The 230686-nt window shown below is 56.2% G+C and carries 199 protein-coding genes, 2 tRNA genes, 1 other RNA gene and 1 pseudogene (2 of these 203 cut by a window edge); 127 read left to right on the top strand and 76 right to left on the bottom strand.

The genetic code is table 11. The features are described from left to right. On the bottom strand, positions 1 to 12 hold the start of the coding sequence (locus SADFL11_RS16305) for a 4'-phosphopantetheinyl transferase family protein (protein WP_008194234.1). 660 nt of this gene lie to the left of the window's left edge; the window shows 12 of its 672 coding nt (coding positions 1-12); the start codon lies at positions 10 to 12; the stop codon falls past the left edge of the window. Positions 13 to 22: 10 nt separating this feature from the next. After that, positions 23 to 4666, bottom strand: a complete 4644-nt coding sequence (locus tag SADFL11_RS16300) for a MupA/Atu3671 family FMN-dependent luciferase-like monooxygenase (RefSeq protein WP_008194142.1) — start codon at positions 4664 to 4666, stop codon at positions 23 to 25. Positions 4667 to 5004: 338 nt separating this feature from the next. On the opposite strand from SADFL11_RS16300, the gene SADFL11_RS16295 reads away from it, so the two are divergent. After that, complete coding sequence (locus tag SADFL11_RS16295; protein WP_008191204.1) at positions 5005 to 11433, top strand: type I polyketide synthase; 6429 nt, start codon at positions 5005 to 5007, stop codon at positions 11431 to 11433. A gap of 43 nt (positions 11434 to 11476) precedes the next feature. Here the strand turns inward: SADFL11_RS16295 and SADFL11_RS16290 are convergent, their stop codons facing one another. Both SADFL11_RS16290 and SADFL11_RS16285 read right to left on the bottom strand, forming a co-directional pair. Further along, the gene (locus SADFL11_RS16290; protein ID WP_008193945.1) at positions 11477 to 12769 is read right to left on the bottom strand and encodes a glycosyltransferase family 4 protein; all 1293 of its coding nucleotides are present in this window, start codon (positions 12767 to 12769) and stop codon (positions 11477 to 11479) included. 84 nt (positions 12770 to 12853) lie between these two features. After that, on the bottom strand, positions 12854 to 13654 hold the full coding sequence (locus SADFL11_RS16285; RefSeq protein WP_008192218.1) for a WecB/TagA/CpsF family glycosyltransferase: 801 nt from the start codon (positions 13652 to 13654) through the stop codon (positions 12854 to 12856). 355 nt (positions 13655 to 14009) lie between these two features. On the opposite strand from SADFL11_RS16285, the gene SADFL11_RS16280 reads away from it, so the two are divergent. From SADFL11_RS16280 to SADFL11_RS16270, 3 genes are all read left to right on the top strand, one after another. Further along, on the top strand, positions 14010 to 15341 hold the full coding sequence (locus tag SADFL11_RS16280) for an oligosaccharide flippase family protein (protein ID WP_134853061.1): 1332 nt from the start codon (positions 14010 to 14012) through the stop codon (positions 15339 to 15341). Continuing rightward, positions 15289 to 16326 carry a glycosyltransferase family 2 protein gene (locus tag SADFL11_RS16275; RefSeq protein ID WP_228198210.1) on the top strand — a complete coding sequence of 346 codons (1038 nt, stop codon included), beginning with the start codon at positions 15289 to 15291 and terminating at the stop codon, positions 16324 to 16326. The genes SADFL11_RS16280 and SADFL11_RS16275 overlap by 53 nt, the downstream gene beginning before the upstream one ends. Positions 16327 to 16458: 132 nt before the next feature. Further along, positions 16459 to 17106, top strand: coding sequence for a class I SAM-dependent methyltransferase (locus tag SADFL11_RS16270; protein WP_008196646.1), 648 nt, complete (start codon positions 16459 to 16461; stop codon positions 17104 to 17106). An 88-nt stretch (positions 17107 to 17194) separates the two neighbouring features. Here the strand turns inward: SADFL11_RS16270 and SADFL11_RS16265 are convergent, their stop codons facing one another. The 5 genes from SADFL11_RS16265 to SADFL11_RS16245 form a co-directional block, all read right to left on the bottom strand. Further along, entirely contained in the window at positions 17195 to 18124 is a 930-nt protein-coding gene (locus SADFL11_RS16265; RefSeq protein WP_008195946.1) for a glycosyltransferase family 8 protein, read from the bottom strand. A gap of 44 nt (positions 18125 to 18168) precedes the next feature. Further along, complete coding sequence (locus SADFL11_RS16260; protein ID WP_209002632.1) at positions 18169 to 19500, bottom strand: glycosyltransferase family 4 protein; 1332 nt, start codon at positions 19498 to 19500, stop codon at positions 18169 to 18171. Then, positions 19497 to 21068: a Wzz/FepE/Etk N-terminal domain-containing protein gene (locus tag SADFL11_RS16255; RefSeq protein WP_040451286.1), complete on the bottom strand. Its 1572-nt coding sequence runs from the start codon at positions 21066 to 21068 to the stop codon at positions 19497 to 19499. The genes SADFL11_RS16260 and SADFL11_RS16255 overlap by 4 nt, the downstream gene beginning before the upstream one ends. A gap of 6 nt (positions 21069 to 21074) precedes the next feature. Further along, positions 21075 to 22304 carry a polysaccharide biosynthesis/export family protein gene (locus SADFL11_RS16250; RefSeq protein WP_081450540.1) on the bottom strand — a complete coding sequence of 410 codons (1230 nt, stop codon included), beginning with the start codon at positions 22302 to 22304 and terminating at the stop codon, positions 21075 to 21077. A 255-nt stretch (positions 22305 to 22559) separates the two neighbouring features. Beyond that, positions 22560 to 23927: an O-antigen ligase family protein gene (locus tag SADFL11_RS16245; RefSeq protein ID WP_008196766.1), complete on the bottom strand. Its 1368-nt coding sequence runs from the start codon at positions 23925 to 23927 to the stop codon at positions 22560 to 22562. A gap of 978 nt (positions 23928 to 24905) precedes the next feature. Here SADFL11_RS16245 and SADFL11_RS16240 point away from each other — a divergent pair. Together SADFL11_RS16240 and SADFL11_RS16235 are read left to right on the top strand one after the other, a co-directional pair. Then, positions 24906 to 26759 (top strand): glycoside hydrolase family 9 protein, encoded by a 1854-nt coding sequence (locus SADFL11_RS16240; protein WP_040451290.1) that lies wholly within the window; start codon positions 24906 to 24908, stop codon positions 26757 to 26759. A 129-nt stretch (positions 26760 to 26888) separates the two neighbouring features. After that, positions 26889 to 28115, top strand: coding sequence for a glycosyltransferase family 2 protein (locus SADFL11_RS16235; protein WP_008193187.1), 1227 nt, complete (start codon positions 26889 to 26891; stop codon positions 28113 to 28115). A gap of 121 nt (positions 28116 to 28236) precedes the next feature. On the opposite strand, the gene SADFL11_RS16230 is transcribed toward SADFL11_RS16235, so the two are convergent. Beyond that, a tRNA-Arg gene (locus SADFL11_RS16230) sits at positions 28237 to 28313 on the bottom strand. A gap of 216 nt (positions 28314 to 28529) precedes the next feature. On the opposite strand from SADFL11_RS16230, the gene SADFL11_RS16225 reads away from it, so the two are divergent. Then, positions 28530 to 30083 (top strand): cryptochrome/photolyase family protein, encoded by a 1554-nt coding sequence (locus SADFL11_RS16225; RefSeq protein ID WP_008197183.1) that lies wholly within the window; start codon positions 28530 to 28532, stop codon positions 30081 to 30083. A gap of 360 nt (positions 30084 to 30443) precedes the next feature. On the opposite strand, the gene SADFL11_RS16220 is transcribed toward SADFL11_RS16225, so the two are convergent. Further along, positions 30444 to 30860 (bottom strand): septal ring lytic transglycosylase RlpA family protein, encoded by a 417-nt coding sequence (locus SADFL11_RS16220; RefSeq protein ID WP_050776024.1) that lies wholly within the window; start codon positions 30858 to 30860, stop codon positions 30444 to 30446. A 304-nt stretch (positions 30861 to 31164) separates the two neighbouring features. Between SADFL11_RS16220 and SADFL11_RS16215 the strand changes: the two genes are divergently transcribed. Continuing rightward, positions 31165 to 33258, top strand: coding sequence for an EAL domain-containing protein (locus SADFL11_RS16215; protein WP_209002630.1), 2094 nt, complete (start codon positions 31165 to 31167; stop codon positions 33256 to 33258). Positions 33259 to 33327: 69 nt separating this feature from the next. Here SADFL11_RS16215 and gyrB read toward each other — a convergent pair whose 3' ends face one another. The 8 genes from gyrB to mutM form a co-directional block, all read right to left on the bottom strand. Next, a complete protein-coding gene (gyrB, locus tag SADFL11_RS16210; protein WP_407690692.1) occupies positions 33328 to 35772 on the bottom strand; it encodes a DNA topoisomerase (ATP-hydrolyzing) subunit B in 2445 nt (814 codons plus the stop codon). Positions 35773 to 35903: 131 nt separating this feature from the next. Further along, on the bottom strand, positions 35904 to 37061 hold the full coding sequence (recF, locus tag SADFL11_RS16205) for a DNA replication/repair protein RecF (RefSeq protein ID WP_008195059.1): 1158 nt from the start codon (positions 37059 to 37061) through the stop codon (positions 35904 to 35906). A gap of 21 nt (positions 37062 to 37082) precedes the next feature. Continuing rightward, positions 37083 to 38201 (bottom strand): DNA polymerase III subunit beta, encoded by a 1119-nt coding sequence (dnaN, locus tag SADFL11_RS16200; RefSeq protein ID WP_040451295.1) that lies wholly within the window; start codon positions 38199 to 38201, stop codon positions 37083 to 37085. Positions 38202 to 38371: 170 nt separating this feature from the next. Further along, positions 38372 to 39850, bottom strand: coding sequence for a chromosomal replication initiator protein DnaA (gene dnaA, locus SADFL11_RS16195; RefSeq protein ID WP_008194659.1), 1479 nt, complete (start codon positions 39848 to 39850; stop codon positions 38372 to 38374). A gap of 156 nt (positions 39851 to 40006) precedes the next feature. Beyond that, positions 40007 to 40435: a rhodanese-like domain-containing protein gene (locus SADFL11_RS16190; protein WP_008194640.1), complete on the bottom strand. Its 429-nt coding sequence runs from the start codon at positions 40433 to 40435 to the stop codon at positions 40007 to 40009. Positions 40436 to 41093: 658 nt separating this feature from the next. Further along, positions 41094 to 41360, bottom strand: coding sequence for a 30S ribosomal protein S20 (rpsT, locus tag SADFL11_RS16185; protein WP_040451298.1), 267 nt, complete (start codon positions 41358 to 41360; stop codon positions 41094 to 41096). A 176-nt stretch (positions 41361 to 41536) separates the two neighbouring features. After that, entirely contained in the window at positions 41537 to 42310 is a 774-nt protein-coding gene (locus SADFL11_RS16180) for an enoyl-CoA hydratase (protein ID WP_008193734.1), read from the bottom strand. Between the two features lie 100 nt (positions 42311 to 42410). Beyond that, positions 42411 to 43304: a bifunctional DNA-formamidopyrimidine glycosylase/DNA-(apurinic or apyrimidinic site) lyase gene (gene mutM, locus SADFL11_RS16175; protein WP_008195125.1), complete on the bottom strand. Its 894-nt coding sequence runs from the start codon at positions 43302 to 43304 to the stop codon at positions 42411 to 42413. A gap of 143 nt (positions 43305 to 43447) precedes the next feature. On the opposite strand from mutM, the gene ubiE reads away from it, so the two are divergent. The 3 genes from ubiE (at position 43448) to SADFL11_RS16160 (ending at position 47000) form a co-directional block, all read left to right on the top strand. Then, positions 43448 to 44239, top strand: a complete 792-nt coding sequence (gene ubiE, locus SADFL11_RS16170) for a bifunctional demethylmenaquinone methyltransferase/2-methoxy-6-polyprenyl-1,4-benzoquinol methylase UbiE (RefSeq protein ID WP_050776179.1) — start codon at positions 43448 to 43450, stop codon at positions 44237 to 44239. A 3-nt stretch (positions 44240 to 44242) separates the two neighbouring features. Then, positions 44243 to 45826, top strand: a complete 1584-nt coding sequence (ubiB, locus tag SADFL11_RS16165; protein ID WP_008193109.1) for a 2-polyprenylphenol 6-hydroxylase — start codon at positions 44243 to 44245, stop codon at positions 45824 to 45826. A 97-nt stretch (positions 45827 to 45923) separates the two neighbouring features. After that, the gene (locus tag SADFL11_RS16160) at positions 45924 to 47000 is read left to right on the top strand and encodes an alcohol dehydrogenase family protein (RefSeq protein ID WP_134853060.1); all 1077 of its coding nucleotides are present in this window, start codon (positions 45924 to 45926) and stop codon (positions 46998 to 47000) included. Between the two features lie 19 nt (positions 47001 to 47019). Here SADFL11_RS16160 and SADFL11_RS16155 read toward each other — a convergent pair whose 3' ends face one another. Further along, on the bottom strand, positions 47020 to 47664 hold the full coding sequence (locus SADFL11_RS16155) for a GntR family transcriptional regulator (RefSeq protein WP_008197214.1): 645 nt from the start codon (positions 47662 to 47664) through the stop codon (positions 47020 to 47022). Between the two features lie 88 nt (positions 47665 to 47752). Between SADFL11_RS16155 and SADFL11_RS16150 the strand changes: the two genes are divergently transcribed. Further along, positions 47753 to 48223: an OsmC family protein gene (locus SADFL11_RS16150; protein WP_040451302.1), complete on the top strand. Its 471-nt coding sequence runs from the start codon at positions 47753 to 47755 to the stop codon at positions 48221 to 48223. 3 nt (positions 48224 to 48226) lie between these two features. On the opposite strand, the gene SADFL11_RS16145 is transcribed toward SADFL11_RS16150, so the two are convergent. Both SADFL11_RS16145 and SADFL11_RS16140 read right to left on the bottom strand, forming a co-directional pair. Further along, the gene (locus SADFL11_RS16145) at positions 48227 to 48850 is read right to left on the bottom strand and encodes an alpha-ketoglutarate-dependent dioxygenase AlkB family protein (protein WP_008193552.1); all 624 of its coding nucleotides are present in this window, start codon (positions 48848 to 48850) and stop codon (positions 48227 to 48229) included. Between the two features lie 23 nt (positions 48851 to 48873). Beyond that, positions 48874 to 49686, bottom strand: a complete 813-nt coding sequence (locus tag SADFL11_RS16140) for a glycine-rich domain-containing protein (protein ID WP_134853059.1) — start codon at positions 49684 to 49686, stop codon at positions 48874 to 48876. 340 nt (positions 49687 to 50026) lie between these two features. On the opposite strand from SADFL11_RS16140, the gene dnaK reads away from it, so the two are divergent. The 32 genes from dnaK (at position 50027) to SADFL11_RS15980 (ending at position 84713) form a co-directional block, all read left to right on the top strand. Continuing rightward, entirely contained in the window at positions 50027 to 51949 is a 1923-nt protein-coding gene (gene dnaK, locus SADFL11_RS16135; RefSeq protein WP_040451304.1) for a molecular chaperone DnaK, read from the top strand. A gap of 158 nt (positions 51950 to 52107) precedes the next feature. Next, positions 52108 to 53238, top strand: coding sequence for a molecular chaperone DnaJ (gene dnaJ, locus SADFL11_RS16130; RefSeq protein ID WP_008189789.1), 1131 nt, complete (start codon positions 52108 to 52110; stop codon positions 53236 to 53238). Positions 53239 to 53314: 76 nt separating this feature from the next. Beyond that, on the top strand, positions 53315 to 53974 hold the full coding sequence (locus SADFL11_RS16125) for a class I SAM-dependent methyltransferase (protein ID WP_008190973.1): 660 nt from the start codon (positions 53315 to 53317) through the stop codon (positions 53972 to 53974). A 50-nt stretch (positions 53975 to 54024) separates the two neighbouring features. Then, the gene (locus SADFL11_RS16120; protein WP_008193277.1) at positions 54025 to 54600 is read left to right on the top strand and encodes an NADPH-dependent FMN reductase; all 576 of its coding nucleotides are present in this window, start codon (positions 54025 to 54027) and stop codon (positions 54598 to 54600) included. Between the two features lie 98 nt (positions 54601 to 54698). Next, complete coding sequence (hslV, locus tag SADFL11_RS16115; RefSeq protein ID WP_008192557.1) at positions 54699 to 55259, top strand: ATP-dependent protease subunit HslV; 561 nt, start codon at positions 54699 to 54701, stop codon at positions 55257 to 55259. Positions 55260 to 55427: 168 nt separating this feature from the next. Continuing rightward, complete coding sequence (locus tag SADFL11_RS16110) at positions 55428 to 56537, top strand: hypothetical protein (RefSeq protein ID WP_134853057.1); 1110 nt, start codon at positions 55428 to 55430, stop codon at positions 56535 to 56537. 41 nt (positions 56538 to 56578) lie between these two features. Further along, positions 56579 to 57883 carry an ATP-dependent protease ATPase subunit HslU gene (hslU, locus tag SADFL11_RS16105; RefSeq protein WP_008196606.1) on the top strand — a complete coding sequence of 435 codons (1305 nt, stop codon included), beginning with the start codon at positions 56579 to 56581 and terminating at the stop codon, positions 57881 to 57883. Between the two features lie 69 nt (positions 57884 to 57952). Beyond that, positions 57953 to 58447, top strand: a complete 495-nt coding sequence (locus SADFL11_RS16100; protein ID WP_040451306.1) for a universal stress protein — start codon at positions 57953 to 57955, stop codon at positions 58445 to 58447. A gap of 194 nt (positions 58448 to 58641) precedes the next feature. Further along, positions 58642 to 59199 (top strand): NifU family protein, encoded by a 558-nt coding sequence (locus tag SADFL11_RS16095; protein WP_008194306.1) that lies wholly within the window; start codon positions 58642 to 58644, stop codon positions 59197 to 59199. Positions 59200 to 59351: 152 nt separating this feature from the next. Continuing rightward, positions 59352 to 60029, top strand: a complete 678-nt coding sequence (gene tsaB, locus SADFL11_RS16090; protein ID WP_008191976.1) for a tRNA (adenosine(37)-N6)-threonylcarbamoyltransferase complex dimerization subunit type 1 TsaB — start codon at positions 59352 to 59354, stop codon at positions 60027 to 60029. After that, the gene (gene rimI, locus SADFL11_RS16085) at positions 60026 to 60514 is read left to right on the top strand and encodes a ribosomal protein S18-alanine N-acetyltransferase (protein ID WP_008197255.1); all 489 of its coding nucleotides are present in this window, start codon (positions 60026 to 60028) and stop codon (positions 60512 to 60514) included. The genes tsaB and rimI overlap by 4 nt, the downstream gene beginning before the upstream one ends. A gap of 43 nt (positions 60515 to 60557) precedes the next feature. Next, entirely contained in the window at positions 60558 to 61007 is a 450-nt protein-coding gene (locus tag SADFL11_RS16080; protein WP_008197213.1) for a Fur family transcriptional regulator, read from the top strand. Next, a complete protein-coding gene (locus tag SADFL11_RS16075; RefSeq protein WP_008196718.1) occupies positions 61000 to 61866 on the top strand; it encodes a lyso-ornithine lipid O-acyltransferase in 867 nt (288 codons plus the stop codon). The genes SADFL11_RS16080 and SADFL11_RS16075 overlap by 8 nt, the downstream gene beginning before the upstream one ends. 125 nt (positions 61867 to 61991) lie before the next feature. Continuing rightward, positions 61992 to 63452, top strand: a complete 1461-nt coding sequence (miaB, locus tag SADFL11_RS16070; RefSeq protein ID WP_008190917.1) for a tRNA (N6-isopentenyl adenosine(37)-C2)-methylthiotransferase MiaB — start codon at positions 61992 to 61994, stop codon at positions 63450 to 63452. 74 nt (positions 63453 to 63526) lie between these two features. Next, entirely contained in the window at positions 63527 to 64585 is a 1059-nt protein-coding gene (locus tag SADFL11_RS16065; RefSeq protein ID WP_040451309.1) for a PhoH family protein, read from the top strand. Positions 64586 to 64595: 10 nt separating this feature from the next. Next, positions 64596 to 65117, top strand: coding sequence for an rRNA maturation RNase YbeY (gene ybeY / locus SADFL11_RS16060; protein WP_008194635.1), 522 nt, complete (start codon positions 64596 to 64598; stop codon positions 65115 to 65117). Between the two features lie 49 nt (positions 65118 to 65166). Continuing rightward, on the top strand, positions 65167 to 66348 hold the full coding sequence (locus tag SADFL11_RS16055) for a hemolysin family protein (protein ID WP_081450542.1): 1182 nt from the start codon (positions 65167 to 65169) through the stop codon (positions 66346 to 66348). A gap of 131 nt (positions 66349 to 66479) precedes the next feature. Beyond that, positions 66480 to 68096 (top strand): apolipoprotein N-acyltransferase, encoded by a 1617-nt coding sequence (gene lnt / locus SADFL11_RS16050; RefSeq protein ID WP_040452726.1) that lies wholly within the window; start codon positions 66480 to 66482, stop codon positions 68094 to 68096. Positions 68097 to 68288: 192 nt separating this feature from the next. After that, positions 68289 to 68693 (top strand): helix-turn-helix domain-containing protein, encoded by a 405-nt coding sequence (locus SADFL11_RS16045; protein ID WP_040452727.1) that lies wholly within the window; start codon positions 68289 to 68291, stop codon positions 68691 to 68693. A gap of 111 nt (positions 68694 to 68804) precedes the next feature. Then, complete coding sequence (gene metK, locus SADFL11_RS16040) at positions 68805 to 69977, top strand: methionine adenosyltransferase (protein ID WP_040451311.1); 1173 nt, start codon at positions 68805 to 68807, stop codon at positions 69975 to 69977. A 73-nt stretch (positions 69978 to 70050) separates the two neighbouring features. Further along, on the top strand, positions 70051 to 70737 hold the full coding sequence (gene trmB / locus SADFL11_RS16035; RefSeq protein WP_008194978.1) for a tRNA (guanine(46)-N(7))-methyltransferase TrmB: 687 nt from the start codon (positions 70051 to 70053) through the stop codon (positions 70735 to 70737). Positions 70738 to 71034: 297 nt separating this feature from the next. Further along, entirely contained in the window at positions 71035 to 71631 is a 597-nt protein-coding gene (rimP, locus tag SADFL11_RS16030; protein ID WP_008193613.1) for a ribosome maturation factor RimP, read from the top strand. A gap of 65 nt (positions 71632 to 71696) precedes the next feature. Beyond that, the gene (nusA, locus tag SADFL11_RS16025; RefSeq protein WP_008193250.1) at positions 71697 to 73349 is read left to right on the top strand and encodes a transcription termination factor NusA; all 1653 of its coding nucleotides are present in this window, start codon (positions 71697 to 71699) and stop codon (positions 73347 to 73349) included. A 147-nt stretch (positions 73350 to 73496) separates the two neighbouring features. Further along, on the top strand, positions 73497 to 74132 hold the full coding sequence (locus tag SADFL11_RS16020) for an RNA-binding protein (RefSeq protein ID WP_008192180.1): 636 nt from the start codon (positions 73497 to 73499) through the stop codon (positions 74130 to 74132). Between the two features lie 29 nt (positions 74133 to 74161). Next, on the top strand, positions 74162 to 76900 hold the full coding sequence (gene infB / locus SADFL11_RS16015; RefSeq protein ID WP_008189585.1) for a translation initiation factor IF-2: 2739 nt from the start codon (positions 74162 to 74164) through the stop codon (positions 76898 to 76900). Between the two features lie 98 nt (positions 76901 to 76998). Next, positions 76999 to 77412, top strand: coding sequence for a 30S ribosome-binding factor RbfA (gene rbfA / locus SADFL11_RS16010; RefSeq protein ID WP_008189806.1), 414 nt, complete (start codon positions 76999 to 77001; stop codon positions 77410 to 77412). Between the two features lie 230 nt (positions 77413 to 77642). Beyond that, positions 77643 to 78587 carry a tRNA pseudouridine(55) synthase TruB gene (gene truB / locus SADFL11_RS16005; protein ID WP_008194898.1) on the top strand — a complete coding sequence of 315 codons (945 nt, stop codon included), beginning with the start codon at positions 77643 to 77645 and terminating at the stop codon, positions 78585 to 78587. Positions 78588 to 78676: 89 nt separating this feature from the next. Next, complete coding sequence (locus SADFL11_RS16000; RefSeq protein ID WP_008190815.1) at positions 78677 to 80071, top strand: flavin monoamine oxidase family protein; 1395 nt, start codon at positions 78677 to 78679, stop codon at positions 80069 to 80071. 258 nt (positions 80072 to 80329) lie between these two features. Then, positions 80330 to 80599 (top strand): 30S ribosomal protein S15, encoded by a 270-nt coding sequence (gene rpsO / locus SADFL11_RS15995; protein ID WP_040451314.1) that lies wholly within the window; start codon positions 80330 to 80332, stop codon positions 80597 to 80599. 315 nt (positions 80600 to 80914) lie between these two features. Beyond that, entirely contained in the window at positions 80915 to 83047 is a 2133-nt protein-coding gene (gene pnp / locus SADFL11_RS15990; RefSeq protein ID WP_040452728.1) for a polyribonucleotide nucleotidyltransferase, read from the top strand. Positions 83048 to 83246: 199 nt separating this feature from the next. Next, positions 83247 to 84059 (top strand): 4-hydroxy-tetrahydrodipicolinate reductase, encoded by an 813-nt coding sequence (gene dapB, locus SADFL11_RS15985; protein ID WP_040451316.1) that lies wholly within the window; start codon positions 83247 to 83249, stop codon positions 84057 to 84059. Between the two features lie 33 nt (positions 84060 to 84092). Further along, positions 84093 to 84713: a 2,3-bisphosphoglycerate-dependent phosphoglycerate mutase gene (locus SADFL11_RS15980; protein ID WP_008192481.1), complete on the top strand. Its 621-nt coding sequence runs from the start codon at positions 84093 to 84095 to the stop codon at positions 84711 to 84713. 51 nt (positions 84714 to 84764) lie between these two features. Here the strand turns inward: SADFL11_RS15980 and SADFL11_RS15975 are convergent, their stop codons facing one another. The 3 genes from SADFL11_RS15975 to SADFL11_RS15965 are packed head-to-tail and all read right to left on the bottom strand — an operon-like array spanning position 84765 to position 87458. Beyond that, positions 84765 to 85766, bottom strand: coding sequence for an adenosine kinase (locus SADFL11_RS15975; protein ID WP_008197404.1), 1002 nt, complete (start codon positions 85764 to 85766; stop codon positions 84765 to 84767). 39 nt (positions 85767 to 85805) lie between these two features. Continuing rightward, entirely contained in the window at positions 85806 to 86696 is an 891-nt protein-coding gene (locus tag SADFL11_RS15970) for a prephenate dehydratase (protein WP_008188838.1), read from the bottom strand. A 27-nt stretch (positions 86697 to 86723) separates the two neighbouring features. Continuing rightward, positions 86724 to 87458 (bottom strand): 3-deoxy-manno-octulosonate cytidylyltransferase, encoded by a 735-nt coding sequence (locus SADFL11_RS15965; protein ID WP_040452729.1) that lies wholly within the window; start codon positions 87456 to 87458, stop codon positions 86724 to 86726. Between the two features lie 200 nt (positions 87459 to 87658). Between SADFL11_RS15965 and SADFL11_RS15960 the strand changes: the two genes are divergently transcribed. The 8 genes from SADFL11_RS15960 (at position 87659) to SADFL11_RS15925 (ending at position 98354) form a co-directional block, all read left to right on the top strand. Next, the gene (locus SADFL11_RS15960; RefSeq protein ID WP_008189097.1) at positions 87659 to 88210 is read left to right on the top strand and encodes a c-type cytochrome; all 552 of its coding nucleotides are present in this window, start codon (positions 87659 to 87661) and stop codon (positions 88208 to 88210) included. Between the two features lie 156 nt (positions 88211 to 88366). Further along, positions 88367 to 89797, top strand: coding sequence for a diguanylate cyclase domain-containing protein (locus SADFL11_RS15955; protein WP_134853056.1), 1431 nt, complete (start codon positions 88367 to 88369; stop codon positions 89795 to 89797). Positions 89798 to 89900: 103 nt separating this feature from the next. Continuing rightward, positions 89901 to 91781: an extracellular solute-binding protein gene (locus SADFL11_RS15950; protein WP_008189551.1), complete on the top strand. Its 1881-nt coding sequence runs from the start codon at positions 89901 to 89903 to the stop codon at positions 91779 to 91781. Beyond that, positions 91778 to 93670 carry an extracellular solute-binding protein gene (locus SADFL11_RS15945; RefSeq protein ID WP_008197321.1) on the top strand — a complete coding sequence of 631 codons (1893 nt, stop codon included), beginning with the start codon at positions 91778 to 91780 and terminating at the stop codon, positions 93668 to 93670. The genes SADFL11_RS15950 and SADFL11_RS15945 overlap by 4 nt, the downstream gene beginning before the upstream one ends. Positions 93671 to 93734: 64 nt before the next feature. Then, positions 93735 to 94856: a microcin C ABC transporter permease YejB gene (locus SADFL11_RS15940; protein WP_040451318.1), complete on the top strand. Its 1122-nt coding sequence runs from the start codon at positions 93735 to 93737 to the stop codon at positions 94854 to 94856. 94 nt (positions 94857 to 94950) lie between these two features. Next, positions 94951 to 96045 (top strand): ABC transporter permease, encoded by a 1095-nt coding sequence (locus SADFL11_RS15935; RefSeq protein WP_186009084.1) that lies wholly within the window; start codon positions 94951 to 94953, stop codon positions 96043 to 96045. A 10-nt stretch (positions 96046 to 96055) separates the two neighbouring features. Continuing rightward, positions 96056 to 97687, top strand: a complete 1632-nt coding sequence (locus SADFL11_RS15930) for an ABC transporter ATP-binding protein (RefSeq protein WP_008189969.1) — start codon at positions 96056 to 96058, stop codon at positions 97685 to 97687. A 73-nt stretch (positions 97688 to 97760) separates the two neighbouring features. Next, the gene (locus SADFL11_RS15925) at positions 97761 to 98354 is read left to right on the top strand and encodes a hypothetical protein (RefSeq protein WP_008193745.1); all 594 of its coding nucleotides are present in this window, start codon (positions 97761 to 97763) and stop codon (positions 98352 to 98354) included. Between the two features lie 34 nt (positions 98355 to 98388). Here SADFL11_RS15925 and SADFL11_RS15920 read toward each other — a convergent pair whose 3' ends face one another. The 5 genes from SADFL11_RS15920 to SADFL11_RS15900 form a co-directional block, all read right to left on the bottom strand. Then, positions 98389 to 99015, bottom strand: a complete 627-nt coding sequence (locus SADFL11_RS15920; protein WP_008196126.1) for a hypothetical protein — start codon at positions 99013 to 99015, stop codon at positions 98389 to 98391. 79 nt (positions 99016 to 99094) lie between these two features. Beyond that, positions 99095 to 100309 (bottom strand): lytic murein transglycosylase, encoded by a 1215-nt coding sequence (locus SADFL11_RS15915; RefSeq protein WP_008194090.1) that lies wholly within the window; start codon positions 100307 to 100309, stop codon positions 99095 to 99097. A gap of 64 nt (positions 100310 to 100373) precedes the next feature. Then, a complete protein-coding gene (locus SADFL11_RS15910; protein ID WP_008197024.1) occupies positions 100374 to 100952 on the bottom strand; it encodes a histidine phosphatase family protein in 579 nt (192 codons plus the stop codon). Continuing rightward, complete coding sequence (nudC, locus tag SADFL11_RS15905; protein WP_050776025.1) at positions 100949 to 101896, bottom strand: NAD(+) diphosphatase; 948 nt, start codon at positions 101894 to 101896, stop codon at positions 100949 to 100951. Before nudC ends, SADFL11_RS15910 begins: the two co-directional genes overlap by 4 nt. Positions 101897 to 101938: 42 nt before the next feature. Next, positions 101939 to 102364 (bottom strand): HIT domain-containing protein, encoded by a 426-nt coding sequence (locus tag SADFL11_RS15900; protein WP_008193136.1) that lies wholly within the window; start codon positions 102362 to 102364, stop codon positions 101939 to 101941. Between the two features lie 289 nt (positions 102365 to 102653). Here SADFL11_RS15900 and ffs point away from each other — a divergent pair. The 4 genes from ffs (at position 102654) to recR (ending at position 106262) form a co-directional block, all read left to right on the top strand. Then, an RNA gene (gene ffs, locus SADFL11_RS15895) (signal recognition particle sRNA small type) lies at positions 102654 to 102751 on the top strand. A 152-nt stretch (positions 102752 to 102903) separates the two neighbouring features. Then, entirely contained in the window at positions 102904 to 104841 is a 1938-nt protein-coding gene (locus SADFL11_RS15890; RefSeq protein ID WP_209002624.1) for a DNA polymerase III subunit gamma/tau, read from the top strand. A 117-nt stretch (positions 104842 to 104958) separates the two neighbouring features. Further along, the gene (locus tag SADFL11_RS15885) at positions 104959 to 105279 is read left to right on the top strand and encodes a YbaB/EbfC family nucleoid-associated protein (RefSeq protein WP_008194365.1); all 321 of its coding nucleotides are present in this window, start codon (positions 104959 to 104961) and stop codon (positions 105277 to 105279) included. Between the two features lie 374 nt (positions 105280 to 105653). Next, positions 105654 to 106262 carry a recombination mediator RecR gene (gene recR / locus SADFL11_RS15880; RefSeq protein ID WP_008192287.1) on the top strand — a complete coding sequence of 203 codons (609 nt, stop codon included), beginning with the start codon at positions 105654 to 105656 and terminating at the stop codon, positions 106260 to 106262. 18 nt (positions 106263 to 106280) lie between these two features. Here recR and SADFL11_RS15875 read toward each other — a convergent pair whose 3' ends face one another. Next, positions 106281 to 107027: a class I SAM-dependent methyltransferase gene (locus tag SADFL11_RS15875; RefSeq protein WP_008190179.1), complete on the bottom strand. Its 747-nt coding sequence runs from the start codon at positions 107025 to 107027 to the stop codon at positions 106281 to 106283. Between the two features lie 156 nt (positions 107028 to 107183). Between SADFL11_RS15875 and SADFL11_RS15870 the strand changes: the two genes are divergently transcribed. The 11 genes from SADFL11_RS15870 to SADFL11_RS15820 all read left to right on the top strand — a co-directional run bounded on the left by SADFL11_RS15870 (position 107184) and on the right by SADFL11_RS15820 (position 116740). Next, a complete protein-coding gene (locus SADFL11_RS15870) occupies positions 107184 to 107747 on the top strand; it encodes a GNAT family N-acetyltransferase (RefSeq protein WP_008193707.1) in 564 nt (187 codons plus the stop codon). Positions 107748 to 107826: 79 nt separating this feature from the next. Continuing rightward, positions 107827 to 108510 carry a sulfate transporter family protein gene (locus SADFL11_RS15865; protein WP_008195840.1) on the top strand — a complete coding sequence of 228 codons (684 nt, stop codon included), beginning with the start codon at positions 107827 to 107829 and terminating at the stop codon, positions 108508 to 108510. 59 nt (positions 108511 to 108569) lie between these two features. Beyond that, on the top strand, positions 108570 to 109256 hold the full coding sequence (locus SADFL11_RS15860) for an EI24 domain-containing protein (protein WP_008195921.1): 687 nt from the start codon (positions 108570 to 108572) through the stop codon (positions 109254 to 109256). A 28-nt stretch (positions 109257 to 109284) separates the two neighbouring features. Further along, complete coding sequence (locus SADFL11_RS15855; protein WP_008194454.1) at positions 109285 to 110217, top strand: glutaminase; 933 nt, start codon at positions 109285 to 109287, stop codon at positions 110215 to 110217. 289 nt (positions 110218 to 110506) lie between these two features. Beyond that, positions 110507 to 110905 carry a succinate dehydrogenase, cytochrome b556 subunit gene (gene sdhC / locus SADFL11_RS15850; protein ID WP_040451324.1) on the top strand — a complete coding sequence of 133 codons (399 nt, stop codon included), beginning with the start codon at positions 110507 to 110509 and terminating at the stop codon, positions 110903 to 110905. Between the two features lie 10 nt (positions 110906 to 110915). Next, positions 110916 to 111299 (top strand): succinate dehydrogenase, hydrophobic membrane anchor protein, encoded by a 384-nt coding sequence (gene sdhD / locus SADFL11_RS15845; RefSeq protein WP_008195546.1) that lies wholly within the window; start codon positions 110916 to 110918, stop codon positions 111297 to 111299. 5 nt (positions 111300 to 111304) lie between these two features. Further along, positions 111305 to 113131, top strand: coding sequence for a succinate dehydrogenase flavoprotein subunit (sdhA, locus tag SADFL11_RS15840; RefSeq protein WP_008194435.1), 1827 nt, complete (start codon positions 111305 to 111307; stop codon positions 113129 to 113131). 20 nt (positions 113132 to 113151) lie between these two features. Beyond that, positions 113152 to 114042: an FkbM family methyltransferase gene (locus SADFL11_RS15835; RefSeq protein WP_008189179.1), complete on the top strand. Its 891-nt coding sequence runs from the start codon at positions 113152 to 113154 to the stop codon at positions 114040 to 114042. Then, on the top strand, positions 114039 to 114884 hold the full coding sequence (locus SADFL11_RS15830) for an FkbM family methyltransferase (RefSeq protein ID WP_008196458.1): 846 nt from the start codon (positions 114039 to 114041) through the stop codon (positions 114882 to 114884). The genes SADFL11_RS15835 and SADFL11_RS15830 overlap by 4 nt, the downstream gene beginning before the upstream one ends. A gap of 68 nt (positions 114885 to 114952) precedes the next feature. Beyond that, positions 114953 to 115735, top strand: coding sequence for a succinate dehydrogenase iron-sulfur subunit (locus tag SADFL11_RS15825; RefSeq protein WP_008189735.1), 783 nt, complete (start codon positions 114953 to 114955; stop codon positions 115733 to 115735). A 492-nt stretch (positions 115736 to 116227) separates the two neighbouring features. Next, positions 116228 to 116740 carry an Hcp family type VI secretion system effector gene (locus tag SADFL11_RS15820; protein ID WP_008193018.1) on the top strand — a complete coding sequence of 171 codons (513 nt, stop codon included), beginning with the start codon at positions 116228 to 116230 and terminating at the stop codon, positions 116738 to 116740. Positions 116741 to 116887: 147 nt separating this feature from the next. On the opposite strand, the gene SADFL11_RS15815 is transcribed toward SADFL11_RS15820, so the two are convergent. The 5 genes from SADFL11_RS15815 to SADFL11_RS15795 all read right to left on the bottom strand — a co-directional run bounded on the left by SADFL11_RS15815 (position 116888) and on the right by SADFL11_RS15795 (position 120728). Continuing rightward, a complete protein-coding gene (locus tag SADFL11_RS15815) occupies positions 116888 to 117124 on the bottom strand; it encodes a hypothetical protein (RefSeq protein WP_008195944.1) in 237 nt (78 codons plus the stop codon). Between the two features lie 79 nt (positions 117125 to 117203). Continuing rightward, positions 117204 to 118511, bottom strand: a complete 1308-nt coding sequence (locus tag SADFL11_RS15810; RefSeq protein ID WP_228198208.1) for a sensor histidine kinase — start codon at positions 118509 to 118511, stop codon at positions 117204 to 117206. Continuing rightward, positions 118495 to 119178, bottom strand: coding sequence for a winged helix-turn-helix domain-containing protein (locus SADFL11_RS15805; protein WP_008191050.1), 684 nt, complete (start codon positions 119176 to 119178; stop codon positions 118495 to 118497). Before SADFL11_RS15805 ends, SADFL11_RS15810 begins: the two co-directional genes overlap by 17 nt. A gap of 88 nt (positions 119179 to 119266) precedes the next feature. Then, positions 119267 to 119608: a PepSY domain-containing protein gene (locus SADFL11_RS15800; RefSeq protein WP_008193174.1), complete on the bottom strand. Its 342-nt coding sequence runs from the start codon at positions 119606 to 119608 to the stop codon at positions 119267 to 119269. A 142-nt stretch (positions 119609 to 119750) separates the two neighbouring features. Continuing rightward, complete coding sequence (locus tag SADFL11_RS15795; protein WP_008190907.1) at positions 119751 to 120728, bottom strand: DUF808 domain-containing protein; 978 nt, start codon at positions 120726 to 120728, stop codon at positions 119751 to 119753. Between the two features lie 242 nt (positions 120729 to 120970). On the opposite strand from SADFL11_RS15795, the gene SADFL11_RS15790 reads away from it, so the two are divergent. Next, positions 120971 to 122668 (top strand): methyl-accepting chemotaxis protein, encoded by a 1698-nt coding sequence (locus SADFL11_RS15790; protein WP_008196467.1) that lies wholly within the window; start codon positions 120971 to 120973, stop codon positions 122666 to 122668. 84 nt (positions 122669 to 122752) lie between these two features. Here the strand turns inward: SADFL11_RS15790 and SADFL11_RS15785 are convergent, their stop codons facing one another. Next, on the bottom strand, positions 122753 to 123877 hold the full coding sequence (locus SADFL11_RS15785; protein ID WP_040452734.1) for a flavin monoamine oxidase family protein: 1125 nt from the start codon (positions 123875 to 123877) through the stop codon (positions 122753 to 122755). A gap of 264 nt (positions 123878 to 124141) precedes the next feature. Here SADFL11_RS15785 and SADFL11_RS15780 point away from each other — a divergent pair, with 264 nt between their 5' ends. Beyond that, positions 124142 to 124342, top strand: a complete 201-nt coding sequence (locus tag SADFL11_RS15780; RefSeq protein WP_008192660.1) for a hypothetical protein — start codon at positions 124142 to 124144, stop codon at positions 124340 to 124342. Positions 124343 to 124438: 96 nt separating this feature from the next. On the opposite strand, the gene SADFL11_RS15775 is transcribed toward SADFL11_RS15780, so the two are convergent. From SADFL11_RS15775 to SADFL11_RS15755, 5 genes are all read right to left on the bottom strand, one after another. Next, the gene (locus SADFL11_RS15775; RefSeq protein ID WP_040452735.1) at positions 124439 to 124951 is read right to left on the bottom strand and encodes a hypothetical protein; all 513 of its coding nucleotides are present in this window, start codon (positions 124949 to 124951) and stop codon (positions 124439 to 124441) included. A 239-nt stretch (positions 124952 to 125190) separates the two neighbouring features. Next, positions 125191 to 126681 (bottom strand): amino acid permease, encoded by a 1491-nt coding sequence (locus tag SADFL11_RS15770; RefSeq protein WP_008194681.1) that lies wholly within the window; start codon positions 126679 to 126681, stop codon positions 125191 to 125193. 4 nt (positions 126682 to 126685) lie between these two features. Then, entirely contained in the window at positions 126686 to 128068 is a 1383-nt protein-coding gene (locus SADFL11_RS15765; RefSeq protein WP_008190852.1) for a glutamate decarboxylase, read from the bottom strand. 242 nt (positions 128069 to 128310) lie between these two features. Continuing rightward, on the bottom strand, positions 128311 to 129096 hold the full coding sequence (locus tag SADFL11_RS15760) for a methyltransferase domain-containing protein (RefSeq protein ID WP_008192417.1): 786 nt from the start codon (positions 129094 to 129096) through the stop codon (positions 128311 to 128313). Continuing rightward, on the bottom strand, positions 129093 to 130286 hold the full coding sequence (locus tag SADFL11_RS15755) for a Rossmann-fold NAD(P)-binding domain-containing protein (RefSeq protein ID WP_209002622.1): 1194 nt from the start codon (positions 130284 to 130286) through the stop codon (positions 129093 to 129095). Before SADFL11_RS15755 ends, SADFL11_RS15760 begins: the two co-directional genes overlap by 4 nt. 528 nt (positions 130287 to 130814) lie before the next feature. Between SADFL11_RS15755 and creD the strand changes: the two genes are divergently transcribed. Both creD and msrA read left to right on the top strand, forming a co-directional pair. Continuing rightward, positions 130815 to 132233: a cell envelope integrity protein CreD gene (creD, locus tag SADFL11_RS15750; RefSeq protein ID WP_134853055.1), complete on the top strand. Its 1419-nt coding sequence runs from the start codon at positions 130815 to 130817 to the stop codon at positions 132231 to 132233. Between the two features lie 178 nt (positions 132234 to 132411). After that, on the top strand, positions 132412 to 133056 hold the full coding sequence (gene msrA, locus SADFL11_RS15745) for a peptide-methionine (S)-S-oxide reductase MsrA (RefSeq protein WP_008194147.1): 645 nt from the start codon (positions 132412 to 132414) through the stop codon (positions 133054 to 133056). Between the two features lie 34 nt (positions 133057 to 133090). Here msrA and recQ read toward each other — a convergent pair whose 3' ends face one another. Together recQ and SADFL11_RS15735 are read right to left on the bottom strand one after the other, a co-directional pair. Further along, positions 133091 to 134980 carry a DNA helicase RecQ gene (recQ, locus tag SADFL11_RS15740; RefSeq protein WP_008195910.1) on the bottom strand — a complete coding sequence of 630 codons (1890 nt, stop codon included), beginning with the start codon at positions 134978 to 134980 and terminating at the stop codon, positions 133091 to 133093. Positions 134981 to 135104: 124 nt separating this feature from the next. Next, positions 135105 to 135962: an SDR family oxidoreductase gene (locus SADFL11_RS15735; RefSeq protein WP_008189409.1), complete on the bottom strand. Its 858-nt coding sequence runs from the start codon at positions 135960 to 135962 to the stop codon at positions 135105 to 135107. Between the two features lie 150 nt (positions 135963 to 136112). On the opposite strand from SADFL11_RS15735, the gene SADFL11_RS15730 reads away from it, so the two are divergent. Continuing rightward, positions 136113 to 136574, top strand: coding sequence for a winged helix-turn-helix transcriptional regulator (locus SADFL11_RS15730; protein ID WP_008197079.1), 462 nt, complete (start codon positions 136113 to 136115; stop codon positions 136572 to 136574). Between the two features lie 25 nt (positions 136575 to 136599). On the opposite strand, the gene SADFL11_RS15725 is transcribed toward SADFL11_RS15730, so the two are convergent. Together SADFL11_RS15725 and SADFL11_RS15720 are read right to left on the bottom strand one after the other, a co-directional pair. After that, entirely contained in the window at positions 136600 to 137499 is a 900-nt protein-coding gene (locus SADFL11_RS15725; protein ID WP_008193966.1) for a GNAT family N-acetyltransferase, read from the bottom strand. A gap of 116 nt (positions 137500 to 137615) precedes the next feature. Beyond that, on the bottom strand, positions 137616 to 138032 hold the full coding sequence (locus SADFL11_RS15720) for an MAPEG family protein (protein WP_008196462.1): 417 nt from the start codon (positions 138030 to 138032) through the stop codon (positions 137616 to 137618). An 87-nt stretch (positions 138033 to 138119) separates the two neighbouring features. Here SADFL11_RS15720 and SADFL11_RS15715 point away from each other — a divergent pair, with 87 nt between their 5' ends. The 12 genes from SADFL11_RS15715 to lpdA all read left to right on the top strand — a co-directional run bounded on the left by SADFL11_RS15715 (position 138120) and on the right by lpdA (position 152310). Beyond that, positions 138120 to 138494 (top strand): carboxymuconolactone decarboxylase family protein, encoded by a 375-nt coding sequence (locus SADFL11_RS15715; RefSeq protein WP_008192225.1) that lies wholly within the window; start codon positions 138120 to 138122, stop codon positions 138492 to 138494. A 133-nt stretch (positions 138495 to 138627) separates the two neighbouring features. Continuing rightward, positions 138628 to 139083: an arsenate-mycothiol transferase ArsC gene (locus SADFL11_RS15710; protein WP_040451329.1), complete on the top strand. Its 456-nt coding sequence runs from the start codon at positions 138628 to 138630 to the stop codon at positions 139081 to 139083. 99 nt (positions 139084 to 139182) lie between these two features. Beyond that, positions 139183 to 139716, top strand: coding sequence for a protease inhibitor Inh/omp19 family protein (locus tag SADFL11_RS15705; protein ID WP_008196881.1), 534 nt, complete (start codon positions 139183 to 139185; stop codon positions 139714 to 139716). A 73-nt stretch (positions 139717 to 139789) separates the two neighbouring features. Beyond that, entirely contained in the window at positions 139790 to 140575 is a 786-nt protein-coding gene (locus SADFL11_RS15700) for a DUF7662 domain-containing protein (RefSeq protein WP_008195622.1), read from the top strand. A gap of 309 nt (positions 140576 to 140884) precedes the next feature. After that, a complete protein-coding gene (gene zapE / locus SADFL11_RS15695; RefSeq protein WP_040452741.1) occupies positions 140885 to 142042 on the top strand; it encodes a cell division protein ZapE in 1158 nt (385 codons plus the stop codon). Positions 142043 to 142215: 173 nt separating this feature from the next. Further along, positions 142216 to 143178 (top strand): malate dehydrogenase, encoded by a 963-nt coding sequence (gene mdh / locus SADFL11_RS15690; RefSeq protein ID WP_008189596.1) that lies wholly within the window; start codon positions 142216 to 142218, stop codon positions 143176 to 143178. Between the two features lie 70 nt (positions 143179 to 143248). Beyond that, complete coding sequence (gene sucC, locus SADFL11_RS15685; RefSeq protein WP_008193162.1) at positions 143249 to 144448, top strand: ADP-forming succinate--CoA ligase subunit beta; 1200 nt, start codon at positions 143249 to 143251, stop codon at positions 144446 to 144448. Beyond that, entirely contained in the window at positions 144449 to 145357 is a 909-nt protein-coding gene (gene sucD, locus SADFL11_RS15680; RefSeq protein WP_040451332.1) for a succinate--CoA ligase subunit alpha, read from the top strand. A 219-nt stretch (positions 145358 to 145576) separates the two neighbouring features. Next, the gene (locus tag SADFL11_RS15675; RefSeq protein WP_134853054.1) at positions 145577 to 148564 is read left to right on the top strand and encodes a 2-oxoglutarate dehydrogenase E1 component; all 2988 of its coding nucleotides are present in this window, start codon (positions 145577 to 145579) and stop codon (positions 148562 to 148564) included. A gap of 63 nt (positions 148565 to 148627) precedes the next feature. After that, positions 148628 to 150145 carry a 2-oxoglutarate dehydrogenase complex dihydrolipoyllysine-residue succinyltransferase gene (odhB, locus tag SADFL11_RS15670; RefSeq protein ID WP_008190526.1) on the top strand — a complete coding sequence of 506 codons (1518 nt, stop codon included), beginning with the start codon at positions 148628 to 148630 and terminating at the stop codon, positions 150143 to 150145. Between the two features lie 40 nt (positions 150146 to 150185). Next, positions 150186 to 150800: a LysE family translocator gene (locus SADFL11_RS15665; protein ID WP_008188814.1), complete on the top strand. Its 615-nt coding sequence runs from the start codon at positions 150186 to 150188 to the stop codon at positions 150798 to 150800. A gap of 106 nt (positions 150801 to 150906) precedes the next feature. Then, the gene (lpdA, locus tag SADFL11_RS15660) at positions 150907 to 152310 is read left to right on the top strand and encodes a dihydrolipoyl dehydrogenase (RefSeq protein WP_008193316.1); all 1404 of its coding nucleotides are present in this window, start codon (positions 150907 to 150909) and stop codon (positions 152308 to 152310) included. 65 nt (positions 152311 to 152375) lie between these two features. Here the strand turns inward: lpdA and SADFL11_RS15655 are convergent, their stop codons facing one another. Together SADFL11_RS15655 and SADFL11_RS15650 are read right to left on the bottom strand one after the other, a co-directional pair. Beyond that, a complete protein-coding gene (locus tag SADFL11_RS15655; protein ID WP_008193532.1) occupies positions 152376 to 152732 on the bottom strand; it encodes a DoxX family protein in 357 nt (118 codons plus the stop codon). 72 nt (positions 152733 to 152804) lie between these two features. Beyond that, positions 152805 to 153374 carry an NADPH-dependent FMN reductase gene (locus tag SADFL11_RS15650; RefSeq protein WP_008189005.1) on the bottom strand — a complete coding sequence of 190 codons (570 nt, stop codon included), beginning with the start codon at positions 153372 to 153374 and terminating at the stop codon, positions 152805 to 152807. 119 nt (positions 153375 to 153493) lie between these two features. On the opposite strand from SADFL11_RS15650, the gene SADFL11_RS15645 reads away from it, so the two are divergent. The 4 genes from SADFL11_RS15645 to SADFL11_RS15630 all read left to right on the top strand — a co-directional run bounded on the left by SADFL11_RS15645 (position 153494) and on the right by SADFL11_RS15630 (position 156468). Beyond that, positions 153494 to 154375, top strand: coding sequence for a LysR family transcriptional regulator (locus SADFL11_RS15645; RefSeq protein ID WP_008192567.1), 882 nt, complete (start codon positions 153494 to 153496; stop codon positions 154373 to 154375). Positions 154376 to 154453: 78 nt separating this feature from the next. Next, positions 154454 to 155407, top strand: a complete 954-nt coding sequence (locus SADFL11_RS15640) for a tyrosine recombinase XerC (protein WP_008195896.1) — start codon at positions 154454 to 154456, stop codon at positions 155405 to 155407. A 281-nt stretch (positions 155408 to 155688) separates the two neighbouring features. Further along, entirely contained in the window at positions 155689 to 156120 is a 432-nt protein-coding gene (locus tag SADFL11_RS15635; RefSeq protein WP_081450632.1) for a serine/threonine protein kinase, read from the top strand. A gap of 114 nt (positions 156121 to 156234) precedes the next feature. Then, positions 156235 to 156468, top strand: coding sequence for a hypothetical protein (locus SADFL11_RS15630; RefSeq protein ID WP_040451335.1), 234 nt, complete (start codon positions 156235 to 156237; stop codon positions 156466 to 156468). 57 nt (positions 156469 to 156525) lie between these two features. Here SADFL11_RS15630 and SADFL11_RS15625 read toward each other — a convergent pair whose 3' ends face one another. Then, positions 156526 to 157194 (bottom strand): cation efflux transmembrane domain-containing protein, encoded by a 669-nt coding sequence (locus SADFL11_RS15625; RefSeq protein ID WP_040451337.1) that lies wholly within the window; start codon positions 157192 to 157194, stop codon positions 156526 to 156528. A gap of 74 nt (positions 157195 to 157268) precedes the next feature. On the opposite strand from SADFL11_RS15625, the gene SADFL11_RS15620 reads away from it, so the two are divergent. Beyond that, entirely contained in the window at positions 157269 to 157691 is a 423-nt protein-coding gene (locus SADFL11_RS15620) for a MerR family transcriptional regulator (protein WP_008190117.1), read from the top strand. A 36-nt stretch (positions 157692 to 157727) separates the two neighbouring features. On the opposite strand, the gene SADFL11_RS15615 is transcribed toward SADFL11_RS15620, so the two are convergent. The 5 genes from SADFL11_RS15615 to SADFL11_RS15595 all read right to left on the bottom strand — a co-directional run bounded on the left by SADFL11_RS15615 (position 157728) and on the right by SADFL11_RS15595 (position 161731). After that, complete coding sequence (locus tag SADFL11_RS15615) at positions 157728 to 158618, bottom strand: DUF5996 family protein (protein ID WP_008190912.1); 891 nt, start codon at positions 158616 to 158618, stop codon at positions 157728 to 157730. 101 nt (positions 158619 to 158719) lie between these two features. Further along, entirely contained in the window at positions 158720 to 159364 is a 645-nt protein-coding gene (locus tag SADFL11_RS15610) for an NADPH-dependent FMN reductase (protein ID WP_040451340.1), read from the bottom strand. A 70-nt stretch (positions 159365 to 159434) separates the two neighbouring features. Next, entirely contained in the window at positions 159435 to 159938 is a 504-nt protein-coding gene (locus tag SADFL11_RS15605; protein ID WP_008191467.1) for a winged helix-turn-helix transcriptional regulator, read from the bottom strand. Further along, positions 159935 to 160717: an enoyl-CoA hydratase/isomerase family protein gene (locus SADFL11_RS15600; RefSeq protein ID WP_008195495.1), complete on the bottom strand. Its 783-nt coding sequence runs from the start codon at positions 160715 to 160717 to the stop codon at positions 159935 to 159937. Before SADFL11_RS15600 ends, SADFL11_RS15605 begins: the two co-directional genes overlap by 4 nt. An 18-nt stretch (positions 160718 to 160735) precedes the next feature. Next, positions 160736 to 161731 carry an NAD(P)H-dependent flavin oxidoreductase gene (locus tag SADFL11_RS15595; RefSeq protein ID WP_040452744.1) on the bottom strand — a complete coding sequence of 332 codons (996 nt, stop codon included), beginning with the start codon at positions 161729 to 161731 and terminating at the stop codon, positions 160736 to 160738. A gap of 236 nt (positions 161732 to 161967) precedes the next feature. Between SADFL11_RS15595 and SADFL11_RS15590 the strand changes: the two genes are divergently transcribed. Continuing rightward, entirely contained in the window at positions 161968 to 163116 is a 1149-nt protein-coding gene (locus tag SADFL11_RS15590; protein WP_008195790.1) for a pyridoxal phosphate-dependent decarboxylase family protein, read from the top strand. 76 nt (positions 163117 to 163192) lie between these two features. Here SADFL11_RS15590 and SADFL11_RS15585 read toward each other — a convergent pair whose 3' ends face one another. Together SADFL11_RS15585 and fsa are read right to left on the bottom strand one after the other, a co-directional pair. Further along, the gene (locus SADFL11_RS15585) at positions 163193 to 165046 is read right to left on the bottom strand and encodes a dihydroxy-acid dehydratase domain-containing protein (RefSeq protein WP_040451342.1); all 1854 of its coding nucleotides are present in this window, start codon (positions 165044 to 165046) and stop codon (positions 163193 to 163195) included. A 314-nt stretch (positions 165047 to 165360) separates the two neighbouring features. Then, entirely contained in the window at positions 165361 to 166014 is a 654-nt protein-coding gene (fsa, locus tag SADFL11_RS15580; protein ID WP_008197099.1) for a fructose-6-phosphate aldolase, read from the bottom strand. A 271-nt stretch (positions 166015 to 166285) separates the two neighbouring features. On the opposite strand from fsa, the gene SADFL11_RS15575 reads away from it, so the two are divergent. From SADFL11_RS15575 to SADFL11_RS15545, 7 genes are all read left to right on the top strand, one after another. Continuing rightward, positions 166286 to 168481, top strand: coding sequence for a primosomal protein N' (locus SADFL11_RS15575; protein ID WP_008193415.1), 2196 nt, complete (start codon positions 166286 to 166288; stop codon positions 168479 to 168481). 95 nt (positions 168482 to 168576) lie between these two features. Next, positions 168577 to 168927, top strand: a complete 351-nt coding sequence (locus tag SADFL11_RS15570) for a DUF1428 domain-containing protein (protein WP_008194440.1) — start codon at positions 168577 to 168579, stop codon at positions 168925 to 168927. A gap of 335 nt (positions 168928 to 169262) precedes the next feature. Continuing rightward, positions 169263 to 169823 carry a F0F1 ATP synthase subunit delta gene (locus SADFL11_RS15565; protein WP_040451344.1) on the top strand — a complete coding sequence of 187 codons (561 nt, stop codon included), beginning with the start codon at positions 169263 to 169265 and terminating at the stop codon, positions 169821 to 169823. Further along, entirely contained in the window at positions 169823 to 171352 is a 1530-nt protein-coding gene (gene atpA / locus SADFL11_RS15560) for a F0F1 ATP synthase subunit alpha (RefSeq protein WP_008191672.1), read from the top strand. The genes SADFL11_RS15565 and atpA overlap by 1 nt, the downstream gene beginning before the upstream one ends. A gap of 33 nt (positions 171353 to 171385) precedes the next feature. Continuing rightward, entirely contained in the window at positions 171386 to 172270 is an 885-nt protein-coding gene (locus SADFL11_RS15555; RefSeq protein ID WP_008192076.1) for a F0F1 ATP synthase subunit gamma, read from the top strand. Positions 172271 to 172389: 119 nt separating this feature from the next. Further along, complete coding sequence (gene atpD, locus SADFL11_RS15550) at positions 172390 to 173814, top strand: F0F1 ATP synthase subunit beta (RefSeq protein ID WP_008190561.1); 1425 nt, start codon at positions 172390 to 172392, stop codon at positions 173812 to 173814. Between the two features lie 103 nt (positions 173815 to 173917). Further along, positions 173918 to 174325, top strand: a complete 408-nt coding sequence (locus SADFL11_RS15545) for a F0F1 ATP synthase subunit epsilon (RefSeq protein ID WP_040451346.1) — start codon at positions 173918 to 173920, stop codon at positions 174323 to 174325. 96 nt (positions 174326 to 174421) lie between these two features. Here the strand turns inward: SADFL11_RS15545 and SADFL11_RS15540 are convergent, their stop codons facing one another. The 6 genes from SADFL11_RS15540 to SADFL11_RS15515 form a co-directional block, all read right to left on the bottom strand. After that, positions 174422 to 177043 carry a PAS-domain containing protein gene (locus tag SADFL11_RS15540; RefSeq protein WP_167578997.1) on the bottom strand — a complete coding sequence of 874 codons (2622 nt, stop codon included), beginning with the start codon at positions 177041 to 177043 and terminating at the stop codon, positions 174422 to 174424. Between the two features lie 327 nt (positions 177044 to 177370). Further along, positions 177371 to 177577 carry a hypothetical protein gene (locus SADFL11_RS15535; RefSeq protein ID WP_008194497.1) on the bottom strand — a complete coding sequence of 69 codons (207 nt, stop codon included), beginning with the start codon at positions 177575 to 177577 and terminating at the stop codon, positions 177371 to 177373. A 289-nt stretch (positions 177578 to 177866) separates the two neighbouring features. After that, the gene (locus SADFL11_RS15530; protein ID WP_008192757.1) at positions 177867 to 179486 is read right to left on the bottom strand and encodes an NTP transferase domain-containing protein; all 1620 of its coding nucleotides are present in this window, start codon (positions 179484 to 179486) and stop codon (positions 177867 to 177869) included. Then, positions 179483 to 180178 carry an XdhC family protein gene (locus tag SADFL11_RS15525; RefSeq protein WP_008192088.1) on the bottom strand — a complete coding sequence of 232 codons (696 nt, stop codon included), beginning with the start codon at positions 180176 to 180178 and terminating at the stop codon, positions 179483 to 179485. Before SADFL11_RS15525 ends, SADFL11_RS15530 begins: the two co-directional genes overlap by 4 nt. Before the next feature lies 1 nt (position 180179). Beyond that, positions 180180 to 180809 carry a LysE family translocator gene (locus SADFL11_RS15520; RefSeq protein WP_040451349.1) on the bottom strand — a complete coding sequence of 210 codons (630 nt, stop codon included), beginning with the start codon at positions 180807 to 180809 and terminating at the stop codon, positions 180180 to 180182. 13 nt (positions 180810 to 180822) lie between these two features. Then, the gene (locus tag SADFL11_RS15515; protein ID WP_040452748.1) at positions 180823 to 181149 is read right to left on the bottom strand and encodes an XdhC family protein; all 327 of its coding nucleotides are present in this window, start codon (positions 181147 to 181149) and stop codon (positions 180823 to 180825) included. A 177-nt stretch (positions 181150 to 181326) separates the two neighbouring features. Between SADFL11_RS15515 and SADFL11_RS15510 the strand changes: the two genes are divergently transcribed. The 3 genes from SADFL11_RS15510 (at position 181327) to SADFL11_RS15500 (ending at position 184053) form a co-directional block, all read left to right on the top strand. Next, the gene (locus SADFL11_RS15510) at positions 181327 to 181545 is read left to right on the top strand and encodes a hypothetical protein (protein WP_040451351.1); all 219 of its coding nucleotides are present in this window, start codon (positions 181327 to 181329) and stop codon (positions 181543 to 181545) included. A gap of 167 nt (positions 181546 to 181712) precedes the next feature. Beyond that, a complete protein-coding gene (locus SADFL11_RS15505; protein ID WP_134853053.1) occupies positions 181713 to 183143 on the top strand; it encodes a radical SAM/SPASM domain-containing protein in 1431 nt (476 codons plus the stop codon). Then, positions 183109 to 184053, top strand: a complete 945-nt coding sequence (locus SADFL11_RS15500; RefSeq protein ID WP_040451354.1) for an LpxL/LpxP family acyltransferase — start codon at positions 183109 to 183111, stop codon at positions 184051 to 184053. Before SADFL11_RS15505 ends, SADFL11_RS15500 begins: the two co-directional genes overlap by 35 nt. 513 nt (positions 184054 to 184566) lie before the next feature. Here the strand turns inward: SADFL11_RS15500 and SADFL11_RS15495 are convergent. Continuing rightward, the gene (locus SADFL11_RS15495) at positions 184567 to 186177 is read right to left on the bottom strand and encodes a phosphoenolpyruvate carboxykinase (protein ID WP_008190696.1); all 1611 of its coding nucleotides are present in this window, start codon (positions 186175 to 186177) and stop codon (positions 184567 to 184569) included. A gap of 740 nt (positions 186178 to 186917) precedes the next feature. On the opposite strand from SADFL11_RS15495, the gene SADFL11_RS15490 reads away from it, so the two are divergent. The 16 genes from SADFL11_RS15490 to SADFL11_RS15415 all read left to right on the top strand — a co-directional run bounded on the left by SADFL11_RS15490 (position 186918) and on the right by SADFL11_RS15415 (position 207834). After that, a complete protein-coding gene (locus SADFL11_RS15490) occupies positions 186918 to 187616 on the top strand; it encodes a response regulator transcription factor (RefSeq protein WP_008194128.1) in 699 nt (232 codons plus the stop codon). Positions 187617 to 187648: 32 nt separating this feature from the next. After that, complete coding sequence (locus SADFL11_RS15485; RefSeq protein ID WP_008194196.1) at positions 187649 to 189472, top strand: sensor histidine kinase; 1824 nt, start codon at positions 187649 to 187651, stop codon at positions 189470 to 189472. Then, positions 189469 to 189936, top strand: a complete 468-nt coding sequence (locus tag SADFL11_RS15480) for an HPr kinase/phosphorylase (protein ID WP_008190610.1) — start codon at positions 189469 to 189471, stop codon at positions 189934 to 189936. Before SADFL11_RS15485 ends, SADFL11_RS15480 begins: the two co-directional genes overlap by 4 nt. A gap of 120 nt (positions 189937 to 190056) precedes the next feature. After that, positions 190057 to 190461: a PTS sugar transporter subunit IIA gene (locus SADFL11_RS15475; protein ID WP_008193884.1), complete on the top strand. Its 405-nt coding sequence runs from the start codon at positions 190057 to 190059 to the stop codon at positions 190459 to 190461. A gap of 21 nt (positions 190462 to 190482) precedes the next feature. Then, positions 190483 to 190752, top strand: a complete 270-nt coding sequence (locus SADFL11_RS15470) for an HPr family phosphocarrier protein (RefSeq protein ID WP_008193177.1) — start codon at positions 190483 to 190485, stop codon at positions 190750 to 190752. A 70-nt stretch (positions 190753 to 190822) separates the two neighbouring features. Continuing rightward, positions 190823 to 192097, top strand: coding sequence for an SAM-dependent methyltransferase (locus tag SADFL11_RS15465; RefSeq protein ID WP_040452750.1), 1275 nt, complete (start codon positions 190823 to 190825; stop codon positions 192095 to 192097). Positions 192098 to 192363: 266 nt separating this feature from the next. Beyond that, complete coding sequence (ahcY, locus tag SADFL11_RS15460; RefSeq protein WP_040452752.1) at positions 192364 to 193752, top strand: adenosylhomocysteinase; 1389 nt, start codon at positions 192364 to 192366, stop codon at positions 193750 to 193752. 250 nt (positions 193753 to 194002) lie between these two features. Then, a complete protein-coding gene (locus SADFL11_RS15455) occupies positions 194003 to 196516 on the top strand; it encodes a PAS domain-containing sensor histidine kinase (RefSeq protein ID WP_008190428.1) in 2514 nt (837 codons plus the stop codon). Positions 196517 to 196529: 13 nt separating this feature from the next. Next, the gene (locus SADFL11_RS15450; protein ID WP_008196288.1) at positions 196530 to 198062 is read left to right on the top strand and encodes a bifunctional tRNA (adenosine(37)-N6)-threonylcarbamoyltransferase complex ATPase subunit type 1 TsaE/phosphotransferase; all 1533 of its coding nucleotides are present in this window, start codon (positions 196530 to 196532) and stop codon (positions 198060 to 198062) included. A gap of 33 nt (positions 198063 to 198095) precedes the next feature. Continuing rightward, a complete protein-coding gene (locus SADFL11_RS15445; RefSeq protein WP_008189150.1) occupies positions 198096 to 198836 on the top strand; it encodes a nucleotidyltransferase family protein in 741 nt (246 codons plus the stop codon). Between the two features lie 3 nt (positions 198837 to 198839). Continuing rightward, on the top strand, positions 198840 to 201980 hold the full coding sequence (addB, locus tag SADFL11_RS15440) for a double-strand break repair protein AddB (RefSeq protein ID WP_008189525.1): 3141 nt from the start codon (positions 198840 to 198842) through the stop codon (positions 201978 to 201980). Next, positions 201977 to 205492: a double-strand break repair helicase AddA gene (gene addA / locus SADFL11_RS15435; RefSeq protein WP_050776028.1), complete on the top strand. Its 3516-nt coding sequence runs from the start codon at positions 201977 to 201979 to the stop codon at positions 205490 to 205492. Before addB ends, addA begins: the two co-directional genes overlap by 4 nt. A gap of 85 nt (positions 205493 to 205577) precedes the next feature. After that, positions 205578 to 205898: a thioredoxin gene (gene trxA / locus SADFL11_RS15430; protein ID WP_008194002.1), complete on the top strand. Its 321-nt coding sequence runs from the start codon at positions 205578 to 205580 to the stop codon at positions 205896 to 205898. Positions 205899 to 206049: 151 nt separating this feature from the next. Then, a complete protein-coding gene (gene grpE / locus SADFL11_RS15425) occupies positions 206050 to 206685 on the top strand; it encodes a nucleotide exchange factor GrpE (RefSeq protein WP_008194207.1) in 636 nt (211 codons plus the stop codon). A gap of 75 nt (positions 206686 to 206760) precedes the next feature. Then, positions 206761 to 207372, top strand: a complete 612-nt coding sequence (locus SADFL11_RS15420) for a trimeric intracellular cation channel family protein (protein ID WP_008196808.1) — start codon at positions 206761 to 206763, stop codon at positions 207370 to 207372. 87 nt (positions 207373 to 207459) lie between these two features. Beyond that, positions 207460 to 207834, top strand: a complete 375-nt coding sequence (locus SADFL11_RS15415; RefSeq protein WP_008197298.1) for a VOC family protein — start codon at positions 207460 to 207462, stop codon at positions 207832 to 207834. Positions 207835 to 208125: 291 nt separating this feature from the next. Here SADFL11_RS15415 and SADFL11_RS15410 read toward each other — a convergent pair whose 3' ends face one another. From SADFL11_RS15410 to SADFL11_RS15390, 5 genes are all read right to left on the bottom strand, one after another. Beyond that, positions 208126 to 209034, bottom strand: coding sequence for an ornithine cyclodeaminase (locus SADFL11_RS15410; protein WP_008194521.1), 909 nt, complete (start codon positions 209032 to 209034; stop codon positions 208126 to 208128). A gap of 10 nt (positions 209035 to 209044) precedes the next feature. Further along, positions 209045 to 209410: a lipopolysaccharide assembly protein LapA domain-containing protein gene (locus tag SADFL11_RS15405; protein WP_040451357.1), complete on the bottom strand. Its 366-nt coding sequence runs from the start codon at positions 209408 to 209410 to the stop codon at positions 209045 to 209047. Positions 209411 to 209472: 62 nt separating this feature from the next. Beyond that, positions 209473 to 209772: an integration host factor subunit beta gene (locus tag SADFL11_RS15400; protein WP_008191762.1), complete on the bottom strand. Its 300-nt coding sequence runs from the start codon at positions 209770 to 209772 to the stop codon at positions 209473 to 209475. A gap of 15 nt (positions 209773 to 209787) precedes the next feature. Continuing rightward, a complete protein-coding gene (gene sppA, locus SADFL11_RS15395) occupies positions 209788 to 210774 on the bottom strand; it encodes a signal peptide peptidase SppA (RefSeq protein WP_008191492.1) in 987 nt (328 codons plus the stop codon). 124 nt (positions 210775 to 210898) lie between these two features. Next, positions 210899 to 211327 carry an FKBP-type peptidyl-prolyl cis-trans isomerase gene (locus SADFL11_RS15390; protein WP_008193857.1) on the bottom strand — a complete coding sequence of 143 codons (429 nt, stop codon included), beginning with the start codon at positions 211325 to 211327 and terminating at the stop codon, positions 210899 to 210901. Between the two features lie 245 nt (positions 211328 to 211572). Between SADFL11_RS15390 and SADFL11_RS15385 the strand changes: the two genes are divergently transcribed. After that, positions 211573 to 213588 (top strand): bifunctional metallophosphatase/5'-nucleotidase, encoded by a 2016-nt coding sequence (locus SADFL11_RS15385; RefSeq protein ID WP_050776180.1) that lies wholly within the window; start codon positions 211573 to 211575, stop codon positions 213586 to 213588. A gap of 108 nt (positions 213589 to 213696) precedes the next feature. Here SADFL11_RS15385 and rpsA read toward each other — a convergent pair. From rpsA to aroA, 3 genes and pseudogenes are all read right to left on the bottom strand, one after another. Beyond that, a pseudogene (rpsA, locus tag SADFL11_RS15380) lies at positions 213697 to 215409 on the bottom strand (30S ribosomal protein S1); the annotation flags it as partial. A gap of 257 nt (positions 215410 to 215666) precedes the next feature. Continuing rightward, positions 215667 to 216287 carry a (d)CMP kinase gene (gene cmk / locus SADFL11_RS15375; RefSeq protein WP_008188863.1) on the bottom strand — a complete coding sequence of 207 codons (621 nt, stop codon included), beginning with the start codon at positions 216285 to 216287 and terminating at the stop codon, positions 215667 to 215669. Then, positions 216284 to 217639, bottom strand: a complete 1356-nt coding sequence (aroA, locus tag SADFL11_RS15370; protein ID WP_134853052.1) for a 3-phosphoshikimate 1-carboxyvinyltransferase — start codon at positions 217637 to 217639, stop codon at positions 216284 to 216286. Before aroA ends, cmk begins: the two co-directional genes overlap by 4 nt. Before the next feature lie 266 nt (positions 217640 to 217905). Between aroA and SADFL11_RS15365 the strand changes: the two genes are divergently transcribed. The 7 genes from SADFL11_RS15365 to SADFL11_RS15335 all read left to right on the top strand — a co-directional run bounded on the left by SADFL11_RS15365 (position 217906) and on the right by SADFL11_RS15335 (position 223759). Continuing rightward, complete coding sequence (locus SADFL11_RS15365) at positions 217906 to 218298, top strand: TIGR02300 family protein (RefSeq protein WP_040452763.1); 393 nt, start codon at positions 217906 to 217908, stop codon at positions 218296 to 218298. 149 nt (positions 218299 to 218447) lie between these two features. Next, a tRNA-Ala gene (locus SADFL11_RS15360) sits at positions 218448 to 218523 on the top strand. Between the two features lie 78 nt (positions 218524 to 218601). Next, the gene (locus SADFL11_RS15355; RefSeq protein WP_008195248.1) at positions 218602 to 219024 is read left to right on the top strand and encodes a YqaA family protein; all 423 of its coding nucleotides are present in this window, start codon (positions 218602 to 218604) and stop codon (positions 219022 to 219024) included. Positions 219025 to 219522: 498 nt separating this feature from the next. Beyond that, positions 219523 to 220833, top strand: coding sequence for an extracellular solute-binding protein (locus tag SADFL11_RS15350; protein WP_040452765.1), 1311 nt, complete (start codon positions 219523 to 219525; stop codon positions 220831 to 220833). A gap of 106 nt (positions 220834 to 220939) precedes the next feature. Continuing rightward, positions 220940 to 221821 carry an ABC transporter permease subunit gene (locus SADFL11_RS15345; protein WP_008196833.1) on the top strand — a complete coding sequence of 294 codons (882 nt, stop codon included), beginning with the start codon at positions 220940 to 220942 and terminating at the stop codon, positions 221819 to 221821. Positions 221822 to 221831: 10 nt separating this feature from the next. Continuing rightward, a complete protein-coding gene (gene ugpE / locus SADFL11_RS15340) occupies positions 221832 to 222674 on the top strand; it encodes a sn-glycerol-3-phosphate ABC transporter permease UgpE (RefSeq protein ID WP_008188752.1) in 843 nt (280 codons plus the stop codon). 8 nt (positions 222675 to 222682) lie between these two features. After that, positions 222683 to 223759 carry a sn-glycerol-3-phosphate import ATP-binding protein UgpC gene (locus SADFL11_RS15335; protein WP_008190058.1) on the top strand — a complete coding sequence of 359 codons (1077 nt, stop codon included), beginning with the start codon at positions 222683 to 222685 and terminating at the stop codon, positions 223757 to 223759. 147 nt (positions 223760 to 223906) lie between these two features. Here SADFL11_RS15335 and SADFL11_RS15330 read toward each other — a convergent pair whose 3' ends face one another. Then, on the bottom strand, positions 223907 to 224617 hold the full coding sequence (locus tag SADFL11_RS15330; protein ID WP_134853051.1) for a type 2 periplasmic-binding domain-containing protein: 711 nt from the start codon (positions 224615 to 224617) through the stop codon (positions 223907 to 223909). A gap of 345 nt (positions 224618 to 224962) precedes the next feature. Here SADFL11_RS15330 and SADFL11_RS15325 point away from each other — a divergent pair, with 345 nt between their 5' ends. Then, on the top strand, positions 224963 to 226093 hold the full coding sequence (locus SADFL11_RS15325) for a DNA alkylation repair protein (RefSeq protein WP_008195465.1): 1131 nt from the start codon (positions 224963 to 224965) through the stop codon (positions 226091 to 226093). Between the two features lie 17 nt (positions 226094 to 226110). Here the strand turns inward: SADFL11_RS15325 and SADFL11_RS15320 are convergent, their stop codons facing one another. The 3 genes from SADFL11_RS15320 to SADFL11_RS15310 form a co-directional block, all read right to left on the bottom strand. Beyond that, positions 226111 to 226743 (bottom strand): glycoside hydrolase family 25 protein, encoded by a 633-nt coding sequence (locus SADFL11_RS15320; RefSeq protein ID WP_008192951.1) that lies wholly within the window; start codon positions 226741 to 226743, stop codon positions 226111 to 226113. 68 nt (positions 226744 to 226811) lie between these two features. Beyond that, the gene (locus SADFL11_RS15315; protein ID WP_040451362.1) at positions 226812 to 228008 is read right to left on the bottom strand and encodes an MFS transporter; all 1197 of its coding nucleotides are present in this window, start codon (positions 228006 to 228008) and stop codon (positions 226812 to 226814) included. Continuing rightward, positions 227998 to 228357, bottom strand: coding sequence for an MmcQ/YjbR family DNA-binding protein (locus SADFL11_RS15310; protein WP_008191515.1), 360 nt, complete (start codon positions 228355 to 228357; stop codon positions 227998 to 228000). Before SADFL11_RS15310 ends, SADFL11_RS15315 begins: the two co-directional genes overlap by 11 nt. Positions 228358 to 228761: 404 nt before the next feature. On the opposite strand from SADFL11_RS15310, the gene SADFL11_RS15305 reads away from it, so the two are divergent. Further along, on the top strand, positions 228762 to 229190 hold the full coding sequence (locus SADFL11_RS15305) for an Hsp20 family protein (protein ID WP_040451365.1): 429 nt from the start codon (positions 228762 to 228764) through the stop codon (positions 229188 to 229190). A 33-nt stretch (positions 229191 to 229223) separates the two neighbouring features. Further along, positions 229224 to 229508 (top strand): BQ00720 family protein, encoded by a 285-nt coding sequence (locus SADFL11_RS15300; RefSeq protein WP_008193044.1) that lies wholly within the window; start codon positions 229224 to 229226, stop codon positions 229506 to 229508. 63 nt (positions 229509 to 229571) lie between these two features. Here the strand turns inward: SADFL11_RS15300 and SADFL11_RS15295 are convergent, their stop codons facing one another. Then, positions 229572 to 230686, bottom strand: partial view of an OpgC family protein gene (locus SADFL11_RS15295; protein WP_008193973.1) — the 3' portion only. Its footprint extends 97 nt past the window's final position; only the last 1115 of its 1212 coding nucleotides appear in the window; the start codon falls outside the window, past its right edge; its stop codon occupies positions 229572 to 229574.

Genomic DNA, 230686 nt, shown 5'->3' with positions numbered 1-230686 from the left:
ATCCCAAAGCATGGCTGTGCAGTCACCCCCGGTTCCCAGAGAGCGCCTGCCGCCGTGCGCTCAGCGCCGCCCGACGCTTGGCCGCGCGGCTTGCAACTTCGCCAAGTCGATCGTCTGCGCGTCCACCGTCCGTCAGGTGTCCGGCAAGGCCACCAACGGTCGGAAATCGGAAGATGTCGGTGATTGTCAGATTTGGAGCCACGCTCGCTTTCAGGTCCCGGTGGAGCTGGACCGCAAGCAGGGAATGTCCGCCAAGGTTGAAGAAGTTGTCGTTCTGCCCCACTTGGCTCAGCCCGAGGATCCGCTGATACGCATCCGCGACGGATTTCTGCATGTCGCTCTCTGGCGCAACAAAAGCGCTTTGGGCCGTCTCGCGAACCGCTGCATCAGGTGCCGGCAGAGCCTTCCGGTCAATCTTTGCATTTGGTGTGAGCGGGAAAGCCTCCAACACGACGAAATGAGCGGGAACCATGTATTCCGGCAGTGCGTCCTGCAGCTCCGAGCGCAACACGTATTCGTCCAGCGATCCGGATCGGGTCCGGACATAGGCGACCAACCGGACATCATCAGCCCTGTCTTCGCGTGCAGTGACCACAGTTTCGATCACGCCGGGATGAGTGGCAATCCGGGATTCGATTTCACCAAGTTCGATCCGGTATCCCCGCACCTTGACCTGGTGGTCCGTTCGCCCCAGGAATTGCAGTCTGCCATCTTCGAGCCTGCATACGAGATCTCCGGTGCGGTACATGCGGCCGGGCGCAAACGGGTTTTCTAAGAAACGGTCTTCAGTAAGTTCCCGACGTTTGAAGTACCCGCGTGTGACACCTTCGCCGCCGATGAACAGTTCACCGGGCTGGCCCGGAGCGGCAGGCCGGTTTCTGGCGTCAAGTACATAAAGCTGGGTATTGACGATGGGTGTGCCGAGCGGAATGGGCTGGTCAGCAGCGCCAACATCCGCAGTCGACGACCAGATGGTTGTTTCGGTCGGACCATACATGTTGGTGATCGTGGCCGAAGTGCACGTCCGAATGTCTTTCAACAGCGACCCCGGGAACGGTTCCCCGCCGATATAAAGATGACGAATGCTGGAAAAGGCTGCCCGATCTTCCTCCCGGGTGAGGAACATCCGCGCCATGGACGGAGTGCACTGCATGTGCGTTACGTTGTGGCGGGCAAGGTCTGCGGCGAGGCCCGCGCCGGCGGGCGGTGTCTGCTCGGCGGGCATTTGAACTTCGCCCGCGTTGACACGTCGGATGACTTCGGCCAAGGGCTTCAACCGGTCAAGGGCGATGTCCTGAGGCACGCCAAAATCGATCAGGCAGGCGACCTCGTTGACACCAATGGCACTGATTTGCTCCACACGTTTGAGCGCATCGGAGACCGTACCGAACAGCCCACTGTCTTCAAAGTAGCGCAGGAAAGCAAACTCCAGGATCGCGTCCAGCTCGTCTTCTAAAAGCGTTTGCAGGTCGATATCCATTGGATTGCTCGCACCTTCCGGCTTCTTGAAAGCTGGAAACGCCCAAGCGTATTGCTTGATCAACGCTGCCGCGCTGCGCAGATACTCCTTCATCGGGCCACGTGCCCGGTCCATCACCTCATCCCGGTCCTCTCCGAGGAGCGTATGCAGCATCAGGGTAACCTTGTAGTCATCCGGATTGCGGCCGCATTCAATCAGGGTGTCCCGATAGATTTTGATTTTGCCAGCCAGCTCGTCGATGGATTGCCCGAGAAGGTGGGTCAGAACATTGGCGCCGTTGCGGGCTGCATCCCGATAAGTCTCCGGGTTTCCGGCTGTTGTCAGCCAGACCGGCAGCTCGTTTTGAACGGGTCTTGGTTGCGTGACGACGCTGACGGTCTTGTCGCCGGCTTCAAAGTCCACCGCGTCTCCGCGCCAGAGTTTCCGGACGGTCTCAATGTCCCGGTACATGGCTGCCTTGTTGTTCGGCGGCCTGTTTTCCGGGCGCAGAACAAAGTCCTCCGGCATCCAGCCGGATGCAAAGGCAAGGGCAACCCGGCCATTGCTAAGGTTGTCAATCACCGACCACTCCTCGGCAACCCGTGCCGGGTGGTGAAGGGGAAGCACGCAGCTGCCGGCGCGGATCGACAGGTTCTTCGTGACGGCGGCAACCGCTGCACCTGAAACCGACGGGTTTGGATAAAGTCCACCGAAGGAATGAAAATGACGTTCCGGCGTCCAGACCGAAGTGAAGCCGTTTTCGTCGGCAAATTTGGCGCCTTCTAGAAGCAGCTTGTAAAGGTCGCGGCCGGCGCCTTCATTGTAGCCCCAGAAAAACAGCCCGAAATCGACGCTCGCTGCCGTACTGGAGTCATCCGCTGCACGTGATGTACTGACCTGTGAGGTTGTCGTTTCAGAGGAATGAATGACGACCTTGAAGCCACGTGTCAGGGTCCAGAAAAGTTCAAGAACAGAGATGTCGAAGGAAAGACTTGTGACAGCAAGCCAGACCGGTTGGTCTTGCTGATCGATTTTAATGCGATCGTCCATTCCGGCAAAGAAATTGACAACATTCCGGTGCTCGACCATCACGCCCTTCGGCCGGCCGGTCGACCCTGATGTGTAGATAACATAAGCGAGATTGTCTGCTCGAACGCCGGTCGGCGGCTGTTCTGCTGAGGCAGCGCGCGCCAGAACATCCTCGATGAACACGGTCTGTACTCCGGGCGCAGCAAGCGGCTCTGGAAGTGCGCGACTGGATAGAATGACCGATGCACCGCTGTCTTCGACCATGTAGGTCAGGCGATCATTCGGGAAGTCGGGATCGAGCGGAACGTAAGCTGCACCTGATTTCAATATGCCAAGGGCGCCGCAGACCATCTCGATGGACCGGGGAATGTTTAACCCGACAAGCTTGTCCGGTCCTGCGCCGAGTGTTTGCAGTTCCGTGGCAATGCGATCTGCGCGCCCGTTAAGCTCCCGGTAGCTGATGGACTGATCGTGCAGGGCAACTGCCGGAGCATCCGGCGTTGCCTCCGCCTGACGTTCGATCATCTGATGAACGCAGATCTCCAGATCCACATCTGTAGCAGACGCGTTCCAGCGATTGAGTACAAGGTCGCGCTCGTCGGCGGACATCATAGCGACATCGGCGGCCACTTGTTCCTTGTCAGACAGGACAGCGGCAACGAGTTCAACGCGCTTGGCATATTGTTTTGCTGTATCAGCGGAGACCCGCGATGGATCGAAGATCAGCGTAGCCTTGCCCTGGGCAGAAACGTTAAATGTCAGCGCGCAGTCGGCCAGAAGCTCCGGCCGCGTGTTCGCTGCTTCGGTTTCAACAATTCCGATTGTATATGCCGGCCGCGCCATCCCAGGCACCCGGGAGATGAGATCCGACAGGGGGGCGGGCCGGTCCCGCAATTGCACCAACTTGGCATTGGTGTCGTCACAAAGGGCGCTTAAGGGCCGCTGCCAATCGATATTGATCGGAAATGGAAGGCTTTCCGAAAAATGGCCAGGAAACTTGTCCGCGAGCGACGCGCTCTTTGGTCCGAGATAAGCGAGACCAAAATGGTCTTGGCCCGAGAACCTTCCGATAAACAGGGCGATTGCCGCAATGGTGTCCTGCGGCGCGATTGAGGAGGGAAGTGATAACGGCAGAAGTTCTGGCGCGGCCACACGTTCAGCATCGTCCTTGATCCCGAAAAGGCTCGGTATCTCGAGCGATTTGATCGTGGCAATATCTGCTTCTTCATGACGGGCAGCAATTAGGACTTCAGCATCGAGCGCTGCCGCTTCGTCCGCTGAATAGAGAGGCAGTTGCTCATTGAGCGTAACGGACGGTCCCAAAGGGGCGTCCGAGCCAATCGCAATGCCGTCCAGCAAAACCGGTTGATTGCCGGTGGCAATCAGAACGCCGTCTGGACCGGCCTTCAAAACAGTCCCGGCAGGCCCATTTGGAGTGCCGGGCGGCGCTAAATCGAGCTTGGTAATCTTGAAAAGACCGCGATCGGTTCGCACTTTTGGCGCGACCAGAGGGTTCGCGTACCCCTCCCCGAAGCTCAGGGCCCGGAAGAGGTGCGAAAGCTCTTGTGATGTCCGGGACAGGTCGAGTGTTCCGGAAAGCGTCGGGCGCTTGTTTTTTCCGAAGTAGCTGCGCTTTGAAAAATCCTGCGAAATTCCGTTAAGTGTATTGCTGTCCACTTTGGCGATGAGATCGACAAAACTCGCATAACCGGCCTCAAAGCATTTGGCATTCAAGGTGAGGCTGGTCTCGTCGGGGCTGATGTCAAATTCAGCTTGGGTGTAGATCTTGCCCTTGTCCGCACCAGACACAATTTCATGCCAAGTGACACCAAAACGCTGTTCGCCTTCAAGGATCGCCCATGCTGGCGCATTGAGACCGGCGTACCGTGGCAGAGGTCCGTCGTGGAAATTGACCGCACCGACACGCGCCCGTTGCCAAACGGTGTCGGGAAGCATTCTCAGATTGGCAATGCTGAACAGCCAGTCGAACTGGAACTCTGCCGTGGTTTCCTCAAGAGAGTTGCCCCACTCGGCCGCTTGAATACCATGTGATGTCGCCCAATTCCGAATTGCCGGGTTGGAGGATATGACCGCAACGATGCGGTGACCGCGATCTTTCAGGTGTTCGCCACACTGAACTAGAAGGGATTCATCGCCTATCAGGAGACAATCGAGCATTTAGGTTCCCTTGGATGACGCATAACTGGGCAGTAGCAAATTCTTTGCAAAAAGAGCACGTAGACTAGTATGCATATACCCTCGAAGAACCCGTTAATTTATCCGAGAATTTACGGATGATTGTCTGATGTTCCATAATACACGCGTGAGAAGGTCCATTTATTAAAATATATTAAGATTTGAGCCCGGAGTTTACGTTTATTTTGGTGATCAAGCTTGAGTCACGTGAAAACCAGCTTTCCGTTTGCCTCTCTCAATCGGCCTAACACTATGCTAAATATTTACAGGTATGGTTCGCTTAAAAATTTGAGGCGAAGTCCCATTTCCGGATACTTGAAATGACAATAGGATCAACCGATGCCGGCCTGAACGATGTTGCAATCGTCGGGATGGCACTTCGTGTTCCAGGCGCACGGAACACCGGCGAATTCTGGGAAAATCTCAGAAGCGGTGTTGAATCAGTGCGCACGCTCAGCGATGCGGAACTCGAAGCATCGGGCGAAGATCCGGTGAAGGCGGCGCAGCCGAATTACATCCCCAGGACAGCGGATATTCCGGATATGGAATTGTTCGATCCGGAATTCTTCGGGCTTAGCCCCAAAGAAGCCGCGATCATGGATCCGCAGCATCGGCACTTTCTCGAGTGTACCTGGGAAGCCATCGAAGATGCCGGGCGTCCGCCGGAAACCATCGAAGGTCCTGTTGGTGTTTATGCCGGCTGCGGCATGGGCAGCTATTTCTATTTCAACGTCTGCAGTGACCGGCAGCTGATGGATCAGGTGGGCATGTTCCTGCTTCGTCATACCGGTAACGACAAGGACTTTCTGGCGACCCGGGCCTCCTACGCTTTCGATCTCAAAGGCCCGAGTGTCAACGTCCAGACGGCCTGCTCAACCTCGCTTGTTGCGGTCCACTACGCTTGTCAAAGCCTGTTGAACGGCGAAACCGATATGGCTCTGGCCGGCGGTGTGACCATCGATCTGCCGCATCGCCGCGGGTATGTTTTTCAGGATGGTGAAATCCTCTCGCCGGACGGGCATTGTCGACCGTTCGACCATAGAGCAGGTGGCACTATATTTGGCAGTGGCGTTGGGGTTGTCGTCCTGCGACGTCTCGAGGATGCGGTTGCCGATGGCGACAACATTCATGCGGTGATCAAGGCGTCGGCCATCAACAACGACGGTCACAGCAAGGCAGGCTATCTTGCCCCGAGCGTGACCGGACAAGCAGAAGCGATCATCGAGGCGCAGGCGCTCGGCGAGATCGAAGCCGACACCATTCAATATGTCGAATGCCATGGAACAGGCACCTACCTCGGCGATCCGATTGAAATCGAAGCCCTGACCCAGGCGTTTCGTCAAAGCACCAGCCGAACCGGCTTTTGCCGTGTCGGATCAGTGAAATCCAACATTGGCCATCTGGACACGGCTGCCGGTGTTGTCAGCCTGATAAAGACCTCTTTGGCGCTGAAAAACGGCGAAATACCGCCAAGCCTTGGATACGAGAAGCCCAATCCATCAATCGATTTTGCGAACAGCCCGTTTGTCGTCAATGATAGGCTGACCCCCTGGCCGGTGAGCGCCGGTCCTCAGCGGGCTGCGGTCAACTCCCTTGGTGTTGGCGGAACAAACGCTCACGTCATTCTGGAAAAGGCGCCGATGATCGCCGATGACAGCGTGCAGTTTGACGATGAGCCCCAGCTCATTCTCTTGTCTGCAAAGGCCCGGAAGGGGGTGTCAGACACCTCCGCCCGGCTTGCGGATGCCCTCGAAAATGATCCGGCATTACCTTTGGCCAGCATGGCCGAAACGCTCTTCTATGGCCGAAAGCCCTTCGAGTATCGCCAGATCGCAGCTGTGCGTGGCCGCGCTGATGCGATTGCCGTCTTGCGCGGTGAACAGCCCAAGAGGCTCGCCCATCATAAGGCAGGGGATCATCCCGGCACCGCAACGTTCCTCTTTCCGGGGGGCGGGGCGCAACATCCCGGCATGGCCCGGCGGCTCTATCAGGAAGACAATTCATTCCGCCAGACTGTCGATGAAGGATTGGCTTTCCTTCCCCCCGAAACGGCCGCCCGGATCCGGGAGCTTTGGTTCCCGCAAGAGGGCTCTGATCTTGGGTATGCAGCCGAGGGGTTCCTGACGCCGTCCCTGCAATTGCCGGCCATCTTGATCCTGGAAGTTTCGCTGGCTCGCTTGTGGATGAGCTGGGGCGTTCAGCCGACCGCATTGATCGGCCATTCGATGGGCGAGAATACAGCTGCCTGTATCTCGGGTGTCCTCAGTTATCGCGACGCTGTTGGCCTTGTTCATCTCCGGGGCAAGCTCTTTGATACAGTCGACCCTGGCGGAATGCTCAGTATTCCATTGAGTGACACCGAAGTCCGGGCGCTGATGCCGGAATCTCTCGATATGGCTTCCGTCAACGCGCCTGAGCTTTGCGTTGTTTCCGGGCGTGACGAGGACCTGGAAGACTTCCAGAAGGCGCTCCTTGAAAAAGACATCGATGCAACCCGGATCGCCATTGATATAGCGGCTCATTCGCGGATGCTTGGGGGGATCCTGTCCGAGTTTGAACAGTACCTGCGAAGCATTGCGCTCAATCGGCCGCAAATCCCGATCATGTCCAATCTCACCGGGGACTGGCTCAGCGATGCGGAGGCCGGTGATCCGTCGTATTGGGTCCGGCATCTGCGTTCGACCGTTCAATTCGGCTCTGGCATTGCTCGTCTAAGCGCAGATCCGCACCGGGTCTATATCGAGGTTGGTCCAGGAAAGACCCTGTCTTCGCTGGCCAAGCTACAAGCGGACGTAACCGCCAATCAGGTGTTCAACTCGCTGCCGCATGCCGACGATGATGCGGATGACCGTTTGTCTTTCCTGACCGCAATCGGCCGGTGCTGGGCCACAGGCTTGAAGGCGGATGTTACGCGTTGCTGGCGGGATTTCAGCCCCAGGCGCGTTTCGCTGCCACCTTATGCGTTTCAGAGGCAGTATTATTTTGTCGAGCGCAGTGTTTCGCGGGAGGGTCAGGCAGGGCCCGATATTCCTCTCTTGCGCCAAAAGGACATGCGGGACTGGGGATACCGTCCAGCCTGGAAACGGTCGGTTCCAGATCTTGTCACGGGCGCTGACAAGGAACCTCGGTCCTGGCTGGTTTTTCTCGACGATACAGGCACCGGAGAACAGCTTGCCGGCAAGTTGAAGAACGCCGGTCATCAGGTGACCACCGTTCAGCGCGGCGATGTGTTCGCCAAGGTTGACCCGCACACGTACATCCTGTGCAGCGAGGAAGGCAGACCGGGCTACGACGCCTTGGTGACGGGGATCCTCGAGGATGGTCCTTTTCCTCGAAACATCGTTCACGGCTGGCTGCTGACACAGGATGAGAGCCACCGGCCCGGTTCCAACTTCTTTGAAAGAATGCAGGAAGACGGCTTCTACAGTCTGCTCTATCTTGCCCAGGCGCTCGATGAGCAATCTGCCGTCGAAGAGGCGCACCTTACCGTTTTGACAAACGGAATGATGCGCGTTGGGGACGAGCCTGTTGTGTATCCGGCAAAGGCGACGCTGCTCGGTCCGGTTCAGGTCTTGCCAAAAGAGCTCTCTGGCCATTCGGCTCGCTTGATCGACTTGGATATCGCAAGGACTGCGAACATACAAACAGCAGGAAGCACGATCGACGATTTGTGGGACGAGCTTTTCGCAAACCCATCCAATGAGATTGTGGCCCATCGGCGCGGCCGCAGGTGGCAGCGGACCTACAAGCGTTTGCCTCTGAAGGACGGCCAACTCGAAGGTCAGTTCCAAAAAGGCGGCACATATTTCATCACTGGCGGTCTTGGCGATCTGGCGATGATTTTCGCAAAAGGGCTTGTTGAGGATTACGAAGCCAACATCGTTTTGGTCGGACGCCGCAGCCTGCCGGAGAAGCAGGATTGGGAAACCTATCTGCGGACGCATTCCGGTGAGGATCCGGGTGTCCAGGCACTGTCCCGCCTTGCAGAACTGGAGGCGCTGGATGCGAAGATGCTTTACGTGCCGGCGGATGTGACAAACCCGGAAGAGGTTCGTGCAGCTGTTGCCGCAGCAAAGGCCCGGTTTGGGTCAATCAACGGTGTGCTTCATACAGCCGGCATTGTTGATGATGATCTCGTGCAACTGAAGACCCTTGAAAATACCCAGCATGTTCTGGCGCCCAAGGTTCAGGGCACGCGCGTTCTGGACATGGCGTTTGCCGACGAGCCATTGGATCTGATGGTGCTATTCTCGTCAACCAGCACGGACACTGCGCCCATTGGCCAGATTGATTACGTCGCTGCCAATGCGTTTCTGAACGCCTATGCCGAGAGCAAGAGCGCTGAGAACAGCCCCAGGACGGTCGCGGTTCACTGGGGTATCTGGAGCGATATTGGTCTGGCCGCGCGCGCGGTTTCGGGTGAGGCGGCAGTCTCAAAGACGGCAACAACGGTTGGCGCGGCCAAGGGACCCTTGTTCGAGCGCTGGATTACCGATGCTTCCAACACGCGCTGGCTGGAATTCACGGCCAGCACGCAAAAGCACTGGATGTGGAATGAACACAGGCTCGTTTCAGGCGATGCGATCCTGCCGGGCACCGGGTACATCGAGTTGATCGCGCAAGCCTATTCGGAACTGGATTTGGACCAGCGCCCGGATATCCGCGATCTTGTGTTCTTTAAGCCGCTTGGCTTGGACGACGGTCAGCCTCGCAATATACGGGTCCGTTTAGAGGCTCAGGCGCATGGCACCTTGAAAGCCATTGTCGCGGCAACTGAAACAGAGGACCCGTCCGCATCGGTAGAAGTCTACGCCGAAGCTCTGGTTTGTCCGCTCAAATCCGTTCCACTGCCTGTGCAACTTGAAGACCTTCAAGCTCAGCTGCGCGGGACCGATATCCGACAAGCACCAGACGGCGGCACGATGCCGTCAGCTCAGGCTCATCATATCAAGTTCGGACCGCGGTGGGATGTGTTGCGCAGTCTGTCGCTTGGGCGCGGTGAAGCGCTGGCACGCCTGACGTCCCCGGCTGGCTTCAAGACAGATTACACGGAAACAACTCTTGCCCACCCCGGTCTTCTTGATATTGCGACCGGCTGTGCCATGGAACTTATCGAAGGCTTCAAGAGTTCAGGCGTTCTTTGGGCGCCCGTTTCCTACTCAGCGATACGCCTACATGAACCGCTGCCATCCGATGTGATCGCCCATGTCCGATTTGTCGATGAGAATGCTTACGGCGACGGTTTCGGCAGTTTTGACATTACCGTCATGCGGCCGGATGGAACGGTTGTACTTGAAGCTGATCGTTTGACGGTAAAACGCCTGTCAAATGACACCGGGTTTGCAAAGGATGTGAAAACCGGGGCAAGCCAGGATGCTGCCGCGCTCTATAAACTGGCGGCGCAAGTCAAGCAGGGCATTCCACCCGAGCAAGGATTTGAGACCCTGCAAAGGGCTTTGGCGACCGGCGAAACACAACCGATCATCTCGACGATTCCTTTGGATCTGCTCATAAAAAATGCCGAGGCTGAAGCGCAATCGCGAGATGCTCAGGACGGGCAGCTCTTTAAGCGTCCGGACCTTGACAGCGCCTACGAGGCACCTCGAAACCCGCTTGAGATCAAACTGGCCGAATTCTGGTCTGACCTGCTCGGAATTGAGAAGGTCGGTATTCACGATGATTTCTTTGATATCGGTGGGCATTCTCTCATCGCGGTCCGCCTGTTCCGGATGATCCGCCAGACTTACGGCGTCGACCTGCCCATGTCCGTCCTGTTCGACGCTCCGACAATTGCCGAATGCGCAGAATTGCTAGCCTCGCATGGTGTTGCCAGTGACGGGGATGCCTCTGCGGAAGAACAACCCGAACAAACTGCGAAACCCGATGAAGCGGTGCATCTGGTCACAATGAGCAAAGGTCCGGGAACTGAAGCTACGCCCTTGTTCATCTGTGCTGGCATGTTCGGCAACATCCTGAACCTGCGTCAGCTGGCCGTGCTCGTTGGGCGCGACCGGCCGGTGTACGGGTTACAAGCCCGCGGCCTTTTCGGAAATCAAGAGCCCCACGAAACCTTCGAAGAGATGGCGCGGGATTATCTCGCCGAAATCCGCCAGGTCCAGCCACACGGGCCGTACATGCTTGGCGGGTTCTCAGGTGGTGGGATCGTTGCTTATGAAATGGCCCAACAGCTTGCTGCACAAGGTGAAGAGGTTGCCGAAGTCATTTTGCTGGACACGCCTGTACCCGAACAGGTTCACCTGTCGCTCGTCGATCGCGTGATGATCAAGTGGCAGGATCTTCAAAAGAATAAAACCAAGTTTTTCAGTGTTTGGTTGCGCAACCGGAGAGAGTGGCGCGCTCGAACAGAAGCTCAACAGAATGCGGCTGGGGATCAAGCAACCGCAGACAGCTTTAACAACGAACGAATCCGTCTTGCCTTCATGCGGGCGCATGATGCTTATGAGGTTCGGCCATATAGCGGGCCGGTTGTCCTGTACCGGCCAAAGGCTAATGTGCTCTATAGGATATCCGGTGGCCGCCGTCTTCAGGATGGTCTGAACATTCTTCGTGAAGACAACGGCTGGTCCCCGTTTGTTTCAGAATTGTCGATTGTCGAGGTGCCTGGAGACCATGACTCCATGGTGCTCAATCCGAATATTCAGGTGCTGGCAAGCAGAATGAGAAATTCTTTGGAAGCAAGGGCAGCGGCGGCAATTGGCTCTGACAAGACCGGGATTGCGGCTGAGTGATGCCAGATCAGGTGGTGCTAATGAAAACCGGTCCTGTCGCAGATCAGGAGTAATCTCGGCGGTCTGTGATTGGTCGGCCGGCCATCAGGTCTTCGTAATATGGAACAGTCAGCGCTGCCTTGCGATCCCAGGTAAAGCAGTCAGTGGCGTACTCTACAGCTGAATTGGCCTTTGAAATCTGGTCGGCTGGTTTGGTTACAGCCTCTTCCATCGCGTGCTGATAGCCTGCGACCATCGCATCTAGAGTGTTTAGTTCAATACGAAAGCCGCGACCCTCCGATACCAGATCGCCGGGCGCGCCATAATTGGTAACGAAATTCACGCAGCCCGATGCCATCGCTTCGACCACCACGCCCGCGCCAAGTTCTCGGATTGAAGGAAAAACGAACCCGTCTACGGACTGTAGGAACTGACCGACATCCCTCTGCTCAATCCAACCATGAAAAATGACGCTATCGCTCCGCCCTGTTTGCTCGACGATCGCTTCAAGCCGTTCCCTTTCAGGACCGTCACCGACGATGTGAAGTTTGTGCTCTGCCAGTATTTCGCTTTCACAAAAGGCCCGAACAGCCACCTCCGGAACTTTGTAGGGTACCAGCCGCCCGATGAATGCGAAGTTGTACGGTCCATCTCCGGAAAAGGCAGGCTTCCGGTCCGTTCCGTCAAACCACTCAGGGTCGAAACCAACTTCAGGAAAGCTCACAACCTTTGAGGCCGCGCCTTCCGGCAAATCCTTTGCTGTATGATCAAAGGCAGCCAGGATCAGTTCGGCATTTCTGTACGTTGCAGAAGAATAGGGCAGGTATTTGTAGAAGTCCCGGAGTGCCCGGGCCCGTTCTTTTTCCCGTGTCTGTTCGGAGCGGAACTCTTTTGGCCAGTCCAAGTTGCCATTCAAGGGACCGATCACAAACGGAACCGGCGATTTGCCCGCGATATAGCTGGGCATTGTGGGCGACATGGGTGTGATCCGGTGCACCAGATCAAATTCGCCGGATTGCAGCGCGCTCTTGAAGGTTTTCCAAACCTCCCACTCAAATGCGAGGTATGTCGGATAGTGAAAAATCGTTCCGAGCGACCACGCCACCTTCCCGCCGCCTCTGATCCAGGTTGAGAAGCGATGGATTGGTTTTGCCACGTATTCATTATCGACATAGCGGAAGTCGGCGCCTTTTGAGCGCGGATCCTTTTCGATGTTTTCCCGGTTTCTGACATGAGTGGCGATGGTCACATCACAGAATTTTGCTAAGGAAAGTGCATACTTGTATCCAACAACCGGAAGCGATGGCCAATCCGGATTGCAATCATCAGCAAGGATCAGAACACGGGGTTTCTTCAATTATAACTCCTGGGACGGACACTTAGTCACTTAGCTGTAATCCTGCTAACACGCTGTTTCTGATCGGTTTCGAACCAAAACCAATTACTTCATCGTACCGGCGGATTTGTGCCGCCATTTCAAAAACATCCAAATGATTTTGGGGCCATCCCAAAGATAGCGCCGCCACATCCGTTTCGGGTTTGCCAACAAACGGAAAGCCCATTCCATTCCGCAGGCGCGAACCCATTCCGGTGCTCGCTTTTGCCGGTCGGTCAAAAAATCAATACTAGCACCGACACACAGGCCGATACCTGCAGCGCTGCCCCGGCGTTTCAGATCCTGGGCAAAAAACTCTTGCTTCGGAAAAGAGAGGCAAATCAGGAAGATGTCCGCATCGCTGGCCTCAGTAGCTGTCAGAGTTTTCTCCCAATCCAGTGCGCCTCGGTCCATGAAGCCAGACGGGATGTACTGCAAGTCCACACCCGGATACCTGTTTCGCAGCATCTCAATTTGGGAGAGATCGGGACCTATGACGGCGAAACGCAAATCTTGAGCTTTGGGATCCGCCAGAAGATCCTGCACGATGTCGGCCCCGGGATAGACCCTGAGATTCAGTTTTTGGGAATACGCCAGTCGGCTTAAGATCTTGCTGTCGCAGACCTTCCAGCACGCATCGTCATAAGCCGATGCCACCTCATCATCGCGTTCCAGAAGGATTACATGATAGACGTTTGGAGTGACAAAATATTCGAACGTTTGAGGCTTCGAGTTCAAGATGAGTGACAACCAGTCGGCCTGATTGCCAATATCGAAGTCAAGTCCAATGAACTGGAGTTTGGAGAACGGCGAGGCAGATGCTGCGGTCAGCGAATCCTCAGGTTTTTGCTCAGAACGGTTCGGCATGTGGCTCGTCGGATGTCGGTTGAAGCCTGCGATCATGAAATCTCAGAAATCTCAATATGTTGCGTATATGTGATCGAGATTAACAAACTGCAGGCGGGTCTGCTTTTTGATCAAAAAAGATCAATTTTTTAACCTGCTGAAAGATATACAGTCTTCGAGCCATCTTCAATCAGATCGCGATTGAATTCTTAATAACTTGCTACCCCGGTTCTAGAACCGAAAAGCACAGTTCCATGAAGTAACGAGTGGGAAAATGCATGCGTATGTGTGACGTAGCTTCTCGTTCGATCTATGAGGCGATCTCAACCGTTTTTCGAGGGGCCTAGCCCAAGTGGCGATTACGCAGAAAAAAGCGATGACCGGTGCAATTTGGACAATCGCTTCCTTTGGTGGAACGACAGGAATACGTTTCGTCTCCAACGTGGTGTTGTCGCGCCTTATCACGCCGGAAATCTTCGGCATTGCTATGGTGCTTTCAACGTTCAGATCAGGCATCGAACTGCTGACCGATGTGGGCATTGCACAGAATGTCGTCCGCAGCCGGAATGCCGATGATCAGTCTTTCCAAAACTCTGCCTGGACATTGCAATTTGTCAGGTCTCTCATTCTGTGTTCGATACTGTCGATCGCGGCCTACCCGTTGGCAAATCTGTATGAGATACCGGCAACCGCTATTCAGCTGAGTGCGGTAACGATCATTTTTCTTGGTGTGTCTTCGACGTCTATATTTTATCTGCAGCGGAATCTGCAGTTTGGACGTGCGAATATGTTCGAGCTGTCATGTGATTTTGTGACGGCGGTTTTGATCATCTTTTTCGCCTATATGAGCCCGACAATATGGTCGATCCTGATTTCGGGCCTTTTTGCGGCTGTGTTTCGGGTCGGGCTTAGCTATCTCTTACCGAGAGCGCGAAACTGGTTTGAATGGAACCGGGTGCATGTCCGCGAAATCTTTTCCTTCGGGAAATGGATGTTTTTATCGTCCCTGTTGTCATTTCTTTGCATGAACTTCGACAAACTGTATTTGGCAAAGACCATTCCGTTGGCGACTGTCGGCATCTATGCCATCGCACGAACAATCGCGGACCTGCCGGCATTTCTGGCTGGAAGGCTGGGGTATTCGCTTATCTTCCCCATGGTCTCCTCCCAGCATGCAGCAACACGTTTCGAGATAAGATCGGGCCTTTTGGCACTTAGAACAAAACTATTGACGCTCGCGGCTCTCGGGGTTGCTTGTGGCATAGCGTTTTCAGATGTCGCCGTGTGGATTATTTATGATCCACGCTATTTCGATGCAGGCTGGATCCTGGCCATGCTGCTCATCGGAACCTGGGGCGCCATTCTGTCCGCTTTTTCAGAGTTTACGCTCTTAGGCCTCAGCAAGCCGGGCTACGGTGTTGTGGCGAACGCTTTGAAACTGGCTGGAATACTTCTTTTGCTTCCGATTGGGTATCAATGGATGGGACTTCCTGGGGCATTGATCGGCTTGGCGGTTGGTGAGATCGTTCGGTATTTGCCGCTTGCGATCGGGTCTGTTCGGGAAAAGACATCCTTTCTTTTGCATGACCTGGCGATGACCGCGATTGTTGTCGCAGCGACTGCAGGTTTGATGTGGGGCAGGAGTGCGGCAGGTTATGGCACCTCGCTCGACGCCGTACTACCGCTCCTTTCCGCTGGCGGCGTGTAATGGAAATGGGCCAGCGCAGATGACCATTGGGATCGTGATCATTGGCCGCAACGAAGGGGCGCGGTTCCAGAACTGCATAAGGTCCCTTCAGGGGATGTCTGATCGTGTCGTGTACGTCGATTCCGGATCAACAGACGATAGTGTCAGCTGGGCTAAGGACGCAGGTTTTCAAGTTGAAACTCTGCCAGCAGACCGCCCGTTCACGGCAGCCCGTGCCCGAAATGCTGGCTACCGTAGGCTTGTTCAAAAGTTCCCAGATACCACTTTCATCCAGTTCATGGATGGGGACTGCCAATTGGATGCTGGTTGGCTCAAAGCCGGTTTGGACTATTTGGAAAATCACCCCGGTGTCGCAGTTACTTTTGGTCGTCGGCGGGAACAATTTCCCGACGCCACCATCTACAACGCTATGTGCGACTTAGAGTGGAATACTCCGATTGGGGAGCGGCAGGAGTGCGGTGGGGACTGCCTGGTCCGCAGGGCGGCTTTCGACGAAGCTGGCGGATACCGTGATGACTTGATCGCGGGTGAAGAGCCGGAGATGTGCCTGCGGTTGCGGGAGAACGGCTGGAGGATCTGGCGGCTTGATGCCGAAATGACCCTCCACGATGCCGACTTGCAGCGTTTTTCCCAATGGTGGAAACGCTCGGTTCGGGCAGGGCACGCATTCGCTGAAGTTTCTTGGCGGCACCGGAACTCGCCGAAGAGGATCTGGCAACGCAACGTTTTCCGGGCGGTTCTTTGGGGAGGCGCGTTGCCAAGTGTTACCGTTGTTGCCGGGATGATCCATCCAGCGTTCTTACTGTTGTTTTTGCTCTATCCGTTGCAGCTTGTTCGGCTGATGCTCCGGTCATTTCGGGCGGGCCGTCCTGCGGCTATTGGGTTTTATGAACTGATCGGAAAGTTTGCCGAGTTTCAAGGTGTCCTAAAACATTATTGGAACAGATTTCTGATGCGCAACAGCAAGATAATTGAATATAAGTAGTACTTGTGTGCAGATCGTAGTTGTTTGCCATTTTCAGCGACAAAAATTGAAAGAGCGCGGCTGGGGTTAATCTAACGGCGAAATTTGTCTTTTGGTTTTCATGCAAATGTTGGTCTGTAGAGGTATTGGGATATGCATTTTGTGACGTCGCGCATTACCGAACCATTGAAAAAAAAGTTCACAAAACAGACGCGCAATTACCGGATGCAGGCTTTTATCGGTCACTTGGGAATACGAAATGGAGAACGCGTACTGGATTTAGGCGGTGTGCCTGAGTTTTGGGAGAATTGCCCTATACCGTTGGACATAACGATCTTAAACCTCCCAGGATATAATCCGCGCACCGTGCCACAGTCCCATCATCGCATCACTCTGGTTGAGGGGGATGCATGCAACGTCGAATTTGCTGCAGACAACAGCTTCGATATCGTTTTTTCCAATAGCGTTATTGAACATGTCGGAGACAAGACAAGACGTTCCGAGATGGCCAGAGAAATCCGGCGCCTGGCGCCCAGGTATTGGGTGCAGACACCTTCAATCTGGTTTCCTATGGAAGCGCATTGTCACATGTTCTTTTGGTGGTTTTACCCTGAAGCCGTACGCCGTTTTTTCATGAATCGTTGGCGCAAAAGCTTGCCGGCCTGGACGAATATGATGTTGGGCACCACGGTTGTTTTGCGGGGGGAGATGCTAGCACTCTTCCCAGATTCTGCGATATGGACTGAGCGGAAATTTGGGTTCATCAAAAGCTACAGTGCGTTTCGTAGTTTAGCGCCATGACGGTCCATAACAAACGAAATGGTTCATTGATGCTGGTCGTGCTGAGACCTCTTTGACAATTGCCGAGGCGCTTAACCCTTTAATCTGATCAGTTCAGAAACTTCTGGAGTGTCCGTCTGATCTTGCCAGTAACCATATCCATTTTCGGAATTTTGCTTTCAATAGTTTCCTTTACAACACCCAATCCGGCTGGATCCCAGGGCCGATTGCCAGCGTAGGCTGTGCGATCCAACACACCATAAAAGCGGTCCCAGATCTCGGTTCGATGATAAGAGTCGCTCAATTTTTCTTTGTATCTCGCGTGCCAAGGCTTCACCGTTCCAATCAAGTGTATGATGCGGTTCTCCGCGGTATCCGGCCGTTCGTATTGTGACGTGTTCCAGACAGGATCCAGAAATTCTGTATCGCCGTCGAAAAAAACGTTTAAAGCGTCCTGATCTTGCGAATGAAAAGTGTCAGCACGTTCCAGCGTCAGATCGATCAAATGGTTTCTAGCATCGAGTTTCCGCCAGCGATCAAGATCGATTATTAAAACACCGCTGTTAAAGTAGTCGTATGGGTTAGTGAGCTGAAGCCGTTCACCAATAAAGAGGTGAGGATCAGCAGTCCTTACGGAAATATCACGAACAGAACCTATTGTTTTTCCGTGCATTTTGGCTGTGTTTAATTCAGCTAAATCGCGGAGCACCAATAGATCACAATCAAGATAGATGCATTTTGATTCTTCTCCCAAAAAGTCAGAAATAAAATAACGCGAATAGGCGGATTTTGACTTTAGATACATAGTTGAGCGGAACTTAGAGATATTCTGATAATCTATGTCATAAAATACTACGTCCTGGCACATCGGATGAGGTTTCCAGGAATTAGATAACTTATGTTTATCTTGTTCTGAGAGCCGATCAGCTAAAACATGGATACGGCAAGGTATACTTGAGTGCTCCAACGACGAGCGAATAGTAACGGCCAAGCCTGGAAGGACCTTTGTATCGGCGCATGCTGCAATGTTTGCGTACAATTGTGTCTCCTTCAAAACTTGCTGCGTGTTGATTGCGGTATGGCCTATTCAACGCGCCGGGTATCGAACGCGGGATCTGCGCCTCTATGAGAGCTGACAGTTTCGGCATCGGCTTGCTGCTGGCGACTTCCTTGGCTCGTTGTTCTGGCAATTTGATCATCGAAGGCGCGTGCGAGGTTTCGAATGTCATGCATGGCCGCGACCCGCTCGCGCCCAGCCTCACCCATCCTTTTGAGTTCTGCCGGTTGCTTTGAAAGTGCGCTTCGAAGTGCCTCGGTCAAAGCGCCCACATCGCCCGGTGGAACGAGCCAGCCGCATGAAACATCGACCAGCTCAGGGATGCCGGCAATGGTTGTGGTAATCACGGGCCGCGCCAGGGCGAGGGATTCCATCAGGACGATTGGAAGTCCTTCTGCATAGCTCGGGAGAACAAGGGCGCGTGACGACTTTATGAAGTCCTGGACTTCCGAATTTGAACCCCATCCGTGCAGGATTACATAGTCCTCGACTGCATGTTTTTTGATCGCAGCCTCCACATCCGCGCGGCTTTCTCCGTCGCCAACCAGGATGACTTTGATATCGGGAAAGTCCGCTTTCAGAGCAGAAACGGCGGCCGGAATATGGACTTGGCCCTTCTCCGGACACAGCCGTCCAACACAGACAAACGTGTTGTTTGTGGCGCTGACGGGCGGCTGCGGGCTATAATCGGCCAGTTCTATCCCGCAGCGCGCGATGTGAATCTTTTCAATGTCCTCAGCCCCTTGGGTGAAGCTGGTAAGCAGGTTCTTGCAGTAATCCGATATGGCCAACACGAAGGTCGCATTCTGGATCTTCAACGCGAAACTCTGAGCTGCCGGGTTTTCAAACTCATTCGGGCCATGCGCTGTGAAGCTGTAGTTTGGTCCTCCCAGGGAATGCGCCAGCATCGCAATTGCGGTGGCGTTGGTCCCGAAATGTGCATGAAGATGCCGGATTCCTGCCCGGCTCGCCTTTTGGCGAAGGCTCGCGGCTTGCATCAAGTAAGCGACATGCCGGACGAAGCCGCCGCCGGCATTCGAGAGCAGCTGTTTCCAAATTGGCAGGGTACGCCAAACGCCAGTGATGTTTGTCAAAAGCTCGCGGATGGATGCCAGAAGTAGGTCTGCAAGTTTTCCGTCCAGCAAATACTCAGTTCTTGCAGCCTCGATCCGGTCCTTCGGATCAACAAGGTCACCGGCAAATCGCCGGCAGGCAAACGGTGTAACCTTGAACCCAATATCTTCAAGTGCGTGTATCTCCCGCCGGATGAATGTCGCACTTGGAACCGGATATGTGTTTAGGATGTAACCGATGGCACCGTTGTCCGGCATGGGGGAATGCGTCGATTGCGCTGTCACTTGGTGGCACCGGATAGAAAAGTCCTTTGTTTCCGTAAGAAGTTAGCGACCGGAGAAAACAAAAAGATCAATGGGTTCTCTTTCGCATTTATCAGTACGGAGCCAATGATTTTCTTATGAATTGAAGGGTTCAGTGCAAGCGCGGTCGCCAGATCCGTTTGTGATGTCTTTGCCCATTCTGCGACGAAAATGATTGAATCAAGGTACTTCGACGCTGCGCCTACATCCGTTGATGCAAACAGTGGTGGCAAATTGAAAATCACTAAATCATATTGCCGGAATGAAGGCTTCAATTCCCGCAACTTGTCTGACCAGATCAACTGCCCAGCCCGTTGAGAGTTTTTAACTGTGCCAATGGAAATGGTCGAGAGACCAGTGTCAGGTTCCCGTTTCACGGCTTTTTCGGACAACTCGCCTTCGTCCATAATGATATCGATCAGACCACGTTCGCCATCGGTGACACGGTTTTCGGACAAGGCGGCACTGCCATATGCGTTTGCGTCGACCAGAAGCACTTTGTGATCGGGTGTTGAAATGAGGCGAGCCAATTGTTCGGAGACTAAAGCGCTGCAGTTTTCTTTTTGCAGTGAGGTCACCCCGACGTAGCGCATTCGGCTGCCAGTTTCAGAGGTCGAACTTTGTATCAACGACGCAACATTAAACAAGGCTGAGTCATCAACCGCCACTTTGGCAGACGTCGATGGGAGTTCCTTTTTAGTGTCCGCAGTTCCAGCCTTCTTTTTCGCGCGGTAATTGGTTTTGCCTACTCCAAGGCAAGGCTGTCCAATGACGTTGGTGAGTTGCTCCGGGTTTCGGATGCGCGTGTCGAACAAAGACAAGATCAGGGCGGCAAACAGACCGATGAATCCACCAATTACACCAGCGACGGCAATGATGAGCAGTCCTCGGGTGTTGCTCTTGTGAATGGGCGGGTAGGCCGCCGACACTACCGTCGCCCTTGGTCCGACAGAGCGAAGTTGTCCCTGAAGCCAGCCGCTTGCCGCTTCCGCGGTTTCCAATCGGTCCCGCTCCAGTTTTGCCAGATACGCATCAACGACTGCATTTACAGTGTTTGCTGACGTTTGCGGATCGTCGGCCAGGAAGCTGATGTTTATGAGGTTGCTTTGCCCGATGCGGGAAACAATCAGCCTTTGCCGGAAGGCTTCCAGTTCCTCAATATCCGAGACGGTTTTCACGTCGTCGGCTTCATTGTCTGCCGCTGTACCTTCCAGCGTCTCGATTGCAGCTATGATGATCGAGGTGGACCCGATGATCTGTTGCTGGGTATCGAGAAACGTCGGCAAGGCTTGCGCTTCGGGCAGAAACACCCCGGAACCACCGCCGGGTAGAAGGCGCAAGTTCACGACATCAAGTGTCGCGGTTGCTTGAAACGTTGCAGGCCTGACAAGCACATAAGTGACTGCCAGCACGCCGAAAATTGCCGGGATGAGAAAGACAACCCATAAACGCTCGATCAAAGCGCGTGCCATCCACTGCCAGTCATACGTCGACCCGTTTGACACTGGCAGCGAACTGACGGCTGTTTTTGGAAGAGAAGAAACGTCCACTTTGTCTTATTCTCCAAGCCGAAGGCTGCCAGATGACACTCTCTGAGGTATGGCTCCGGACAGGTCGTCGTCTCCAAAGCGTGCGACCTTCACGATGTCGCCGGGGTTGACGCTTGTCGTTTCCTCAGCGTTCCGTGTTTGAACCTCACCGTCGACCGTCCGAATGATCGTGAAAGTGAGGCTTTGGGGCAAACTGATCTCACTACTTGGCCGCTGGCGGTCTGTGAAGCCGCTCGCGGAATTCACCAGGCTTTCCCGTGTCTTGATCCGCTCTTGATTGGCGCGCAACTCGGACCTTATCCGGACAAGTTGCGTTTCCGCGTCGTCGAGATAGTTCGCTTCATGATCCCGAAGCTCGATGCGCGCGGCTTCGAGTTCTTGTTCTGCGCGAAGGAGCTCTACTTCAAGCCGCTTTCTCTCCAGCTGACCGTCTGCTATTTCGCGATTGAGCGGCAGCAAACGGGGTGAACCGTAGCCCTGTTTGATCAGATCCTGGATTTTTTCCAGCTCAGTCTGAAAGGAATCCAGTTTAAGTTTGGCATCTTCCAGCTGCTGATTTAACAGGGTGATCTGGCCTTCAAAGAGGGTAATTGCCGCTGTCAGTGATTTCTTTTCATTCTTAAAACGCTGCAGGGAAGCTCTAAACAGCTGAGCTTGCTCGGCGAGCGCCCGAGTAAGATTTGGCGGCGCGTCTTCTGGCAGTGGCGGAAACACGGTTTCGCCTTTTGCCTGAGCCTCGTAACGGACCCTTTCCGCTTCCAGATCGGCCGCCTCGCTTCTAAGGGTTCGCAGTTCACCTAGTGTATTGATGGCAGAGCTTTCGAGGCCCCACTCCGACTGGCTGGGCGGACGATATACGCCACCGGCAATGCTCAAAGCGTTGAGCACCAGCATTCCAGGCCGATACGCGTACTCGCCCGGCGATGTGACCGCTCCAAGAATATAAAACGGCCGGTAGGCGGAAATGTCGACGGCCACATTTGGGAGTGACCGAAGTTTGGCTTGCTCTTGGAGGCGCTCGGCGATTTCGAGTGCCAACTCCCTGGGAGCAAGGCCTGCAGCGTTTACCTCACCCACAATGGGAAGCACCACGCTACCGGACGCGCCAACCTCAAATTCATTGGAGAGAGCTGGCCATTCCGCCACATAGATGCGCAGACGGTCTTGGATACCGAGGCGGTATTCGTCAGCCTTAGTCGGGATCGATCCGCCCAGGATGAACATCGGTAGCGCCATAAACAGCACTAATAGAAGACCGATTATCCTCAACGGATATCGCCGTGCTGTTGTGTCCGGATTAAACCCCAATTCCTACTCCACCACATGTACTTTTGGTATGATCGTAGCACTCTGAGTGACAGATTTAGTTCAAATTTGTAAAAACGGGCCAAATGAAATCTGACCATTGAAAATTGTGACAGTATATCGGTTTCTATGGTTACGGAAACCTATACACCCGTTCGCCCAACCCAGTACCAATTGTGGCCGCGCCTATTTGCTCAAAGCCCCCGCTTTGAACGTGAGGGTGCCGACTGTATTTTCGCTTGCAACACTGTGATGAATAGACGGCTCATCAGCGTATCGACGGCTTGCAATGCCAAACGTCATTCCAACCACGATGGCAAACACGATCTGTACCTGCTTGATCAGGAAAATCCATTCAAACAGAGAATGGAGGTAGGCGATGAGCATTGCCGTTCCGAACCCCAGAAGTAATCCGCCATCGGGCATCGAGCGGCGGCGCCAACCAACAAAAAATGCGGAAACCAATGGCACTGCAAGCAAAGCGTAAAAGGAAATCAGGCCCGCCCGACCGGTTTCTACACCGATCAACCTGTAAACGTCATGGACGATGTTGTTGATGTTGCCTTCGTTTTGATGAACGCCGGCAAGCTGGGAATAGTTATACCGCTTTAGCGTATGGGTATAGTGATTGAAGCCGACGCCTGTAGGGAAATCGTCTCTGATGAGGTCTGCGGCCCTGTTGAACGCTGCGCGCTCGTCATAAACATCTTCACTGAGAGCAGATTGTTCAAATCTCTTTTCGAAAACAAGATAGGTCGCCGGTGCAAGCGCCAGAGCCGCGATCCCTGCGAGGGCGGCGGCCGCCATGATACGGTTGGTGAGACCTGTAAGCGCAACGAGCACAAAAGTGAGGCCTATGCCGATCACCGTGAACCCGACTGCTCCGCGGGAAGCGGTGAGCAGCATGCAGCACAAGACGGTGAGAATAACCAGGCCGTTCCAGATCGTTCCCCGACTTTGGGTGAGGAGCATGAATAGAAACGGGTAAAGGACAAAATGAGCGATCATGCCAAGGGTATTTTGGTGCAGGAACAAGCCCGGAGCCTGGGCGTAGCCCAAGCCAAACCGTTGCCACAGGGACGCAACCAATTGGGCCATAATGCCGAGGGCCATGCCGCGTAGGAGCAGGTAGGGCACCTCTTCAAACGCGCAGGCACGGGCAACGATTGCTGCAACAAATGCCATTTTGGCAAACTGCCAGACCCCGAAGGACGCAACTGTCGGGTTTGCGGCGTTTGGGATTGATGTGGCTGCGACGGCCGTGAAGACAACGAATGGTAAGAACAGCAGCCAAGAGGTTCTGTGGCGTGGCAGGATGAAGAACGCCACTACAGCAAGATAATCGACGATAGATATCTCGATGCCGTAGACAAAACCTACCCAACCATCGGGAGCGTTAACAACGCCGATGTCAAGTAGCGGTATGCTGGTCATGAAAAAGGCTGCAGCGCCAAAGGAAATCCAGAAGATGCGCGTAAGGGTCTCGTACCGCCGCACCAGGAGCGCAAGCGGCAGCGTGCAGCATAAAACGATAAGAACGAATGCAATCTTCACTATTCGTACCGACCCTAATTCAGGCTTTTTTTGTCATTTTAGCTGATACTATCTGAACCCCGCTTTGAAATAACGAGATTCTGTTAATGGATGATGTGCTCCCGGTTTTTCGTCTGAGACTATGGCTGGGAATTGTCTGGCTTCTACTGGCCGTAGAATCTACTTCTGCGAAAGATCTACGTATCGCGGAAGTCACGATTGCAACGCCCGACATGATCAGTGTTGAGATCAAAGACCCCAATTTCAGACGTGGTGAAATCATTGAGCTTGACGGTTCGCTCCCCCAACCGGTCGGGACCTGGATTGCGTATGGCGACACGTGGGGGATGGTGATTGGTCCCGAGCGGCGCCATCTCAGGTTGGCCGACGCGCCTCCGGCGGAGTTGCTCGACCGAGAAGTTGTAGATCGTGCTGACGAGTACCTATTGAACGGCCGACAAGCTATCAGGTCTGTCTATCGGAAATCTTTCCCGTACGATTCCGGCTTCTATCGGTCATCCTCCGGTCGCAGCCAGACCGCAGCAGCGATGAAACACCAGGTGTTTCTGAAGTTGAACCGTTCTTTGGAGCCAGGGTTACACAGCCTCAGCTGGCCCGGTGACCTGTTTCCCGAGACCACGTTCACCTATGACCCATCAAAAACACGTGCACTTGGTATCCGGTCCACACAGGCAGGACACGCGCCGGAAGATCACTCAAAAAAAGCGTATCTTGCTCTGTGGGGTCCAGGAGGTCCGAATGGCGGCGCGATTGATTTCCGTAGTTACGGTCTGGACCGGTTCTCAATTCTGGATGATGCCGGCTCCGTTGTGTATTCCGCCGAAACAACACTCAAGTCGTTGCCGGACGCGAAAGAACCGTGGAATGGACTGGGGTCATCGCTGATCGATTACTCCAGTACCCGTAACCGGGATCGAGACATCCGGGGCTGCGTCAATCACTGTGCCAGGACATCAATTTCAAACTGGCGAGCGTATCGTGCTTCAGAGGCTGTCCGGCGCCGAAGATGCTGCCGCAGTGTTCGCCACAGTCGGTGCGGTTTCCTTGGAGACGATCGAAATTCTCGACAGTCAGTCTGCGCTGCCAGCAACAGTGGCCCCAGGTGCTACCGCACGGCGCGCTTTTTCGGCTAATCGGGCCGGCACATACGTCTTTGAGATGGATTACAGCGACTGGGTCCCGAAGCGGGACGGGAGCTACCGGATTCGTGTGGACGGGCTCGGCGTGTCCGATGTGTTCCAAGTGTCTTCAGATCACTGGAAAGACATTGGCAGATCAGCACTTGGAGGGCTTTACAATCATCGCAGCGGGATCGTGCTGGATGGGCGGTTTGGATTTGAGCGACCGGCTGCCTTCGTTCCAGGTCTCAATGTGGAAATCGCCGAAAGCATCTTGCCCCTGTCGTTCTCCAGCCATGGCCAATTGGGGCTTGTGCCGTTTGAGCATGCGGTCACCAGCACTTGGCACAATGGAAAATCGGCCGGGGCCGACTATTGGGGCGGCTACATGGATGCCGGTGATTGGGATCGCCATATCGCGCATCTTCGAGTGTCCCGCCTGTTTCTTGATCTTCTCGACTATCTGCCTGCGGACCGTCTGAGGACATCCTATGGCATTCCGAAATCCTCAGAGTTTTTGGATCCAGAGCTTTATGCCGGCACCGATGATCTACCGGACCTCCTCCATGAAGCCATTTGGACGATCGACTTCTTCCGAAGACTGCAAGGCCCTGATGGAACAGTCCGGGGCGGCATTGAAAGCGCTGGGCATCCAATGTTGGGCACCGCAAGTTTCCTGGAGACCCTTCCTGTTTTCACATATGCACCTGACATCAGCAGCACCTACACTTACGCGGCAATCGCAGGAAGCCTTGCACGGCATTTGGAAACATACGGAAAACCAGATCTCGCGGCTGTCTATCTTGGCAGTGCTTTTAGGGCCTGGGACGCGGCCGAGGCTGGGTTGTCCGACATTGATGCCTTTTACACTGATGCGGTCGCAGGTTTGGTTGCAGGGGGCTATTCAAACTCTGAAGGCTGGCCCGAAATACGCTTGAAGCTGAAGGAGGAGGCAGAAACGCTCCGCGTTGTTGCTGCCAGTTCCCTCTACCGCACAACTGGAGAGCTGAGATTTCGAACAGCCGCAGAAGAACGGCTGAGGGAAAATTGGGACTTGTATCTGGAAAAGAGCGATGCCGCATGGGATTACATCACCAGTTCGAAAACAGACTCAGGCATTCGCAAAACTCTGGAAAGTCTCTTCAAATCAGAAACGGCGCTTCTGCTCGAAGCCCAGGAGACGAACACCTATCCCAGCATGAAACACCCCTACGCCCCCGCGGGCTGGGGACAAGGCGGTCCGCCAGATTCTGGAATAGCGCAGTTGGCTATGCGAACGCACATGTTGACAGGTGACAACGCCATAATTGGGCTTGTGCTCGATACTCTGAATGGTCTGCTTGGTGCCAATCAGACTGGGATGAGCCTTATGACCGGAGTGGGGGCACGGCAAATACTGCATCCACTTCATGAAGACCATCGTGCGATGGGCGTTCAAGCCCCACTGGGGATCATTATCTACGGCTGGGCTCCGGCAAATGCTTTTGCCTATGGGTGGATCTTCGGGCCACCGTGGTCTCCGCTTGCGGAGGTTGGACTGACGTCTCAGTCCCAAAACACAAAGGTTGAGCCGTCGCGGTTTGCAATTCCGTATTTTGAGAACCTGATCGAGTTTCCAGATGTGATCATTCAGCAGGAATACACAGTGCATCAGACGATCGGTCCGGTCGCTGCACTGGCTATCTATCTCGATGGGCACGTCGATGCAGATTAGGCAAATCGGCCCGATCAAAGGCAAGACAGGATGACTGCCAGCGCTTATGACAGTGCAGATGCCTTGTGGTGACTTCCAGTCACTGGAGTTTACATCTTTTCATCCGCTAATTTTGCAGGAGCCTGCTGAATGCCGGCAACCGATACAATAGCTCTGTTGGAAGCAGCCACCTACACCGGGCTTTTGGTTTGGGTGTCGATCACCCTTGTCTTGACAGTTGTCTACTGCATTGAAGTTCTTGCAGCCGCTTTTTTGCCAAAACGGCAAATACAGTGTTCAGAAGAGCGCGTCCCGATGGTTGTCCTCATACCGGCACACAATGAGGAAGCGGGGTTGGCGGAGACCTTGAAAGCAAGCCAGAAGGGGCTTTATCCGTTTGATCGGATCCTGGTTGTTGCCGACAACTGCACCGACAACACCGCTTCGGTTGCGCGCCGGAACGGGGCCGATGTGATCGAGCGAAATGATCCGGATCACCGGGGAAAGGGATACGCACTTGATTTTGGTGTTCGCCATCTTGAGCAAAACCCGCCCGGCTGCGTGGTGATTTTGGATGCCGACTGCGTACCCGAAGCCTCGGCGTTGGACAGGACCCGGCAGGTGGCGGGCCATTTGGGGCGTCCTGTCCAGGCGCGGTATCTGATGACGCAGTCTGAAGACACGATTGCGCAGAAAGTCTCGGTCTTTACCTTCCGTCTTAAAAATTGGGTCCGTCTGCTCGGCGTCTTCAATTTGGGCGGTCCATCGCTCCTGACCGGCAGTGGCATGGCGTTTCCCTGGGACGTTCTTGCAAAGGCTGATCTGGCGCATGGGCATCTGGTGGAAGACATGAAACTGGGGCTGGATATGGCATTGCAGGGCGTTTCTCCGATTTTCTGCGATGATGCGATCATCCTCAGCCCGCTGCCACAATCGGTTGATGGCGCTGCGACGCAGCGATCAAGGTGGGTTCGCGGGCATCTTTCGCTCATGTGGGTGGCTCTGTTGCGTTTGCCGAAACACCTTGCTCAACGCAAGTGGTCTGCCGCTGCGCTGGTAGTGAGCGTTCTTGTTCCCCCCTTAACGATCCTCATCATCCTGCAAGGTGTTGCGGTCGTGAGCTCTTTGATCCTGACGGCCCTTTTGAAACTGCCTTTTCTTCCCCTTGGAATGGCTTTTGGGACAATGGTGGTTTTTTTGATCGCGACACTGGTGGCTTGGTGGGGGTATGGCCGGGATGTCATCCCCGCACGAAGCCTCTTGGGACTTGTGGCGCATGTGCTTGTGCGGATTGCCAAGTATCCAGCGGCTGTGTTCAGACCAAAACGGACCGGTTGGGCACGCACAGAACGAGACGCTGACAGCTCCGAGAACTAGGGCTATGTCTCTGTTTACCGGAAGGAATACGTTCAATTGCCATAGCGGATTAGATGACCGACGATCGTTTAAAAATGACGACCGGAATCCGAAGTTAACAAAGTAATGAGAACGGTAAAGATGGCGCACCCGAGAGGATTCGAACCTCTGGCCTCTGCCTTCGGAGGGCAGCGCTCTATCCAGCTGAGCTACGGGTGCTTGTCAGGCGCGCGTATGACGCGCGGCGGATAGAAGGTTCTGATACAAGAGACCGCGAAAAGAGGCAACGGGTTTTTGATAAAAAGCAACAGCTTCACTCCCTGCTCCAATCCCAAAGCTGCACAGGTCTCCTTGCGCAGAAAAACCTGACCGAGGTGATAGGCTCAAGCGTTTGCTGCGTATGGTAGGGACCATCAACAAGCGACGCGAGTCCACATGAGCGCCAAGGCATGCCGCAACCTTATCCTGATCCTCGGGGATCAGCTCTCCGCCGATATCTCAAGTCTGCGTCAGGCGGATCCGGAGGCGGATGTTATTCTCATGGCAGAGGTTATGGCCGAGGCCACTTATGTGCCGCATCACAAGAAGAAGATTGTGTTTCTGTTCTCCGCCATGCGCCACTTCGCACAGGAGCTGCGCGATGCCGGTTGGACAGTCAATTACGTACAATTGGATGATACCGACAATTCAGGGTCCTTTGAAGGAGAGGTGAGACGGGCGGTCAGGCGCCTTACGCCGGAACGTGTTGTGGTCACAGAGCCCGGGGAATGGCGCGTTCTTGAGAACATGAGACATTGGCAAGACGATCTGGGGCTGCCGGTCGAGATAAGAACTGATAGCCGCTTTTTCTGCGATGCCAGTACCTTTCGAGGCTGGGCGGACGGCCGCAAGCAGCTGCGCATGGAAAACTTCTACCGTGAGATGCGTAAGTCAACCGGACTATTGATGGAGGGGGACAAACCGGCGGGTGGCAAGTGGAACTATGATGCGGAAAACAGAAAACCTGCCAAGCAAGATCTCTTCATGCCGGAGCCTCTTCAGTTTGAGCCGGATGCGATAACCCAGGACGTTCTCAACCTCGTCGAACAGCGCTTTGAGAGCCACATCGGCCAGCTGGAACCCTTCTGGTTCGCGGTTACCCGCGCACAGGCAGAAGCCGCCTTTCATCATTTTCTCGATGAAGCCCTGGAGAACTTCGGTACTTACCAGGACGCCATGTTGCGAGGTGAAAAGTTTCTTTATCACGCAGTCATCTCTGCCTACCTGAATGCCGGGTTGCTCAGCCCGAAAAATGTTTGTGAGAAGGTTGTAGAGGCATATTACGCAGACAATTGCCCTTTGAACGCAGCTGAAGGCTTCATTCGCCAGATCCTCGGGTGGCGTGAGTATGTCCGCGGGATCTACTGGTTGAAAATGCCCGGCTACGCGCGCGAAAACGCATTGAAAGGAAGCCGCCCACTACCAGCATTTTATTGGACAGGAGAAACGTCCATGAAATGTGTTCAAGAAGCCGTAGGACAGACGTTGGAAGAGGCATATGCCCATCACATTCAAAGGCTGATGGTGACAGGTAATTTTGCGCTTCTTGCTGGTGTCGATCCAGTCGAGGTCCACGAGTGGTATCTGGCCGTTTACGCAGATGCCTATGAGTGGGTCGAACTTCCAAACACGCTTGGCATGAGCCAGTTTGCAGATGGCGGATTGCTCGCCTCAAAGCCCTATATTTCCAGCGGCAATTACATCAACAAGATGTCCGATTATTGCGAGAACTGTGACTACAACGTGCGGAAAAAGACCGGGGAAGGGGCTTGTCCGTTTAACGCACTCTACTGGGACTTCCTTGATCGGCATGCAGACGAGCTTGGAACCAACCCGCGGCTTGGCCAGCCTTATGCGACCTGGCGGCGGATGCCGGATGATACGAAGCAGGAATACTTGGACAGTGCGAAGGCTTTTTTGGCAAAGCTTGATGCTGGAGAAAGGGTGTAATGCGCAAAAATTACATGGTAAATATTAAGTAAAAAAATTCTCTGATCGCAGATGCTATTTCTCGGACGGTTTCCGTGAACAAAAAAAACGCGCAGCCATTAAAGACTGCGCGAAAAAAGTTACTGTGCACGTGGCCCCATCGACCACGGGCGCAACTCTAGCGGCATACCGGGGTAATGTCATTACCGTAAAATATTTTATTTTTTGATTTACCGAGATGCGACTGATCGTTATTCATTCTTGATCGTTATGGATGGTATCTAACAGTCAAAAAAATGTAAATATATGAAAGCCTTGTAGCTCACCGAAAACGTGAATGAGGTGTCATTAGATTAGCCAATACGCGCTATTTCGCAGTTATTATTGGCAATTATCCGGAGTGTTTTTTCCAGCTAAAGGTGCGGCGCTGGTCACTTTCACCTTTGCAATCCCCTGTTGTACAAAACCAAGTTTTTGAGCGGCCGCCTGCGTCACGTCGATGATGCGGCGTTTCACAAACGGACCTCGGTCGTTGATGCGAACCACAACCGACTTGCCATTCCTCAGATTGGTAACCGTTGCGAGTGTTCCGAAAGGGAGGCTTGGATGCGCGGCTGCCAGCTTGTTCGGGTCCGCCTGCTCTCCGCTGGCTGTGGTGCCCCGTAGGTTGTACCAAGAGGCCTTGCCGCATTGAACGAACGATTCCTCTGCCTTTGCCGGAGCAGCCCAGACGACACTGCTGAGGACAAGCGTTGCAAGAATGGAACTCCAGGCTTTGAGGAAGGTTGGTTGAGTCATGAACTGATCCCGCACAATCAACAGGCGGGTCTGTACCGCCGCGTTTCGACATGGGCGCCACTCTTAACGCTAAGGCATGATGAAACTGTGGCAAATACGACTTGGACAGGTAATTGAGTAAAATTTTAATAAAAATATATATCAAAATAGTAAAATCAAATTAACTATATTAATGCGAAGTCCTGTGGGTAACGAAAGTGCGAGAAAATCCTCCAGAGACTTATGCTAGTTAAGGCTAACGAAGCCGACGCCTAAGTATTTCAGTTTCAGCGTCCTCAGTTGTTTGTTTGAGAGGGATGATCTGGTGCAGATCAGACAAGGATTAATGCGTGCTTCGCACATGCAAGCCACTGCCTCAGAGAAGCTCGACGAGACAACGCTCTACGCTGATCTACTCGAAGTGATGCCGGTCCCTGCCGCCTATGTCTGCTTGGATGGCCGTATAATTTTACAAAATAGCCGGTTGCTGGACCTTTGCAGGGCCGCTGCAGATCCAGGTCCTTATCAGTATTTAACAGATATGATGTCCGCTGATGGATGGAGCCGGGTTCAAGCCGCACTTTCCACCTCATTGAGTGGGGTGCCGATCCAGTCCAACGGTACATTGGAATTTCGCTGCGGAACCGTGCTTTGCCGTCAGCTCCTCTGCACATCCTTCGTCTCTTTCGCAAACAACCAACCGGCAGTGCTCATGCAATTCGAGCAGGATATGGCGGATGAGCGGGAAAAGCCGGACAACCTGAAAACTGTAAAGGCGTCATTGGCGCGTTTGGAGGCGCGGGGCTCCCTGCCCAATGGCGTTGCATTGAAGCATTTCCCCGACGAGGTGTTGATTTTTGATGCCGTGGATACGGCTGAGGGACGTGCTGCGCGGATACTGGAGACGATTGGTGGCAGCTATAACACAGAAGACCTTGCCGCTCAGTTGAGCGAGTGTTCGGTTGATGTCGTTCAGACACTCTACATTCCGCAAAACGGGCCCATGCCGGGTACCGACGCGGATAGAAAAATGTGTGAGATTCGGCTTGTTCCCCTGCCAGCTGATGCCAGCGGTGATGATGCCGGTATGATGGCAATTATTCGCAGGAACGTGGATTGCCCCCACGAAATCGCTGAAAACCGAAGACTAGCCTATCAGGACCCGCTTACCAGTCTGGCAAACCGGCGGGCGTTTACCAGAGCGCTGGATACCGAGCTGCAACGACTGTCGCGTGATGAAAGCAGCGGCTTGGCTGTGTTCTATATCGACCTTGATGAATTCAAGAAGGTCAACGATCTCGGGGGGCATGATGCCGGTGACGACATGCTGCAAAGAGTTGCGTCAAGTCTGGCACTGACCTTGGGCGAGTTTGGGACGGCCGCCCGGATTGGCGGAGACGAATTCGCCGGCATGCTTCCTGCTGTAAACAAAGAGGCCGCGATCGCCGTTGCCGGGGAAATACTGGACGCTTTTGCAAGGATCCGCCTGGAGGTGTCTGACCGTGTCTTTACCATTGGTGGATCGGTCGGCGTAGCGTATGCGGCGGATTGGTTTGCGGTTGAAGGTTGTGATGGCGCCGCGCTTCTTGGATTGGCGGACCGGGCGTGTCTGCGCGGCAAACGTTTTGGTGGTCATTCGGTACAGGTTCACACGGTGCGGCCGCAAGACTGGCCGGCAGCAGGGCACGGCGTTGGCGTTATGCCGGAGCCAGGCAGCTTTCAAGCTGGAGAATTGGCGTTGTACTCCATGCCAATAATCTGCTTGAGCCGTAACAAAAAGTGCGGCGCAGAAATCTTGTTGCGTCTTCAGGGAGACCGGTCGCAGGGCTTGTCGTCAAAGGCTTGGATCAGCGCTGCGGAACGGTCCGGCTTTATCGCCCAGGTCGACAGTTGGACCCTGGACAAGGTATTGGACGCAGCGGAACGGTCTGCAAACCGAACGACACTGACAATGAATGTGTCGGCTGAATCTGCAAGAGATACAGGGTTCCGGGACAGCTTGTATCAACGGCTTTCAGTCAACCCATTGCTCGCCTGCCGCCTGTGCCTTGAGATTTCGGAAAAGGACTTTCTGCGCGAACCGGCGGATATTTCCTATTTCATCAATTTTGTTTCCGATCTGGGGTGCCAGACTGCGATCGATGATTTTGCCGGTCATTGGCCGGTGCTGTCGCGGTTGACCGGCTTGCGGGTCGACTGGGTGAAACTGGCGGCCGGGGTCGCACAAGAAGCGTTGGATAACCCGGCAAAAGCGAGTTTGTTAAAGGCGCTGGTTGGTGCGGCCCGGGAGCTGGGGTTGAAGACGATTGCAAAACATGTCGAGACCAAAGCAGAAGCGGACTTCCTCCGAATGTTGGATATTGAAGCTGCACAAGGCTTTTACTTCGGCCGACCGGAGCCGTGGCCCGAAGTCGCTTAATGTGTGCGATGATAATAGGTATTAAAAAAAGCGGCCAAGGCCGCTTTTTTTGAAGTCTGAAGCGACCGATCAGATGTCCAGGTTGGCAACTGCCAGAGCGTTGTCCTGAATGAACTCGCGGCGCGGTTCCACTTCGTCGCCCATCAGTTTGGTGAAGATATCGTCGGCGTCGTCTGCCTCCCGTACCTTGACCTGCAGGAGCGAACGTACGTTCGGATCAAGGGTGGTTTCCCAGAGCTGCTCGGGGTTCATTTCCCCAAGTCCCTTATACCGCTGCAAGGAGATGCCCTTTTGTCCGAAGGCAAATATGTGCTGAAGCAACGCCCGAGGGCCCCGGATTTCGGTTGGAACATCCTTACGCTGCAAGACGGCAGCCTTGCCGTACACTTCATTCAGATGCGCGGCATGGGCTGCAAGCCGTCGGGCGTCCGTTGAGCCCAGTAAAGCCGCATCGATCGTTGCGACTTCCTGAACACCGCGCACCATACGTGCGAACACCAAGCTGCCATCGTCCCGGGCTTCACCAGTCCAGCCGCGTTCGAATTCATCGGCAAGAATGTCCATGCGGCGGGCAATATAGGTGGCCGCTTCTTCGGCCTTGCCCTGATCTTCGAGAATTTCGGCGTTGAGCGCGCCTGCGATGGCTGCCTGCTCGACCACATCACGGTTGTAGCGTGAGTGCAGGCCATCAAAGATGTCAGAGATCGCCCGTGCGGTTTCAACCACCTGTCGCAAATCCTGACCGGTCCGGACCTCGCCGTTTGCAATCTTCAACGAGGTGTCATCCGACCCTTGCGCGATCAGATAATTCTCGAGTGCTTCCTGGTCTTTGAGGTATTGCTCCGATTGACCACGTTTGACCTTATAAAGCGGCGGCTGCGCGATATAGACATAGCCGTTCTCGATCAGCTCGGGCATTTGTCGGAAGAAGAAGGTCAAAAGCAGGGTTCGGATATGGGCGCCGTCCACGTCAGCATCGGTCATGATGATGATCTTGTGATAGCGTAGCTTCTCGATATTGAACTCTTCTTTGCCGATCCCGGTGCCAAGCGCCGTGATCAACGTTCCGATCTCGTTGGATGACAGCATCTTGTCAAAGCGCGCCCGTTCAACGTTCAGGATCTTACCGCGCAAAGGCAAAACAGCCTGATTTTCCCGATGCCGGCCCTGTTTTGCCGAGCCACCCGCGGAATCACCCTCCACCAGGAAGAGTTCGGCCTTGGAAGCATCACGTTCTTGGCAGTCTGCAAGTTTCCCTGGCAAAGACGCAACATCCAACGCGCCCTTGCGCCTTGTGAGTTCACGGGCCTTTCGCGCAGCTTCACGGGCTGAGGCCGCTTCAACAACCTTGGAGACGATGGTTTTCGCCGGTGCCGGATTTTCTTCAAGCCATTCGCTCAAAGTCTGGGAGATCAGGTTTTCAACGACCGGCCGGACTTCGGATGAAACCAGCTTGTCCTTGGTCTGCGAGGAGAACTTCGGATCTGGAACTTTGACCGAAAGGACGCATGTCAGGCCCTCGCGGCAGTCGTCACCGGACAGCGAGACCTTTTCCTTTTTCATCAGCCCGGTCGATTCAGCGTAGCCAGTGACTTGGCGGGTTAACGCGCCGCGGAAGCCGGCCAAGTGCGTACCGCCATCCCGTTGCGGGATATTGTTGGTAAAGCACAAAACCTGCTCGTGGTAGCTGTCGTTCCACCACATAGCGGCCTCGACGGTGATGCCGTCTTTTTCCGCCCGCACTGCGATCGGTGTTTCGATGAGCGGATGTTTGGCCCTGTCCAGATAGCGGACAAAGGCTTCAAGCCCGCCATCATAAAATAGTTCTTCGACGACGTCTTCCACGCCGCGTTTGTCGGTGAGGATAATGCGGGCACCGGAGTTCAAAAAAGCGAGTTCCCGGAGGCGGTGCTCAAGAGTGCCGAAGTCAAATTCGGTCTTGGTAAAAGTCTCCGAGGATGGCAGGAAGGTGACTTCCGTGCCTTTTTTTCCATTAGCTGGTCCGACAACTTCGAGCGGGCCCACAGCATCGCCATGGGCAAACGTCATGAAGTGCTCTTGGTCGTTCCGCCAGATGCGCAGATCCAGTTTCGTCGACAGCGCATTCACCACGGATACACCTACGCCGTGCAGGCCGCCGGAGACCTTGTAGGAGTTCTGGTCGAATTTACCGCCGGCGTGCAGCTGGGTCATGATGACCTCGGCCGCCGAAACGCCTTCTTCAGAGTGAAGATCGGTCGGAATACCGCGGCCGTTGTCAGAAACCGTCACCGACCCGTCCGGGTTCAACGTTACGGTAACGTGGTCTGCGTGGCCTGCAAGGGCTTCATCGATCGCGTTGTCGACAACCTCATAGACCATGTGGTGCAGGCCGGAGCCGTCGTCAGTGTCGCCGATATACATGCCGGGGCGTTTGCGGACCGCGTCCAGACCCTTCAGAACCTTGATGGAGTCGGCGCCATATTCGGCACCATTTTCTGCTTCGGGAGTGGCGCCAGGCTCGGGCGTAGACATATCGCTCATGCGAATCATTCACCAATCGGTTTTTGTTTCTTAGCCACGTTATACGGTGTTCCAACAGGCGTTCAACTGCACGCTGGCTGCAGGCCTGTTCAGGTCTTGAATATAGTGGAAAACCATAAGAATCAGGCGGATTTATGGGCTCCGGCGACCTGGATCAGGCGGGCTTCGTTGTTGCCAACTTCAAACACTTCGGAATGAACCGGCAATGCATCGAAGAGCGAGGCATCGGTGCCGGTCATAAACACCTGACCGCCGAGGGCGTCCAGGCGCTCAAAAAGTGCTGCCCGGCGGTCCGGGTCAAGATGGGCTGCGACCTCATCAAGCAGCAAAACCGGTGTCATTCCGGAGACTTTTGCCGTGAGTTCAGCGTGCGCCAGAACGAGCCCAATCAGGAGTGCTTTTTGTTCTCCGGTAGAGGACTGGGCTGCGGGCATGTCCTTGGCGGCATGGCGGACTTTCAGATCGCTCAAATGCGGTCCGGTCAGGGTGCGTCCGGCCGCGCGATCCCTATGCCGTCCCTGTTCCAGAAGGCGCCGGTAATGATCTTCCTGATCAGAGGCGCTCATTCCGATCGTCTCGGCTTCAAACGTGCCTTCGAGCGAGAGCATTGCTTGGGGAAAGGTCGTATTTTCAATAGGCCGGCCGTCAATCATCTGCTTGAGCAGGCCGACGGTTTCCTGACGGGCGAAGGAGACAGCTGTTCCGAGGCTCGCGACCTGAAGTTCGAGGGCGCTCAAGTAAGCGTCCGATCCGCCCTGATCCAGCAGCTTGTTGCGCTGCCTGAGCGCGTTTTCAAAGTCGCTGACACGGCGCCCGTGAGCCGGGTCTATTGCGAGGGTCAGGCGGTCGAGAAACCGGCGTCGGTCGGATCCGGGGCCTGTAAACAGCCCATCCATTGACGGAACAAGCCAAAGAACCCGCATGTAGTCGAGCAGGCTCTCCGAGGACCGCATGTCCTCACCATCAATCCGCACCTTGCGCCCAGGAACACCTGCAGTGGCTCCGGTCCCAAGACTTGTCTCAATATCATCAAGGTGGATCTTCGCGGAGACACTCCAGGTCCCATCGCCGCCAACGCGGGCAATATCCGTCAAAGCTGCCCTGCGCAATCCACGCCCGGCTGTCAAAAAGGAGATCGCTTCCAAGATATTTGTTTTGCCGGCACCATTCGCGCCGACAAAGGCCACCATGCCAGCCGATAAGCCGATGCCCATGATGGCATAGTTGCGGAAGCCGGTCAGGGTTAGGCGGGTCAGCCGTGCCGACCGGGGTGCAGTCATGACCGGTTTCCGTTGGCGCGTTTAGACCCGCATCGGCATCAGAACAAACAAACAGTCGTCGACTGTATTGTCCTGAATGAGGGTCGGGGATCCGGAATCTGCCAGACGGAACAGGGCTGTGTCGCTGCTGAGTTGGTTTGCAATGTCGAGCAGGTAACGGGAGTTAAAGCCGATTTCCAACGGATCAGACTCGTACTCTACGGCCAGTTCTTCCGTGGCGCTGCCAGAATCCGGGTTGTTGACGGTCAAAACCAAGCGTCCATCGCCAAGTGCCAACTTCACAGCACGTCCGCGCTCGGATGAGATGGTTGAGACGCGATCAACCGCTTCTTTGAATTCATCCCGGTCAACGCGCATTTCCTTATCGTTGCCTTGCGGGATCACGCGGCCATAATCCGGGAATGTGCCGTCGATGAGTTTCGATGTCAGAACAACCGTATCTGTTGTGATGCGGATCTTGGTGTCCGACAATTCGATTTGCACGTCAGCTTCCGGATTTTCCAAGAGCTTCTGGATTTCGCCGACTGTCTTGCGCGGCACAATGATACCCGGCATGCCGGAGGAACCGGAGGGTGCGGAGACCTCTGCCTGCGCCAAACGGTGGCCGTCGGTGGCAACAGCGCGGAATTGCTGGCCGTTGGCCGCGTCGACAGTGTGCAGATATATCCCGTTAAGATAGTACCGAGTTTCCTCGGTGGAGATCGCAAACTGCGTGGTGTCGATCAGTTTGCGGATGTCCGACGCGCTCAAGGTGAAGCCGTGGCTGAAATCACCGGCGGTCAGATCCGGAAAATCGGTTTCCGGCAGCATCTGCAGCGTGAATTTCGAACGGCCTGCGCGGATTTCCAGTGTGGTGTCATCACCTGTTGTTTCCAGAACAACCTGGGAACCTTCCGGCAGCTTTCTGACAATGTCAAAGAACATGTGCGCAGGTACGGTCGTGGCACCCGGCATTTCGATCATGGCAGGCACGGTTTCGACAATTTCAAGGTCGAGGTCAGTGGCCTTCAGGTTCAAGGCTCCACCATCCGCGCGCAGCAAAACGTTGGACAGGATCGGGATAGTATTCCGGCGTTCGACCACCCGGTGCACATGGGTCAAGGACTTGAGGAGGTCGGTCCGCTCGAGGGTCGCTTTCATACGCTGCATCCGTACTCGTGAAACACCAGACAGAACGTCCGGTCGGCTGAATTCTTATGGGCTCCGGGAAGGGAGCGGGGGGAAGACACTGCCCTCTACCGGCTGCAAAAGCAAGGGGGCGCTCACTCGGAACGCCCCCCTTTTTTGGCTGAAAAGACAGTCTATTCGTCTTAGGCGTCCAGCATGCGCTTCAGGAGTTCAATCTCCTGCGCGAGCGCATAGTCGGCACGGGCCATTTCTTCAATCTTGCGTACCGCGTGCAAAACTGTCGTGTGATCACGATTTCCGAAACGGCGGCCGATTTCCGGCAGCGAGCGCGGTGTCATGACCTTTGCCAGGTACATTGCGATCTGACGCGGCCGCACGATGGTTCGCGTGCGGCGGGCCGACAGCAGATCTGCCTTTGTCACATTGTAGTGCTTGGAGACCACGCGCTGAATGTCTTCAATCTTTACCCGGCGCGGTTCGCTGGAGCGAACCAGATCGCGCAACGTCATCTCCGCCATTTCCTGCGTAATCGGCTGGTTAGTCAGCTGATTGTGCGCGATCAGACGGTTTAGGGCGCCTTCAAGATCGCGGCCGGAAGAGGCGACATGCCGGGCGATGTAGTCGAGCACAGAGTCCGGTACATCAAATTGCGGATACGACTTGTGGGCAGCCTCAACGCGGGAGACCAAAATGCTCCTGCGCAGAACAAAATCCGGCTCCTGGATTCCAACAACAAGGCCCCCGGAAAGGCGCGACCGGACGCGGTCGTCGAGGGTGTCTAGGTCGGACGGTGGCCGGTCCGCAGCAACAATCACCTGGCGCGCGCCGTCGATCAAAGCGTTGAGGGTGTGGCAGAATTCCTGCTGCACCTGCTTGCCATGAAGGAACTGCATATCATCGATGAGGAGGAGGTCGATGGTCCGCAGGTTGTCTTTAAAAGCAAGTGCGGACTGTGATTTCAGCGCGGCGACGAACTTGTACATGAAGTGCTCGGCCGTCAGGTAGAGGACTTTGCGTCCGCTGTTGCGCACTTTCGATGCTACGGCCTGCATCAGATGGGTTTTGCCCAGGCCAACCGACGCATGCAGGTAGAGCGGGTTGAACGTGACCGCTCCGCCAGATGCGACTTGACGAGCTGCGGCAAGAGCAAGGTTGTTGGAGTCGCCCTCAACGAATGTCTCGAACGTGTATTTCGGATCGAGCGCAGCGCCTTGCAAAACGTCACGGGTACTGTCAGATGCGCTGTCACCCCGGCCTACGGCAGCCGTCGCAGCCTGCGCCCGGGTCACATGTGTCGCATCGCCAAGATTTTCCGAGCGTGCCTCAATGGACCCGTTCTGCGCACCGGCAGATCCTGCCGGCAGGCTGGGCTGTACAGCTGTCACCTGGCGCGGACGAATGGCGCCACGGACAGTCAATTCGATCCGATGCACATTGTCACATTCGCGCTGCCAAAGCCCCATGAGACGCTCATTATAGTTATTTTGGATCCACTGTTTGAGGAACCGTGTCGGAACAGACAGGCGGACAGTGCCGTCCTGATGTTCTTCCAGATCAACGCGTGCGAACCAGCTGGTGAACACATCGTCGCCCAGTTCCGCACGGAGTTGCTTCTTGACCCGCGTCCATTGTTCGGAGCCGCCTGCCTCCTGAACCTGCATATTATCTGCCTCCTGTAATGGGAAGAACAGTCCGCCACAGCCGTTCTTCGTCCTAACGCCTTGCTGCTTCTGCAGCTTATGTGCCCCGTTTTTGGGGCGATTTTATTACAATCCGGGCATAGCCCGATTATCTCCCCTGATTGCCAGGGGAATTACTTAGCCCTGTACCCAAGGCAATCCGGCGGCCTTCCAACCAGACTGCGTCCCGCGGTGGGCATGTGCATCAAGCCCACCTTCGAAACCTTCAGATACATTGTAGCAATTTGTGTAGCCGGCTTGGGTCATTGCCTGGGCAGCCGCCTGACTGCGCGCGCCGGAGCGGCACAGAAAATAGATTGGCGTCTCCGGGTCAAGTTCTTTTTTGCTCAGGCGGTCAGAAAGGTCCTGAACGAACGCAGGATTAGGGCCGCTGGGCGGAAAGCTTTGCCATTCGGCAAAGATGGTTTCCTTGCCCAACGTACGCAGGTCCGGCACACCAACAAACGTCCACTCCGCTTGAGTGCGCACATCGACGAGGACTGCCTGAGTGTTATCGGTAAGAGCCGTAAATGCAGTTTGAACGTCAACGTTTCCCGCATACCCCAATTCGCTAAACACAATGCCCCCTTCCAAAAACCGTACGGCCTTTGAATTAAAGTTTTTATCAGTAAAATGAGAGTTTAAGTAGGTTCGGAACGCACCTAAAAATGACGCATACTGAATACGTCAATGTATTCACCTGAAGCCCGGTCAGGTAAGTGCTCAGAGATGTGGAATTTTGACTTCTTCATTGTTAGGTCCAAGCACTGTTTATCGTGTCGCGCCGGTCTTTTCTCTGCCAGCAATGAGACAATATACAGGCAACCCTTTTGGTTCAACAGCCGTTCTGAAGGATTATCGATTCCGGTGTCCAATGAGCCCAAAATGCCACATTGGGTGTTATCTGTGGGTGATGCTGCAAACGCTTTTTACTGCAATAACTTTTTGCCATTTCCGCACCCGGATTGGATGGGTTTGGGCTTTGTAAAAAAAAATTTCGGCACTGATACCTTGACTCGTATCGAATCCGGTTTGAACTGGATTTGGATAGCCTACATATCTCTAAGGAGCTGAAAAACATAGGGTTTCTTTGCTATAGATAAGTTAAGCATTTTTTACAATCTGTCCGGGTGCCGCAGCTGATGTAGGCAATCCACAAAATTGCGCGGCTAAAAAAACCCGGCGCGATGGCCGGGTTCTTTGGATTGTCCGATTTGGGACGGATTTATGCGCTCAGTGCCTTGATCCGGGCATTGAGGCGGGAAACTTTCCGTGACGCCGTATTGGCGTGCATGGTGCCTTTGGAAGCAGCGCGCATGATTTCCGGCTGTGCTGCTTTGAAGGCGTCGTTTGCGGCAGCCTGGTCACCAGAAGCAATTGCTTCTTCAACCTTGCGCAGGTAAGTGCGCACCCGGCTCCGGCGAGCTTTGTTCGTGGCCGTCCGGCGGGCAATCTTGCGGGCCGCCTTCTTGGCCGATGGTGTGTTGGCCATGGGCTCAATCCTGATCGGTATATTGGGACTTTTGTCCGGTGACGATCGGGACTTGAACGCCTAAGCGATGGAACCCGACCAAAAAACAACGGCGGCGGAAAACCGCCACCGATTGGGCGCTGCTTATAATCCTGACTTGGGCCGCCGTCAACGGCTTTGTCGCTGGTGAACCAAGATTATTTGTTGTTGAACTGTGGCGAACGTTTTTCCGTGAAGGCCGACATTCCTTCTTTCTGGTCTTCCAGGGCAAACATGGCCTGAAAAACACGGCGTTCGAAGCGAACCCCTTCTGACAAGGTTGTTTCATAAGACCGGTCGACACTCTCTTTTGCCATCATTACCACCGGCAAGGAGAAGTCTGCGATCTTTTCCGCGGCTTTCAAAGCTTCTTCCAGGAGGTCATTGGCTGGCACGATGCGGCTGACAAGTCCGCTGCGCTCTGCTTCTTCCGCATCCATCATCCGCCCGGTCAGCACCATGTCCATAGCCTTCGACTTACCAACAAAGCGGGTAAGACGCTGGGTGCCACCTGCGCCCGGGATTACGCCAAGCGTGATTTCCGGCTGGCCAAACTTGGCTGTGTCGGCCGCAATGATGAAATCACACAGCATGGCGAGTTCGCAGCCGCCGCCGAGGGCGTAGCCGGCAACGGCGGCAATGATCGGCTTGCGGTTCTGTGATACCCGATCAAACGGGGTGATCAGGTCTGTCTGATAGGCCGTTGAGAAGGTGTGCGGCTGCATCTCTTTAATGTCAGCGCCGGCTGCAAATGCCTTTTCAGATCCCGTGATCACAACACAGCCGATTTTTTCATCTGCGTCGTAGGTATCCAGCGCGGAACCGAGTTCCGCGATGAGTTCCGAATTGAGTGCGTTCAGTGCTTTGGGTCGATCGAGGGTGATCAACCCGACTTTGCCGCGTTTTTCAACCCGGATGTTCTTGTATCCCATCGTGTCCGCTCCCCGTGGCAGGATGTCTCGATTGCGTGCGCCATGGGTAGCCGACCGGGCCCGTGTCTGGCAAGGCATGACTGCCGTTTCAGATGGAGTTCTACCTTTGGCAAATAGGGCAATAGAATGTCGATCTGTTCGACTGAACGACACGGCGCACAGTGCCGGTGCAGTTGGGTGTCCGGCAAGGCGCGCCCTCCCGGTCATAGACCGCAAACGAGTGTTGAAAGTAGCCGAGCGTACCGTCCGCTTGGGTGTGGTCCCGCAAAGAAGAGCCCCCAGCAAGGATGGCATCTTCAAGTGTCAGTCGGACGTTTTGGGCAAGCAGGTCTGCTTTCTTCGTCGGCTTGCCTGACTTTGTTACCAGCGTGCTCGCCAATCGTTTGGGACTGAGCCCGCTGCGCCAAAGGGATTCACACACATATATATTGCCGAGGCCGGCAATCAGTTTCTGGTTCAAGAGTGCTGCTTTCAACGGGGATTTTCGGCCTGCAAACAGTCGCGCCAAGACCTCTCCGCTTAGTGCATTCCCGAGTGGCTCCAGGCCAAGTTCCCGGAAATATGGATGCGCTGACAGGTCTGTTCGTGGAACAAGGTCCATGAAGCCAAAACGGCGCGGGTCATTATAAATGATCCGCGCGCTGCCGTCGTTCGGAAGGCTTAAATGGAAGACAACATGGTCATGTTTCGGATCTTTGTTCCGCTCATGAGCAAACTCTCCCGGTGTTGACTTATCGATGGCATTTTCGATCCGGAATGATCCCGACATTCCCAAATGCATGATCAAGACATCACCGCTATCAATGTCCGCCAGCAGATACTTGGACCGCCGGGACAGGGCTGTGACACTCCGGCCGGTCAGTCTCTCCACGAAATCGTCGGGAAATGGAAAGCGCAAGTCCGGCCGGTTTTGATCGACCTTGGTCAGGAGTGCTCCCTCCATTGTCGGCGCCAATCCACGTTTGACCGTTTCCACTTCGGGCAATTCAGGCATTTATTCTCTGGTCTCCGGTAAGGCGGCGCGATATAGGCCTGCGGCATATGGTGTTTTCGTGGCCGGGAAACATAGCGCTCCGATAACGCTTGTACTATGGTCCGGCCAAATTTTGGAAATGAATGACGCTTGGAGCCGCGCAGATGACGCAACAGGCTAATAGCCAGACCCGCACACCGGAAGATATGCCGACCAGTTTCGGCTTTACAAAGGTCGGCGAGGGGCAGAAGCAGGCCCTGGTGGATGATGTCTTCTACAAGGTCGCATCCCGCTATGACCTGATGAACGATCTGATGTCCGGCGGTCTGCACCGGGTTTGGAAAGATGCCATGGTGTCCTATCTGGCACCGCCAAAGTCCAGCGCGTCCGGTTGGCGTCTTTTGGATGTTGCAGGTGGTACAGGCGATGTATCAACCCGGGTGGTAGAGAAGTCACAGCGGTCAGTGAAGGCCGTTGTCTGCGACATCAACAATTCCATGCTGAACGTTGGCCGTGATCGGGCCGAAAAAGCAGGTCTCTCCGATCTGATCACGTTTTCGCAGGGCAACGCGGAAGATTTGCCCTTCCCGGACAAGAGTTTCGATGCCTATACAATCGCCTTCGGTATCCGGAACGTGCCGGACATTCCCAAGGCACTGCGGGAAGCAAACCGGGTCTTGAAACGCGGTGGCCGCTTTATGTGTCTAGAGTTTTCGGAGGTCGACGTTCCTGGTCTCGACAAGGTCTACGACGCGTTTTCCTTTAATGCGATCCCTGCCATGGGCAAATGGGTGACCGGTGACGGCGAACCGTATCAGTATCTAGTGGAATCGATCCGCAAGTTTCCGAGCCAGGAACGCTTTGCCGAAATGATCCGCGAAGCGGGCCTTGCGCGGGTCACATATCGAAACTATTCCGGCGGGATCGCCGCATTGCATTCTGGTTGGAAACTCTGATCCATGGCATTTGCGGTGATGCCTTTCTTCCGCCTCGTGCGAGCTGGTTATGTCATGGCACGCGAAGGCGTGTTCGGTCTTGCGCATCTGCCAGACCTGCCGGCAGGGCCGCGACTTGCGATTGGCATGGCGCGGCTGCTGGAGCGCCGGGCAGTAAAGGATAAAAGCGCGGAACTGCGTCTTTCAGATGCAATGAACCGCCTCGGCCCATCCTATGTGAAGCTTGGTCAATTCTTGGCAACGCGCGAAGATGTTGTTGGCAAAGAGGCTGCAAAGGATCTGGCAGCGCTGCAGGACCAGTTGGCGCCTTTTGATCACGAGGAAGCGCGGGCAGCGGTCGCCGAGCAGTTGGCTCAACCGATTGAAGATGTCTTCGTGGAGTTCGGCGAGGCTGTTGCCGCAGCTTCTATAGCCCAGGTCCACCCGGCGATTGTTCGCGATAAAGACGGTACTGACCGTAAAGTTGCGGTGAAAGTTCTCCGGCCCGGTGTGCAGCGGCGGTTCCAGCGTGATCTCGAAAGTTACTACTTGGTCGCCCGGTTGGCTGAGCGCTTTCACGCGCCATCCCGCAGGCTCCGTCCTGTGGCGGTCGTCGACACTCTTGCGCAATCCGTCACCATGGAAATGGATTTCCGGCTGGAGGCCGCAGGTCTCTCGGAGATGGCGGAGAACACCGTGCAGGATCCGGGGTTCCGCGTGCCGCAGGTTGACTGGATCCGGACTGCCAAGGGCGTCTTGACGATGGAGTGGATCGACGGCCGCAAGATGTCGGACGTCGAAGGCCTCACAGAAGACGGGCAGGATCTGGAAGCGCTTGGTGCAGCTGTCATCCAAAGTTTCCTGCGCCACACGCTGCGTGATGGGTACTTTCATGCAGATATGCACCAAGGCAACTTATTCGTTGAGCCGGATGGTACCTTGGTCGCCGTTGATTTCGGAATTACAGGACGGCTAAGCAAGCGCGAACGGAGGTTCTTGGCTGAAATCCTGTTTGGGTTCATCACGCGCAACTACAAGCGGGTGGCAGAGGTCCATTTTGAGGCTGGCTATGTGCCAGCCGACCAGGATGTCGATCTGTTTGCGCAGGCGATCCGGGCCATTGGCGAACCGATCCATGGTCACGATGCCAGTGAAATATCGATGGCCCGATTGCTGACGCAACTGTTCGAGGTGACCGAACTTTTCGAAATGCGCACCCAGACCCAATTGATCATGCTTCAGAAGACCATGGTCGTTGTGGAAGGGGTTGCCCGCTCCCTTAACCCGCGTTTGGATATGTGGCGGACCGCAGAGCCGGTGGTTGGCACCTGGATCAAGGAGCATCTTGGACCTGTCGGTCGGGTGCGGGATGCAGGAGATGCGCTGACAGCGCTGGCCCGGATCGCAACCGATATGCCGCTGTTCGCAGACCGGATTGGCCGGATGTCGGAAGAAATAGAAAAGATGACGACACAAGGCCTTCGATTTAGCGAAGAAACAGCCGAAACCATCGGAAAGGCCGAAGCCCGGCATACACGCTCCGGCCGCATTGCCCTGTGGGTGATCGCTCTTGCGGTGACCGCGATTGCTGTTGACGCTCTCATGTAAAATTCGTGAGTGCTCTTGAAGTGCACCCGTATTGTTGACGAGGTAGAAAGATCATTCTACCCGTGTGGTGAAGTCTAATCACAAGCATGGAGTTCTGATGCCCGAAATACCGAACCGCATGAGCGGCATGGTGCTCACCGCCCATGGTGGTCTTGAGTGCTTGCAATGGCGGGAGGATCTTGTCGTGCCGGTCCCGGAGCCGGGACAGGTCTTGATCAAGGTCGGGGCGGCGGCCGTTAACAACACGGACATCAACACGCGCATTGGCTGGTACTCAAAGAGCGTCCGCGGCGATACGGCTGCGACTGCGTCGGAAGGATCTGGTGGAGCTACGAATACAGATGGTGGCTGGTCGGGCGCGCTGAACTTTCCCTTGGTGCAAGGTGCTGATTGCTGTGGGCAGATTGTTGCCGTTGGTGAAGGCGTAGATGCTGGTCGCATCGGAGAACGTGTCTTGGTTCGGCCAATGCAGGTGCCAAAAAAACCTGAGCATGCGCATCTCCTGCTGGTGACCTTCGGCTCTGAATTCGACGGTGGGTTTGCTGACTATGCCGTTGCGAATTCGGAAGACGCGCTTGCAGTCTCCTCAAAGCTCAGCGATGTGGAACTGGCGTCCTTTCCCTGCGCGTATTCAACAGCGGAAGGAATGATCCAAAAAAGTTCCCTCGGCGCGGAGCGTGTCCTCGTTACCGGCGCTTCGGGCGGGGTTGGGTCGGCTGCAATTCAGCTGGCCAAGCGCCGGGGCGCCCATGTCACGGCCGTCACGACCCCGGAAAAGTCCGAAGCCTTGAAAGAGATGGGGGCGGATGCCACCCTTGGCCGCAAGGATGAATTGCCTGAGGGGGCCTTTGACGTTGTTCTTGACCTCGTTGGAGGGCCGAATTTTCCGAATTTGCTTAACTGTCTGAAAAACGGTGGCCGGTATGCGGTTGCTGGGGCCATCGCGGGTCCGATTGTCGAGTTGGACTTGCGGACGCTTTACCTCAAGGATCTGGCGTTTTTCGGCTGCACCAGACAGGATCCGAAAGTCTTTCAAGACCTGATTGGATATATCGAGCGTGGTGAAATCCGGCCCATGATCTCAAAAACGTTTCCGCTGAAAGATATGGTCGCGGCGCAAGAAGCGTTTTTGTCCAAGAAATATGCAGGAAAAATCGGACTTCTGGTCAGCTGACGCTGGTCTCTGACTCACGTCACCTTTCTATGATTGAATTGGGTTGTCGCGGTATGGCGTCCAGCAATGTCTTGCCTGCGCCTTCAATGTGCAGCTTCAAAACACGGGTTGCTTTTTCGCTGTCTCGGGTATGGCACGCGTCCACGATGTCTTGGTGGTCTTTAAGCCATTGAGCGGTCTGGTCTGGCAGGATGCCATATCCTGAAATATGGATGCGGCAGGTTTGGCGAAGCTGGTAGATCATTCCGATCTGGCGGGCTTTTCCGGAAGGCAAATAGAGTGCCTTGTGAAAGGCCCAGTCTCCTTCGGACCAGTTTGCTGTCTTGGCATCGATGGATGAATGACCGAAAGCTGCGGAAATCCGCTCCAAGTCTGCGTCCCGCATCTGATCGATCGCTGCTTTCAGACAATTGCATTCCAGCAGAACTCTAATGTCATAGATTTCCCGGATTTCGTCACGTTTCAGCGAGATCACACGGGCTCTGCGGTTCGGGACAAGCACGATGAGGCCGCGGGCGGCCAGAAGCTGCAGGGCGTCGCGGATCGGAATACGGCTCACTTGGAACCGCTCAGCAATCTCGCCTTGTTTCAACTCAGCGCCAGGCCGGTAGCGCCCCGCAATGATTTCTGCTTGCAGGCTGTCAGCGATGTATTCTGCGGACATCGTTCCCTCGGAAAAGGCCGTCTGATGACTGAGTAAGGCACTTGACAAAACCGTGCAATTTCAAAATGTATACATTTTGTGAGGACGCATGACCAAAACCCATGAATATGTTTCCAACATCGTTTGGACGGGAAACCGCGGGCAGGGCACAAAGACGTACCAAGGGTATGATCGAACCTGGGAAATTCGCACACAGGGGAAACCGCCTGTGCAATGCTCGAATGACCCGGTCCTGGGAGGCGATCCGTCTCTGCATAACCCTGAAGATCTTTTGCTTTCCGCCCTCTCCAGTTGCCACATGCTGTGGTATCTGCATCTGGCCAGCAACGCAGGTATCGCCGTTATGAGTTACGAGGATGTACCGCTCGCCGTGGGTGAAACAGAACGGAGTGGAGCCGGCCGGTTCTTGAGCGCGACGCTAAGGCCTAGAATAACGGTACCGGAGGGCACGGATCTGACGGCCGCGGATGCCATCCACGGTGAGATCCATAACGTTTGTTTCATCGCGCGTTCTGTGAATTTTCCGGTGCGTATTGAGGCGAATTACAAAACAGTTTGAAACCTACGGCGCGGTCACCCGACGGAGGGTTAGGTTGATCCGCCCGCCGTTTTTCAAGAGTTTCGAAGTGCCGCTGAGAATTCGGTCAATACCATGATACGCAAGGCGCGCGTCGCCGCCGAGCACCACCACATCACCGGAACTGAGCCGGAATGATTTCGTCGGATCCTTCCGGTTGGTCCCGCCCACGCGGAATGTTGCAGTGTCCCCAAGCGAGACAGAGACAACAGGCGCTTCGAACATCGCTTCGTCCCTGTCTTGATGGAGGCCCATGCGGGCGGTGGGTTCATAGAAGTTGATAAGACAGGCTTCCGGTTCGGGGGCATCAGGAGCCACCGCTTTCCAAAGTTCCAAAAGACGCGCCGGAATGGCAGGCCACATTAGTCCGGTCTCTGGATGGTTTGGCTGATAACGGTAGCTGTTGATGTCGGACACCCAGCCAAGCGGACCGCAATTGCTCATTCTAACCGAAAACGGTTTACCCGTATTCGGCATGACGGGCTGGAAGAGTGGTGCTGCTGCAACGACCTCCCGTACGTCGGCGAGAAGATCTTCCTGCGCCGTTTTGTCAAAACATTGCGGCAGGTATTTGAGGCCAGTCAGGCCGTTGATGGCGATGGTGTGCATGGGGGTAGATATAGGTCAAAACCTCAGTCACCGCATCCGCCGCACCCGGAACCACCACCACTGCCGCCATCAGACCCGCACCCACCAGAGCCGCAGCCGGATCCTTTGGTCGATTTTTTCAGCAGTGCAATAAGGACCAGCGCCGCGGCAATAATCCCGACGAAAAACCAGAGTGTATGCTGTGTAGCCCAGTGCCACGCCATGTTGCGAAGCTGTTCCAGCAATGTATCGCCCGCTGGTGTCCCGTGAGCCAGGGCGAGGCCTGTACCGGCGAGAAGTGCAAACAGCGTCACTGCAGCACCTTGAATAGGTGCCGGAGCGCGCCGCAAACGGTTGGCGGTTGTTTTGATCAACAAGGGCCAGTGAGGTCTGCGGAGAACCAAGAAATCCTGTGTGTTGATCCGGAGAAAATGCGGTGCCTTGCCAAATCGTATATGTGCGGGTGGCCAGATGTCGGGCGGCGGCTCCCCAAATTCCTGGCGATAGAGTGCGAGGGTCTCCTCGTAGGCCTTACGAAATGTCAGAGCCTGCTCCGGACCGCCCTTGGTCGGCATGTGATGCAGTGCTGCTCCCAAGGCTTTTTTGAACGGTCCCCAATAATGACGCGTATAGGTCAGGTGAAGGTGCCAGGCCTGATCGACTTCATCGCTGGGCGTGACCATCCCGGCCTTCATCTGGTTGAGATAGGCAAACCGCTGATACTCAACAACAACACGCGCCGCGAAACTTCTGGTCCATCCATTGTCCCGGGCCAGACGGTGGGAAAACGGAAATGCTTCCTCCACATCATCCGGGTGGCATTCGGATATGCGGTGCCAGAGGTCGGGATTGCGCATACTGCTGTCTCCGAGGCCAAGAAGTTGGTCAGAAGCAGGATATGCGAGGCCGTTAAACAAATTCCGAAGCGAAACCGTTAAAAACATCATTACCTGGTCAGGCGCGGTGCCGCTGGTAACCTTCTGGGAAGAAATATCGCCGACATATCCCAAAGCCTGCAACAGCCTGTGAAAAGGTCTCTTGCAGGCAAAGTTTCATCCACCTATATAGCGGTCAAGCGTCGCGCCAAATCCTGGGCAGTTGCCCCGGCGCGGCATCCGGGAAGATCCCGGAAACCCAAAGAGGAGCCGGTTTGACGCCTTTAAGGGTCTCACCGGTTTGCTAGAAAGAGAGGCAAAAATGGCAAAGGTCATTGGTATCGACCTCGGCACGACGAACTCGTGCGTCGCTGTCATGGACGGCAAAGATTCCAAAGTTATTGAAAACGCAGAAGGCGCCCGCACCACCCCATCCATGGTGGCGTTCTCGGACGACGGTGAGCGTCTCGTTGGCCAGCCGGCAAAACGCCAGGCGGTCACAAACCCGACAAACACCCTTTTTGCAGTCAAGCGCCTGATTGGCCGCCGGTTCGATGATCCGACCGTGGCTAAAGATCAGAAGCTGGTTCCCTTCGATATCGTCAAGGCCGACAACGGCGATGCCTGGGTAGAAGCCAACGGCGAGAAGTACTCCCCGTCCCAGGTCTCTGCATTTATTCTGCAGAAAATGAAGGAAACCGCTGAGAGCTATCTCGGCGAGAAGGTCGAGCAGGCGGTCATCACCGTTCCGGCCTACTTCAACGATGCTCAGCGTCAGGCAACCAAGGACGCCGGCAAGATTGCCGGTCTTGAAGTCCTGCGTATCATCAACGAGCCGACAGCTGCCGCACTGGCTTACGGTCTCGACAAGAACGACGGCAAGACCATCGCGGTTTATGACCTTGGCGGTGGTACCTTCGACGTGTCCATCCTGGAAATCGGCGACGGGGTCTTCGAAGTTAAGTCCACCAACGGCGACACCTTCCTTGGTGGTGAAGACTTCGACATGGTTCTGGTCGATTATCTGGCTGCCGAGTTCAAAAAAGAACAGGGCATTGACCTGAAAAACGACAAGCTGGCTCTGCAGCGTCTGAAAGAAGCTGCTGAAAAAGCGAAAATCGAACTGTCGTCCTCGTCCCAGACCGAAATCAACCTGCCGTTCATTACAGCAGATGCGTCTGGCCCGAAGCACCTGACCTTGAAGCTGACCCGTGCGAAATTTGAAGCGCTGGTCGAAGAACTGGTCAAGCGCACCGTCAAGCCGATGGAAGCTGCATTGAAAGATGCGGGCCTAACAGCCGGTGACATTGATGAAGTGGTTCTGGTTGGCGGCATGACCCGTATGCCAAAGGTGCAGGAAACTGTTCACAAGTTCTTTGGCAAAGAGCCGCACAAGGGTGTGAACCCGGACGAAGTAGTCGCCATGGGTGCTGCCATCCAGGCAGGCGTTCTGCAGGGCGACGTCAAGGACGTTCTTCTGCTCGACGTTACTCCGCTGTCTCTTGGTATCGAAACGCTTGGCGGTGTTTTCACGCGACTGATCGACCGGAATACGACGATCCCGACGAAGAAGAGCCAGGTGTTCTCAACCGCTGAAGACAATCAGACGGCTGTGACCATCCGCGTCTTCCAGGGTGAGCGCGAAATGGCCGCGGACAACAAGGTCCTTGGTCAGTTTGACCTGGTCGGATTGCCGCCGGCACCGCGTGGCGTTCCGCAGATCGAAGTTACCTTCGACATCGATGCGAACGGTATCGTCAACGTGTCCGCGAAAGATAAAGGCACAGGCAAAGAGCAGCAGATCCGCATTCAGGCATCTGGTGGTCTGTCCGACGCCGACATCGATCAGATGGTCAAAGACGCGGAAGCGCATGCTGACGAAGACAAGAAGCGCAAAGAGCTTGTCGAAGCGAAGAACCAGGGCGAGTCGCTTGTTCATTCGACCGAGAAGTCTTTGGCTGACTATGGCGACAAGGTTTCCGAAGAGGACAAGTCCGCGATCGAAAGCGCTCTTGGCGATCTGAAGACCGCTCTTGCAGGCGAAGAGCTTGAAGACATCAAGGCCAAGACGCAGGCTCTGGCCGAGGCGTCCATGAAGCTTGGTGAAGCCATGTATCAGCAGGCGCAGGCAGATGCCGAGGCCAATGCTGAAGGCGGTGACGCCGATGCTGAAAAAGCCGATGATGATGTCGTTGATGCGGATTTTGAAGAAGTCAAAGACGACGACGACAAGAAGTCTGCATAACCTAAAACCTGTGCAGCCAGCCGTTCACCGGCTGGCTGCTTGATTTCCGGCGCCGGTTGCGCAGTTGTCTGACTTTAGGCACATGCGCCCTGCGCCTTTGCCGTGATGGCGCTCAGTGATAGTGGCAGCCAGCGGCAGGACAAGACCGAGAGATCTTGATGTCGAAACGTGATTTCTATGAAGTTCTGGGAGTTGCTCGTGATGCGGACGACAAGGCGCTGAAAAGCGCTTACCGCAAAATGGCGATGCAGTTCCACCCAGACCGCAATCCAGGCGATGCGGAAGCTGAAGCGAAATTCAAGGAAGTCAATGAAGCCTACGACACGCTGAAAGACGGCCAGAAACGCGCAGCTTACGACCGGTTCGGCCATGCGGCCTTTGAAAATGGCGGTTTCGGCGGTGGAGGCGGCGCTGGCGCCCATGACTTCTCTTCAACCATGTCCGACATTTTCGAAGAATTCTTCGGAATGGGCGGTGGGGGGCGCAGATCCGGTGGCCGCGAGCGCGGAGCAGACTTGCGCTACAATTTGGATGTTTCCCTTGAAGATGCGTTTACGGGCAAGACGGTCGAGATCGAAGTCCCGACAAGCATTACCTGCGACATATGCTCAGGGTCTGGCGCGAAGCCGGGGACAAGTCCGACAACGTGCCGCACATGTGGCGGTGCTGGCCGGGTTCGTGCGGCGCAGGGCTTCTTTACGCTGGAGCGCACGTGCCCAAGCTGTCAGGGCAAGGGCCAAGTAATTTCCGATCCATGTACCGGATGTGGCGGGTCGGGCCGGAAGACCCAGGAACGGACCTTGTCCGTCAATATCCCGGCCGGCATTGAAGACGGCACACGTATCCGTCTTGCAGGTGAGGGCGAAGCAGGTGCGCGCGGTGGCCCATCCGGCGACCTATACATTTTCCTGTCGATCCGTCTGCATGACCTATTCCAGCGCGACGGCGCAGACCTTTATTGCCGGGTGCCGATCTCCATGTCGACCGCGACACTCGGGGGTCAGTTCGACGTTCCAACAGTCGATGGTGCAACAAGCCGTGTGAAGGTGCCGGAAGGGACCCAGACTGGAAAACAGTTCCGTCTTCGGGGCAAGGGGATGCCGATCATGCGCTCGAGCCAGCATGGCGACATGTACATCCAGGTCACTGTGGAAACGCCGACAAATCTGACCAAACGTCAGAGAGAACTGCTTGCGGAGTTCGAACAGGAAGCCTCGGGAGAGAACCACCCTGCTTCTGCGGGTTTTTTCTCCAAGGTTAAGGATTTCATCGACAATTTAAGCACATAACCGCTGTGCTCCGCTTCTAGTAACGCTGACCGAACACGCCTATATGTAATTTTCATGACAGGTGTGAGGGTGGATTTTGAAGCGGATCGGGATCAAGCGGGAAGCCATTCGGGACAAACTTGAAAAAGCGGATGCGGTCCGTATGAAGGTCCTGGACGAGGTAAAATTCATCCGGTCCTGGGCGCAAAATCCGCTTCGTACGGGAGCTGTTGCGCCCTCCGGACCCGAACTTGCTTCGAAAATGGTCTCTTTCTTGATCCTGCGGCCGCACTCAAAGGTCGTTGAGCTGGGGCCGGGGACTGGCGTGGTGACAAAAGCACTTTTTGATGCTGGGTTTTTGAACCGCGATTTGAACCTCATTGAGTACAGCACGGACTTTTGTGAACACCTTGGTGGGCGGTATCCAGGTTTGCCCGTCCTGCAAGGTGACGCCTATGCCTTGAGGCAAACCCTTTCCAAACCTGGTGGGTTTTTGCACGGGGCTGCAGAGGACGATCTTATACTGGATGGCATCGTATCGTCTTTGCCGTTGCTGAATCGGCCAGAGATTTGCCGTCGTGCGTTTCTGGAAGAAGCTCTACAGCTTTTAAAGCCAGGAGCGCCGCTGATCCAGTTTTCCTACGGTCTGGCAGCACCTGTGAAGCCACTCACCCGGAGTGTTTCGGTCTACAGTTCGGAATGGATCTGGAAGAACTTGCCTCCGGCCCGCGTTTGGGTTTACCGCAAGGCGAACTGACCGTAGCTTAAAGCTTCCCTAGCAGGTTGAACGTTTTTGGAGGGGGCTTCATGCGAAACCCAAAAATACTCGTTTTGTCCGGTTCTGCACGCGCTGGATCCTACAACAGCCAGCTTGCGGCTCTTGCTGCGAAAAAACTGGCGATCCTGGATGCGAAGGTGACGCGTATCTCGTTGAAAGACTACTTGCTTCCAATCTATGACGGGGATCTTGAAGAGGCAGATGGAGTTCCGGACAACGCGGAAAAACTCAAGACACTGTTCGCTGACCACGACGGCATTTTCATCGCTTGCCCGGAGTATAACGCGGGTATCACGCCGCTGCTAAAAAACGCGCTCGATTGGATCAGTCGGGTCAAAGGGCCGGGGGATGCCTATCGCGGCAAGGTTTTTGCCTTGGGCGCTGCGTCGCCTGGCGGCTTTGGAGGCATGCGCGGCCTGATCGGCATGCGAACGATCCTCGAAGTGGGGCTGGGCGCGATGGTGTTGCCGCAGATGGTTTCCGTCGCAAAGGCAAGTGCGGCTTTCAATGAGCGCGGGGATCTAACGGATGAGCGGGCATCCGCCAATCTCGATAAGATGATCGATGCACTTTTGCGTGCGACCCTGATAGAGCTATCCCACTGAAATCGGCGAGTGAATCCAGTCTCCTCGCTCTGGTTGCTTTTCAAACTGTGGCAGGATGCTTACATACAGCGCCGCACCAAAGACGTTATGAGGGTTAGATGAGCGAATCGCGTGAGCCGGCTGTTTGGCACGGCACCACCATCATGATGGTCCGCAAGGGCGGCAAAGTGGTTATCGCGGGCGATGGTCAGGTATCGCTGGGACAAACTGTTATCAAGCACACGGCCCGCAAGGTCCGCCCCCTTGCAAAAGGCGAAGTGATTGCCGGATTTGCAGGGGCAACGGCCGATGCCTTCACCTTGTTTGAGCGTTTGGAATCCAAGCTTGAACAGTATCCGGGCCAGCTGATGCGGGCCTGTGTCGAACTGGCCAAGGATTGGCGGACAGACCGGTACCTGCGCAAACTGGAAGCCATGATGCTGGTTGCAGACAAGAATACGTCTCTTGTTCTGACCGGGACAGGCGACGTCCTGGAGCCGGAAGGCGGGATCATGGGGATCGGTTCTGGTGGCAACTACGCGCTTGCAGCTGGACGTGCCTTGGCGGAAACAGATTTCGACGCGGAGACGATCGCCCGCAAGGCGATGGCGGTGGCCGCTGAAATCTGCGTCTACACCAACGAAAGCATCACGGTGGAAGTCCTCGAAACCGCCGAATAGGCTGGTGTTTCACGTCCCCCTATACGATCCAGATCAATGCATGGCACAAGCAATCAGGTGAAATCGAAAGACTGATTGCAGTGCTTTCGTGTTGGCTGAATGAACGGCCGACGAAAGTCTGAGAAATTCGAACAAACTGAATTCTTTGCATGCAGGACGGAGGGTTCCTTGAGCGAAGCGAGCCAAAAATTGAACAACAAAGAGAGCCCGCTGGATTCAGCGCGTTTGGCGGCCGCTGTCTCCGAGGGCATTTTGACCGAAGATCAGGCTGAGCGGCTCACCGATTTCTGGACCCGCCGTGGCGTTACAGGTCCATTGGCTGAAACATTGCCGCACGCGGACATTGAAGAAGTGCGGTTCGTGCGTGGCTTCCATGACATTTTTATCAGTCTTGGAATCGGGATACTGATGGTCGGGCTGATTTATGGTTTGCAGCACCTGTTGCCGGCTTGGGCAATCTCCGCCGTTGGCGCTGTGTCCATTTGGGGACTGGCGGAAGTTTTCTCCCGCCGCATGCGATTGGCTCTGCCGTCTTTCCTGCTCAGCCTTGCATTCACACCGTTTTTCTTCATGGCCTGTTTCGGTCTGGTTGTTGACCAGGATCTGACGGGTCTCAGTCTCGGCGGCTGGCGGCAAAACTATGAAACCTGGCTGGTAATCCCAACCTCGTTGGTTGCCCTTGCAGGCGCGGTGCTGTTCTACCTGCGTTTCAAGGTTCCGGTTGGCATTGCAGGGATCACCGGCGGGTGTCTTTTCATCGTGGCTGTGCTTATCGAAATGGCGGCCCCCGGGCTGATCGACCGCTATCATGTGGGCTTCTTTCTGGCTCTTGGGCTGGTTACTTTTGGTCTGGCGATGAGCTTTGATATCAAGGATCCAGCCCGCGTCACGCTGAATTCCGACAAGGCTTTTTGGCTTCATCTGATGGCCGCACCGTTTATCGTGCATTCAATCCTTGCCTTGGTCGCCAGCTTCTCTGGTCAAGGTTCGGTCGGCTACTCGGTTGCCGTCATTGCGCTGTTTGTGATTCTGGCAATCGTAGCGCTGATTGTTGACCGGCGCGCCCTTCTGGTCTCCGCGATGAGCTACCTTGGTTTTGCAATCGGGTATCTGATCCTTGAAGCCAATGTTTCGGAAGAGGCTGCCTTTGCCGTAACGCTGTTGTTGCTGGGTGGTTTTATCCTGCTTATTGGCTCCGGCTGGAGCCTGTTGCGGAGGGTGCTTTTGGCACCCTTTTCAGGTCAACCCTTGCTGCGCTACCTTCCTGCGACCACATAACCGGCAATGATCATCTACTTCTGTGCGAGTGAAACACCTGAATGACTGACTTTTCTCCGCGTGAAATTGTATCTGAACTCGACCGCTACATCGTTGGCCAGAAGGATGCCAAACGTGCGGTGGCCATTGCCTTGCGCAACCGCTGGCGCCGCCAGCAGCTTGAGGGCCAGATGCGCGAGGAGGTTCTGCCAAAGAACATTCTCATGATCGGCCCGACCGGTGTCGGCAAAACCGAGATCTCCCGGCGTCTGGCGAAACTGGCGCGGGCTCCCTTTACCAAGGTTGAGGCCACCAAGTTCACCGAAGTCGGCTATGTGGGCCGGGACGTTGAGCAGATCGTCCGTGACCTTGTGGAGGCAGGTATCTCGCTTGTGCGCGAGGAAAAACGAGAATCTGTGAAAGCCAAGGCCCACGTCTTGGCAGAAGAGCGTGTTCTGGATGCGCTTGTTGGAGCTAACGCCAGCCCGGCCACCCGGGAAAGCTTCCGCACCAAGCTCCGCGACGGCGATATGGACGACAAGGAAATTGAGGTGGAAGTGCCGGCACAGGCACAAATGCCAAGCTTTGACTTACCGGGCATGCCGGGTGCGAGCGTCGGTGTGATGAATGTTTCGGATCTGCTCGGCAAGGCGTTTGGCGGGCAGACGAAGACGAAGCGTATAAATGTGCGCGATTCCCATCAGCTCTTGGTGAACGCGGAATCCGACAAGCTTCTGGATGAAGACAAGATCGTCGAGGAAGCGATCTCGCTAGTAGAGAATTCGGGCATCGTTTTTCTCGATGAGATCGACAAGATCTGCGCCCGGGAAGGCCGCGCCGGCGGTGATGTCTCGCGAGAGGGTGTTCAACGCGATCTCCTGCCGCTGATCGAGGGCACGGTCGTGTCGACCAAACATGGCCCGGTTCGCACCGACCATATTCTGTTCATCGCGTCTGGCGCGTTCCATGTTGCGAAGCCCTCGGATCTTTTACCGGAATTGCAGGGTCGCTTGCCGATTCGGGTTGAGCTGCGGGCACTAACCAAGGAAGACTTCCGGGCGATCCTGACAGAGCCTGAGGCGAGCCTGATCAAGCAGTATGTTGCCTTGATGGAAACTGAGGGTCTGAAACTGTCATTCACCGAAGATTCCATTGAGGAAATCGCTTCGGTGGCCGTGGATCTGAACGGATCGGTTGAAAACATCGGTGCGCGGCGTTTGCAGACCGTCATGGAACGCATTCTGGATGAAATCTCCTTCACGGCACCAGACCGGTCCGGGGAAGAGGTCGAAATTACGGCAGAGTTCGTTCACGATAACATTGGCGATCTGGCGAAGAACGTCGATCTGTCGAAGTTTATTCTGTAATTTGGACCGGTACCGCAGGCTGCAAATTCGCCGCTTGCGGCTTGCCGGGACCGATGGCAGCATGCGGTCATGGTAGCAATTCGAAAAAGTAACGAAGAGGGTCACCGCCGGAAGTTTCTGGTGGTGGTCGACGACACGCCGGAATGTGATCGCGCAATTGTCTATGCAGCCAAGCGGGCAGCGCGCACCAGCGGCGTGGTCACATTGCTGTTCATCATCGCACGCGGGGATTTTCAGCATTGGCTGGGTGTTGAGGACATTATGCGTGCCGAAGCGCACCAGGAGGCAGAAGCCACGCTGGCAAAAGCAGCGCAACGGGTTCGCTCAGTCGCCCGCACGGAACCGGAGACGGTTATCCGAGAAGGCACCATGAGTGAGGAAATCCTCGAGTTGATTGAAGCTGATGCCGATATCGCCATCCTCGTTTTGGCAGCAAGCACCAATGCGGACGGACCGGGGCCGTTGGTTTCCTCGATCGCTGGAAAATCCGCAGGAACCTTTCCGATCCCTGTGACCATCGTTCCGGGCAATCTGGATGATGATTCCATCGCCGCGCTAGCCTGACCTGCTGTGAGGAAAGACGCCTGAGGCGCTTGATCTCCAGCGGTAAAAACCTATCTAGTTTTTAACGGTTCCAAACTGAAGCTGGATCGGTTAGAAGATCCTATCGGTGTTTTGCGATGATGAAGAGGCCGCAAGCACGTTTGCCAAATTGGGCGCACAGGTGACACAGCGCGGACAGCGCAAGGACGGAAAACATGTTCATTCAAACCGAAGCCACACCGAACCCGGCAACCCTCAAGTTCCTTCCAGGACGGGTTGTCCTGCCGGAAGGAACATATGATTTCCGGTCCAAGGCTGATGCCGGCGCATCGCCGCTTGCGGAGAAGCTTTTTGATGTGCCGGGCGTCGCAGCCGTTTTCTTTGGCCATGATTTTGTGACTGTAACCAAGGATGACACGGACTGGCAGCACATGAAGCCGGCAATTCTCGGCGTCATCATGGAGCAGTTCATGTCCGGGCAGCCGGTCATGAATGCGGGTGAAAGCGAAGACATCGAAGAAGGCGAGTTCTTTGAGGAAGGCGATCAGGAAACTGTCGCGACCATCAAAGAGCTTTTGGAAACCCGCGTGCGTCCTGCTGTCGCACAAGATGGCGGCGACATCACTTTCAAGGGTTTCAAGGAAGGGATCGTCTACCTTTCCATGCGCGGTGCCTGTGCCGGATGCCCGTCTTCGACCGCAACGCTTCAGCACGGCATCCAGAATCTTCTGCGCCACTTTGTGCCGGAAGTTGAGGAAGTGCGTCCAATCTAAAGCGAAGTTCCGCTTTGTCTCGATGGCCCGGCATGTCTGCCGGGCCTTTTTATTCCCGCTGGTATTTCTCTGTGGGTTTCAAGCCCCCAATTGGACCTAGATCCAAAGCCCGGCTCGACTCTGCGAAGCGGCCGGGGTAGTGGCAAGTTATCATGCGTGTTCTGGCAATCGATACAGCACTGGCCAATTGCGCTGCCGCCGTTCTTGACGATGGCACCGCCTCAGCGTGTTTCGAAACCTGTGGCGAGGAAATCGGCCGCGGCCACGCGGAAAAGCTCATGGATATGATCGGAACCGTGATGGCCGAGAGTTCGACAGCCTTTTCCGATCTCGACCGGGTCGCCGTAACCGTCGGACCGGGCAGTTTCACCGGTCTTCGTGTCGGGTTGGCCGTAGCCCGCGGGTTCGGTCTGGTTCTGGAAAAGCCGGTTGTCGGTGTCACCACATTGGCGGCGATCGCACGGTCCTGTGCACCCGGCGACAATGGTTCCCCAATCCTCGTTGCTCTCACCGGAAAAGGTGACGAGGTCTATTGTCAGCTCTTTTCTCACGATGGCGAACCACTGGACTTTGCTGGTGTTCATACCCTGTCAGATCTTGCAATGACACTGCCTGAGGACATAAGATTTGCCGGTTCGGCGGCAGACCGTGTTGCCGATGCAGTGGGAGCGGAAAACACCTGCGTGATTTCCAGGTGTGGGTATCCGGGAATACGGGCCGTTGCCGAGCTGGGTCTCATAACGGATCCGCGAGGGGCGTCTCCCTCCCCATTGTATTTGCGGCCGCCGGATGCGACGCCGCAGACGAAGGGAAGGATTGAACGACAATGAGTTTTTGGTGGTTCTGGAGCCAGCCGCCGGTCATTGAAGAGGCGCTGGACGAAGATCTGCTGAAGGTCGCCGAAATCCACGCAGCTTCATTCAAACATGCCTGGGACGTGGAAGAGCTTGCCCGTATGAAGGCGCAATCCGGAACGTCCATTCTGGTCGCGCGGCGGGCCAGCCCTTACGGAACGCAGGGACCACTTGGTTTTTTGATCCTGAGAACAGCCGCAGATGAAGCGGAAGTCATTACGATCGCTGTACATCCACGCCAGCGTGGCCGTGGGATTGGAAAGAAGCTGATGGAGGACGGTTTGTTCCGCCTCTATGGAGAACGCTGCAAGAGCTTGTTTCTGGAAGTGGATTCGTCGAATGAAGCCGCCATTTTGCTTTATCGTTCCCTTGGATTCCGGGAAGTTGGCCGGCGAAAAGGGTACTACAGCGACAGTGGAGGAGACGGGACAGCGCTTGTCATGCGCGTCGATCTTGGTTAGAGCGCTTTGAGATCCAACCGGAAGCGGAAGGCTATTGGAGTTCATGACGGACGAGCGGACACTATCGCTGGTGGAACTTTGTGTCCAAAAAGGCATGCGCATGACCGAACAGCGCCGCGTGATTGCCTCGGTGATCGAGCAGGCCTCCGAAGAGCATCCGGACGTTGAGGAACTCTATCGCCGATCCGTTGCGATTGATCCTAAGATCTCCATCTCCACGGTCTACCGCACCGTCAAACTGTTTGAAGATGCCGGCATGGTTGAGCGCCATGATTTTCGCGATGGCCGTTCCCGTTATGAAACTGTGCCCGATGAGCATCATGATCATCTCATTGATCTGCGCAGCGGGCAGGTGATCGAGTTCCGGAACGAGGAAATCGAGGCCTTGCAGGAGTTCATTGCTAAAAAGCTGGGCTACAAGCTGGTGGATCACCGGTTGGAACTATATGGCGTTCCGATCGATCCGAAAAAGGGCGGGGACACCGATGGCTGAAATCAAGGCGGTTTTGACGATCCTGGTATTAACGGTCGTCTCGCTGATCTTGATTCCACTGCAGTGGGTTGCAGTGAAGCTGAATCTCCCAATCCAGAAACACCTTCCCCATCTGTGGCATAAGATTGCAACCGGCCTTGTTGGTATACGCATTCATCAGGACGGACAGCCGTCGGCTGAACGTCCTTTGTTGATTGCCGCCAACCATGCATCCTGGGTGGATATCACCGTTATCGGTTCTTTGATGCCGCTGTCCTTTATCGCCAAGTCGGAAGTTTCCGGCTGGCCGGTCTTTGGTCTGTTTGCCAAGCTTCAGCGGACGGTTTTCGTCAACCGCACCCGGCGATCGCAAACGGCAGAAGTTGCTGACACAATTGCAGGCCGGATGGCAGAGGGCGATGCCATGGTGCTCTTTGCGGAAGGCACATCCAACGATGGGAATTGCGTTTTGCCGTTCCGCTCGGCTCTCTTGGGAGCTGCAACGCGCGCCGCGGGGCACGATCAAGACACCACTGTTTGGGTCCAGCCGTTGTCGATTGCCTATCAGGGCTTGTTCGGAATGCCGATGGGGCGTGTGTACCGTCCGCACGTCGCCTGGTACGGGGATATGGAGCTGGCGGGCCACCTTTGGGGCATCTTTCGGCATGGTGCTCTCGACGTTGCGATCCAATGGGGAGAACCTGTTCGGGTCGATCCTGCAACGGACCGGAAAGCCCTGACTCTGCAGTTAGAGCGGGAGGTGCGCGCCCTGACCATGGCTGCTTTGCGCCAAAAACCGGTCGAACGGTTCGATTCCGATGAAATCGATGCTCCTGAGTTCTTCTCAAATGAAGAAAAAACCGCTAAAGCTGGCGCCTGAATTGAGGTGCGGCCTGCGTTAGACGTAATTGAGCACGGGTAGACACAGGCGCGGGATAGAGTCCCGCCCAAAAGCACGATCACCATGAGATATGCCGTCCGTCCCAAAAGGACCATGAGGAGCGAATGACGAGCCGCCCGGAAGCAGAACTGGACACCTCCGCAGCCGCGGAAACAAAGACCGCATCAGGTGACAATACGCGCAAGGTTTTTGTGCGCACCTACGGCTGCCAGATGAACGTCTATGATAGTGAGCGCATGACCGATGTGCTTGCACCACAGGGCTATTCCACGACGGCAGATATGGAAGAGGCCGATCTGGTTATCCTCAACACCTGCCACATCCGGGAAAAGGCCGCTGAGAAGGTCTATTCAGAGCTCGGGCGGATCCGGAAGGTCAAGGAAGAACGGGCGAAAGCCGGCAAGGACATGATGGTCGGTGTTGCCGGCTGTGTGGCACAGGCGGAAGGCGAGGAGATCTCGCGCCGGGCTCCGATTGTCGACATGGTCGTCGGTCCGCAGAGCTACCATCAGCTGCCCTCGCTTTTGGACAAGGCACGGCAAGGCCAGAAAGTTGTCGAAACCGAGTTCGACATCGATGCGAAATTTGACCATTTGTCGGCGCGGGCTGAAAAGCCGATCATGAAACGGCCGCCGGCCGCATTCCTGACGGTTCAAGAAGGCTGCGACAAGTTTTGCACCTTCTGCGTCGTTCCTTACACGCGCGGCGCCGAAGTCTCCCGGTCCGTGGAGCAGATCGTTACCGAAGCTCAGCGCATGGCGGCGTCTGGCGTGCGGGAAGTGACCCTGCTTGGTCAGAACGTCAACGCCTATCACGGTGAGGCTGCGGATGGGTCAACCTGGGGGTTGGGCAAGCTTCTGCGCCGCCTGTCGGAAATCGACGGGTTGGACCGGCTCCGCTACACCACCAGCCACCCGCGCGACATGGATGATGATCTGATTGAAGCGCACCGGGAACTGAAGAGCCTGATGCCGTATCTGCATCTGCCGGTGCAGTCCGGGTCTGACAAGATCTTGAAGGCCATGAACCGCAAACATACGCGGGACGAGTATTTCCGTCTGATCGACCGGATTCGGGTAGCAGCTCCTGACATTGCACTTTCCGGTGACTTTATTATCGGTTTTCCGGGTGAAACGGATCAGGACTTTGAAGACACGATGGATCTGATCCGCCGTGTCGAATATGGCTCTGCCTTCTCGTTCAAATATAGCCAGCGCCCCGGCACACCAGGGGCGACCATGGAAGATCAGGTGCCCGAAGACGTCAAATCTGTGCGGCTGCAGGAACTCCAAGCACTTTTGAGCGAGCAGCAAAAAGCCTTCAATGCGTCCCGCAAAGGCATGACCTGTGATGTGCTTTTGGAGAAGAAGGGCCGGAACCCGGGACAGCTGGTCGGAAAGTCTCCATGGTTGCAGCCGGTCCAGCTTGATGCACCAGAGTCCATGATCGGCAGTGTACAAGCGGTGGAAATCGTTGAGATCGGAAGCAATTCGCTGTTCGGACGGCTGATTGCGGGGCAAGATGCTGCTGATGGATCCGGTGCCATACCGGCCCCGGCGGCTTAAGGAGACGTCATTTGACGCGCGACAGCCAATCTTCTTCCCGCAGGCTTTCTGATGAAGCCGCTTCGGCTTCCGACATGACCCACATTGTGCTCGCCTTCGAAGATAACCGTTTGATCGGAGATCTGTTTGGTCAGTTCGATCAGAACCTTGCCCTGATAGAACAACGCCTTGGCGTGGACGCGATTGCGCGCGGCAACCAGGTGACACTCAAAGGGTCACAGGCGGGTTGTACGCAAGCACGGGTGGCCTTGGAGGCTCTATATCAACGCTTGCTGCAGGGGCAGGAAATCCATCCAGGTGATGTGGACGGTGCCTTGCGCATGGCGGCGGCGAACGAAGCCCAGCTTCCGTTGCCGACCCTTGAGCCGAAATCCCGGTTGGCGTTTGCACAAATCGCGACGCGCCGGAAAACCATTGTGGCGCGCACGCCAACACAGGATGCCTATATCCGGTCCATGGACCGGGCGGATATGATCTTTGGCACAGGCCCTGCTGGAACGGGAAAGACATTCCTTGCGGTTGCCTATGCGGCTGCGCTGTTGGAGCGCGGCGATGTGGCGCGTTTGATCCTGTCCCGGCCTGCGGTTGAGGCCGGTGAACGTCTGGGTTTCCTGCCGGGTGAAATGAAAGACAAGGTCGACCCGTATCTCCGGCCGATTTATGATGCGCTTTATGAAATGATGCCGGCTGAAAAAGTCGATCGGGGACTGCAATCTGGCATGATCGAGGTCGCGCCGCTTGCATTCATGCGCGGACGCACATTGTCAAACGCAGTTGTTCTGCTCGATGAGGCGCAGAACACGACATCGATGCAGATGAAGATGTTCCTGACCCGGCTTGGCGAGGGATCAAAGATGATCGTGACCGGCGATCCGAGCCAGATCGATTTGCCATCGGGCCAGAAATCCGGCTTGCGCGAAGCTCTGGGCTTGCTAACGGATATTCCTGCGGTTGCACATATCCGGTTCAACGAAACCGATGTTGTCCGCCATGAGTTGGTCGGCCGGATTGTCACGGCCTACGACAATGCTGCCCGTGAAGAATCTGAGGCACGTGAACGCCGGTTTGCTGCTCGTCAAAGAGACGACGAAGATCAGGATCGCCGGCCGCGCAGCAGCGCAGCGGCTTCCTGAAGGGGCTTGTGTGACCGAAGTTGAACATGCGCCTGAAGGGGTTTTGATTGATATCGCGGTTGAGGCCGGTGACTGGCCGGATGAGACCGCGTTGATCAAACTGGCGCAAACCGCGATCGCTGCTGCTTTAAAAGGCGCGGATCTGGAAGTTCTGGAAAAAGCCGAGGTGTCACTGCTCTTCACAAATGATGAGGGGATCCAAAAACTGAATCATCAGTGGCGGGACAAGGACAAGCCGACCAACGTGCTTTCCTTTCCGGGCAACGACCCTCAGGACGATGTGTACGGCCCTCTGCTCGGCGACATAGTTTTTGCCTATGAGACAGTCGCCAAAGAAGCAGAAGAACTGGGAATTGAATTTAACAATCACCTTACCCATCTCACTGTTCATGGATTGCTTCATCTTTTTGATTATGATCATCAAGAGAAAGACGAAGCTGAACTGATGGAAAGCTTGGAAACGGCCATATTGGCCGGTTTGGGTATTGATGATCCTTATGCTGGCCGACCACTTGAGGCCGATGGCGATTAAAGGGACAGTAGGGGTTATGACCCTTTGCTTCAGGGTCCTGAAACGATAGATGATGAACGCAGTTGAACCAAACAGTTCCGGTAGCGAGGCGGATTCCGCCCAGCACGGAACGGCGCAGGACGGGGAAGACCCGCAACAGACCAGGCCGCAGAAACCTGCGGCATTCTTCTCCTCGCTCAAACGGCTTCTTCGCCTAGGGCGCGATACATCCAACTTGCGTGAAAACCTGGAAGATGAACTTGCCCGCGAAGGGGCGGGAGATACAGCGTTTTCGCCTGAGGAACGCATGCTCCTCGGGAACATCCTCCGTTTGCGTGAAAAGCGTGTTGACGATGTCATGATCCCAAGGGCTGACATTGAAGCCGTCGACATCGGTACGAGCCTCAGTCGGGTCATGGAGCTGTTTCGGAACAGCGGCCACTCCCGCATGCCGGTCTATGAGGATACGCTCGATGATCCGCGCGGCATGGTTCACATCAAGGACCTGATGGCTTTTATAGCGGAACAAGGGGCCGGTTCGAGTGTAAATGGATCAGATTCGCTACCTCCGTCCGAGGACACCGAACGCCTAACCATCGTGGCGCCAGCACCTGGCCATAACTCTTCAGACTTGGATCTGTCGTCGGTGGATTTGTCGATATCGCTCCGGGATGTAAACCTCATTCGGAACCTGCTTTTTGTTCCGCCGTCCATGCCGGCAACGGATCTGATGGCGAAAATGCAGGCTGGCCGGATCCAGATGGCGCTTGTGATCGACGAATATGGTGGCACTGACGGTCTGGTCTCGCTTGAAGACCTCGTCGAGGAAGTTGTCGGCGACATCGAGGATGAGCACGACGAAGACGAAGAAGCAATGCTTGCAGATGCCGGTGACGGAATTTGGATCGCGGATCCAAGGCTGCCGCTTGAAGATCTCGATGAGGCCCTTGGAACACTGTTGAGCGACGGTGAGATATCCGAAGATGTCGATACGCTCGGCGGATTGCTCTATGTCACCGTTGGTCGCGTGCCGGTACGCGGCGAGCTTGTGCTCGTGGATGATGTACCGGGCTATGAGTTTGAAGTCATGGATGCGGATCCGAGGCGGATCAAACGCTTGAAGATACGCCGTCGGCGCGCCGAAGTCCGGTCGCCGGAAGTCAGGCGCCGTTTGAAACGTCCTGAAACTGATCCGTCCGAGACCGATCAAGATGCGCCAGAAAACAAAGAACAGCGACCAATTGCATCCTAGCAATTGGTCAATCGGGACCCTGATGGGCTAAGCGCTGCGTTTGCCCGTAGAGCTTTGGGCCGTGGAAAGGGTTGACCGGCTCGCTGCAAGCGGACAAATCTGCCAACGTTTTTGCAGCGAATCGGATCCATATGAGCCCGCTTTTTCAGAAGCTTTCCGCCATTCCAAACACGTTTCTGCTCGCCTGGGGATGGCGACGTCGGCTGCTGTGCTCTTTGTGCGGCGCGGCTTCAGCCTTAGCCCTACCGCCATATGGTCTCTTCCCAATCCTTTTTCTGACCTTTCCCGGTTTCGTTTGGCTCGTGGATGGGGCTTTGGAAACAAACCGGAGCGGCGTGTTCAAGCGGCTGCGCACCGGGTTTGCGCTGGGGTGGTTGTTTGGCTTCGGATACTATCTTTCCGGGCTTTGGTGGATTGGCTCGGCCTTTCTGGTCGATGCCGAACAGTTTGCCTGGCTGATGCCGTTTGTCGTCGTGGCCATGCCGCTTGGCTTGGCTCTGTTTACGGGCCTCGCCGGAGCTCTTGCCGCGGCGTTTTGGGGGGATTCCCGGACCCGGGTGCTGCTGCTGGCGGCGGCAATGACGCTTGCCGACTGGCTCAAGGGAACGGTCCTGACCGGTTTTCCCTGGAACTCTTACGGCTATGCCTTTTCAGAAAGTCTGACGCTTGCCCAAACAGCCAGCGTTACGGGCGTATACGGTCTGACTTTTCTGGCGTGGGGCATCTTTTCAGCGCCGGCTGCGCTCGCGGACAGTAGGCCACTCCAAGTGCGTATCTTGCCTGTTGGTTTGGCAGCAGCTGTTCTGGTTCTTATGGCGACCTATGGCGCATATCGGTTGGCGCCTGACGGGGTTGAATACGAAGATCTGGATATCCGGATCGTTCAGCCTTCAATCAATCAACAGGACAAGTGGCGTCCGGAGCTGCGCGACGAGATTTTTCAAACCTACCTAGATTTGACAGAAGCGCCGCTTGGCGGGGATGGGCGGGTTGGAACACCGCAACTGGTGGTCTGGCCTGAGTCTGCGGTTCCGTTTTTGCTCACAAGGGAGCCTGGTGCCTTGCATCGGATCGCGGCAGCGCTTGGGCAGAATAAAGAGCTGGCGGTCGGCGCGGTCCGGGCAGAGCCGGGGGAAGCCGGCCAAGTCTATTTCAACAGCATCTATCTAATCGGAAATGATGGGACCGTGCGCGGGCTTTACGACAAGGTGCGCCTGGTCCCGTTCGGTGAATATGTCCCGTTCCGTCCATTGCTGGATAAACTGGGTATCAGCAATCTGGCGGGCCCCGGTGCAGGTTTTGAGGCTGGAGACGTGCGGCGCCCCTTGTCAGCAATGGACAAGTACCTGTTTCTGCCACTGATATGCTACGAGGCAATATTCCCTGCTGAGACTGCTAGTGTGGCACCGAGACCTGCGTTTCTTCTCAATCTGACCAACGATGCATGGTTTGGCCGGACGCCCGGTCCCTACCAGCACTTTGCGCAAGTTCGGTTACGGTCTATCGAAACTGGCCTGCCCACAATTCGCGCCGCCAATACCGGAATATCCGGTGTGATAGATGGGCTGGGGCGTGTGGTGATTAAACTTCCGGTATTTGAACGCGGTGTGATTGATGCTCGGCTACCGGCACGTGAACCAGAAACGATTTACCGTACATTTCTGGATATCCCGATACTAATAATATCGATAGTTATTGTAATTTTAATCAGTATTCGTCGATACAACCGTAATTCCCGTCTAAATTGATATTTTTTGTTTGAGTTGAGTGAAAGAATTGTGATACAACCGTGACATAGCTGATTGAAAGCTAACGTAGGCGTAAGCGGGAAGTTGCGGGCAAACTTTCTTCTTTTTAGGTTTGTGGGAACCTGATTGGAGCTTGCGCCAAATAAAAATATTGGCTGCAAAAAGCCAGACGACTTAGAAAGAATGACGCCAATGCCCAGTAAGAAATCACCTAATCCAATCGATATCCATGTTGGAAGCCGCGTGCGCTTGCGTCGCATGATGCTCGGCATGAGCCAAGAAAAACTTGGCGAAGCGCTAGGTATCACTTTCCAGCAAATCCAGAAGTACGAAAAAGGCACCAATCGCATTGGTGCAAGCCGGTTACAGCATATCGCAACGGTTCTGAAAGTCCCGGTTTCCTTCTTTTTTGAAGATGCTCCAGGAACGCCGGAAGAGGCTGAAGGCTTTGGCGAAACCCAACCCACGTCTTATGTCGTGGATTTTCTCTCCTCGTCGGAAGGCCTGTCCCTCAACAAGGCATTTGTGCGCATAGAAGACCCGAAGGTCCGCCGCCGCATTGTTGATCTGGTCAGATCCCTCGCCGGCGACGAATAATAAAAACAACCATCTTCTTGACGTGGCCCCAAACTTCTTAGATTGATGGCACCTGAAGCGGCGGTCGTAATCGCCGCTTCTTTGTATTCATTCCCAGAAGGACGATCGCCAATGGCACGTCAAAATTACCTGTTCACGTCTGAGTCCGTCTCCGAAGGTCACCCAGACAAGGTTTGCGACCGTATTTCTGACGCGGTTGTAGATGCCTACCTAAGAGAAATGCCTGAAGCCCGCGTTGCCGCAGAGACGCTGGCGACCACCAACCGGATCGTGATTGCCGGCGAGACTCGTGGGCCTGCGACCATCACCAACGAATACATCGCCCATCTGGCGCGCATGGCCGTCAAAGACATCGGCTACGAGCAGGACGGCTTCCATTGGGAAGACTGCGATATCGCCGTACACTTGCATGCCCAGTCTGCACACATTGCTCAAGGCGTCGACGCTGGCGGCAACAAGGATGAGGGTGCGGGCGATCAGGGCATCATGTTTGGTTATGCATGCCGCGAGACCGAAGAGTTGATGCCGGCGCCAATTCTCTTTTCACACAAGATCCTGAAAACGCTGGCAGAGGCCCGTAAAACCGGCAAGGAGCCGGTGCTTGGTCCGGACGCGAAAAGCCAGGTAACAGTTCGCTACGAAAACGGCAAGCCGGTTGGTGTCACGTCCATCGTCTTGTCGACGCAACATTTGGACCCAGCGCTCACCTCGCCTGATGTCAAAGCAATCGTCGAGCCATACATCCTGTCGTCCTTGCCAGATGGCTGGGTTACGGATGAAACGGTTTGGCATGTCAATCCGACGGGCGCGTTTGTTATCGGCGGTCCGGATGGCGATGCAGGTCTGACAGGCCGTAAGATTATCGTCGATACATATGGCGGCGCAGCTCCGCACGGCGGTGGCGCGTTCTCCGGTAAGGATCCGACAAAGGTTGACCGCTCTGCAGCCTACGCCGCCCGCTATCTGGCGAAAAACGTTGTCGCGGCCGATTTGGCCGATCGGTGCACGATCCAGCTGTCGTATGCAATTGGCGTGTCCGATCCGCTGTCGGTCTACGTCGATTTCCACGGCACTGGCCGGTGCGACGAGGCCAAGCTTGAGACTGCACTGCGTGACGTGATGGGCCTCAGCCCGCGCGGCATTCGCGAGCATTTGCAGCTGAACAATCCGATTTATGAGCGCACCGCAGCTTATGGTCACTTCGGCCGGCAGCCGGATGCCGATGGCGGGTTTAGCTGGGAAAAAACAGACCTGGTTGACGAACTGCGTCCGCTTGCAGGATAAGCCGGACCCATAAAGGTCCACTCATCAGAATAATGATCGCCGGCCGTTGAGGCCGGCGATTTGGTTTGAAGCAATGAATGATCGATACGAAGGTTCTTTTTTTGGACGCCGGAAAGGCAAACCGCTCACCCCGCGCCGGGAAGCGCTTATGGCAGATGTGCTTCCAGCGCTTTCTCTGGATCTTACGGCACAGCCGCCTGCAGATTTAAAGGACCTCTTCAAGGCAGAGGTTGCATCCGTCTGTTTGGAGGTGGGCTTCGGCGGCGGTGAGCATTTGTTGCACCGGGCCCGGACCAATCCGGAAACCGGGTTCATCGGCATTGAGCCGTTTGTTGGAAGCATGGCAAAAGCCGTTGCTGCAGTGACGGATGAAAACCTCCAAAACGTCCGGCTTTATGACGACGATGCGGTCAATGTTCTGGATTGGGTGCCGGAAGCTTCGCTCGATCTTGCATACCAGCTTTATCCGGATCCCTGGCCAAAGAAGCGCCATTGGAAGCGGCGTTTTATCAATGCGCAGAACCTTGATCGGTACGCGCGCGCATTGAAGCCGGGATCCGAATTCCGGTTTGCCAGCGACATCGACACGTATGTCGATTGGACACTACGCCATTGCCGCGATCATCCGGCCTTTGACTGGGCCGCGGAAACCGCATCTGACTGGAAAACCCCTTGGGAAGGTTGGCCCGGCACGCGGTATGAGGCCAAGGCAATCCGAGAGGGGCGCATTGGCCGGTATCTCACCTTCTTAAGGCGGTAAAGCCTGTACCGGCGCGGTGTCAGGTGGAACAGTGGCTGCCGGTCAAATACAGACTCTTTTCCAGCATTCACCTCAAGCCTCTTGCCTTTGAGGGGTGTTTGGCGTTATACAGCCGGTGTTTCATCTCAAACGGCTTATATGAGCTCTTGAGGGTGGGCCCGCCGGGGACCCGCTCTTTTTTGCTTAACCCATGCCGGAAACTGAATGTGATCTTGCCGGGCAGCGCCTGAGTTCATCTCAAAGCTTGATGCCCAACTGAAGCAAAACTGCCTTAAACTGGCAGAATGGAGCCGGGTATTGAGCGACCAAGAACCGAGAATTGTCACCGAACAAGGGCTTGATGCCCGTGTTGCGGCAATTATTGAGCCGGTTATTGAAGATCTCGGCTACCGGCTCGTGCGCACCAGGATCAGCGCGGCAAACGGATGCACGCTGCAGATCATGGCCGAGCGCCCTGACGGCACCATGACGGTGGATGATTGCGAAACAATCAGCCGGGCTGTATCGCCTGCTTTGGATGTAGAAGATCCGATCAACCGGGCGTATCACCTTGAAGTATCGTCTCCCGGCATCGATCGGCCGCTGGTGCGCGCTGGCGATTTTGACCGCTGGGCTGGTCACGAAATGAAAGTCGAGATGGACGTCATGCAAGACGGCCGCAAGCGGTTCCGCGGAACGCTTCTCGGCGTTGAAGGCGTGTCGGCAAAAATGCGTTTGCCTGATGCTCCGGAAGGTGAAGCGGATACAGTTCTGCTTCCGATGGAAGATATTGGCGAAGCCAAACTGGTCTTGACCGATGACTTGATTACGGCAGCTCTTCAGGCTGAAAAAGCGGCCTTGGCCGCACGCGGCGAGAGCGCCGATGAGTTGACACAGGATAACACGCCGAACTGAGCCTAAGCTCGTTGGCACTTGGATGAACGCGCCCGACCCGACCCTTGGCGCAAGAGGAGTGGATTATGGCAATCAGCGCAAACCGGCTTGAACTGCTGCAAATTGCGGACGCAGTTGCTCGGGAAAAGTCGATCGACCGGATGATCGTCATCAATGCAATGGAAGATGCCATCCAGAAGGCAGCCCGCTCGCGCTATGGCACGGAAACGGAAGTTCGCGCAGAGATCAATCCGAAAACCGGCGATATCCGTTTGCAGCGTTTGCTTCAGGTTGTTGAAACTGTCGAGAATGTATCCACTGAGATTTCCCTGGACGATGCCGCAGCGCGCAATCCGGAAGCCGGTGTGGGTGACTTCATCGCTGAGCCGCTGCCGCCGCTGGATTTCGGCCGCATTGCCGCTCAGTCTGCAAAGCAGGTTATCGTTCAAAAGGTTCGCGAAGCAGAGCGTGATCGTCAGTATGACGAATTCAAGGACCGTGTTGGCGAAGTAATCAACGGGGTTGTCAAGCGGGCCGAATACGGCAACGTCATTGTCGATCTCGGCCGGGGCGAAGGAATTGTTCGCCGCGATGAGCTGATCCCGCGTGAAATTTTCCGCACGGGCGACCGCATCCGGGCAATCATTTATGATGTACGCCGCGAGCAACGCGGTCCGCAGATCTTTCTGTCCCGGACCCATCCGCAATTCATGTCCAAGCTGTTTGCCCAGGAAGTCCCGGAAATCTATGACGGTGTCATCGAGATCAAATCTGTCGCTCGTGACCCGGGGTCCCGCGCAAAGATCGCTGTGATCTCGAAAGACAGCTCCATCGATCCGGTTGGTGCGTGTGTGGGTATGCGTGGTTCCCGTGTGCAGGCCGTTGTCGGCGAGCTGCAGGGCGAGAAGATCGACATTATTCCATGGAATGACGAGGCGGCGACGTTCATCGTCAACGCACTGCAGCCGGCCGAAGTTGCCAAGGTTGTTCTCGATGAAGATGCCGAGCGTATTGAAGTCGTCGTTCCGGATGACCAACTGTCATTAGCGATCGGACGCCGAGGTCAGAATGTTCGGCTGGCATCCCAGTTGACCGGCTGGGCGATTGACATCATGACAGAGCAGGAAGAATCCGAGCGCCGCAGCAAGGAATTCCAGGAACGGTCTCAACTGTTCATGGATGCCCTCAATGTGGATGAAATGGTTGGTCAGTTGCTGGCAACCGAAGGGTTCACTTCTGTTGAAGAAGTCGCCTATGTGGAGATCGAAGAAATCTCCATGATCGAAGGTTTTGACGATGACACGGCAGTTGAAATCCAGGCGCGCGCCCGCGACTTTCTGAATGAGCTGGAAGCAAAGCTCGATGAAGAGCGGATCGAACTCGGCGTTTTAGACGAGTTGCGCTCGATTGATGGCCTGACAAGCGCTATGCTGGTGGCTCTCGGCAAAGATGACGTCAAGACGATGGAAGACCTTGCCGGATGCGCTGCGGACGATCTCGTTGGTTGGACCGAGCGCAAGGATGGCGAGACCAAACGGTATGATGGTGCGCTGTCCGCATATGATGTTTCCCGCGCCGATGCGGAAAACATGGTAATGGCAGCCCGTCTGGCGGCCGGCTGGATTACCGAAGAAGAACTCGCTGCCCAAATGGCGGACGAGGAAGCGGAATCGGAAGAGATCGAAGCTGAAGAGGAAACTGTTGAGGAAGCTCCGGCCGGTGCGATCCTGAACGGATAACTCCGTCAGCTGTATTTGCGAGGCGATGCGCCTCGAAAGAGCGGTAAAGCCATGGCGCCTGCCGTTCAAACAAGACTGAAAGTGGTCAACGCGGTTTGCGTCACGGTCTGAGCATCGGGCGCATAGTTGATCTAGAGGAGTGGCAGCGTGCCAAGGAAGAATGAGCCAACCGAACGGCAGTGCGCCGTCACCCGGAAGGTTCAGCCCGTCAGTTCGCTGATCCGGTTTGTGCTTGATCCAGAGGGTCAGGTTGTTCCGGATCTGAAAAGGGTTCTGCCGGGGCGCGGTGTGTGGGTAACAGCGTCGAGCGATGTCGTCTCTGTTGCCGAGAAAGACCGGAAGAAAGTGTTTGGACGGGGCTTCAAAACCGAAGTCAGCGTCGAGCCTGGATTGGCCGAGCGAGTCGATACGCTCATGGAAAAGAGTGCCCTTCAGGCGCTTTCCATGACGCGCAAGGCCGGCGAGCTGATCACCGGTTATTCGAAAGTTGACGCAGCCTTGCGGCGGGATCCCGTCGCAGGACTTATCCATGCCTCGGATGCTGCAGAAGACGGGGTACGGAAGCTGGCGGCATTGGCCGCGGGTAGAAATGAAGACGCAAATGGATGCCAAATCGTCCGTTTGTTCGAATCGGACCAATTGGATTTGGCATTGGGCCGGTCAAATGTGATACATGCTGCACTGCTTGCGGGGCAAGCCAGCGAAAATTTCCTGTCACGGGTACGTGACTTGGAGCGTTTTCGCGGCTATTCCGTCGCAGACGACGAAAAGAGCAACGCATAGCAGGGCGGTTGCGCAGGACTGAAGGCAATATGAGCGATACGAAAAATCCGGGCGACAAAACAATCAGCGTTGAGCGTGGCAAGACGCTTGGCCTCAAGAGCGGTGGTGGCGATTCAGGAACGGTTCGCCAGTCCTTCTCGCATGGCCGGTCGAAAGCCGTCGTCGTGGAGAAAAAGCGCAAGCGTGTCGTTTTGCCGGGTCAGGAGCCGAAACCCGAAGCTCCGGCACCGGTGACGCAACGCCTCGACACACCTTCTGAGGTACCGCCGCGCAAGCCGGACGTACCGGCTGCCCGCCAAGGGCGCAAGCCAGGTGGCGGTCAGCGGCAAAAAGGCAATGGTAATGTGCTGCGCACGCTGACGCCTGAAGAAGCGAAAGCGCGTCAGGCTGCACTGCTGATGGCCAAGGAGCGCGAGGTCGAAGAAGCCAAGCTCCGCGAGGAAGAGGCCAAGCGCCGTGCCACCGCTGAAGTTCAGCGCAAGCAGGAAGAAGAAGTTCGCGCCAAGGCGGAAGCCGAAGAGCGTCAAAAACGCGAAGCTGAAGAAGCTAAAGCAGCTGCTGAACAAACCAAGTCTGTTGCAGCTCCGAAAGCAGAAAAAGCTTCGGCTGAAGCGCCTGCCGCAAAGGCAGCGCCGCAAGAGCGTCCAGCTCCACGCCGCGAAGTTCGCAAGGCGCCTGGCCGCGACGACAGCAAGCCGCGGAACCTGAACGACATGGGCCGCCGCAAGACAGAGACTCCGGCCAGCCCGAAACCGGACGAGCGGCCGGCTGCAAGCGCTGATGATCGCGGCGCAGCCAACAAAAACCTGCGTGCGGTTAAGCGTCCCAAACAGGCTCCGGCTCCGGCCCCGGCCCGTCCGAAGGGTGGCGACGATCGGCGCCGTTCGAAACTGACGATCTCTGCCGCGACTGGTGGTCACGATGGCCAGCGCACACGGTCTCTTGCGTCCATGCGCCGCCGTCAGGAAAAGGCAAAGCGCGGCCAGCAACAGGTTGTTCGCGAAAAGGTCATGCGGGAAGTCACGCTTCCGGAAGCGATCACCATTCAGGAACTGGCCAACCGTATGTCAGAGCGGGCCGTTGATGTGATCAAGCTTCTGATGAAGCAAGGCCAAATGCTTAAGATCAATGATGTGATCGACGCTGATACTGCAGAGCTGATCGCCGAAGAAATGGGCCACACGGTAAAACGTGTTTCTGAAGCGGATGTTGAAGAAGGCCTCTTCTCTTCGGACGACGATAAGGGTGCCTTGCAGGCACGTCCGCCGGTCGTGACCATCATGGGCCACGTTGACCACGGGAAGACATCGCTTCTGGATGCTGTCCGTAAGGCCAAAGTGGCAACCGGTGAAGCCGGTGGCATCACCCAGCACATCGGCGCCTATCAGGTCGAGCAAGACGGCAACAAGATAACCTTCATCGATACCCCGGGCCACGCGGCATTCAGCCAGATGCGTGCCCGCGGAGCGAAGTCGACTGACATCGTGATCCTGGTGGTTGCCGCCGACGATGGTGTCATGCCGCAAACCAAGGAAGCGATCGCGCACGCCAAGGCAGCGGATGTGCCGATCATTATCGCCATCAACAAGATGGACAAGCCGGGTGCCGATCCGAACCGGGTTCGGACCGAGCTTCTCAGCGAAGAGTTGGTGACGGAATCCATGGGTGGTGACGTCATTGATGTTGAGGTTTCGGCAAAATCTGGCCAGAACCTTGATAAACTTCTGGAAATGATCCTTTTGCAGTCTGAAGTTCTTGAACTTCAGGCCAACCCGGATCGGACCGCAGAAGGTATCGTCATCGAAGCACAGCTCGATCGTGGCCGGGGTCCGGTTGCGACCGTGTTGGTGCAGAAAGGTACCCTCAAGCCGGGCGACATTCTTGTTGCTGGTTCCGAGTGGGGCCGTGTCCGCGCGATGCTTGACGAAAATGGCAAGCAGGTCAGCGAAGCTGGCCCGGCGAAACCGGTCGAGGTCCTTGGCTTCCAGGGAACGCCGGCTGCCGGTGACATGGTTGCAGTGGTTGAAAACGAAGCCCGCGCCCGTGAGATCACCGACTACCGTCAGCGCCAGATCCGCGAAAAGGCATCTGTCGTGGCATCCGGTACACGTGGCTCGCTCGAGCAAATGATGAACCGTCTGCAGGAAACTGGCCGCAAAGAGTTCCCGCTGGTTCTGAAAGCCGACGTGCAGGGGTCCGCAGAGGCCATTGCACATGCGTTGAACGAGCTTGGAACCGACGAAGTTGGGGCTCGCATCCTGCTGTCCGGTGTGGGCGGCATTACGGAAAGCGACATCACGCTGGCGGCGGCATCCAAAGCGCCGATCCTCGGCTTCAACGTGCGTGCGAACAAGCAGGCCCGCGAAGCGGCTCAGCGCGACGGCATCGAGATCCGTTACTACAACGTGATTTACGATCTCGTCGACGACATTAAAGCAGCCATGTCCGGCCTTCTGTCGCCAGAGCGCCGCGAGACGTTCCTTGGCAATGCGGAGATCAAAGAGATCTTCCACATCTCCAAGGTCGGCAAGGTTGCGGGCTGTCTGGTAACCGAAGGCGTTGTGGAGCGCGGCGCGCAAGTCCGCCTCATCCGCGACGACGTGGTCATCCACGAAGGCGAGCTGGGCACGCTCAAGCGCTTCAAGGACGAGGTCAAGTCTGTCGAATCCGGTCAGGAATGCGGCATGAACTTCACCAAGTACCAGGACATGCGCCCAGGCGATGTTATCGAGTGTTTCCGCGTCGAGCACATCAAACGTACGCTCTGATCGCCGGGTACTGATTGGAAGAGATGCGCGCCGGCGGGACTTCAAGGTCACGCCGGCGCCCTTGCATTTGGAGCCTGGACGGCTCGTTAGGAATTGATATGGCGAAACAATCTGGACAGGACAGTCAGGGACCATCGCAGCGCCAGCTGAAGGTGGGTGAAACGGTTCGTAAGGAGCTGTCCGACATTTTCACACGCGGCCGGTTTTCCGATCCGGACCTTGACGGCGTCATCATCACGATCCCGGAAGTCCGCATGACACCGGATCTGCGACTGGCGACGTGTCTCGTGATGCCGCTGGGGGGGGCGAATGCTGAAAAGGTCGAAAAGGCCCTGAACCGGAGCGCCAAATATCTCCGGGGTCAAGTCTCCCGCAGGCTGACAATGAAATACATGCCGGATCTGCGTTTTGTACTAGATACGCGCTTTGACGATGACGACCGCATCGGCACACTTCTGCATTCTCCAGATGTTGCACGGGATCTGGATCCGGACGCCGAAGACGAAAAGTGATTACCGCAAGCGATAGTCTTTCTGCTTTCTTGTGAGAGACAGTGTTGTCCCGGCCGTCTTTCCGGGTTTTCCCGGTTGGCCAGACCATGACCAGGGCATGAGCGAAGCTCTGCCGGACCGATGAAGTAACGGATGGATACCCGGATCGGGTCCTGGCATGACGCAACAGCGGGGCCAATGAGGTAGATCTTTTATCCAGCCACAATCTGAAACATTTGACGAAACCGCATATGGCCCGCAAACAGCAATTCAAAAGAAAAAAGAACACGATCAATGGTTGGCTTGTGCTGGACAAGCCTTACGGCATCACGTCCAACGAGGCCCTCGGCAAGATCAAGCGGATCTTTTCACCGCAAAAGGTCGGTCATGCCGGCACCCTGGATCCGCGGGCATCTGGCCTTCTGCCGGTGGCCTTCGGGGAAGCAACCAAGACCGTTCCCTTTGTGATGGACGGGCGCAAGGTTTACCGGTTCGAGGTGACTTGGGGCGCGGAAACCAATACCGACGACACCGAAGGCGAGGTCGTTGCAACATCGGATGTGCGTCCAGATGCAGCCGCGATCAAAGCCGTACTGCCGGAATTCGTCGGCGAAATCATGCAGGTTCCGCCGAAATTTTCCGCGATCAAGGTCGCAGGCGAGCGGGCCTATGATCTGGCCCGTGACGGTGAAGAGGTCGAATTGGAAGCCCGTCCGATTGATATGCACCGGCTCGACCTTGTTGAGTGCCCGGATGAGAACCGCGCTGTTTTTGAGGCGGAGTGCGGTAAAGGCACTTATGTGCGGGCGTTGGCCCGGGACATTGGCCGGCGTCTTGGCACACGCGGCCACGTGACCGAACTGCGCCGTTTGCTTGTTGGTCCGTTTGGCGAAGAGGAACTGGTCGAGCTCAACGAAATCATTCAGATGGCAGAAGAGCTTGACGAGGGGGCGGGTGTCGATGACCTTGTCGAAGAATTTGTCTTGCCAGTGCGCGAGGCGATGGATGAGTTGGTCGAAGTCACCGTCTCGGATGACGATGCAGCCAAGATCAAAAAGGGGATGGCTGTGCTTCTGCGTGGCCGGGACGCCCCATTGAACTGTGATATCGCCTTTGCCAGCCACGCAAGTGTTCCCGTCGCTATCGGTGCGATCGAAAAGGGCCGCTTTCAGCCAAGCCGGGTGTTTCATCTTTAGGGCCGAACCCGCGATCTCTGCCTGACGTTTCGGTCCAGCCGTGCCATGATGCCTAGATACGAACGGCAACGACTGGGTGGGGCGGCATTATGAAACGCGGGCGGAAGATCTTTACAGATACTCGCGGGCGGGCAACGCGGCGCCAGGTGCTGAAAACAGGTGCAGCTGCGGCGCTAACTGCCCCGTTTTTGAATGCAAGCTTAGCGAAAGCCCAAAACGACGACTTCGATGTCATTGTGATTGGGGCCGGGATTGCAGGCCTCGCTGCAGCAAGGCGACTCCAGGACCTTGGATACGCCGTTGTTGTCCTGGAGGCGACGTCTGCCGTAGGCGGGCGGATCCGGACAGATTGGTCTTTGGGCGCGCCATTTGAGGTCGGTGCCGGCTGGATCCACAAGCCAGACGGAAACCCGGTTTCAAAAATGGCAGATGAGATCGACGCGCCGACTTACGTCACATCGGACGAAAGCTATCAGGTTTTTGCCCAAGGTGGCGCTGCTGTTCCGAGATCTGAGATAAATTCCAAGTACCGGGATCTGATGCGGCTTTACAAGCGCGTTGACGACACGTTCGACAATGATCAGTCACTGTCGGAGGCCATTCGCCGGGTTTCCCAAGACAGCCTGCAAGATCCGGTGCTTCGCTGGATGATGAGTGCCTATACAGAGTTCTCGACCGGCGGTCCGATTGAAAAACTGTCCGCCTACTATTTCGACGAGGACGATGAATATGACGGGGCTGATGTTATCCTGACAAAGGGTTACGACCAGATCCCAAAGAGCCTTGCGGACGGTCTGGACGTTCGTTTTGATACGGTTGTTGAAGCGATTGAATACGAAGAAGGCGATGGGGCAGCCGTCTACACGTCAACAGGAACATTTGAATCCTATTTCGTGATCTGCACCGTGCCCCTGGGAGTTCTCAAGAAGGGAGCGATCTCGTTCGATCCGCCCCTTCCCAAGGCGCATCAGAAAAGCATCAACGAAATTGGCTTCGGAAGTGTCACCAAACTGGCGCTGAAGTTCGACCGGCCATTCTGGCCCGAAGACATTCAGTATCTCGGCTACATGAGCGAGCCAAAAGGGCGCTGGAACTACTTTCTTAATTACCGCACTTTCAGCCCTGAAAACATCCTGCTGGGGGTGAGCGTTGGCGATTATCCGTTCGTTGCCGAGGCAATGAGCGATCCAGATATGATCGCAGATTGCATGGGTGCGCTCCGCGCGATGTTCGGTGAGGACATTCCCGAGCCCACTGGCCATCTGGTGACGCGCTGGTCGGAGGACCCGCACACGTTCGGCGCGTATTCCTATTCGGCCGTCGGAAACACGCCGGCCGATTTTGACCGTTTTGCAAAGCCTGTTGCCAACACCATCCTGTTCGCCGGCGAACACGCGACCTTTGATTTTCATGGCACGACCCATGGCGCGTACCTGACCGGATTGGTGGCGGCGAACCTGATCGAGGATGAGTTGGCTGAATAGCCAGCGGATCGGCCGCGCCAGCCGTGCGTTCAACGAACCTGGTTCACTGTCACATGCAGGACATTACTTGAGATTCTTCTGGATTTTCCCAAGGTTTTCCGTCATATTCCGCCGCCATTGGGCATTGAGGCTCAATTCGTCCTTTAAGAACCTTTGCTGACCGACATCTCGGCTCTGGCGATTTCAGGATCAGGCCGGTCTTCCGGCAATTCAACGTGCCCGATCAACGGGCCTTTTCTCTTCGAAAGGACAAGAGCGATGTCGATCACTGCAGAGCGCAAAGCTGAGCTCATGAAAGAATTCGCCACCAAAGAAGGCGACACCGGTTCTCCGGAAGTCCAGGTTGCGATCCTGACCGAGCGTATCAACAACCTGACCGAACACTTCAAAGAGCATGGCAAGGATAACCATTCCCGCCGCGGTCTTCTGAAGATGGTTGCCTCCCGCCGGTCCCTTCTGGACTACACGCGTGGCAAAAGCGAAGAGCGTTACAAGACCCTCATCGAGCGTCTTGGCATTCGCCGCTAAGGCTTGTTTTGGACTTGATCAACGCGGTGGGCTTGCCTGCCGCGTTTTTCTTTCTGCCAAAGGACTTTTTCTTGAGTTCCTAAGGGCTTTGAGTGTTTCCCTTTTGGTAGCAAACGCTCTATAGAGACCTCGTGACATGTCATGGGGCAGGATTGCCAGCTTCTTTTTAAGAACGACTTGAAAGCAGCTCGTTGTCTTGCCCGTGGCCTGTCCGCCGGTAACCGGCCCATCCGGGGCCGACCGGGAACGTGTTTGCCCACTGAACGGCTGCAAAGGAAAGGCAGCGGGGCAGACAGAAGATGTTAAGGACAGATGATGTTTGATATTCATCGTGTAGAAGTTGACTGGGGCGGACGTCCGCTCATTCTCGAAACGGGTAAAGTTGCCCGTCAGGCTGATGGGTCCGTTATGGCGACCTACGGCGAAACCAAGGTTCTGGCGACCGTTGTTTCCGCGAAGGCACCTAGGGCGGGCCAGGATTTTTTCCCGCTCACCGTGAACTACCAGGAAAAGGCATTCGCCGCCGGTAAGATCCCGGGTGGATACTTCAAGCGTGAAGGCCGTCCGTCTGAGCACGAGACCCTGACGTCCCGTTTGATCGACCGCCCGATCCGTCCGCTGTTTGCCGACGGATACAAGAACGACACCCAGGTGGTGATCACCGTGCTGTCGCACGACATGGAAAATGCTCCGGACATCCTAGCCATGGTCGCAGCTTCGGCTGCCCTGACCCTGTCCGGCGTTCCGTTCATGGGCCCGATCGGCGGCGCGCGCGTTGGTTACATCAACGGCGAATATGTTCTGAACCCGCTGGTCGACGATATGCCGGAATCCGCTCTGGATCTGGTTGTCGCAGGGACCTCCGATGCAGTTCTGATGGTTGAGTCCGAAGCCAAGGAACTTGACGAAGAGACGATGCTCGGCGCTGTCATGTTCGGTCATAAGGGCTTCCAGACCGTCATCGACGCGATCATCAAGCTGGCTGAAGCCGGTGCGAAAGAACCGCGCGAATTCACAGCGGCTGACCATTCCGAACTGCTCGGCAAGGTCAAGGCAATCGCGGCTGACGATCTCGCTGCAGCCTACAAGATCACAGCAAAAACCGAGCGCAAGAACGCGGTTGATGCGGCCAAGGCAAAGGTTGTCGAAGCCCTGATCACCAATGCTGCTGAAGGTGAAACGGTTGAGGCAAACGTCCTCGGCGAGCAGTTCAAGAAGTTGGAAGCGGAAATTGTTCGCGGCGGCATTTTGGACACAGGCACCCGCATCGACGGCCGGGATCTCTCCACCGTTCGCCAGATTTCCTCGGAAGTCGGCATTCTGTCGCGTGCGCACGGTTCATCCCTGTTCACCCGCGGTGAGACACAGGGTCTTGTTGTTGCGACCCTCGGCACCGGTGAAGACGAGCAGTTCATCGATCTTCTGGAAGGCACCGTGAAGTCCCACTTCATGCTGCACTACAATTTCCCGCCTTACTCTGTCGGTGAGACCGGCCGTATGGGTTCTCCTGGGCGCCGCGAAATCGGTCACGGCAAACTGGCCTGGCGTGCGATCAACCCGATGCTTCCGGCGCACCACGAGTTCCCGTACACCCTGCGGGTTGTCTCCGAGATCACTGAATCCAACGGCTCGTCCTCCATGGCAACCGTTTGCGGCACATCCCTGTCGCTGATGGATGCCGGCGTTCCGCTCAAGGCACCGGTTGCCGGTATCGCCATGGGTCTGATCAAGGAAGGCGAACGTTTCGCGGTCCTGTCCGACATCCTGGGCGATGAAGATCACCTCGGCGACATGGACTTCAAGGTGGCCGGTTCTGAAAACGGCATCACCGCGCTGCAGATGGACATCAAGATCGACGGTATCACCGAAGAGATCATGAAGGTTGCTCTGGAGCAGGCCAAGGGTGGCCGGATCCACATCCTGGGCGAAATGGCCAACGCCATCACCGAAGCACGCTCCGAGCTTGGTGAGCATGCTCCGCGCATCGAAATGATGAAGATCCCGGTCGACAAGATCCGTGAAGTTATCGGTTCCGGTGGTAAAGTCATTCGCGAGATCGTCGAAAAGACCGGCGCGAAGGTCAATATCGAAGACGACGGCACAGTCAAGATCGCCTCTTCCGATGGTAAGGCCATCAAGGCAGCAGTCAACTGGATCAACTCCATTGCCGCTGAGCCTGAAGTTGGTGTGATCTATGAAGGCACCGTTGTGAAGTGCGTTGACTTTGGTGCTTTCGTTAACTTCTTCGGCGCGAAAGACGGCCTGGTTCACATTTCCCAGCTGGCTCCGAAGAAAGTCGCCAAGGTCACGGACGTGGTCAAGGAAGGCGACAAGGTCTGGGTCAAGCTCATGGGCTTCGACGAGCGCGGCAAGGTCCGCCTGTCCATGAAGGTTGTTGACCAGGAAACAGGTCAGGAAATCCCGAAAGAGCAGAAAGAAGAAGCCTGAGGCTTTTGAGTTTCTGAAGGAACAGGGCGGCGGACGAAAGTCCGCCGCTTTTTTCGTTTGGTTTCCGCCGTTGCTGACCGAGCCATGAAATGGTGCGGGGCTTCGAAAATAAGGCGGCTTTGCGACTGGCTACGGCCTGGAGCATTTGCCTGCAGTTACGAACCTGCTATACCGCTGCCAACTTTGAAGGGAACAAGGTATGGGTTCAATGCGCTTGGTCGTGGTTGGTGCAGGTGGCCGGATGGGGCGGGCCTTGACCCGGGCCGTCACGGATGCTGCGGGAGCAGACGTGGCCGCTGCAATTGAGCAAGAGGGATCGCCGTTCCTAGGTCAGGATGCGGGTGAGCTTGCCGGCGTTGGCGCTTTGAATGTCCCTGTGACTGATGATCCTTTGTCTGCATTTGCAAAAGCCGACGGTGTCTTGGATTTTACAGCCCCAAAAGCAAGTATTTGGTTTGCTGAGCTGGCCGCCCAGGCGCGGATCGTTCATGTTATCGGAACGACTGGTTGGACGCCGGAGGAGGAAACACCTCTTCGCGCCGCTGCAAGGCACGCACGGATTATCAAATCCGGCAACATGAGCCTTGGCGTCAATTTGCTGGCGAGCCTTGTGCGCAAGGCGGCAGCGGCGTTGGACGCAGACTTTGATATCGAAGTTCTGGAGATGCATCACAAACACAAGGTAGATGCGCCGTCTGGCACGGCTTTGCTTCTCGGCGAAGCTGCCGCAGAAGGCCGCGGAATCGATCTCCAGACCCATTCAGTTCGAAGCCGCGACGGTATTATGGACCCGCGAAAGACCGGCGATATCGGTTTTGCGACCCTTCGGGGCGGATCCGTCATAGGAGAGCACTCCGTAATTTTCGCCGGTGAAGGCGAGCGGATTGAGCTAACCCACCGGGCTGAAGACCGCCAGCTGTTTGCACGCGGAGCGGTCAAGGCAGCTCTGTGGGGCTTCGACCAGAAACCCGGATTTTATTCCATGGCCGACGTTCTTGGCCTGGACACCTGATCAATTCAAGATGATCCACCCAAGGAGATCTGCATGGAACGCCTGCTAGTGCTTGTCCGCCACGGACAGAGCGAATGGAACCTGAAAAACCTGTTTACAGGCTGGAAAGACCCGGGTTTGACCGACCAGGGTGTTGCCGAAGCGCATAAGGCGGGCGAGCAGCTGCGGGATCTGAAACTGAATTTCGATCTGGCCTTTACGTCGGTGTTGTCCCGTGCCCAGAAAACGCTTGGGATCATCCTCGAAGAGCTTGACCAAATCGGCCTCGAAACTCTCAAGGATCAGGCTCTGAACGAGCGTGACTATGGCGATTTGACCGGTATGAACAAAGATGAGGCCCGGGAAAAGTTCGGCGAGGAACAGGTTCACATCTGGCGCCGGTCCTACGACATTCCGCCCCCGGGAGGCGAAAGCCTCAAAATGACCGCCGAACGTGTTCTGCCGTACTACAAAGCCGAGATATTGCCGCGCGTCCTGTCTGGCAAGCGTACGATCGTTGCTGCTCACGGCAATTCGCTGCGGTCGCTCATCATGGAACTGGAAGGGCTGAGCCCGGAAGAAATCCTGAAGCGGGAGCTCGGGACCGGCACGCCGATCATCTATCGCCTGGATGAAGACGGAAAAGTCATCAGCGTCCAGGACCTGGCCGCCTAAGGATTACAAAACTCATGAGAAAAAAGGCGGCTGGTGGGCCGCCTTTTTTGTTCAAACTTCAAACCCATTCTGCGCTGCAAGGTTTTTCAGCGGCCGCTCCGGGCGGGCGCCGACGTGCTTGATAACGCTGGAGGCACAGATGCAGCCGAGCTCAGCCGCAGTGGTGAGCGAGTAATCTCGTGCAAGACCAAACAGGAAGCCGGCGGCGAAGAGATCGCCGGCGCCGGTAAGGTCAACGACATTATCAACCTGCTGGGCGGGAACCTTGACGGTCTCCTCGGGTGTGATGATCATCGCGCCGTCTTTGCCGAGCGTAAGGGCGGTCATTGCGCCGCTTTCACGCGCGGCAGAAATGGCCGTGTCCAGGTCTCCCGTTTGATAAAGCGCCTTGATTTCATGCTCATTGGCGAACATCAGATCAACGACGCCGTCTGACAGCAGCCCGGTAAACTCATCCCGGTAACGGTCAACACAGAAGGAGTCGGACAAGGTGATTGCCACTTTACGATCATGCTTGTGCGCAATCTCTGCGGCCGCGAGGAAAGCTTTCTTTGCCTCTTCCGGATCCCACAAATAACCTTCCATGTAGGTGACTGCGGCAGCGGCAACTACGTCTTCATCAACATCTGATGGGCTGAACTCCGTGCACGCGCCAAGATATGTGTTCATGGTGCGCTCACCGTCCGGAGTGATCAGGATCATTGAGCGGGCAGTAGGCTTCCATTCACGAAGGCGCGGGGTGTTGTAGTACACACCTGTGCCGTTCATGTCGTGATAGTAGCTGTCGCCAAGTTCGTCTTCGGCGACTTTCCCGAAATATGCTGGGCGGCCCCCGAGAGAGGCAATTCCGGCCGCTGTGTTGCCAGCGCTGCCGCCGGAGATGCGGACCGTTTGGCCCATCTTGTTGAACAAGGCCACAGCTTCATCGGTCTCGATGAGCCGCATGGACCCTTTGACCAGGCCCTCCTGGAGAAGAAAGTCTTCCTCGACATGGGCGAATACATCACAAATAGCATTGCCGATGCACAGGGCATCAAAACGAATTTCGGTCATTGGGTCCTCTAAAGGGTCCTGAAAGAATGGGCGTCGCCCTTAAGATTGCGGATTGGGTCTTAAGGCCCGGTTAGCTTCCGGTTCACGAATTTTGTCGCGGAACGGGCTTGCCCGGTAAACACCAACTATCTTGAGCTCCGCGCAGAAGAAGGCGAGCTCTTCCAAAGCCAGCGCAACATGCGGATCGTTGGGGTGCCCTTCGATGTCCGCGTAGAACATGGACGCGAAGAACTGCCCCTCCAGCTGGTAGGATTCCAGCTTGGTCATGTTCACATTGTTCGTCGCAAAACCGCCGAGCGCCTTGTACAGAGCGGCCGGCACGTTGCGGACCCGAAAAATGAAGGTGCTTATTACCGGTTGGCCGTTGTGGGCTGCCTCCATTTTGTCGCGGGAAAGGATCACAAACCGTGTGGTGTTGTGTGCCTCGTCTTCCACATCTTCACGCAGTATATCGAGACCGTAGATATCAGCGGCCATCCGTGGAGCGAGTGCTGCATGGGTGGGATCGCCCAGCTCGGCAATCTGACGAGCCGAGCCGGCGGTGTCGGCGCCAACAACAGCGTTCAAACCCAGTTCCCGAATGATGTTCCGGCATTGCCCCAGCGCATGAACGTGGCTTTGTACCGTTGTAAGATTTTCGATCTTGGTTCCTTTTGGAGCCATCAGCTGGAACCGAATCGGCATGAAGTACTCGCCGATGATGTGCAGATTTGAACCAGGCAGAAGATGGTGAATGTCCGCGACACGGCCCGCGACAGAGTTCTCGATCGGGATCATCGCCAGGTCGGCTTTGCCGTCCGCCATTGCCGAAAAACAGTCTTCAAACGTCGCGCAGGGAATGGCTTCGTAGTCGGGATAAACGTCACGGCAAGCCATGTGGGAGTTGGCGCCGGTTTCGCCCTGGAAGACGATTTTTTTCGCATTGCTCATTGATGTATCCAGCTTTGGTGCGGCGTTTTAAAAGGATTGATAGGCTGTTCGGGCCCGTTCTAGATCTTCAGGTGTGTTCACGTCCATAGGCGCGGAGGCAATCTCCGATACATCGATCCGCATACCGGCCTCGAGCGCGCGCAATTGTTCCAGTTTTTCCCGCTTTTCCAGTGGTGACGGCGACAGGGAGACAAAACGCGCCAGAACGGCGCGGCGATAGGCATAGATGCCGATGTGCTGATAAAGCGGGCCGTCGCCAACCGGCGCGGTTGCGCGGGTAAAATAAAGCGCCCGGTTGTGCCCGTGCCCGTTCGGTGTCGTGACCGCTTTCACGAAGTTCGGGTCGTCGCGGAACCGTGCATCCCGGATTTCGGTCATGATGGTGCCAATGTCTACCCCCGGGATCGAAAGGGGCGCGAAGGCGGCCCGAATCGCTTCAGGCTCAATCAGAGGCACATCACCCTGAACATTCAACACAGTGTCGTGTTTCTGATCGGGGTCCAGGGTCTGCGCAGCTTCAAAGATGCGATCTGAACCAGATTCATGGTCATCCCGAGTCATGACTGCGGTTCCGCCGTGATCCCGGACAGCCTCAGCGATACTCGCGTCATCAGTCGCAATAGCGACCGGTCCGATATCTGCGTTGAGGGCCTGCTCGAGCACCCGTACGATCATGGGTTTTCCGCAAATATCCGCCAATGGCTTCCGGGGCAGGCGTGTTGCGGCCAATCGGGCCGGAACAATAACAAGGGCAGAGCTCAATCCAGTCTCCTTTGGCGGGTTTTTTGGCCGGAAAACTGTGTTTTTCCGGGGGCGCGTCCGAATGTCGTACACGTTGCCCTTTTAAAGCTATGGACAGCGAGGTCAAAAAATTTGTAGGTTCCGGCAAAATTCGAGGAGCTGATAGGGTTCGTGACCTCAAGTTACGGGCCCGGACGCGTATGAGCTTGGAGCCGGAGAGAATGGATTCCTTCACGCTGAACAAGGCCGCTGGTGCGGTTCTTATGGTGCTTATTCTGACTATGGGTTTGGGAATTGTGTCCGACATAATTTTCAAACCGACGATCCCGGGCAAGCCCGGCTATGAAATTGTCGTGGCCGCCGCGGAAGATTCAACGTCAGAAGTCACACCGGAGCCGGATGTCGTTCCGATTGGCGAGTTGCTCATGGCCGCTGCTGCAAGTGATGGCGAGAGTGCTGCAAAGAAATGTGCGGCGTGCCATACTTTCGAGCAGGGCGGCGCGAACAAAGTCGGCCCGAACCTGTGGGAAATCGTCGGTCGTAAACCGGGCGGTGTTGATGGCGTAAATTACTCCAGCGCAATGGCGGCATACGGCGAAGAAAATCCGGAGTGGACCTACGAGGGCCTTTATAACTTCCTCGCGGCCCCGAAAAAATACATCCCTGGCACGTCCATGGGTTTTGCAGGTATCCGCAAGTCTGAAGAGCGGGCTGACCTGATTGCGTACATGCGCGAGCAGGCTGCAACACCAAAGCCGCTTCCGGGAGAATAATCCCAATAAGCACTGGTGAATTGCTGTGACTACATTTGAAAGCCGGGCAATTGCCCGGTTTTTTTATTTCGATTTGAAGGAAAATTAAGTTTTGTGACGTTACGTATCATTTAGGTAATATTGGCAGGAACGACAATCCAATTGGATTGGGCAAGCATGAACGCACTGCGTCAGTTTTTTGTACATAGTAATGGGGCGTGGGTTGCTTCGCTGACGGCGGTGATTTGCTTTCTGGCTGGGATCGCGGTTACGGCGCATGTCGGGTACACGGTGCGCAGCGAAATCATGTCTCAAAACAAACGCCAGGCCGTAGCCAATCTTTCAGAAGTCCGCGCCAAGCTTGAAGGTGAACTCAACCGTACAGTTGCTTATGGTATCGGTCTGCGGGCTAATGTCATTGAGTCTTCCAAAGAGCCGTTTAATGCGCGCAAATACGATGCGATCGCATCTGATTTGATTGATGAAAATCCTGTCATAAGATCGATCGGACTTGCGCCGGACAATATTCTGCAGGCTGTCTATCCGTATCAGCCCAACCAGTCGGCCATAGGCTTGGACTACCGATTGAACACAAGCCAATGGCCTGCAATCAGACAGGCCATGCTTTCCCGGGAGATCGTCATTGCCGGACCCTTGGAACTTGTACAGGGCGGTCGGGCGCTTTTGATCCGGATCCCCGTATTCCCACCGTCCGAACTCGGGCAACCCATGCCGGAGCGCCCATACTGGGGTGTGTTGTCGCTCGTGGTCGATGAAGCGGGCCTGATGCAAGCCGCTGGTATCGCTGACACTGTCAAACAGCTGCGGATTGGGATCGTGGACAAAGCTGCATCCACACCGGAAAAAGCGCATATATTCGGAAGCTTCGGTTTGATGGATATTGACAGCGTAAGTCTTCCGTTGAACCTGCCCGGCGGTTTGAAATGGGAAGTGCTGGGCTATCCAGAAAACGGCTGGAACAGCAATGAACGCAGCATCTGGATCACTCAGCTTGTCGGGAGTTTGATTTCGCTTCTGTTCGGCGCAATGGCGTTTTTGCTGATCAGCGAGGTTTACAAGGTTCGCTCAATGGCGTTGCACGACCCGCTGACTGGTTTGGCAAATCGGCGGCTCTTGGAAGACAGGATGCTCCAATTGGCGGTCATGTCCGATCGGACCGGGTCCGGATTTGAGATCTTTTATGTAGACCTTGATGCGTTTAAACCGATCAACGACAACTATGGACATGCGGCTGGAGATCAGTTGCTGGTCGAAATCGGTCACCGGCTGCAGCAGCAGACACGGCAGACAGATACGGTTGCCCGTGTGGGCGGTGATGAGTTTATCGTTTTGACCCCTGGAAACATGCGCCGCCTGGAGCGCGAAGCTTTTTTGGAGCGTCTGGGCGAACGCCTTTCAGAGGTTTTTGAGTTCTCCGGTGTGCGCATCGGCGTCAGTGCCAGTATTGGCAGTGCAAGCTTTCCAAGCGATGCAGGCACCATTGACGATCTGCTCAGAGTTGCCGACAGCCGGATGTACAGCCAAAAGACCAAGGGGCGGAAAAAACCGGAAACCGTCTCCGGCAACGAACTTCCGCAAACCGGTTAAATTTATGTCATATCACGCTTAATGGGTGGTTTTTTGGTCACCGCTCCCTAAACTGTTTCCGTACCGCGAACCAGCGGCCCGGATAACAGCAACGGAGCAAGTGATGCGAGCCGCTTGGCGTGCAACCGAAAAACCAGCGGTTACGGCAATACTGACGGGAGTTTTGTTGCTGGTCGCTGCAATTGCAAATCCTGCGGCGGCGCAAGATCCTCAGTGGAAACATGCTGCGGCTTTGAACGGTACGCCGAAATACGGCCCTGATGCCGAACATTTTGACTATGTGAATCCGCATGCGCCAAAAGGCGGCACAGTGCGTCTCGCAGCCCGCGGCGGGTTCGACACATTCAACTTCCTGCCGCCCAAAGGTCAGCCTGCGCCCGGGATCCTGAATATCTACGAGAGCCTGATGGAGCCGTCTCTCGATGAAGACGACATCAGTGCGCAGTACGGCGTTCTGGCAGATGGCGTCAGATACCCGGAAGACTATTCATGGGTCGAATACCGAATGAACCCGAACGCCAAGTGGCATGACGGGCAGCCGGTGACGGCCGAAGATGTGATCTGGTCGTTTGAAAAATCAATCGAACTCAATCCGCAGCGGAAGTTCTACTATAAAAACGTCACGAATGCCGAAATCGTTGACGGCAATATCGTTCGGTTCACGTTCGACACATCCGGCAACCGGGAACTTCCCAAGATCATGGGTCAACTCACCATCCTGCCAAAGCATTGGTGGGACGGAACCAATGACAAGGGTGAGCCTCGGGATCTCTCCAAGAGTTCGCTAGAGCCGCCCCTGGGATCCGGTCAATACCGGATCAAGGATTTTTCGGCGAACCGGCAAGTGATCTACGAGCGGGTCGACGATTATTGGGGCGGGGATTTGCCGATCCGGGCCGGAACAGGAAACTTCGACGAGATCCGGTACGTCATCTTTCTGGACGATGCGGTTCAGTTCGAAGGCTTCAAAGGCGATCAATACGATTTTCATACCGAACGCAGCTCAAGCCAGTGGGCAAAGCGTTATGATTTTCCAGCCCTCCGCGACGGGCGGGTTGTGCGCGAGATCTTTCCGGACCGATCCACCGGCGTGATGCAGGGATACTTCCTGAACCTCAGGAGAGACAAGTTCAAGAACCCGGACGTGCGCCGGGCGCTGAACTATGCCTATGATTTTGAAACGACCAACGAAATCATCTCCGCCAACCTTCTGAAACGCGTGAACTCCTATTTCTCCGGGACAGAACTGGCCTCGTCCGGTCTGCCGACTGGCAAGGAACTGGAAATTCTTGAAGAGGTTCGCGATCAGGTGCCGCCGGAAGTCTTTACCGAAGAATTCAAGAATCCGGTCGGCGGTTCACCGCAAAATGTCCGGGCCAATTTGCGTGAGGCCGTCAAGCTTCTGCGCGGTGCCGGTTACAAACTCGAAGGGCGCCATATGGTCGACGAGACGACCGGTGAGCAGCTCACGATCGAGTTTCTTTACCGCGACAAGGCCAGTGAGCGCTCTCTGCTGCCCTACGCAAAAAATCTGGAGAGTATCGGCATCAAGGCTGTCTTGCGGCTTGCCGATACGTCCCAGTTTATTAATCGGGTTCGGGCGCGCGACTTCGACGCGACGACCTTGGCGATTGGGCAGTCCCTGTCACCGGGGAACGAGCAACGGGAGTATTGGGGGTCTGTCTCTGCCGACAATGCGAGCTCAGCCAACTACGGCGGCATCAAAAATCCGGCCATCGATCACCTGATCGACAAGGTTATCTTCGCAGAGGATCGGGAGACCCTTGTTGCTGCGACCCACGCCTTGGACCGCGTCCTCTTATGGAATCAATACGTTGTGCCGCAGTTCTATGTCGATGAAACCCGAACAGCGCGCTGGGACCGGTTCTCCCATCCTGAAAAAATGCCGGAATACAGCACTGGGTTCCCGGAGATCTGGTGGTATGACGAAGAAAAGGCAGCAAAAACCGGAGCCGTGCAATGACGAACCGTCAGGGGCCGGACAGACGGCAGGTCTTGAAGCTTTCCGCGGCAACGGCGCTTGCGACTGCATCCGGGCCACTGCTCTCTCGAGCTGCATATGCAGCAGGTGGGGGCACCGGTCCACGTCACGGCCTTTCAGTTTTTGGAGACCTGAAATACGGGCCGGACTTTACGCACTTTGACTACGTCAACCCGGATGCGCCGGAGGGCGGCACGTTCAATTTCCAAGCGCCATACTGGTCCTTCAATCAGAACGTTCTGACTTACAACACCTTCAATTCTTTCATTTTGAAAGGGGATGCGCCGCCGCGGATGGAGCTGTGTTTCGACACTCTCATGGTCCGGGCCTATGATGAACCGGATGCGGTTTACGGGCTCGTCGCAGAAAGTGTTGAGGTCTCCGAAGACGGTAATCGCTTCATCTTCAATTTGCGGCCTGAAGCAAAGTTTCATGATGGCTCAAAGCTGACGGCCGAAGACGTCGCATTTTCCATGCTGCTTCTCAAAGAGCATGGCCACCCGAACATCAGCCAGCCCATGCGGGTTCTGACCGATGCGGAAGTGCTCGATGAACATCGCGTCGCTCTGCAGTTTGACGGGACACAGTCCCGCAATTATCCGCTCGGTGTTGCAGCTGGATATCCGATCTTTTCAAAACGCTACTACACGGCCTACGACTTTGAGCAGAGCACACTGACCCCGCCGCTGTCATCGGGCCCTTATAAAGTCGGAAAACACGCTGTCGGGCGTTTCGTCGAATACCACAAGGTCAATGACTACTGGGCCAATGATCTGCCAGTGCTGCGCGGACAGAAAAATTTCCAGATTGTGCGTGTGGAATTTTTCCGCGAGCGTCAGGTCGCCTTTGAGGCTTTCAAAAAAGGAACCGTTCGCTACCGCGAGGAATTTTCGTCAAAAAACTGGGCGACCGAATACAATTTTCCGGCGGTCGAAGATGGTCGGGTGGTGACAAAGGTCTTTCCGGACGGCCGTCCCTCCGGCGCGCAAGGCTGGTTTCTCAACACGCGCCGCGACAAGTTCAAGGACCCCCGTGTGCGCGAAGCTCTTGGCTATGCGTTCGACTTTGAATGGTCCAACAAGAACCTCTTTTACGATCTTTATCAAAGAACGCAGTCGTACTTCGAAAACTCGAAGATGAAGGCCGAAGGAGTGCCCCAGGGCGCGGAGCTGGCTTTGTTGGAGCCTTACCGGGATCAGCTGCCGGAAGCTGTCTTCGGGGAGCCCGTGACGCCGCCGGTCAGCGATGGGTCGGGCTTTGACCGTGGACTGCTGCGCCAGGCCAATGAGCTTTTGCGGGAGGCAGGATACACGCGCGACGGCTCAAACCTTGTCGGACCAGACGGCAAGCCGTTCACGATCGAGTTTTTGAACAACACGACGTCGTTTGAACGGATCGTCAATCCATTCATCAAGAACCTGAAACGGCTCGGTGTCGACGCAACTTTCCGGGTTGTGGACGGAGCCCAGTATCAGGCCCGCTTGAACGAGTTCGACTTCGATATAGCCAGCCGCCGGTTTGCATTTAGTGCCACATTGTCTGATCCGATCCGGGAGTACTGGACCACCCGTTCAGCCAGTGTGCCGGGCAGCAGCAACCTTGCCGGCATTTCCGATCCTGTGATTGATGCCCTGACCGACAAAGTCCTGGCGGCGCAGTCCAAGGAGGAAATGGTCACCGCGGCCCGGGCGATCGACCGTGTGTTGCGTGCCGGTTACTATTGGATCCCGCAATGGTACAAGAACACCCACTCGGTAGCCATCTGGGACATGTTCGGGTTTCCACCGGAACCTCCAAAGTATTTCTTCCCCGTGGAAGATCTTTGGTGGATAGATCCAGAAAAAGCCAAAATCATTGAAGATGCCGGTTAGAAAATAACAGACACTCTCTAAGCTCGGTTTTCGAGCTGAGATGCAAAGGGATAAAAAGACCCCTATGGGCGCTTATATTCTCCGCCGTTTGTTGCTCATGATCCCGACCCTCGTCGGGATCATGGCAATCAATTTTTTCATCATCCAGTTTGCACCCGGTGGACCGGTTGAACGCGTCATTGCGCAGATCTCCGGCACGGATGTCGACGCGACATCGCGCATCAGCGGTGGCGGCAGCGATATGGGAAACATCGGCAATGAATCGTCCGGCGCAAGCGCGGGCGGTGGCGACAGTGTGACGTCCAAGTATCGCGGCGCTCAGGGGCTGGATCCGGAATTCATCAAGGAGCTGGAAGCACAATTCGGGTTCGACAAGCCGCCGTTGGAACGGTTCCTGAACATGCTCTGGAATTATGCGCGGTTTGATTTCGGAGACAGTTATTTCCGGGACATTCGCATCCTCGACCTGATCGCCGAAAAACTGCCCGTGTCGATTTCGCTCGGTCTCTGGATGACGCTGATTTCCTATGCGGTCTCGATCCCGCTTGGCATCCGCAAGGCGGTGAGCGATGGCTCGCGCTTTGATGTTTGGACCTCCGGGGTCATCGTGGTCGCCTATGCGATCCCAGGGTTCCTGTTTGCGGTTCTTTTGATCGTTCTCTTCGCCGGCGGGTCCTTCTGGGACATCTTCCCGCTGAGGGGATTGGTGTCCGACAATTGGGAGAGCCTGTCCTGGCCGGAACGGATCCTCGACTATTTCTGGCACCTGGCCTTGCCGCTGACAGCGATGGTTCTGTCGGCTTTTGCGACGACAACGCTGCTCACCAAGAACTCCTTCCTGGATGAGATCCGCAAGCAGTACGTGATTACCGCGCGCGCAAAAGGGTTGACGGAAAGCCAGGTTCTCTACGGCCATGTGTTCCGGAACGCGATGCTGATCGTGGTGGCCGGTTTCCCGGGTGCTTTCATCTCGTCCTTCTTTGCCGGCTCGCTGTTGATCGAGACGATATTCTCGCTGGATGGTCTCGGGCTGCTCGGGTTTGAATCCATCATCAATCGCGATTACGCGGTGGTCTTTGCAACGTTGTACATTTTCTCGTTGATGGGACTTCTGGTGAACCTCATCTCTGACCTCACCTACACCTGGATCGATCCACGGATCGATTTTGAAAGCCGGGAGGTGTGAGGAAATGGACAGTCGTCTGAACAAGGACCTCGAAAACGCCGGCTACGATGTGTTGAACCCGCTGGCGGAGGAAACGGCACCACCGCCCAAAAAGATGCGCCTGTCGCCGATCAATCAACGGCGCCTTGCCAACTTCAAGGCCAATCGCCGGGGCTACTGGTCGCTCTGGATTTTTTTAGTGCTGTTTGTGCTCGCCATGGGCGCCGAGTTCGTGACCAACGACCGGCCGATCCTCGTTTCCTACAATGGCGAGCTGCTGGCTCCGGTCTTTGTCGATTATCCCGAAGAAAAGTTTGGCGGCTTTTTGGCGATCACCGACTATCGGGATCCGTTCATCCAGGAAGAGATCGAAGCGAACGGCTGGATGCTCTGGCCGGCTGTGCGGTACTCCTACCGGACGGTGAACCATGAGATACCGGTACCCGCTCCCGCTCCGCCGTCGTGGATGCTGGATAAGCAAGAGCGCTGTCAGCGCTACCCGCTGGGTGCGGACGACCCGAACTGCGTCATGGGCAACTGGAACTGGCTCGGCACAGACGATCAGGGCCGCGACGTTCTGGCGCGTCTTGTCTACGGCTTCCGCATCTCGGTTCTGTTTGGTCTGGCCCTGACGCTGGCATCTTCGGTGATCGGCATCGCTGCCGGAGCCGTGCAGGGCTATTATGGTGGCTGGGTGGACCTGATCTTCCAGCGTTTTATCGAAATCTGGACAGCCATCCCGACGCTGTATCTCATCCTGATTGTGTCCTCGGTTCTCATTCCAGGATTCTGGACGCTCTTCACAATCCTGCTCGCCTTCTCCTGGGTGGCGCTGGTTGGTGTCGTTCGCGCCGAGTTTCTGCGTGGTCGGAATTTTGAATACATATCGGCGGCGCGCGCGCTGGGCGTTTCCAACGGCGTGATCATGTGGCGGCACCTGTTGCCGAACGCGATGGTTGCCACTCTGACCTTCATGCCCTTCATCCTGAACGGATCCATCTCGACCCTAACGGCGCTGGACTTTCTTGGCTTTGGTCTGCCGCCGGGATCTGCATCGCTTGGCGAACTGCTTGCGCAGGGCAAGAACAACCTTCAGGCGCCGTGGCTGGGCATCACCGGGTTCATGGTGATCTCGCTGATGCTGAGTTTGTTGATTTTCATTGGCGAAGCCGTGCGCGATGCATTCGATCCGCGCAAGAGCCTGGCATAGGGAGGCAGAGATGACCAAGGACACGCTCGTTTCCGTTCAGGATCTCTCGGTCGCCTTCACGCAAGGCGGCAGAGAAACACTTGCAGTCGACCGGATTTCCTTTGACATCAACAAGGGCGAAACCGTTGCGCTGGTTGGCGAAAGTGGGTCCGGGAAATCCGTCTCGGCTTTGTCGGTCCTGAAACTTCTACCGTACCCGGCCGCCTCTCACCCGACGGGCAAAATCGTCAAGGATGGCGTTGACCTACTGCAGGCAAATGCCAACGAGATGCGCAAGGTGCGAGGCAACGAGATCTCGATGATCTTCCAGGAGCCGATGACCTCGCTCAACCCCTTGCATACGGTCGAGCGTCAGATCTCCGAGATCCTGAAGGTGCATCGGGGCATGAGTGATACCAAGGCCCGCGAGCGGGTTCTGGAGCTCATGAATCAGGTCGGCATCCGCGATCCGGAAACCCGCCTTGGCTCTTATCCGCACCAGCTTTCCGGCGGGCAGCGGCAGCGCGTCATGATCGCGATGGCGCTCGCGAACGAGCCGGATCTACTGATCGCCGATGAACCGACAACGGCACTCGATGTGACGGTGCAAGCGCAGATCCTGGAACTTTTGAAGGATCTGCAACGTCAGCAAGGCATGGCCATGCTGTTCATCACCCATGACCTCGGTATCGTCCGCAAGTTTGCGGACCGGGTCTGCGTCATGACCGGTGGCAAGATCGTCGAGCAGGGACCGGTTGCCGAGATTTTCGACAATCCGCAACACGACTACACCAAGCATCTTTTGGCGGCAGAGCCAAAGGGCAATCCGCCGGAAACGGACAAGACCAAGCCGATTGTGGTTCAGGCCGATGACCTGAAGGTCTGGTTCCCGATCAAGCGGGGGTTCTTGCGCCGGACCGTTGACCATGTAAAGGCGGTCGATGGCATTGACGTCACCGTCCGCGAGGGACAAACGCTCGGGATTGTGGGGGAAAGTGGATCGGGTAAGACCACGCTCGGGCTTGCGATCTTGAGAATGATTTCCTCCACCGGGCGCATCGCCTTCAATGGTCAGGACATTCAGGAAAACTCCTGGAAGGAAATGCGGCCGTTGCGTCGGGACATACAGATCGTGTTTCAGGATCCGTTCGGTGCGCTTTCCCCGCGTATGTCAGTCGCAGATATTGTCGGGGAAGGGCTGCAGGTGCACTTCCCGGGCATCTCTTCAGAGGAGCGGGACCGGAAAGTTGCCAGAGCGCTGGAAGAGGTGGGCCTTGATGCTTCCACGCGTCACCGCTACCCGCATGAGTTTTCCGGTGGTCAGCGCCAGCGGATCTCTATTGCCCGGGCCATGGTTTTGGAGCCAAAATTCGTCATGCTGGATGAGCCCACGTCTGCTTTGGACATGAGTGTTCAGGCGCAGGTGGTCGATCTCTTGCGAGACCTGCAAAAAGCGCACGGACTGGCGTATCTCTTCATTTCCCACGATTTGAAAGTGGTAAGGGCACTTGCAAATGAAGTGGTCGTAATGCGTCAGGGCAAGGTGGTGGAATCCGGCTCGGCCGAAAAAATCTTCGATGCGCCGGAAACCGATTACACGAAGGCTCTCATGGCAGCCGCATTCCGGCTGGAGACGGCCCCTGAAGGTGTGGTGAGCGTGTAGACGGTAAGCGGTGCAATGCGAGGGCGTTTGGACAAGATGCAGTCTCAAGCGTTAAATGATCAGGAGCGTTGTGATGTTGAAGCAGTTAGCGGTTCTTGCGGTTTTGGGAACCATCACTGGAAGTACCGCAAACGGGCAAGACCATAGTGCTCACCACACAAGCCCCTACGCTGGTTTTGAAGAGCGAAAAATAAAAAGCCTGTCTGAGCAGGACATAACCGAGCTGCAGCGGGGGGGAGGCTGGGGCTTTGCGCTGCCAGCAGAACTCAATGGACTTCCAGGACCGGCACATGTGCTCGAACACAAAGACGATTTGGGCTTGTCCATGGAGCAGATTGTAGCCGTGCAAGCAATTTACGACGAGATGAAACAGGAAGCGATCGACGGCGGGGAGCGATTCATAGAAGCGGAAGCCGCACTCAGTCGTGCTTTTGAATCGGAGGATCTCTCTGAGGTGGACTTGCGTTCGCGTATTGAAGCGGCGGAAAAAGCGCGGGCTGATCTGCGCTATGTTCACCTGTCTCGCCACCTCTCTACGGCCAAATTAATGACCGAAGACCAAATTAGACAATATATGATGTCGCGCGGCTATGTAGAAGATCCGTGTACCAGTGTGCCGGAGGGGCATAGCGCTGAAATGTGGCGGAAGCACAATGGCTGCAAGTAACGCCATGCGTTAGGTATATTTTCGACAAATGGTTTCAAGCAGCATCCGGGCACCGCTCCAATCCTCCTCCATCACCTATTTCCGCCATCTGTTCTTCCAGATCGAAGTTGCGCAAGAGTGTTACAAACCCGCCCAATTCTGCTGCCTTTAAGAAGGTGCTGACACGGACTTCGGAAGGCTTTTCGTCGGTCAGAAGACAGCCAGTCACACCGATGCTCAAGCTGCCCTCAATTTTCTCCCGGTCGCTTTTGGACATAGATGCCATGTGCTTTTGAAAACTACGGAAGAACGGCACGTTTTCCTCCGGGATTCGGTAGATTTCCAGGCGATAACCGGTCTGCAGTTCCTGCGATAACTCTGCCTTGTCCGCCTTGGAATCTGTTTCCTCAAAGGCAAGTTTTTCTTCCATCAAGACAGCACCATCCGTCTTGCGTTTGATCGTCAGGGCCATGGTCGCCCCACCTTCGGGAATACGGATTGCATCCGGGTATTTGACCGCGAGACGCAAAGCGCCGGGGTCCGTTTCCAGCATGTCGAACTGGCTTAGCTTGGCAATGGTCGCCAAAGGAACGTGGCCACACGCCGACATCAAACCGCCAAGCATGAGGACCAGAACCAGCTTGGCAATTCCCGGTCGAGCGTGCGTTTTGTGAGCAAACATCAGTATCTCCCGAAAAATCGGGATGATTATTATCGCAAAACAATAAGAAATAAAATCAAAAAATTAATATAAGTGTCAATTACCCTACCCAGCAGGTCGCAAAGAAGCCATTCTTCTCCTGATCTACACCGATGGAGCGACGGGTCTTGAAACCGATGAGACCATCTGCACCGCCAACATCATGACCATCGCCTTCAAGGCGCAATTGAAGATTGCGCACAGCGCCTCGGGTGGTGTCCTTCATTGGTTTCCAATCGCCCATAAAGCTTTTGTTCGAGCCATACCGGTCTGCAAGGTGACCGACGAACAGCGCGTAGGTGTCGCTCTCGTTGTATTCCTTGATAACGTAGAAATTCTCAGTTGCGATGAAAGCCGGACCATAGCGGCCGGCAGGGAGCAAGATGTTGCCCGGCTGGTTGATCTCGTGATTTGGGAACGGGCGCCCACTGACACGTGTGACACCTTCAGCGACGAATTTCGAGATCGGTTGCCGGTTGTCCGGCCCTTCGCGGGTGCAGGAGACAGTGTTCGGCAAGCGTACCTCGTAGCCCCAGTCCCGGCCGTTTACCCAGCCATGTTTGGCCAGATAGTTTGCGATTGACGCCATTGTATCCACTTCCGACGTCCAGATGTTCCGCCGTCCATCGCCGTCAAAGTCGACGGCATATTTCAGAAACGAAGACGGCAAAAACTGGGGCTGTCCCATGGCGCCACCCCAAGAGCTGCGCAGGGTTTTTCTGGAAACGTCGCCATTTTGCAGGATTTGCAAGGCGGCAATCAATTCGCCTTTGAAGAAATCAGCCCGCTGACCCATAAAGGCCCGGGTTGCAAGAACACGAACGGCATCATGTGGGATCTTGGCACCGCCATAGCCGGATTCCCTGGCCCAGATCGCAAGTATGATACGTTTCGGAACACCGTACCGCGTTTCTATCATTTGAAGCGTTGACGCGTGCTTTTGCATAAGCCGGCGGCCGCCGGGAACGAGTGCATTGAACTGGCTGTTGCGGAAATAGCGGGCCGGCGAGCGAAATTCAGCCTGGAAATTGACTTTGGGAGGAGCACCCTTGCCACCTGGACCAACGAGGCCCGGCAGCGATGTATCTGGTGTCAGGCCCCTCAGTTCTCTGTCCAATGTTGACTGGGAAACACCCGCTTGTCTTGCCGCTGGGACTACAGCCGAAGCCAGGAACTGACGGAATTGCTGGTCGTACTGGCCGGCGATTGCCAGACCTGATGGCAAGATTGAAAGGCTGAGGGCGAGCGTGGCAAGGCGCAGCGCTTTGGCAATCACGGCTTAGTCTCCATAGGTCGGGAGCGCAGAGACTATCACGAAGACAAGCGTCAACCGACAGCTGTTAGAGTTCTGTCCAAGCCAAACTTGAGCCAGACTGCGATGTCAGCCAGTCTTTATCGAACCGATACCAGCTGCCTCCGCGCTTCTGATCATGTGCCCGTGAGATTGGCGTCCCCATAAGGTGGCACATCAGAAGTGTGCCGACCGCACCATGCCCGGTGAAGAGTACAGGATCTTCTTCTTTGACTGAGCGCAGAACGGCCCGAATGCCCGTAACAATGCGCATTTGTGCGTCAATCGCCCGCTCCCAGCCACGAATGGATCCGTCCGGGTTGGCAAAAAACTGATCTGCTGTGCGTTCAAATTCTTCCCGGGCCAGATAGCCGGTCGCGGACCGGTCATTTTCATGAAGCGCCTTCATGACCAGAGGCTTCAGCTCGAGGTGCCCTCCGACAATTTCAGCGGTTTCGACGGCCTTGACCTCGCCGCTGGAGACAATGCGCTGAAAGTCTTTTGCAAATGGCAGATCCGCGGCGAGGGCAGCGCGGTCGCGGCCAATTTCTGACAGCCGCCACTCCTGGATGGGGACATCCGGATCGATTTCGACTTCCGGATGGGTCAGATAAACACACCAAGTCATAAGGTTGTCTCCTCCAGCCAGCCGGTAATCAATTCATACGCAATGGAAATTGATGGCGGGATCATGTGTCCCTCCGGGTGGGTGCCTTCAATCATTTGGCGGACCTCGTCGCGGCTGCACCACTTGCAGGCCTCAAGTTCGTCGTCTTCGATGATAATGTCTGTCGATAGCGCATCACCAATGCAGCCGAGCATCAGATTGGCAGGAAAAGGCCAGGGTTGGTTGGAGATCAACCGGACCTCTCCTACCTCAATGCTGGATTCCTCAAGCGTTTCCCGCCGGACGGCCTGTTCGATCGTTTCTCCCGGCTCCATAAACCCCGCAAGTGTCGTGTAGATCCCTTCTGGTAGCCGAGGCGGGCGCCCCAGCAGAGCCCGGTCTCCGTCTGTGATCAGCATGATGACGCAGGGATCCGTGCGCGGAAAATGATGGGCGCCGCACGAGAGGCAATCGCGCCGGTATCCCGCTTCGCTCATGACCGTTTTTTCACCGCATTGCGAGCAATGCTTGTGCGTTCGATGCCAGTGGATCAGGGCGCGGGCTTGCGCCAACGCGCCGAGTTCTTCTGGAGGGAATGTCCGTTGGATGGCCAGCTGCCGTAGATCCTGCAAATGCAGGCTGGGCATCTCCGCCAGCTCTTCATCCTGCTGGCCAAGTGTCGTCGCAAAAACGGCCCGGCCCGTTTCGGGCCGTAATCCCAGGAAGACCATTTCTTCGCGCGATGCGCTCAGGCTCAAAACACTTTCGAGTGTGTGCCCGAACCGCGGAGGCGAGCCTGCCGGAAACACTAGCGTCCGCGGTGTCGACAAAACAATTTCGGTATCCGGCCGGTCCAGGAGCTCGCTCAAGTAGGCGCGGTCGCCGCGACGCGTTGACTGGCGGTCGAGCGTGTTCCCGAGAAAACTCATTTCCATGGCTGGCAGGTCGGCATCGGGCGCACGCATCAGGTAATCCTTGGGATAGGGAGAATTTGGTGAGGGGCCGGGTCAGTCGAAATCGGTTTCCGCGGCAAAGCTGTCCCGCAGGCGGTTTATCAAGTGTTCATCCGCAGCGTCTTCGTAAGGTTTTGGCGAAACTACTCCCCAAATCGGCCCCGGCCAAGCCGCGTCATCCCGGAAGCGAGCAATGACGTGAACATGGAGTTGAGAGACCTGGTTACCGAGAGCGCCAACGTTCAGTTTCTCGCATTCAGTTGCCGAGCGCAAAACTCGGCTGGCAAGCGCAATTTCCCGCATCAGCTGAAGCTGGTCATCTTCTTCCAAATCGATGATCTCAACCAGGTCCGGCTTGCGCGGCACCAGCAGCAGCCACGGATAATTGGCGTCCTTCATCAGCCGAACAGTTGATAACGGCAAATCCAGAACCGGGAGACTGTCTCCTTCAAGACGCGGATTGAGATCGAAAAAGCTCATTAGGTCAAACCGATACAGATATTAGGCCGACGGGGCGCGAACAGACTGACTTGGAATTTGTTATCTCACCATACGTCCAGTGCAGATGGGAAAGAAACCTCTTTTCACTCGGGAGGCATACGACGCTACAAAAATCATAGCTGGCGATATTTGCCACGAATGTCAATCTTGGATGACGTCACAAGATAATGAGGCGGAGTGTCTGCGAACTGCCGGCACTTTTCCGGCAAAGAAAAACCCGGAATTGCCTCTTGCCAACCACCCCATGAATCCTGATATAAGGCGCTCGGGAGGTTGGTGGTGGACGAGCCACTCGCCAACCGGGTCAGGTCCGGAAGGAAGCAGCCCTAACGAGCCTCGGCACGGGTCGCCGTGCCAGCCTCCCACCCTTCATTACGAGGAAAAAGCACAAGGCACCGCCGGATTTCCGCGGTGCTTTTTTGTCTTTTGAGCCGCTCCAGGGAAGTGCCTGTTAGCCATTCCAAGAAAACCGATAAAACCCTGTCCACCTTTTGAAAAAAATCGGTATGGTGCGGCTCATGGATGACACTGGCTTTCCGCAAGACGACACTGAAACCGGCCTTGGGCTGACGGGCGGGACCGGAACGGCGCCCGGCGCGGCCGAGGGCGGCGCTTACCGTGTGTTGGCGCGCAAATACCGCCCGAAGACCTTTGAAGATCTTGTGGGGCAGGAGCCCATGGTTCAAACGCTTGAAAATGCGTTTGATACAGGCCGGATCGCGCAAGCCTGGATGCTGACCGGTGTGCGCGGGGTTGGCAAAACCACAACCGCCCGCATTCTCGCCCGGGGTCTCAACTATGAGGTGCCCGGGGAAGCCGATAAGCCAACCGTCAAGCTGACGCAAGAAGGCACGCACTGCAAAGCGATCATGGAAGGCCGTCATGTCGATGTGATCGAGATGGACGCTGCCTCTCACACCGGCATCAGTGACATTCGTGAAATCATCGATGCAGCCCGCTACCGCCCGGCAACGGCGCGGTACAAGGTCTACATCATCGATGAGGTGCACATGCTCTCCAACGCGGCCTTCAACGGGCTGCTGAAGACGTTGGAAGAGCCGCCGGAGCATGTGAAGTTCATTTTCGCGACTACAGAAATCAGGAAAGTTCCGATCACGGTCCTTTCTCGCTGTCAGCGCTTTGATCTGCGCAGGATCGATCAGTCCAAGCTGATTGGCTTGCTGCGCCGGATCTCCGATGCCGAGGGCATTCAGATCTCCGATGAAGCCCTGATGTTGATCGCCAGAGCTGGTGAGGGCTCGGCGCGCGATTCGCTGTCGCTGCTCGATCAGGCGATGGCCCATGGCTCAGGTGCAATCGAAGCTGATGACTTGCGCCAGATGCTCGGACTTGCGGACCGCGCGCGGGTGATTGATCTCTTCGGCCACCTGATGGCCGGCCGGATAGAGGACGCGCTAGCCGAGCTGCAGGCGCAATATGAAATTGGTGCGGATCCGGCGATCATTCTGACAGATCTCGCCGATTTCACCCACCTCGTGACACGCATGAAAGTTGCACCAAAGTCTGCGGACGAGGCGTCGGTGACGGAAGCTGAGCGCGCCCGGGGTCAGGAGTTTGCCGAAAAGATCTCGGTCCGGCTTCTGTCACGCGTTTGGCAGATTCTGCTCAAGGGCGTTCAGGAAGTCCAGGCCGCCTCCAAGCCTCTGGCCGCGGCCGACATGGTGCTGGTGCGTCTTGCTTATGCGGCGGACCTGCCGGATCCGGGCGAATTGATGGCGCAGATCCAGAATGGCCAGATGCCGGCATCCAGCGGGGCACCGGTAGGAGCCTCTGGCGGTGGTGCAGCTCCGTCCGGCGGCGGGGGACAGGCAATGGCTGTTGGGGCGCGGGCGATGCCACAAGGCACCCCACAAGGTGGCCCGGTCATGCAGGCGTCTGGTCGGCCGCAGCTTTCCACCATTCAGGGCGGCATGCCCCAAACAGCGCCCGCGCAACAAAAGTCGCCACAGAACGCACCGGAGCCGGAACCCGCTCAGCCGCAATCTGCTTACAATCTAAAGAACCTGCACGACTGCGTCGCCTTGGCTTCGGAAAAGCGCGACATCCCGATGAAAGTTGCGATCCAGCGCCAAATGAGGCTTGTGAAATTCGAACCGGGCAAGATCGAGATCCAGCCGACCGATGATGCGCCTGCCGATATCGCCGGCGAATTCGGCCGCAAACTAACCGAATGGACAGGCCAGCGCTGGTTTGTCGTTGTGTCGCGGACGCAAGGCCGCCCCACGATCCACGAAGAGCAGGAAGCCAACCAGCAGCAGCTTCTGTCCGATGCAAAGTCCCACCCGACTGTGGCGGCACTTTTGGCCCAGTTTCCAGGCGCAAAGGTGATCGACGTGAAGGTGCAGTCGTCTGAAGAAGACGAAGCGGCCATGGCCGATCCGCTGGTCAACGATCCTTTGCTCAATGAAGCGCTGGGCAACGACGACGAAGACTAGGGGCAGTTGCCGTCTGTATTGCTCAAGCTTGCGCCTTGGCAATTGTTCTTCTAAACGCAGACCCCAAATAGTGAGAAACGGCGGGGACCGCCGGCCAGGTTTTCAAGGAGAGACCCGATGGACTTCCTCAAGATGATGAAGCAGGCCAAGGAAATGCAGGAGCAGATGGGCTCTCTGCAGGGACAGATCGAAGACATCGAAGCAGAAGGCTCTTCCGGAGCGGGCCTTGTCACCGTGCGCCTCAACGGCAAGGGCGAGCTGAAAAGCCTCACCATAGACCCGTCTCTTATGAAAGAAGGCGAGGGCGAGATCCTGGAGGACCTGATCGTTGCTGCGCACACCGACGGCCGGGTGAAGATCGATCAGGCAATCCAGGAAAAGACCCAGGAGATGATGGGCGGCCTCGGTCTGCCCGCCGGCATGAAACTGCCGTTTTAAGTTTTCTGGTTCGAGGTCGGAATAGAACAATGGGTGTCTTATTCTCGATGTCATTCCGGCCTTGAGCCGGGATCCACTCGCGATCCCACTTGTTGCAGAGCTAGAGCTTTCTGACAGCTTCCGTACAAATAATTTGGTCCCCGCTCAAGGCGGGGATGACAGCCAAGTGGGCATGACCAGTGCTGTAATCGCGAACCTTGGTTTTCTCCATGGCCTTCGTCATCCTCGGACTTGACCCGAGGATCCATACCGTTTCACCTCTCTTAGTGCCGTGATGGCTGTTCACTCACGGAATGGATTGCCGGATCACGTGCGGTAACGACGAATTGGGGGAAGTCTCGCCCCCGAAATAGTGTTGGGGAATGAGGGAATAGATGGCGCAGAAGCAGGTCGCAGGACCGGAAATCGAGCGGCTGATTCAGTTGCTGGCAAAGCTGCCGGGGCTGGGTCCGCGGTCGGCCCGCCGGGCCGCTTTGCACCTCATCAAGAAAAAGGACCAGCTGTTGGTCCCGCTGTCCGAGGCCATGGGCATTGCCGTTCGCGACATCGGCATCTGTTCGGTCTGCGGCACGGTCGACACGTCCGATCCTTGCACGATCTGTTCCGATGAAAAGCGGGACCCAAGCGTCCTGGTTGTCGTTGAAGACGTGTCCGATCTCTGGGCGCTGGAACGCGCAAGTGCCGTCAATGCCCGCTATCATGTGCTCGGCGGAACTCTCTCGCCGCTAGATGGCGTTGGCCCGGATGACCTGAACCTTGCCTCCCTGGTCGACCGTTGCGGCGCGCCGGAAATCCAGGAAGTGATTCTTGCGATCAGTGCAACCGTCGAAGGCCAGACAACAGCCCATTACATCATGGACCAGCTCGGTCACCTCGATGTTCATGTCACCAAACTCGCGCACGGCGTGCCGGTCGGCGGGGAACTCGACTATCTGGACGAGGGCACGCTTGCCCAGGCGCTTAAAGCGCGGACGCGATTTTGATATAAGCGGTACTAAAGGCTACTGCTCAAATCGAAACAACCGGCAATAGCCGTCATTCGGAATTGCGAACAATTCATTCGCCGAAGAAAAACCCGCTGCGCGCCCGGCAGTGAGCCAGCTGTGTGCGGTCTCCGGAAAATCGCAAGTCTCGATATGGGTCATCAGGCGTTCGAACCGTAATTCTGTGAGCGGCGGCGACCAATCCTCCCGGAATTTCTGTCTGTTTTGCCGGTTGAAGGCATCGATCGATATGCCCTCCGGCAAAACAGGTTCGAAGGAAAAGAACACACCGTTGGAGCTCAGTGCAGAGTGGATGGCCGAGAAAACCTGCGTTTTTTCTTCACTGCTCTGGAAATGATGTAAACACAGCCCGCACCAGATCACGTCATATGTGCCCGGGTTTTCAGAGAGCGTGGTGAGAATATCAATTTGCTCCAGCCGCGCGTCAAAAGGCGCGTCTTCCAGGTTTTTTGTGGCGATTTCCAATGCCTGCGGCGACAAGTCAACGCCGAGATAGTTTTTGACGGTGGTTTTTCGAAGAGCACGGGACATGACATCCGCATCACCGCAGGCAAGATCCAGAAACCGGAAGCCAGCGGAAAACCGCGCAATGATCTCACGAACCAGGACGTTCGAAACCTCCTGATGAAAGAGCAGATTATAGTCGACCAGCGTCCGGTAAATCTGCCAGTCGGTTTCGAAAATGGTTGCCGGATCCAGGTCTGTCGCGACAGGTGTTGCAGCTGGATCGTGTGCTTTGATCATTGGCGAATCAACAATCTATGAGGGCGTAATAAGGAACTTCATCTTAAGATACACTTGATGTTGAAGGAACGAAAGCAGCCTTGATCACCATATATGACCTGAGGAATGATGACACAAACGTAAGTGCCCTAGTTTCTCTCTCAAGGATTGTTGCTCATGTTCCCGAACCCAGTGTTGCAAGCACCGGCACCAATCGTGACCCGCAGGCTTCGTCTGAGGGCGCCGAAGCTTGAGGATGCGTTCGAGATCGATCCAATCTACAACGATTTTGAAGTCGCCCGCTGGATCAACGTCCCTCATCCGTGTCCGACCGGATTTGCTCTTGAGCGGTTTCAGCGGTTTCTGATCTTTCCGCCGCACGAGCGCTGTTTCATCGTCTCAAAAAAATCAGACAAGAAACAAAAGGCCATCGGCCTCATTCTGGCAAACTGGACGGATGCCGAAAAACCGCCGATCATTGGCTTCTTTCTGGCATCGAGATTTCACGGAAAAGGCTTTATGGGCGAAGCCCTGGATGCGGCCCTCAAGGAGCTGTTTAAGCTGACTGACGCCGAGGCGATTCGAGCATCTTTTTATGACGGCAACATCGCCTCGGATGTTCTGCTGAAGAAGAAGAGGTTCAAGCCGGTTGGAACCAGCATGGATTTCAATCGGGCTACCGGCAAGACAGAGAAGCAGACGGATCTCATTCTTACCCGATCTGTTTTTGAGGCTGAGTGATCCTTTTCTGTGGCCACTTGCGCGGAGTCAGATCCGCACTTATCTCGAGGCGGTCGATCACAACTCATTGAAGGCAAGAATGTTCCAGTCCGCCAGCCGTGCCATGTCCCAGGTGTTCGAGCGCCCGTTTCGCGCTGTCTTCTGGAAAATGCTTGGCTTTACGCTGGCCGTTCTCGTGGTCATTTGGATTGCGTTGCAAGGGCTGGTCGCGGGGTTCGTCGCGTTGCCTTATCCGTGGCTGGAAACGGCGCTGTCCGTTCTGACTGGCATCGGGGCTGTTTTTGCACTTGGGTTTCTGATTGCACCGATTTCCGCGCTGTTTGCCGGTCTGTTTCAGGACGAGATCGCAGACATTGTCGAGGCGCGGGATTATCCCGGGGATCGGCCCGGCGAGGCTCTGCCGCTTTCCAAGTCAATCCCTCAGACAATCAAGTTCACCGGCGTCGTGATCCTCGGCAACCTCTTTGCGCTTGTGTTGCTTTTGGTGCCAGGGATCAATCTCGTAGCGTTTTTCCTGGTGAACGGTTATCTGCTGGGCCGCGAGTTTTTCGAGTTCGCGGCCATGCGTTTCATGCAACCGGAGGAGGCGCGTGCTTTCAGAAAGGCGCGTGGCGGTACGGTTTTCCTCGCAGGCGTGGTCATTGCCGGCTTGCTGGCAGTGCCGATCCTCAACCTGGTAACGCCGATTTTTGCCACCCTGTTCATGATGCATCTCTTCAAGCGGCTTGAACGAGGTGGTGGCAAGGCGCAGTTTTCCCGCTAGGGTTTTACAGTCCCTTTAGCGCTCGAAGACATGATGCCGTGTTGTTTGTGAAGTTGCGCATGGCTATTTACATCAAGAGCTTTTTTCAAATGTTTTCAGTGGCCGGCCTCGACGGGATCTCTCGAGCGCTGGGCTGGGCCATAGTTGGGGCACTCGTTCTGGGAATGCTTGCAGCGGCCCTGAGTGCCGCGGCAATAAGCACGTTTGCAGAAGAGTATTTTCTGCATTTGGTCTTCAATGCTGCGCAGTCGATTGGCCTTGTTATTACCCTGATCGTATCGACCTACATTTTCGCGCCGACTTCCATGCTTTACGGATTATTATTCCAGGATAGGGTGGCCCGTTCCATCGAAACTTCCGACTATCCTCAAGATGCGCCGGGAATTAGGGTTTCCGGGCTTGGACCGCTCTTTCGCGCTGTTTTGGCCTTGGTAGGGCTGATGGTGGTGTTTATCGTCACCGCATTGGTTGCGGCGTCAGCAGGCCCACTCGTCGGGGCCTGTTTTTTTGTATGCGTCGCCGGAGCTTTGATGGGGCGAGATCAATTCGTATCAATTGGACAGCGCCATGTTTCCCGCCTCGAAGCCAAACGCCTCCGCAAAGCAAATGGATGGGGTGTACTCTTTGCAGGAATTTCGACGGCGCTCCTGTTGGTTGTTCCTGTCTTGAACCTTATGACGCCGGTTTATTCTACGATACTGATGACCCATCTTTTTAAGAAAGTGGCTTGCGCATCCAGTGCCTGACTGCGCAGGGTCGCATCAGGGGAACGGCATGCAGGAACTGCTCAACAACATTGCGAACGCGGCGCTCAAGTCGGAAGACAAGGGGCAGGTTGCGACCTACATTCCCGAGCTTGCCAAGATCGATCCCAATCAGTTCGGCATATCGATTGCGCTGGCGAACGGGGATGTCTTTTCCGCCGGTGATGCACATGTCCCGTTTTCCATCCAGTCGGTGTCCAAGGTTTTCGCGCTGGCACTTGCTCTTGGCCGGGTGGGAGATCAGCTTTGGCAACGTGTGGGACGGGAGCCCTCCGGTCTGTCTTTCAACTCGATCCTGCTCTTGGAGAAAGAAGAGGGCATCCCGCGCAATCCTTTCATCAATGCCGGTGCACTGGTCGCGACCGATACTTATCTAGCCGGATCGTCTCCGCGTGAGGCCCTTGGCGAGTTGGTGCGCTTCATTCGCGCAGCAACGGATGACGAGAGCATTCATATCAATGAGAGCGTTGCAAGCTCAGAACTTGCCACCGGTCATCGAAACTTTTCGCTCGCGCATTATCTTGCGTCTTTCGGCAATCTTCGCGCATCAGTCGACAAGGTCTTGGGCACCTACTGTCACCAATGCGCGGTCGAGATGACATGTACGCAGCTCGCGCTTGCCGGCCGGTTTCTTCTCGAAGGGACAGATATGCCAAAGCTCGTGTCCAGCGAGCGGCGGCGGCGGATCAACGCCTTGATGATGACCTGCGGTCACTATGACGGATCGGGCGATTTTGCGTTCCGGGTCGGTCTTCCGGGCAAGAGCGGTGTTGGTGGCGGGATCCTGGTGATCGCTCCGGGCAGGGCCTCGATTGCTGTGTGGTCGCCGGGGCTTAACAAATACGGCAACTCCAAGCTGGGGACTGAGGCGATGGAGCGCATTGCTCACGAGACCGGCTGGTCCGTGTTCGGCATGCCGCAATCTTGTTCAAGAAGTACGTGAGTGACGCAAACGGAAAGCGGTCTTTGCAGTGAGTCGTTTCTTGCTCTGACCGAAAAAATACAACGCTGTCTACGTCTCAAACGGTGCCAATGCGCGGCAAACCGGCGCAATATCTGGTTTTCTGACAGTCACCTAACCCATTTAACCGATTCACAGGTCGTTTTTCGCGATATAGACCTATAGGATATTTTGACGTACGGCGGCGTTGGCGCTAGAACCCTCTAGACAACGCCTTGAAATGCTTACGTTTGCGTAAACGTAAGAATGCGTCGCACGGGAGAGGAAATCCATGTCGAACGCCGATTTGCGGGGCAACCGCCCGCTGTCGCCCCATCTTCAGATCTATAAACCCATTCTGACGATGGTCATGTCGATCTTGCACCGCATCACCGGAGCGGCGCTGTATTTCGGCACCATCCTTTTGGCCTGGTGGCTGATCGCAGCCGCTGCGGGCCCGGCCTATTTTGATTTCGTCAACGCGATCTACGGTTCGATTATCGGCCGGCTGGTTCTGTTCGGCTTCACCTGGGCACTCGTTCACCACATGCTAGGCGGCATTCGCCACTTCATTTGGGACATGGGCGCCGGGTTTGAAAAAGATGCCCGCGAATGGCTCGCCAAGGCCACGATCATCGGCTCCGTTTCCCTGACGCTGATCCTTTGGATCATCGGCTACGCAGTTCGCTAAGGAGACCGTCATGAGCGATATGCGCACGCCTCTCGGTAAAGTTCTCGGCCTCGGCTCTGCCAAGGACGGAACCGACCATTTCTGGAAACAACGCCTTACAGCTGTTGCGAACGTGTTCCTGATCTCCTTCTTCGTGATCCTGGTGATTTCGATGCAAGGATCTTCGCATGGCGATGTTGTCGAGACCCTGCAAAACCCGCTGGTCTCCATCATCCTTTTGTTGGTGATCCTGTCTGGCGTCTATCACATGAAGCTCGGGATGCAGGTCATCATTGAGGATTACATTCACGGCGAAGCTCTGAAGTTCCTCACAGTGATGGCCAACACGTTCTTCTGCGTCTTCATCGGTTTCGGCTGCATTTTTGCAGTGCTTAAGATTGGCTTTGGAGGTTAACCCGTATGGCCAAGACCTACGAATTTGTCGACCACACATACGACGTGGTTGTTGTTGGCGCCGGTGGTGCTGGCTTGCGCGCAACGCTTGGCATGGCCGAGCAGGGTCTGCGCACCGCTTGCATCACCAAGGTGTTCCCGACCCGCTCGCACACCGTTGCAGCCCAGGGCGGGATCGCTGCGTCGCTGACCAACATGACGCCGGACTGCTGGGAATGGCACATGTACGACACGGTCAAGGGCTCCGACTGGCTCGGTGATACCGATGCCATGGAGTATTTGGCCCGCGAAGCGCCGAAGGCGGTTTATGAGCTGGAGCATTACGGCGTTCCATTCTCCCGGACCGAAGATGGCCGCATCTATCAGCGACCGTTTGGCGGTCACATGCAGAATTACGGTGAAGGTCCTCCAGTGCAGCGCACCTGTGCAGCCGCTGACCGGACCGGTCACGCGATCCTGCACACGCTCTACGGCCAGTCCTTGCGTCACAATGCGGAATTCTACATCGAGTATTTCGCACTTGACCTGATCATGTCCGAAGACGGCGTGTGCCAAGGCGTGATTGCGTGGAACCTTGACGACGGCACCGTCCACCGATTTGCGGCGAAAATGGTTGTGCTGGCGACCGGCGGATATGGCCGGTCCTATTTCTCCGCCACGTCCGCACACACCTGTACCGGTGACGGCGGCGGCATGGTGGCCCGCGCTGGTCTGCCGCTTCAAGACATGGAATTCGTCCAGTTCCACCCGACGGGAATCTATGGCTCAGGCTGTCTGATCACGGAAGGTGCCCGCGGTGAAGGTGGCTATCTGGTCAACTCCGAAGGCGAGCGCTTCATGGAGCGCTATGCGCCGTCCGCGAAAGATCTGGCATCGCGCGATGTCGTGTCCCGTTGCATGACCATGGAGATCCGCGAAGGCCGCGGTGTCGGCAAGAACAAGGATCATATTTTCCTGCATCTGGATCACCTGGATCCGGCGATCCTCGCCGAGCGCCTGCCGGGCATCTCGGAAAGCGCGAAGATCTTTGCCGGTGTTGATGTCACCAAGGAGCCGATCCCGGTTATCCCGACGGTGCACTACAACATGGGCGGCATTCCGACCAATTATTGGGGCGAGGTGCTCAACGCCAACTCCGATCATCCGGACCGGATCCAGCCGGGCCTGATGGCTGTCGGAGAAGCCGGCTGTGCGTCTGTTCACGGCGCCAATCGCCTTGGCTCCAACTCGCTGATCGACTTGGTGGTCTTTGGCCGCGCGGCGGCGATCAAAGCCGGTGAGGTTGTTGATCCGAAGGAAGCTGTTCCATTGCCGAATGAAGCATCTTGTGAGCGGATCATGGATCGCTTCGACAAGCTCAGGAACGCCAGTGGTTCCACGCCGACTGCTGAGCTGCGAGACCAGATGCAGCGTGCCATGCAGGAAGATGCAGCGGTTTTCCGGACCCAGGAAACGTTGGCTCAGGGCTGCAAGCGGCTCGATGACATCTGGAAGAGCATGAGTGATCTAAAGGTCTCCGACCGCTCCATGATCTGGAACTCCGATCTGGTGGAAACACTTGAGCTGGAAAACCTGATGGCGAACGCGATCACCACCGTTTACGGCGCCGAAGCCCGGAAAGAGTCCCGCGGTGCACATGCCCGTGAGGACTATAAGGACGGAGACTTTGCTGGCCGGAACGACGTGGACTGGCGCAAGCACACGCTGGCTTGGGTGAATGAAGCGGGCGACGTCAAGCTGGACTACCGTCCGGTCGTGACCGAGCCGCTGACCCCCTTCCAGAACGGCGGCATCGATCCGAAGAAGATCGCGCCGAAAGCACGCGTCTACTGATCGGAACGAAGTTGGCTCTAATGGCGGCAATCCTGGATACAAGCAGTCCGTTCGGCACTTACCGTGCCGGATGGCTTGCCAAAGCTGCTTGGCGGGCAGCCGATGCACATCGGCTGCCCGACTGGCTGCGCTACAAGATCCGCCATTTTGTCGCCGATCGGTTTCCTGGCCCCTACGACACAAGCGCTGAAGGTCTCACCTTCCGGATCTATCCGGGTGTCAACCGGGACGACTGGAAGATTGTTGCCAAGGACCGGTTGTCGGAAAAGGCCGAGCGCAAGATGCTGGCGCAACACTTCAACAAGGACGCTGTTTTTGTCGATTTGGGTGCAAACATCGGAACCCATACGCTCTCCGCAGCAGAACTCTGCGCCCGGGTAATCGCGGTGGAAGCCAATCCGGATATTGCGGCAAAGCTGGCCTACAATGTTGAACTGAACAAGCTCGACAATGTCTCGGTCATGTCAGTTGCCGCGGGTCCTGAAGAAGGCACGTTCGATCTGGTGATATGCCCATCCAATTTGAACCTGTCGACATTGTCAGAAGGCCTCGCGCCATCTCTGAAAAAGTCGGAATGGACGACCACTTCGATCCGGGTCAGCCCGCTGGCGGTCATCCTTCAGGACGCCGGTGTGGAGCAGGTGGACGTCCTGAAACTGGATGTTGAAGGTTATGAAGATCAGGCAATCTTGCCCTATTTCCGGACACAGCCGCGCCACAAGTGGCCGCGTGTGGTGATGATCGAAGTCGATCATCAGCCGGAGTGGAAAGAGGATTGCCTCGCAGAAATGACGGCGATCGGATACCGGGAAATCGGAACGACCGGCGCCAATATCATGCTGGAATTGACTGAAGTCCCGGACGAAAACGATCAGGCTCCGGCTTTTGGAATTAAGGAGTTGGCCGAATGAAGAGGGACGCAATGGTGCTCGACACCAGCAGCCCGTTCGGCACCTATCCGCCGATCGGCCTGGTCCGGACGGCGTGGCGGCTGGCAAGTCAGGCCAGGCTGCCAAAAGGCTTGCGCAGATATGTGCGCTTGTTTTTGGGCAAGATCTTCACAGGTCCCTACGATCTGGAAGCGGATGGCCTGAAGTTCCGCGTTTATCCGTCCGACAATTATGATGACCGCAAGGTTCTGATCAAAGGCCGCTTGCCGGAAGTTGAGGAACATAAGCTCATCAAGCCGTTCTTGTCCGACGATGCGGTTTTTGTCGATGTAGGCGCGAATATCGGGGTCTACACGGTTTTTGCCGCCCATCATGGGGCCCGTGTAATTGCGCTGGAACCCAACGCCCATTCGGTCGACAAGCTGCAGTGTAACATCGACGCCAACGGGCTTCAGAATGTGACCATTGTGCCAACCGCCGCCGGTCCGCGCGACGATGTGCTCGAGCTTTATTCGGAAACCTCCAACCGCGGTTTTGGTACGCTCGACAAGCGGGTCACCAACGGCGAATGGGGCGGAGACTGGGCACCCTCGACGGTGAAGATGCGACCGCTGACGACCATCGTTGATGAAGCGGGCGTGAAGAAAATAGACGTCTTGAAAATCGATGTGGAGGGCTTTGAAGACCGGGTTCTTCTTCCCTTCCTGCGTCACGCGGAAAGGAGCCTTTGGCCGCGCGTGATCCTGCTTGAAACCAATTGCCGGCCCTATTGGTCCGAGGATTGCCTGACAGAACTGGCAAACCGGTCCTACAAGGTCACCGGCCGAACGAATGACAACATGGTCTTTGAACTCACGGCGTGAGGCTTTGACTTTTTGGCCCACAAGCCTTAACTGGCGCGAATTTGGGCCCAACGCGGAGCATTGAAAAGATGGTTCAGCTGACGCTACCCCGGAACTCACAAGTGACGGACGGCAAGGTTTGGGACAAGCCGGAAGGGGCGACCAACCTGACCGAATACCGGATCTACCGCTGGAACCCGGATGAGGGCAAAAACCCGAGCGTGGACACTTACTTCGTCAACCGTGACGACTGCGGTCCGATGGTTCTGGATGGTCTCATCTACATCAAGAACAAAATAGACCCGACCCTGACATTCCGCCGGTCCTGCCGCGAAGGGATCTGCGGCTCATGCGCCATGAACATCGACGGCACCAACACCCTGGCCTGCACCAAGGGCATGGAAGAGATCGCTGGCGATGTGGTCAAGATCTATCCGCTGCCGCACATGCCGGTGGTCAAGGATCTGGTCCCGGACATGACCCGCTTTTATGCTCAGCACCGCTCCATCGAGCCGTGGCTGAAAACCGTGACCCCGGCTCCGGAAAAGGAATGGCGCCAGTCCCATGAGGACCGCCAGAAACTGGACGGCCTTTACGAGTGCATTCTCTGCGCCTGCTGCTCCACGTCTTGCCCGAGCTATTGGTGGAACGGCGACCGGTACCTCGGCCCGGCTATCTTGCTGCAAGCCTACCGCTGGCTGATCGACAGCCGGGATGAAGCAACCGGCGAGCGTCTCGATAACCTCGAAGACCCGTTCCGCCTCTACCGTTGCCACACCATCATGAACTGCTCCCAGGCCTGCCCGAAAGGTCTGAACCCGGCGAAAGCCATCGCTGAAATCAAGAAGATGATGGTCGAACGCCGCGTCTGATTTTTGTAGAAGCGTTTGCTTCGGGAATCGAAAATAAGAAAACCGCTCCGGAGGAATTCGGGGCGGTTTTTTGTTCGGTCTGAAGGGTGCTTTTGGATCTGGTCAAAAAATCAGTGTTTTGCTCTCTGGCTGCGCAGTTTTCGCACACCCTGTCCGGATTTGGTCGCTTCCTGAACCGCAGATGGCTCTTAAATTGGCGTGCCAGATCCGGACTGGCGGCTGTGTCCCGCGCATTTTGTGATTCTCATCACACGGCCTGTGTGCACGTTCCTGCGCGCCCTTCGGGAGAGTGTGCAGAAAACTGCACAGTTGGAAAAGGCGTTAACCCCGGTCCGATTCGGTAATCACTATATAAAACAGTAAGATAAGGAAAATTCCCGAAACTGGCACACCGGTTGCAAAGTTGTTGGCATCGGCACCGAACGGAAACCAAACGGCGCCCCAGACTTCGAAAGTGACAGATCAACCGCTTTAAGAGCAGGAGACGGAAAAATGGCAAACGTTGCATACATGACCATCAGTGGTTCCACCCAAGGCGAGATCACATCCGATGCTACAACGGCCGACTCTATCGGCAACAACTGGCAGGAAGGCCACGAGGGTGAATCCCTGGTGTACAAGTTCGAGAGCAACGCAATTGTTCCGCGTGACCCGAACTCCGGTACTGCCATCGGCACCCGCCGCCACCAGCCGACCACCATAATCAAGCCGTTGGACAAGGCGTCTCCGTTGATGTGGCAGGCTTTGGCCACCGGTGAATCCCTGGAGATCACCATCAACTTCTGGCGCACGTCTACTTCTGGCGTCCAGGAGCACTACTACACGATCAAGTACACCGATGCTGTTTTGGTTGAAGGCAAAACCATCTTGCCGGACGTCTTCGATGATGCGAACGCATCCCGCGGCGATCAGGAGCAGTGGTCCTTCACTTACCGCAAGGCCGAGTGGACCCACGAGAAGGCCGGCACATCGGCTTCTGACGACTGGCGCGCTCCGGTCACCTGATCGGCCTCTATTTTTTGCGAAAACCCCGGTCATTTTGGCCGGGGTCTTTGGTTTTGGCGCCCTTAAAACACAAAGGGCGCGAGGATACCGGCCGATACGAGATACCTGCGCCCTTTAGGGTGCTTCAATTGTCTTGCCCCGCTCCCCTTACGCGGCCGTTTGAGCATCTGACGGCATGTCGATGTCCTGTGGCTCCGTAGGCTCAGCCTGTTTCTGAGCCATGGCTAAGAAGGGAGCTGCGATCAATGCCAGTCCATAGGCGGCCAGCGCGAACAATGCCAAAAATGCGATCACGGTGAAGCCAAGGCCGGCCATCACGCAGCCAACCAGCACCACGATCGCACCGGCAAAAGTGGCTGTGGTCTTTTCAAGAATAGATTTCATTTCCAGTATCTCCAGTTTGTCCGGTTGTTTCGATAAACTGGATATGGAAACCCGGTTTTACGTTCCGCTCCGCCGGGCTTTACATTTTTGTAAAGTTGAGCGCGACGCGCAGGCCCGAAGGTTTATTTGAAGACAGCTCGAGCTCCGCGGTGTGCCGGTCGGCGACGGCTCGCACCAGTGCAAGGCCAAGGCCTGTGCCCTCACTTTCCCTGGCAGCGTCCAGACGCACCATGGGTTTGATGATTTCGTCAAAGAGATCGGGGTCGACACCAGGCCCATGGTCCGAAACGCCGATTTCCGACCCACTTGCGAACAAGGTGATGTCCGGGCCGCCATGGACCAAGGCGTTCTGAATGAGGTTTGCAAGCGCCTGGATGAGCATGCTCCTGTCTGCCAGAACGGTTGCACCAGATTTTGCTGAAAGGACAAGCGACTTGCCGGCGTCCTCAACGACAGGGCCATAAATCTCCGCAGCTTCGTCAATGAGGGCGCTCAGATCCACATGTTCAAAGCCTTCCGTTCCGTGGGCGGCCTCGATCCGGGCAACCCGCATGATGGTGTCGAAGATGCCGGAGAGGCGTTCTGCTTCCTCAAGAGCTGCGCCGCGCTCCTCGCCGTCCGGCAGGCTTTCAAGCTGGGCGCGAAGGCGTGCAAGGGGCGTGCGCAGGTCATGCGCGATGCTGGCGCTGAGATTGCGGGTTTGGGCGACAAGGCGCTCCAGCTCTTGAGCGGTTCGGTCGATTTGCCCGGCAAGGTCATCAAGATCATCACTGGACCGGGCAACGCCGATGCGCGCTTCAAGATCTCCCGTCGCCAACCGATCCAAAACCCCCGTGATCCGGGCAAGTCGCCGCTGCACAAGAAAGCCGGCGGCAAGCCCGATGACGAGGACGAGGACAAGCACAACCCCGGCAGTGCTCCAAAGCGCATTGCCCAAGAGCTCCAGGGCGTCTTCGCTGGCATCAAGCGGTACTGCGATCAGCACCGGCTCGCCTTCCTTGTCTCTGGAAATCAGGACCCGCCAGTCTTCTGCACGCCGGAAATCCCGTTTGAGACTGACCGTGCCGCCTCCGGTGCGCACGACCTTCTCAAATTCCTTCGGCAAGTCGCCGACCTCGGAGAGCGGACGGATGATGACTGAGAAGGTGTCTGCCTCGGTATCGTCGGCCTCGACTGTCGCCGCCAAACCTTCAAGGGCTGTATCGACGCGGTTGAGAACGGCCTCCCGGCCAAAGGTGAGCGCCAACAGGATTGCAACCGCCATGCCGACGGCAAAAATGGCTGTGAGCAGCAAAGACAGACGCAAGGTGGAGGAGCGGAGCAGCCAACGGACCCGGTGTGTCAGTACGGCCGAAACCTTGCCGAGCGACTTACTTGCCGAAGACATAACCTTCACCCCGTCTGGTGCGGATCAGCTCATCGTCAAACGGTTTGTCGATCTTGGAGCGCAGCCGGCTGATATGGGTTTCCACGACCGAGGTCGTCGGGTCAAAGCTCATGTCCCAGACCTGCTCCAGAAGCATGGTGCGGGTCACAAGGCGGCCGGGGCGCCTCATGAAATATTCCAGCAGTTTGAATTCCTTGGCCATCAGGTCGATCACCTGTCCCTGGCGTTCGCAGCGGCGGGCCAAAAGGTCCAGACTGAGAACTCCATAGCGTAGGGTGGTGGGCTCGATAGTGCTGGTTCCGTTGCTGTCCCGCCGGCGGCCAAGAGCATTCACGCGGGCCGAAAGCTCGACAAAGGCAAAGGGTTTGGTGAGATAGTCATCGCCACCTGCGTCAAAGCCCTCCACCCGTGCATCCACTTCACCAAGGGCGGTCAGGAACAGCGCCGGGGTGGGGTCTTCGGAGGCGCGCAAGGACTTCAACACGGAGAGGCCGTCGAGACCGGACACCATCCGGTCGAGGATCAAAACGTCATAGTCCTGACCCATGGCGGCGATAAGCGCTTCCTTGCCATCGGTGAAATGATCGACCACGTGGCCTTCTTCACGCAGGCCGCCCGCCACCCACGGCCCGAGCTGCCGGTCATCTTCCAAAAGCAGTATTCGCATTCCAGATCCTTACCCCGTTGAATCGCGTCAAAACAGGAAAAAGGCCGCCATCCCAGGCAGCCTGTTCCCTAGCACGTTCTGTCACCGATTACCCGGCGCGTTTGTTGCCGCCTTTCTTGTAGTCATCATCGTCGTCGTAATCATCGTCCTGTTCGATCTCAAGGATCGTGCCAGACGCCGCGTCGATTTCGACTTCCATTTCAACACCGTCGGCCGTGACGATTTCGACCTCAAAGATTTCTTTGCCGTCTTCGCGCTCAAATTCGGTTTCCTGAACAGTTCCCGGAACCTCTTTCAGAGCGATTTCGATGGCCTGTGCCTCGGTTAAGGCAGTTGGTGATGTTGCCGTTTGTGCAGCGACTGCGCCAACCGCACCCGTTGCCAGAACCATACCTGCGACAACCGTGCCGGCGATGATCTTCATGTTCATTACGCGTCTCCATCTTTGTATGTGAAAGGCTCCCTGCCTTCCGATGAAACAAAGATGGTACAGCCAGTTTGCTGGCCTCTTGAGCGAAGTTTACATTTGTGTAAAGCGTAGAAGATTCAGATTTTTAAGATACTTACGCGCCTCAATGCCCACTGGCTTCCTCTTTCTTGCCTTTCACCATATGCCAGACCGGTTCGATGACCTTTGTGACGATAGGGATCAGGATCAACCCGAGGATCAACCCGAAAATGCCGTCCATGGTTGCAGTCGCGAACCAGCCGAGGAAACCTTCAGCAACGCCAATGGCGTGGGCAACCCCGTGCGCGATGTCGTGAATGGTGTTGTAGAGGCCTTTGATGCCGAGCTCTTTCAAGCCGTGAATGACAATGGAGCCTCCGACCCAGAGCATGGCTGCCGTTCCGACTGTCATGAGAAATTTCATGACGCCGGGCATTGCTTTCACGATGCCAATACCAATCGCGCGGGTCACGCCGAACCGCCCCTCGTGGGACAAGTGCAGTCCAAAGTCATCTGCCTTCACGATCAGCGCAACCGAGCCATAGACCATGACCGTAATGCCAATCGCCACAACTGCCAGTGTGGAGGCCTCCATCCAGATGTTGCTGTCCGGGATTTCGGACAGCGCAATGGTCATGATTTCGGCGGACAGGATGAAGTCTGTCTTGATTGCTCCGGAGACCTTCTGTTCTTCCAGATGGGTTGGGTCTTGCACCAAGTCTTTCGGTTGGTCCGCGTCGTGATGGCCGGGAACAAAGAGGTGATAGACCTTCTCCGCTCCCTCGAAACACAGATAGGCTCCGCCGAGCATCAGCAAGGGCGTGATGACGCCCGGAAGAAAAGTGTTGAGCAAAAGGCCGACGGGCAGCAGGAAGATCAGTTTGTTCTTCAGCGATCCCTTTGCAATGCGCCAGACAATGGGCAACTCACGGGCCGGGGAAAATCCGGCAACATATTTCGGCGTCACCGCTGCATCGTCAATGACAGCCCCGGCCGCCTTGGACCCAGCCTTGGCGGCTTGACCAATCACATCATCCACAGAGGCCGCGGCCACCTTGGCAATCGCTGCCACATCGTCGAGTAGGGCGAGAAGACCGCTCATGGCCGCTCCTGAATCATTTTTTCCGTCAGTTGCGCTGACCATACAGTCTTTTTGCGACAGGCCAAATGCCGGATGATAGCGATACTATGAAAGCGAAGGGTGGTGATTGATGGAGGAAATTGAGAGTTTATTTGCCAGATAAACTACTCGAAAAACACATTAATTCGTATTTTTGAGCTTTAAGGTTGCTTAATCAAATCATGCAAAGAGGGGCCATCCGTAATTTTCTCAGGTCCGTCATTATGTTTTTCGACAATTTTAAAATCGGTTTCAAGATCTGGATCCCGGTTATCAGCCTTGCAGTCTTCACACTGGCCTTGGTGACTTATGATCTCGTATCTCTGCGCTCGATCTTGTATGGCGAACGTACCCACAAGACCCAGACCGTCGTTGAAGTTACCAATTCGGTTCTGAATTACTTTCATCAGCTGGAAACTTCCGGTGAACTTTCCAAGGACGAAGCCCAGAAGTGGGCGCGCAACGTTGTTCGTGCCATCCACTACGATGGCAACAACTACGCTTTTGTTTTTGACCTGGACGGCAACCGCATCGTAAGTGCGAAGCAGTCTTCTGAGGGTAAGAGTGCGTGGAACTCACAAGACAAGACCGGCAAGTATCACGTCCGGGAAATGATTGAGGTTGCCAAGGCGGGCGGCGGTGTCAGCAGTTATATGTGGAACCGCAAGGGGGAAGAAGAGCTTCTTCAGAAGGCGACATGGTCGGAGGTCTTTCAGCCTTGGGGCTGGGTCACAGCGACCGGTGTGTATGTGGATGATGTGTCGGCTGCTTTCTGGTCCAAGGCCAGCGCCTTGATTGGCGTGCTCATTGTCGGCGGTCTGATTGCTGCAGCGATCGCTGTTGCCGCAATCCGCAATATTTCGGTACCGCTCAAGGGTCTGACATTGGGCATGAAGCAGCTTGCTGATGGCAAGACTGATTTCCCCATTGTGGGCACTGACCGGCGGGATGAAATCGGCGATATGGCCGAGGCCATGGAGACCTTTGTTGCAAATGAAAACATGCGCCGCGACCTGGAAGAACAGCAGACCAGTCGTCAGGAGCATGACCTCCAGCGGTCGCGGGCAATCCAGAACCTATCGTCCGATTTCGATGTGCAGGTATCCGGCTTGCTTGAGACGATTGGCGAGTCCGTTGAGAGCCTGCAGCACGCGTCGACCAATCTGAACTCCGGTGCTCAGCAGACCACCAGCCAGAGTGAAGCGGTTGTATCGGCTGCAGCCATTGCATCGGCAAACACCGAAACAGTGGCTGCTGCGGCTGAGGAACTTGCGGTGTCTGTTTCGGAGATCAGCCGTCAGGTGTCGTCGTCCAGCGAAATCGCCTCTGAGGCTGCAAGTCAGGCAGCCCAGACCAACCAGCGAATTCAGGGCCTATCTGAAGCTGCAGCGAAAATCGGTGAGGTCGTGACGCTTATTCAAGCGATTGCCGAACAGACCAATCTGTTGGCTTTGAACGCGACCATTGAAGCTGCGAGGGCTGGCGAAGCAGGTAAAGGCTTCGCCGTGGTGGCTGCGGAGGTCAAGGAACTGGCGACGCAGACCTCCAAGGCAACGGAAGAGATTTCTACGCAGATTTCGAGCATTCAAGGCGAAACCCTTCACGCTGTTGAGGCAATCGGGGCGATTACCAGCACAATCGGCAAGATTAATGAGATCACCACGAGCATCTCAGCGGCTGTGGAACAGCAGGGTGCTGCGACCAACGATATTGCGTCCAACATACAGCAAGCCGCTGCCGGAACGCAGCAGGTTTCTGACAACATCGGCGGTGTGTCGCAAGCTGCAACTGTGACCAACCAGGCAGCGGATGTTGTCTTCACGGCAGCCAACAGCCTGGAAAAAGAAGCTCGGCAACTGCGCGAAAACGTTGGTGCATTTCTGAAAGGTGTCAAAGCCAACGCGACGACCGACGCAGCTTAGTACGCTTCCTGCATCCTTTGAATTGGCGGCTAGCGAAATGTTGGCCGCCAGTTCGCTTTTACTGATCCTGAGTAGCTGGCCAGCTTACAATCCGGGCACAGCGTTGTTTGACTTGGCCAAGTGACGCCGCACCCACGCAACGGAGCGCTCCGCAGCCTCCAAGGCGCCTTCCAGGAAGCCACCGTTCTCCGGCGCGGTTTCTGTACCGGACAGGAACAGCCGGTCGTGCCAGGACTCAACAATAGGCAACGGCCCGTACTGCGGGTGGCTCGTCAGAGTTTCCTGGTCACGCTTTGTGGCCACCAACGGATCCGCTGCCCAAACCTTCAAGAAGACCTTTGCCGGCCGCCCAGCTTCGGGCCCAAAGAGCTCTTTCAACTGCAAGAGTGCCCGGGACACAAAGGCCTCACGATCTGCCGTGTCCTGAACTTCCTGTGGGGCGACGAAGCCGAACAATGCGGCCTCGCCCTGAGGGTCTTCTTCTGCCGAGGTGTCGTGGATTTCGACCAAGGGACCGACATGGCTGATGGCATCGCCGGAAAAGCCCTGGGAGCGCCAGAAGGGTCGATCATAAACAGCAATAAGTTTTGCATGTCCGGCCATCCAGGTTGGAACTGCAGACATGACCTGTTTCGTTTCAGCGACAAGATCCGGCAAAAATGCGATACGCGCTGCGGCCAATCGCGGAGGCAATGCAACGATGACTTGCCGGCAGGAAACGCGGAAGGGGCCTTCAGGTGTCTTTCCCGACACGGTCAGGCCAAAGGTGTCCTGTTCAATTGCAGTAACGGCGTGCTGATAGGCAACTATGCCGTTCGAAAGCCGGGCAGCCAGGCCGTCTGTAATGCGTGCCAGACCGCCAGGTATCCGCAATGCATCTCCCATCGTTGCAAAAGCAAGATCGCGGCGCATGCTGCCCGTCTGATCCTGAAATATGAGATTCCCGGCTGAGTGCTGACGCATCAGGGGCAAATCGAGTTGCTCCGCCAACTGAAGCATTCTTTGATTATGCGGCCAGATCCATGCGGGGCCAAGGTCATAGCGTAGATCAGGCGACGAAGGCCCTGGCAGAGACCGGATGCGTCCACCAGCCGTCTTGCTTGCTTCAAACACCCTTGCGTCGATGCCTAAGCTCGAAAGCAGAGCTGCCGTGGCCAATCCGCAGAGACCTGCCCCGATGATAGCAATGTCTGTCGAGTGTTCGGACATCAGCGGCACCTATTGTGCGAGTATAAAAAAATGCCCACAAACAAACCACTCGCGTTCAGCGTCAATATGGATCGCGTGATTGTTCAATCCAGTCTTTGTCAGATCTTCACATGGGAAAAGAGCTCGCAATATGGCGTAGTTAATAATTTGTACCCAGAGCAGAAACAATTTGCTTAAAGCCCTTAGCGCCAATTTTGGGAATTGTCCCTAGGGTGCCTTTAACGCCACACAGTTGGCGATGGTACTGCAGGGGAAAGAGTGGATATGTCTCAAACAGCGTCACAGTTTGAAACACTTATAAATGCGTCTCACACGGAATTCGGTGAAACTCAAGGCCGGGTGGCTGAAAGCCACTTTTATCCGATCATGGGAAAGAACGTCAGCATACAGGCCATCGTCGAAGGGTCTTTGCTTGCCCAGATCGAACTGGACCCGATCCCGGAATACGGCATCTTCGCTGACTAGTTCAGCTGATCCGACATTGTTTCGGTCTGCTTCGAACAAAAAGAAACCGCTCCGAAGGTGTCGCAGCGGTTTTCTTTTTTGGCTTGTCAGAGAAGCCTAGGTTTGTTTTTGACGCTCAATGAGATCAAGAACACCGACCATTACGACGGCATAAAGCACGTGGCCAACCAGGGCGACCCAAGTGATGCCGGTAAAATTCAAAAAGAATGGCAAACCGGCAATTGCTGTTATACCGCCAATGGCAAAGACCCATAGCCCAACACCGTAGATCGCGGCTGGCAGAAGCCAATGCGTGTCGCCGACAACACGTTGCCAGATCGGTGCGAAAACGTACATCCAGCCGATCGGATAGCCGACAAGGCCGACCAGATAGAAGTGAACAAAATACCCTGCAAAGGCGTTGCTGGGCAGGCCGAGACTTGCCAGAAGGCTTTGTGCCAGGCCGTGAGGTGAGAGATTGGCAAAACCCAAACCCGGGCTGATGACCTGCCCCCAAAGATCAAAAGTAATGGTGGCGAAAAAGCCTGAAATGAACATCAGGCCTATGGTGCTGACCGAAACAGCTGGTGCGGCTGCGGTCAGATGTCTATCTGCTGTTAGTGTTGTCATGATTTCTGCGCTCCCAAATCCGATTGCGATAGACCTCATGTGGGAGCGATATCGTCGGCATTGAAATCAAGGTGTTCCACGCTTCCGTGACTTGATTTCCCTCGAAAAATCAATGCGTTTTATGTGAGGCCGCTTCACGGAAGCTTGGACTGCCAAGGTGTGCATCACTTGCAATGACAGGGGCGTGAGCTGCCGTGAAGCCGATCAGACCTGCAAACGACGCTACCGGACCATAATTGTCAGGATTTTTCGTCCGTTCTGGCCTGGTTTTGGACCCAGGATGGACGCTTCAAAGCGTGTATCAGGATCGGCAGGCCAATGAAGATTACAAACCCTGCCGTTACCACACCGACATAGGTCGCCGGACTTCCGACGGGCAGCTGGCTTGGAGGGAAGAACGAAGTAATAAACGCGAACGCAACTCCGGCAAAGCCGATCCCAGCTACAGCGATCAATCCGCCGAGGCCACCGGGCACTTTATAACTGCGTTCTGCGTCCGGCCGTGTCAGTCGTAGGCGAACAGCGGCCGCGTACATCATCATATACATCACCAGATAAAGTGTGATCGTCATTGCCGACAGCAGGAAGAAGGCGACGGAGACATTTTTCAAGACGAAGTAGAGCAGTGCCAGCACCGTAACGATGCCGCCTTGAATTAGCAGAATCGTTATCTGCACTCCGTTCTTGTTGGTCCGCGCAAGGAAAGGCGGCAACTCGCCGTCACGAGCGGTTCGGAGAAGACCGCGGCTTGGTCCGGTGATCCACGACATCACTCCGGCAAGCGCGCCAAGAGCGATCAACAGGGCAAGGATCGGCACGAGCCAGCTGAGGCCGAATTCTTTCAGCGCGATCTGCAAGGCCTGCATCGGACCTTGGTCGAGGGCAATCTCATTTGCAGGAACAATGGATGCAAGCGCCAGCGAGCCCAAGAGGAACAGTGCGACGATGATTACCACCGACAGAAGGATGGCTTTCGGGAAGTCCCGCACCGGGTTCTTGAGTTCGTTGGCGTGAACGGCATGAACCTCAACACCGGCAAACAGGAGTACAATGCCGCCGAGAAACGCCAGGGATGACAAGCCGGTGATATGTGGAAAGAACCGCAAATGCGCATCGCCGCCGGTCACTGATGTGCTGTCCAGGAAGGCCATCGTTTGCCCATCCGCAATCCAGGCTGCACCGAGTGCGATGATCAGAAGACCGGGGACCACGGTCCCGAGCAGAAAACCAGTGGACGTAAACCGGGCCGCTGCGCTGGTGCCGGTCAGCGCAATAAGGGTTGCAAGCCAATAGGCCGCGATGATGACCGAGCCGGTATAGATACCATCATCGGCAAGCTCCGGTCGCCCGATGACATAGGCAAGGGACGCAGCGGCGAAGGCAAGTACGGTCGGGTACCAGACTACGTTTTGGATCCATTGCAGCCAGATGGCGACAAAACCCGCCCGGGCGCCAAACGGGGCTTTCACCCAATCGTAGATACCGCCGGTTGAATGGGCGAACATGCCGCCAAGTTCGGCAGCGACCAAAGCGGCTGGTATCAGGAAAATGAAGGCGGCGAAGCCGATGTAGAACAGCAGCGTCGTACCTTCAACGGCCATCAACGGCAGGCCGCGCAGGCTGACTACGGCAGCGACTGTCATCATGGCAAGACCGAGAACGGTGATTTTTCCGGTCGCTGAGGTGTCCTTGGCCGGACGCTCCGCGCTAGCCTGAGCGGGATCTGACATTGGTTTATCGTCCGTGGTGGAAGGAGGCTTTGGCTTCCCGGTTGCTCATCGGATTCCGATCCAGGAATTCGATCGTCCGGCTCATGTCCTCGATCAACAGTTCCATGAGATCGCGGCCGATCCCATGGCGGACCATGACCCGCTGGACAATGAGGTTATGCCGGTTTGCTGGAAGCGGATAAGAGGCAATTTGCCAACCGCGCATGCGCAACCGCTCCGACACGTCGTACAGCGTGTAGCCGCGGTCTGTGCTGTTCTTCAGGGAATAACAGACAGCCGGCAGACCTCCATCGCCGTTGTAGAGCATGTTGAAATGCCCGGTCTTTTCCAGTTCAGTTGCCAAATACTGCGCCGTGTCGGCACAGGCGCCTTGTACGTCGGTATACCCTTTCCGGCCGAGACGCAGGAACTGGTAGTACTGCGCCACGATCTCGCCAGCGGGCCGGGAAAAGTTGAGCGCAAATGTTGGCACCTGGCCGCCCAGATAGTCGACGTTGAAAATCAACTCTTCCGGTAAGTCTTCCGGTTCCCGCCAGATCGCCCAGCCGACGCCGAGCGGTGACAAGCCATACTTATGGCCGGATGCGTTGATTGATTTCACACGGGGCAACCGGAAATCCCAAACAACGTCCTCGTGCAGGAACGGCGCAATGAACCCGCCAGAGGCTGCGTCCACATGGATCGGGATATCAAGGCCGCGTTCAGCTTCGATCCGATCGAGTTCTTTCGAGAGCGCTTCCACCGGTTCATAAACGCCGGTGAAGGTGACGCCGAGGGTCGGAACGACGCCGATGGTGTTTTCATCGACTGCCTCAGCCACTTGTTCAGCGGTCATGCAAAGCTCTCCGTCAAGGATCGGGAGTTCCCGCAATTCGACATCGAAGTAGCGCGCAAACTTGTGCCAGCAGATTTGTACCGGGCCGCAAATCAAGTTGGGTTTGTCGGCCGGTTGGCCGGCGGCTTCCTTGCGCTTGCGCCATTTCCACTTGAGAGCAAGGCCGCCCAGCATCGCAGCTTCAGAAGACCCGGTCGTTGAACATCCAAGCGTGGTTTTTGCGTCCGGGGCATTCCACAGATCGGCAAGAATGTGGACGCAGCGGTGCTCGATCTCCGCCGTCTGCGGGTACTCGTCCTGGTCGATCATGTTCTTGTCGACACAGTCCTGCATGAGCTGCTGGGCTTGAGGGGGCACATAGGTTGTGCAGAAGGTCGCCAGGTTTTGGCGAGAGTTGCCATCAAGCAGCAATTCGTCGTGGATCAGATTGTAAACCGTATCGGGGAGCGAAGAGTTCTCCGGCATCCGGAACTTTGGCAACGGCTGTTCAGACAAATCGCGGGCATAAAGGTCAAAAACGTCGTCCCGCCGGCCGGGTTTGGATTGATGCAATGCCACTGGAAACCTCCCTGTGAATACAGGCGTGTTATGGATATCCCATACGACCATAGAATTCAGATGATGTGCAATGCCTACCCTGGGCAGTGCATGCTTTCCTGTGACCCGCGTCACAAGCGGTCCATTCAGTGGTAGCCGCTGAGGAATCCATCGATGCGAAAAAAGAAAACGCCCCGGACAGCCACCCGGAGCGCTTGATTGAGCAGAGGAATTTCTCGGTTGGCGAGTGGCCTAGGTCAGCCTTTGGCCTTGCAGACCAGCAGTGTGCTGTTGCACCAGCCGCGCAGGCCCGGCAAGCGGCCAAGGGTCCGGGTCAATCCGATTTCCGCTGGTTTCAGCGGACCCCACTCGAAGGTCTTGGAACGCAGGTGATGGAACAGTTTCCCATGCCGGTTATTTTCCTTGTACCAAGGGCTGAACATGGGAGTGTAAGGCAGGACGCTGAGGTAACCGATGCCATGGACTTCTTCGATATCGGCGGCCTTCTCGACGATATTCATCCACTCTTTGAGTGTGAAGCGGACATGGTGCTCCGGATAGTGCAGGTGGCCGAATCTCAACCGGTCGAGCCGGTAGAGCTGCGGCACGACCGCAAGCACCAGACCACCCGGTGCGACCACTTCGCAGCATTGGCGCATGGTGGATTCAATCGCCTCGGCCTTGCCAGGAAGGTGCTCCAGAACATCCAGTAGAGTAATGACATCCGGGCGCCAGGGCAGGTCTTCCTTTCGCTCTGACAGTTTCGTGGCGTCGAGCACGATGTCCGGCTGGAAAGCGGCTTCGTAGTCGGCGCCGCAATATTCAAATTCCAGCCCGGTTGCGGCCAGATATTCCTTGGAGATCGAAGTCGAGCAGCCGATATCCAGGATCTTTGGTGTTTCCGTGCGGCCTTTGGCCCAAGATTTGATTTTCCGCGAAACCGTGTCGAATTTCACGGTTCCGTAGAGATTTTGCTTTGAGTTCGACAGCTTCTTCACAAGGTACTGTGAGTGTACTGTCAACTCGTTGGTTGTATCGGTCATAGCTGGTCCCTCTGCTCAATCCACAGCTGTGTACACAACGCCTCGCTGGCTGGCGTGATGCGATGAATTCCCGGCTCGTACGGATAAAAGGTGATGTCCGACATCAGGACGATGAGTTCGCCCAGGATGAGTTCGACGATCTCATCGGCAACGCTGCCGGATCCCGGAATGAAGTTCGCCGGATAGCCGTCGTTAACGAGGCAAATCTGACGCTCGCCGTGTCCAATGTCGTTCTGGAAATGGAAGGCCCGGATTGATGCATGAATAACGGCGCTTGGCGCGGTTTCCAGATAATCGACATCGATCTCAATGCGCCGGGAACTGGCGCTTGCGACCATGCAACCGTTGCGCAATTGGCGCAGCACCTGTTCCGTGATCGACAATCTGCCAGCTGCGCCGACGATCAGATCGCACTTGTCCAAATCCCTTGGTGACATGTGCGCCTGAAGACCGGAGAGACGCGCTTCTGCCACCTTGAGTGGATCGGTGTCGATCACCATCGGAATGACATCAAGGCGGCGGAACGCATGGGCAACACCGGAGCCGATCCATCCCGCCCCAAAGACGGCCGCATGCCGTCCGGCAAGAGAATTGCCAAGATCCCTGGAAAGACCGTCCAGGCAGCGCACAATGGTTTCACCACATCGTTTGGCTTCCAGCCGCTTCAGTTCGCTGTCGGCGCAATGCAGCACTGGCACTTTCAAGTTGAGCTGTTCGGCCCGCCACACACCTTGTTTGGTGATCTCGACGACGCCCTCAACAAGGTCCAACTGATCGGCGAAACGTTCATGAAGCAGTTCAACGACATAGCCGCCAACTTCCTGGATCACCAGTTTCTGACCAGATGAGCGGCACTGCAGAAAACTTTTCTGGATGGCTGCGGCAAGCGTTTCCTTGAAATCGTCCTCGGTCTTCGGGCAATTCACGATGGAGCCATAACGCGATTGCCATTTCGTGCGTGTCGCGTCGCTGCCGGAAGAATATGGAATGCCGATGATGGCATCGAAATCCATGATCCCAGCCAAGGCATCAATCATCCGCATGGTGTCGTCGAACAGATGCGCGACCAGCATGAAGCGATGCGTTTCTGCCTGGCACAGGTCGAGGCGTTCGACCAGCGCCGGAAGATAATTCGCCCGGCGCACATAATCAGCGCTGGCGCCAAGAGCCATATTGTTTAACGGTGTCATTCACAAAGTGTCCTTTGTTAACGAATTATTAAGAACTGGCCATGCAGCAGAAGACAAGCAGGGGTTGCCAAAAATCTTGGTATAAACCGGATTTATGGTTAACCCGCTTTTGTGATAACTCGATTACTCTGAGTTGAGACCTTGGCTAGTACACTGAAAACCCGTTCAGATTCTCATTTGAGTTCGCTCCGTTGCCAACAATTAGTCCACAGCTTGTTCACAACAGATCTTGTGAGGATTGATTGCCAATCCGGGCGGTGAATTCCGAAACAGGGCAAAAGTATTCAAGTTTTATGTAATATTTACAAGGGCAAATATGCGGCACGCAGAGGAATGCCGAAGTCTGTTTAGCCGGCAAATTGGGCCGCTCGGCAGACTTGCCCGGCCCGAGCTGCCTAAATTCACGAGCCACCCGCATATTCAAGCCACATTTCCTCCGCCGAAAAATCATCTGGTGTTCGAACAATGCGCTGATTGTTCCGGTTTGATCAGTTTCGTGGGCAACCTTTTGGCAGAGGATTGCAGAAAATGGCGAACGCAACATCGGCACCAGCCGCAGAAGATGAAAACGGATCTTCCCGGAACCGACAGTCACCGAAACTACCAGCAGTCTTGAAGTCGCCCGCGGTCAAGGTTTTTCTGATTGGTTTCCTGACCATTCTTCTTCTTATTCCAACGACGTTTGTTTGGTTGCTCCTGGAAGAGCGTGCCGACCGCGCCAAGGGCGTTGCGGCGGATATCGCAAGGTCCTGGGGTGGGACGCAGTCGATCAATGGTCCTTATCTTGCTATTCCATTCACGGAGACCGTTGTTTCCGGAGAAGGCGAGAAGCGGCAGCGGACCGTCCATCATAGAACGGTGGTGTTGTTTCCCGAGCGTCTGGAATTGAAAGGAGACATAGGCGTCGAAGAACGCCGCAAGTCAATCTACTCATTGCCTGTTTATAGTGGTCAGATGTCCATGGAAGGCCGATTTGCCGCGCCGCCCTCCGGCATCTTTGAACCGAAAGACGGCGGCACGATCAAGATCGCAACCAACAAGGCCATGGTTGTCGTTGGCATATCGGATGTCCGCGCGCTGCGAAGCGAAGTCGCTATCCGCCTCAACAACGCACAAACTGTGCAGTTTGAGCCAGGCCTTGGTGTGTTGGCTAAGCACAGCGGTTCCGGTATCAACGCACCAATCGCAGCTGATATCTGGCAAAGAGGCTTTTCCTTTGATTTGGCCATGCATCTGAAGGGCTCATCAGCCCTTTTTGCAGCACCGGCCGGGCAGACGACACTGGTCACTCTCCAGTCCGATTGGCCTCATCCAGGGTTTACAGGAGCTTTCCTGCCTGAACAGCGTTCAATCACGGACAGCGGGTTTACCGCAAACTGGACCATCCCTTATCTGGCCCGGGGCATTCCCAAGACGATGGAGGTCGACAGTTTGCCGCTGTCCGGCAAATTAATGGGCGTGAAGTTTGTCGAGCCGGTCAACTTCTATCAGACGATTTCAAGGTCACTGAAATACGCCATCGGTTTCATCAGCCTGACTTTTCTAGCGGTTTTCGTTTTGGAGATGCGATCGGGCTGGCAATTTCACTGGATACAATATGGGTTGGTTGGCTGTGCGCTGATCATCTTCTACGTGATGCTGTTGGCCTTCGCTGAGCATATTGGTTACGGGCGCGCCTACCTGGTCGCTGCAGGTTCAGCGACGCTATTGAACGCCATCTACGTTGGGACCTCGTTGAAAAGCCGAATTGCAGGATTTGTGATCGCGGCTGTCCTGACTGGTATCTTCGCGACCCTGTACGCTTTGATGCGGGAACAGGACTATGCCTTGCTGATCGGATCTGTGATCGCATTTGCAGCTATTGCCGTGACCATGTTCGTCACGCAAAGGATCGACTGGTCGGGGCTGGACGCACCGCGCCCACAAGCTCACCGTCAGACTGTCTAGCAAGATAAATGTGATACCTGTCAAGTGGGGTGGCGATCCATCTGGCGGGGGTATTGCGCAGGTCAGAAACAACGTGAGTCACACATCCCTCACGGGCTTGTGCGGGAAAGACAATGGAGTTGAATTGCCTCCAGCTGCAGATGCGTTAGCTCTGATACCAACATACGGAGGATTTCTCATGAAGCGTCTTGCCCCGCTCGCCCTTGCAACTCTAATGACTGGTGCCGCCTACACGGTTCCGGCAAACGCCGAGACGGCGGTATTTGCTGGCGGCTGTTTCTGGTGTGTAGAATCAGATCTGGAACAGCTTCCGGGCGTTCGCGATGTGGTGTCCGGTTATGCTGGCGGAACCACGCAAAATCCGACCTACAAGAACTACGAACGTGGTGGTCACCGCGAAGTCGTTCAGGTCGATTTTGACGAGACCAAGATCAGCTATGGCGAACTCCTGGCAATTTTCCTGAGAACGGTTGATGTGACCGACAGCGGCGGGCAATTCTGTGATCGGGGTTTCGGGTATTCGACTGCGATCCATCCCTTGAGCGACGCACAGGAAAAAGCGGCGAAGCAGGAAGTGGCAAAAGCGGAAAAGGCGCTGGGCCGCAAAGTGGTGACCCCGATTGAAGACGCTGCGATCTTCTGGCCGGCCGAGGACTATCACCAGGGCTATTACAAAAGCAATCAACGCACCTTGACCCGGTTCGGCTATGTGACCCGTGCCGATGCCTACAAAGGCTACCGAAAGGCGTGTGGCCGGGATGCGCGCGTAAAGCAAGTGTGGGGTTCTGAAGCCTTCAAGGGGCTTCCGCAAGCCGGATCCTGATCAAGCTTCGATCTGCTCAAGTCTGGAGGTTGGCTTAAACACCGGCCTCGAAGGCTTCCACCAGATCCAGAACGGCTTCGCCATACTTGTCCAGTTTTGATTGGCCAATGCCGGAGACCGACAGAAGGCCGTCGGGCGTAATCGGGCGAGCTGCAGCGATCCCGGCAAGAGTGGCGTCGGGAAACACCACATAAGGCGGTACGCTCTGATCCCGGGCAATTTGGGTGCGCAACCGGCGGAGCCGATCAAACAGCAACCGGTCTTCCTGGTCCAGCTCATCCGCCAGAGAGGCAGCCCGCGATGTCCGGGTGTTCTTGAGGCCAGAGGCGCTGCGGTCTTTGCGCAGACGAATCCTCTCTTCACCCCGCAGAACCGGCCGCGCCTTTTCGGTCAAGACCAATGCGCCATATTGCGCGTGGTCAACGTCGACATATCCGGCAGCAACGATCTGCCGTGTGATCGACTGCCAAGTTTTGAGCGCGTGATCCTGGCCGATACCGAACACGGAGAGACTGTCGTGGCCGAAGCGGGCGGACTTCTCGCTGGTCTTGCCCAGTAGAACATCGATCACATGTCCGGTGCCGAAGCGCTGGCCGGTCCGGTATATCGCCGACATGAGTTTTTGAGCGGGTTCCGTGCCATCCCATGTTTCCACGGGCGACAGACAGGTGTCGCAGTTTCCGCAAGGTTCTGGATAGGTCTCACCGAAATGGGCAAGCAAGGCCTGGCGCCGGCAGCCCGCCGTTTCGCAAATCCCGAGAAGTGCGTTGAGCTTGGCATTTTCCGCGCGTTTGACCTCGTCCGGGGCATCGCCCTCCGCAATCATTCGCCGGCGTTGCACGAGATCCGCCATACCATACGCCATGAAGGCTTCGGATGGAGCACCATCCCGCCCGGCGCGGCCTGTCTCCTGATAATAGGCCTCGACAGATGAAGGCAGGTCCAAGTGGGCCACGTAGCGCACATCCGGCTTGTCGATCCCCATACCGAAGGCCACCGTGGCCACCAGGCAAAGGTCCTCCTCCAGCAAAAACGCGTCCTGATTGGCTGCCCGCTGTTCTGCAGGCAAACCCGCATGATAGGGCAGTGCACGAATGCCCTTGGCATTTAGCCACTCGGCGATGTCCTCGACCTTCGCCCGGGAGAGGCAATAGACGATGCCGCACTCGCCCTTGTGCTTCTTCAGGAAATCCAGAAGCTGCTGGCGCTGGTTGTTCCGTTCAACGATCTCATAGCGGATGTTGGGCCGGTCGAAACTGGTCGAAAAAACTTCCGCCTCATCCAGCTTCAGCCGTGCCTGAATGTCTTTCTGGGTGTGCGGATCGGCTGTCGCGGTCAGCGCCACACGGGGCACGCCCGGATAGCGTTCCGCCAGGGTGGAGAGGCTTAAATATTCAGGGCGGAAATCGTGGCCCCATTGGCTCACGCAATGCGCCTCGTCAATGGCAAAGAGCGCAATGTCGAGCGTATCGAGGAGCTTGCGAAAGCTCTCACTGCTGAGCCGTTCCGGCGTAACGTACAAGAGATCAATTTGTCCACGTTGCAATTCCAGACGTAAATCTGCTTGTTCGCCAGGCGTGAGCGTGGAATTCAAGGCTGCTGCGTTAACGCCGGCGGCTGTCAACGCGCCGACCTGGTCCTTCATCAGCGCAATGAGCGGGGAGACAACTATCCCGACACCGCGGCGACAAAGCGCCGGGATTTGGTAACAAAGCGACTTGCCGGCACCTGTTGGAAAAAGCACGACTGCATCCCGGCCATCGACAAGCGACTGGATGACCGCCTGTTGCTTGCCCCGGAAATCACTGAAGCCGAAGACTTTCTGCAGCACAGCCAAAGGGCGCGCCTCGCCGGTCACTGGCGGTGCAAGCGTGGCCTGAATCGGGTTGGGTTCCTCTGCGGCGAGCGCAGGTGAAGCGGACATGTTCGAATGATTCTCCTGAACTCATCGCACCATGTCTTATTCGCTGCCCGGAGGCAATTCAGGCTTGTGGACGAAATGCGGCGGCCAACAACAATTGCCCGGCCGCCACACCTCCAGTTTCGTGTCAGGCAGCGGATTGGCTGAGGGCCGACTGAACGAATGCAGCGAGGGGCAGAGGCGGATGCCCGATCAACTGTTCCAAATCATCGCTGGACGTCTCAAGGGCCCCGTGTGCCGCAGCTGCGTCGGCATCGGCTAAAGCGTTGGCGATTCCGCCGGGCAATCCTGCGGCAGTGAGTGCGGCAGCGTAAGCGGATTGCTCCATGTTCCGGAAAGCGATGGTGCGGCCGGCCTGCCGGGATACTTCAGCCGCAAGCTCTGCTGCGGTGAAACCGCTGCCACCCAGTTCAAAAACGCGGGTGGAGGTATCTTGCCCGGTGAGGACAGAAGCGGCTGCCTCGGCATAGTCCTGTCTGCTGGCTGCTGAAATGCGTCCTTCGCCGGATGCTCCGGCAACAGCCCCTTGTGCCAGCGCTGCGGCCACGGCACCGCTGTAATTCTCAAGATACCAGCCATTGCGCAGGATGGCATGGGCAATGCCAGAGGCTTTCAGGAGGGCTTCGGTTTCAACATGCTCTGCGGCCAGGATCATCTTGGAGCGGCCGGCATTCAGCAGGCTTGTATAGACAATGAAGGATACGCCGGCCCGTTTTGCCGCTTCAATAATGTTGCCGTGCTGGCGGGTCCGCGATCCGACTTCACTTCCGGAGATCAGCAGTAGGCGGTCGACGCCCTGAAGGGCCGCGGCAAGCGTCTCCGGCGCATTGTAATCAGCATGCACAATGCTGACCGTGGTGCTGGCAAGATCTGCTGCCTTTTCCGGAGAGCGGACAAGGGCCCTGATGGCGGGCGTGTTCTGACGGGAGAGGTGTTTGAGGACAAGCCGTCCAAGTTGGCCGTTCGCGCCTGTGATTGCAATCATATCTGGTCTCCTGTTTTGCGATACAGGCCACCTGAATTCACCCATTTGAGAGGCGTATCCGGCCTGTTGCAAACGGATATGGCTTGTGAACAAACTTTTAGTAAGTACATACAAAAAGGTAAGTATGAAGTTTTTCACCGGAGCCGGAAAATGATGGAAAAACGGGATCGAAGGCGGGATGGCACTCAGCCAAAGCTTGAGGGGGAAACAGCCGCCGATCCGGAACCTTATGCAAATATTGCCGGAGAGCCGCTGTCTGAGCTCGTGCGCCGCGGAGAGCTATTCAACGTCAACTGTCCCTCGCGGGCTATCCTGAAGCACTTGACCAGCCGGTGGGGCTGTCTCGTGCTGATTGCCCTGTTGGACAGTGAATACAGGTTTGCAGAATTACGCCGCAAAGTGGGTGGAGTCAGCGAAAAGATGCTGGCTCAAACGTTGCAGACGCTGGAGGCCGACGGGTTCCTGAACCGGATTTCCTATCCGGTCGTTCCACCACATGTGGAGTATTCCCTGACACCACTGGGCCAGGAAGCGGCGGAAAAGGTGCGCGACTTTGCGGACTGGATCGAGGTGAATATCGGCCGGATTTTGAAGGCGGGCAAAAACAGTTAGCGGGGGATTTCGCAAACCGGAGTGCTCAGAATTCCGCGTCCGGGTCACTCGCCAGGGTTTCTGCGCAATGGATGCGCATTTGCTCGGTCAGCTCTGTCAGGTCGCCGTCCAGCCGTTCCGGGCGGATCGGCTTGCCGAAGTGCACCCGGAACTCGGCATTTTTCTTGTTCAACAGTTCGTTGAAAACGGTCATGTCGCGCAGTTCTGTCGAGACTCGGGCCAGGAAATAAAACAGCCCGGAATTCCGCCCGCCCATATGCATGGGAATGATCGGCGCCTTGTTCTTGCGCGCAAGAGCCAACGCAGACGTCATCCATGGGCGCTCGGTCAACTTGCCCTCATGCCAATAGGCAAGACGCCCGGACGGGAACAGGACAACGACGCGCTCCTTGGAGAAGGCGGATGACGCTATTTTAAGCGTTTCCTTCGACTTTTCACGACTTTTGAAGTCTGCCCGCCACTCAACCGGAATGATCATGTCCGCAAGCTGCGGATTGATGCGGATCGCGTCCCGATTGGCGAAGATTGCCAGGTCTTCACGCCGCTCCTTGATGGCATCGAACAACACAACACCATCGGCAATACCTGTGGGGTGGTTTGATACCAGGACGACCGGGCCGTCCGTTGGAACGCGGTCCAGGCCGAGGGTAGTGACGTTCAATTGCAACAAATCGCTGAGGTGCCGGAAAACGTCCACCGCGCTCATGTGATCGATGGTGTTGGCCATTTCGACGGCTGACCGATAGCGCAGGATCTTGAAGGCAAACGGACGGATGAGGGGCCACCAGGGGCTCGCCATCACCTGTTTGCCGCGTTCTGAGATCAGCACGTCCACTATATGAGGATCGGCGGGCAGGCGCGCCGCCACCGCTTCATTTTCATGACGGGTGGGAAGCGTGGTGGTCGTCTGGTCTGTCGTCCGCACTCTTTAACCCCTGCCGGTTTCGATGCTCGATCCACACTGCCATGGTTAGCGAAAGCAGTCCGGCCTTGCAAATGTTCAAAATAGAATTGGTTTTTTAAATGTCAGGCTGTTGCGTTTTAGCTCCACACGGGGCTTGTGAATATTGCGACGCAGGTCAGGAAGCCTGCGGTCCAAGCCAGCGAACGCGGAGTGGCGCGATCCGTCCAGTAGCAGGCCACATAGATCACCCGCAGCATCACAAATAGGACAGCCAGCTGGTTGATCCAGTAGTCGGACCCGCCTTGACCAATCCCAACGATGACAGAGACGGCAAAAAGGGGAAAAGCTTCAAAGCCGTTCGCCTGAGCAGCCTGTGCCCGCGCCCGGAACCCCTCGCGCCAATAACCTGGATCGCGCGGATTGGCGTTATCGAAGTCCTTGTTCAGCTTTGCCGGGAATGCCGAAAGGATCGGAAGAATGGCGGCGGCAAGGATGCACCAGATGGCAAGCGGCACAGTTATCTCCATGGCGTCGAGATTGAGGTGCGCCTTCATTCGCATGCAAATTGAGTGATATCAACGCCAATCGCGCGGCTGCGTCTTTAAGTATCCATCCGTCAGAAAAACAGCGGAGGCGAGAACATGTCCGTCAGCGATTGGCAGTCCTTTATTTCACAGACCGACAAGAGAATGGCAGATCTCCGAAGTGGCATCCCCGGTGTCACCAAAGGGTTTCACGACGTTGCTCGCTCGGCCATCAGTCCGGGTGCCCTGGATTCGAAGACCAAAGAGTTGATTGCTCTGGCGATTGGCATTGCGGCGCGTTGCGACGGTTGCCTTGCCTACCACTCCAAGGCGGCCGCAAAATATGGTGCAAGCCGGGAAGAGATCATGGAAACGATTGGTGTCGCGGTTTATATGGGCGGTGGCCCGTCGATGATCTATGGAGCCGAAGCGTTGGCGGCGTTCGATGCGTTTTCCGGACATGGCGCTTCTGAGGCGCAAGACCCTAAGTAGTATTCAGAGGATTGGCTGTTTATCCGCCGAGAATCTTGGGTACAGCCTTAAACTGTCATAATAGGGTCTGAACCTTTGGCTATGGCATCCGCGAAATTGGGAAACATGCCCCAACGTCGCAAGAGGATTCCCTGTGCCAAAAACCACCGTGTTGTTTGTGTGCCCCGACAACAGTTTGCTCGGGCCGATGGCCGAAGCCTGCCTCAACGCCAGAGGCAGCGGCCTTATGAGGGCTTTCTCCGCAGGCCTTCAGCCTGCGGCGCAGATCAGCAAAAATGTCAGCCGCCTTTTGTCGGAACATGGCGTGAGCGCGCAAGGCCTTTCGCCGAAATCCATTGATGTGTTTTTGATGCCATATGCGATCGTGCCGGATCGGATCATTTATCTGAGCGACGTAAAGGCGATCCTTCAACCGTCGTCCTGGAAGGGGACAACATCAAGCCATTGGTGGAGCGTGACGGATGGCGGCGCCTTGAGTGATGATTTTGCGGCCTGTTCTGGTTACCTTAAACGTATCTGGCAAGCGATTGACGGCCTGATTGATCCGTCCGTCCCATCGGAGCTTTCCACTGGCAACAAGGTTGCCTGACGGAAATTTGTAGAGTTTCCGCGGGAGCCTTTGGATTTTCGCCAAATTGTAGGCTAAGAGTGGCGGCATATTGGGACGTCATTCAGGGACTGATTCGTTATGAAGCGTGCGGCAAACTTGGGTTTGGTTGTGGGGTTGGTGATTCTCGCTGCGGGATGCCAGAGGCTTTCCGGCGGACCGAATTATGCTGCTCCGTTGCCCGCCACGCCGACGACGCCGGTCAACTCCGGTGCTTTGCAGCCGCTTGACCCTGCAGTCCCGGGAACTGAAACCGCGACAGCCGGGCTTGATGGAACCGCACCCACAACCGACGGTGCCGTGGCAGCCGTGACACCTCCTGCGAACGCTCAACAAGTAGGCCGTACCGACCTCCTCGGCGGCTGGAAATTGGCCTCTGGCGCCGACAATTGCATGGCATTCATGACCTTGACGACCTGGTCTGGTGGCTACCGTGCAAATACCAGAGGTTGTGCGACGCCTGTGCTGACCGGAATTTCCGCATGGGATCTGAATGGCAATCAGGTGGTCTTGAAGGACGGGAGTGGGCAAACTGTTGCGCAGCTCTACTCCAGCCAATCCGGGCGGTTTGACGGCCAGACGGCTACTGGAGTGCCGGTCTCTCTTTACCGTTAACAGCCCTCAGTATTTTTTCTGGACAATACGCGCAATGCGTGTATTTTTGCATAGTCAACTAAGGACTGTGCAAATGTCAAAATATGAACCTTTGCGGGAACACTTGGCCAGAATGGACGACGTGGTGTGGGCCGCGAAGCTGGACGAGGTCGAGGAGATCATCGGATCAAACCTGCCGCGCAGTGCCAGAGAGCATCGCACCTGGTGGGCCAATTCCGGCGGTAGTCTGGTGCATCAAAATGCTTGGCTGGATGCTGGATGGCGTGTCGAGCGAACGGACCTGAACCGGGACGTCATCATATTCCGGCGCCTCCGGATCGGGGGAACCAGCATCGCAGCTCAGAGCCAGCGCGCGCAAAAGGATGTTCGAAACCCTCAGCGCGCTGCTGAAAAGCGTTTGACCCGGGAAATGGCCTCCTTGCGGCAGCCGGCGACGGTGACCCTGCGGACCGAGTGGACAACACTTGGCGACGTCCAAAAGACGCCCTGTTCAAATTCAACGATCCCGAGGGACGCCGGCGTCGTGCGTTTCGCTGCCATGGATGGGGAAGAAGTCAGGACCGTGATCGTTGCAACGCCATCGATCCAAAAACTGTACCGCGCTCTTCGTTTGGAGATGAAGGGCATGTCCGGTTCCGATGAAGATTTGCCAGCACTTAAACTCATTAGCAAATCCGGATTTGACCCCAGGCAGCCAATTGAGTGCGATGTTGTGAAGTCTGGAAATGCGTGGCTGCTCACCGATGGGCGCGGTCGCAAAGCCAAAATGGATGACAAGACAGAATGTCATCTCGTGGCGCAACTCCTTTACGTGCAAGAGCTTCAATCTGGCCGGACGAGCAAGCTTTTGCAGGTTTGACGGGGCCGCCGCACCCTGCCACTTCCTCCAAATTTTCTCAGGGTGGTCCTCTCCAGCGTCTGCTGGAGAGGATTTTTGTTTCTCACACCAGTCGTTGGCTGACGAATGACAGAGATCGGGAGTTTTGATTGATTTAAAGGCAAAACTCGCTTCGCGCCGTTCCTATTGGCAGTCCGGCAAAGGGGCATGTGCGAAAAGCCGTAACGCTTTTTGATAGCTTGCATCTGCGACGTTTTGACAGTATCCCCGCCCCCAAAAGGTCCCGCCTTACCCTCCATGGACTTGCAGGATGGAGCGCCGCACTTGAAGCTGGAATTGCCGGTCAACCGCGCCTTGGGCGCCCGCTACGATGCGCTTGTCGCATCTGGTGATATTTCTGAAGACCCCGTTCAGCGTGAAGCGGTCCGGCATCTCGATCTTCTTAACACCCGCCTTGGCGAGACGCGGCTGGCTTCGAAGAAGAGCTCGCTTGGCTGGCTGTTTGCCAAGAAAAAGAACCAGCTCTGGGCCTCCGTTCAGGGGCTTTATATGTGGGGCGGAGTTGGTCGGGGCAAAACCATGCTGATGGACCTCTTCTATGAGGTCACTGTGATCCGCCGCAAACGGCGCGTGCATTTTCATGAATTTATGGCCGATGTTCATGACCGGATTCATGCGCACCGGCAGGCGCACAAGCGTGGTGAAGTGAAGGGCGACGATCCGATCCCACCTGTGGCGGCGCAAATCGCCGAAGAGACCCGGCTCCTTCTCTTCGACGAATTTTCGGTGACTGACATCGCCGATGCGATGATCCTGGGACGGTTGTTCACGCAGCTGTTCGAGTTGGGGGTCATTGTTGTCGCCACCTCGAATGTGAACCCGGATCTCCTCTACAAGGATGGTTTGAACCGGCAGCTTTTCATGCCGTTTATTGGGCTTTTAAAGTCCAAAGTCAGCATCCTGCATTTGGATTCACCGACGGATTACAGGCTTGAAAAACTTGCAGGATCTCCTGTCTATTTGACGCCGCTTGGGGATGAGGCGCGCGCTCAGATGAACGATCTCTGGCAACGTCTGACCCACGGTATGCCGCCGCACAAGGAAGAGCTGGAAAACAAGGGCCGGAAGATCCCGGTTCCCTGCACAGCAGCTGGCGCGGCGCGGTTCACATTCGACGATTTGTGTATGCAGCCGCTGGGAGCAAGTGATTATCTGCGCATCGCGCATGCCTACAGCACACTGTTTCTTGACGATGTGCCGGTGCTGTCGAAAGCCCGGCGCAATGAAGCCAAGCGATTTATCACGCTGATCGACACGCTCTACGATAACGGCATCAAACTGATCATTTCTGCTGCGGCCGAGCCCGCCGATCTTTACATGTCGACAGACGGAACGGAGGCCTTTGAATTCGACCGGACGGCCTCGCGACTGATCGAGATGCGCTCAGAGGCCTATCTGGCGGGTGAACGGCGGGAAAGACACGCATAGGTACGCATTCCCTATAGGGGAGGAATGTGTGCGGGAAGAAATGAGAAAATTTGGTTTTGCTCGCGCAATATTCTTTTGGCGAGGTTGCGCGGGCGGAACAAAGGGAGTAGTGCCATCGTCAGTCATCGGCGGATGGCATGGAGTTCCATCTTACGTAAAGGGAAACTTTCGATATGGCGCGGAACAAGATTGCCTTGATCGGCTCGGGTCAGATTGGCGGCACGCTCGCTCACCTGGCAGGCTTGAAGGAACTGGGAGACATCGTCCTTTTCGACATCACGGAAGGCATGCCGCAAGGCAAGGCTCTAGATCTCGCAGAGTCCTCTCCGGTCGACGGTTTTGATGCCAAGCTGGCAGGAACCAACACCTACGAAGCCATCGAAGGCTCCGACGTTGTCATCGTCACTGCAGGCGTGCCGCGTAAGCCGGGCATGAGCCGCGACGATCTTCTGGAAATTAACCTGAAGGTTATGGAGCAGGTCGGCGCTGGCATCGCCAAATACGCGCCGAACGCGTTCGTCATCTGCATCACCAATCCGCTCGACGCGATGGTCTGGGCTCTGCAGAAGTTCTCCGGCCTGCCGAAGAACAAGGTCGTCGGCATGGCTGGCGTTCTGGACAGCGCCCGCTTCCGCTACTTCCTGGCCGACGAGTTCAACGTCTCCGTAGAAGACGTCACCGCATTCGTCCTCGGCGGTCACGGCGACACCATGGTGCCGCTGACCCGCTATTCCACCGTTGCAGGCATCCCGCTCACCGATCTAGTGAAAATGGGCTGGTGCACAGCCGAGCGTCTGGAAGAGATTGTTCAGCGCACCCGTGACGGCGGCGCAGAGATCGTTGGTCTCTTGAAAACCGGTTCCGCTTTCTACGCACCGGCAGCGTCCGCGATCCAGATGGCCGAGAGCTACCTTAAGGACAAGAAACGCGTTCTGCCATGTGCAGCTGCCCTCGACGGTCAGTATGGCCTGAAAGACACCTATGTCGGCGTTCCAGTCGTGATCGGCGCAGAGGGCGTTGAGCGCATCATCGAAATCGACCTGCAGGGCGACGAAAAAGGCGGCTTTGAAAAGTCGGTCGCTTCAGTCGATGGCCTTGTTGAGGCCTGCAAAAAGATCCAGCCGGCGCTCGCATAATAAAGCGCCTGCCGACGAGTTTTAGCGGCCGCCCCGTGTTGGGGCGGTCCTCCGACAACGGGGGAAACACATGAATATTCATGAATACCAGGCCAAAGCTGTACTGAAGGAATTCGGTGCGCCGGTGGCCGAGGGCGTTGCGATCTTTTCTGCCGATGAAGCAGAAGCCGCTGCCAAAAGCCTGCCGGGCCCGCTCTGGGTCGTCAAATCTCAGATCCACGCTGGTGGCCGCGGCAAGGGCAAGTTCAAGGAATTGGATGCAGAAGCCAAGGGCGGTGTCCGCCTCGCATTCTCTTTGGACGAAGTCAAAGCGCATGCAGCAGAAATGCTCGGCAACACGCTGGTGACCGCCCAGACCGGCGATGCCGGCAAGGTCGTCAACCGTCTCTACATCGAAGACGGCGCGGACATTGAGCGTGAGCTTTACCTCTCCATCCTCGTCGACCGCACCGTCGGCCGTCCGGCATTCGTTGTGTCCACCGAAGGCGGCATGGACATTGAAGCTGTCGCCGAAGAGACCCCGGAAAAGATCATCACGCTTCCGATTGATCCGGACACGGGTGTCACTGAGGCGGATGCTGCCAAGCTTTGCGATGCTCTGGAATTGACCGGCGCTGCACGCCAAGACGGCTTCAAGCTCTTCCCGATCCTGCACAAGGCGTTTGTCGAAAAAGACATGGCGCTTCTGGAAGTGAACCCGCTGATCGTCATGAAAGACGGCCAACTGCGCGTTCTCGATGCCAAAGTGTCCTTCGACGGCAACGCGTTGTTCCGCCACGACGACATCATGGCCCTGCGCGATGAGACCGAAGAAGACGCCAAGGAAATTGAAGCGTCCAAATACGATCTCGCATACGTTGCTCTCGACGGTGACATTGGCTGCATGGTCAACGGCGCCGGCCTTGCGATGGCGACTATGGACATCATCAAGCTCTATGGTGCAGAGCCTGCCAACTTCCTCGATGTTGGTGGTGGTGCAACCAAGGAGAAGGTGACGGCTGCGTTCAAGATCATCACGTCTGATCCGAACGTCAAAGGTATCCTGGTCAACATCTTCGGCGGCATCATGCGCTGCGACATCATCGCAGAAGGCGTTCTGGCTGCTGTCACTGAAGTCGGTCTTCAGGTGCCGCTCGTTGTGCGCCTTGAAGGTACGAACGTTGAGCTCGGCAAGAAGATCATTTCCGAAAGCGGAATGAACGTGATCGCCGCTGACGATCTCGACGACGCCGCCCAGAAAATCGTGAAAGCCGTTAAGGGGGGCGCGTAAATGTCGATCCTCGTCAATAAAGACACGAAAATTATTGTTCAGGGCCTGACCGGCAAAACCGGCACGTTCCATACGGAACAGGCGCTTGAATACTATGGCACCAAGATGGTCGCCGGTGTCCACCCAAAGAAGGGTGGCGAAAAATGGTCTGCCGGTGTTGAAGGCGCTGCCGAGCTGCCGATCTTTGCTTCCGTTGGCGAAGCCAAGGAAGCAACCGGTGCAGATGCATCCGTGATCTACGTTCCGCCGGCAGGCGCGGGCGCTGCGATCATCGAGGCGATCGATGCGGAAGTTCCGTTCATCGTCTGCATCACCGAAGGCATTCCGGTTGCCGATATGGTCAAGGTCAAGGCGAAGCTGGAGAAATCCAAGTCCCGTCTTCTGGGCCCGAATTGCCCGGGTATCCTGACCCCTGAAGAGTGCAAGATTGGCATCATGCCGGGCTCCATCTTCAAGAAGGGCTCCGTGGGTGTTGTATCGCGCTCCGGCACACTTACCTACGAGGCGGTCTTCCAGACCTCCAACGCAGGCCTCGGCCAGACAACGGCTGTCGGCATCGGCGGCGATCCGGTCAAAGGCACCGAGTTCATCGACGTCCTGGAAATGTTCTTGGCCGACGACGAAACACAGTCGATCATCATGATTGGTGAAATCGGTGGTTCTGCGGAAGAAGAAGCGGCTCAGTTCCTGAAGGACGAAGCCAAGAAGGGCCGCAAGAAGCCGATGGCTGGCTTCATTGCGGGCCGGACAGCACCTCCAGGCCGCACCATGGGTCACGCAGGTGCCGTGATTTCTGGCGGCAAAGGCGGCGCGGAAGACAAAATTGCTGCGATGGAAGAGGCCGGTATCAAGGTGTCTCCGTCTCCGGCAAAGCTCGGCGAAACACTTCTTGAAGTGTTGAAGGGCTAAAACCAAAGAAAAAACCGTTGCAGCTTACGGAAACTGTTTACGTTTCCTGCTGCATGGTGAAAGGATAGGTTACGGCGCGGCAACGTGCCGTGACCTTTGGGTAAATACCCAATTTTCGAGGGGCCGGTGGTGCGCACCGGTCTTTGTAGGGAACCGGCCGCGGGCCAGTTTTTTGGCTCGCCAAAGAATAAGGGCGGAGAAGCCCTCCGCTGAGTGAACATGGCACGGCAGGAAGCGAACAACGTATTCGCACTGACGTCGTTGCTTTACGGCGCCAACGCAGCCTATATCGAAGACCTCTACGCCAGCTACAAGACTGATCCCAATTCGGTTGATCCGGAGTGGCGGGATTTCTTCGCGGCATTCCAGGATGAAAAAGACTCGGTTTTGAAAGAAGCCCGCGGCGCGCCCTGGAAACGGAAAGACTGGCCGCTGGAGGCCAGTGGCGACCTCGTCAACGCGTTTGACGGCAACTGGGCGCCAATCGAGCAGAAGCTCGAAACCAAGCTCAAACAGAAAGCGGATACGACCGGTGCGCCGATGTCGGATGCAGAGGTGCATCAGGCAACGCGCGACTCTGTCCGTGCCTTGATGATGATCCGGGCTTACCGCATGCGCGGGCACTTGCACGCAGACCTTGATCCGCTGCAACTCGCGACACCCGGCGATCACGAGGAGCTGCACCCATCATCTTACGGTTTCACCGAAGCCGATTGGGACCGCAGTATCTTCATCGACCATGTGCTGGGTCTGGAATACGCAACCATCCGCGAGATGCTTGACATCCTGAAGCGGACTTATTGCTCGACGCTGGGCGTCGAGTTCATGCATATTTCCGATCCGGCAGCAAAGTCCTGGTTGCAGGAACGCATTGAGGGTCCGGACAAGCAAGTTGCTTTCACCTCTGAAGGCAAGAAGGCGATCCTTAACAAACTTGTTGAAGCTGAAGGTTTCGAAAAGTTTCTGGACGTCAAATACACCGGCACAAAGCGGTTCGGACTTGATGGTGGTGAAGCGCTGATCCCGGCGCTTGAACAGATCATCAAGCGCGGCGGTCAAATGGGCCTCAAGGACATCGTCCTCGGCATGGCCCACCGTGGCCGCCTCAACGTGTTGACCCAAGTTATGCGCAAACCGCATCGCGCGGTATTCCATGAGTTCAAGGGCGGTTCCTATGCGCCGGACGAAGTTGAAGGCTCCGGCGATGTGAAATATCACCTCGGCGCCTCGTCGGATCGCGACTTTGACGGCAACAACGTCCACCTGTCACTGACAGCCAACCCGTCCCACCTTGAAATCGTGAACCCGGTGGTTTTGGGAAAAGCGCGCGCGAAACAGGACCAGCTGGCATCCAAGGATGACGGGACCTTCATCGAAACAACAGAAGTCGAACGCAGCAGCGTTCTGCCGCTTCTGCTTCATGGTGATGCGGCCTTTGCCGGTCAGGGTGTGGTTGCTGAGTGTTTTGGTCTGTCCGCGCTGCGTGGTCACCGCACGGGCGGTTCGATCCATGTGATCATCAACAACCAGATCGGCTTCACGACCAACCCGCGTTTCTCGCGGTCGTCGCCATATCCGTCAGACATGGCGAAAGTCATCGAATCACCGATTTTTCACGTGAATGCGGATGATCCGGAAGCCGTTGTATTCGCGGCCAAGATCGCAATTGAATACCGGCAGACTTTCGGTCGCCCGGTCGTGATCGACATGATCTGCTATCGCCGCTTTGGCCACAACGAAGGTGACGAGCCGGCATTCACGCAGCCAATCATGTACCGCAAGATCCGCAAACATCAGACAACCTTGCAGCTGTATTCCGACCGGCTGATCAAGGAAGGTGTGATGAGCCAGGCAGATGTCGACCGCATGAAGGCGGAATGGCGCTCGCACCTCGACACAGAGTTCGATTCCGGTCAGGCATTTAAGCCCAACAAGGCCGACTGGCTTGATGGCAAATGGGCTGGTTTGAAACGGGCGGATGACGAAGAAGATCCGCGCCGCGGTGAAACTGGTGTTGCGATCGATGAGTTGAAAGACATCGGCCGCAAGCTGACCAAAATACCGAACGACTTCAACGCTCACCGCACGATCGCACGGTTCATGAACAACCGTGAGCGGATGATCGAGACGGGTGAGGGCATCGATTGGGCGACTGCGGAAGCAATGGCGTTTGCAACCTTGCTCAAGGAAGGCCATCCAATTCGCTTGTCCGGTCAGGACTGCGAGCGGGGTACGTTCTCGCAGCGCCATTCGGTACTTTATGACCAAGAGAACGAAAACCGCTACATCCCGTTGAACCATGTTGGCGAAGGCCAGCAGCGCTACGAGGTCATCAACTCGATGCTCTCCGAAGAAGCGGTGCTCGGTTTCGAGTATGGCTACTCACTTGCTGAACCTCGCGCACTCACTTTGTGGGAAGCGCAGTTTGGTGACTTCGCCAACGGCGCGCAGGTTCTTTTCGATCAGTTCATCTCGTCCGGTGAGCGCAAGTGGCTGCGCATGTCGGGTCTGGTCTGTTTGTTGCCACACGGCTACGAAGGTCAGGGCCCCGAGCACTCTTCGGCGCGCCTTGAGCGGTTCCTGCAGCTGTGTGCGGAAGACAACATGCAGGTTGCGAACTGTTCGACACCAGCCAACTACTTCCACATCCTGCGCCGTCAATTGTGCCGCGATATTCGTAAGCCGCTGATCCTCATGACGCCAAAATCGCTTCTGCGTCACAAGAAGGCGGTGTCGAAGATCGAGGAACTGGGACCGGATTCAACATTCCACCGTTTGCTGTGGGACGATGCGGAATCCAACCCGGCGGCAGAAACCAAACTGGTACCTGACGACAAGATCAAGCGTGTCGTGATGTGCTCAGGCAAGGTCTACTACGATCTTTACGAAGAGCGTGAAAAGCGTGGCATCGACGACATCTACCTGTTCCGCGTCGAGCAGCTCTACCCGTTCCCGAAAAAGGCTCTGATGATGGAGCTTGCCCGTTTCCCGCAAGCGGAAATGGTCTGGTGCCAGGAAGAGCCGAAGAACATGGGCAGTTGGTTTTCCGTCGAGCCTTACATCGAGTGGGTACTGGAACAGATCGATGCCAAGCACAAGCGCCCGCGTTATGCCGGCCGCGCCGCAATGGCGTCCACAGCTACGGGTTTGATGTCCGCGCATTTGGCCCAGCTGCAGGCATTCCTCGAAGAGGCACTCGGAAACTGATCACGAAGGGGGCGGTGGCCCCCTTCATCTAAATTGGCCTGGGAAATTTAAGAGAAGGCAACCATGGCAACCGAAATTCGCGTCCCAACGCTTGGGGAATCCGTATCTGAGGCAACCATCGCCCAGTGGTTCAAAAAACCGGGCGACGCTATCAATCAGGATGAGCCGCTGGTCGAGCTGGAAACGGACAAGGTAACCGTTGAAGTTCCAGCACCGGCATCCGGCACTCTGGAATCCATCGTGGTCAAGGAAGGCGACACCGTTGAGGTTGGCGCTCTGCTTGGCCAAATCGCAGAAGGTGCAGGCGCTGCAGCTGCCGCACCGGCCGCCTCCGCTCCAGCTCCTGCCAAGACAGAAGCTCCGGCGGCCAAAGCAGAGCTCGTTGACGTAGTGACTCCGAGCGCAGGCGAGAGCGTAACCGAAGCTGAAGTCGGCGAATGGAGCGTCAAGGTTGGCGATACCGTTAAAGCAGACGACACACTGGTCGAACTGGAAACCGACAAGGCCGCTCAGGAAGTTCCGGCTCCGGTCGCAGGCACCGTTGTCAAGATCGCAGCTGAAACCGGCGCGACAGTCGAGCCGGGTGTTCTGCTGTGTCAGATCGACCCGTCCGGTGCGGGTGCAGCCGCTGCTGCCCCGGCTGCAGCAAGTGCTCCGGCCCCAGCAGCGACAGCGCCAAGCGTCGGCACCTCCATGCCGCCGGCACCGTCTGCGGCCAAGATGATGGCAGAAAAGAACATTTCAGCTGATCAGGTTGCCGGGTCCGGCAAACGCGGTCAGGTGCTGAAAGGTGACGTCATCGCGGCGGCTGCTGTTGGCGTGACGGCGGCTCCGGCTGCAACTGCGGCAGCACCGCGCGGCCCGGTTTCAGCTGATGATGAGGTGCGTGAAGAGCGCGTCCGTATGACCAAGCTGCGCCAGACGATCGCGCGCCGTCTGAAAGATGCTCAAAACACTGCAGCCATGCTGACCACCTACAACGAGGTGGACATGGGTCCGGTCATGGAACTGCGCAAGCAGTACAAAGATCTGTTTGAGAAGAAGCACGGCGTGAAGCTCGGCTTCATGGGCTTCTTCACAAAAGCTGTGACCCATGCGCTGAAAGAGATCCCGGCTGTCAACGCCGAGATCGATGGCACTGACATCATCTACAAGAACTTTGCTCATATCGGCGTTGCTGTTGGTACGGACAAGGGTCTGGTGGTTCCGGTTGTCCGGGATGCGGACCAGATGTCGATTGCCGAGATCGAACAGGAAATAGGCAACCTCGGACGCAAGGCGCGGGACGGCAAGCTCGGCATGGCCGACATGACCGGTGGCACCTTCACCATCTCCAACGGCGGTGTTTACGGTTCCCTGATGTCTTCGCCGATCCTGAATGCGCCGCAGTCCGGCATTCTTGGCATGCACAAGATCCAGGAGCGCCCGATGGCTGTGAACGGTCAAGTGGTCATCCGCCCGATGATGTATCTGGCGCTGTCCTACGACCACCGGATCGTCGACGGCAAAGAAGCCGTGACCTTCCTGGTGCGCGTCAAGGAAAGCCTGGAAGATCCGCAGCGTCTGGTTCTGGATCTCTGATCCGGGCCAGTCTTCCTGTCACGCTCAAAGGAGCCGGACAATGAGTCTGGAGTTTTTGATCACCGCTTTGATCGTGGTGCTGGTCCCTGGAACCGGGGTCGTCTACACGGTGGCGGTCGGTCTGGGCAAAGGCCGGCAGGCGGCAATCGCTGCCGCCTTCGGCTGTACGCTGGGCATCATTCCGGCAATCCTGGCGTCTGTCATCGGACTGGCCGCGCTGATGCACACCAGCGCGCTGGTCTTTACGGCGGTCAAATACGCTGGCGTGGCATACCTGCTTTATCTTGCCTGGCAAACGCTGAAAGACAGCGGTCCGCTGGAGTTGAAGGCGGACAAGTCCAACCGCAAAAGCATGATCGCGACGGTTCGCACCGGGTTCTTGATCAACATCCTGAACCCGAAATTGACCGTGTTTTTCCTGGCTTTTCTGCCGCAGTTTGTCAGCCCACAAGCGGCCAATCCAACACTGGATATGGCTTTGCTCGGCGGTGTGTTCATGGCGATGACCTTCGCGGTCTTTATCGTCTATGGCATGTTCGCGGCACTTGTCGGGGAGAAGGTGCTGCGCAGCGATACGGTTATGCTCTGGATGCGCCGCGCTGTTGCGACAGCCTTCGCAGGTTTCGGCTTGCGCCTTGCGCTTGCAGAGCAGTGATGAGGTCTTTGAAGGACCTTCGAATTTCGTTCTCCGGTTTCTGTTCTGACAACCGGTTTTAAAAGTGTCCGTAAGGGATAGAGAGAAAGAGGCTAAGGCGACCCAAATGTCCCAATATGATCTTGTCGTCATTGGAACCGGCCCGGGCGGCTATGTTTGCGCAATCAAGGCGGCCCAGCTCGGCCTGAAAACCGCCGTTGTCGAAAAAGAAGCAACCCTTGGCGGTACCTGCCTGAACATCGGCTGTATCCCGTCCAAGGCGCTGCTGCATGCATCAGAAATGTTCCATGAAGCCGGCCACGGGTTCGAGAAGCTGGGCATCAAGGTTGCCAAGCCGAAGCTCGATCTGCCGGGCATGATGAAACACAAGAGTGATGTTGTTGATGCCAATGTCAGCGGCATTTCGTTCCTGATGAAGAAAAACAAGATCGACGTCCACACCGGAATGGGCAAGATCTTGGGTGCCGGCAAAGTCGAAGTCACCGACAACGACGGCAAGGCATCTGTTATCGAAACGAAGAACATCGTGATTGCCACCGGCTCCGATGTCATGCCTTTGCCTGGCGTGGAAATCGACGAAAAGCAGATTGTCTCCTCCACCGGCGCGCTGGACCTTGAAAAAGTCCCGAGCAAGATGATCGTTGTCGGCGGCGGTGTGATCGGTCTGGAGCTCGGGTCCGTTTGGAACCGCCTTGGCGCTGAAGTTACTGTTGTCGAATTCATGCCGAAGATCCTTGGGCCCATGGATGGCGACATTTCCAAAAACTTCCAGCGGATCCTGAAAAAACAGGGGATGGCATTCAAGCTGTCTTCCAAGGTCACGGGCGTTGAGAAGAAGGGCAAGGGCCTTGCGGTTTCCGTTGAGCCCGCAGCTGGTGGCGATGCGGAAGTTCTTGAAGCCGATATCGTGCTGGTTGCCATTGGCCGCCGCGCGTACACGGAAGGTCTTGGACTTGATCAGGCTGGCGTTGTTGTCGATGACCGTGGCCGGGTTCAGATCAACACTCACTACAAGACCAATGTCGACGGCATTTACGCGATCGGCGATGTGGTCGTCGGGCCGATGCTTGCGCACAAGGCCGAGGATGAGGGTGTTGCGGTTGCCGAGATCCTCGCGGGCCAGGCTGGCCATGTGAACTACGACGTCATTCCGGGTGTTGTTTACACCCAGCCGGAAGTTGCCTCTGTTGGAAAGACGGAAGAGGAGCTGAAGGCCGCTGGTGTTGAGTACAAGACCGGCAAGTTCAACTTCACGGCCAATGGCCGCGCGCGGGCCATGAATGCGACCGATGGCTTTGCCAAGGTTCTCTCTGACGTCAAGACTGATCAGGTGCTCGGTGTGCATATTGTCGGTTTCGGTGCCGGTGAAATGATCCACGAAGCTGCTGTTCTCATGGAATTCGGCGGCTCCGCGGAAGACCTCGGCCGCACGTGTCACGCGCACCCGACCATGTCGGAAGCCGTCAAGGAAGCAGCCATGGGTGCCTTCGCAAAGCCGATCCACTCCTAAGGCTTCTGAACGGTTCGAAATCAAAAAGCCCGGGCGAACACCCGGGCTTTTTTGTTTGGCTAATCTTATGCAGTGATCTGGTCGCGGTGTACGAAGAGCACAATTGCGGTCAAGCCACCCAAGACAAGCGCGGGAACCACGGACGGACCCAAGATAAAGAGGTGTGCGGCAGCCGCTCCGATCATGGTGCCGACCAAAAGGCCTGCTCCGATGGCCTGTTTGCCCGGAATGAAAAGCAAGACAGCTGACACAACTTCAATAAGGCCTGTCAGATAGCGGAACCATTGACCGATCCCGAGCGCCTCGAAGGTTTGTACCATCATGGGAGCGCCTACGAGTTTTGCTCCACCAGCGGACAGGAAAACTGCGGCCAGGAGGCCTTTCAGGGCCCAAAAGCCGTATTTCTTCAGTGACGTCGTCATTTGTGTTTCTCAGTACGGACAAATGTTTGTGTCTGTCCGGTAGTGTTTTTTGAAGACAAATCGCTAGCCGTATCAGGCGGCACGCTTGGCGCCTTGTGCCGCAGAGACCAGCTCCGACAGGATTTCGCGCAAGTATTGCTCCAGGCTCTCATCGACCAGTTTGCCCGCTTCAGTGTCGAACTTCTCGGTGAACGGCCCAATCGAGAGGCTGCCCCGAATGTCGGCCCCAAAGAAGCCCGCCGACCCGACCGCCGTTTTCAGGACGCTGGCTGCACCGCCCGGCCCCATCGAGGCTGACAGCGCCACTTGCGGCTTGTCCTGAAAGACCTTCATGTTGATGCGGGAGGCCCAGTCGAACACGTTTTTGAAGGCGGTGGTATAAGTGCCGTTGTGTTCGGCGTAGGAGACAATCAGGGCATCTGCGGTGCCGATTTTTTCATGGAAACGCCGGGCTTCTTCCGGAATACCGCCTTCGGTTTCCCGGTCAATGCTGTAGATCGGCATCTCGTAGTCGTTCAGATCGATGATCTCGATCTCAGTATTCGGATCCAGATCAGAGGTGATGATGTCGCTTGCGGCCTGAACCACCCGCTTGTTGATGGACTGGCGGCTGTTTGTTGCTGCGAATGCTAGAATTTTCATGGCTCAACCTCTTTGGTGATGTCGCACAGTCATCGTGTTGAACCCAATCTAATATGTTGTATATCTGCTTTGAAGAGATCTAAATCCGCATCTAATGCGCGAAAATATGGCATAAATTTATGCAACACTGGACCGAGATACGAACAGCCGCGCGCGTTGCGCGTTTGGGAACGGTAAGCGCTGCCGCCGAGTCCCTAGGCGTTCACCGGGCAACAATCAACCGCCATGTCGACACTTTAGAGGCGGCAATTGGAGGCAAACTGTTTCAGCGCCATGCAAAGGGCTTTACGCCGACCGATCTCGGGCGCGAACTGCTTCGCATAGCCGATACCGCTGACGAGCAGTTCGAGGAACTGCATCGCAAGGCGCAAGGGCAGGGAGATGCGCTGAGGGGCGACTTCATCGTGACATCCATTGCGACTTATGCGCCAACACTGATGCTGATCTTACGGGCCTTTGGCGATAAGCACCCCGGTCTGACCATCCGGTTTATGGTTAGCGACAGCCTTCTGCGGCTGGAGTATGGCGAGGCGCATGTGGCGTTTCGCGCAGGTGGCCGACCAGAAAATCCGGACAATGTGGTTCGGGAGTTTGAACGAATTGAAATCGGTCTGTTCGCCCATCAAATCTACATCGACCGGTACGGCCTGCCCGACAGGACAAATGACTTCCCAAAGCACCGGTTCGCCGGAACCGTGGATCCGAACACTCGGGCAGGATTCCAGCGTTGGCTGCACGAAAATGTCCCGGCTGAGTGTATTACCTTTCGCTCCAACTCGATGGGCACGCTGGCGCAAGCTGTGCTTTGCGGCAACGGGATTGGGTTTCTGCCACGTGAGGCCGCTCTTGAACGCGGGGATCTGGTCGAAATTGTTCCCCCGGATCCGGATTGGCTCTCGATGATGTGGATGGTCACCCATGTTGATCTGCACCGCTCGGCGAAAGTGCAGGCGTTTTTGAAGGAACTGGAACATCTGCGGCGGACGGGCGACTGGCTCTAAAGGGCAATTCTCAAACCGAACCGGGTAGCCCGCTGCTGGATTAACGAAACGCTCGGGAGTTTTGACTAGTTTGCGCTCATGTCGCACAACGCCACCGATTCTCTGCTTGTCACAGCGAAACCGGATCTCAATGACCGGATCGCCAAATGGCTGGATCATTTGTCCGATGAACGGCGCTTGTCCGACAAGACTTTGATCGCTTATGAGCGAGATCTCCGTCAGTTCCTGCGCTTTCTGACAGATCATTTGGGTGGCGCACCGGGCATTAAAGACATTGCGGACTTGCGTCCGGCTGATTTTCGCGGGTTTTTGGCGCAGCGCCGCCGGAACAAGGTCCAAAGCCGCTCGCTGGCACGCGGCCTGGCTGGTATCCGCTCGTTCCTGAAATTCTTGGAACGCCGCGGGGAGATCAACGCGGCCGCCTCGGATGCCGTCCGGCCACCGCGTCAATTGCGCTCTTTGCCCAAACCGGTGTCCGCAAAGGATGCCATCGACATCACCAGCGGTGATCTCGCGATGGAAACAGAGGCTTGGGTGGAAGCGCGCAATGCAGCTGTTCTGACGCTGCTGTATGGCTGTGGACTGCGCATTTCCGAAGCGCTGTCGCTGACTGGAAAGATGGCCCCGCAGCCCGGTACGAAAACCATGAGGATTATCGGCAAGGGCCGTAAGGAGCGGATCGTGCCAATCCTACCGGCCGTGTGTGAGGCGGTGGCTCATTACGTAAAGCTCTGCCCTTATGCGATCTCACCAGACGGCCCATTGTTTCTCGGCGCCCGCGGCGGTCCGCTTAATCCGCGGATGATACAGCTTTCCATGGCCAAACTGCGTGGCGCACTCGGTCTTCCTGAAACCGCCACACCCCACGCCCTGCGCCATTCCTTTGCAACGCATCTTCTCGCAGGTGGGGGAGATTTGCGGACCATTCAGGAACTGCTCGGTCACGCAAGCCTGGCATCCACCCAGATTTATACCGAGATCGACAGCGCCCATTTGCTGGCCGCTTATGACAAGGCTCATCCGCGTCGGTAGTTTGGCTCTTTTGAGATCGGGAAGCGGACGGTCAACACTGCAGAACCTGCTATCTGTTGGGTCTTTACGAGCAATGGTCTGTATGCTCAATCCGCCGGCCAGCATTTTAAGGCGGCGGGCTTTTGAGACTGTGCATGGCATTCCACTTGATTGGCAAGCTAGACCCGGCATCATGGAACAGGGTGAAACGGGATGGTTGGAAACGTTTCGGACAAGGTCGCTGTGATAAACATCGTCTTGCACTGAAGCAAGTGCAACGCATCATGGAGCGGAGGAGCAGGATGCAAAGAACGCTTTTAGCCATCGCTTTCGTGGCCGGACTGGCGGTCTTATCTCTGCCTGCACAGGCACAAACGGGATCAGGAACGGAAAGAATATATTGTCCAATTCCGGAGGACGGTGTGTGGGTCAATCCGGACGCAGCTCCGAAGGAAATCAGCCGTGTTGAGGTGGAAAGCCGATGCGAAAATGAACAGGTATTTGTGCGCGCACGGGCGTTTACCTCCTGTATTCCCCGAGACTGCAAGTGGGGATGGACCAAGGGGGAACTCCGCTCCGATGGGGCCGTGCGGGTCCTGTTGATCGGGTTTTTGAGCAGTAAGGATATGACTTTAAAGGCCTTTGGGGATTTGCTCGATGTCCGTGTCGTGAACATCCTGAATGACTTGTCTGAGCCAAACGAGACAAAAGTTTACAATCTCCGCCGCAAATAGTTCGGATCTTAACTCTGGCATAAACAGGTGGAAGGTTTTTCTTGGTCATCACTTCGATCTGAGTTACGCTAGGTTACATAAAGGGATTGCACGAGCAAACAGAGGGAACAGACTATGCGTCTATTAACTACTGGTATCGCGGCCCTTGCGGTCAGCACTTTCGCACTTGCCCCGGCCCATGCTTGCTCTTGGGGCAAAACTGCAAAAGCGAAAGATATGACTGTTGCCGAAACGATTGTGGCGCCTGAGATCGACACCGATATCGCCATCGCTACCAATGACCTCAGCGATCAAGTCCTTCAGGAAATGACTGTTCCGGAAGTTGAGACCGAGGAACCAGCGGAATAAACGACAGCACTCAATGCTCCAAAGCACCCGCTGCCATGGCAGCGGGTTTTTTTATGGCTAGCGGACAACACCGTCGGGTGTGTTGCCATGTTCGTGGTCCGAGCCGGTTTCAATGTCCGTCTGCTTGTACTCTGCGATCGCCTGTTTGAGGATCTGCACTGCGGAGTTGATGAAGAGGCTCGCCATCAGACCAGCGACGATAAGATCCGGCCAGCCTGTCGCTGTTCCCCAGACCCCAAGTGCTGCCAGCATGACTGCGACATTGCCGATCGCGTCGTTGCGGGAACAGAGCCAGACTGAGCGGACATTGGCATCGCCATCCTTGTAACGAACCAGGACCAGGACGCTGATCAGGTTTACAGCTAGGGCCAGGAACCCAATGGCCCCCATGATTTCAGCTTTTGGAGTTCCAAGGACAAGAAACTGGTAAGCGGTCGATCCGCCAACCCAGAGACCCATCAGCAACAGGCTTCCTCCTTTGAACAACGCTGCGATTGCCCGGGTTCTCAAGGACGCTCCGATAACGGCCAGCGAAATTCCGTAGGTGATCGCATCGCCGAAAAAGTCGAGCGCATCGGCCTGTAGCGCCTGAGACCGCGCCGCGTGTCCGGCTGCCATCTCCACGACAAACATGGTGGCATTCAGTGCAATCACCAGCCACAGCCGCCGTTTGTAATCCTGGGACACCCCATCGAATTTTGCGTTCGATCCGCAACATCCGGCCATAGAACTGATCTCCTTGATTTTTATCTCTTGGCCCTGTGTAATCCCTATAGCGACTAGAGGTTCAAGAGGGTTTTATGGATTTTTCAATTGGAGAATTGTCAAAGGCGACAGGCGTGAAAGTCCCGACGATCCGCTACTACGAAAAAGAAGGGCTCATCGAAGCCCCGATCCGCACGGAGGGCAATCAACGGCGTTATCAGTCGGGGGATCTCGACAGGCTCCGGTTCCTGAAACACTGCCGAGATCTTGGTTTGCCGATGGAGGCGATCCGGGAACTGATTGATCTCAGCCTTCATCCGGACCAGCCTTGCAGCAATGCAAACCGGATTGCTGCGGAACAGCTTCAAGCAATCCGAGCGCGCATTGCGCATTTGAAAAAACTGGAGAAGGAACTGGCTCGGATCAGCGCAAGTTGCACCGGCGAGCACCCAGCCGCCGATTGCAACATTTTGAAAGCCTTCGGTGATCATGAACTGTGTTTGTCAGATCACAAGTGACCTATAGTAGCCTTAGTGCGGTTTTGGAGCTGGATATCAGCTGTGTTGATGGGCAAGATCCTCAACCGGCCAATCGGCCTTGACCGCCGCACCGTCATAAACACTGTTGAGGAATGAGAGGATTGCCGCAGCCGGGTCGGCGGCCGTACGGGCATCTTCGTATTTCAGGATCGCCAGGGCACCACCGTTCTTTTCAGCCCAGAAGGCGTCAGCTGGCTGCAGGAGAACCTGGCTCATACCCTCCGGTTCCGGATAGGCATATCCGTAGAACGCGCCTTCCGGGAAGCTATCATCACCGGGCCAGAACCCAATTGAAATTACCTCGTGGGAGTAGGCTTCGCGATCGGATTGCGTGCCACTTTCCAGCGGATGCGCGCGTCCGGAATACCGGGTCACGACTAGATCAAAGGAATGCCAGTAGAGCTGGACCGGAGTCTGCTTGCCGACAAATCCCGAGCGGTAGGTTTCAAAGACGCTGGAGATCGAGCAGAGCGCCCGCCAAAAATCAGAAACGGCTTGCTTGTCATAGGGGCGCGGTGCGGTGTCATCCGGAAAGGGCATCTTAGATTTGTTGTCATACGGAACCGCAACGATCTTCACTGAGATGCCCAGCTGCTCAAGCCGAGAGAACAGCGCTTGATAGAACTCGGCAACCGTGAGGCCGGGAGTTGAAAACGATGCGCGTTCGCCATCGTTCCGGCTGATGGTCACTGTGTGATCAAGCATGTCGTAGAGAATTTCAAAGCCGCTGGTGCCATATGGAATGCGCCCGGTCGTCAGGCCTCGCACATGGGGATAGAGCGTCACATGCCACCAGTGATTCAGTTTTGGGTGGGCCTTCAGGCGAATCTTGCCAATCATCTGCAGGAACAGGTGCAACGTGTCTTTCGTTTCCGACCAGTCCTGATAGGGAAGTGCGGGCAGCATGCCGATCTCCTGACAATTCACTTGAGTAATGGCGTTAGAAGCCCTTCCTGACCGGCATATAGGCGCGTGACCCGCCAAGCCCAGCCGGTTCCACCTGAAAATCAGGGCGCGTTGCGCTGCGACGGATCCCTGTCAAACGCCTCTGTTGCCACCGCCTGCTGGCGTTGGCGTTTCGCGGCCTCCGCCCACCAGGTTAGCTGGCGCAGGGTGCGGCCAATGTAGCCGTCCCATTTGTTCGCATCGACACCTTCAAGATAGCGCCCCGCTTCATCAAACACATCCTGCGCTTTCGGCACATGGATCATCGCGGAAACCGGTAGACAGCCCAGCTCGCTCAAGTAGGTGCGCATGTTTACGGCTGCTCGCGCGCCGCCCCATTGACCCGCGGAATATGTCGTAATCGCGCTCGGCTTGAAGGAAAAACTGGAACTGCCGAAATGATTGAGTAGATCCGCAAGCGCCGGGCTCATGGAGTGATTGTATTCCGGCGAGACCATCACATAGCCGTCCGCATCCTTGATCTTGTCCGAGAGAACTTCAAGCGCCTCCGGCGCCCGCCCCGGCGCATAAGCGAAATGTGGCTTGAACACCGGTTGAGGCTCGAGGTTGAATGGATCGATGATCTCGACTTCGGCACTAGCCCGGCCCAAATGTGCGGCGCAGGCCCTTGCCACCCGCTCGCCGAGCCGCGCAGGCCGGGGCGGCGTGCTCTGCCGCACAGAGCCAAGGAACACCAATATTTTCATGATTTGCGCCACGCTGATCCAGGAAAGTCGAGAACCGCGGAAATCTGCTTTTTTGCTTCCCAGTCCGAAGTCATACAGTCTCCTCCCTCTTGTTTGCCCAGCGGGCAGTCAGGGCGCGCGTATAGTCGCTCGCGCCGGGCCCCGGTACGGGCGTCACCTCCCGCGGCCCGAGCGGCCGTCCGTCCTGGGCCGTCACCGCCATGTCGCGGACCGGCAAGCCGGTTGCCCGTTCGGTCAGGGTCATGCGCGGCCCGCGGCCGTTGGGGGTCCATTTCTCGCCCCAATGCAGCAAGGCGACGAGAACCGGATAAAGATCCAGTCCCTTGTCCGTCAGCCGGTATTCGTGGGACCGGCCATCCTCCGGCAAGGGGCGCTTTTCGACGATGCCCGCCTCGCTCAAGGTTTTGAGGCGGGCTGCCAGCACGCTCGACGAAATCCCGAGATGGGACTGCATGGCATCAAAGGTGCGCATGCCGTTGAAGAGATTGCGCAGAACAAGAAGCGTGCGCCATTCGCCAACGATGTTCAGCGCCTGACCGATGCCGCAGTCGTCTTCAATCGGCGCGCGGCTCATTTGCCCTTGTACTCCGGTGTTTTTTTGGCAAGGAATGAGGCGATCCCGTGCGCGCCGTCATGGGTTTTCATCATGGCGGCAATCGACCGGCTTTCCTTGTCGAGCTGAGTCTCTAGCCCTTCCGAATACGCGGTTTGCAAAAGGCGCTTCACACCGCCATAGGCCTTGGTCGGTCCGTTGGCAAATTGGGCCGCAAGTTTGCGCGCCTCCGCCATCAAATCATCCGGTGAGACCACACGGGTGACCAGTCCCCACTCGCAGGCTTCTTTCGCGGTCAGCACCCGGTTGGTCAGCATCAGCTCCTTGGCCCGCAGCAGGCCGATGTGCTTGGCGAGATAATAGGACGACGACCCGTCGGGTGTCAGCGCGGAGGCCGTGTAGGCGGAGACGAATTTGGCCTTTTCGGACGCCAGAATGATGTCGCCGGAAATCGCGATGGAAAACCCACCACCACCGGCCGAACCGTTCACGGCCGTGATCACCGGCGCATCCATATGCGAGAACCTGGAAAGCGCTGCATGGAGAATTGTCGCCATGCGGGTGACATGGTCTGCCTTGTCCTCCGCGTCATCAAATTCCTGCAAGTCACCGCCCGCATTGAACATGCGACCGGATCCGGTGAGGATCACCGCGCGCGCGCCTTCCGCCTCACAGCGGCAGGCCGCATCGAAGAGTTCATCCGACATGCGAGCGCTCAGCGCATTGGCGTTGTCTGGCCGGTTCATTGTGATCTCGGCAACGCCGTTTTCATGGCTCCAGAGGATCGTTTGATAGTCCATCGTTTTCTCCCCTAACGCTTATTCAGCTGCAACGGCAACGCCGCCCACCATGCCTTCCAGCCGCTGTCGGATCAGGGCATCGGCTTCGCTCATGATCCGGTCGATCAATTCCTTACAGGTCGGAATGTCTTCGATCAGGCCGGCAACCATGCCACAGGACCAAGCCCCTGCATCCATCTCGCCGTCCATCATGATCTTCGGATAGACGCCCGCGACTTCCTCGATAATGTCCTCGAATTTCAGATCGTGTCCGAGGGATTTTTCCTTTTCCAGCAAACGCTCGACAGCGGCGTTGTTGAGGACGCGTTCTGTATTGCGCAGCGGGCGCATGACCAGGCGTGTGTCGAGTTCGGACGCGGCCACAATTGCGTCCTTGACCCTTTGATGCACCGGCGCTTCCCTAGTGGCGATGAAGCGCGTGCCCATGTTCATGCCTTCCGCGCCCATGGCGAGCGAGGCGACGAGACTGCGGGCATCGGCCATGCCGCCGGAGGACACAAAGGGGATTTCCAGCTCATCTGCGGCGCGCGGCAAAAGGATCATGTTCGGAATGTCGTCCTCGCCCGGGTGGCCGCCGCATTCAAAACCATCCACCGAGACAGCATCGCAGCCGATGGACTGGGCTTTCAGGGAGTGACGCACGGAGGTGCATTTGTGGATTACCTTAATGCCCGCATCTTTCAGGTAGGGCATCACTTGCTGCGGATTGCGGCCAGCGGTTTCTACCACCTTGACTCCGCCTTGAATAATCGCCTTCACATAACCCGGATAGTCCGGTGCGTTCACTGTCGGCAAAAAGGTGAGGTTCACTGCAAACGGCTTGTCGGTGAGATCCCGGCATTTGGCGATCTCGTTTGCGAGGGCTTCCGGTGTTTTTTGGGTCAGACCCGTGATCGTTCCAAGCCCACCGGCATTTGAAACAGCCGCCGCGAGCTCTGCAAAGCCAACATAATGCATGCCGCCCTGTATGATCGGATGCTCAATTCCAAAGAGCTCGGTAATCCGCGTTTTCATTTGAAGGTCCTCCGTTGTCTGGGCCATTTTTCCGTAGGCGACCGGCTCCCCCCGGTGTACTGAAAATAGCTTTCATAATCGAAGCTATCTGTCTTTTCGCTAGGGTGCAATTAGTCATTCCGGACGAGAAGCGACGAACCTGCCATCAGTCTGGTGATGTGCCATACTCCAAAAAAGACAGTTTCGATGTTGGGCAGTCTGCCGTTCAGAAACAGGCCTGGGAGTGCGATTGAGAAATGGCTGACTTGTCCGAATTGACCGATCAATTGCCGGCCAAAGGACTAGGCGATGACGAAGCGTTTTCAGTGCTGTCCGAGCAAGTGCGAACGCGGTCCGCACACCTTGGTGCACCGGACGCCTTTGCCCATATGGATCCAGCCCCGGCGGGAATCGCTGCACGTCTTGTTGGTTTGAACGCGGAATACAATCAAAACCTTCTCCATCAAGATCTCAGCCCGTTCGCAACGGAAGCCGAGGCTCGGGTCATTGTCTGGCTTGCACCTTATTTCGGCATGACCGCAGGCCACATGTGTGGTGGTTCGACCCTTGCCAACCTGGCTGCACTCTGGTGCGCGCGGGAGCATGGAGCAACACGAGTAATTGCTTCTGCCGATGCCCATGTATCCGTGCCAAAATGTGCGCAGATATTGGGGCTTCCGTTCGAACCGGTAACCGTCGCCGAAAATGGCCGGATGACAATCGACGCGCTGCCAGAGCTTTCCAGGGCAGTTCTAGTACTGACCGCCGGAACCACCGGTCGCGGCGTGATAGACGAGTTGAAAATTGCCAGCCTCAAAGGCGGCACTTGTGCTGGCCCAATGTGGGTCCATGTGGATGCGGCTTGGGGCGGCCCGCTGCGTTTGACCAAATATGAGGATCGATTGTCTGGCATTGAACGTGCTGACAGTATTGCCGTTTCAGCGCACAAGTGGCTGTTTCAACCAAAGGACTCAGCGCTTGTGTTTTTTGCTGACCCGACCGCCCAGGAGGCAATCGCTTTCGGCAGTTCTTATTTGGCAACTCCGAATATCGGTGTTCAGGGCTCCCGGAGCGCTGCCGGTATCGCGCTTCTTGGAACGCTGCTTGCCTGGGGGCAGGAGGGGTTGGCAAAGCGGATAGAGACCGGCATGGCGCAGTCCGAAGATCTGGCCAGACGGCTGCAGGAGGATCGCCGCACGGAATTGAAGCAATTCCCTGAAACCGGAGTAGTGAATTGGCGGTCGCTGCTGCGCGACACTGAGACGGTGATTTCCGAACTTGGTCCGGTTGCGTCACGCACCGCCATAGAGGGCGAACCTTGGGTCCGGCAAGTCGCAGCCAACATGCATGCAGATATTGATGCTGTTTGGGCACGGATCTCCAGAGTTCTCGGGCCGCCGGATTGAAGCGTGGACCCAAAAAAACGCCCCGGCCTGATCTGACCGGGGCGTTCTAATCTTCTCGATACCAATGTCGGAGCGTCTATGCGCTCCGGTGGCGGTTGCGCGGTTCAAAACCCGATTTTTCGGCCAGTCGCTGATCGCGCACCCAGACTTCCCGGTTCGGGTGCAGGCCGCCGCCGCGAAGGGCCGGAACAGCAGTATGACGTGCACGGTGCAAAAGCCGGGTGTCCGCAATGCCGCAATTCGGGTGAATACCGCCGTTGTCTGCAACAGCCTTGTCCCAGACGGCCTTGCGGGTTGCGAGCGTGGCCGCATCGTCCAGCGCCGGGCAATCCAAGGTGTTTTTATTGAGGTCTACGATGATCTCGTCGCCGTCCTCGACAAAGGCAATTGGCCCGCCAAGGGCGGCTTCCGGACCAACGTGACCAATCACCAGACCGACCGAGCCGCCGGAAAAGCGCGCATCTGTCATAAGGGCGATCACGATGCCGCGCTCCCGGCACAGCGTCGTGATGCGGGACGTCGGATCGAGCATCTCCGGCATGCCCGGACCGCCGCTCGGACCGTCATAGCGGACGATAACCATGTCATGGTCCTGGAAGCTGTCGGGCGCTTCATCGAGAGCCTGGATCAGACCGGCTTCGCGTTCGAACACACGCGCACGGCCCTTGAAGAGATTGTCTTCCAGACCGCCCTCGACACCGGCAAGTTTCAGGATGGCCGAGAAGTCCGGCGACAGGTTGCCGCCGAGCATGCGTAGACCACCCGTTGGCTTGAAAGGCTCGGCAACTGAATGAATGACGTCACCGTCGGGTGCGGCTGCGTTGAGGTCCGCGACCTGTTCGGCCAAAGTGCGCCCGGTGCAGGTCATCATGTCGCCGTTCAAAAGACCGGCATCAAGCAGTTCCTTGACGATCACCTGAACGCCGCCAACGCGGTCGATGTCGAGCATGGAGTATTTGCCGTACGGCCGTGCGTTGGTCAGAACCGGGACCACATGCTGGGAGAGGTGGTTGAACTCTTCCGGTGTCATCACATCGCGCCAGAAGTGTTCATAACCGGCTGCGCGGGCGATTTCTGGAACGTGCAGAACAACGTTGGTGGAGCCGCCGATGGCCATGGCGACGATGATCGCATTCCGCAGCGAATCGCGCTTGACGATGTCGCGTGGCTTCAGGCCCTTTTCCATCATGTCGGCGAGATAGGAAACGAGCTGCTGCGGGAATTCCTCTAAGCGGCGCGGATCGTCGGATGGTGGAGCCACCATATGAAGCGGCTGCAGGCCGACAACGCCGATGAAGGTCTGCATGGTGTTGTAGGTGAACATGCCGCCGCAGCTGCCAATGCCTGGACACGCATTACATGCGATGCGGTCCCGCACAGCCTTGTCCGGGTGTCCGGCTACTTGGTAGGCGCTCACGATGTCCAGCATCTCACCGGTTTCCGGATCCTTGCCTGGGCGGATCGTGCCATCGGACATGATGATTGCCGGTTCATTCCGCTCAAGGACTGCAGCCATGGTGCCGACCGGTGGCTTGTCACAGGCGACCACCGCAATGGTGCCGGCCAGACCGGATGCTTCCAGGTGCTCGCACAAACCGTCGTTGGTAACTTCGCGGCCGATGAGCGAATAGCGCATTTCGCGTGTGCCGTTGCGGATGCCGTCAGACGTTGCAATCGTGTATTCCGGCTGAACCAGCCGGTATTTTAGCTGGCCCTCACCGCTGCCGATGCGCGATTTCAGGTGCTCATGAATGGCATCGACCTTGCGCGCCACGCCCAGATAACACTGACTGTCGCCTTTTGTGCCAACCACGCCGACAGACGGTTCATGGATGAGATCGGGGTCGGTGCCCAATTCCCGCGCCACGCCAATGGTTTGCGCGGACCGGCCGGGGTGGCGGTCAATCAAGACGATTCTCGAACCCGTCATTGTGTGTTTCCTATCCTTCAGCGCTTTAACCCGCGCTCTTGCTGTCTGTTTTCAAATCCACGAATACCCTGCGCGCTTCCGTCTGTCACCGGTGTCGGCCCGCTTGGGATCGGGATTTGCCTGAATGGCTGGGCTGTCCGGCAGTCAGATACCGGAACCGCGGCTCAAAATAGAAAAATGAAGAGCCGAGTGCCACCGCTTTTTGATCGCCAGCTTAGCGAAATAAAGTAAGGCCCCGGATGGACCGGAGCCTTTAGAGCGCGCGGCTTAAGCCCGTCGCAATACAGCGCGTGCGGCACCCAAGTCGAATGACTTTACAGAATGCTCTGTCCGGTCTTCGCCCAGTCGCTCAAGAACGCATCAAGGCCCTTATCGGTCAGCGGATGCTTGATAAGGGACTTCAGTGTTGCCGGCGGAACGGTGACCACGTCAGCGCCAATGATCGCAGAATCCTTGACGTGATTGGGTGTGCGGATGGACGCGGCCAGGATCTCGGTGTCAAAGCCATAGTTGTCATAGATGACGCGGATTTCGCGGATCAGTTCCATACCATCGAGATTGATGTCGTCGAGGCGGCCAATGAACGGCGAAATGTAGGTCGCGCCAGCCTTTGCTGCGAGCAGGGCCTGATTGGCCGAGAAACACAGGGTTACGTTTGTCTTCGTGCCTTCGCTCGTCAGCTGCTTACAGGCTTTCAGACCGTCAAATGTAAGCGGCAGTTTGATGACCACGTTGTCTGCGATCGCACGCAGGACATGGGCTTCCTTGATCATGGTGTCGAAGTCGGTTGCTGCGACTTCCGCTGAAACGTCACCGTTTGTGATCTTGCAGATCTCGGCAATCACGTCTTTGAAATTCTTGCCGGATTTGGCGATCAGGGACGGGTTTGTGGTGACGCCGTCCAAGAGGCCAGTGGCTTCCAGTTCCTGGATCTCCGCGGTATCCGCGGTGTCGACGAAAAACTTCATGGATGATTTCTCCCAATGGCGCTTGTGTGTACGCCTTTGCAGCCTGCCTCCGTCGGCAAGCGAACGAATGAATGGTCAGCTGCGCTCTCTTTAGCCTAGGATGCTGTCTAACTGAAGCCCTGATTCTCTGGTGAAAGCCTTTTTGCGGTACGTACCTCAGAAATTATTCCGCTTGAATGAAATTGGGATCCGGGCGATCCCCGCTAACAGAGTCCAGAGCCTGTTTTGGTGTCCGGACAACAAAATGCAAAGCCAAAACGTGTGATCTGCCGTGCTGTTTGACGATTTGAAGCCGAAAGACACGATTGCCAGTGTGCTGGTGCCCGTCGCCGTGCCGGTTGCCTACACCTATAAGGTCCCGGCTGGGCAGTCGGTCGTGCCTGGCACGATCGTCCGGGTGCCTTTGGGAACGCGAGAGGTCATTGGTGCGGTTTGGGACGGTGAGCCTGATGCGGCGATCGATCCCAACAAACTCAAATCGATTTCCCACGTTTACGGTACCACGCCGCCGCTTGATAAGGATCTCCGCCGGTTTGTGGACTGGGTGGCCGGCTGGACGCTTGGCGCGCCGGGCATGGTCGTGCGCATGGTGCTGCGTTCTGAAGAGGCACTCGAACCGGAAGCCCCGGTTCCAGGTGTCCGGCGGATTGAAGGTGTTGAGCCTGAGCGGATGACACCTGCCCGCCGCCGTGTCCTTGAAACCATGGAAGATGGATTTGCCTGGACAAAGAGCGGTCTTGCACACGCAGCTGGTGTCAGCGCATCCGTCATTGACGGACTGGTGCAACAAGAGGTGCTGGAGATCGTCTCCATGCCGGCGGCACCCCCGCCGCCGCGTCCTCAAATCGACTATGCACAAAAGGATTTGACACCGGCCCAGCAAGCAGCTGCGGAGAAGCTATCAGAGAGTTTCGACAAGGGCGCTGCAGTGACCTTGATTGACGGTGTGACCGGGTCGGGCAAGACCGAGGTCTACTTCGAAGCAATCGCGGAAACCTTGCGGCGGGACAAGCAGGCTCTGGTGCTTCTGCCGGAAATTGCGCTGACCGAACAGTTTCTGCGGCGTTTTGAACAACGGTTCGGCGTTTACCCGGCCGAGTGGCACTCTGAAATTACGCCGAAGAACCGGGCGAGGGTTTGGCGCGGTGTGGCATCTGGCGATGTCCGTGTCGTGATCGGCGCGCGCTCCTCTCTCTTTCTGCCATTCAAGGAACTCGGGCTCATAATCGTCGACGAAGAGCATGACGCGGCTTTCAAGCAGGATGACCGTGTGCCCTATAGCGCACGGGACATGGCGGTCGTGCGCGGGCATATCTCCCGGTTCCCGGTTGTCCTGGCCTCGGCGACACCGTCGATTGAAAGCCGGGTAAATGCTGAGCAGGGCCGGTATGGTCTGGTTGAATTGCCTGACCGGGCGTCCGGCGCCGCACTCCCAGACCTCTCGGCCATTGATATGCGTCTGGACGGACCGGAACAGGGCCGATGGCTCGCGCCGGGCCTGGTGGGCGCAATCAAGGAAACTTACGCCAACGGGGATCAGGCACTGTTGTTTCTGAACCGGCGTGGATATGCGCCACTGACATTATGCCGCACCTGCGGTCATAGGTTCCAATGCCCGCATTGCAGCACCTGGCTGGTTGAGCACAGGTTTCAAAAGAAACTGGTGTGTCACCACTGCGGGCATAATGAACGTGTGCCAGAAAGCTGCCCGTCGTGCCAAAGCACCAATACGCTGGTTGCCTGTGGCCCCGGTGTTGAAAGGATTGCAGAAGAAGTGAGCGATCTCTTCCCGCAAGCGCGAACGTTGGTTCTTTCATCCGACCTGCCCGGTGGGCCTGAACGTTTGAAGCGAGAAATGAAGGTCGTTGAAGAGGGCGGTGCAGATATTATCATCGGAACGCAGTTGGTCGCCAAGGGCCACAATTTCCCGAAACTGAAACTGGTCGGCGTGGTTGATGCGGATCTCGGCCTGGCACATGGCGATCCGCGTGCCGCCGAAAAGACCTTCCAACTGCTTGCCCAGGTCACGGGCCGTGCGGGCCGCGTCGCCGGTGGCGGCAAAGGTTTTCTGCAGACGTACAGTGCGGATCATCCCGTCATCAAGGCGCTGCTCTCCAACGATAAACACGCGTTTTACCAGGCGGAGATCGAAGCGCGGCGGGCCGCCGGGCTGCCGCCTTTTGGCCGGTTGGCAGCTGTTGTGATCTCAGGGCCTGACAGGAATTTTGCGGAAGGTTTTGCCCGACAGCTGGCACGGGTGGCGCCGCCGGACCAGGCCGTCACGCTGCTTGGACCTGCAGAAGCCGCTTTGGCCATGGTTCGAGGACGCTACCGGTTCCGCCTTTTGGCGATGGCGCCGAAGCAATATGACTTGCAGTCCTATATAAGGGGCTGGCTTTCAAGCGGCCCGAAGCCGACGAAAGGCCTTCGCGTTCAGATCGATATTGACCCGCAGCATTTTTTATAACGGGTGTACCGCCGCCTTTTGTAAGGTCTGCTTGTTTTCTCGTCTCATCATGAGAGACTTCCGATTCTAACAAGGGAGGTTTCCTCAAGTCATATGTGCAACGGTTTCTCGCACCCGTAAAAACCACCAAAAAAGCCGACTACGCTGTGATCGCAGAAAAGTCGTGGGCGCTGTTCAAGGAATATGGCGCAGTGAGTTCGTGTGAAGCTTGGGGAACCGACGTGCCGGATGGTGAAGTGACGTCCTTTCCGATGGCTGTAAAAAAAGCGCCGGATGAAACTGTTGTCTTCTCGTGGATCATTTGGCCCGACAAAACGACTGCCGATGCTGCGATGGGAAAGATGGAAGAAGATCCGAGATGGGGCGAAATCATGCCCAATGCGGATGAGGTGTTTAGTCTGAAGCGGATGATCTTCGGCGGTTTTGAACCCCTGCTGGAGACTTAGCCATCGTAGGGCGTGTTGATCTTTCGTGGTAGACCCGCAATGCGAAGAGCCGCAAACACGGTCTCAAAAATGGCCACCGTCTAAAGGTTTATACGGCCGGTGACACATTGATCTGCAAGGCTTTTTGCCGCGGATGGGTAAAAAACACCATTGAATCGGCAAGAACAGGCTCCGCGCGGCGTTGCACACTGGGAAACCCTGTGCTAATTGAGGCGCGGCTTTGGGGGAACGGTTTAACCGTCATACCTTCTGACCTTGAAATCATTCATTTTTTCAATGTCTTGCGGACGCTAGCCGTTTTGCGGACATGAAAAACGTCAGAGAGCACGGACCTGGTGACTGACAACGTATCTCTCGTATCCGGCGTGGCACAGCGTTATGCGTCCGCCCTTCTCGACCTAGCTGAAGGCGACGGCGTAACGGCTGACGTGGAACGGGATCTGACTGCTTTTGAAGGCATGCTTTCCGAAAGCGAAGATCTCGTCCGTCTTGTGAAAAGCCCGGCATTCAGTGCTGAAGAGCAGCTTGCAGCGCTCGCAGCACTTCTCGACAAGGCTGGCATCAAAGGCCTGGCCGCAAATTTCGTGAAGCTGGCAGCCCGTAACCGGCGCCTCTTCGTCCTTCCCGACATGATCAAGTCTTTCCGCGCCCTGCTTGCAGAAAAGCGCGGCGAGGAAACAGCTGAAGTGGTTTCTGCCGCTGCTCTGTCCGACGAACATGTCGCTGCCCTGAAAGAAGCTCTCTCTGCTTCCACGGGCAAATCCGTAAACATCGCAGCTAAGGTTGATCCTGCCCTGATCGGCGGCCTCGTGGTCAAAGTCGGGTCCCGCATGATCGATACGTCGCTGCGTACCAAGCTCAATTCACTCAAGTTCGCGATGAAAGAGGTCGGCTGATGGATATTCGGGCCGCGGAAATCTCCGCAATCCTCAAGGACCAGATCAAGAGCTTTGGCCAAGAAGCCGAAGTTTCTGAAGTTGGTCAGGTGCTCTCCGTCGGTGACGGTATCGCCCGTGTTTATGGTCTGGACAAAGTCCAGGCTGGTGAGATGGTCGAATTCCCGGGTGGGATCAAGGGCATGGCCCTGAACCTGGAATCCGACAACGTCGGTGTCGTTATCTTCGGTTCTGACCGCGACATTAAAGAAGGCGACACCGTTAAACGGACCGGCGCCATCGTGGAAGTTCCGGTCGGTAAAGGTCTTCTTGGCCGCGTTGTCGATGCGCTCGGCAATCCGATCGATGGTAAAGGCCCGATCGAAGCCACTGAGAAGCGCCGTGTGGACGTTAAAGCGCCAGGCATTCTGCCGCGTAAGTCCGTGCACGAGCCGATGTCCACGGGCCTGAAAGCCATTGACGCCCTGATCCCGGTTGGCCGTGGTCAGCGCGAGCTCGTCATTGGTGACCGTCAAACCGGTAAGACCGCAATTATCCTCGACACCTTCTTGAACCAGAAGCCGCTGCATGCGGGCAACGACGAAGATGCAAAACTGTACTGCATCTACGTTGCAGTTGGTCAGAAGCGTTCTACCGTTGCCCAGTTCGTCAAGACACTGGAAGACAACGGCGCTCTGGAATACTCCATCGTCATCGCCGCGACCGCATCCGAAGCTGCTCCGCTGCAGTTCTTGGCGCCGTTTGCTGGCTGCGCAATGGGTGAGTTCTTTCGCGATAACGGCATGCATGCGGTGATCGGTTACGACGATCTGACCAAGCAGGCTGTTGCGTACCGTCAGATGTCTCTGCTTCTGCGCCGCCCGCCAGGACGTGAAGCATTCCCGGGTGACGTTTTCTACCTGCACTCCCGTCTTCTGGAGCGTGCTGCGAAGTTGAACGAAGATCACGGCAAGGGCTCTTTGACCGCACTTCCGGTCATTGAAACCCAGGGCAACGACGTGTCCGCGTTTATTCCGACCAACGTGATCTCGATCACCGACGGTCAGATCTTCCTGGAAACGGACCTGTTCTATCAGGGCATCCGCCCGGCCGTGAACGTTGGTCTGTCGGTTTCCCGCGTGGGTTCCTCCGCTCAGATCAAGGCGATGAAGCAGGTTGCTGGCCCGATTAAGGGTGAGCTGGCTCAGTACCGCGAGATGGCTGCGTTCGCGCAGTTCGGCTCCGACCTTGATGCCACCACTCAGCGCCTTTTGAACCGTGGTGCACGTTTGACCGAACTTCTGAAACAGCCGCAGTTCTCGCCGCTGAAGACCGAAGAGCAAGTTGCCGTGATCTACGCTGGCGTGAACGGATACCTCGACAATCATCCGGTTGACCGTGTGAAGGAATTTGAAGAAGGCCTGCTTCTGTTCCTGCGTGGCGAGCACAAGGAACTGCTCGACGCGATCTGGGAAAAGAAAGCCCTCGACGACGACCTCACTGGCAAGCTGAAAGCTGCGCTTGACGCGTTCGCTAAGAACTTCGCCTAAGACCACACGCCGGGATAAGGAGCAGGGGCGGCCATGCCGAGCCTGAAGGACTTACGAAACCGCATCGCTTCCGTAAAGGCGACGCAGAAGATCACCAAGGCCATGCAGATGGTGGCCGCGGCGAAACTGCGTCGTGCCCAGGAAGCCGCGGAGGCCGCGCGTCCCTATGCGGAACGCATGGAGAGCGTGCTGGCCAACCTCGCCGTGGCTTTCGAAGGCCGCGACGACGCTCCGAAGCTGATGTCCGGAACGGGCAATGACCAGGTCCATCTCTTGGTCGTTGCAACCGCCGAACGCGGTCTGTGCGGGGGCTTCAACACCAACATTGCCAAGCTGGCACGCGAGAAGGCCAAAAGCCTGATCGGCCAGGGCAAGACGGTCAAGATCCTGTGTGTGGGCAAGAAAGGCTTTGACGCGATCAAGCGCGACCTTGGCCAGCATGTGATCGAAACCATCGAGCTGCGCGGCGTCAAAAATGTCGGATTCTCCAATGCGGATGAAATCGGGCGCAAAATTCTCTCCATGTATGAAAATGGTGAGTTCGACGTCTGCACATTGTTCTACGCGACCTTCCAATCCGTTATCGCTCAGGTTCCGACTGCCCAGCAGTTGATCCCGGCCCACTTTGAGGCAAGCGAAGGCACGGATGAAGGTGGTGCAAGCGCGGTCTATGAGTATGAGCCGGATGAGGCTGAGATCCTTGCTGATCTTTTGCCGCGGAACATCTCCATTCAGGTTTTCCGGGCGCTCCTGGAAAACGCTGCTTCTGAGCAGGGCGCTCGTATGTCCGCAATGGACAACGCGACGCGCAATGCCGGGGACATGATCGACAAGCTGACGATCAAGTACAACCGCCAGCGTCAGGCTCAGATTACGACCGAATTGATTGAAATTATCTCGGGCGCGGAAGCGCTCTAGAGCGAACCGCGCCCTGCTGGGCGCGGTTCGCCTGAACAGTATTAAAGTCGATCAACTTATCAGCTTTCATTGTAATGAAAGCCGGTTGATCTAACGGGATCGAGACGAGGATTAGGGATATGGCTGACAAAATAGTCGGACGGGTCACCCAGGTCATCGGCGCCGTTGTCGACGTCAAGTTCGATGACCATCTGCCGCTGATCCTGAATGCTCTTGAAGCAGACAACCAGGGCAACCGCTTGGTGCTCGAGGTTGCTCAGCACCTGGGCGAGAATACAGTACGCACCATCGCAATGGACTCCACCGAGGGTCTCGTGCGCGGTCAGGAAGTTACCGACACCGGATCCGCGATCGTGGTTCCAGTTGGTGACGGCACTCTCGGCCGCATCATGAACGTGATTGGTGAACCTGTTGATGAAGCTGGTGAAATCAAGCACGAAGACAAGCGTGCGATCCACCAGGAAGCTCCGGAATTCGTAGAGCAGTCCACCGAAGCAGAAATCCTTGTAACGGGCATCAAGGTCGTCGACCTTCTCGCACCGTACGCAAAGGGTGGTAAGATCGGCCTGTTCGGCGGCGCCGGCGTTGGTAAAACCGTTCTCATCATGGAACTGATCAACAACATCGCTAAGGCGCACGGCGGATACTCCGTTTTCGCTGGTGTTGGTGAGCGGACCCGTGAAGGCAACGACCTTTACTGGGAAATGATCGAATCCGGCGTGAACAAGGAAGGCGGCGGAGAGGGCTCCAAGGCTGCACTCGTTTACGGTCAGATGAACGAGCCTCCCGGAGCGCGTGCACGTGTTGCACTGACCGGTCTGACGATTGCGGAAGATTTCCGCGACAAGGGGCAGGACGTTCTTTTCTTCGTGGACAACATCTTCCGCTTCACGCAGGCCGGTTCCGAAGTGTCTGCGCTTCTGGGTCGTATTCCTTCCGCTGTGGGCTATCAGCCAACTCTTGCCACCGACATGGGCGGCATGCAGGAGCGGATCACGACCACGCACAAGGGCTCGATTACGTCCGTTCAGGCCGTTTACGTCCCGGCCGATGACTTGACCGACCCGGCACCGGCTTCGACCTTTGCTCACTTGGATGCAACGACGGTTCTGAACCGCTCGATTGCGGAAAAGGGCATTTACCCGGCTGTGGATCCGCTGGACTCCACATCGCGTATGCTGAGTGCCAACATCATTGGAGACGAGCACTACGACACCGCGCGTGCCGTTCAGGTGACTTTGCAGCGCTACAAGGCACTGCAGGATATCATTGCGATTCTCGGCATGGACGAACTGTCTGAAGAAGACAAGCTCACCGTTGCCCGCGCTCGTAAGATCGAACGCTTCCTGTCTCAGCCGTTCTTCGTGGCTGAAGTCTTCACCGGTTCTCCGGGCAAGCTCGTTGCTCTGGAAGATACGATCAAAGGCTTCAAGGGTCTCGTTAACGGCGAGTACGATCACCTGCCGGAAGCTGCTTTCTACATGGTTGGTTCCATTGAGGAAGCCATCGAGAAAGCTCAGAAGCTGGCTGCAGAAGCCGCTTAAGGCATTGGATCGGACGCCGGAATACGGCGTCCGGTTTTCTCTTGTTTGATGGCCCGGCCTTCTGCCTGCCATCTGAACCGATGACTGACAAGGAAGACGCCAAATGGCTGAACTTTTCCAGTTTGAGTTGGTCTCGCCGGAGCGCCAGCTCCTGTCCGAACAGGTTGCCGAGGTCGTTGTGCCAGGCACCGAAGGCGAGTTTGGCGTTCTGAAGAACCACAGCCCGTTTATGTCCACCATCAAGCCGGGTATCCTGAAAGTCCGCACAGATGCGGGATCCTGGGATGAGTATTTCGTGCGCGGTGGGTTTGCCGACATTGCTCCAGGCGGTCTGACCGTCTTGGCTGAGCAGGCGATCCCGGTCTCTGAAATCAGCGAAGACCAACTGGCTCAGGCGATCAAAAACGCCGAGGAAGATGTGGCTGACGCGAAAGACGACGACACCAAGCAGAAGGCAGAAATGACACTGTCTCAGCTGAAGGATGTTGCAGAAGCTCTCAAGGCCGCCTAATCAGCGAGACTTAGATCTGCATTCTGAAAACGCGGTCCAGATTGGATCGCGTTTTTGTCGTTTGCTTGAGATCAAAAGCGTCTTGCGACGTTTCGATTAAGCCGCGCCGCCGCGGATAACCCTGTGGGCGCGTCCAGCCTCATAGAAGCGGAAGCCATTGCGCCCGTTCTGCTTGACTTCATAGAGCGCGATGTCAGCTTTTTTCTGCAGGGATTCAATGGATGCGGCGTCTGCACCAATATAAGAAATACCGATGCTGATCCCGATCGAAACCTTATGGGCAAAGACATCGAACGTCTGATTGAGTGCGGCCACAAGCCGTTCCGCAATCTCCGTCACCCAAGGCTCGCCTGGTCCGCCGCCTTGCAGAATAATCGCAAACTCGTCCCCGCCAATGCGCGCAACAAGGTCTGTTGCTCGCACGCATTCTTTGAACCTTTGAGCAACTTGACACAGCAGCTCGTCCCCGACGTCGTGCCCGAAGGTGTCGTTGACGGGTTTGAAGCGGTCCAGATCCAGGAGCAACAGATGCCCGCCCGTCCCCTGCATCTGGGCATCGAGCAGGGCTTCTTGAAGACGTGCCGTGAAGAGTGCGCGGTTAGCGAGACCCGTTAGGTCGTCGTGGTGGGCAGCATGGGTAATGCGCGCAGCAGTTTCTTCACGTAAGGTGATATCTTCATGGGTCCCGATCCATCCGCCGTCCGGCAGTGGGGCATGGACCACCCCGATCACCTTGCCGTCCGGATGCGTGAATTTCGTACGGACGACTTCGCCGCGGGACAGTTTTTCATAAAGCGCATTGTAGTGTTCTTCGACGTCGCCGTCGAAATCGCCACGCGCTTTTTCTGCCCGCAGCAAATCAATCAGGCTGACACCTTCACGCACTTCCCCATAAGGCTTTCGGAAGATGTCCAGGTATTGTTGGTTCCACAAGATGAGCTTGCCGTCTTTGTCGAACACGCTCACGCCTTGCCGCATATTGCCGAGGACCGCTTCAAGCTCCGCTAGCCGGTCTCGCGCCAGACGTTCGCTTTCGGCCAGCGTTTGCTCCATTTCCTTGCGCTCTGTAACGTCAAAGAAATTGAAGATAGACCCGCCAGCCGGTAACGGTGTGTACCGGACTTCCAGGTATCGACCATCGGCGTTGTGCCGCTCATAGCTGTAAGCTTTGGTTGGAGAGTTCAATCTAAACTTCTCCAAAGCCAGCTCTTCTGGATCGCCTGGCCCGTAGTCTCCGCGTTCGGCCGAAAACTTGAGATAATCCAATATGTGTAGTTTTTGCCGCAGCATGTCGGTGGGATAACCGAGCAGTTTGCCGAACTCGTCGTTGTAAGATGCTAGCTGGAAGTTATCGCTGTAATGCGCCACACCGCCCGGGAAATTGTCGAAAATGACTTGAAGCGTATTCGCCTGGCGTTTGGTTTCCGTGATGTCGGTCAGTGAAACGACGACCCCATCAAGGGCGTATTCGCCGCCTTGTGCAATGGGTCGCGCATTGACCCGCAACCATCGGGAAGCGGCTTTTCCACTGTGTTTGAGTTCAGCCGTGGCATCGCAGACGAGGAGCGGATCTTCTGCCGCCAGTTCGAGCGTATTAACTTCCTGGTGTGTTACCCCGAGGTCACAAATGACAGCGACTGTGAGATCTTTGACGTTTCGGCCGACGAGACGCTCGGTTGTTGAATCAAGCAGTTTCGCGCCAGCTGGATTGCAGGACTGGATGACGCCGGATCGGGTCAGCACCAAGACACCTTCACTGAGGGTCTCAAGCGTCGTCCGGTGTGCGGCTTCCGATTCGCGGACCGCTTGTTCAACCTGTTTCCGCTCAGTTACGTCCTGAAATGCGCCAACAAGCTTGATGGTTTCCCCGTCCTTTTCGATCGGGCGTCCCACGGCACGCACCCAGATTTGGCGGCCTTTGGCGGTTACCAGGGGCAGTTCCGCATCCCAGCCGCGGCCTTGCTCAATACCACGAGCAACCGCCCTGGTGATTGGCCCCCGGGCCTCAGGCGCATAGAAGTCAATGGCTGTTTCGACGTTCGGGACATAGTCGTCTGATACGTCATGGATCTCGTGAGTCTTCCGCGTCCATGTCAGCTTTTGAGAGTTCATGCACAACTCCCAGCCGCCAACGCCCGATACTGCGGCAATTTCCTCAAGCAGCCGGCCTTTGCCAACGGCCTCTTCATGTTCTGCTTCTGCGCGCGCAAGCGCTGCTTCTTTTTCTACGTTTGCCTGATGAGATTTCAGAAGCCCCTCGACCACCCGGCCCATACGCCGCAATTGGTGCAACTGTTGTCGGGCCGGCTTGCGTGGTCTTTGGTCGATGACGCAGAGAGTGCCGAGCCTGTTTTTCCCATCCAGGCTGAGAGGGCAACCGGCATAGAAACGGATGTTCGGCTCGCCCATAACAAGTGGATTGTCGCAAAATCTTTCGTCGCTCAGTGTGTCTGGAACGACAAACAGGTCATCAGCTGAAAGGGCATGCTGGCAGATGGAGACTTCTCTTGAGGTGCCTTCAATATCAACGCCGCAAGCGGCCTTGAACCATTGGTCTCGCTCATCCACCAGGGAAATCAATGCGATGGGGCAATCGAAGATGGCTGCAACGGCTTCCACCACCGCATCATATTCCGGCAAACGCTCGGAGCCCACGACCTGCAGTGCGTGCAGAGCGTCGAGGCGTTCCTGTTCATTTTCAACCAGGTGTAATCTCATCCAGCCCGTCATCTGGGTTGTTCAACAACAAATCTAGTAGGCGAAAAAATACCGGCTGCTTAAAAAGAAACTCTTAATTAGCTCCAATAATTGAATAAAAAATATCTAAAAATGAAATAACAAGACGCGGATAGTAGTATATATCGATGAATGACCTAGGGGTAATTAGATTGAACTTGTAAAATATACGTATTACTATACGTAATAGCGCAGTGTTTGATCGTTAAGAATAACAGGATACGCCAACAAAAAACCCGGCCTGAGGCCGGGTTTGAGGCGCGTGGATGATCCACGGTAAACTGCTTTTGTTGACAAGCAGCTGAAGTTTTACGCCGCGCGGCGGAAGGACAAGCTCATGCCGCCACCGGAACGGTTGCGGCGGCGCTCTTCCGGCGGGATATAAACAATGGAGCGATGATCTTCACAGTAAGAAACGCCCGGCTCAACCCGGTTGGAGCACGGAAAGGTGTAGTTTCCAGAGTCGCCTTCTGCCCATTTGCAGCAGCCCGGGCGCGGGAGAGACAAGTCAGCCATGACAGTTTCCTTTATTCTATACGCACACACCAAAGGCGCTCGAGCATCCTCCTCAAGTGAGGATCCGAACAGCCTTTGAAATAAATCGGATTTAGCAGACGCCCGGGACGTTTTTCATGGCCCACCCCTGCAAGCAGAGAGCTCTTCAGCAAGCGCAAAGGGTACATAGGTCGAATGTCACAAAATTGCAATAGAATAGCAGGCATGTCGGCCTTGCATTTGCTGCATAGCCGGTTAAGCCCGGTTTACTTTTGCTGAGAAAGGCAAACAACATCCATTGTTTAGCGCTTTATTGCCCGTCATCTGGCGGGAGCTGTCCGCCAGCCGCAAACAATGCTTGGGGCGTGTCCAGGTCGAGCCGGGCCGCATCGCCAAGCTCAACTTCCGCTACGAAGCCCGAGTTCTCAGCAATAACGTGACGGGCGCCGACGTCACCGGTCAAGGATTTCAGCGCATCAAAAAAGCGCCTGTCCCAAAGAACCGGATTGCCGCGTTTCCCGTCTGCTGTCGCTGTGACGATCAGGTTGTTGGAGCTTTCCCGGTAGGCACCAATAAGACGATTCAAGTCTTCCGGCGTAATGCGCGGCATATCCCCGAGTAGGATAACAACAGCATCCGGGTCCGTTTTCAGTGCATTCATCCCAGCGCGTATGGAGCCTGCCATACCATCCGCATAATCGGGATTAAACGTGACCTTCAGATCAAGATCATCAACTTCGGCTTCGACCCTCTCGGCAAGATGACCGGTCACCAGAACGGTTTCGGTCAGTTCAGCATCGCGAACAGTTTCCGCAGCGTGACGGATCAAGGACTTGCCATCCAACTGCGCCAGCAGCTTGTTCGGCCCGCCCATGCGGGAGGATTTGCCGGCGCCCAGAATGATCGCTGCGACCTTCGGTGCCGACCGGGACGCTTTTGGGGCCCTTGGTTGCGGCCGCGTTCCGATCTCCATCAAGAGGCCTCCAACGCCCATGCTGGTAATGTCGTGGGTAGAAACTTCCAATCCGGCAAGCAGGCGATCCAGGATCCAGTCAAATCCGTTTTCCTTTGGGCTGCGGGCGCACCCGGGTGCGCCGATCACTGGCGTGGCGTTGAGGCCGCCCAGCATGAGAAGGTTGCCCGGATCCACTGGCATGCCCAGGTGTTGTATTTCACCACCCGCTCTCTCCAGCGCCGCAGGAAGAACATCTTCCCGGTCAACAACTGCGGACGCACCAAACAGGATCAGCAAATCCATGCCGCTGGCATTCATTTGGGAAATGGCAGTAGAAACGGCCTCTTCGGTATGGTCGACGCGCAGTTCAGCCGCGATATGACTGCCGCTTGCCCGAAGCCGGTCTTCGAGTATCCGGCGGGTCTTGTCCATCGTGGCTGGTTTCAAATGGGGCAAGGATGTTGCGATCAAGCCAACCTTGCGGGCAGAAAACGGCGCGACACAGACCGCACTATTAACCGCAGTTTCGGCTTTTCCAAGCAATTCATCGGCCACGGCGAACGGAATAATCTTGGCAGTTGCGACCATCCTGCCCGGTGTGACGCGGGTATGATTTGCGAGCGTTGCAAAGGTAATGGCCGGATCTATTCTATTGGCAGCTGTGACCGCGGTCTCATCAATGACCAGAACACCGTCGGTGTCTGAAAACAGGTTCATCCGGCCCGTAAACGGCGCGTCCGTGTAAAGGCCGGCGCCTTTGGCAGCTTGTCCGAGCCGGGCGGCTGCCGTGTCCTCGTCGAGGTCTCCGGCTTCAAGGCGCGCAACGACAATTGTCTCCAGGCCAGCTTCGCTCAAAAGAGCACAGTCAGCTGTTGTTAAGCGATGCCCTTTCTTTAGGACGAGGCCAGGCAATTTGGTCGAATGGGCGAGCACGCAGCCCTCAGCATCCTCCGGCTGAACCGGGCCAAACTTCATGCTGGAACTCCACCCGGCTTGCGCAAAGCCTTGATAACAGATGCCAGAACGGCAACAGCTATCTCTTGTGGTGAAGCCGCGCCAATATCGAGACCGATTGGCGCTTCAATCCGGCTCATTACATCCACTGACAAGCCCGCTTCCCGAAACCGCTCCAGGCGCTTTCCATGGGTCTTTTTGCTGCCGAGTGCACCTACATAGAAGCACCCTGTTTTGAGCGCTTCCATGAGAGGATAATCGTCGATTTTAGGGTCGTGCGTGACAGCCGCGACGGCCGTGTAGGGATCAAATGGCTGATCACGGAGCACATCTTCCGGCCACTCGGCCAACAGGCTGGATCCAGGAAACCGGTCTTCGGTCGCAAAGGCCGTTCGTGGATCAATTACGCTGACATTGAATCCTGCAATCTCAGCCATGGGAACGAGTGCCTGACTTATGTGTACGGCGCCAATGAGGACAAGCCGGGGTGCGGGGACAGAGACGGTAAGAAAAGCCTCGCCTGCATCGGTTTTGACAAGGCCGGATTTGCCGGACAGGAAACGCTTGTCGAACTCTTCGGCCAGAAGGTCGTTACGGTAAGCAACATTCTGTTTGATCAGCCGTTGGCTGCCATCCGTCATATTGGTGACCAGGATAGCCGCCCTTCGAGCAGCGCGTCCCGCATTCAGTTGGCTCAGGAGTGAAAGGTCCATGTCAGCTGCGATCTGTTGCCAGTTTCAGCCCAAGCCCGACAAGCAGTGAGCCGCCGGCCCACCTGGTGACTGCCTGCATTCTGGATTGACGCGTGAAGCGCTTTTTGACTTCTGATGCAAAAAGCACGGTAACGATATCAGCCGACGTAAATGCAAAGTTCACAATGGTTCCGAGAATGAGAAACTGTGCCCAGACCGGAAGGGCCGCTTCCGGGCTAACGAACTGTGGCAGAAACGCTATGAAAAAGACGGCGACTTTCGGATTGAGGACTTCCACGAGGAAGCTGTCCACCATGGCCCGCCGGCCGCTTTTCGGGGTCAGGTTCGGTATTGCGCCACTTTCCGCCCGTGCGCGGATCATCTGAACGCCGAGAAAAATCAGATAGGCGCCGCCGATGAGTTTCAGCGCAAAGTAAAGACTCGGAACGACAGAAAAGATCGCAGAGAGCCCGAGAGCTGCTGCAAAGACATGGACGTAGCAGCCCATATGAATGCCAAGAGCTGCAAGAAACCCGGCGCGGCGTCCGCGCGCGATCGTTTGAGCGGCGGTGTAAAGCAGGGCGGGGCCTGGCATGTAGGCGAAAAGCGCAGTCGCGGCGAAAAAGGCCAATAACGTCTCAAAAGGTGGCATCGAATATACTCAATCAGTTAACCGGCTCGACATAAACGCGAATGCGGCCGCCGCAGGACAGACCAACCCGCCAAGCGGTTTCATCAGCAACGCCAAATTCAAGCATCGCCGCTTTACCTGTTTCAATGACATCAATGGCTTCCGCAACGACGGCGCCTTCAACGCAGCCGCCTGATACTGACCCTTCGAAATTGCCGTCAGCATCGATCACCAGATGCGATCCGGCGGGGCGCGGCGCAGACCCCCAAGTCTCAACGACAGTCGCCAAGGCCACAGAGCGGCCCGCCTCTTTCCAGGTTTGGGTGGTTGAGAGTACGTCCAAACCGTCCGACGGTGGAATGACATCCGATGACACTGGTATTCTCCTCACACTGTTTTTTGAGGAGATTATAGCGCAACGTACAGAAGTCGATAGCTCAGTGGCAGAAATCCTTGGCACTTGAAGTTGACGTAAGGGAAGACCGAGAGTATGGTTGTATTGTATTAAAAATAACTTTTAGGTTTAGTGGAGGGTAAGATGGAAAAAGGGAAATCGGTCGTTATTCAACTCCCTGACGAAGACATGCTCCAGCGTGCGGATTTGAATTCGGATCAGCTGGAAAGTCTTGTAAAATCTATGCTCGGAAGTCAGGTCGGCCGGGGCATTGATGATGTCATTATCCGTGGCGGACGTCTGAGTGGCGGGAAGGATGCCGCGTCGGCATGGACGAAGACGATCTGGAAACGGGCCTGCTAAGGTCGCTCGATCCATCAGATATTTTTTGCAAGTTTGTTCTTGGCGCGAGCTGGGGTGTTCCAAAATGAGGAGCATCCCAGCTAATTCCTCGTCTTTAAACGCGCTCAGTATGCGTGGAAAAAGTGGAGGCCGGCTGCTTAGGCAAAGCCTTGGTATGGGAGGCTCGGTTGCAAGTAGAAATGGCTGGCCGGGAGGCGGTGCCGAAGACGCGTTTCGGTGTGTCAGGACCGATAACTTGCCGCGCAATCGGTTCTGGTAAATCCTTGTTTCTTCAAGCGCATTCAGGGTCTTGGATCATTGTTGAAAGTCATTCTGTCCAAGATGTGCAAGCGCTTCTTGAGGCTGCGTCCTCCCGCCTTTTGGACAGATTTCCAGATGCCTTAGAAACACCGCTCGTCGCCGAGCTTTATCGTGCTGGGCTTTTGTCAGTCAATGGCCGGAACGCTTGGGATCATGTCGATTTCGAGAACGAAACAAGCAGAATCAATACCTTGATTCTGAAAATGGCGGGCTACTGCAACATTGCTTGCACGTATTGCTATGACTTTGAGGCGGCCACCTACAAGAACCGGCTGACCGTCGAACAGGGCAAAAAAGCCATTCGGGGGACCTTAGAGAATGTCGGTCCGCGCCTGAACATCCTATTTCATGGTGGGGAGCCATTGCTGGCATACGATGCCATCACAGACCTTGTTGCGTATGCTCAAGTGGAGGCACAAAAGACAGGTACCGAGCTGTTGTTGTCCATCCAGACCAACGGAACGCGCTTTACGCCGGAAATCGTGAAGTTTCTCATCAAAAACCGCTTTTCTGTCGGTGTATCTTTGGATGGTCCGAAATCGGTAAACGATACGTTCCGGGTCGACTTTAAGGGACGGGGAACTTGGCAAAACATCACAGAGGCAATTTCAGAGTTTCCCGAACTTGCAAGCCAGATGGGGGTCCTGACTACCGTTACCAACGCCAACGCCGCCAGACTGAAGGAGGTCGCCTGTCACTTTCGCGATTGGGGAGTGCGGTGTTGGGATGTCACGGTGTTTCAGGCAGCTGGCCGGGCTACAAAAAAGCCATCACGCTTTGCTCCTGATTTGGACGAATTGATCACTTCTTACATGGATCTCCTGGATGGGGTCGAAGCGGATGAGTTTGGCGACATGGAAATCCGCCCTGTCTTGCACTACGTGCGGAACGTGCTTGGATACGAGCGTCCGAACATGTGCCTGCGCAATGGTTGCGGTGCTGCTAAGGAATTGGTCTCGGTCTCCGCCGATGGAACAGTGGAGGCCTGTGACTGCATAAGCGAACCCGCTTTATCGTTGGGGAGTCTTGCCGAGGGCGGGATATCCGGAGCTTTGTCCTCCGCTCAGGCGCAAAATATCCGGAGCCGGACCGTTCGAAACCTTACCCCCTGTACAACCTGCGACTGGCGGACCTTTTGCGGTGGTACCTGTCTGGCAAAGACCGGAGATGTCACCAAAGTAGATACCGGTGAATGTGCGGTTTCGATGGCGCTTTTCCCAGATATCTTGCGGCGGCTCGCAAACTCGGATCGGCTATTTCGATATGCAGAACGTTTTGCAGACCCGTTGGCGCATTGATTGCGAGAAAAGACGCAGTCCGCGCGGCAATATTGATGTCCACCGGCTTTTGGGGGATTGGTTCGACGACGCTGAGTGGCGGCGGGATCTGTCGCGGATTCCGTCTCGACAGCGCCGTGTCATGTTATCGGATGTTGGCCGGGACATGTTTGTCGATAACATCGGTAACTATGCGAAGGAACTCCGCTGGAACATGGAGTTGGTTGATTGGGTGTGGACCGATGAGCAGCGTAGGTCATTGGCATTGGATCATGCGCGTCTCCTTTTTGCCTCACTTTCTGATTCCATTGATTTTGCCTCGGGGACGTTTCCGCAAACAGAACTAGATGTGTCGGGTGCTGAGCATGTGCTTGATCCGAGCGAAACAGGCCGGGGTGTAATTCTTGTCAGCGTTTTTCAGACACATCCAGGTTATGCCTTTGTGAGTCCTCCGTTGAGAGACCGCAAGATAGGCGTGATCCGCAAGGCTCCTGGAGGAAGTGCTTCTCTCACTTTGGATGGCTTGCCAAAGAGTGTAGCAGAGTTGCCTGCGAGCACTGCAGCCGTACGCCCTTTGCTGAAGTTGTTAAATGAAGGGAGCGTTACAGCAGCCTACTGTGATTATATTTATGAAGGATCGGGTACGATTGAGGCACCCATGTTTGGCGCCTGGGTTTCGGTATCCCGCTCCTTGCTAAAGATTGCGAGACAGACAAATGCCGCGATAGTTCCGATGGCTGTTGCACGTGATCTTGATCTATCGAAGGAGCTGGTCCGAGTAGAATTCTTTCCGGACCTCACAGACGGTGACAGCAGGCGCTTTCAGCTCTCAGACCTGTCTTTTCGGCTTGGTATCGCACTTGAGTGCCTGATCCGTCGGTATCCGGTGCAGTGGCGCTTGTGGAACACCTTGCGCGACCGGTTGAATTGATGAGGTTACTGCCGTGCTGGTCTTGATTACCGGAGCCTCTTGTAGCGGCAAAACGAGTTTTGCGCGCAACTTATCTGCGGTTCAGCCCTACCAGCTTGATCTTTATGACGGGGTCGAGACCCTGTTGCCAGAATTGGAAACGAGACACCCTGATGCGGAAGGATCTGTCGTTATCGAAGGGCTGTTATCCGGGAGTATTTCCGCGTCGCGAGCACTCATCGAAAGATGTGATTGCGTAATCGTGCTTCAAACTCCGATAACGATCCGTTTGTTAAGGAGCCTTCGACGGGATGGTATTTCCGGGTGGATCCGGTTCATCCGGAACGAGTTTGCTTGGAGCCGATATTGTGCGCCGCTTTTGAAACCGTCAGAAACGACTGTGCCGATCAGACATGTGAGCTGGCAGCCAGACCGTGCAGGCCCTGCGTGAACCACCAAACAGCCAGAAAACAGCAGCGTTTGAAACGTGTCCGGGCACCGGCAGATTGGCCGGTGCCCGGACCGCACTCCTGTTTATTCTGCCGCGAGCCGGACGGATGGAGCTGCGCTGCGGACTGAGTTGTCGACGTGTGGTTCGAAGGTCTCGAAATTGTTGACGAACATATCGACCAGTTTGGCGGCCTGTGCGTCATAGGCCTCTTTGTCGGCCCAAGTGTCGCGCGGCGTCAGGATCTCTGTGTCCACACCGGCAACTTCGACAGGAACTTCGAAGCCGAAATTCGCATCTGTTCGGAATTCTGCGTTCGAAAGATCGCCGGAGAGTGCAGCCTGCAAAAGTGTGCGGGTCGCCTTGATCGGCATCCGGTGGCCGACACCATGCGCACCGCCGGTCCAGCCAGTGTTTACCAGCCAGCAACCGACATTGTGCTTAGCGATCAGATCCTTGAGCAGATTGCCGTATTCTGACGGATGGCGCGGCAGGAACGGGGCGCCGAAACACGTAGAGAAGGTGGCCTGCGGCTCGGTCACGCCCTTTTCAGTACCAGCCACCTTTGCCGTGTAACCTGACAGGAAGTGATACATTGCCTGGGCCGGGGTGAGGCGGGCGATAGGCGGCATGACACCGAAGGCGTCTGCCGTCAGCATGATGATCGTCTTCGGGACCGGCGCACAGCCAGTGTCGCTGGCATTGGAAATAAAGTGGATCGGGTAGGCGGCACGCGTATTCTCTGTTTTCGAACCATCGTCGAAATCAGGAACCCGCTGGGCATCCAGAACAACGTTCTCCAGAACCGTGCCGAACCGCTGGGTGGTGGAATAGATTTCCGGCTCTGCCTCAGCGGAAAGTTTGATGGTCTTCGCATAGCAGCCGCCTTCAAAGTTGAAGACGCCGTTTTCGCTCCAGCCGTGTTCGTCATCGCCGATCAGAGTGCGTGACGGATCAGCGGACAGGGTTGTCTTGCCGGTGCCGGACAGGCCAAAGAAGACGGCTGTATCGCCGTTGTCGCCAACATTGGCCGAGCAGTGCATCGGCATGATGCCTTTTTCCGGAAGCAGATGATTGAGAACGGTAAACACCGACTTCTTCATCTCGCCAGCGTAGGACGTGCCGCCGATCAGAACGATCTTGCGGGTAAGATCAACGGCAATCACGGTCTCGCTGCGGCAGCCGTGGCGGGCCGGGTCGGCTGTAAAGCTCGGCAAATCAACAATCGTCATTTCCGGCGCAAAACCAGCGAGCTCGCTGCGCTCCGGGCGCAGCAGAAGGTTGCGGATGAAAAGAGAATGCCACGCATATTCTGTATAGACGCGGACCGGCAGGCGGTGGTCGGCATCTGCTCCGCCGTAAAGATCCTGCGCAAACAGCTCCATTCCTTCAGCGTGCGCAAGGAAGTCACTCATCAGGAGATCAAACTGCTCCTGTGACATCTTTGCGTTGTTATCCCACCAGACGGCATCCTTGGTATGGTCATCAAGGACCACAAACTTGTCTTTCGGCGAGCGGCCGGTGTGCACGCCGGTTTCTGCGACCAGAGCACCGCCAGCGGCCAGCTGGCTTTCACCTCGGTTCAGGGAATACTCATAAAGCGCAGGCTCGCTCTGGTTCCAATAGAGCGCTTTCAGTCCTTTGAAGCCGAACGTTTCGCTGCCAATGGCTGAATTCCTATCGCCTACTTCCTGCATGATCCCGAGATCCTTGTTGTGGGAGCTATTTGTTAGCGGCCGGGCAGTGTTAACAAATGCTGAACCCGGTCTTAAGGGCTGCGAACCTAGTGGATGCGCAGAAATGCAGCAAGGCGGCCAAAGGGCTATGTGTTTGTTTAATCGATTGAAATGCGCGAATAAATGCCGCTTAATTAATTTGGGTGGCAAACAAAAGAACGAAACTTTCGAATTCTTCGACTTGTCTGTTAAGGCGAAAGTATATGCGGCTGAAACGCGCTTTTTCGGTCTGTGACGTGATTGTGCCGAGAGGCGGCGATCTCATTCTCGCCTTATTTGAGGCTGCTGCGATAGAGCATAGAGATTGGAAGCTCACGCGAAATTAAATTAACGCGGTGTGCTGCCGCCTATCAGTTTGTTCCCGCAGCGGCAGGCAGAGTTAGAAGAGAACCTGATCGCCAAACAGAAGTCACTGTTGAATTTGGCAGCATTTGCGTTTGGAGCTCGGAAAACAGCTGAAAGTGTTTCGGCGTTTTATAGCAAGCTTCCGGAGTGGGGCTTGTAACGCTGCGCTATCCCCGCCATCTGGAGAAAAGTTTTAGCCCCTCAGAGGGGCTGCCTTGGCTATGCGCGCCTTGCTCTGCAGACTGTAAATGGCCCGATCGCCTTAATTTTTGCGCATTTAGCAGGCCAAAGGCTTTGTGTTACTGTTCGACCGACGCGCGCCGTCGGTGCGTTTCCGGAAGTGGACGAAGACAAATATGCCAACGATTGCCCTGGTTGATGACGACCGTAATATCCTGACCTCCGTATCGATTGCTTTGGAGGCGGAAGGATATCGGGTCCAGAGCTACACGGATGGAACCTCCGCGCTTGATGGCCTGCAAAGCGATCCGCCCGAACTTGCGATCTTCGATATCAAGATGCCGCGCATGGACGGCATGGAATTGCTGCGCCGGTTGCGTCAGACATCCGATCTCCCGGTCATTTTTCTAACGTCCAAAGACGATGAAATCGATGAGTTGTTCGGTCTCAAAATGGGCGCGGACGACTTCATCCGGAAGCCGTTTTCGCAGCGTTTGCTGGTCGAGCGGGTCCGAGCGGTGCTGCGCCGTGCCCAACCGCGCGATGCATCAGCACCAAGAGATGATGCAGACAAGTTGCTGGAGCGCGGTCAACTTGTGATGGACCAGGAGCGTCACACCTGCACCTGGAACAACATGCCGGTTACGTTGACCGTCACCGAGTTTCTTATCCTGTCCGCCTTAGCCCAACGCCCCGGAGTCGTTAAAAGCCGTAATGCGCTGATGGACGCGGCTTATGATGATCAGGTCTATGTTGATGACCGCACCATCGACAGCCACATCAAACGCCTGCGCAAAAAGTTCAAAGTGGTTGACGACGATTTCGACATGATCGAAACCCTTTATGGTGTTGGGTACCGGTTCAGAGAGGCCTGAGCTGGAGGCCACAGACCTGAAGGTGGGCCTGAATGGCGGTGGAAAGCGAACATCTGGACGACGTGCAGATCTCTGAACCGGAAGGTGGTTCGGAGCGCTCCAAGCTGCGCCGTTTGAGCAAGAAGCGCGTTCGCCGTAGGCTCTTGAGCCGGGTGGGCCGGGTCTTCGGGACATACGTGCTGTCTTCCCTGACGCGCCGGATCATTGCGATCAATCTCGTTGGTCTCATCGCCCTTGTGATTGGTATCCTCTATCTTAATCAGTTCCGTGCCGGTCTCATTGATGCAAGGGTGCAGAGCCTCCTTACGCAAGGCGAGATCATTGCCGGTGCAATCGCGGCTTCTGCGACCGTCGATACAGGAACTATCACAGTCGATCCGGAACGTTTGTTGCAGCTTCAAGCAGGTGAGAGCATCACGCCGACGGCAGGTGATGATCTTGAAAGCCTCGACTTTCCAATTAATCCCGAACGTGTCGGCCCTGTTCTCCGCCGGTTGATTTCTCCGACAAAAACCCGCGCGCGGATCTACGATCCTGAGGGAATTCTGATCCTGGATTCCCGGCACCTTTATTCCAGCGCTCAGATCCTGCGATTTGATCTGCCGCCACCCAATGTCGAGGAAGAAGGCTTTTGGGATACGCTCTGGCAGTGGAGCAAACGCTGGATGCAGCAGGGCGACCTGCCGCTCTATCAGGAGGTTGGCGCGGGCGACGGCCGAGCCTATCCTGAAGTGGAAGCCGCCCTTGCAGGGTCTCCGGCCAGTGTGACCCGGATATCCCAGCGCGGCGAGCTGATCGTTTCCGTAGCGGTTCCGATCCAGCGGTTCCGTGCCGTGCTTGGCACTTTGCTCCTGTCAACGCAGGGCGGTGATATTGATGCCATTGTTCGGGCAGAGCGCATCGCGATCATCCGTGTCTTCTTGTTCGCAGCGACGGTCACGATCCTCTTGTCGATCCTTCTTGCCGGGACCATTGCAGGGCCCGTGCGCCGTCTTGCTGCCGCAGCGGACCGCGTGAGGACCGGATCAACGACGTCGCGCGAAGAAATACCAGAGTTCTCCGACCGTCAGGACGAGATTGGCCATCTGGCGCGCTCGTTCCGTGAAATGACCAACGCGCTCTATGACAAGATTGACGCGATCGAGCGTTTTGCAGCTGACGTTGCACATGAACTCAAGAACCCGCTGACGTCCCTTAGAAGCGCGGTCGAAACACTGCCGCTTGCACGAAACGAGGATTCGCGTAACCGGCTGATGGAAGTCATTCAGCATGACGTCCGCCGTCTTGATAGGTTGATCAGCGACATTTCCGATGCGTCCCGCCTGGATGCAGAACTTGCCCGGACGCAATCAGAAACGATCGATATTGCCGAGCTTCTTTGGAACATGGCGGACGCAGCAAATGAGCGGTCCGACAAGGGGGACCCGCGGGTCAAACTTACCGTCGCGGACGCGCCCGGCATCAAACCTTACGAAGTCCAAGGCCATGACATCCGGCTTGGACAGGTGATCAGCAACCTTCTTGACAACGCCCGTTCGTTTTCACCGAAGAAGGGCACCGTCCGGGTGGATCTTGGCCGCGATGGACGGGAAATCAAGATCACCGTGGACGACGACGGACCTGGTATCCGCGCGGAAAACACGGAAAGGATTTTCGAGCGATTTTACACCGACAGGCCGGACGGCGAGGGCTTCGGAAACAATTCCGGCCTCGGTCTCTCTATCTCAAGGCAGATCATTGATGCACACGGCGGATCAATTTCGGCAACCAACCGGATTGAAGCTGGCAAAGACGGGAAGGACCGGATAGCCGGCGCCCGGTTCACGATCATTTTGCCCGTAGGCCGCAAGAAGTGACAGCCAACAACATTCACGCAAACTGCCTTGTTGTCGGAACCAAGGGACTTCTGATCCGTGGAAAGTCCGGGAGCGGCAAGTCGTCTTTGAGTGACACAATTCTCGAGGCGGCACGATCGCGCGGGCACTTCGGGGCTCTTGTCGCGGATGATCGCGTGCTCTTGAACGGAGAAACTGGGCAATTGCTGGCGGAGCCGCCAAAGGTGCTTGAAGGCATGATGGAAGTGCGCGGTACCGGTATTGTACGGGCAAGGTTTTTGCCCCAAGCGCAAGTCCATCTTATTGTTGATTTGTGTGAGAAGGTGGCAGTGGAGCGCCTTCCGGAAGAGCCTTACAATAAGGAAACCGTTTTGGGCGTGGTATGCCCGCTCCTTCGCTGCCCCGAAGATGATATTTTTTCGAGTGTACGATTGATCCGCTGGGCCTTCAGACATCTCTACTCAGATAGCCCTGACTATTTTTAAGGCGGACCTTTCCTTTTTTGCTTGCAACTGGCGATACGGTTGCCGACAGTGCTGCAGGCTGGTGAACGCCCGGCTCTCAAATGAGCTGAAGCAAATCTCGATGATCGGGTTTTTAAACGTATGATTGGACTTGTCCTCGTCACTCACGGGCGCCTCGCTGAAGAATTCAAGGCAGCACTGGAGCATGTTGTTGGCCCACAGGAGCAAGTCGAGACGATCTCCATTGGTCCGGATGACGATATGGAACAGCGCCGGCAGGACATTTTGGCGGCGGTCGATGCCGCAAATACAGGCAAAGGCGTGGTTCTTCTCACAGACATGTTCGGTGGCACACCGTCCAACCTTGCGATCTCGGTAATGGACAGCAAGTCCGTCGAAGTCGTCGCAGGTGTAAATCTGCCGATGCTGATCAAACTGGCCAGCGTTCGTGCTGATCGCGAGCTCCCGCAAGCTGTTGACGAGGCGCGGCAGGCCGGACAAAAATATATCTCCGTCGCGAGCCAGGTGCTGTCGGGACAGAATTAACAAGAACAGGACGCGAAAAGCGTGTTGGAAAAAGACCTGACGATTGTAAATCGGCGCGGCTTGCATGCCCGGGCATCGGCAAAATTGGTAAAACTGGTTGAGACCTTCGACGCCGACGTGAAGGTTTCAAGAGACGGGCAGACAGTGGGGGGCACCTCGATCATGGGTCTCATGATGCTTGCTGCCAGCCCTGGCTGTTGCATCAAGGTCCGTACAAGCGGCGTGCAAGCCGAACCCGCGCTTGAGGCCATCACGGATTTGGTTGAAAGCGGGTTCGGGGAAGAAGACTGACTGTCTCGACACACTGCAAGGTTTGACCATTGAGTTGGAGGGCAAGTTGGACGCGGTTGTGGATCGGAATATGCAGGTGACAAAAGACCTGCTGGCCCATGTTCATGATGCTTTGGGGGCCGACTTTTCTTTCGAGCTTCCAGATGGAACGGTCATACCGGAAAATGGCCAGGAGGGCGAGCTCCGCCTATTCATTTCCGGCACTGCGATCCCTGTGCTTTTGCGGCGACCCAGTTTAAAGACGGTTCTTGAGCTTTACGCGCGCGGCGAAGTCGAGCCGCGCGGTGGTTCGCTGTTTGATTTCGCGGACAAGCGTCCGTCCGTCAAATCAAAGACACTGTTGAAGCGTCTTAACAAACGCCTTGTCGTCGGGTCAGCGGTAAAGCTGTTCTTTGCACCGCGCGCGTCTGAAAAACAACAAGCGCAACTGGACGGCGGCAATACGGCTCAGCAGTCCGGGAGCGGTCAGACCGACATTGCCTTTCACTACAATGTCTCCAATGAGTTCTATCGGCTCTTCCTGGATCCCGAGATGCTCTACACCTGTGCTTATTTTAAGACTTGGGACACAGACCTTGCGACCGCACAGCGTGACAAACTGGAGATGATTTGCCGGAAGCTGCGCCTGAAGCCGGGGGACCGAATGCTCGATATCGGCTGCGGCTGGGGTGCTCTGATTTGTTATGCGGCCGAGCATTATGGTGTGACGGCAATAGGCGTGACTTTGTCGGAAGAGCAGGCCGTTCTCGCCCGCGAGCGGATCAAGACCAAGGGCCTGGAAGGCAAAGTTGCCGTCGAGCTCAAGGACTTCCGTGAGATGGAGGGCGAGTTCGACAAGATCTCCTCCATAGGAATGTTTGAGCATGTCGGTCTCGATCATCACGAGGAATACTACCAGGCAGTGCACCGTCTTCTGCGGCCGCGCGGGATCTATCTTCATCACGCGATCACGCGCCGGGGCAAAAAAAGCCTCAAAAACTTCCGGCGCAAGCGTGCGGAGTATAAGGCGCTCGTCAGATACATTTTTCCTGGTGGGGAGGTCGACCACATCGGGTGGACCCTTACCAATCTGGAATCCTACGGTTTTGAAGTGCACGACGTCGAAGGTTGGCGGGAGCACTATGCACGCACCACCCGACTGTGGGCTGAGAACCTGATGCGCGCCAAAGAGGCAGCCGTTGCCGAAGTGGGGGATGAAAAATATCGCTTGTGGCTGGCTTATCTGACGGGTGTTTCCCTCGGCTTCCAGCGCGGCACAGTGAATATATTTCAGACTGTGTCGACCAAACGCACGAAGGGCCCCTCCCTTATGCCGCCAACACGTGAAGATCTTTATCTAAGCTAGGCGATATGAACGATTTGGAGTTCGACCTGAAACCGTGTCTCGAAGCTGCATTCTAACGATGACTTAATCATATAAAGAATTCTTTATATCTTTATTGCATGACATGCGGCGCGGGGGTATAACCCGGGCAATGGATTGTGGCATTGCTTGCAATCCGGCCGCTTGCCGCGCAGCAGTCAATCGACTGGGTCTGTTTTCCGACAGAACGCGGCGCAAAATCGAGTTGGCCTGGCAACAGAGGCTGGCGCAAACAGCAGGAAACTTTCATGGCTGATTACATCGTCAAGGATATCGGACTCGCAGACTGGGGCCGCACCGAAATCGAAATCGCGGAACACGAAATGCCGGGCCTGATGGCTTGCCGGGAAGAGTTCGGCGAAAGCAAGCCGCTCAAAGGTGCCCGGATTGCCGGGTCCTTGCACATGACCATTCAGACAGCGGTTTTGATTGAAACGCTGGTTGCGCTGGGCGCGGAAGTTCGCTGGGCGTCCTGCAACATCTACTCCACACAGGACCAGGCTGCAGCTGCCATAGCCGCATCCGGCGTTCCGGTTTTCGCTGTAAAGGGCGAAACGCTTGAGGAATATTGGGATTACGCCGACAAGATCTTCGATTTCGAAGACGGCGCCAACATGATCCTTGACGATGGTGGTGACGCGACCCTTTACATCCTGCACGGTGCCCGCGTTGAGGCAGGTGAAACGGATCTGATCGAAAATCCGAAGTCCGAAGAAGAAGAAGCTCTTTTCGCGCAGATCAAGAAGCGCGCAGCCGCCAACCCAGGTTGGTTCACCAAGCAGCGCGATATGCTGCAGGGTGTCACGGAAGAAACCACCACCGGTGTTTTGCGTCTTTATGAAATGCAGAAAAACGGCAAGCTGCCGTTCCCGGCGATCAACGTCAACGACAGTGTGACCAAGTCCAAGTTCGACAACCGCTATGGCTGCCGCGAATCTCTGGTAGACGGTATTCGCCGCGGTACCGACGTCATGATGTCCGGCAAGGTTGCTGTTGTGTGTGGCTACGGGGATGTCGGCAAGGGCTCCGCTCAGTCTCTCGCAGGCGCCGGCGCCCGGGTCATCGTTACAGAGATCGACCCGATCTGCGCACTTCAGGCATCCATGGATGGCTTCGAAGTCAAGACCATGGAGCAGGTTCTGCCGGAAGGCGACATTTATGTCACCGCGACCGGAAACAAGGACATCATCACCTTCGACCACATGCGTGGCATGAAGGACATGGCGATCGTCTGTAACATCGGTCACTTCGACAATGAAATTCAGGTTGCCGCTCTGAAAAACACCAAACTGCGTCCGGTCAAGGACCAGGTCGACATGTACGAGTTCCCGGATGGGAAGCGGATGATCCTGTTGTCTCAGGGGCGTTTGGTAAACCTCGGCAATGCGACCGGTCACCCGAGCTTTGTTATGTCTGCAAGTTTCACCAACCAGGTGCTGGCGCAGATCGAACTCTTCACCAAGGGCGATCAGTACAAGAACGAAGTTTATGTGCTTCCGAAGCACCTCGATGAAAAGGTTGCCCGTTTGCACTTGGCAAAGCTTGGTGTGACGTTAACCGAATTGAGTGACGACCAAGCGGATTATCTGGGGATTAACAAGTCCGGTCCGTTCAAGGCGGAACACTACAAATACTGATTCTTGTGCCTCGCCATACTACATATGGTGAAGCCTGCGATTCGGCATTGTGAACAAAAAAATGCAGGACCCTTCAATTTGAAGGGTCCTGTTAACTTTTCAGCAAGGGACTCTTCTGCGCGATTCTCAAAAAGGTTATGGTTTTAGCGAATCAGAGGCCAGAAGGCGGATGTCTTTGATTTGCTCCCAATAATCGGGGGCTGCATCCCGTTAAATTTAGCGGGCGAAGGCGGTGTAAGGGGATCTTGGAATGCCGGAAGGCAGCGGAAACGGCGTGCGAGGCCGCACGACGTGGCAGGATTGGAGTCTTAAAACGATCAAACTCGGCAGTGTGTCGGGATTGGCGATGGCTCTGTCTGGCAGCCCTGCTGCGGCAGCGGATTTTATCTCCGGCACACTTGCTGCAATAAATCCCGACACGATGGTCATGTTTGGCGCCCTTGGCGGCATGTGCGCTTTTGCAGTCACGGCTGCTATTGCTTTGGTGCGCCACCGCGCTCAATCCGGCCAATTGACAGAGGCGCTTGAACAGGAGAAGCGCGATCTCAAATTCCGCGTCGATCGCCTTGAAACCATGCTGAATACAGATGAGCAGCGCGTCATCGTATGGACGGGCAATGGCGCGATGCCGCAGATCTGGGGCATTCTTCCTGAAAAGTCAGGTGTTCCGCGTCCACCGGCTCAGCTGCTGGCTTTCGGCAGTTGGCTGACTGCAAAATGCGCAGGCGATCTTGAGCGTCATCTGGACCTTCTGTTCCGCACAGGCGAAACGTTCAACACTACTCTCAAAACCCGGACTGGCAGTTACGTGGAAGCGCTGGGCCGCACGACCGGCGGTGCGGTGGTGTTACGGCTCCGGGATCTCACGGGTGAGCGCCAGGCGCAGGCTGAACTTCAAACCCGCAACGCAAAGATCTCCGGTGAGCTGCACATGTTGCATGCGCTGCTCGACGCCATGCCGGCCCCTGCTTGGCAACGGGATGCCGAGGGCAATGTAATCTGGGCAAATGATGCTTATGCAGAAGCTGTCGAGATGCCCGATGCGCAGGCGGCAGTCAAAGAAGGGGCAACCTTCCTCGATGCTGCTGCCCGCACTGCAATGGCTGTTCAGCGAAACGAAGATGGCTGTTTCAGTGCGCGCATTCCAATCGTTGCATCCGGCCAGCGCCGGGTGTTCGAAATCACCGATGTCAACGCGAATGTCGGCGGTGCCGGTATTGCCGTGGACATCAGCGAACTGGAACAGGCGCAAAAAGAACTTGGCCGTGCAGAAGAGTTTCATGGCCGGACACTGGATCAACTGGCCGCCGCTGTTGCCATTTATAGCGGCGACCGGAAGCTGCAGTTCTATAATGCTGCCTTCCGTCAGCTTTGGGATCTTGATCCGGCCCTTCTGGAAAGCCATCCGGAAGATGGTGCGGTCCTTGACGCCCTGCGGGCCGCTCGGAAGTTGCCCGAACAGGCGGATTACCGCGGCTGGCGCAACAAGATGCTGGAAGGCTATCAGTCGCTCGAAGCACGTGAGAGCTGGTGGCATTTGCCGGACGGCCGCACCCTGCGTGTGATCGCAAACCCGCATCCGCAAGGCGGTGTGACCTATATTTATGAGAACGTCACTGAGCAGCTGGATCTTGAAAGCCGCTACAACGCCCTGACGCGAGTTCAGGGTGAAACGCTGGACAACTTGTCTGAAGCCGTCGCAGTGTTCGGGTCTGACGGAAAATTGCGGCTTTGGAACCCGGCTTTTGGCCGGATCTGGGATCTCGAAGAAGAACAGCTTTCCAGGTTCCCGCATGTCAATGAAGTGGTCAGCGCGTGCGCGTTGAACGATTATGAGAAAACGGCTTGGGAGCAACTCGCCAGCAGTGTAACTGGCTTGGTCGACAACAGAACACAGAATGTCAGCCGATTGGAGCGCCACAATGGTGCAGTGCTGGACTATGCAACGGTGCCCCTTCCAGATGGTGGGACCCTTGTCACGTTCGTAGACGTGACCGACAGTGTGAATGTGGAGCGGGCGCTCCTTGAAAAGAACGAAGCGCTTGAACAGGCTGACCAGATCAAGAACGCATTCATCCAGCACGTCTCCTACGAGCTCCGTTCGCCATTGACCAATATCATCGGATTTGCGCAGCTTCTGGCAGATCCGAAGTTTGGCGATCTCACCGAAAAACAGGGCGAATACGCCGATTACATCCAGTCTTCCTCATCGGCGCTTCTTGCCATCATCAACGACATTCTTGATCTTGCGACGCTCGATGCCGGGATTATGGAGCTGGATCTGCGCGAAGTGGATCTTGCAAGCACCGTTGAAGCGGCAGTCGAAGGCTTGAAAGACCGGATCGCCGAAGCACGAATCAATCTCAGGACCCAGGTTCCGGACAACATCGGCAATATGATTGCGGACGAGAAACGCCTGCGTCAGGTCCTGTTCAATCTCATCTCCAATGCCGTGCGGTATTCTGAGCCCGACGGCGTTGTCGATATCAGCTGCGACAGGGACGACGACAAGGTGACCTTTGTTGTTCAGGACCATGGTCTCGGCATCCCTGCGGAAATTCTAACCCAGGTCTTCAATCGTTTTGTCGGTCATGACACGGGTGCTCGCCGCCAGGGCGCAGGCCTCGGCCTTGCCATCGTCAAAAGCTTCGTCGAGCTTCACGGCGGAACCGTCGACATCGACAGCGTCGTCGGCAAGGGCACGACTGTGACCTGCGTCTTCCCAGCGCATCCGGATCTGGCTGATCAGGCTGCGGCCGAATAAGGTTCGCGTCCCCATGGCGTCCCACCAGCTTCGCGATCTAACCGCAACCTTTCTGTCTTTGTCGTTGAAAGACGAAAGCGATACGCGTCAACTTGCCGAAGACCTTGCGGCAATCCTGAAACCGGGAGACCTGTTGTGTCTTTCCGGGGATCTTGGAGCCGGTAAATCCACCTTCAGTCGTGCCCTGATCCGCAACATGGCCGGCGATCCCGATCTGGAAGTTCCGAGTCCAACCTTTACACTGGTTCAGCCTTACGATTTGCCAAGGCTTCCACTTGCCCATTTCGATCTCTACCGGTTGGAAGAACCGGAAGAAATCGAGGAGTTGGGTCTTGAAGAAATCCTGGAGGATAGTGCCGCTCTGATTGAGTGGCCGGAGATGGCAAAAGACCTCTTGCCCGAGTCTGCACTTTGGCTTCAGTTCCGCCATGGGAGAGATGAGGACACGCGCCAGGTTGAGTTCTACTCTGAGGACCCGGAATGGGAAAAACGGATCTCCGCCACTCTTGAGATTCGCGCGTTCTTGAAGGCGGCGCTGAACACAGGGCCGATCTCTCGCGAGCATTTGGCTGGGGATGCCTCTCTCCGGACGTTTGAGAAAATCGACGCGGGAGATGAGCATCTGGTTCTCATGCGGTGGCCCTTCTCTGATGCAACCCTGCCGGAGACCATACGTTCCTACATGGACGAGGTACATCTTGCGAAGGATTGCTGCGCGGTTGCTGCAATAGGCGGCGAACTGCGCAAAATCGGCCTCCGCGCTCCGGCCATAAAGAAAGCGGATTTCGACAAGGGGCTGGTCCTGTCGGAGTTTCTTGGCAGCGAAACCATCGTTGTTGACGGCAAGCCTGTCGCAGAGCGGTACTTTGCCGCCGTCGATGTCTTGGCGGCCATGCATGCCCGCAAGTTTCCAGAAACGGTAAACCTGGATACCGGCGAAACCTATCGCGTCCCGATCTATTCCAACGATGCGCTGATCTCTGAAGCAAGCCTTTTGTTGGATTGGTATCTGCCCGAGAAAACCGGAGCTGAGGCGAGCGATCAAATCAAAGCGGAATTCGACGCGCTTTGGCGAGGCTTGCTCGATAGATTGTCGGAGGCCCAATGCGGTTGGGTCCTGAGAGACTTTCACTCTCCAAACTTGCTTTGGCAGGTCGGGGCATTAGGCACTGATCGCATTGGCCTGATTGATTTTCAGGACACGGTGATCGGACCAGTCGCTTATGATGTTGCTTCCTTGCTGTTGGACGCGCGAACAGACATCGACCCTGAACTGGAAAAAGCCCTTTTTGATGCTTATCTCCAAAAGCGGAAGGGGCTAGGCCAAGAAGTCGATCGGGCGGCGTTCCAACAGGCTTATGTCGTCATGGGCGCGCAGAGGATTTCCAAGATCCTCGGCATCTTCGTCCGCCTGGCAAGGCGGGACAGTAAGCCAGCGTATCTTGAGCACCTTCCAAGGATGGAAGGATACCTCGACCGGGTGATGATGGCGCCCGTATTGTCCGATTTGAAAGATTGGTATCAAAGACATATTGGACGATACTGACTGGACGCTGAAGAGCTGATTAGACAACCGAGTATGACAATGACAGACATGCGCTTTCGCCCAACCAATGCCATGATCCTGGCCGCCGGCCTTGGGAAGCGGATGCGCCCGCTGACCGCAACCACACCCAAACCGCTCATTGAGGTAAACGGCCAGGCGCTGATTGATCATGGAATGGACCGGCTGGCTGCTGCAGGCGTGAAAAAATGCGTGGTCAATGTTCACTACCTTGCCGATCTTGTTGAGGTTCATGTCCGGCGGCGGAAGGATATGGATATCGTGATTTCCGATGAGCGTGCACAGCTTCTGGAGACCGGTGGAGGGATCAAGAATGCGCTACCGCTGCTCGGGAGTGACCCTTTTTTCCAGCTGAATTCGGACACCTGCTACTGGGTCGAGGGCGTCAAGCCAAACTTGGAGCATATGATCGATGCCTGGGACGACAGCCGCATGGACGCATTGCTCTTGGTGGCAGAAACGGTCAAGGCTGTAGCTTATGCGGGCCGCGGGGACTTCGAAATGGCACGTGATGGATCGCTCAGCCGAAGGCCGGAAAAAGGCGTTACTCCATTTGCATATGCGGGTGCTGCGATCTTGCATCCCCGTTTGTTTGAAGGCGCACCGGATGGCCCGTTTTCGATGAATGTTCTTTTCGACCGGGCAATTGAAAGTGGACGGTTGTTTGGTGTCCAGATGGAAGGTGTCTGGCTGCACATTGGTACGCCGGAAGCAATCCGGGCCGCGGAATATGCAGTCCGCGAAAGCGCTGCTTAAGAGATGCCGGACCAGCCCCGTCTTTTTACAATCCCGCCCGCCGTTTCCTTTCTTGAGACCTTTGTAGACAAGCTTGTTGATGGGCAACTCGTGCCAGGGTTCCGGCCGCTGGATGATCCGCTGTTGTTGTCGTCAGCAACGCTTTACCTACCGACGCGCCGCGCTGCGCGCCTGCTGCCAGACTTGTTTCAAATAGCCCTCGGTGGCAGGCCTGTACTCTTGCCAATCATCCGGCCCGTCGGCGATGCCGACGAGGACATCCAATCTCTGAGTTCCGGCCCGGACCTCGAACCGCTGCCGCCAGCGATGCCGCTGATCGACCGGCATCTGGCGATGACCCGGCTGGTTATGGCCTGGAAAGGGGCTTTGCGCCGCGAAGCTCTGGCTCTGCGGTCCGATGAGCCGCTTGGGCTTCCCGCTTCGACCGCCGATGCAGCCTGGCTGGCTGGCGATCTCCTGACCCTGATGGATGAAGTGGAAACGGAAGAGGCGGACTGGAGCGAGCTTGCCGGGCTGGTGCCGGACGATCATGCTCGCTATTGGCAGATCACTCTGGACTTCCTGAAGATTGTTCAGGAGGCCTGGCCGGCGCACTTGGCAGAACTCGGCAAGATGGACCCGAAGGCCCGCCGCTCCGCGCTGATCCGGCGGGAAGCCCAACGGATTGCCGCGACACCGCCAAAAGGCCCTGTCATCGTGGCAGGCGTAACCGGCTCGGTGCCGGCAACGGCTGAACTTCTGAAAGCCGTGGCCGGGTTGGAGCAGGGTGTTATTGTGCTGCCCGGGCTGGATCTGGACCTTGACGACCGGTCCTGGGAGGCGCTTGGCCAGCGGTTTGTAACCGGCACACGGCATGGAAGCGATACAAAAACACCACCACCCTTGTCCTCTCATCCGCAGTATTCCTTGAAACAGCTGCTCGACCGCCTCGGCGTTACACGTGCAGATGTTCGCGCGCTTGATGATCCCGGCGATATTCTCAGTCAGCGCCAGAGATTGGTCTCAGAAGCATTGCGGCCAGCGGACACCTCCGACGGCTGGACAAGTTATTTGGATGCGACCCCGATCGAAGTCCGATCGGCTGCACTCAACAATGTCTCTCTAATGACGGCTCGCAACGAGGCAGATGAAGCGTTGAGCCTTGCGATTGCCTTGCGGGAGGCAATCGAACTCGGTGAGACCGCAGCGCTGATCTCTCCGGACAGGATGCTGACCCGCCGCGTGGCGGCAGAGCTTGCGCGTTGGAATATCCAGGCTGACGACAGTGCTGGCCGGCCGCTCGATCAGACCGCGCCGGCCATCCTGACGATCCTGGCGGCGAAGCTTGCGCTGAACGGTTGTGAACCAATTGATCTTCTGGCCCTTTTGAAACATCCACTGGCGCGTCTCGGCCTGCCCATCAAGGATATCCGTGCCGCTGCTCGGGCATTGGAGCGCGGGGTGATCCGCGGCGAGCGGCCCCGCCCCGGTACCGATGGTTTGATCATGGCCGTAGAGGCCTGCCGGGCCGCTGCCGAGAATGCACACACGCCACGCTGGAAGAAGGTGCACGAGGGCGATTGGGATGTGATCGCGGATCTCGCAGCACGCCTTCAGAGCGCGCTCGCACCGCTGGAAAACATGGCCGGAGATCGTGACCCGGTGCCGGTGGAACACCTCGTTCAGGCGCATGTCGATGTCATGCAGGCGATTTCTGCGGATGAGACAGGGGCCGCGGATGAGCTTTATGCAGCCGAGGCAGGTGAGGCGCTGGCGGCGTTCTGGTCCGGGTTGTTGGAAGCAGAGGCCAGCGGTCTTGCTGTGCCGCCGCATGAATGGCCATCCGTTCTGTCGGCATTGATGTCGGGGGACGCCGTGCGCCGGCGCTTGCCGCGGGATCCGCGGGTGCAAATCCTCGGGCCAATGGAAGCACGCCTGCAAGCATTCGATTTTGTCATTCTCGGCGGGCTCAACGAGGGCACGTGGCCGCAGCGTACCCGCAACGATCCCTGGCTCAATCGGCCAATGAAACGGGATATGGGGCTGGAACCCCCTGAGCGGCGCCTGGGAGCGGCCGCCCATGATTTTGCACAAGGGATGGGTGCCAAGCGGGTCCTTCTTTCCCGTGCCGCAAGGGCTGATGGGGCTCCAACCGTTGCATCAAGATGGCTTCAGCGTCTGACCACTTTAGCCGGACCGGAGATCGCAGCTGGGATGGAAGCGCGGGGCAACCGTTATTCGCAACTCGCAGCGCTGTTGGATCGTCAGGCCGGCGATGTGCGTCCCGCAGACCGGCCTGCCCCGAAACCTCCATTGGGAGCGCGACCGAAAACGCTGTCGGTGACCGAAATCGAACGGCTTGTGCGGGATCCCTACGCGATCTTTGCCCGGCATTCGCTGGAGTTGCAGCCGGTCGATCCGATCGGTGGGGAGCCGGGAGCCGCCGACAAGGGCAATCTCATTCACGATGCACTTGCAGAGTTCTTGTCGACCTGGACCGGGCCGTTTGACGAAACGGCGGTGACGGCTTTGCTTGAGATCGGAGAAGAGCTGTTCGAACCGCTGGACGCGTTCCCGGCAATCCGGGCGCTCTGGTGGCCGCGGTTCCAGCGGATTGCTGAAGGGTTTGTCGCGTTTGAGGCCAAGAGGTCTTTGCACGTCGAAAAACGGTTCCTGGAGATCGGCGGCGGTGTCGAGCTGAAACTGCCCGGTCTGGATTTCCGCCTGCGCGGGCGGGCCGATCGCATCGATCTGATGAGTTCTGGGTCTCTTTCCGTCATTGACTACAAGACTGGCCAGGTGCCGTCGCAAAAACAGGTGGATGCTCTGTTGTCGCCACAGCTGCCACTGGAAGCGGCGATGATCCAGCGCGGTGGTTTCAAGGATGTGCCAGCTGGTGACCCGGTCGGTGAACTGCTTTATCTGCAGCTGAAAGGGGGGACTGACGCTGTGCTCGAAGTCGGCCGGAACCCGAAAGATGCGGCATTGGAGGAGCTCATCGAGGATGCCTGGCAGCGTCTCGAACAATTGATCGCCCATTATGCCAAGGAAGAGACCGGCTATCTCTCCCGGGCCCGCGTCATGCAGGGCCGTCAGATCGATGGTCCTTATGACCATCTGGCACGCGCGCAAGAATGGGCGCTTGGCGGGGAGGACCCGGCATGAGTGGCTTTCAGATCCCCGACCTCACCCGGCAGCGTCAGGATCTTGCATCGCGCCCCCGTGCGTCCGCCTGGGTGAGTGCGAACGCCGGATCGGGAAAGACCTTTGTCCTGTCGCGCAGGGTCGTCCGGCTCCTGCTGGATGGCACCGACCCATCCCGTATTCTGGCGCTGACCTTCACTAAGGCTGCGGCCGCTGAAATGGCGACCCGCGTCTTCAAGATCCTCGGCACCTGGGTGACGATGGACGATGCGGATCTCGCAAAAGAACTCTTTGAGATTGAGGGACGTCATCCGGATGCCGCCCGGATCGCGATGGCCCGGCGTCTGTTTGCCCGTGCGCTTGAAACACCGGGTGGCCTTAAGATCCAAACCATCCACGGCTTTTGCGAAGCACTTCTCCATCAGTTCCCGCTTGAGGCCAATGTCGCTGGTCACTTCAACGTTCTCGACGACCGCATCGCGGCTGAATTGATGGCGGAAGCGCGCGCCAGTGTGCTTCACAAGGCGGAGATGGAGCCGGACAGTCCGTTCGGCCAGGCGCTTGCATCTGTTATCGATCTGATGAGCGACGGCGGTGCGCAAAAGGCCTTGGATGAACTCATTCAGAACCGCGATGCGTTCCGACGCTGGACGGTCGATGCGGGTGGTTTGGAACCAGCATTACACGCCCTGGCGGATGATCTTGAAATTGATCCGGCTCAGCAGCTTTCAGATTTCGACCGCCGTTTTCGCTCTGAATGTCCGTTCGATTTGAACACCTGCCTCAGCTACTCGGAAGCGCTGAACACGGGCACGAAAACGGATCAGGGCAAGGCAGAGGCGCTTGTCGCGGCAATCCGCCAGACCGACCCGGGCCTTTTCCGAGAGGCCTGGCTTCCGGTCTTCCTGACAGGCAAGCTTGAAGCAAGGAAATCGCTGGCGACCAAGAAAGTGACGGAAGCGTTTCCGGACATGGTCGATGCGCTTATTGCGGAACAAGCCCGGCTTTTGGAACTTCTGGACGAGCGCCGGAAGGTCGTGACCTATGCGGGCACCGTCGCGCTTTTGCGGCTCGCGGATGCTGTGATCACGTATTACGAACGGGCGAAGACGGCCAAAGGCTACCTGGATTTTGAAGATCTGGTGGTCAAGACGGCCACGCTGCTCGCCAAATCGGACGCGGCTCAGTGGGTGCAATACAAGCTCGATCAGGGCTTGGATCATATCCTCGTTGACGAGGCGCAGGACACGAGCCCGCGCCAGTGGGAGGTGGTCAACGCTTTGGCCGCGGAGTTCTTCGTCGGTGACAGCGGGCGTGAAAAGGTCCGGACCCTCTTTGCGGTGGGGGACGAGAAACAGTCGATCTATTCCTTTCAAGGCGCTGTTCCGGCTTACTTCGATCAAATGCGCCGGGCCTTTTCCAGACAGGCACAAAGCGCGGAGCAGGAGTTTCACTCCGTAAACCTTCAGCTCTCATTCCGCTCGACACCGGATGTCTTGGGGGCGGTTGATGAGGTGTTCAAAGACGCCAGCGCTTATCAAGGGCTATCGCAAGACGGCGTGGCCCCGGTTCATGAGGCGATCCGGCTGGATCCCGGGATTGTTGATCTTTGGCCGCTGGAAACTGAGGCCGAGGTGAGCGAACCCGATGACTGGCGGTTGCCGGTCGATCACGTCGGCTCAGGCAGCCCGATGTTGAAGGTCGCCAAGCGGATCGCGTCAACTATCAAAGGCTGGATGCTGGACGGGACCGCAGAGCCGGGTGATGTCATGATCCTGGTCCGTAAGCGTGGCCCGTTCGTGGAGGCGCTGAACCGGGAGCTGAAAAATCTCAACATCCCGGCGGCCGGCTCAGACAGACTGATTCTCACAGATCATATCGCGGTTCAGGATCTCGCAGCTCTCGGGCGTTTTCTTCTTCTGCCGGAAGACGATCTTTCTCTGGCGGCTGTTTTGAAAAGCCCGCTGTTCGGTCTGGACGACATGGATCTTCTGGAAGTCGCGCGCGAAACAGATGAAAAAATTCGCCCCGGTACGCTCTGGCAGATGCTGGTCAAGCGATCCGAAGCGTCCACAAAATGGCAGGAGGTTCGCCGGCAGCTTGAGGACTGGCGGGCACGGGCGGACTTTGTACCTCCCTATGAGTTCTATGCCCGACTGCTTGGGGCGGACGGAGGACGTCAGGCGTTCCGCCGCCGCCTCGGCGTTGAGGTTGATGATGTCCTGGATGAATTCCTCGCTCTGACGATTGCCTATGAGCAGGCCGGAACGCCCGGTCTGGAAGGGTTCCTCGCCTGGATGGCCGCCGCCCCGACGGAGATCAAGCGCGAGTTGACGAACACCAAAGGCATGGTGCGCATCATGACGGTCCACGGCTCCAAGGGGCTGGAAGCGCGGATTGTCATTCTGGTTGATCCCGGTGGCGCGCCGGTGAGTGCAATTCACGATCCAAGCTTCTTGCCGCGGCCGCGTCCCGGACACGACTTATCACCGCCTTCTCTTGTCTGGCTGCCGCCGAAGACGGATCGTATCAGCTGGCATGACGAAGCGGTTGAAACACTCCGGAAGGGGCAGGAAGAAGAATACCGCCGTCTACTTTATGTCGCGCTCACACGTGCCGAAGATCGATTGATTGTCTGCGGCTGGGAGCCGAAACGCGGTGCGCATGACAATTGCTGGTATTCGCTCGTGTCTGCTGCCTTGAAGCCACAAGCCAAAGAGCTGCACGATGCAGATGGTGATGTTGTTGGGTGGCGTTGGCAAAAGGACCCCAGTGCGGGCACCGGCAGAGCACCGTCACCCGGCCATCCTCGAACGGATGCGAGTGTGTCCGGTGACGATCACACACTGCCTGACTGGGCGCATCAACCTGTCAAACCTGTCTCCAGAAAAATCCGGCTTCAACCGTCAAAGGCGTTTGAAGACATGGAAGACAAGGATGGTATTGAACCGGTTCCGGCTGTGGCGCGCCTTGCAGCTGGACGCCAGCCGGACTCTTGGCCGTTGGAGCGGGGCCGGCTGGTCCACAGGCTTTTGGAGTTGCTGCCCGACTTACCGGCAGCGTCGCGGATGGCGGCTGCTGAGGCGTTTCTGGACCAGGCACTGAAGCCCGTCTTCGCGCCTTTCAAAGACACTTTGCTGAAAGAGCTTGCGCAGGTCCTGGAGAAACCAGAGTTTCAGCCCGTGTTCTCAGAAAATAGCCGGGCGGAAGTGGCACTAACTGGAACGATTCGTTCTGCAAACGGCACGGACGTTGAGGTGTCGGGGCAGATTGACCGCCTGATTGTGGATGGCAACGAAGTTGTGATTGTGGACTACAAGACCAATCTCCAGCCACCGGAAACTCTTGACCAAGTGCCGTTGGAGTATCGGGCGCAGCTCAGTGTTTACAAGGAGTTGCTGCGGCAGATCTATCCGGCAAAGGCAGTCCGATGTCATCTGCTTTGGACAACAGGGCCATCGTTGATGGAGATTCCGGGCGAACTTCTTGATGAAACTTTCACCGGATTGGCTCCAGAGGTCCGGCCTGCTTGACGGAGCCGCTTCGGCTACCTACGTTCCAACCAACTGACGTACCTGAACTGGGTATGTGTGAACCACCGAACCACGAGATGTTGTAATGGCTACCACCCAAGTCACCGATGCTTCCTTCGAAGCTGATGTTTTGAATTCTGACGAGCCGGTCGTTGTGGACTTTTGGGCCGAATGGTGTGGCCCGTGTAAGATGATTGCGCCGGCTTTGGAGGAAATCTCCGAAGAAATGAACGGTCAGGTCAAAATCACCAAGCTCAACATCGATGAAAACCAGGACATGGCCATGAAATATGGCGTCCGGTCCATCCCGATGCTGATCCTCTTCAAGGGCGGAGAGCCGATGGCCACTCAGGTTGGCGCTGCACCGAAAGGCAAACTTTCTGACTGGATCAAGAGCGCCCTTTAAGGCCTCAAATAGCTGTGGTTGCCGCCGGGCGCTGCAGGCAAGCTTTGCAGAGCGGCGGGTAAGGATGACGCTTATCCGCCGTTTCTCTTTGATTTTGCCGCCCCCGGACGTATAAGCAACGCCAAATGTGTCTGAGCCAAACGGAACACCAATGAGTGAAGAAAACAAATCACCGGATAATCAGCCGGACGGGCTGAAACCACAAGCTGAAGCGGTCAATGAAGCTGCCGCGGCCGCGGAGGAGAGCGCGGTCGACGCGGTGGAAGCTCTTATGGCTGAAAACGCGGAGCTGAAGGATCGGGCCCTGCGCACCATGGCGGAAATGGAAAACCTCCGCCGCCGCACGGAAAAGGAAGTCAAGGACGCGCGCCAATACGCAGTGTCTGGCTTTGCCCGTGACATGCTGACTGTTTCCGACAACCTCAGCCGTGCGCTGGAGGCTCTGCCGGAAGACGATCGCAAGAATGCAGATGCCGGTGTCGCCTCCCTCATCGAGGGCGTTGAGATGATCGAGCGTGACCTTCTGAACCAGCTTGAGAAAAATGGCGTGAGCAAGCTGGAGCCGGAAGGTCAAAAGTTTGACCCGAATTTCCACCAGGCCATGTTTGAGGTGCCGAACACAGAGGTGCCGAACAACACTGTGGTACAGGTCGTGCAGGCCGGTTATGTGATTGGCGAGCGCGTGCTACGCCCGGCTATGGTGGGCGTCTCCAAAGGCGGCCCGAAAGAGGCCCCGAAAGCAGATGCCGGCACAGAACCTGGTGAAACGGTTGATAAAAGCGCGTAAAGCGCCCTAAGATCAATGGATTGAAGCAGGCCGCCCTTCCACACGGACCGGGCGGCTTTCTTTTTGGGGGCAGGTATGCTGTTGCAATTGCTGGACTATTTGGGGGTTGCCGTCTTCGCCGTGACCGGGGGCATTGTCGCGTCCCGCAAGCAACTGGATTTCATAGCTTTTCTGTTTTTCGCGACGCTGACCGGCATTGGAGGCGGCACGCTCCGCGATCTTCTTTTGGGTGTGCCGGTCTTCTGGGTGGTCAACGAAGCCTATCTTGTCGTCTGCCTCGTTGTGAGCGTGTTCCTCTGGTTCTTCGCCCATGGGATCGAACGCTTCAACAAGCCTTTGCGCTGGGCAGATGCCGTTGGCGTCTCAGCCTATTCCGTAATGGGCGCGGCAAAGGCCCTAAACGTTGGCGACACTCTATTGGTCGCCGTTCTGATGGGTGTCTCAACCGCGACTTTCGGTGGTGTCCTGCGGGATACGCTTGCACAAGAGCCCTCTTCCATCGTCAAATCGGAGATTTATGTCAGTGCCGCGTTTGCCGGTGCTGGCAGCTATGTTTTGCTGGCCCAGTTTGGTGTTGTTCCGTGGGTGGCGGCCATTCTTGCGGGAAGCGTTGCGATGATCCTGCGTGGTGGGGCTATTCTCCATGGATGGAGCTTGCCTGGATATGGCCATCGCCGCCGGCCGTGACTTCACTCCCAGCCCCGGTTCCCCATATGCAACTACAATCAAAAGCTGTTATGTCTTCTCCTCCGGTTGAGTAGTCAGGAGGGTGCCATGTGGGAACACGGTCAGTTTTGGTGGAATGAACTGATGACCGGGGATGCTGAAAAGGCGAAAGCGTTTTATGGAAGCACGCTTGGATGGACCTTTTCTGAGATGCCGGTGGATGGCGGCGGGACCTATTGGGTTGCCAATCTCAGTGACAAGCCGGCCGGTGGGATCTTCGAGATGAGAGGCCCGGATTTCGACGGGCTGCCCGAACATTGGTTTTCCTACATCGCCGTCGACAACATCGACGAACGTCTTGAACTTGCAAAAGCCCACGGTGCCACGGTCACACGGCCGCCCTTCGATGTGCCGGGTATTGGCCGAATTGCGCTGCTCAAAGATGCAGGCGGCGCTGCGCAGGGCTGGATGACCCCTGCGTAGCGCGGCAATGCAAAAGCAAAAAAGCCGGCTCTCGTTGAACCGGCTTCGCGCCTTTACCTCAAAAAACAAGCCCGTAGGTTGTTGCGACGATCACGATCAAACTGATCGTGATTGCCGGTAGACTTGCTGAATAGGCAAGTGTCGTCAGCATGTCCTTCTCCTTTGCAAAACGACATTGTGCGACATCGGTGCCCATGCACATGTGGGTGTGCGCGAGCGGCGGCATTTTGTTCTTGTGGACGCCCCCGGATAGAGGTTGAGATGGGATGGCCGCTGTCTGAAATCCAGACGTCAGGCCTTCAAGAAAACGTGTGCGGCCAGAACGAAATCGGCAAGCCCAGTGTCCGGGCACGGTACAAAAAGTGTTCTTTGTCCATAATACCGCCGTCCGGCGCGGTCACCGCGCGCCAACTCTTCCAGATCGGCCGTCCATTCACAGTTGGTTCGCGGCGCTGATTTCAGGTTTGTGGTGAAGAGACGTGCTTCTTGCCAGAGCGTGTCCGGGACGGGTGGATTGGCCATCAAAGCATCCACGTGGCATCCAGCCGGAGGATCGAATTTAGATAGATCCATCCATTCATTGGATCCAGCCTCCGGTCCCGCCAGGCACACAATGTCTGCGCCCTCCAGAGCACTGGAAATGTCTTCTGTGATGTCGGCCGAAACATGAGAAAGTTCTGAAATGCCAGTAATCCTCCGCCGGATCTCCTTGTCCGTTCCTGCAAACAGGATCGAGGTAATGTTGCGGACAGCTGAATAGGCGGAGGTCAGGCGTGGCAGGCGCGGGTCGCTGCCAATTACGAGCAGTCGGTGAGCGTCTTCACGGGAAAGATAAGCTGCAGCTAGTGCATGTAAACCGGCGTCGCGCCATGTGGCGAGGCGAACCCCGTCCAAAAGTGCGATCGGTTGTCCGCCTTTGCCTGAGAACAACACGTAGAGGCCGGAAGGGGCGCCGATATGTTCTGGCAATGCCAGCGATAAAGAACAACCGACATAGCCGCGATCTATGTGCCCCTGTCCGGCAAAGTCGGACCACGCAGGCTGTACTGCCAAATTCCCTGCCTGCATGTCAGGGCGGGGAATGCTTGCCGTAAGTGGTGCGCAGAGCTGAGCGGATGAACGGTAACCTTGGCGAAGGATCTCGATCGCGTCCCGATCGCTCAGGCACAGGTCAATGTTGCTGCTGGAAATGATCCGCATTGGAGAGCGGTTATGCGGCGGTGCGGTTGCCCGGCCGCGGCAGGCTTGCGGTCGTAGAGCTGCCCTGTCCGTCTGTGGTCAGTTCGCGCAACTGATCGGCCTCCTTGTGCCACTTGTCCGCTTCCCGGCGTTTGACACGAGCTTCCTTGCGCCAGCGGCCTTGCTTCGCCCAAGACCCGATACCTCCGACAATGATGCCGCAGCCGAGGCTTGCAAAGATGATCCAGAATAGGGGGATATCCGGGATCGTCAAGCGTGGATCCTGCGGATCGAACGGATTGAGGGCAAGGGAGACCGTATGCCGATTGGCAACGGATAAGGGAACAAGAACAACTGCGATGGCGAGCAAGATCAAGTTCTTGATAAAGCGGGTCAAAGCAGTCTCCCTGACGGTCTGAACTAAACGCGATTGCGGCGATGAGGCAACCTTAAGGGGACTCAGTCGTCCCCGTGGTCGACACCATCATTCAACCGTATACGCATTTCTTTGCCGGTTTTGAAGAATGGAACATGTTTTTCATCCACTTCCACCTTTTGGCCGGTCCGTGGATTGCGCCCGATCCGGGCAGGACGGTTTTTGACAGAAAAGGCCCCAAAACCCCTGAGTTCAACGCGGTCTCCGCGCATCAGCGCTTCAGTGATCTCATCAAGAATTGCATTGACTATGTTTTCGACATCCCGCTGATAGAGATGTGGATTTTGTTCGGCAATATGCTGAACAAGCTCTGATTTGATCATGAAGAGCCCCCTCGATTACGGTTTTTTGTCTGCCGCTACTGGAGCCTGCCAAACCGACACGAGCCCGTCAAGCATAAGGTCCCGAGAAATCAGCCCTTTAGCCTCATTTAGTGGCTCCAGGACAGCCAAACCGAAGCCTTTGCCGATTTCCCGGGAGACCCGGGACGCAAATGGCAGTTCTTCGATGCTCTCTGTTGTTGTCCAGGTGATGACCGGAAGGTCTTTGGCAACGCCTTTTTCCGTTTCGAGCCAGGAAACCGCTGTTTCTTCACCGCCGATGGCATCTACGAGCTTCTCCTGAAGGGCCCTTTGACCCAGCAAAACACGGCCGTCGGCGAGTTCCAAGGCTTTGGATTTGTCCAGATCCCGGCGCTCGGCGAGAATGTCGACAAACCAGTTGTAGGAATCGGTCACCATTGCCTGCAACATCGCTTTGGCTTCTGGTGTCGCGGGTGAATAGAAGTCAGGTTCGGCTTTGAGTGGAGCGCTTTTGACCGCTTCCATGGAAACACCGACCGTTTCCAGCAGCTTTTCAAAGTTGCCGAACTGGAAGAGGACACCGATGGAGCCGGTGATGGTGTTGTAGCGTGCGACAATATGATCCGCAGACATGGCGATCAGGTAACCGGCGGAGGTTCCGATTGTGCGCATTTCGGCAACAATAGGTTTCTTCTCCGAGAGTTTGCGCAAAGCGTTGTAAATCGCTTCGCCGCCGGTTGTGCTGCCGCCTGGAGAGTTGATTGAAACAATCACGCCCTTCACAGCGTCGGATTTACCGATCTTTTCCAGCATCTCCAGAGTTTTGCGGTTTTCCAGGATCATGCCTTCAATCGGGATGCGCGCTATGTGGGCGGACCGTTTCGACATGTTCGCAGCGCCCGCAAAATACACAAGGCCGCCGATCAGAACCAAGGCGGCTACAAGAAATGTTGCCACCCGCCAGAATGTCACCTTCCGCCGCAAACGCCTGCGATCAACCAATGCATCGACATCCATCGCCATTGCGCGAAAAACTCCAAATCTATCATCGCCATTCAGGTGGCTCGGACCCTAGGCCCGAGGCGCCGAAATTGCAAACACTGGATCAATACGTAGGGGTTGAATAAGGCGAATTAACAGCCTTTTCTCAATTGATGCCTGTCAGCTGAATCGCGAATGTCAGGTTTTTGCCGGCCAGCGGATGGTTGGCATCCAGAACAACTTGGTCGTCGTCAAACGACACGACGACAACACTCATCACCTGGCCGTCCGCGGTCTGGCCTTGCAGCTGCATCCCTATTTCCAGCGGAACATTTTCCGGGATCTGCGTCCGCGGCACTGTTTGCTGAGCATCCGGGTTGTGCGGCCCGTACGCATCTTCGGCTGCAATCGTAACGGTTTTTTCGTCACCGACCTTCATGCCGGGGATCTCGCGGTCGAGGCCCGTAATGATCTGGCCGGAGCCAACTGTGAATTCGAGTGGTTCGCGGCCTTCCGAACTATCGAAAACCGATCCGTCGTCCAGAGTTCCCTTGTAATGAAGTTGCACCGTATCGCCCTGTTTGGCTTCGGTCATGAGGCGTATCGCAATTCTGTCTTGGGGTGGGTTTTGAGGCCGCAGTCTGCTGCAGGTGCTCGTCTCTTGCGGATAAGCCTACTGTACTGGGTAATAAAACGAAACCCGCTATCCGAGGCAAAGACTTGGAGGCGACCTGCATTGCCTAAGTCCTTATCAGGCTATTCATTTTGCTGACACTTGGCCGTGGAAGAGGACACGCGTCCTTTCCAATCCATTCTGCCGATCCGGCCAAGGAGGTTATTATGTCGAACCCGGTTTCATCTGGGCTGTCGCGCCGTTCATTTTTGAAAACAGGGGCCGTCGTTGCTGGCACGACGCTTATCCCATCCATTGTTTCCTTCCGTGCCCATGCCAAGGCTGGACCTGGTGAGCTTGCCATGGTTCCAACGGAGCCAAACCCGAACGGGGTGTTCGAGCGCTTGTTTCTTTTGAAAGGCGATCCGCTTGCTGGGCCGATCCGGACGATCGTGACCGAAGAGGGCAATCCTGTCCCGATGCCAACGCTTGAAGATGGTGAGCGACGTGTGCTCCGGGTTCTGCATTTCAACGACATGCACAACCACTTGACAGAAATGCATGGCAAACGGGGTGACACGCACCGGTTCTCACAAATCGTGAAGATGGTCAAAGACATCCGCGGAGGCGCGAAGGAAGACGAGATCGTTCTTTTTGTATCTGCCGGCGACGACCACACCGGTTCGATCTTTGATGAACTGATGGGTTGGGCACCAGAGGAGTTTGTTGCCGATGCGGGTTACCGGGCGAATTCCGCCGCTGGTGTCGACATCGCCGTACTAGGCAATCACGAATTTGATCGGGGCGCGGAACTTCTGAAGTTGGGAATTGATACCGATGCAGACTTCCCGGTTCTGTCAGCCAATATTCATGGCTCCAAACACGTTGCGCGTGACGAAGACTACGTGGCTGCGGCCATTGCCGAAGTGAAAGGCCTTCGGGTGGGTTTCATTGGTTTGACAACAGCAGTCGATACCCGTGTTGGCCAGCCGGACGATCCGGATCTTGCCGTTGCCAGCCCGGTGGAGGCCGCACGCAACCTGACCCCGGCACTGTCTGAAATTTGTGATGTGATTGTTGTGTTGTCGCACTGCGGTTACGGCGGCGATCAGCATAAGAGCGGTAAAGCTGCAACATCCCGCACAATCGGCGAAGGTGACTTTGCAATCGCGGATGCCGTTGGCCCGCTGACCGACAAGCCGGTGGTCTTGATTGGCGGTCATTCGCACACAACGCTGAACGAGAGTGGCATCAACACCGACAATGTCGTTAACGGCGTCCTGATCACCCAGGCCAACGCCCACGGCAAATTCCTGGGCGATGTCGCCATGTCGATCGCAGCGGATCAGGGGCGCAAAGGCTGGTTCACTTCCGTTGGTCTTCATCCGACCAAGAAACGCGACCAGCGCGTCGCGGCGGACGATCCAAAATTCGCCTCACTCGAACAGCCGGAAGACTACGACCAAGCATTCGAGGAAGCGCATATTGCGCCGATGATCAAGGCGCTCGATACCAAACTGGCGGAAGTCATTGGACAGGTTTCTGACGATAAGGGCCTGACCTCGGAAGAGACCTTTGCAGACCGGTATGTTGGTGAAGTCGCACTTGCGAACTACATGAACGATGCGCTGGTTGAAGCATCCAAGGCCTTCCCAGGCGGCCCCGTCGATCTGGCGATTTTCAATGCAACTGGATTGTCCGCCGGCATCGCCAAGGGCGATCTGACCTTCCGCGGCTGGTACGACGTGATGCCGTATGCGGATGCGGTCCATGTTGCGGAAATGACCGGCGCGCAGCTGAAGGAAATGCTCGATAACAACGCAAAGCGTCTGCTGCGTCCCGAAGAAGCGGAAAGCGTTGACATGAAGGGCTTTGTGTCGCGTGGCTTCCTGCATTTCTCCAAGGATCTGCGTTACAAGATCGTACTCGGGTCCACGGCGGCAGAAGCGCGGGCAGTTGATATAATGGTTCAGGGCAAACCGCTTGATGAGCAGCTCGACAAGACCTTCCGTGTGGCTTTCAACACCTACATCGCGCTAGGCGCGTTCGGCGAAACCTGGAACGGCAAACCGATCGGCGCTGATGTTCCAGGGAACATTGCCAGCTACGATGTTCGCAAGCTTCCGTTTGAGCACACCGGTTTGGTTTACCGGAACGAAGTGATCTCTCACATCCGCAAGACTGGTACCGTCGGCCCCGAAACTGGCGCCAAGAAAGACGGCCGCCTAACAATCGCGCAATAAGATGTGGTGGGCATCAGTCTGCCCGCCATACTCTTAATAACCCAAACAAAAAGCCCGGCATCGCTGCCGGGCTTTCGCGTTTCTGGCTTCTGAAAAGAAGCAGGTAACTTAGTCGTCATCCTGCTGCTTCAAAGCAGCACCCAGGATGTCGCCGAGGGACGCGCCGGAGTCGGAAGAACCGTACTGTGCGACAGCTTCCTTCTCTTCTGCGATTTCCAGCGCCTTGATGGAGGCGGAAACGCGGCGGGTCTTTTTGTCGAACTGCGTGATGCGCGCATCGAACTTGTCACCGACGGAGAACTTCTCCGGACGCTGCTCGTCCCGGTCACGGGAAAGGTCAGCGCGGCGAACGAATGCAGTCAGGTCGCTGTCTGCGATCTTCACGTCCAGGCCACCGTCTTTGATCTCGATGACTTCACAAGTCACAATCGCGTTCTTGCGGATTTCGCCAGCGGCACCGGCTTCCATCGGGTCGCCGGAGAGCTGCTTGATGCCGAGAGAGATGCGCTCTTTCTCAACGTCAACGTCAAGAACGATGGCCTTGACCATGTCGCCCTTCTTGTACTCCTCGATGACCTGTTCGCCCGGACGGTTCCAGTCCAGATCGCTGAGGTGAACCATGCCGTCAACGTCGCCGTCAAGGCCGATGAAGAGACCGAATTCGGTCTTGTTCTTCACTTCACCTTCAACTTCGGTGTTGATCGGGAACTGCTCAGCGAAGGCATCCCACGGGTTCTGCAGGGTCTGCTTGAGGCCCAGGGAGATGCGGCGCTTGACCGGGTCGACTTCCAGGATCATCACTTCGACTTCCTGAGAAGTGGAAACGATCTTGCCCGGATGGACGTTCTTCTTGGTCCAGGACATTTCGGAAACGTGGATCAGGCCTTCGATGCCCGGCTCCAGTTCGACGAATGCACCGTAGTCGGTGATGTTGGTCACGCGGCCGCTGAACTTGGCTTCGATCGGGTACTTGGCTTCAATGCCATCCCACGGATCAGCCTCAAGCTGCTTCATGCCAAGGCTGATGCGGTGTGTTTCCTGGTTGACGCGGATGATCTGAACCTTGACGGTCTGACCGATCGTGAGAACCTCGGACGGATGGTTGATGCGGCGCCACGCGATGTCGGTGACGTGCAGCAGGCCATCGATGCCGCCGAGATCGACGAACGCACCGTAGTCGGTGATGTTCTTGACGACACCCTCGACAGTGTGACCTTCTTCCAGGCTCTGAACCAGTTCCGAACGCTGTTCGGCACGGGTTTCTTCCAGAACAACACGGCGGGACACAACAATGTTGCCGCGGCGCTTGTCCATTTTCAGGATCTGGAAAGGCTGCGGCGTGTGCATCAGCGGAGTGACGTCGCGAACTGGACGGATGTCCACTTGCGAACGCGGCAGGAAGGCAACAGCGCCATCCAGATCGACGGTGAAGCCGCCTTTGACCTGGTTGAAGATCTGGCCGTTGACTTTTTCGTTGGCTTCGAAAGCCACTTCCAGGCGAACCCAGCTTTCTTCGCGGCGCGCTTTTTCGCGCGACAGAACAGCTTCGCCGAGGGCGTTTTCGACACGCTCCAGGTAAACTTCGACTTCGTCGCCGACGTTCATTTCGCCATCACGGCCTTTGGCGCCGAATTCCTTCAGCGGCACGCGGCCTTCAACTTTCAGACCAACGTCGATAACGGCGAGGTCTTTCTCGATAGCGACGACGGTGCCTTTGACAACAGCACCTTCGTACAGGTCGTTCTGGACGAAGGACTCTTCGAGAAGAGCCGCAAAGTCTTCCATGGAGGGATTAAAATCAGACATAGATACTCCTAGCGCCTTTTGGCGCGCCGCCGGCGGGTTGGTGTTGCACTCCGAAGCTTCTGTCTCCCGGAACCGACGTTTCGTCAGGTTCTTCCGCTTTAATCAAGCGGGCCGGCGGGGCGAGAAACAGAAAATCCGGTCTCGTCACAGGCCACACACGTGTCCTGCCGAAAAATTGTGTCCATTTCTGAACAAAGGCCCTGAGGGCGGGTTCCGGCCAAGATGCACAAAAAGGGGGCGCACTCTGGAGTGAGCCCCGCATCATTCGATGCCTATGCAGCCTTGGAAACGATGTCCACAGCCGCCTGGAACGCTGCTTCTATATCCATTTCCGTCGTATCAAGCAAGACCGCATCGTCCGCTTGTTTCAACGGAGCCACGGTTCTTTGGCTGTCCCGTTCGTCGCGGCGCTTCAGATCTTCCAGAACAGAGGCGTAATTTGCCTCATTGCCCTTGGAGATCATCTCGTCTGTCCGGCGCCGCGCCCTTGCTTCCGGGCTGGCCGTGACAAACAGCTTTACCGTGGCATTTGGGCAGACGACCGTACCGATATCCCGGCCGTCCAGAACGGCACCTGGAGGAGTTTCGGCAAACTTGCGCTGCAGGTTGACCAGCTCTTCCCGCAAGCCGCCCAGTACTGCGATCCGGGATGCTGCCTCACCGATTTCATGGGCGGACAGAACCGACTTGTCCATCTGCGCAAGCTCGAGATGCTGCGCGATTTCAATCGCGACACTCTCATCACCAAGCGGCAAGCCCTTTGCCAAGAGTGCAGCCGCCACGGCCCGGTAAGTCAGGCCCGTGTCGAGGTGGCGGAGCTCGAAATGTTCGGCGAGCCGCCTTGCAAGCGTGCCTTTTCCTGATGCGGCCGGGCCGTCGATGGCAATGATCATGCAGCCTCGCTCGAGTTTGCAGAGATCTTTGCGCCGAGTTTTTCAAACAACGACGTGAAGGTCGGGAAGCTGGTCGCAATCACCGCACCGTCATCCACCGTCACCGGCTTGTGCGCGGCAATGCCGAGGATCAGAAATGACATTGCAATCCGGTGGTCCAGATGGGTGACAACCGTGCCGCCGCCGATATCAGAAGCACTGCCAGTAACGGTCAAAGTGTCTTCGGTCTCAATGCAAGGGATGCCGTTGGCCTCCAAGCCACGGGCAACAGCTGCAAGCCGGTCGGATTCCTTCACGCGCAGCTCTTCAAGGCCAGGCATGAAGGTGTCGCCTTCAGCAAAGGCGGCAGCTATTGCCAAAACCGGGTACTCATCGATCATGGACGGTGCGCGTTTGGCAGGAACCATAATCCCCTTCAGCTTGCTGTGCTTGACGCGGATGTCGGCGACCTCTTCGCCGCCTGCACTGCGCTTGTTGAGGAGTTCGATGTCACCGCCCATTTCGATCAGCGTTGTGATGATGCCGGTGCGGTGCTCGTTCAGCATGACGTTCTCGATCGTGACATCAGACCCCGGTACGATCAAAGCGGCAACAATCGGGAATGCCGCAGATGACGGATCAGCCGGAACGTCGATGTCCTGTGGCTTCAGTTCCGGCTGCCCGGTGAGCTTGATCACCCGCTCTCCGGCTTCATTCAAGGACACGGAAATGTCTGCGCCGAAGCCCTTCAGCATTTTTTCCGTGTGGTCACGCGTTGCAATCGGTTCGATGACCGTTGTGACACCCGGAGCATTGAGGCCGGCCAGAAGAACGGCGGATTTCACCTGAGCTGAGGGCATTGGAACGCGGTATGTAATTGGCAGAGCTTGTTCTGCGCCGCGGATCGAGGCCGGGAGGCGATCGCCATCGCGGGCAATCACGTTGGTGCCCATCTCACGCAGTGGGTTGAGAACACGGCCCATCGGACGCTTGGAAAGAGACGCGTCACCAACAAAGGTTGCCGCAATATTGTGGCTGCCGAAAATGCCCATGGTCAGGCGCACGCCGGTCCCGGCATTGCCGAAATCAATGACGCCTTGGGGCTCCAATAGGCTGCCGAGGCCGATCCCGTCGACCGTGTAGGATCCGTCGTCCTGCTTTTCGATCTTGGCACCGACGGCGCGCATGGCGTCGGCGGTCGCAAGGACGTCTTCAGATTCCAAAAGCCCCTGCACGGTGGTGCGGCCAACGGCAAGGGCGCCAAACATCAAGGACCTGTGGGAGATGGATTTGTCGCCAGGCACGCGAATGGTGCCTTTCAGCGGGCTGCCTGCCGCTGAAGTGAGCGGAACAGGTGCGGAAGTGTGTGACATTATATTTGTCCGCAAGCTTGTTGGGTTGTCAAAAGGTGCCACGTCCTATCACGCAAGGGCGGCGGCGTCATCCATTCGCGCCAGATAACAATCCTTTATGTGTATGGATGCGATGAGCCTGCTTGAAATTTGCCACGCATCGTGCAGAAAAGTGGAACCGAAAAGAAAAAACGGCGATTTGGCTTTGACATCGGCCCTGAGTTAGCGCTAAGGGCGGCGAACTCAAATTTCCAAATCGACCATTCAAGCTACGAAGGGTGAGCACAGTGGCAAAACCTGAACTTGGCACAAAGCGGCTGTGCCCGGGCTGCGGCGCCAAATATTATGACCTCAACCGCGATCCGATTACCTGCCCGAAATGCGGAACGATCTTCGAGACTGTCATGACTTCTCGCGCGGCGAAAGCCGCCAAGGTTGAAGAAAAGCCCGAAGACGATGAAGAGGAAGACGACGCAGCGGCTCCGGAAATCGTAACGCTGGAAGAAGCGGACGCGGAAGCGGAAGGCGGCGATGATGATGTGCCGGATATCGAGGGCGATGATGTTGAACTCGAAGACGACGACAGCGCCGATGACGACGTCTTTATCGATGAAGACGATGAAGACGATGAAGCCGTTCCGGGCATCCGGGTCGAAGTAGACGACGATCCTGATCGTTAAGCGACTGGCCGGGAAGTGGTTTTTGTGCTCCCGGCCTTTTCCACAAGGGCGGGCTGAAATCATTCAAATTTCTGCTTGATCTTGCCGGGAGGTGCGACTATGTTCCGCCTCCATCAGCCGGGGCGATCCCAACGTTTCCGGAAAGAAATGGGGCCTTAGCTCAGCTGGGAGAGCGCTTCGCTGGCAGCGAAGAGGTCAGGGGTTCGATTCCCCTAGGCTCCACCATCTCTTCTTCCTTTTTACACTCCTCGATCTATTTGTACGGTTGCTTCTGAAGCGAAGTAGCTTATACCGCGGCGCACGATGATTGCGCTGTTCCTATCTTCCTTTCTTGCCGCTACGTTTTTTCCGGCTCAATCGGAGCTGGGGCTCGTCTATCTGGTGACGACCTACCCGGAAGACCTGGTGGCTCTGATAGCTGTTGCAAGTGTCGGCAACACCCTTGGATCGGTGGTGAACTGGGCGATCGGTCTGGGGTTGATCCGGTTTGCCGGCCCCGCAGAACATTCCGGCAAGGCGTCGAAGTGGTATGTCAAAGCGCAGCACTGGTATGAGAGGTATGGCTACTGGAGCCTGCTGATCAGCTGGGCGCCGCTCGTCGGAGACCCAGTGACGCTCGTCGCTGGTGTGTTTAGAGAGCCTCTGTGGCGGTTCTTTTTGCTTGTGGCAATTGCGAAAACGGTTCGATACATCGTGGTTGCCGCGATTGCTCTTCAGTTCACCTAAGCGTCTGGTGGCGACTGAAATCAAACTCTTTGTGATGTCAGTAGATTTAGCAGTTTGCCGGCAATTGAATCACCAGATTCACTAACGCTAGCAGTGCTGCTCAACAACGGCCTGTTGAGACCCAGCTCATTTCAACGTCACGTCACTGATCTTTTACAGGCTACGTATAACCCCTTATATTCGCAAGCGAAACCTGAGAGCTGAAGACGTCGAGACTTCGGCGGTCATGCGTAGGTTTGCATTATTGCGCCATAAGGCGTGGTTTTGGCGCAATACAACCGAAAGCTTAGGCGTCGCAAGAATTGCCGTTTCTGAGCACTTCCCTCTTGCAGCAGGTCTCAAGCCGTCGTTTAATGTTCATATGAGCGTCATATAACGTTCATATGAAAACAATACGAAACGCAGGCGTTATCCTTTTGGTGTTGAAGAAGCCGTCAGCGCCATGACAAACCAACTGCTGATCAGGGCAGCCAGCCCTGCTAGATGGGAGCAAACAATATGGCTTACCGTAAGACAGTCGCCAGCCTCGTAGCTGCAGCGGCCCTTCTGGGTACCTCTTCCGCGTCCTACGCGGCGACCGAAATCTCCTGGTGGTTTGCCCATGGCGGCCATCTCGGTGAAGTGGTCAACCAAATCGGCGAAAACTACAATGCTTCTCAGGATGCATGTCAGATCACGCCGGTCTTCAAGGGCACCTATGAAGAGACCCTGACCTCCGGCATCGCCGCGTTCCGCGCTGGCGAGCAGCCGAACATCCTGCAGGTGTTCGACGCGGGCGCAGCAACGATTATCGGCGCCAAGGGTGCTGTCGTTCCGGCTCAGGACATCCTGGAAAACGCTGGTGTTGAGTTCAACAGCGAAGACTATATCGAAGGCGTCCGCAACTTCTACGCAGACAGCGAAGGCAAGATGATCGGCATGCCGTTCAACTCGTCCACGCCTATCCTGTACGTGAACGAAGAAGCGCTTGAAAAAGCCGGTGTTGAAGCTCCGAAGACTTGGGAAGAGTTCCAGGAAATCGCTCCGAAGCTGAAAGAAGCTGGTTATACACCGCTCGCTCAGTCTCACCTTCCGTGGATCTTCACCGAGAACTTCAAATCCCGTCATAACCTGCAGTTTGCAACGAACAACAACGGTTTTGATGGCGCTGAAGGCACAACTCTTGTGTTTGGTGAGCCGATCAAGAACCACTTCACAGCTGTCAAAGGCTGGCTCGACGATGGTCTGTTCGGTTACTACGGCACAGGCTGGGGCGACAACCAGACGCCGTTCAACGAAGGCAAGGTAGCCATGTGGCTCGGCTCTTCGGGCTCCTTCGGTGGTATCCAGAAGACCGTTGAGTTCCCGTTCTCCGCGACATACCTGCCTTACTGGGATGCAGTTGAAGGTGCAGGCACCGGCACGTTCATCGGCGGTGGCGCTCTGTTCGCAATGTCCGGCAAGCCGGAAGAAGAAAACAAGTGTGTTGCTTCCTTCTTCGAATACCTGACTTCCCCGGAAGTCCAGTACATGTGGCACAAAGAGACCGGTTATGTGCCGATCACCAATGCTGCATACGAGCTCGCCAAGAAAGACGGTCACTATGACCGCAACCCGGCCGCTGAAGTTGGCATCAAGCAGCTGACCCTGCCAGGCGGTGAGTGGACCAAAGGTTACCGCATGGGCTTTTACGTCCAGATCCGCGACATCATGAACCGCGAATACGGTAGAATCCTCGCTGGTGAAACCACTGTTGAAGACGCTTTCAAGAACATTGAAGCTGACGGCAACAAACTTCTTGAGCGTTTCGCCAAGACCACCAGCAACTAAGGCTGACGAAACTATGCGGGGGCGCAGAACACGCGTCCCTGTTCTTTAGGGCTGATGGCGGGTCGACAGATTTCTGGAGACCCGCTTTCTCCGTTGCGGTGACTTGATGAAAAAAGTTCAATTTCAGACTGGATGGGTTCCCTACATGCTGCTTATGCCGCAGCTGGTGATCGTTACAGTCTTCTTCCTCTGGCCGGCAGCAGAGGCCGTGCAGTCTTCTTTCTATTTGGAAGACCCCTTCGGCTTCGGCGCAACATTTGTCGGCTTCGACAATTTCGTCGATACCGTAACCTCAACGGATTATGGCCGTGTGGCGCGCTTCACGGCTGTCTTTACCTTCTTCGTGACTTTCCTCTCCCTCGGCATTGCTTTGCTCTTGGCTGTGAAGGCAGACAAGGTCTTGCGTGGAGGTTCTTCGTACAAGACCCTTTTGATGTGGGTGTACGCGGTCGCGCCTCCGGTTGCCGGTCTGATCGGCGTGATGCTGTTCGACCAGCACGTCGGACCGATCGTCGAGCTTTTCGCGCTCTTCGGCTGGGAAATGCAGATCGGGGTCGACTACTTCGACACGAGCTTCGCCATGACCGTTACAGCGGTCTGGAAACAGGTTCCGGTCAACTTCATCTTCTTCCTGTCCGGCCTTCAGGGGATCTCCAAGGCCGTTCAAGAAGCTGCCAGCATTGACTGCCGGTCCAGCTTCCGCCGGTTCTGGACCGTTACATTCCCGCTGCTCGCGCCGACCGGTTTCTTTTTGTTGATCATCAACATCACCTACGCGTTCTTCGACACGTTCGGCATCGTCGACATCATTGTGAAACAGGAGCCGGGCAACAACCCTGTAACGCTCGTTTACAAGGTCTTCCTTGATGGCTTCCGGGGCAATGATCTTGGCGGATCTTCCGCCCAGTCGGTCATTCTGATGGTGCTGGTTTTCATACTTACAGTTGTTCAGTTCAGGCTGATCGAACGCCGCGTTCACTACACCTAAGGGGCGAGAGATGAGAAAAGTTCAAATTCTGGATCACGTGATCCTGCTCTTGGGTGTCTTTTTCATGGTTACGCCTGTTGCCTTGGCGTTCATGACCAGCACGCATGATGCGATAACGATCTATAAGGAAGGCATCCAGTTCCTTCCGGGTGACAAGTTCTTGGAGAACTACGAGACGGTTCTGTTCCGTGCCGGCGGGTTTACCAAGGAAGTCGACGGGTTTGTCATGCTTATGAACTCGATGATCCTTGGGTTCGGCTTCGCCATTGGCAAGATCATCATTTCGATGATCGCAGCCTATGCGATCGTTTACTTCCGGTTTCCAATGGCAACCTTCTGCTTCTGGATCATTTTTGCAACGCTCCTGCTTCCTCTGGAAGTGCGTATCCTGCCGTCTTACGAGATCGTTCAATCACTGGGTCTGGTGAATACGTACACTGGCCTGATCGTTCCGTTGATCGCATCTGCGACCGGCACCTTCTTCTTCCGGCAGTTCTTCATGTCCGTCCCTGATGAGCTTTTGGAGGCGGCCCGGATCGATGGCGCAGGTCCCTGGAAGTTCTTCAAGGATATCCTTGTGCCGCTATCGCAAACAATGATCGCAGCCATCTTCATCATCATGTTCGTATATGGCTGGAACCAGTATCTCTGGCCGACCTTGATCACCACTGAGGAATCCCTGTTCACGCTGGTTCGCGGCATCAAACAGATCATGCAGGTCTGGGTTGGCGCACAGATCCCGGCGCTGAATGAGGCGATGGCGCTCGCCATTTTGGCCATCGTGCCGCCAGTTCTCATCGTGGTGGTCTTCCAGAGCTGGTTCGTCAAAGGGCTCGTCGAGAGCGATAAGTGAGGTTTTGAATGTCAACGATTACTCTCGACACTGTCCGCAAGGTCTATGCGGGCAATGTGGAAGCGGTTAAGGGCGTTTCCATCGACATCGCCGATGGCGAGTTCATTGTGCTGGTCGGTCCGTCCGGTTGCGGCAAGTCCACCTTGTTGCGCATGGTTGCCGGCCTTGAGGACATCACCACCGGTGAGATCAAGATTGGCGACCGGCTGGTTAACAATGTTGATCCGGCCGACCGTGACATTGCCATGGTGTTCCAGAACTATGCGCTCTATCCGCATATGTCGGTCTACAACAACCTTGCCTATGGCCTGAAAAACCGGGGCATGGACAAGGCTGAAATCGACCGCCGTGTAAAAGAAGCCGCGCGGATTCTCGAGATCGGCGACTATCTGGATCGCAAGCCGCGGGCCCTGTCCGGCGGTCAGCGTCAGCGTGTGGCCATGGGCCGGGCGATTGTGCGCGAACCGGCCGCCTTCTTGTTCGACGAACCGCTATCCAATCTGGACGCCAAGTTGCGTGTCCAAATGCGCGTTGAAATCAAGCGTCTGCAGCGGTCGCTCGGCACCACCAGCGTCTATGTGACCCACGACCAGCTCGAAGCCATGACTTTGGCGGATCGGCTGGTGGTTTTGAACGGCGGCAACATTGAACAGATCGGAGCTCCGATCGACGTTTATGACAAGCCTGCATCAACATTTGTGGCGAGCTTCATTGGTTCACCTGCGATGAACCTCTTGGACGTTGCGGCAAACGGATCGGGTTTGGCCTTGAAAACGGGTTCCGGTCTTTCAGGGACGAACACCAAGGGCAAGGACGCCTACAAGATCGGTATCCGTCCGGAGCATCTCGCCGTTGTGGAAGGTCCGCATTCCGGCGACGGCATCGGACTTGAAGTCAAGGTGAACGTGTTGGAGCCGGTTGGCGCCGAAAGCTATGTCTATGCGAGCTTCGAAGATGGTGGACCGGAAATCGTGATCCGCGTCTCCAGCCATGCGCGTCATGAACCCGGCGAGACAATGTATCTCGCGGCGACTCCGGAGGATGTTCATTTCTTTGACGCTGAGACCGGCAGACGGATCGACTAAATCGAACCACTTTTGAGGCAGGCGGCAATACGAGGGTCGGCTTGCCTCGAGTAAGCCACCCCGAGCAATCGGGGTGGTTTTTTTTGTTTGGCATATGTCTGCTGTCGGCGCGCCGGCAATATAGCGCAACAAAGAAACGTCAGGTCTCTATCCGTCTGGATTTGATGAGGTGCCTTGTGCTGTCCCGGAGGTCTGCGGCGCCTGGCGTAGGTAGGTGTTGACGGCGTCAATGAGCCGAAGGGATTGCGATCCCTTACAGGCAATACCGATCGGGACGCTCTTCATAGGGTTCTTTGCGTCGTAGTCCGGCACCGGTATGTCGTTGACCCTAAAGTACACAAGTGTTTCAGGTATCCATCCCAAAAACACATCAAGTCTGCCAAGTGTCAGCATGTTGACCGCTGCGCGCGGCGTATCGACCCGCCGGATATCAGTCAGGTTGGTCTCCACCTTGCTCCCAAGCGGCATTCCCTGAATAGCCCCGACATTAAGAGTCTTGAGGTTGTCGATCGCGAGGTCTGGAGCGTCAGGTCTGAGTGAAAAGGCGTGAAGCTCCACTTTGTCCCATACATCCGAAAGTGTTGCGCCGGGGCAATGGCTGATTTCGGGGTCTTCATTGCAAGGACTGACACAACAGTCTTCACATTTGGAGAATTGAAGGATCGCGCGGGCCGGCGGCATGAAGCGAAAGTCGACTTTCAGGTCTTGCTGCCGGGCCGCGGACAAAACTATCTGATCATACCGGCCACGCAAATCCTGTTGGTGATGGCCGTCCAGTTCGGTCGTGTAGATCGTAATGGGGTCGGCTTGCGCTATTCCGGTCACCAAAACAGAGGTGATCAAAACTGACAAAACCAAGAATGCGGCCTTCAGGATTGAGATTGGCGAAATTTCAAAAAGGGCAAGCATCTTTCAAAGTTTGGCGCCATCTCGATCGTTTGTGTTTGGCAGCTGTTACAAATCATGCAACGAACCGCATTGTTATCGAACATAGGCGAGCCGGACCGGAATTGTTATTGTGTAAATGGATAATGGTAAGGATAACACCAAACACGGGCTCAGAACCGCAAAGCATTTTGACTAAGCGGCAAATGCCCAAGAAAAATGCCCTCCTGACGGTACTTGTCAGGAGCGCTGGGATGTCGGCTGGAACAGCCAAAGGCATCATGCGATGTAGGCTTCTGGCAAGGTTAGGAGCGCGACATGGAACCCTTCAAAAACAAAATCTCACCGGAGTTTGTTCAGTGTCTGGCGGGGCACCTTGAGCGACGGGTCGACGGATTTCAAAAAACGGCATTTGAGAAAGAAATCCTGGGCGAACTCCATCAGCTGGAACTGAAGCAGAGAGCACGGCTCATTGCGGATGTAACCACGAAACACTTGCCAGAAAAGCTCGAGAGCCGTTTTTCGATTTTGCGCTCCCTACTTCATTCCGATCCGGAAAACGCAATTGATCGGGATAGTGACGAGCACGGGATCTGCGGTTGGGGGATGATGCCGCTGGGTATGATCGTTTCTGACTCCGGTCTGAATGACTTTGCAGCCTCGTTCGATCTCATGAAGGAGATGACCATGCGGGCGACGGCCGAATTTGATGTTCGGCCCTTTTTGGCAAAAGACCAGGAAAAAGCGCTTTCCATCATGAAACCGTGGACACAGGATCCCAACGTGCATGTCCGGCGTCTGGTCTCGGAAGGCACACGTCCGCGGCTGCCTTGGGGTATGCGCCTCCATCGCTTGATTGAGGATCCTTCTTCGACGGTGCCGCTGCTAGAAGCCTTGAAAGATGACCGGGAAGAGTATGTTCGCCGTTCTGTTGCGAACCATTTGAATGATATTGCAAAAGACCATCCGGCCTTGGTGAGCGACATCGCTGCTAACTGGCTCAGAAATGCAACGCCGCAGCGGGAAAAGCTGGTGCGGCATGCCTGCCGTTCGTTGATCAAAAATGGTTATGAACCGGCCCTGCGTGCATTTGGTCTTAATGCACCGGAGATTCACCTCGCAGATTTGAGCATTGAAAGGGAGCAGGTCCGCTTCGGTAGCTCGTTGTCCTTTTCGGTAGCGTTGAAATCGACAGCGACGAGGTCTCAGGATCTGATCATCGATTACGTGCTGCACTTTCGAAAGGCCAACGGCAAACTGGCGCCAAAAGTGTTCAAATGGACGAAAGCCACATTGGAACCCGGCACCGTTCATAGGCTTTCCCGTTTTCATCCGATCCGGCCGATCACGACACGGACCTACTACGGTGGCACACAGGCCGTGAGCTTGCGCATCAACGGCCAGGATTTTGGGTATCGAGAGTTCGATCTTCAAATGGCCGATAGCTGATGGTTCCAATCAGGCCACTAGAACCAGTTCAGTTTTGGTTCCGGTGAAACACCAGCCGCCGGATTGCTGAGATCGAGATCGACATCACCTGCAATGCCGCCCACCGTGCCGTCGTCCGAGTACTGCCAGATGGCATAGGTTTTCCAGGGCCAGGGAATATCGGGCGCACTCGCCGTTGTGTAATTCGCGACCCATAACGGATAATCGGAGAAGTCGGGACTGCCCAAACCCTGCCAAAATGCCGGGGAGACATAGATCATCGGGGTACACTTGAGTTGCGTCTTCAGGCTTTGGAGAAGCTCTTTCAAGGCATAGACATATGTGGAAGCAGAGACGCCTTCCATATCCTCACAGTCTATCGCCGGCGGCAAATCGGCGGACGGATCATAGCCCGCGGATCTCAGCTGTTGGATCAAAAGGTCAGCCTGTTTCAAGAAACAGTCGGTTGGAAGAAAGTAATGGTAAGCTCCGCACTTCACGCTGTTGTTTTTGCACCCGGCCCAATTCGACAAGAACATCGGATCCCGTGAACTCTCTCCTTCACTGGCCTTGATCATGGCAAACTCAGTTCCGTCCGCAGCAACACCTGCCCAATTGACAGTCCCTTGGTAATGGGAAACGTCGATGCCCCGTCCACCTGTCGTGCCCATGCGTTACACTCCGTATGTTGCCTACGAAGTGAGAGACGCGCCACAAGCCGTGTTGTGAGGAAACGGCGTTAACTGTCCGGTGCGAGCCGTTTCAGTCTCAGCATACCGGTGATGCCAATCGCCGGCCCGATTGACATGATCCCAAAAACTGCGGGCCAACCAATCCCGTTCGCAAGCATGGGCGTGACCTGGACAGTCAGGAAGGTCAACGCAAAGCCAAGCGCGGTCTGAAAGGTCATCAGGCTTCCGGCCTGTTCGGCAGGTGCAAAATCCGCGACAAGGGCCGAGAACTGAGCGGAATCGGGCAAAATGGCTGCGCCCCAGATCAACACGCAGAGGATTGTCAGCCAGACCGGGCCGCCAAACGTGATGGCGCTCAAAAGGGCAGCCGTTCCGCTGACCGCCATCGCAAGGATTGCGATGTTGGCCTTTCCGACCTTGTCCGCGAGGACACCGGCGGCAATGCACGCAACACCGCCCGCTGCGATCGCAAGAAAAGCGATCAGTCGCGCAAGCGAAACCGCATCCTCGGCTGCCATATGAGCAGAAAAAGAAACGGTCAGCGCGATCCCTATCCAGGCCCACATTGCATAGAGCTCCCACATGTGGCCGAGATAACCGATGTAGGCATATCGGATCTTGCGGTTCGTCCAGGCAGAAAACACAGCCTTGATGTCCATCCTCGGGGCTGTGCCATGAAACGGCCCAAGCGTGGTCGCAAGGCACAATAGCCCGCCGAGTGCCGAAGCGATCGAGGCAACAGTCAGGCTCCAGCGCCAGTCCGTTCCCCCAAGGAGCGCCAGGAGGTGCGGTGCTGCGGATCCGAAGGTGAGGGCGCCGACGAGGGTTCCCACCAGAAATCCGCGGTCTTTCTGACCCCAGCCAACAGCGATTTTCATACCCACGGGATAGACGCCTGCGAGCAAGGCTCCTGTTGCAAATCGGGCCAAGATGGAAACAACTCCACCTGGTTCGGAGACAAGAAGGCTGGCGTTAAATAGAGCGGCGGTGATGGCGCAGAACGCAAAAAAACGGCGGGGATCAATGCGGTCGGCAAGTCCCAGGAGTGCCGACACAAGCGCCCCAACAACAAAGCCGATCTGCACCGCGCTGGATAAAGCGGCTTGCCGGAATTCGGAAATCGGGTACTCGCGGGTCAAATCCGGCAGTATGGCTGCGGACATGAACCAAAGGCTCATCGCTGCAATTTCGGCGACCATGAGAAGGCCTAGTGACCGCCACTTTGCGGTGGCATCAATCTGCAAGGCCGAGATCTTTCTGGAGTTTTTTGGAGAGCTTGCGCGCAACGATTTCGTGGGCTGCCGAGATGTACGCTCTCAGATCATCGTCTGAAATACTGCTGTCGTCTTCCCGCTGAACCCATTTGGCCCGTGCAAGATACGGGGCGGGAATGACGCCGTCCTGTTGGATCAATAGCGAGTAGGAAATGTCCGAACACTTGAAGCTGAATTTCTCGTGTGTGCCTTCGCCCCAGCCGGAACAAATGGCAAATATCTTGCCACCAACCTTCCAGACGGACGCATTGCCCCACTGGACGACGTTCGCGGTTGCAGGAAGTGCTTTGCAATAAGCGTCAAATTCATTCCGGTTCATGAGAACTGACAGTCACTAAGAGGAAAAACAAATGCGGAGGAAGTGATAGCGCATGGAAGAAAGGCGAAAAAGGGAAATCAGAACAAGGGTTCGTGTTGTTGGTATGATGGCGGGCGGCGAAGGCCAGAGCCCGCCTTGGTAAAGAGGGAGGTGCTCCCTATATGGTGGAGCAGGAGTTATTGCGCTGACCGACACCTACCTCCGCGACTCCATAGCTTGTTCACGTTCCCGTCAACTTGTGTATGGTCATTGGAAAACAAAGCAAAGATTTCCGAATTCGGCAGCATCCTTGAATCAATTTTAACATGTCTCCATATTTAATCATGAAGGGAGCAAGACGCTCCTGTCCGGGTGCCTTACGAAAAGGGTTCGGATGCAAGGTCGCTTCGACAAGGACTTTGAGGATGTCGCGCATGTCAGCGTTTTCCAGCCCGTTCATGCTCGGGTTTGATGATATCGAGCGTGTGCTTGATCGTGTATCCAAGGCCGCGAATGATGGCTATCCGCCCTACAACATTGAACGGTTGCCGAAAACCGACATTCAGGGCGATGTGATTAGAATTACCTTGGCTGTGGCCGGGTTTACCCGTGATCAGCTTGATGTCTCGGTGGAAGAAAGCCAGCTCGTGATTCGTGGCCGGCAAATTGACGACAAGACCCGCCAATATCTCCATCGCGGTATCGCTGCCCGTCAGTTTCAGCGGGCGTTTGTTCTCGCCGAGGGGATCGAAATTCTCGGTGCGGACTTGAAAGATGGATTACTGTCCATCGACTTGGCACGGCCGGAACCGGAACGTGTCATAAGAAAAATAGAAATCTCCAGCGGTGAATGACCCTCGCTGCAAAACCAAAATGGAGAAACACTGATGCACAACACGAATTCACCCTTCTGGGCTGACGACAACGACATCGCCGAAGTCATGACGGTCGACGAACTGAGCGAACTCGGTACGGGCGATGTGGCTTACATCAAGGCGGTAAAAGCCGGTGACTTGAAAGAAATGTTCCCGGACGTTCCGCCACTAGAGGATGACTTGACGCTCTATGCGCTCCTCAATGCAGATGGAACGCCGATCCTCTTGGCTGACAGCCGCGCTGCGGCACTTGCCAATGCCTTCGAGCAGGAACTCGAAATGGTCTCGTTGAACTGAGGCCTGCTGGACGTCACGTCCTGATCAAGAAAAACCCGGGAGCTTGCTTCCGGGTTTTTCTTGTTAGTTGAGCAGCTTCTCAGCGTCCTTCGCTGTATGAGATCCGTCACCGGCTGCGGATGGCTTACTTGGCTGACGCGTAAACTCCGGCTGAAGTGTCGCCTTTCCTGGAGGCTTGCGCCAGGGCTCGCTCTTGTACCAGGACACCACATAGGCAACGGCGATGAGGGCCGCAAATCCGAGGAGATTGGAGAGGATCTGCGGGATCCATTCGCCCCGGCCCCAGACCATATCGCGCAGGATCGCAGCTGCTTGCGCCACGACGAGGCTTGCCATGAAGACCGCAAGCGATTGCTGGCCAACCTTTTGGACAACCCGCACAAAACCTCCCCACACCTTGCCATGGCCAAGGAGGTATTTTCCGTGTTCACCGGCCGCAGCCCAGGCGAGATAAGCAAGTGCCAGAAAGTGCATGTACCGGAGAAACCCGAATTCAGTCTTGACCCAAAGCGGCCTGATGAAATCACGGACTTCTCGCGCCCACACCCAGTTAAGGTGCGCTTCGCCATAAACGCGGAAGTAAGCGAACGGCACCGTTGCCAAGACAATCACTGTACAGAGGATCAGCAGCTTTGCATTCACGGGAGGCGCCGGGATCCAGCCGCGCATGAACGCAAAGCCAGTAAAGAACAAGAGTTGCCAGGCGAATGGGTTGAAGAACCATTCGCGATCAGACCAAGGCTCCGCGGGCAGGCTCAAAAGGTCGAACTGCGATGCCAGCCAAAGACTGATCGAAACTGCAAAAGCGGCCTTCACCGAGATCCGCGATGCCAACATGATCACCGGAATAAGCGCCAGGATCACGATATACATGGGCAGGATATCGAAGTAGTTCGGCACCCATGTCAGTGTCATGATGCCGGGCAATGCGACGGCTGTGTTGTTAAACAGATGCCACAGGTTCAAGGAGACAATATAGTCCTGAGTGAGGCCGCAGCAGCTCTGCAAGTAGCCGCTTTCGTGCACCATCACCAAGCCAACCGCAATCACCAGCAGCTGACCGATATGCGCCCAGTAGACTTGCCACATCCTGTGTAGAATTCGGGCTGCACCAATCCCCAAGCCGTGGAGATCGAAGATCTTGCCGAACGCGAGAGCCGATGCCATCCCGGAGCAGA

The organism is Roseibium alexandrii DFL-11, from assembly GCF_000158095.2.
GTDB lineage: Bacteria > Pseudomonadota > Alphaproteobacteria > Rhizobiales > Stappiaceae > Roseibium > Roseibium alexandrii.
Note: the sequence above shows the minus strand (reverse complement) of the source record. Positions and strands in the feature narration are given on the sequence as shown.

Bases quoted from the DNA above. Each gene is read 5' to 3' on its own strand.
- SADFL11_RS16300 (WP_008194142.1), bottom strand. From the start codon at position 4,666: ATGCTCGATTGTCTCCTGATAGGCGATGAATCCCTTCTAGTTCAGTGT.
- SADFL11_RS16295 (WP_008191204.1), top strand. From the start codon at position 5,005: ATGACAATAGGATCAACCGATGCCGGCCTGAACGATGTTGCAATCGTC.
- SADFL11_RS16285 (WP_008192218.1), bottom strand. From the start codon at position 13,654: ATGCCGAACCGTTCTGAGCAAAAACCTGAGGATTCGCTGACCGCAGCA.
- SADFL11_RS16280 (WP_134853061.1), top strand. From the start codon at position 14,010: ATGACCGGTGCAATTTGGACAATCGCTTCCTTTGGTGGAACGACAGGA.
- SADFL11_RS16275 (WP_228198210.1), top strand. From the start codon at position 15,289: ATGGCACCTCGCTCGACGCCGTACTACCGCTCCTTTCCGCTGGCGGCG.
- SADFL11_RS16270 (WP_008196646.1), top strand. From the start codon at position 16,459: ATGCATTTTGTGACGTCGCGCATTACCGAACCATTGAAAAAAAAGTTC.
- SADFL11_RS16250 (WP_081450540.1), bottom strand. From the start codon at position 22,304: ATGGCGCTACCGATGTTCATCCTGGGCGGATCGATCCCGACTAAGGCT.
- SADFL11_RS16235 (WP_008193187.1), top strand. From the start codon at position 26,889: ATGCCGGCAACCGATACAATAGCTCTGTTGGAAGCAGCCACCTACACC.
- SADFL11_RS16225 (WP_008197183.1), top strand. From the start codon at position 28,530: ATGAGCGCCAAGGCATGCCGCAACCTTATCCTGATCCTCGGGGATCAG.
- SADFL11_RS16220 (WP_050776024.1), bottom strand. From the start codon at position 30,860: ATGACTCAACCAACCTTCCTCAAAGCCTGGAGTTCCATTCTTGCAACG.
- gyrB (WP_407690692.1), bottom strand. From the start codon at position 35,772: ATGTCTACGCCCGAGCCTGGCGCCACTCCCGAAGCAGAAAATGGTGCC.
- recF (WP_008195059.1), bottom strand. From the start codon at position 37,061: ATGACTGCACCCCGGTCGGCACGGCTGACCCGCCTAACCCTGACCGGC.
- dnaN (WP_040451295.1), bottom strand. From the start codon at position 38,201: ATGAAAGCGACCCTCGAGCGGACCGACCTCCTCAAGTCCTTGACCCAT.
- dnaA (WP_008194659.1), bottom strand. From the start codon at position 39,850: ATGCAGGTTCAGGAGGCAGGCGGCTCCGAACAATGGACGCGGGTCAAG.
- rpsT (WP_040451298.1), bottom strand. From the start codon at position 41,360: ATGGCCAACACACCATCGGCCAAGAAGGCGGCCCGCAAGATTGCCCGC.
- SADFL11_RS16180 (WP_008193734.1), bottom strand. From the start codon at position 42,310: ATGGGATACAAGAACATCCGGGTTGAAAAACGCGGCAAAGTCGGGTTG.
- mutM (WP_008195125.1), bottom strand. From the start codon at position 43,304: ATGCCTGAATTGCCCGAAGTGGAAACGGTCAAACGTGGATTGGCGCCG.
- ubiE (WP_050776179.1), top strand. From the start codon at position 43,448: ATGACGCAACAGGCTAATAGCCAGACCCGCACACCGGAAGATATGCCG.
- ubiB (WP_008193109.1), top strand. From the start codon at position 44,243: ATGGCATTTGCGGTGATGCCTTTCTTCCGCCTCGTGCGAGCTGGTTAT.
- SADFL11_RS16160 (WP_134853060.1), top strand. From the start codon at position 45,924: ATGCCCGAAATACCGAACCGCATGAGCGGCATGGTGCTCACCGCCCAT.
- SADFL11_RS16155 (WP_008197214.1), bottom strand. From the start codon at position 47,664: ATGTCCGCAGAATACATCGCTGACAGCCTGCAAGCAGAAATCATTGCG.
- SADFL11_RS16150 (WP_040451302.1), top strand. From the start codon at position 47,753: ATGACCAAAACCCATGAATATGTTTCCAACATCGTTTGGACGGGAAAC.
- SADFL11_RS16145 (WP_008193552.1), bottom strand. From the start codon at position 48,850: ATGCACACCATCGCCATCAACGGCCTGACTGGCCTCAAATACCTGCCG.
- SADFL11_RS16140 (WP_134853059.1), bottom strand. From the start codon at position 49,686: ATGCGCAATCCCGACCTCTGGCACCGCATATCCGAATGCCACCCGGAT.
- dnaK (WP_040451304.1), top strand. From the start codon at position 50,027: ATGGCAAAGGTCATTGGTATCGACCTCGGCACGACGAACTCGTGCGTC.
- dnaJ (WP_008189789.1), top strand. From the start codon at position 52,108: ATGTCGAAACGTGATTTCTATGAAGTTCTGGGAGTTGCTCGTGATGCG.
- SADFL11_RS16120 (WP_008193277.1), top strand. From the start codon at position 54,025: ATGCGAAACCCAAAAATACTCGTTTTGTCCGGTTCTGCACGCGCTGGA.
- hslV (WP_008192557.1), top strand. From the start codon at position 54,699: ATGAGCGAATCGCGTGAGCCGGCTGTTTGGCACGGCACCACCATCATG.
- hslU (WP_008196606.1), top strand. From the start codon at position 56,579: ATGACTGACTTTTCTCCGCGTGAAATTGTATCTGAACTCGACCGCTAC.
- SADFL11_RS16100 (WP_040451306.1), top strand. From the start codon at position 57,953: ATGGTAGCAATTCGAAAAAGTAACGAAGAGGGTCACCGCCGGAAGTTT.
- SADFL11_RS16095 (WP_008194306.1), top strand. From the start codon at position 58,642: ATGTTCATTCAAACCGAAGCCACACCGAACCCGGCAACCCTCAAGTTC.
- tsaB (WP_008191976.1), top strand. From the start codon at position 59,352: ATGCGTGTTCTGGCAATCGATACAGCACTGGCCAATTGCGCTGCCGCC.
- rimI (WP_008197255.1), top strand. From the start codon at position 60,026: ATGAGTTTTTGGTGGTTCTGGAGCCAGCCGCCGGTCATTGAAGAGGCG.
- SADFL11_RS16080 (WP_008197213.1), top strand. From the start codon at position 60,558: ATGACGGACGAGCGGACACTATCGCTGGTGGAACTTTGTGTCCAAAAA.
- SADFL11_RS16075 (WP_008196718.1), top strand. From the start codon at position 61,000: ATGGCTGAAATCAAGGCGGTTTTGACGATCCTGGTATTAACGGTCGTC.
- miaB (WP_008190917.1), top strand. From the start codon at position 61,992: ATGACGAGCCGCCCGGAAGCAGAACTGGACACCTCCGCAGCCGCGGAA.
- SADFL11_RS16065 (WP_040451309.1), top strand. From the start codon at position 63,527: ATGACCCACATTGTGCTCGCCTTCGAAGATAACCGTTTGATCGGAGAT.
- SADFL11_RS16055 (WP_081450542.1), top strand. From the start codon at position 65,167: ATGATGAACGCAGTTGAACCAAACAGTTCCGGTAGCGAGGCGGATTCC.
- lnt (WP_040452726.1), top strand. From the start codon at position 66,480: ATGAGCCCGCTTTTTCAGAAGCTTTCCGCCATTCCAAACACGTTTCTG.
- SADFL11_RS16045 (WP_040452727.1), top strand. From the start codon at position 68,289: ATGCCCAGTAAGAAATCACCTAATCCAATCGATATCCATGTTGGAAGC.
- metK (WP_040451311.1), top strand. From the start codon at position 68,805: ATGGCACGTCAAAATTACCTGTTCACGTCTGAGTCCGTCTCCGAAGGT.
- trmB (WP_008194978.1), top strand. From the start codon at position 70,051: ATGAATGATCGATACGAAGGTTCTTTTTTTGGACGCCGGAAAGGCAAA.
- nusA (WP_008193250.1), top strand. From the start codon at position 71,697: ATGGCAATCAGCGCAAACCGGCTTGAACTGCTGCAAATTGCGGACGCA.
- infB (WP_008189585.1), top strand. From the start codon at position 74,162: ATGAGCGATACGAAAAATCCGGGCGACAAAACAATCAGCGTTGAGCGT.
- rbfA (WP_008189806.1), top strand. From the start codon at position 76,999: ATGGCGAAACAATCTGGACAGGACAGTCAGGGACCATCGCAGCGCCAG.
- truB (WP_008194898.1), top strand. From the start codon at position 77,643: ATGGCCCGCAAACAGCAATTCAAAAGAAAAAAGAACACGATCAATGGT.
- SADFL11_RS16000 (WP_008190815.1), top strand. From the start codon at position 78,677: ATGAAACGCGGGCGGAAGATCTTTACAGATACTCGCGGGCGGGCAACG.
- rpsO (WP_040451314.1), top strand. From the start codon at position 80,330: ATGTCGATCACTGCAGAGCGCAAAGCTGAGCTCATGAAAGAATTCGCC.
- pnp (WP_040452728.1), top strand. From the start codon at position 80,915: ATGTTTGATATTCATCGTGTAGAAGTTGACTGGGGCGGACGTCCGCTC.
- dapB (WP_040451316.1), top strand. From the start codon at position 83,247: ATGGGTTCAATGCGCTTGGTCGTGGTTGGTGCAGGTGGCCGGATGGGG.
- SADFL11_RS15980 (WP_008192481.1), top strand. From the start codon at position 84,093: ATGGAACGCCTGCTAGTGCTTGTCCGCCACGGACAGAGCGAATGGAAC.
- SADFL11_RS15975 (WP_008197404.1), bottom strand. From the start codon at position 85,766: ATGACCGAAATTCGTTTTGATGCCCTGTGCATCGGCAATGCTATTTGT.
- SADFL11_RS15970 (WP_008188838.1), bottom strand. From the start codon at position 86,696: ATGAGCAATGCGAAAAAAATCGTCTTCCAGGGCGAAACCGGCGCCAAC.
- SADFL11_RS15960 (WP_008189097.1), top strand. From the start codon at position 87,659: ATGGATTCCTTCACGCTGAACAAGGCCGCTGGTGCGGTTCTTATGGTG.
- SADFL11_RS15955 (WP_134853056.1), top strand. From the start codon at position 88,367: ATGAACGCACTGCGTCAGTTTTTTGTACATAGTAATGGGGCGTGGGTT.
- SADFL11_RS15950 (WP_008189551.1), top strand. From the start codon at position 89,901: ATGCGAGCCGCTTGGCGTGCAACCGAAAAACCAGCGGTTACGGCAATA.
- SADFL11_RS15945 (WP_008197321.1), top strand. From the start codon at position 91,778: ATGACGAACCGTCAGGGGCCGGACAGACGGCAGGTCTTGAAGCTTTCC.
- SADFL11_RS15940 (WP_040451318.1), top strand. From the start codon at position 93,735: ATGGGCGCTTATATTCTCCGCCGTTTGTTGCTCATGATCCCGACCCTC.
- SADFL11_RS15935 (WP_186009084.1), top strand. From the start codon at position 94,951: ATGCGCCTGTCGCCGATCAATCAACGGCGCCTTGCCAACTTCAAGGCC.
- SADFL11_RS15930 (WP_008189969.1), top strand. From the start codon at position 96,056: ATGACCAAGGACACGCTCGTTTCCGTTCAGGATCTCTCGGTCGCCTTC.
- SADFL11_RS15925 (WP_008193745.1), top strand. From the start codon at position 97,761: ATGTTGAAGCAGTTAGCGGTTCTTGCGGTTTTGGGAACCATCACTGGA.
- SADFL11_RS15920 (WP_008196126.1), bottom strand. From the start codon at position 99,015: ATGTTTGCTCACAAAACGCACGCTCGACCGGGAATTGCCAAGCTGGTT.
- SADFL11_RS15910 (WP_008197024.1), bottom strand. From the start codon at position 100,952: ATGACTTGGTGTGTTTATCTGACCCATCCGGAAGTCGAAATCGATCCG.
- nudC (WP_050776025.1), bottom strand. From the start codon at position 101,896: ATGCGTGCGCCCGATGCCGACCTGCCAGCCATGGAAATGAGTTTTCTC.
- SADFL11_RS15900 (WP_008193136.1), bottom strand. From the start codon at position 102,364: ATGAGCTTTTTCGATCTCAATCCGCGTCTTGAAGGAGACAGTCTCCCG.
- SADFL11_RS15890 (WP_209002624.1), top strand. From the start codon at position 102,904: ATGGATGACACTGGCTTTCCGCAAGACGACACTGAAACCGGCCTTGGG.
- SADFL11_RS15885 (WP_008194365.1), top strand. From the start codon at position 104,959: ATGGACTTCCTCAAGATGATGAAGCAGGCCAAGGAAATGCAGGAGCAG.
- recR (WP_008192287.1), top strand. From the start codon at position 105,654: ATGGCGCAGAAGCAGGTCGCAGGACCGGAAATCGAGCGGCTGATTCAG.
- SADFL11_RS15875 (WP_008190179.1), bottom strand. From the start codon at position 107,027: ATGATCAAAGCACACGATCCAGCTGCAACACCTGTCGCGACAGACCTG.
- SADFL11_RS15870 (WP_008193707.1), top strand. From the start codon at position 107,184: ATGTTCCCGAACCCAGTGTTGCAAGCACCGGCACCAATCGTGACCCGC.
- SADFL11_RS15865 (WP_008195840.1), top strand. From the start codon at position 107,827: ATGTTCCAGTCCGCCAGCCGTGCCATGTCCCAGGTGTTCGAGCGCCCG.
- SADFL11_RS15860 (WP_008195921.1), top strand. From the start codon at position 108,570: ATGGCTATTTACATCAAGAGCTTTTTTCAAATGTTTTCAGTGGCCGGC.
- SADFL11_RS15855 (WP_008194454.1), top strand. From the start codon at position 109,285: ATGCAGGAACTGCTCAACAACATTGCGAACGCGGCGCTCAAGTCGGAA.
- sdhC (WP_040451324.1), top strand. From the start codon at position 110,507: ATGTCGAACGCCGATTTGCGGGGCAACCGCCCGCTGTCGCCCCATCTT.
- sdhD (WP_008195546.1), top strand. From the start codon at position 110,916: ATGAGCGATATGCGCACGCCTCTCGGTAAAGTTCTCGGCCTCGGCTCT.
- sdhA (WP_008194435.1), top strand. From the start codon at position 111,305: ATGGCCAAGACCTACGAATTTGTCGACCACACATACGACGTGGTTGTT.
- SADFL11_RS15835 (WP_008189179.1), top strand. From the start codon at position 113,152: ATGGCGGCAATCCTGGATACAAGCAGTCCGTTCGGCACTTACCGTGCC.
- SADFL11_RS15830 (WP_008196458.1), top strand. From the start codon at position 114,039: ATGAAGAGGGACGCAATGGTGCTCGACACCAGCAGCCCGTTCGGCACC.
- SADFL11_RS15825 (WP_008189735.1), top strand. From the start codon at position 114,953: ATGGTTCAGCTGACGCTACCCCGGAACTCACAAGTGACGGACGGCAAG.
- SADFL11_RS15820 (WP_008193018.1), top strand. From the start codon at position 116,228: ATGGCAAACGTTGCATACATGACCATCAGTGGTTCCACCCAAGGCGAG.
- SADFL11_RS15815 (WP_008195944.1), bottom strand. From the start codon at position 117,124: ATGAAATCTATTCTTGAAAAGACCACAGCCACTTTTGCCGGTGCGATC.
- SADFL11_RS15810 (WP_228198208.1), bottom strand. From the start codon at position 118,511: ATGTCTTCGGCAAGTAAGTCGCTCGGCAAGGTTTCGGCCGTACTGACA.
- SADFL11_RS15805 (WP_008191050.1), bottom strand. From the start codon at position 119,178: ATGCGAATACTGCTTTTGGAAGATGACCGGCAGCTCGGGCCGTGGGTG.
- SADFL11_RS15800 (WP_008193174.1), bottom strand. From the start codon at position 119,608: ATGAACATGAAGATCATCGCCGGCACGGTTGTCGCAGGTATGGTTCTG.
- SADFL11_RS15795 (WP_008190907.1), bottom strand. From the start codon at position 120,728: ATGAGCGGTCTTCTCGCCCTACTCGACGATGTGGCAGCGATTGCCAAG.
- SADFL11_RS15790 (WP_008196467.1), top strand. From the start codon at position 120,971: ATGTTTTTCGACAATTTTAAAATCGGTTTCAAGATCTGGATCCCGGTT.
- SADFL11_RS15785 (WP_040452734.1), bottom strand. From the start codon at position 123,877: ATGTCCGAACACTCGACAGACATTGCTATCATCGGGGCAGGTCTCTGC.
- SADFL11_RS15780 (WP_008192660.1), top strand. From the start codon at position 124,142: ATGTCTCAAACAGCGTCACAGTTTGAAACACTTATAAATGCGTCTCAC.
- SADFL11_RS15775 (WP_040452735.1), bottom strand. From the start codon at position 124,951: ATGACAACACTAACAGCAGATAGACATCTGACCGCAGCCGCACCAGCT.
- SADFL11_RS15770 (WP_008194681.1), bottom strand. From the start codon at position 126,681: ATGTCAGATCCCGCTCAGGCTAGCGCGGAGCGTCCGGCCAAGGACACC.
- SADFL11_RS15760 (WP_008192417.1), bottom strand. From the start codon at position 129,096: ATGACCGATACAACCAACGAGTTGACAGTACACTCACAGTACCTTGTG.
- SADFL11_RS15755 (WP_209002622.1), bottom strand. From the start codon at position 130,286: ATGACACCGTTAAACAATATGGCTCTTGGCGCCAGCGCTGATTATGTG.
- creD (WP_134853055.1), top strand. From the start codon at position 130,815: ATGGCGAACGCAACATCGGCACCAGCCGCAGAAGATGAAAACGGATCT.
- msrA (WP_008194147.1), top strand. From the start codon at position 132,412: ATGAAGCGTCTTGCCCCGCTCGCCCTTGCAACTCTAATGACTGGTGCC.
- recQ (WP_008195910.1), bottom strand. From the start codon at position 134,980: ATGTCCGCTTCACCTGCGCTCGCCGCAGAGGAACCCAACCCGATTCAG.
- SADFL11_RS15735 (WP_008189409.1), bottom strand. From the start codon at position 135,962: ATGATTGCAATCACAGGCGCGAACGGCCAACTTGGACGGCTTGTCCTC.
- SADFL11_RS15730 (WP_008197079.1), top strand. From the start codon at position 136,113: ATGATGGAAAAACGGGATCGAAGGCGGGATGGCACTCAGCCAAAGCTT.
- SADFL11_RS15720 (WP_008196462.1), bottom strand. From the start codon at position 138,032: ATGAAGGCGCACCTCAATCTCGACGCCATGGAGATAACTGTGCCGCTT.
- SADFL11_RS15715 (WP_008192225.1), top strand. From the start codon at position 138,120: ATGTCCGTCAGCGATTGGCAGTCCTTTATTTCACAGACCGACAAGAGA.
- SADFL11_RS15705 (WP_008196881.1), top strand. From the start codon at position 139,183: ATGAAGCGTGCGGCAAACTTGGGTTTGGTTGTGGGGTTGGTGATTCTC.
- SADFL11_RS15700 (WP_008195622.1), top strand. From the start codon at position 139,790: ATGTCAAAATATGAACCTTTGCGGGAACACTTGGCCAGAATGGACGAC.
- mdh (WP_008189596.1), top strand. From the start codon at position 142,216: ATGGCGCGGAACAAGATTGCCTTGATCGGCTCGGGTCAGATTGGCGGC.
- sucC (WP_008193162.1), top strand. From the start codon at position 143,249: ATGAATATTCATGAATACCAGGCCAAAGCTGTACTGAAGGAATTCGGT.
- sucD (WP_040451332.1), top strand. From the start codon at position 144,449: ATGTCGATCCTCGTCAATAAAGACACGAAAATTATTGTTCAGGGCCTG.
- SADFL11_RS15675 (WP_134853054.1), top strand. From the start codon at position 145,577: ATGGCACGGCAGGAAGCGAACAACGTATTCGCACTGACGTCGTTGCTT.
- odhB (WP_008190526.1), top strand. From the start codon at position 148,628: ATGGCAACCGAAATTCGCGTCCCAACGCTTGGGGAATCCGTATCTGAG.
- SADFL11_RS15665 (WP_008188814.1), top strand. From the start codon at position 150,186: ATGAGTCTGGAGTTTTTGATCACCGCTTTGATCGTGGTGCTGGTCCCT.
- lpdA (WP_008193316.1), top strand. From the start codon at position 150,907: ATGTCCCAATATGATCTTGTCGTCATTGGAACCGGCCCGGGCGGCTAT.
- SADFL11_RS15655 (WP_008193532.1), bottom strand. From the start codon at position 152,732: ATGACGACGTCACTGAAGAAATACGGCTTTTGGGCCCTGAAAGGCCTC.
- SADFL11_RS15650 (WP_008189005.1), bottom strand. From the start codon at position 153,374: ATGAAAATTCTAGCATTCGCAGCAACAAACAGCCGCCAGTCCATCAAC.
- SADFL11_RS15645 (WP_008192567.1), top strand. From the start codon at position 153,494: ATGCAACACTGGACCGAGATACGAACAGCCGCGCGCGTTGCGCGTTTG.
- SADFL11_RS15640 (WP_008195896.1), top strand. From the start codon at position 154,454: ATGTCGCACAACGCCACCGATTCTCTGCTTGTCACAGCGAAACCGGAT.
- SADFL11_RS15635 (WP_081450632.1), top strand. From the start codon at position 155,689: ATGCAAAGAACGCTTTTAGCCATCGCTTTCGTGGCCGGACTGGCGGTC.
- SADFL11_RS15630 (WP_040451335.1), top strand. From the start codon at position 156,235: ATGCGTCTATTAACTACTGGTATCGCGGCCCTTGCGGTCAGCACTTTC.
- SADFL11_RS15625 (WP_040451337.1), bottom strand. From the start codon at position 157,194: ATGGCCGGATGTTGCGGATCGAACGCAAAATTCGATGGGGTGTCCCAG.
- SADFL11_RS15620 (WP_008190117.1), top strand. From the start codon at position 157,269: ATGGATTTTTCAATTGGAGAATTGTCAAAGGCGACAGGCGTGAAAGTC.
- SADFL11_RS15615 (WP_008190912.1), bottom strand. From the start codon at position 158,618: ATGCTGCCCGCACTTCCCTATCAGGACTGGTCGGAAACGAAAGACACG.
- SADFL11_RS15610 (WP_040451340.1), bottom strand. From the start codon at position 159,364: ATGAAAATATTGGTGTTCCTTGGCTCTGTGCGGCAGAGCACGCCGCCC.
- SADFL11_RS15605 (WP_008191467.1), bottom strand. From the start codon at position 159,938: ATGAGCCGCGCGCCGATTGAAGACGACTGCGGCATCGGTCAGGCGCTG.
- SADFL11_RS15600 (WP_008195495.1), bottom strand. From the start codon at position 160,717: ATGGACTATCAAACGATCCTCTGGAGCCATGAAAACGGCGTTGCCGAG.
- SADFL11_RS15595 (WP_040452744.1), bottom strand. From the start codon at position 161,731: ATGAAAACGCGGATTACCGAGCTCTTTGGAATTGAGCATCCGATCATA.
- SADFL11_RS15590 (WP_008195790.1), top strand. From the start codon at position 161,968: ATGGCTGACTTGTCCGAATTGACCGATCAATTGCCGGCCAAAGGACTA.
- SADFL11_RS15585 (WP_040451342.1), bottom strand. From the start codon at position 165,046: ATGACGGGTTCGAGAATCGTCTTGATTGACCGCCACCCCGGCCGGTCC.
- fsa (WP_008197099.1), bottom strand. From the start codon at position 166,014: ATGAAGTTTTTCGTCGACACCGCGGATACCGCGGAGATCCAGGAACTG.
- atpA (WP_008191672.1), top strand. From the start codon at position 169,823: ATGGATATTCGGGCCGCGGAAATCTCCGCAATCCTCAAGGACCAGATC.
- SADFL11_RS15555 (WP_008192076.1), top strand. From the start codon at position 171,386: ATGCCGAGCCTGAAGGACTTACGAAACCGCATCGCTTCCGTAAAGGCG.
- atpD (WP_008190561.1), top strand. From the start codon at position 172,390: ATGGCTGACAAAATAGTCGGACGGGTCACCCAGGTCATCGGCGCCGTT.
- SADFL11_RS15545 (WP_040451346.1), top strand. From the start codon at position 173,918: ATGGCTGAACTTTTCCAGTTTGAGTTGGTCTCGCCGGAGCGCCAGCTC.
- SADFL11_RS15540 (WP_167578997.1), bottom strand. From the start codon at position 177,043: ATGAGATTACACCTGGTTGAAAATGAACAGGAACGCCTCGACGCTCTG.
- SADFL11_RS15535 (WP_008194497.1), bottom strand. From the start codon at position 177,577: ATGGCTGACTTGTCTCTCCCGCGCCCGGGCTGCTGCAAATGGGCAGAA.
- SADFL11_RS15530 (WP_008192757.1), bottom strand. From the start codon at position 179,486: ATGAAGTTTGGCCCGGTTCAGCCGGAGGATGCTGAGGGCTGCGTGCTC.
- SADFL11_RS15525 (WP_008192088.1), bottom strand. From the start codon at position 180,178: ATGGACCTTTCACTCCTGAGCCAACTGAATGCGGGACGCGCTGCTCGA.
- SADFL11_RS15520 (WP_040451349.1), bottom strand. From the start codon at position 180,809: ATGCCACCTTTTGAGACGTTATTGGCCTTTTTCGCCGCGACTGCGCTT.
- SADFL11_RS15510 (WP_040451351.1), top strand. From the start codon at position 181,327: ATGGAAAAAGGGAAATCGGTCGTTATTCAACTCCCTGACGAAGACATG.
- SADFL11_RS15500 (WP_040451354.1), top strand. From the start codon at position 183,109: ATGCAGAACGTTTTGCAGACCCGTTGGCGCATTGATTGCGAGAAAAGA.
- SADFL11_RS15495 (WP_008190696.1), bottom strand. From the start codon at position 186,177: ATGCAGGAAGTAGGCGATAGGAATTCAGCCATTGGCAGCGAAACGTTC.
- SADFL11_RS15490 (WP_008194128.1), top strand. From the start codon at position 186,918: ATGCCAACGATTGCCCTGGTTGATGACGACCGTAATATCCTGACCTCC.
- SADFL11_RS15485 (WP_008194196.1), top strand. From the start codon at position 187,649: ATGGCGGTGGAAAGCGAACATCTGGACGACGTGCAGATCTCTGAACCG.
- SADFL11_RS15475 (WP_008193884.1), top strand. From the start codon at position 190,057: ATGATTGGACTTGTCCTCGTCACTCACGGGCGCCTCGCTGAAGAATTC.
- SADFL11_RS15465 (WP_040452750.1), top strand. From the start codon at position 190,823: ATGCAGGTGACAAAAGACCTGCTGGCCCATGTTCATGATGCTTTGGGG.
- ahcY (WP_040452752.1), top strand. From the start codon at position 192,364: ATGGCTGATTACATCGTCAAGGATATCGGACTCGCAGACTGGGGCCGC.
- SADFL11_RS15455 (WP_008190428.1), top strand. From the start codon at position 194,003: ATGCCGGAAGGCAGCGGAAACGGCGTGCGAGGCCGCACGACGTGGCAG.
- SADFL11_RS15450 (WP_008196288.1), top strand. From the start codon at position 196,530: ATGGCGTCCCACCAGCTTCGCGATCTAACCGCAACCTTTCTGTCTTTG.
- SADFL11_RS15445 (WP_008189150.1), top strand. From the start codon at position 198,096: ATGACAATGACAGACATGCGCTTTCGCCCAACCAATGCCATGATCCTG.
- addB (WP_008189525.1), top strand. From the start codon at position 198,840: ATGCCGGACCAGCCCCGTCTTTTTACAATCCCGCCCGCCGTTTCCTTT.
- addA (WP_050776028.1), top strand. From the start codon at position 201,977: ATGAGTGGCTTTCAGATCCCCGACCTCACCCGGCAGCGTCAGGATCTT.
- trxA (WP_008194002.1), top strand. From the start codon at position 205,578: ATGGCTACCACCCAAGTCACCGATGCTTCCTTCGAAGCTGATGTTTTG.
- grpE (WP_008194207.1), top strand. From the start codon at position 206,050: ATGAGTGAAGAAAACAAATCACCGGATAATCAGCCGGACGGGCTGAAA.
- SADFL11_RS15420 (WP_008196808.1), top strand. From the start codon at position 206,761: ATGCTGTTGCAATTGCTGGACTATTTGGGGGTTGCCGTCTTCGCCGTG.
- SADFL11_RS15415 (WP_008197298.1), top strand. From the start codon at position 207,460: ATGTGGGAACACGGTCAGTTTTGGTGGAATGAACTGATGACCGGGGAT.
- SADFL11_RS15410 (WP_008194521.1), bottom strand. From the start codon at position 209,034: ATGCGGATCATTTCCAGCAGCAACATTGACCTGTGCCTGAGCGATCGG.
- SADFL11_RS15400 (WP_008191762.1), bottom strand. From the start codon at position 209,772: ATGATCAAATCAGAGCTTGTTCAGCATATTGCCGAACAAAATCCACAT.
- sppA (WP_008191492.1), bottom strand. From the start codon at position 210,774: ATGGCGATGGATGTCGATGCATTGGTTGATCGCAGGCGTTTGCGGCGG.
- SADFL11_RS15390 (WP_008193857.1), bottom strand. From the start codon at position 211,327: ATGACCGAAGCCAAACAGGGCGATACGGTGCAACTTCATTACAAGGGA.
- SADFL11_RS15385 (WP_050776180.1), top strand. From the start codon at position 211,573: ATGTCGAACCCGGTTTCATCTGGGCTGTCGCGCCGTTCATTTTTGAAA.
- cmk (WP_008188863.1), bottom strand. From the start codon at position 216,287: ATGATCATTGCCATCGACGGCCCGGCCGCATCAGGAAAAGGCACGCTT.
- aroA (WP_134853052.1), bottom strand. From the start codon at position 217,639: ATGTCACACACTTCCGCACCTGTTCCGCTCACTTCAGCGGCAGGCAGC.
- SADFL11_RS15355 (WP_008195248.1), top strand. From the start codon at position 218,602: ATGATTGCGCTGTTCCTATCTTCCTTTCTTGCCGCTACGTTTTTTCCG.
- SADFL11_RS15350 (WP_040452765.1), top strand. From the start codon at position 219,523: ATGGCTTACCGTAAGACAGTCGCCAGCCTCGTAGCTGCAGCGGCCCTT.
- SADFL11_RS15345 (WP_008196833.1), top strand. From the start codon at position 220,940: ATGAAAAAAGTTCAATTTCAGACTGGATGGGTTCCCTACATGCTGCTT.
- ugpE (WP_008188752.1), top strand. From the start codon at position 221,832: ATGAGAAAAGTTCAAATTCTGGATCACGTGATCCTGCTCTTGGGTGTC.
- SADFL11_RS15335 (WP_008190058.1), top strand. From the start codon at position 222,683: ATGTCAACGATTACTCTCGACACTGTCCGCAAGGTCTATGCGGGCAAT.
- SADFL11_RS15325 (WP_008195465.1), top strand. From the start codon at position 224,963: ATGGAACCCTTCAAAAACAAAATCTCACCGGAGTTTGTTCAGTGTCTG.
- SADFL11_RS15320 (WP_008192951.1), bottom strand. From the start codon at position 226,743: ATGGGCACGACAGGTGGACGGGGCATCGACGTTTCCCATTACCAAGGG.
- SADFL11_RS15310 (WP_008191515.1), bottom strand. From the start codon at position 228,357: ATGAACCGGAATGAATTTGACGCTTATTGCAAAGCACTTCCTGCAACC.
- SADFL11_RS15305 (WP_040451365.1), top strand. From the start codon at position 228,762: ATGTCGCGCATGTCAGCGTTTTCCAGCCCGTTCATGCTCGGGTTTGAT.
- SADFL11_RS15300 (WP_008193044.1), top strand. From the start codon at position 229,224: ATGCACAACACGAATTCACCCTTCTGGGCTGACGACAACGACATCGCC.